The sequence below is a fragment of the Devosia sp. genome, assembly GCF_025809055.1.
Classification (GTDB): Bacteria; Pseudomonadota; Alphaproteobacteria; order Rhizobiales; family Devosiaceae; genus Devosia.
Window position 1 is genome coordinate 1,924,641 of the sequence record NZ_CP075529.1, and the last position, 222,860, is coordinate 2,147,500.

A 222,860-nucleotide genomic window follows, 5' to 3' on the forward strand; every position below is an offset into this window, starting at 1 on the left:
TCGAGGACCGGCTCGGCGTCACCATGACCGAAATCATCAAGCCGCAGTAAGGGACCGAGCCATGCGCCTCCTCATCATCGGAGCCCTCGAAGGTCAGCTCTCAACCGCCACCAAGATGGCCATGGATGGCGGCGCCAAGGTCGCCCACGCGCCCTCCATCGAGATCGCCCTCGCGGCCCTGCGGTCAGGCAAGGGAGCCGACCTGCTGCTGGTCGATGTCATGATGGACATTGCCGGGCTGATCGCCGCTCTCGAAGGCGAGCGCATCGCCATCCCCGTCGTCGCCTGTGGCGTCGAGACCAATGCCGCCGCCGCCGTCAACGCCATCCGCGCCGGCGCCAAGGAATACATCCCCCTGCCCCCCGATGCCGAGCTGATCGCCGCCGTGATCGCCGCCGTGGCGCGGGAAACCTCGGATTTCCTGTATCGCGACCCGGCCATGGAGCGCGTCGTGCGCATGGCCGAGCAGATCGCCGGCTCGGAAGCCTCCATCCTCATCACCGGTGAAAGCGGCACGGGCAAGGAAGTCATTGCCAAATATGTCCATGCCCGGTCCAAGCGCGCCAATCGCCCCTTCATCTCCGTCAATTGCGCGGCCATCCCCGAGGCCCTGCTGGAATCGGAGCTGTTCGGGCACGAAAAGGGCGCCTTTACCGGCGCTGTAGCCCGGCGTATCGGCAAGTTCGAGGAAGCCAGCGGCGGGACGCTCCTGCTCGATGAAATCTCGGAAATGGACGTGCGGCTGCAGGCCAAGCTGCTGCGCGCCATCCAGGAGCGGGTGATCGACCGGGTGGGCGGCACCAAGCCGGTGCCGGTCGATATCCGCATCCTCGCCACCTCCAACCGCAACCTGACCGAGGCGGTGCGCGAAGGCAGTTTTCGCGAAGACCTGCTGTTCCGGCTCAATGTCGTCAATCTCAAGCTGCCGGCCTTGCGCGCCCGCCCGGGCGACATCATTGCTCTCTCCGAGCATTTCGTTGCCAAATACGCCAAGGCCAATGGCCTGCCGCCGCGCGAACTGTCCTCGGCGGCGCGTGAAGCGCTGGTCCAGGCGCCCTGGCCGGGCAATGTCCGCGAACTCGAAAACACCCTGCACCGGGCCGTGCTGCTGTCCTCCGGCGATGTCATCGGCCCCGATGCCATCGTCCTGCCCGACGGCATGGGCCTGACCGAAGCCGCCCAGGCCACCTCCCCGGCCCAGCAGCTGGCCCAGACCGCCGAGACCATGAACCGCGCGCTGGTCGGCCGCACGGTCGCCGATGTCGAGCGCGACCTGATCCTCGATACGCTCGACCATACCCTCGGCAACCGCACCCATGCCGCCAATATCCTGGGCATCTCCATCCGCACGCTGCGCAACAAGCTCAACCAATATGCCGACGAGGGCGAACACGTGCCCGAACCTGGCGAAAAGCGGGGGGCGGCTTAAGCTTTATGCCCCGCAACACCACCGTGTCATTCCGGCGCAGGCCGGAATCCAGATCCGCCACTCTCCGCGCCCACCTGGTGCGCGGTGAAGCCAGCGCATGGATCCCGGCCTTCGCCGGGATGACATTGGTGTTTGGGGAAGCATCGTGACCGACATCCAATCCGGCAACAAATCAAGCTTCCAGTTTCCCTCCATCGCGCAGGTGATGAACACCCTGCGCTCGGGGGATATTGCGCTTGCCACCGGGGTGATGGGGCTGATCGTCATCCTCATCGTGCCCATGCCGGCCATGCTGGTGGACATGCTGCTGGCCATTTCGATCATCTTCTCGGTGATGATCCTGATGACGGCCCTGTTCATTCAGAAGCCGCTGGAATTCTCGTCCTTCCCCACGGTCCTGCTCATCGCAACCATGCTGCGGCTGGGCCTAAACCTGGCCACCACACGCCTGATCCTGGGCGAGGGCCATAACGGCACCGCGGCCGCTGGTCACGTCATCGAAGCCTTCGGCAGCTTCGTCACCCATGGCAATTTCGTCATCGGGCTGGTCGTGTTCATCATCCTCGTGATCGTCAATTTCATCGTCATCACCAAGGGTTCGGGCCGTATCGCCGAAGTCGCGGCGCGCTTCAGCCTCGACGCCATGCCCGGCAAGCAGATGGCCATCGACGCCGATCTGTCGGCCGGCCTCATCGACGAGGACACCGCCAAGAAGCGCCGGGCCGAACTCGAAGGCGAAAGCGCCTTCTTCGGCAACATGGACGGTGCCAGCAAGTTCGTGCGCGGCGACGCTATTGCCGGCCTGATCATCACCTTCATCAACGTCTCCGCCGGTATGCTGGTCGGCATCCTGCAGGAGGGCCTGACGTTCCAGGAAGCGGGCAATGTCTATACTCTGCTCACCATCGGCGATGGCCTGGTCAGCCAGATTCCGGCGCTGATCGTCTCGACCGCCGCTGGTATCCTGGTTTCCAAGTCCGGCGTCACCGGCGCTGCCGACAAGGCGCTGACCGGCCAGTTCACCGGCTATCCGCGCGCCCTGGGCATGTCGTCGGCAGTCATGGCGGCCCTGGCGCTGCTGCCCGGCATGCCGCTCCTGCCCTTCATGGCCCTTTCCGGCGCCGCCGGCTACGCCGCCTGGCGCGCCGGTCGCTCCAAGCAGGCCCGTCAGGTCGAAGAAACGGTCAAGCAGATGGCCGAGGCGGCTCCCGCACCGCAGGCTGCCGAGCCCCCGATCACCGACAGCCTCAAGATCGACGATCTCAAACTCGAGCTGGGCTACGGCCTGCTCAGCCTCGTCAAGGAAGACGAAAGCGGCACCGATCGGCTGACCGAACAGATCAAGGCCCTGCGCCGCCAGCTGGCACTGGAACTGGGCTTCGTCATGCCCCCGGTCCGCATTCTCGACAACATGCAGCTCGAGCCCAACGACTACAAGGTGCGCATCAAGGAAGTCGAAGCCGGCGCCGGGCAGATTTTTGCCAACCAGCTCATGGTCATGGACCCCTATGGCAACCCGATCGATCTGCCGGGCACCCATACCACCGAGCCGACCTTCGGCCTGCCCGCCACCTGGATCGAGCCGGCGCTGCGCGACGAGGCGGAGCTGCGCGGTCTCTCCATCATCGATCCGTCGACGGTGATTTCCACGCACCTGACCGAAATCCTCAAGGCCAATGTTGCGGACCTTTTGAGCTACGCCAATGTGCAGTCCCTGCTCTCCGGCCTGCCCAAGGACCAGCAGAAGCTGGTCGAGGACCTGGTGCCGGGCCAGATTTCGGTATCGGGCCTGCAGCGGGTGCTCCAGGCTCTGCTCACCGAGCGCATCTCCATCCGCGACCTGTCCGGTATCCTCGAAGCCATCGCCGAAATCGCCGGCAATGGCCGCTCCATCCAGACCATTACCGAGCATGTCCGGGCGCGCCTGGCTCGCCAGATCTGCGCCGCCAATATGGGCCCAGACGGCAACCTGCCGCTCTTGACCCTCGGCCCGCAATGGGAGCGCGACTTTGCCGAGGCCATGGTCGGCGATGGCGAATCCCGTCACCTCGCCATGGCTCCAAGCAAGCTGCAGCAGTTCATCGCCGCAGTGCAGAACGCCTTCGAGCGCGCCGCCCAACAGGGTGAGCTACCGGTGCTCATCACCTCGCCAGGGATGCGCCCGCATGTCCGCTCGATCATCGAACGCTTCCGCCCGCAGACTGTGGTGATGAGCCAGAACGAGGTTCACCCCCGCATCCGCCTCAAGACCGTCGGCAGCGTCTGATCAGCCGGATCTAGGGCGGTAACCCTAGCCCATGCCACCTGGAACGATCGGGGGCAGGTCGAGCTTTGCCGCCTCCTCGGAGGTGTCGACTTGCTCTTCCTCGGCCAGTTCCCGCTCGGCCTCGTACCAGAACTCCTGCTCGCGGCCCTCGGGCTGCCCCGCCTCGACCCAAAGCTGGTAGGCGCGGTCGCGGATCTTGCTGTCTTCGATCGGTTGCATCTGCCGTTCTCCTTGCTGCTGCTGGATGAACGCGGGGCCTAGCGGCAGGTTGCGCGGGAACGCCAAAGTGAGCCGCGCATTATCGATGGACCAGAAGGGGCTGGCTGATGAAACTGTTTTCCTGCGACCATTGCGGCAATACCGTCTATTTCGAGAACGCGGTCTGCGAGCGCTGTGGTCATGTCCTGGGCTACGCGCCCGAGCATAATGCGCTGGTCTCGCTCGAGCCCGACAATGGCGCCTGGACCAGTCCGGCCCTTGGGACCAACTATGTGTTTTGCGCCAATCAGGCCCATGGCGCCTGCAACTGGCTGGTGCCCGCGGCGCCCGGCGGCGACGTCTATTGTGCGGCCTGCCGCCACAACGAGACCATTCCTGCCATTGCCGATCCGCTCAATCTGGGCCGCTGGCAGACCATAGAGCGCGCCAAGAAGCGGCTGTTCTACTCGCTGATCCGCCTCGGCCTGCCGCTCCACACCCGCAGCGAAGACCCCGGACACGGCCTGGCCTTCCGGTTTCTCGCTGACGACCAGGCCGCGCCCGAGCGTGTGATGACCGGCCATGACAATGGCATCATCACCATCGCGCTGGCCGAGGCCGACGATGCCGAGCGGGAATATAGGCGCACGCGGATGGGGGAACCCTATCGCACCCTGCTGGGTCACTTCCGCCACGAAATCGGGCACCATTTCTGGGACCTGCTGGTCGCCGGCGGTCCGCATCTCGCGCGCTTTCGAGAGCTGTTCGGAGACGAGCGCGCCGACTACGGCCAGGCCCTCGAGGCCCACTACGCCAATGGCGCCCCGGCCGGCTGGTATCACAGCCATATCAGCGCCTATGCCACGTCCCATCCCTGGGAGGATTTCGCCGAGACATTCGCCCATTACCTGCACATCACCGACACGGTCGAGATGGCGGCCGCCTTTGGCGTACGGGCCCGGCCGCGCACCGAGGACAACAGCCTCGCCATGCCGCCAGTGACCTTTGATCCCTACATGGCGCCGGACATGGAGGCGATCGTTGAAAACTGGATCCCCCTCTCCAGCCTCATTAACAATCTCAACCGCGCCGTTGGCCAGCCCGACGCCTACCCGTTCATCCTGACCCCGCCGGTGGTCGAAAAGCTCGGCTTCGTGAACAATCTGGTGCACCAGGCTCATGCCCTCCAGCACCTGTCCAATCTGGAGCGCAGCGGGGCCTGATTGCCCTCGGCTGGTGCCGGCGCTACAAGGCGGGCATGAGCGATATCGTCATTCTGCCGGTCCCCGTCTTTTCCACCCTGTCCAATGCTGCCTTCGCCTTGCGGCGCGAGGTTTTCGTGTGGGAACAGCAGGTGCCCGAAGACGAAGAGCACGACGCCCACGACATGACGGCGACCCATTTTGTCGCCGTGGCGGAGGGTGAAGTGGTCGGAACCCTGCGTCTGCTCCTGCTGGATGAGCATTGCAAGATCGGCCGGGTCGCCGTGCGCCGCGCGTTCCGGGGACGCGGCATTGCCCGAAAACTCATCGCCCAGGCCATGTCGGCTGCGCGCGACATGGGACAGACCCGTTTCTACCTCACGGCCCAGTCCGACAAGCTCGGTTTTTATGAAAGCCTGGGCTTCGTCGCCTTTGGTCCCGAATTCATGGATGGCGGCATGCCGCATCGCGCCATGCGTGATTATGACAAGGCCAGCGCCGTCCTGGTGGATTAAGCCCCGCTTAACGCATTAACCCGGCAGAACCTGCGCCGCCCCGGATTATCCGCTAAGCTCCTGTCTGTCGGTGGGAGCGCGCCCGGCGGACAGCCAATCGGTCCGCAGCGCCGCACCAACCGGTTCGCAGGGTTCTGCGGACAGGAAAACCGCTCTGGGAGGCGGAGAGGACCGGCGCCGCGCCTCGCGGCAGCCGGTCTTTTCAATCCCGGTTCCAGAAAAATGGAAAAAATTGGTTCGGAACGGTCCGGGCGGACCTGCGTTCACCGATCATAACAATGGGCCGCACGCCGCTCCACCTCGCAAGTTTTGCGGCGCGCGGCCCTGTTCACCGCAACGATGAACCTAAGGAGCCTACAATGATCCGCACGCTTTTGACCACCTCGGCTGTTGCCCTGGTCCTCAGCACCGCCGCCATTGCCCAGACTGCTACGCCGGAGACCCCGGCCCCGGACACTACGACCGAGCAGCCGGCTGATACCGCGACCGATCCGGCCGCTCCTGCAGCCGGTGATACGGCGACCGACCCCGCTGCTCCGGCAGACGACGCGGCAGAGGACCCGATGGCACCGGCTGACGATGCGGCTGCTCCGGCCGATGACGCGGCTGCACCGGCTGATGACGCCGCTGCCCCTGCCGACACCATGGAATCCGATGCCGAAATGGCCGATGAGCCTTGGGACATGTCCGCAGGCTACATGGCCGGCGAAGGTGATGCCCTGGTGTCTCAGGTCCTGGGTGCCCCGATCTTCTCCAGCGGCGCTGAAGACGCCGAGCAGATCGGTACCGTCAATGACCTGGTGATCTCCGCCGATGGCGAAATCCATGCCGTGGTGATCGGTGTTGGTGGCTTCCTCGGCATCGGTGAAAAGAGCGTCGCCGTCGACTTCCAGTCGCTGGAATACACGGTGGCCTTCGACCAGACCGATCGCTGGGTGCTGGGCACCACGGCCGAAGCCCTGACGGCTGCCCCGGACTTCGTCTGGGAAGCTGACGCCGCTGCCGATGCAGCGATGGATCCTGCCATGGCTCCGGCCGATGGCATGGCGCCCGCTGATCCGGCCATGGCTCCGGCCGATCCGGCAGCTGATCCTGCCGCCGCTCCGGCCGAGCCGGCCGCAGAGCCCGTCACCCAGTAATCTCGGTGACCCAATACGAAAGGCCCGCTTCGGCGGGCCTTTTTTCATGCGGTCGTGCTCGAGCGTTTCACCCTCAAACTGAACCATCGCCTTCATCGCCCCCTCTCCCCTCAAGGGAGAGGGATGGGGTGAGGGGTGAAAGTCTCTCGGCAAATATGTGAGTGTGAACCCCTCATCCGGCGCTTCGCGCCACCTTCTCCCCTCAGGGGAGAAGGGAAAGGCTCCGTCTTTTCAGTCCTATCGCGAAGCGGGCTAGACTGCCTACTGGCGCTGAAACCGCAGACGCGCGACTTCGTCATACTCGGCCTGCTCGGCCTTGTTCTGTTCGTCGCGTTCCCGCTGATGCTCGCGCTGGTCGAGCAGTTCGACCTTCTTGAGGTCCTCGAGCGCCTCGGCCAGTGCATCCTGCGCTGCCTCGAGCTTGCCCTTCATGTCATTGGCCGACGCCAGGAGGTTGTCGCGGCGCGTCAGGGCAGCCTTGGCAAAGGTTGAATAGGCGAAATGGGCGACATCGGAAATGCCGGTCTTGGTGTGCTCGACTTCGATCTGCTGGTCGAGTTCGGACGCCATGCGCTCGAAATCGGCGATCATCATTTCGATCTGGGCAACCTGACGGCGCTTCTCGTCCACCTGGAACTTCTTGAGCCGAATGAGGCTCTCGCTGCGCGATTTCAAGACCTGTACTCCTTACACATCAAGTCAGTTCCGGAACCGGGCCAATACAACGACCCGCCTCCATCAGTCCCCCGCGTCCGCCTCGGCCACGATCCCGGCAAGCATGGCATAGCCCTGCCCGATCGTGGTCGTTTCATCCCGCGCCTGCCCAAGAAAGGCCTCGAGGCGCGGATTGATGGCGATCGCGCGGTCCACATTCGGATCTGACCCTTTCCGGTAAGCCCCCAGCCGGATCAGCTCCTCCATGTCCGAATAGATGGACATGAGCTCCCGCGCCCGCGTCAGGGTCGGCCGGACCTCTTCCGGCACGCAGCCTGGCATGGTGCGCGAGATGGACCGGAGCACATTGACGGCCGGGTAACGCCCCCGTTCGGCAATGCCGCGTTCCATCACAATGTGCCCGTCGAGAATGCCGCGTACGGCATCCGCTATGGGTTCATTGTGATCATCACCTTCCACCAAAACGGTAAATAGACCGGTAATGGAGCCCGAATTGGGCTTGCCCGGTCCGGCCCGCTCGAGAAGACGCGGCAATTCGGTGAAGACGGTGGGCGGATAGCCCTTGGCCGTGGGCGGTTCGCCGATCGACAGGCCGATCTCGCGCTGGGCCATGGCAAAGCGGGTGAGGCTGTCCATCATGCACAGCACCCGCTTGCCGGCGTCGCGGAAATATTCGCTGAGCGCCATGGTCACATAGGCCGCCTGCCGCCGCATCAGCGCCGCCTCGTCGGACGTCGCCACCACGACGACGGCGCGTGCCAGGCCCTCCTCACCCAGATATTCCTGGATGAATTCGTGCACCTCCCGGCCGCGCTCGCCGATCAGCCCGATCACCGACACATCGACATCGGTATTGCGCGCCAGCATCGACATCAGCACCGACTTGCCGACACCCGACCCGGCAAAGATGCCCATGCGCTGGCCTTCGCACATTGTGGCAAAGGTATTGAGGCACCGGACCCCCAGTTCCACCGGCTCGCCGACCCGCGCCCGGTCATGGGCAGCAAGGGGAGACTGGCGCAACCCGTAGCTCATGGCGCCGCGTGGCAGCGGGCCCAGCCCGTCGATCGGCTCGCCCATGGCATTGACCACGCGGCCGAGCCAGCCTTCCGAGGGGCTCACGGCGCCATCATGCCGGCGGAACACCGCCTTGCAACCAAGGCGCACCCCGCTCAATTCGCCAAAGGGCAGGCACAGCGCGTGCCCGTCGCGGAAGCCGATGATTTCGGCAGCCAGCTGGCCGCCATCGCTGGCTTCGATCAGCACCCGTCCGCCCACGCGCAGTTCGCGGACCGGCCCGATGATCTCGATCAAAAGGCCCTGAACCGACTTGACCCGCCCGAAGACTTCCACGTCTTCGATGGCGTCGATGGCCGATATCAGTGCTTTCATGGCTCGCCAGCGCGCATCACTATGGTTTCCACCTCGGCTCGAATCGTCGCCGTGTCGCGAATCGGACCGTAACCGATCGTTAACCGAAAAGCTTTATTGGCAATGATGATCGGCGAAATCCGCCCGGCGCCCTCATTGCGCCCAAACCACCCCCAAATGCTACGATTGCTTGAGTCCCGAGAGTCGCTTGTCAGGCTTTCTTAATGTTCTACCTTAAGAAATTTTTGTATCATTTATCTTTGTTTTTCAACGAGTTAAATTAAATTCACCTTACCGCCGTTTGCGTATTGCGGATCAGAATTAAACTTTGTTAACTAGTTGGGCTTAGGCTTCAGTCATATCCAGTAGGGTTGGAGCGGGACGGGCAATTTGGCCTTGCCTCCCGCAGGTTCCAGCAGGAACGAATGACAAGGGGAATATAATGCGGGTACTCCTTATTGAGGACGATAGCGCCACGGCGCAGAGCATCGAACTGATGCTGAAGTCCGAAAGTTTCAACGTCTATACCACCGACCTGGGTGAAGAAGGCGTCGATCTCGGTAAGCTCTACGACTACGACATCATCCTTCTCGATCTGAACCTGCCAGACATGAGCGGCTACGAAGTGCTGCGCACTCTGCGGGTGGCCAAGGTTCAGACCCCGATCCTGATCCTGTCCGGCCTGGCCGGTATCGAGGACAAGGTTCGCGGACTCGGCTTCGGTGCCGACGACTATATGACCAAGCCCTTCCACAAGGACGAACTCGTGGCCCGCATCCACGCCATCGTCCGCCGCTCCAAGGGCCATGCCCAGTCGGTCATCTCGACCGGCGACCTCATGGTCAACCTCGACACCAAGACCGTCGAGGTTCAGAGCCAGCGCGTGCATCTGACCGGCAAGGAATACCAGATGCTGGAGCTGCTCTCGCTGCGCAAGGGCACCACCCTCACCAAGGAAATGTTCCTCAACCACCTCTATGGTGGCATGGACGAGCCGGAACTGAAGATCATCGACGTCTTCATCTGCAAGCTCCGCAAGAAACTTTCCGTCGCCACCGGTGGCAAGAACTACATCGAGACCGTCTGGGGCCGCGGCTATGTGCTGCGCGAGCCGGACGAGAACGAAGTTTACAATGAAAATGTCGCCTGACCCCAAAAGGTCCATGCGATAGGATCAACCCCGCGCCCAGGCGCGGGGTTTTTGTTTGCGGCCGGTCCTCTGTGTCCCGGAACTGCATCTGTTCCCCCGCGTTGCGCCCAGAGCAACAAAAAGGGGGAAATCATGTCGGACATGTCGCAACGCCTTCGCGAACCGCTTGTCATCGCCATTCTGGTCGTGGCCGTAGCCGGCTGGCTGGCCTTTCTCGCCATGTGGATCAACACATCCGGTGAAAGCGACCGGCTGCGAGCCGAAATCAATCAATTGACCGCCGAGCAGACCGAGGCCAATCGGCTTCTCGAGGAGCGCGAGGCGAGCCAGGGCACTCTCGAAGAGTTGACCGCCGCCCGCGACGCCGCGCAGCAGGAGAGCGAAACGGCCACCGCCGCCCTTGCCGATATCAACACCGCGCTCGAAACCCGCCAGCAGGAACTCGACGGTATCAACGAGGCTCTGTCGACGCGCCAGCAGGAGGCGACGGCCCTCACCGCGCAGGTCGACGAGGCCCAGGATCGCACCGAAGAACTGGCCTCGCGCCAGGCCAGCCTGCAATCGGAAATCGATAGCTCCGGCCGGCAATTGCAGGATGTTGGCGGACGCCTCGAAGAAGCCCGCCGCCAGGAGGAGACAGCAACCGCCAATCTGGCGCAACTGATCGAGGAAGCCGCCAACACGACCGCAAGCCTGGCCGAGGCACAGAGCCAGTTGCAGTCCGCACGGGGTGAACTCACCACCGCCCAGCAGCAATTGGCCGATACCACGGCTCAGACCGAGGAAGCCGGTGCGCAGGTCGCGGCCCTTGAGGCCCAGGTCACCGAACTCGAAGACAGGCGCACCACGCTTGAAAGCGATGTCGCCGGCTACGAGCAGCAATTGTCGACGCTGCAGCCGCAGGTGGCCGAACTGACAAGTACCCTGGCGCAGCGCTCAAGCGAACTCGAAGCCGTTGAGGCCGAAATCGGTGCCGGCATGCCGTCCGCACCGGCAGGAACGCAGTTTGCCGTCTCCGCCGAGGGTCAGGCCAATGGCCTCTCCCTGACGCTCAATGACGATGGCAGCTTTGAAATGCGCGACCGTATCAACCGCGCGGTGACCGGTGCCTATGAGCTGTCCGGCGGCAACCTGGTCCTGTCCGACGCCGTTGGCCGCCTCGGCGATGCGACATTCCCCATGACCTGCCCCGTGGACGAAGACGATGGCGGTCTCACCATCGGCGCGGCCGAGGCCTGCCCCCTCTCCGGCCTGCGTTTCGAGCGGGTAGAGGCTGACCCCGCCCAATAGACCCCGGCTTGCTTCACATCGCGGCGCTTCGGCGCCGCGATCTTTTTTTCACCCTGCCCCCGGTGTCGAATTCACCGCGGCCCGCTCGTCACCCTGTCACAGTCGCAATCGCGACAGAACAGGGAGACCAACCATGATCCGCAGCCTCATACTCGCCAGCGCCATCCTGGCAACCACGCTTCCCGCGCTCGGCGAGCCCGTCGGCGACTATGTCGATGTCAACGGCATGCGCATGTATTACGAGAAGTCCGGCAGCGGCGACCCTCTGATTGTCCTGCACGGCGCCTATATGAACATCCCTACCATGGGTACAATCATCGGGCGCCTGGCAGAGACCCACGAGGTTTACGCGCTCGAAACACAGGGTCATGGCCGCACCAATGACCTCGACCGCCCCATCACCTATCCAAACATGGCCGGTGACGTTGCCGCCTTCATGGATGCCGTCGGCATCGAGAAAGCCGATATCGTGGGCTATTCCATGGGCGCCGCGACCGGCCTCAGGCTGGCCATCGACCACCCCGAAAAGGTCGACCAGCTGGTGGCTGTCTCTGTGTCCTACGACATGGAGGGCGCGCAGCCCGAATTTCTGGCCATGATCCCGACCATGGCGCCCGAAATGTTCATCGGCTCGCCCATGGAGGATGCCTGGAAGCAGTTCGCACCCGACCCGGACGGGTTCCGCCCATTCGTCGAACGCATGATCGCCCTTGAGCACGAGCCGCTGGCCTGGGGCGAGGATGTCGGCAAGCTTGACGTGCCGGTGCTGATCATTGCCGGCGATGCCGACATGATGACGCTCGAACATCTGGTCAGCATGTTCAAGCTGCTCGGCGGCGGCATGGCGGGCGACATGGGCAACCCGCTCTCGACCTCACGCCTCGCCATTCTTCCGGCGACCTCGCATACGGCGGTCATCGACCAGACCGATCTCCTGATGGGTTTCATTGACCCCTTCCTCAAGGGCGAGACACCCAAGGGCATGTTCGATCAGTAAAAAATGATGCCGGGGACCATTTTCCCCGGCTTCCCTCTTGACCAGAAGGCGTTCTCGCCCATGCTCTCGCCCGTCATAGACACGGACCGTCATCGGGAGGGTGCAGGCCATGGGCGAGGCAGCAACGCAAAGCCGCCGCGAAACCGATCGCGCCATCAACGCCGTCTGGCGGGTCGAGCAGGCGCGGGTCATTGCCGGGCTGACCCGTATGGTGCGCGATATTTCCCTCGCCGAGGAACTGGCCCAGGATGCCCTGATGGCCGCGCTCCGGGCCTGGCCGGAAAGCGGCGTGCCGCGCAATCCCGGCGCCTGGCTCATGCAGGCCGGCAAGCGCAAGGCCATCGACTACTTCCGTCACCGCAAGATGGCATCCGGCAAGCTCGAGGAAATCGGCCGCACCATGGAGGAGGACGTGGCTGATACCGAGTCCGCTCTCCATGACCACCTGGACGATGATGTCGGCGACGATCTCCTGCGGCTGATCTTCACCTCCTGCCACCCTATCCTGCCCGCCGAGTCGCGCGTGGCGCTGACGCTGCGTCTTTTGGGTGGGCTGACCACCGAAGAGATCGCCCGCGCATTTCTGGCCAATGACACCACCATCGGCCAGCGCATCGTGCGCGCCAAGCGCACCATTGCCGAGGCTGGTGTGCCCTTCGAAGTGCCGCGCGGGCCCGATCGCGACGAGCGCCTGGCCTCGGTGCTCGGGGTTCTCTACCTCATCTTCAATGAAGGCTATTCGGCCACCGCCGGACAGGACTGGATGCGGCCGCAGCTCTGCGAGGAAGCCATGCGCCTGGGCCGCGTGCTGGCCGGGTTGATGGCCGAAGAGCCCGAGGTGCACGGCCTGTTGGCGCTGATGGAATTGCAGCATTCCCGGGTGCGGGCCCGCACCGATGCCAAGGGCAATCCGGTCCTCCTGCCCGACCAGAACCGGGCCCTGTGGGATCAGTTGATGATCCGCCGCGGGCTCGATGGCCTCAACCGCGCGCAACAGCAGGGCGGCGCCATGGGCCCCTATACGCTGCAGGCCGCCATTGCCGCCTGCCATGCCCGTGCCCGCACTGCCGATGACACCAACTGGGCCCAGATCGCCAGCCTCTACACCATCCTCAACCAGATCACACCCTCGCCGATCATCGAGCTCAACCGGGCCGTGGCCGTGTCCATGGCGGATGGGCCTGCGGCGGCCCTGCCGCTGATCGACGCCCTGCGCGAGGCACCGGCCTTGGCGAACTATCACCTGCTCTATGGCGTGCGCGGCGACCTGCTGCACAAACTGGGCCGGCTGGACGAAGCCAGCGCCGAGTTCCGGAAGGCGGCGGACCTCACCCGCAATGAGCGCGAAAAGGCGTTCCTATTGGCCCGCGCGGACAATCGAAACTAGACCGTCTGACCTGTGAGTTGAACCATCGCCTCCATCGCCCCCTCGCCCCTCCGGGGAGAGGGTTGGGGTGAGGGGTCAAAGCCCCGGGCCATCGCCATTCTGAACCCTTCAACCAGCCTGTCGCGCCGCCCAGGATCAAGTCTGGGGCAGGCTCTTCTCCCTGTCGGGAAGGGAGGGGTTCCGTCTTTTCCAACGTGAAGATATCTAGGCGACTGCGGCCTGGGGCACGTCGAACTTGGCTTCGAGCACGGTGCGGTCGAACGGCTTCATCATATAGTCGTCGGCACCGGCCTTGAGGGCCATGGCGACCGCGCCGATGTCGTTCTCCACCGTGCAATAGATGACCCGGGGCTTTTCGCCGCCGACATAGGCGCGCAGGAGTTTCAGAAATTCCAGCCCGCTCATGATCGGCATCTGCCAGTCGAGGAAGATCGCGTCCGGCATCTGCTGCCGGCACTTGTCATAGGCTTCCTGCCCGTCCTCGGCCTCATCGACACTGTAGTCGAGGTCTTCGAGGATACGGCGGGCCACTTTGCGCACTACGCTGGAATCGTCAACGATCAGACAGCTTCGCATGTCGGGCCCCGCCAGAATGTGGTCGGACCCGAATATGCAGGGTAACTGGTTGGCGAATAGTTAGCGTAATCGCCGCTATTCGGCTGCAGCGTCCGAAGATTTCGGCGTGGCGGTGAAGAAGAACATGTCGTTCTCGAGCCCGATATTGAGGTCCATATCGGTCATGCGCGCCAAAAGCCCGGTATAGAAGGGCTGGATACCGCGCGCATCGACGAACCCTTCATCCGGCGTGCCCGACAACAGGCCCGCCGAGCCGGAGGGCACAAGCGTCTTCTGCCGCTTTTCCGGATCGCTCGAAGAGGTGAACTCGAACTTTTCGGTGCCCGCAGGCCCACTGATGACAGCCTTGACCTTGCCGCCGCGCGGCACCGAGCCGGCAGCGATCAGAAGCATGTTCATGAACAGCTTGGCCTTGTGCTTGGGCAGAAGGATGAGGGGAACCTCCCATTCGAGATCGGCCTTTTCGATGTCGAACAGGATGCGGGCCACGCGCTCGCATTCGCGCGTATCGATATCGGTTCCCGACGTCGAGGAAGCCCCATAGGCCAGGCGCGCAAATTCGAGCTTGGCGCGGCTCTGCTTTGCGGCACTGGCGATCAGGTCGCGCGCGCCTTCCGCCATTTCCGTCTGCGCCGGGTCCGAGAGCACTTCCAGCCCGTTGCCGATGGCCCCGATCGGATTGATGAGGTCATGGCATACGCGCGAACACAGCATTGCCGCGAGGTCTGTTGCCTTGAGCTCGATGAGGTCGGCCATGTCTTGTCTCTCCGTGGACGCGCGGGAATCACTTTGCGTGACAATAGAGTGCCCGCGCGGCCAGCACTACCGGGTCGAAAGCGATTTGGACAGCCGCTCCCAATTGGCAATGCCGCGGCTGGCGGCGGCGTCCGGCGCCAGCATGAACGCCTCGCGGTTGGAGGCTGAATAGAAGAAGAAGAGACGCTGCTTGTGCAGCACAAAAATCAGGGGATCGGCATCCGAGACAAAGCCCCGCGACATGCCCATGGCGCCGTGCCCGCCATATTGCGGCGAGTAGATTTCCGGATGCGCCTTGAACACATCCCGGTTGGCTTCGGTGGCAAAGAGCCAGGGTGCCCCCTGCCAGGTCCATTCATATTCGGGCTTGCCCGGCAGCGGCGCCGCTTCGGTAAAATATGAAACCGGGTCCATGCCGCCAATGGCGAGGCCCGTCAGCGGATCGGTCAGGATATAGTCGACGATCGACTGCCCGCGCGCCGGAGTAATAGTGGCCGCTGCAAGGCCAAACAGCGGCAGGATCAGGGCGATCATGGTTAAGATTTGTTTAGAGGTTTGCTTCATTATTGAGCCACTGATCGGCCAGGTGCCGGCCTCACTGTGACCACAAGACCTTAAGGTCTTCATAAGCGGGCGGCGCAAGCCAAGGGAGATGTCCATGTTCAAGGTCCTAGCCAGACTGCTTATTCTTTTGCCGCTGCTCTTGGCCGGCCCGGCCTTTGCCCAGGGCTCGCTCAGCGACACCTATTCGGGCGAGGAACTGGTGGAGAGCGGGCGCGAATTCTTCGGCTCCGCCGCCCAGGGCCTGGCCTCGGTCGTCGAACGCGCCATCAGCCAGTTCGGCCTGCCCAATGGCTATGTGCTGGGCGAGGAAGCCGGCGGCGCCCTGATCGTCGGCGCCAAATATGGCGAGGGCACGCTCTATACCCGCAATGCCGGCCAATATGCCCTTTACTGGCAGGGCCCCAGCATCGGCTTCGACGTCGGCGGCGATGGCTCCAAGGTCATGATGCTGGTCTATAACCTTCAGACCATCCAGGACGTCCTGGGCCGCTATCCGGGTGTCGATGGCTCCGCCTATGTGCTGGGCGGCTTCGGCATGACCGTGACCAAGCGCCGCGATGTGGTGATCATTCCCATCCGCTCCGGCGTCGGCGCGCGGCTGGGCATCAATGTCGGCTACCTCAACTTCACCAATCAGCCCACCTGGAACCCTTTCTGAAGCACCCCTGCTGGTGCAATTGTGATGAAAAGCCGGGGTGCTGAACCCCGGCTTTGTCGTGACGGCGCCACGCAAACCCGTTAGGGTTAACGAATGGCGAAGGTGGTTTCCGCCGGCCTTTGCTGCCAGATAGTGCATGAGGGCCCCGCTTCGGGGTTTGCTGCCTGGCTTCGTCGGAGACTGGCTCGATGCTGATCGAGAACATCATGTATTTCGCGCTGGGCCTGCTGGTCGCAGGATTGGCTGCGCTCGTGATCATGCCGGCTGTCTGGCGCCGCGCCGTGCGCCTGACCAAGCGCCGCATCGAAGCCGCGACCCCCATCACCATGGCCGAATTCCGCGCCGACAAGGATCAGCTGCGCGCCGAATTTGCCCTCTCCACCCGGCGTCTCGAGATGAATGTCGAGGCGCTGCGCAAGCGCCTGGCCCAGCAGGTCGGCGAAGCCAGCCAGAAGCGTGCCGACATGGGCGCCCTGCGGGCCGAGCGCGAAAAGCACAACGCCGTGGTCGCGGAGCTGGAAGCGCGCGAGGCCGAACTGCGCGAACGCCTGCTGCAATTGGAAAAGGACGGCGCCGATCTGTCCCAGCGCCTGCGCATGCGCGACCGCGATGTGGAAACCCGCAATTCCGAAATCGAAACCCTGCGCAATTCGCTGCGCGGCGGCCTGCCCGGCGCGACCGAGGTCGATGGCGCGACCCTCAGCGGCGACTACGAGGACGATGTCGACCGGCTGACGACGGCCCTCGCCATCGAGCGCAAGCGCGCGTCATTCCTCCACGAACAGGCGACAAACCTCATTTCGCGTCTGGAAAATTCCGACCGTCGCAGCAAGGACGCCACTGCCGCCATCGCCCAGATGCGCGATGCCCTGGCCGGCCGCGACGCCCAGCGCGAAGCCGATGCCGAGCAATTGGTGGCGGCCGAGGCCCGCATTGCCAGCGCCGAAAACCGCCTCAACGCCCTCCTGGCCGAAGCCACCCATGCGGTCAATGAAAGCGAAGGCCAGGTCGAGCAGCTCCTGGCCGACAAGCTGAGCATGGAAGAAGAACTCGAAGCCCTGCGTGGCAAGGTCGCCAATGCCGAGGCGGCGATCATGAGCGATTGGGAATCAGAGCGCTTCGAAGATGCGCATCTGCGCGAAAGGCTCAACGACATCGCCGCCAGCGTCAGCCGCTTGGTCTATGCCGTGGACCACGACACCAGCGCCGCCCCCGAGGAAAGCCTGTTCGACCGCATCCAGCGCTTTGCCGATGACGGGGAAACCGTCGACATGCTGCCCACCACCGAGCAGAACCAGCGCGGCACGGTCTCCGAGCGCCTGTCGGCACTGCGCGAAATCCAGGGGCACTGACCCAGGAGCAAGCTGCTATTCGGCCGCGATCCGTACCGTGCGCTGCAATTGCCCGCTGCCGGCGTCGAATACCGACAGCATCACCGCATCTCCGGCCCGATAGGTCACCTGCACCGTTCCATCGCTGGTCAGGGCCGAGATCACCTCGCTTCCGGCGGGGATGCTCACCACTTCGGCAATGGCCGGCGGCGGGCTGTCGCGCATGACGCGATAGACAAGGGCGAAACCGATCGCCATAAAGCCCAGCAACAGGATGCCCATCGAGATCGCGAACGACCGGCGGGCCTTTCCAAGCATGGCCAGAGCCTCGGGCGTCAGCTCGTTGCTGTCGGCCTGGCTTTGGTTTTGATCAGGATTGCTCATGGCAGAAGACACCGATTTTGAGGTCGAGGGCGAGCCCGTCGCGCTTGTGGTTGGCCCGGACATGGCCGGCGGCCGGCTGGACGCGGTTCTGGCGAAGGCGCATGACGCCCTCAGCCGCAGCCGCATCAAGGACCTGATCCTGGTGGGCGCCGTCACCATTGACGGCCGCCCGGTCAGCGAACCCAAATACCGGCTCAAGCCCGGCGAGACAATCGTCCTTGTTGCCCCACCCCCCGAGGATCCCGATCCGCAGCCCGAGGACATCCCCCTCGACATTCTCTTTGAGGACGAGCACCTGATCGTCATCAACAAGCCCGTCGGCATGGTGGTCCACCCCGCCCCCGGCTCGCCCTCCGGCACGCTGGTCAATGCGCTGATCTTCCACTGTGGCGACAGTCTCAAGGGCATTGGCGGCGTCAAGCGCCCGGGTATCGTGCATCGGCTGGACAAGGACACGTCCGGCGTCATGGTCGCCGCCAAGACCGAAAAGGCGCACAAGCACCTGTCCGAGCAATTTGCCGATCATGGCCGCACCGGCCCCCTGCATCGCGCCTATATCGCCTTTGCCTGGGGCGCCACCCAGTCCGGCATGGGCACCATCGACGCCCCTCTGGGCCGCGACCCGGGCAACCGGCTGAAACAGGCGGTGCTGAAATCGGGCCGCGAGGCCATCACCCACTATGCAGTCGAGGCCCGCTACGGGGCACAGGGCTGGGATGTCACCCGCATCCAGTGCCAGCTCGAAACCGGCCGTACCCACCAGATTCGCGTGCACATGGCCCATATCGGCCACCCGCTGGTCTCCGATCTTCTCTATGCGCCCGGCTTTGCCACCAAGGTCAACAAGCTCCCCGAGGCGCTGGCGAGCATGGTCAAAGGCCTCGGCCGCCAGGCCCTGCACGCGGCCGAACTGGGGTTCGAGCATCCCGCCACCGGCGAGGAAATGCTGTTCGAAGCCGATCTGCCGGAGGATCTTCAGGCCCTGCAGGCCGCGCTCGATCCCTATGACCGGGCCATCGCGCCATAGCATGGCAGGTTCTCACCGAGACGTGTTTGAACCTTTCGCCCTTTTATCGTATTGTACCGATGAATGAAGCGACCAATCGCCGGACCCTTTCCGATTTGTAACGTTTTCGCGGGTTCTGCCTCTTAAATTGGTCACAGTGCGACCTATATTACCGATATCTGCCTGTGTGCCTCAGGGACACGGGACAGGCGGTCCGCCCGCGTCATGCGGGGGAGTGTGAAAGGGGGTGCGTCCATGGCCCAGTCAAATCTTCCGGTCCTCTCATCCGAGGGAGGCCTTAGCCGCTATCTTCAGGAAATCCGCAAGTTCCCCATGCTGGAACCGGATGAAGAATACATGCTGGCCAAGCGCTACAAGGAACATGCCGATCCCGGCGCCGCGCAGAAGCTGATCACCAGCCACCTGCGCCTGGTCGCCAAGATCGCCATGGGCTATCGCGGCTATGGCCTGCCCATTTCCGAGGTCATCTCGGAAGGCAATGTCGGCCTCATGCATGCAGTCAAGCGCTTCGAGCCCGAAAAAGGCTTCCGCCTGGCCACCTATGCCATGTGGTGGATCAGGGCCGCCATTCAGGAATATGTCCTGCGCTCCTGGAGCCTGGTCAAGATCGGCACCACCGCCGCCCAGAAGCGTCTGTTCTTCAACCTGCGCAAGGTGAAGGGCCAGATCGCCGCCCTGGACGATGGTTCGCTCCATCCCGACCAGATCAAGCAGATCGCCACCACGCTCAACGTCACCGAAGCTGACGTGGTGCAGATGAATTCGCGCCTTTCGGGCGACGCCTCGCTCAATTCCCCCATGCGGGCCGATGAAGGCTCGTCCGAGTGGCAGGATTGGCTGGTCGACGACACGCCCGATCAGGAAACCACCCTGGGCGAAACCGAAGAGTTCGACGAGCGCATGACCATGCTGAATTCAGCCATGGACGTGCTCAACGAACGCGAACGCGCCATCTTCCAGGCCCGCCGCCTGCAGGACAATCCCGCCACGCTCGAAGAACTGGCCCAGCAATACGAGGTCAGCCGCGAGCGAATCCGCCAGATCGAGGTGCGCGCATTCGAAAAGGTGCAGGACGCCGTGCGCGAGCAGGCCGGCGCCTGAGCAATTCAACCGATGAACAAAAAAACGCCCCGGTGATGAGCCGGGGCGTTTTTTATGGCCGGGATGGGGTGGGTAGGGAAGCGGACTGGCGGCTTCTGGTGACAACCTAACGCTTTTCTTCGCCCGCAAAGCGACTGCTTTCGAGTGCCTCATCATTCTCCTCGATCCACTTTTCCAGCCTGGTCATACGATCCGGCCAGACTTCATTGTACTCGTGATCGAACGTGGTCATGCAAAGGGCTACTCTGTTTAGATGACCGTCGGAGTAGCGTTCCGACCAATTGTTCGAGAAATGTGTCTCGTACTCTCCATGATCAAGCCTGGAATAACCCCTCATAAAGCCCTCGTAGCTCGGATGGGCGCTTTCGGAGAGGTCCGCGTATACGGCCATAAGGCCTGGGTACTCGTTGTCGCACTTCTCTAGCACGGACACGATGTTCATCGATTTTGGAGCATCGGGGTTGTTGCGGGCGCCTAGCAGCAGCACGGAAGTCTTCTCTCCGAAGGCGTTGAAGTCCAGCGTCCCTTCGATCACTCGCAGCATCTGTTTGTTGAGATAGATCAGAGTGGCGAGCGTCTCGAACGCGCTCCGGAGTAATATCCGAGCACCTAGGATGTGCGAACCGTGATAGAGGACCTGGGACTGTTGCAGGAGGTCCACTAAGCGCCAGGCCACCACCTCACGCAGCATCCATACTCGAAAAGTTGATTTCCATTTGTAGACGATAGAATTTCGTGAAATTAATCCACCAACAGGTATGCTCGTCATCAATGTTGCACTCCAAGCTTCGAGTGTCTCATCGACCTGCATGATTTCATCGACTCCCAGTTCTATGCGATTTCACTAGCTGTACCATCTTTGCGCCGAACTACACTTGTCCCAGGAACCCTACGACGGCAGCTTTCGGGTGGCTATCAGCTTATCCCGAATGGCTGAAATGGGGTCGCTTCCAGCCCGTCGGCTTGCTCCCTTCCTCACCACACCCACCGCGCGTCACCCTCGGGCTTGACCCGAGGGCTCTGTACTTCAACATGGCGGGATGGGCGCTTTTGTCTACATTCTTGCCGATATGCGGCGTGGTCGCACCTATATTGGCGTGACCAATGACCTTGTTCGCAGGATTTACGAGCACAGGGAGGGGCTGGTGGCGGGATATACCAAGTCCCGCAACATCAAACGCCTCGTCTACTTCGAGCAGTTCGGCGAGATCACTCTGGCCATTCAGCGCGAGACCTCGCTCAAGAGGTGGTATCGCAGCTGGAAGGAAGCGCTGATCGAGGAGAGCAATCCCGATTGGCGTGATTTATGGGACGACATCACAAAGTGAAGAACCCTCGGGTCAAGCCCGAGGGTGACGGCCGGTGGTGGCCGGGTGGCCGGAGTTCGACTGAGTAAGTGAATCACCACGCCGACCACAACCGCCCACCCACAACCCGCCGTCAAAAAAATCTTATCCCCGCCCCTCAATCCGCCCCCATACTTGCCGCATCACTCCCGCGCGGGCGGACTGCAGCGAACTTTGCGGGAGGAGCCGGTGAGACTGGGTCGCTCCAGGGCTCGCTTGCCTATCGGTCCCTTGCGACGAGCGATCAAAAGGCGCCGCGACAGGCTCGAAAAACCCGGTATTCCGAGGCGGCGACGTCTCCATAGTCATTTTGCTGAGACGCACGCGCCTCGGAATACGTCCATACTCAGATCCGGGGGCGGAAACGCGGTCCGGCGCTAGGCCATGCATTCATCTGGCCGTGAGGACGTATTAACCCGTCGCGACAATATGACTGGACGCAAAGGCCGGAAACACCGAGGTCTTGCCCTTGTAACGCCCCAATGAGGGACTTACATTCGCCCCAATACTGGCGCGCCCCGTGCGCCGGCCTCTCCGGGACAGGATTGATGAACGGAAACTTCCGCAACTTTGCCATCTGGCTGGTCATTCTCTTCATGCTGATGGGCCTGTTCCAGGTCTTCCAGTCGTCGACGCGCTCCATTTCCGTCGCCGAAAAGAGCTACAGCCAGTTCGTCTCCGATATCGATGCGGGCCGCGTGACCAGCGTCGTCATCACCAATAACGTGGTTTCCGGACAGCTCAGCGACGGAACCCGCTTTGAAACCATCGTGCCCGATGGCGCCGATGTGGTGACCAAGCTCGAAGACCGTGATGTCAGCATCACCGCGCGCGAACCCGAATCGAGCCCGTTCTGGTCGATCCTTTTGTCCTCCTGGCTGCCCTTCCTCGTCATCATCGGCGTCTGGTTCTTCTTCATCCGCCAGATGCAGGGCGGTGGCCGTGGCGGCGCCATGGGCTTTGGCAAGTCGCGCGCCAAGCTGTTGACCGAAACCCAGGGCAAGGTGACCTTCGAGGACGTCGCTGGCGTCGACGAGGCCAAGCAGGATCTTGAGGAAATCGTCGAGTTCCTGCGCGATCCGGGCAAGTTCCAGCGCCTGGGCGGTCGTATTCCGCGCGGCGTGCTGCTGGTCGGCCCTCCGGGTACCGGTAAGACCCTGCTGGCCCGCTCGGTCGCCGGCGAGGCCAATGTACCCTTCTTCACCATTTCCGGTTCCGACTTCGTTGAAATGTTCGTCGGCGTGGGTGCTTCGCGCGTCCGCGACATGTTCGAACAGGCCAAGAAGAATGCGCCCTGCATCATCTTCATCGACGAAATCGACGCCGTCGGCCGCCAGCGTGGCGCCGGGCTCGGCGGCGGTAACGACGAACGCGAACAGACCCTCAACCAGCTCCTCGTCGAGATGGACGGCTTTGAAGCCAATGAAGGCATCATCCTGATCGCCGCCACCAACCGTCCCGACGTTCTCGACCCGGCCCTGCTGCGTCCGGGCCGTTTCGACCGCCAGGTCGTTGTGCCCAACCCCGATGTCTCGGGCCGCGAGAAGGTCCTGAAGGTTCATGTCCGCAAGGTGCCGCTGGCGCCCGACGTCGACCTCAAGGTTCTGGCCCGTGGTACGCCCGGTTTCTCCGGCGCGGACCTGATGAACCTCGTCAACGAGGCGGCCCTGATGGCGGCGCGCAAGAACAAGCGCTTCGTCACCCATCAGGAATTCGAAGACGCCAAGGACAAGATCATGATGGGCGCCGAGCGCCGCACCATGGCCATGACCGATGACGAGAAGAAGCTGACCGCCTATCACGAGGCCGGTCACGCCATCATCGCGCTCAAGGTTGCCGGCATCGATCCGATCCACAAGGCCACCATCATTCCGCGCGGCCGCGCCCTGGGCATGGTCATGACCCTGCCCGAGAACGACAGCTATTCGTTCTCCCGCGAAAAGGCGCTGGCCCGTCTCACCATGCTGTTCGGTGGCCGTGAGGCCGAGATCATCAAGTTCGGTCCGGCCAAGGTCACCTCGGGCGCCTCGGGCGATATCCAGATGGCGACGGGCCTCGCCCGCTCCATGGTCATGGAATGGGGCATGAGCGAAAAGCTCGGCCGCGTCCGCTACAAGTCCAATGACCAGGAAGTGTTCCTGGGCCATTCGGTCACGCAGAGCCAGCACATGTCGGACGACACGGCCAAGCTGATCGACCAGGAAGTGCGCAAACTGATCGAGGATGGCGAAGCCTCGGCCCGCGAAATTCTCACCACCTATAACGACCAGTGGGAAGCCATTGCCCAGGCTCTGCTCGAGTTCGAAACCCTTACCGGTGACGAATTGCGCGCCCTCATGGATGGCAAGCAGCCCACCCGTCCCGACGATAGCGGCCCGGCCGCCCCCAAGGCGACGGGCGTGCCCTCGGCCGGCAAGACCAGCAAGAAGCGCCCCGACTCTCCGCCCGAAGGCGGGCTGGAACCGCAGCCGGAAAGCTGACACCGCACTGTTAAGGGTCACCGCAAGGTGGCCCTTTTCCTTTGCGGCCATCTCCGCTATTCCGCCAGAAAGTGGTATTAGCCATCGCTGGACTGACACGGGGTAGAATCATGGCCAGGAAATATTTCGGCACCGACGGCATCCGCGGCCTGGCCAATGGTGACAAGCTCACCCCCGAACTCGCCATGAAGGTCGGCATGGCCGCCGGCACCAAGTTCGTCCGCGGCGATCACCGCAACCGGGTGGTCATCGGCAAGGACACCCGCCGCTCCGGCTACATGCTCGAAAGCGCATTGGGCGCCGGCTTCACCGCCGTGGGCATGGATGTCTATTTCCTCGGCCCCATGCCGACCCCGGCCGTCGCCATGCTGACCCGCTCGCTGCGCGCTGATCTGGGCGTCATGATTTCGGCTTCGCACAATCCCTATGACGACAACGGCATCAAATTCTTCCGCCCCGACGGCTACAAGCTCTCCGATCAACTGGAAGCCGAAATCGAGCGCCTGATCGAGACCGACACCACCAAACTCCTCGCCCATGGCATGAATATCGGCCGCGCCCACCGCGACGAGGAAGCCCGCACCCGCTATATCGAATACGCCAAGCGCACCCTGCCCCGGAATATCGACCTGTCCGGCCTCAGGATCGTGCTCGATTGCGCCAATGGCGCCGCCTACAAGGTTGCCCCCATGGCCCTGTGGGAGCTGGGCGCCGAAGTCATCGCCATCGGTGTCGAGCCCAATGGCTACAATATCAACTACAAGGTCGGCTCCACCGCCCCCGAAGCCGTGGCGGCCAAGGTCAAGGAAGTCCGCGCCGATATCGGGATTGCGCTCGACGGCGATGCCGACCGCGTCATCATCGTCGACGAAAAAGGCAATGTGGTCGACGGCGACCAGTTCATGGCCGTCATCGCCCAGTCCTGGATGGAGCGCGAAATGCTCCAGGGCGGCGGTATCGTCGCCACCATCATGTCCAATCTGGGCCTTGAGCGCTACCTGACCGGCCTCGGCCTGACCCTCGAACGCACCCAGGTCGGCGACCGCTATGTGCTCGAGGCCATGCGCTCCAAGGGCTTCAATGTCGGCGGCGAACAGTCCGGCCACATCATTCTCTCCGACTTCACCACCACGGGCGACGGCCTTGTCGCAGCGCTGCAACTGCTTGCGGTGCTCAAGCAGATGAACCGGCCGATCTCCGACATCTGCGCGCGTTTCGCGCCGGTCCCGCAATTGCTGCGCAATGTCCGCTTCAAATCCGGCCGCCCGCTGGAACAGAAGCAGGTCATCCAGGCCATTGCCGACGGGCAGGCCATGCTGGGCGAAGGCGGGCGCCTCGTCGTGCGCGCCTCCGGCACCGAGCCGGTCATCCGCGTCATGGGTGAAGCCGACGATGCCGGCCTTGTCGCCAAGGTCGTCGGCCAGGTGGAAGCCGCTATCCTCGAAGTCGCCTGAAGCAGTGTTCCGGCTGCATCCCCTGCCCGCCGACAGCGCCGCAAGGCTTCGTTAGGGTTAAATCTTAGGGTTAAGCCGGCTTTAAGACTAAGGCGTCATAGTGCTCGAAACCGACAGATGTCGTGGTCATTCGAGGACGTTCCCATGCGCAAGCTCATCGCTGCGATCCTGACGGCAGCAGCTACCCTGTTTACGGCGCCGGTCATCGCCGCCGATCTTCCCTATTACCCGCCGGTCATCGAAATTCCCGATGTCGATTATGGCGTGTCCGGTGCCTTCTACCTGCGCGGCAGCGCGGCCGGTAACCTGCTCTGGTCCAAGGAAGGCTACGCCCACGAATGTGCCCCCTGCGGCACCGCCGTCACCACGGCCTTCCCCTTCGTGAGCTACGGTTACGGCTACAGCGTTGGCGCCGGCTTCGGATATGAAACCGGCACCGGGCTGCGCGTCGATGCGACCGCGGACTTTCTCTACAATCGCGGCCTGACCATCACCAAGGGCGCTGCCTATGGTCCCCGCGCCGGCGACTACACGGTCACCCTGCGTTCGGGCCTCTTTCTCGCCAACGCCTATTATGATTTCGCCTTTGGCGGCTCCTATGGCTACAGCGCGGCCGGCGGTGCCTTCGGCTATGTCGGCGCCGGCGCCGGTGTCGCCTTCAACAATATCGATGTGTCCGCCCCTGCCGGGGTCACGGTGCAGTCCGGCGGCAATACCAGCGCTGCCGCAGCGGTCATGGCCGGTGTGGGCTACGATTTCGGGTCGGTCGTTGCCGATCTGGGCTATCGCGGCGTTTACATCAATTCGATCAGCAATGGCGCGGCCTATCCCGACACAGTCTGGTCGGACCACAATCTCCTTCACGAAGTGCGCGGCACGCTGCGCTACCGCTTCAACTGATTGCGGCGGACCATCGGGTCCTTTGGTCGGCGCCCCTCGGGGCGCCGATTTCGTTTGTGGACAGGCTGGCGCCTGCATGGTCATCTGGGCATGTGGAGGAGACATGCATATCCTGATCATCGGCGCCGCCGGCATGGTGGGCCGCAAGCTGACCGATGCGCTCATCGCGACCGGCACTCTTGGCGGCGCCAATATCAGCCGGCTGACCCTGGCCGACATCGTGCCCCCACCCCAGCCCGCGACGGCGATCCCCTGCCAGACCCTGGCCATCGACCTGGCCGCGGCCACCACCGCGACAACGCTCATTGCCGGGCGCCCGGACATGATTTTCCACCTTGCCGCGATTGTCTCCGGTGAGGCGGAGGCCGATTTCGACAAGGGCTATGCCATCAATCTCGACGGGACGCGGGCCCTGCTCGAAGCCATTCGGGCAGAGGGCATGCGCCAACCCTATCGGCCACGCCTGGTCTTCACCTCGTCCATTGCCGTCTTTGGCGAACCCCTGCCGCCCGCGATCCCGGACGATCAGGTCCATACCCCGCTCACCAGTTACGGCACGCAGAAAGCCATTTGCGAGCTGCTGTTATCCGATTACTCCCGTCGCGGCTTCCTCGACGGTATCGGCATTCGCCTGCCGACAATCGTGGTGCGTCCCGGCAAGCCCAACAAGGCGGCATCGGGGTTTTTCTCATCGATCATTCGCGAACCCCTTGCCGGGCTCGAGGCCATTCTTCCGGTCAGCGACGACGTGCGGCACTGGTTTGCCAGCCCGCGCGCCGCCGTGCGGTTTCTCCTTCATGCCGCCACCCTGGAGACCTCCGCTCTTGGCCAGCGGCGCAACCTGACCATGCCGGGCCTTTCGGCCACCGTGGCCGAGGAGGTCGCAGCCCTGGGGCGGCTCGCCGGTCCGGCAGCGGTGGCGCGCATTCGTCGGGTACCAGACGAAACCATCATCCGCATCGTCGCCGGCTGGCCGCAGAATTTCGACGCCCGGCGTGCCACCGCCCTAGGCTTTGAGGCCGAGGCCAGTTTCGACGACATCGTCCGCGCCCATATCGAGGACGAGACGGACGGACAGGTCAGCTGACCGGATAGCTCTTTGCGCCCTGCGCGTTTCGCCGCACAATTGGTTGGGGAGACGATCATGACACCGGACGAGTCAACGCTGCTTGCCATTATCGCGCGCCTGATCCCGGCAGACGGCGACCCAGACGGCATAGCCCTTGGTGGCCCGGACTACGTGCGGCGTCACCTTACCAGCTTTCCGGAAGCGTCCGGCCTCATCGCCTCCGGCCTCAGCCACCAGGATTTCGCCGGCTTCAAGACCCTGGATCCGGTGGCCCAGGATGCAGTCCTCTGCCAGCACGAGCATCTGGCCTGGCTGCGCCTGCTCGCCGAGCTTGTCGCCGAGGCTGCCTATGCCGATCCGGGCAATGGCGGCAATCCCGATGCGCGCGCCTGGGCCATGCTCGACTACCGGCATGGGCTACCCGAGGGGCCGTCCGGGCCCGATACGAGAGACGGCCAGCCGCCGAAACTGCATAGCGGCACCCTCGACTATGACGTCATCATCGTTGGCGCCGGGGCCAGCGGCACCATCGCCGCTTGCATTCTCGCCGAAGCGGGTCGGACCGTGCTGCTTCTGGAGCGCGGTGTCGAGCGCAACTATGCCGATAGCGGGCATCGCGATCACCTGCGCAACCATCGCCTGTCGCTCTATGGGCACAATACCGGCCCGGAGCTCGAGGGCAATCCGCGCGTCTTCGTCGATCCCGATGGCACCGAACGGGTCGTGGCGCCGCACCAATCCAACTATCACAACCTCGCTGCCGGCGTGGGCAGCGGCACCCTGCTCTATGGCGCCATGGCCTGGCGGTTTCATCGCGACGACTTCCGCATGGCCAGCCTCTATGGCGTGCCCGAAGGCTCGTCGCTGGTGGATTGGCCCCTGACCTACGATGATCTGGCGCCCTGGTACGAAAAGGTCGAATGGGAACTCGGTGTCTCCGGCGCAGCGGAAAGTCTGTTCCATGAAGGGCCGCGCCAGCACCCCTTTCCCATGCCGCCACTCCCGCAGGCGCCGCAGACCAGCGTCCTGGCGAGCGGCGCGGAGAGCTTGGGTCTGCGCACCATGGTGCCGCCGCTGGCGATCAATTCAGTCCCGCGCGACGGCCGGAAAGCCTGCATGGCCTGTGGTGCCTGTGTGGGCTTCCCCTGCCCCAGCGACGCCAAGAACGGCACGCAGAACACCTTCCTGCCCCGTGCCATGGCCACCGGACGGTGCGAACTGACAACCGGCGTCATGGTCCGCAGCATCGATACCGACGCGGCCGGCAATGTCACCGGCGTAACCTTCACGCAAAGCACCGGCGCGGTGCAAAGCGTGCATGCCAAGACGGTCATTGTCGCGGCCGGGGCCATCGAAACCGCGCGGCTGATGCTCAACTCATCGTCGGCCAGGGAGCCCGCCGGTCTTGGCAACAATCACGACCAGGTCGGACGGCACCTGCAGGGCCATGTCTATCCCCTCGCCTATGGGCTTTTCGAGCGCGTGGTGCACGGGTTGCACGGGCCCGGCGTGACCATCGGCACGACCCAGTTCAACCATGGCAATGCCGGCATCATCGGTGGCGGGCTCCTGGCCGACGATTTCATCATGCCGCCTATCCTGTTCTGGAAGGCCGCCCTGCCGCCTGATCTGCGGCGCTGGGGCCAGGACGCCAAGGATTTCATGCGCGACAACTACCATCGCGTCCTGCGGGTTACCGGGCCGGTGCACGAAATTCCCAATCCGCAATCCCGGGTGACGGTCGCCAATGGGGTGACCGACCGCTTCGGCCTGCCGGTCGCCCGCCTCTCGGGCACCATCCATCCCGAAACCCTGCGCACGGCCCGCTTCATGCAGCAAAGGGCCTTTGAATGGCTGGATGCGTCCGGCGCGACGCGGCACTGGGGTCCGGAGCCCGCCATGGGCCTCTCCGCCGGTCAGCATCAGGCCGGCACCTGCCGCATGGGGACCGAGCCGGAGCATTCGGTGACCGACACCGACGGCCGGGTCTGGGGCCACGACAACCTCTATGTCTGCGACGGCGCCCTGCACCCGACCAATGGTGGCTTCAATCCGTTCCTGACCATCATGGCCATGAGCTACCGCATCGCATCCGGCATTGCCGGTACGCCGGCCGCGTCAGCGCGCTGAACGCTCGGCGATCCGGCGCTCGATGTCCAGGATCGTGCTGCCATCACGGTCGCCGCGCGGCGTATCGATCGCCAGGTCGGCCGCAATTCTGGCCGGCCGGCCGTCGAGCACCACAATGCGGTCGGCGAGAAGCGCCGCATCCTCGATCAGGTGGGTAACAAGGACTGTGGTGACACCGGTTGCGGCAAGGGTCCGGGCCAGCAGCGCCCGCATCTCGATCACAAGGTCCCGGTCGAGCGACACAAAGGGCTCATCGAGCATCAACAGGCCCGACCCGGTCGCCAGAGCCCGAGCGAGGGCCACACGGCGCTGCATGCCGCCGGAAAGCTGGCCCGGCCAGCGATCCTCTTGACCGGCCAGTCCCACGCGCTCAAGCAGGCTGCCGACAGCCGCATCATCGAGTTCCGGACGCACCAGCCGCACATTGTCGCGGACACTGAGCCAGGGCAGGAGGCGGGCATCCTGAAACACGAACCCCGGCGGACCAGCCTCGGCGGCAGAAACACCGCCAACCCGGATCTGGCCCGAAAAACCGCCATCGGCCCCCGCAAGCAGCCGCAGCAGGCTCGACTTGCCAACCCCCGATGGCCCGAGCACCGCCAGCACGGTGCCGGGTTCGATATCGAGCTGCAGGCCGCTGAACAGCGCCGTCTGTTCGCCCGGATACCGCTTCTCGGCAATAGCGATGCTTAGAGCGGGAGCGCGCGCCATCGGGTCAGCCTCCCTTCGAGCGGGCGCAACACGCCATATTCGAACACCAGCACCACGGCAACGAAGCTGACCGTGTAGGCCAGAATGCCCGCCACGTCGAAATACTGAAAGAAGATGGCGATGCGAAATCCGATGCCGCCATCGCTGCCCAGCACTTCAAATACCAGCACGATCTTCCAGATCAATGACAGGCCGGCCCGCGCCGACGCGAGCACGAACGGCACCAGTTGCGGCCAATAGATAAACCTGAGCCGCCGGGTCCAGCTCAGCCGCGAGACAATGGCCAGTTCCTCATAGGGATCAGCAAAGCTGCGCACCCCTTCCCGGATCGTCACCGCCACCATGGGCAGCTTGTTGACCACCACGGCCGCGACCAGCGCCCATTCGGTCAACCCCAGCCAGATGTAGAACAGGATGGCGACGACGATGGCGGGCAGATTGAGCCCGACCACCAGCCAGGCCGAAAACAGCCTGTCGGCCCATCGGGCCCGGCCCAGCGCAATGCCGATACCGGTCCCAAGCACCATGGCCAGAACGAATGCCGCCACCACACGCCCCAGCGTCCGCCCGAGATCGTGGAGGAGCGCGCCCTGGCTGGCCAGCGTTCCCATCTCCGCCGCTACGTCCACAGGCGAGGGCAGCAATGGGTTGGCGACGGCCATGGCCATCACCTGCCACAGCACCAGCAGTAGTGGCAGGGAGAGCATGTCCAACCCCCTGCCGCGCCACCGGCCCCTCCCGTTCCCCTGCATGGTCAGGGTGCGTATCCGGCCCAGAACGTGCCCGGCTCAAGTTCGGACATATCCCCGACCACCTCGAACCCGCCATGCTCGGCCAGCAGCGCAAAAGCCTGCTCGGCAGCCGCCACATCCTCGGGGAAATACCCTGTGACCATGCCGGCACGATAGTCGTCGCGCAGCTGCTCGAAAAGCGCCCGGTCATCCGCCGCACCCATGAGTGTCGCGAGATCTTCCCAGGCCGCATCGTCGGTCACGAGCACCGCCTTGGCCGCAAAGGACGCATCGAGAAACTTCTTTATCGCAACCGGCTTGGCCGCCGCATTGGCCTCGCTAAAGGTCCAGCCCAGCAGCGGCGGCTGATCCTTTAGGCCCAGGCCCCTCAGCATATCGGCCACCGAGATCACCTCGACCATGCCCCTCGACTTGGCGCGGGCGTTCCAGTGCCAGAAGTTGAGCGCTGCATCGACCCGCCCCTGTCCCAGCAATTCATTGACCAGCGGCGGCGCCCCGAACCGTGCCTCGACATCCTCGGCCAATCGCCGTCCGGTGAGGTCGTGGTAATAGGCCTGCAGCACCACCCAGCTTTTGTCCGCCGGTCCGCCGGCCACGGCGATGACGCCATTGCGCAGGTCGGCAAGCCCCAGCACGGGACTGTCCGCCGGCACCATCAGCCCGCCGACCGCCAGTGAATGGGGCACCATGGTGAAGTCGCGGCCCGCATGGCGCTGCGCCGAGACCCAGGTGAAATCGGAGAGGATCACGTCGACCGCCCCGGTTTGCAGCGCGATCTGCCCGGCGCGGCTGTCGGCGAGCGGCCGTACCTCGAGGACCAGGTCATGGGCCACGTCGAGCCCGAGATTGCGGATGGCCGCGATTTCCCACTGCACCGTCCCGCTTTCCTGCAGGCCCAGCACCAGTCGGTCCTCGGCCAGGGCCGGACTGCCTAGCCAGGCCAGGCCAAGGCCAATGACGGCCAGCAGCCGCTTGATTGCGCTCATCTGGTTCTCAGGCGCCCCTGACCCGCCAGATGACATCGCCAACGTCGTCGGCCATCAGCACCGCGCCGTCCGCTGCCAGGGCCACCCCGACCGGCCGGCCATAGGAGTACTTTTCGTCGGGCGAAAGGAAATCGGTGAGGATGTCGCGCGGCGTGCCGACCGGCTTGCCGTTCTCGAAGGCGACGAAGGTCAGCCGGTAGCCCGAAAGCTTGGAGCGGTTCCACGATCCGTGCTGGCCGATGGCCATGCCGGCCGGATAACCCGGCAGCGTGCCTTCGGGCAGCCAGCACAGGCCGAGCGATGCCGTGTGCCCACCCAGCGCGAAGTCGGGCTGCAGCGCCGAGGCCACCTTGGCCGCATCCTGCGGCACGCGGTCATCGACCACCCGGTTCCAGTAGCAATAGGGCCAGCCGTAAAAGCCGCCATCGACCACCGAAGTCAGGTAGTCCGGCGGCGTTTCATCGCCCAGCCCGTCACGCTCGTTGACCACGGTCCACAGCATGTCGGTCTGCGGCTCCCAGGCCATGCCCACCGGATTGCGCAGGCCCCCGGCAAATTCGCGCGACTGGCCGGTTTCGAGGTCGAGTTCAAAAATGCAGGCACGGCCGATCTCGGCCTCCATGCCAGCGTCGCCGATATTGCTCAGCGAACCCACCGCCACATAAAGCTTCTTGCCGTCCTTGCTTGCGATGAGATTGCGCGTCCAGTGCCCGCCCGGCTTCATGGTCATCATCACCTTGCCCGGATCGGTGATCCGGGTGGCGCCCAATTCATAGGGATAGGCCAGGACCTTGTCGCTGGCGCCGACATAGAGCGTATTGCCGATCAGCGCGATGCCGAAAGGCTGGCGGACGTTTTCGATCAGCGCGAACCGCTCTTCGGCCACGCCATCACCGTCGGCGTCGCGCAGCAAAGTCACCCGGTTGGGGCTCTGGCCGGAGGCGCGGGCGCGCTGCATGGTCGCGTGCATGGCATGGTCGAACAGGGAATTTGGCGTACCGCTTTCGCCCATGGATTCGGCCACCAGCACGTCGCCATTGGGCAGGACATGCATGTTGCGCGGGTGCACGAGGCCCTTGGCAAAGGCATTGACGGCGAGGCCCGCCGCCGGTGTCGGGCGGTGATCGCCCTCCCAGCCCTTGGCCGTCGGCATTTTGAGCGTTGGGATCTTGCCCTGCGGCTTGGCCGCGGGAATGGCCGGAGTAGTCCCGAAAGCCTGCGGACGCGGCCCGTCCCCCGAATGACGCACGGCAACGGCGATACCGCCGATCAAGGCAACGAGGCGGGCAAAGAGGGAGGGTTCGGCCATGGGTCGTCTCGACTATCGGGAAAGGACAGGGAAGACGCCGACGCTATTCGGTTTGGGGCGGCCCCGCTAGGGGCCACACCCAAGTTTCTTGTCCTGGATACTTTCACACTTGAGCAGCCCGCCGAGAGCCGCGCTTCCCTTCTCCCCTGAGGGGAGAAGAGCCTGCCCCGGACTCGATCCGGGGTGGCGCGAAGCGCCGGATGAGGGGTTCACCCTCGTGCTTCTGCCAAAAGCCTTCACCTCTCACCCCATCCCTCTCCCTTGTGTGGCGGTAGGGCGTTGGATCACTTCACCGGCAAAGCCATTTAACGCCGGGACAGTTCGACCACCGGAATGACATCCCGGCTGGTCTTGGCCGCATAGTCGGCGAACTGGGGAAACAGTTCCGCCTGGCGCGCATAGGTGGTGCTGCGCTCTTCGCCCTCGAGAACCCGGGCCCGCACGGGCACCCGCTCGATGGTCTTGCCGTCGCCGACGGAAATGTCGAAATCGGGATGGGCCACGACATTATGAAACCAGGCCGGGTCCTTGGGACCACCGCCATAGGATGCAAACACGTACCAGCGATCCTGACCCTCGGGCAGGAACATCAATGGCTGCGTGCGCTCCAGGCCAGTCTTGGCACCCACCGAGTGCAGCAGCAAAACCGGTGCATTCTCGAAATACCCCCCGGGCTTGCCGCCATTGGCGTTGAAGTCGGCAATAACCTGCTTGTTGAAATCGTTCATGTCCGCATTTCCGGATTGGCTTTCACTTCTCCTGATTTAGGGTCCGATTGCGGCAGCCACAAGGGCCACCGACGGCAACTTGTCACCGCCCCCAAATTCGGCAGATTTGTCTATATTGAGACAATGGCGATAACCTGCTGCTAAGCCATGTCCGGCAGACTTACCCTTCGCGAGGGGACGGAACGATGCTCAAGGAACTCTTCGCCAGCTTCGCGGTGGTTGCCCTGTTCGTTGCGATCTGGGCCCTGTGTCAGGAATGGATCCGCAGCTGGCCGCGTCACGTCCGCATGCTCGGGGCCGGCGCCTATATGGGCGCAACGGCCGTTGCGGCGATGGTGATGGGCGTACCCCTCTCCAATGGAGCCATCTTTGACCTTCGGGCCGTGGCCGTCGGTCTGGCCGGTCTGTTTGCCGGCCCACTTGCTGCCCTGGTGGCCGGGCTCATGGCTGCCGCCTATAGACTATGGCTGGGCGGCGCGGGCGCCTATGCCGGCCTGGTATCGATCGCCCTCGGAGCCCTTGCCGGCTGGGGTGCATTCCTGGCGCGCCGTCGCCTGGGGCATTGGCGTCCGGCCCTTATCCTGTTTTGCGGCGCGCTGACCCTGCTGCCGATGATCACCTATCTCCTGCTGCCGGTGCAGGTTCAGATCGAAGCCGGCTGGGCCGTTGTGCCGTTGATGCTACTCAACCTCGCAGCATCGACCCTGTCCGCCATCGGCATCGAGATGAGCCGCAAGCGCGGCTGGTTCACGCACCTGCTCAAGGCTGCCATCCGGCAGGCGCCCGATTTCATCTATGTCAAGGATCGCCAGTCCCGCATTGTCATTGCCAATCTCGGCGTTGCCCACATTTCGGGGTCGCAGCGCGCCGAAGACCTCGTCGGCAAGACCGATTTCGACCTCACCAGCGCCGAGCGGGCGCTGCGCCTCTACGAAGAGGAGCAGACCATTCTGCGCGAGGGCCGGCAGCTGAGCGATGTGGAAGAAACCATTGTGTCGAACGGGGTGACACGGACATTCCTGACCACCAAATCCCCCATCCGCAATCTCGATGGCTCCATTGCCGGTCTTGTGGGCTTCACCAAGGACCTGACCGATCGGGTGCTGCTGGAGCGGCAATTGCGCGAAACCCAGAGCGAGCTGGACACTGTGCTGACCGGCATGTCGGACGGACTGGCCCGGTTTGACCGTGACAACCGGCTGGTCTTTTCCAATGCCAATTATCAGAACCTGTTTCCGCTCACCGGCCATGCGCGGCAGCCGGGTGTGCTGCTCGGGGATATTCTCGACACGGTCATCAGCACCGGCGAGCAGCGGCTGGAGGGCATCGACCCCGAAGTCTGGAAACAGACCGTCCTCGACCGGACGCTCGCGGGTGGCGACGAGCAGGTGCAGATGGCAGATGGCAGACGGCAGGTGGCTGCTGATCCGCTCGCAACCGCTCGATGTCGGCGGCACCGTGGTCATCGTTTCCGACATGACGACCCTCAAACATGCCGAGGAACAGCTCACGCGCGTGGCGGAGCAGTTCAAGACACTGGCCAGCACCGACGCCCTTACCGGCCTGCACAACCGCCGCGACTTCGATGAGGCCTGGACCCGCGAGTTTACCCAGGCCCGGACAGGTGGCCGCGAACTCAGCATCCTTGTCGCCGACATCGATCATTTCAAGAAATACAACGACACCTATGGTCATCCCGCCGGTGACGCCTGCCTGCGCCAGGTCGCCAGCTGCATCCAGCTCAGTTCGCAGCGTGCCGACGACATGGCGGCCCGCTATGGCGGCGAAGAATTTGTCGTCATCCTGCCGCGGACCGATGCCACCGGCGTCGCGGCCATTGCCAGCCGCATCCTGTGGTCGGTCGAGCGCCTGTCCATCCCGCACCGGGAAAGCCCCACCGGTCATGTCAGCGTCAGTATCGGGGTGGCCACGCTTGGGTCGGGTCAATACGAAACAGCCGAAGCCATGCTGGCCGCCGCCGACAGCGCCCTCTACCACGCCAAGCAGCACGGGCGCGGACGCGTCGCCGCTGCTGCTGCCGAATAGCCGGCCGGAACGCCGCGCGGGCCGGCGGGCCGGCCTCCCGCAAAATCCCATTGACGGCCATCGCGCACAGGCGTATCTCCCGCCTCAGGACATCTCGCCCTAACGCGAGACAATAGGCCTGGGAGGGCCGCTTGTAATGGCTGATACGCCCCAAACCGCACCGGCGGTCAAACCGACTAATCCTAATTTCTCGTCGGGTCCCTGCTCCAAGCGTCCGGGTTGGACGATTGATGTGCTTGCCGGCGCGCTGACCGGTCGCTCGCACCGCGCCAAGCCTGCCAAGGCGCGCATCCAGGAAGCCATCGACCTGACCCGCCAGCTCCTTGAAGTTCCGGCCGATTACCGCATCGGCATCGTCCCCGCCTCCGATACCGGCGCCGTCGAAATGTTCCTCTGGAGCGCTCTTGGCGCCCGGGGCGTCGACATGCTGGCCTGGGAGAGTTTTGGTGCCGGCTGGGTCACCGACGTGCAGAAGCAGCTCAAGCTGAGCGATGTCCGGGTGCTTGAAGCGCCCTATGGCGAACTGCCCGATCTCGGCCAGGTCGATTTCAACCGTGATGTCGTCTTTACCTGGAACGGCACCACTTCCGGCGTCCGCGTCCCCAATGCCGACTGGATCCCGGCCGATCGGCAGGGCCTGACCATCTGCGACGCCACCTCGGCCGCTTTCGCCCAGAACCTCGATTTCAAAAAGCTCGATGTCGTGACCTTCTCCTGGCAGAAGGCTCTCGGTGGCGAAGCCGCGCATGGCGTGCTGATCCTGTCGCCGCGCGCTGTCGAACGCCTGGAAACCTATAAGCCCGACCGGCCCCTGCCCAAGATCTTCCGCATGACCAAGGGCGGCAAGCTCATCGAAGGCATCTTCAAGGCCGAGACCATCAACACCGTCTCGATGCTCTGCATCGAGGACGCCGTCGACGCCATGAAATGGGGCGTCGACATCGGTGGGCTCAAGGCCATGCAGGCCCGCGCCGACGCCAACGCCAAGGTTCTGGCCGACTGGGTCGCCCGGACCGGCTGGGTCGATTTCCTGGCCAGGAACGAAGGCGAGCGGTCCAATACCTCGGTGTGCCTCGTCATCGCCGATCCGGACATCAAGGCTCTCGACGCCGACGCCCAGGCCGCTTTCGCCAAGGCCATCGTCTCGCGCCTCGACAAGGAAGCGGTCGCCTATGACATCGGCGGCTACCGCGATGCACCGACGGGTCTGCGTATCTGGACCGGCTCGACGATCGAGGCCGCCGATCTCGAAAAGCTGACCCCGTGGCTGGACTGGGCCTTTGGCCAGGAAAAAGCTGCCCTCAAGTCCGCTGCCTGACGATTTGTGACGCGCCGGGTGACAATTAGCCCACCCGGCGGCGCTTAACGCTAACAGTCTGCTACCCAATTGCCCTTCCGCGTCACAGCATTGACGCCAGAAAAACAGGGATCTCACATGCCCAAAGTTCTCGTTTCCGACAAGCTCAGCCCCACCGCCGTCCAGATCTTCAAGGACAACGGCGTCGACGTCGACTACCTTCCCGATCTGGGCAAGGACAAGGAAAAGCTGCTCGAAGTCATTGGCAAATATGATGGTTTGGCGATCCGCTCGGCCACCAAGGTGACCGAAAAGATCCTCGCTGCCGCCACCAATCTCAAGGTGATCGGCCGTGCCGGCATCGGTGTCGACAATGTCGATATCCCCGCCGCCACAAAGAAGGGTATCATCGTGATGAATACCCCCTTCGGCAACTCGATCACCACCGCCGAACACGCCATTGCCATGATGTTCGCGCTGGCCCGTCAACTGCCGGAGGCGGACGCCTCGACCCGGGCTTCGAAGTGGGAAAAGAACCGCTTCATGGGCGTTGAAGTGACCAACAAGACCCTGGGCCTCATCGGCGCCGGCAATATCGGCTCGATCGTCGCCGACCGCGCCCTGGGGCTCAAGATGAAGGTTGTCGCCTTCGACCCCTTCCTCACGCCCGAACGCGCCCAGACCATGGGCGTTGAAAAGGTCGAACTCGACGACCTCCTGGCCCGGGCCGATTTCATCACCATCCACACCCCGCTGATCGACGCCACCCGCAATATTCTCAATGCCGAAACCCTGGCCAAGACCAAGAAGGGCGTGCGCATCGTCAACTGCGCCCGTGGCGGCCTGATCGACGAGGCGGCGCTTTACGACGCCCTCAAGTCGGGCCAGGTGGCAGGTGCGGCGCTGGACGTGTTCCTGGTCGAGCCGGCCGAAAACAATCCGCTGTTCGACCTGCCCAATGTCATCTGCACGCCCCATCTCGGCGCGTCCACGACCGAGGCGCAGGAGAATGTCGCCCTGCAGGTTGCCGAGCAGATTTCGGCGTACCTCATGACCGGCGAGATCACCAACGCGCTCAATTTCCCCTCGATCTCGGCCGAAGAGGCGCCGATCATCACCCCATGGGTGAAACTGTCGGAAGCGCTCGGCTCCTTTGCCGGGCAATTGACCGAAACCGCCATCATGGGCATCAAGATCGAGTTCGAGGGCACCCCGGCCGGTCTCAACACCCGCCCGATGATCGCAGCGGCCATCAATGGCGTGCTGAAGCCGTCCCTGGGCGACATTAACATGGTCTCGGCACCCCAGATCGCCAAGGATCGCGGCATCACCGTGGAAACCACCACCCGCGACCAGCAGGGCGCCTATGAAGGCTATGTGCGCCTGACCGTGACCACCGAGCGGCAGACCCGCGGCGTGGCGGGGACCCTGTTCGCCAGCGGCAAGTCGCGCATCATCCAGGTCAAGGACATCAACATGGAGGCCGAGCTGACCCCGGCCATGCTCTATGTGACCAACGAGGACAAGCCCGGCCATATCGGCCGTCTCGGCACCATCCTGGGCCAGCTCGGCATCAACATTGCCAACTTCAACCTCGGCCGGGCCGAGGTGGGTGGCGATGCCATTGCTCTGGTGTCCATCGACGGAACCCTGACCGACGAACAACTCGGCCAGATCGCCAAGCTCGACGGCGTCAAGCAGGCCAAGGCCCTCAAGTTCTGATCGAGCCGGCAAGGCATTCTCGAAAGGGCGGCCCATGGCCGCCCTTTTTCTTGGTCACTAAGCCCGGCGGGCTGCCCATTCGGCAAGCACAATGCCCGACACGATGATGCCGGCGGCCAGGAAGTGATAGGGTTGCAGGCTCTCCCCCAGGATGATGACCGATCCCAGCGTTCCAAATACGGGGATCAGGTTGTGGCTCGGCGCAGCCCGGTTCGGCCCGACCAGTTCCACCCCGCGGGCATAGGCCACCTGGCTGAACATGGAGGGGAAGATCGCCACATAGGCGATGACCGCCCACACGGTCGGCGAGGCTGAGGCGAGCGTGGTGACCTGCCCCAGGCCGCCACCGAACAAGGCCAGCATCACGACCCCGGTAATGGCGGCGCCCGCGAAGGACACAGCCATGAAACTCATGATGTGCACCTGGGGCCGGAACCGCAGGGCCAGCGTGTAGCCGGTATAGGCCAGGCATGCCAGGATGACGAAACCGTCGCCAACATTGACATCCATGGTCAGAAGCCGGCCCGGATCGCCATGGGTGGCCGTCAGGATGACGCCGAAAATGGCCAGAATCACCCCGATGATCTGGATGAGTTTGGCGCGAACCCTGAACACGATGAAATTGGCGCCCAAAATGAGCATGGGCAGCGACGCCTGCTCGATCGCCGAGTTGACCGCCGTCGTGGTCTGCAGGCCGACATAGAGGAACACGTTGAACAGAGCGTAGCCGATAGCGCCATAGAGCATGAGCACCGGCCAGGTCTGCCGCACCACGGCCCAGTCCGCGATCAGCCGGTTCCAGGCGAAGGGCAGGATGAAGGCCGTCGCGAGAACGCACCGGCAGGCAAGCAACAGGAAGGGGTCGATTTCCCCTACCACCAGTTTGGCCGCCACCACATTGCCGCCCCAGAACAGCGGAGCCAATATCAGCAGCAGATAGGGCTGATCGAGAATGCGGGCGAAAATGCCGCTATTTTGCTGTTCTTGCGGCTTTGTCATCGTGGCCAGTGTGATGTAAGGACAAGCGGACTTATCAGTTATTCGGCCACAATCAAATCCGACAAAGGTGGCCGGGGGACTTCACGTCCGATCATCATCGGGGTGCCATTGCCAGCGATGGACCCCATTGTCGCGTTCTCTTGGGGAAGACTGGATTATGGCGAATGTGGTTGTCGTCGGCTCGCAATGGGGCGACGAGGGCAAGGGCAAGATTGTGGACTGGCTCTCCGAGCGCGCCGATGTGGTGGTGCGCTTTCATGGCGGTCACAATGCCGGTCACACCCTGGTCATCGACGGGGTCAGCTATAAGCTCGCCCTGCTGCCTTCGGGCCTCGTCCAGGGCAAGCTGTCGGTCATCGGCAATGGCGTGGTCGTTGATCCGCATCACTTCGTCGAAGAGATGGCCAAGCTGCGGGCCCAGGGCGTGACCATCACCCCGGAAATTCTGCGCATCGCCGACAATGCCCCCCTGATCCTGTCGCTGCACCGCGAACTCGACGGCATTCGCGAGGACGCCAATTCCGGCCTCAAGATCGGCACGACCCGCCGCGGTATCGGCCCGGCCTATGAGGACAAGGTCGGCCGCCGTGCCATCCGTCTCATCGACCTCAGCGAACCCGACACGCTGATGCCCAAGATCGAGCGCCTCTTGTCGCACCACAATGCGCTGCGCCGCGGCATTGGCCTTGCTGAAATTGCGGCCGATACCATCCATGCCGAGCTGACCTCCATCGCCGATCAGATCCTGCCCTTCATGGACCAGGTCTGGCGCGTGCTCGATCAGAAACGCCGTGAAGGCGCCCGCATCCTGTTCGAGGGCGCGCAGGGTGCCCTGCTCGACAACGATCACGGCACTTATCCCTTCGTGACCTCGTCCAACACCGTGGCCGGCCAGGCCGCTGCCGGCTCGGGACTCGGCCCCACCGCGATCGACTATGTGCTGGGCATCACCAAGGCCTACACCACTCGCGTCGGCGAGGGTCCCTTCCCATGCGAACTCGATGACGAGACCGGCCGCCACCTGGCCGTTGTCGGGCGCGAAGTCGGCGTCAATACCGGCCGCCCGCGCCGCTGTGGCTGGTTCGACGCCGTGCTGGTGCGCCAGACCGTCAAGACCTCGGGCATTACCGGCATCGCCCTGACCAAGCTCGACGTTCTGGATGGGCTCAAGGAGATCAAGGTCTGCGTCGGCTACGAACTGGATGGATCATGCATCGATTACTTGCCTGCCTCAATGGGGGCACAGGCCCGCGTTAAGCCCATCTACGAGACGCTTGAAGGCTGGTCGGAGACCACGGCGGGCGCGCGCAGCTGGGCTGAACTGCCGGCCCAGGCGGTCAAATATGTGCGCTATATCGAGGAACTGATCGGCGCGCCGGTGGCCTTGCTCTCGACCAGTCCGGAACGCGCCGATACCATCCTGGTTGTTGACCCATTCCAAGACTGAGAAATTTTGATACAAGACTGCGCTGTCAGAGTGAGTACCAAGTAGCCCATGGCGGATTACAAGGAGCTGTTGCGTCGGGCCATCTCGGCGCTTCCGGAGAATAACGGGGCCGCGCGGCGCGCGGTTTATGAAAAGGCGCGTTCGGCCCTTGTGGGTCAGTTGCGGGCCATTCAGCCCCCGCTTCCGGCGCGCGAGATCACCCAGCATCGCCTGCAGCTCGAAGATTGTATCCGCCTGGTCGAACAGGAAGCCAGCGAGGCCATTATCAGCCTTGGACGGGACGCGGGCCTAAGCGCGCGGCCCGCACCCCGGCCGGCCGAAACCAGGCCCGCGCAAGCGGCGCCTGCGCCGGCCGATGTGGCCGTAGCCGAAAAGAGTGTCGAAGCTCCGCAAAAGGCCGAACCAAAGCCCGAGCCCAAATTCGTATCGAAGCCGGAGCCGATGGCTGAGCCGGTTTCGCGACCGGACCCGAAGCCCGCGCCTGCCCTTGCCCCCGCTCCTGCATCGACGGCCTCGATCGAAGACATCATTGCCGAAGCCGCTGCCGCCAGCGGCGCCGACATCGGCCCGGCCGACAAGGACGCGCCAGTTCCTGCGCCGCAGCCGGAAGTGCTGCCGCTACCGGCGCCCCGGCGCGAACCGGCACCGGCGGCCTTTGTTGCAACGCCGCGCCAGGCCGCGCCGGCCGCCCGGGTCGAACCCAGCATCGGTGCGCTCACTGCCGCTGCGGCCCAAACGGGTCCCGCGCCGGTGGTGGAGACTGCTCTTTCCAGCGAGCGCGAAGTCGATGTCGACGAAGGCGCCCGCGAAGCCGAGGGCGTGATCTCCCGCGCCATCGAGACACTCGACCGCGAGGCCCGCGGGGAAACCACGGAAACCCTGCCGGACCGCGACAATGCTGAACCGGCGGCAGCCTCCGAGGCGGTCGATGATGCCGGCTTTGCCATTGCCGGCCAGCAGCAACGCTCCGGCACCGGCCTGACCATTTTCCTTGTCGTCTTTGCCCTGCTGCTGGTGGGTGCGGGCGGTGCTGGCTTCTGGGCCTGGCGCGAGGGTTTCATCAATCTCGACCAGATGTTTGGGCGCGCGCAGACCGAGGTCGCACAGACCCCGACCACCACCGAACAGACGACGGTGCCGACCATGGACGCCACGCCCGATTCGGGCGTCGAGGGCGTCGGCGGACCGGGCAATACCGCGACCACGACGACAACCGAGCCGACCAGTGCCCTTGAAGGCCTTGAGGCCGAGGATCGCCTCGAACCCACCCCGGAAGCGGTGACGCCGAGCGGCAATGAGCCGGTTCTGCCATCGATCGAAAATGGCGAGGTCAAGAGCGAGGAGCGCCTGTCGGGTGCCGATACCACGATTGCCGCGACGGACGACCCGGCGGCCAGCGTCGATCCGTCGGTGCTAGCCGGCAATCAGTCGCTGCTGCTCGAAGCCTCTTCGGACGGCCGCTCCGGCGCCGTGCCGTTCTCGGGCACGGTCGAGTGGACTCAGGGCACCGACGAGATCGGCATGCCGACGCTGATTGCCGAAGCCAGCATTCCGGCGCGCAATCTGGGCGTCTCGGTCACCATCCGCAAGAATTCCGATCCGAGCCTGCCGGCCAGCCATCTGATGGAAGTCAGCTTCGACGTGCCCGATACCTTCATCGGTGGCTCGATTGCCTCGCTCGCCGGCGTGTTGCTTAAGAATGAAGAGCTGGTGCCCGGCACCGCGCTGGCCGGAGCATCGGCCCGCGTCGTCGGCAATTCCTTCCTCTTTGCGCTGAGCGCCACGCCTGCCGATGCAACGGCCAATGCCGATTTGCTGACCGGGCGGCGCTGGATGGACCTGGCCATTGTCTATGGCACGGGCCGCAACGCCATCCTGACGCTGGAAAAGGATGAAGACGCCCAGGGCCTGTTCGATCAGGTCTTTGCGGAGTGGGCGAACTAACCCGAACGCAAGGCGCTAGGCGGGCAGCAGCTTGCCCTGCTCGATGCGGTAGTGGCGGCCCGCGAGGGCGGCGATATCGTCGAGGTGATGGCTGACCAGAAGCGTGTGCCAGCCATGTCGCTGGGTCAATTCGCCCACGGTCTGCCTCATCGCAATCCGCGTTTCGTCATCAAGCGCCGAGAACGGCTCATCGAGCAGGAGCACCGGGCGCGCCCGCAACAGCGTCCGCGCCAGCGCCACGCGCTGCTTCTGCCCGCCCGACAGTGTGCGTGCCAGTTGCTTTTCGACCCTGCCCAGCCCCACTTCGGTCAGCGCATTGCTGATCAGTTGCCCGGCCCCCTGCCCGGCATTGCGCGGCAGACCCAGCCGGACATTGTCGTCTGCCGAGAGGTGATCGAAGAGATTGTCGGCCTGAAGCAGCAGCGACACCGGGCGACCCTCGGGCGGCAGCGGCAAAAGGTCGACCCCGTCGAGCACCAGAGACCCCGACATGGGCTTGAGAAAGCCGGCCACCAGGTCAAGCAGCGTCGACTTGCCCGAACCGCTGGCACCTGAAATCGCCGTGACCACACCCGGCTCGGCTGCGAAGCTGAATTCATAGCCCTCGCTCTGCCCCTCATGCACGAAGCGCATTCTATCGGCCGTGAGCATCGGCGATCCTTTCCATGAGACGCGGAAGGCCGACAAAGGCGGCCACCGTGCCCACCAGCATCAGGGCGGCAATGGCACCGGCATCATTGTTCCGATAGGCCCCCAGGGCTCGATACATCATCAGCGGCAGGGTCTGGAAGTCCTGGGTGCCGAACAGGGCAATGACCCCGAGATCGCCGAGCGAAAAGCAGAAGGCCAAAGCCAGCAGCAGCCCGATATCGCGCCCCAGAAGCGGGTATTCGATGGCCGTGAACTGCATCAGGCCGCCCAGGCCGAGCGAGCGGATGAGCTTGCCGCGCGTCTGCGCCACCGCGTCGAGGGCCGGGCCGAGCGTGGCCATGGCAAAGGGCAGCGCCAGCAGCGCATTGGCGATGACGACGACGATGGGCGCGGCGGTGCGCGCAGACATGCCGGCGTCGCGCACCAGAAGGAAGAAACCGAGCGACAGCACCACTGCCGGAACGGCCAGATAGGCATAGGCCGGTGCGCCGAGCACCGTGCGCAGAACGGGATGGCCGGTGGAGGCGCGTCCGAGGGCGAGAACCAATGCGAGCACCAGGGTCAGCGCCGCGGAGGCCGCGCCGATGATGAGACTGGTGAGGCTGGCGCGCCAGAAGGCCGGTTGGGCCAGTACCGCTCCCATGCCCGAAAGCCCTTCGCCCAGCACCGAAAGCAGTGGCAGGGCAAACCCGGCAATGGCGAGGATCAGGACCAGAGCCTGGATGGCGCGCACCATCCGCCCGTCCTGCCAGGCCGGTTGCGCCGATTTCCCGAGCACGCTGGGCACCGGGCTGAACGCCGAGGCGGCAATGATCACGAGGGCACAGACACCGATCTGGGTCATGGCCAGCAGCACAGCGCCCACCAGGTCGAAGTCGAGCCGCACGGCGCCATAGATGGCCACCTCCAGCGTCTGGTTGGCTGGGCCACCGCCCAGCATCAGAACGATAGGAAAGCTGGTAAAGGCCAGAAGAAAGATGATCGCGGCAAGGCCCGGCAGACTGCCCCGCAAGGCGGGCCAGTCGATGATGGCAAACCGCTGCCAGGCATTGAGCCCCAGAGATTGGCCGACCTTGAGCCGGCTCACGGCAATCGCATCGAGCCGCGCCAGAAGGATACGGGCGGCAAAGGCGCCATCGAGGATCACATGGGCAATGAGTATGCCCGATAGTCCATAGGCCGGACTCTCGATCCGCAGCCCGAACAGCGCCTCACTGGTCTGGTTGATCCAGCCATTGCGTCCCCAGATCGACAGCAGCCCGAAAGCCACCACCATGCCGGGCGTCACGATGGCCGCCGAGAACAGGCCCACCACCACGGAACGGCCGGCAAAGCGCAGCCGGTTCAGCGCCCAGGCGACGGCGGTGCCGGCCATGAGCGACAGCACGGTCGTGAGCCCGGCCTGCAGGGCCGTCATCCGCACGAGATGGGCGATATCGACGCCCGGCCCGCCGGCGCTGCCGGTTGCCGCCCGGAGGATGGCTAACAGGATGGCTGCAATCAGCCCGGCTATGGCCAAGGCCAGAAGCCCGGCCGCCAGACGGCGCAGGGGGCGCGGCGGCAGATGCGATGCCGCCCTCACCATGGTCCCCACGCAGTCTGGACGGCCTTGCGCATGTTACTGCACGGCTGCCAGCATTTCGGCAATCCAGGCCTGGGCATTGGCCTCGATGTCCGCATCAGGGAGGGTCAGGGTCTTTTCCGGCTGCGGCAAGGCTGCAAAAGCCGGATCAAGTCCTTCGCCCAGGTCCACAACCGGGAACATCCAGTTGGTGGTCGGGATGATCCCCTGACCTTCCGGCGAGACCAGGTAGGCCAGGAATTGCTGGGCCAGCTCCTGCTGGTCGGAGGACTTGAGCACTCCGGCAACCTCGATCTGCGGGAAATGGCCCTCGCTGAACAGCGCCGCCTTGATGGTGTCGTCGCCCTCGGCGACGATGTGATAGGCGGGGGACGTCGTGTAGGACAGAACCATATCCGCCTCGCCATCGAGGAACAGCGAATAGGCTTCGCTCCAGTCCTTGGTGATGGTCAGAAGGTGCGGCTTGAGGCCAGCCCAGATTTCCGGGGCGCGATCGCCATAGGCCGCCTTGACCCAGAGCACGAGACCCAGCCCCGGCGTCGAGGACCGCGGATCCTGGATGACCACCTTGACGCTGTCCGGAAGCGCGATCAGCTCCTCGAACGAGGTGGGCGGCACCTCGGTGGTGTCGGTGTCGTACATGAAGGCGAAGTGCGAATAGTCGATCGGCACGAAGCTGGCATCCGCCCAGCTTTCAGGCAGCACCAGGCCATCCAGGGTCAGTCCATGTTCTGCAAAGAGCCCCGTGGAAGCCGCCTCGCCCATGATGGCGGTGTCGAGCCCGACAATAAGGTCGGCTTCGGTGGCCTCGCCCTCGAGCTGCACCCGCCGCAGCGTGCCGATGGAACTGTCGGCCACGACCCAGTTGAGTTCGCAGCCGCACTGCGTCTCAAAACCCGCTTTGAGCAGCGGGCCGGGGCCCCACTCGGCGGCGAAGCTGTCATAGGTATAGGCGGTCAGGACAGGCTTGTCCTGGGCTGCAGCGGTGTGGGTTGCCAGTCCGGCAACGACGACCGCAAGCGCCATGGAGGAAAACTTGATCATCAAGATCATCCCTTCAAAGGTATGCGGCCATGGGTGAAGGGGGTCAAATGGAGGGCGAGATGCCCTTGCCATCTCGATCTTCCTCCGCCAGCATGACCTGGTTCAGGTTCAATGGGTAACTCTCAGCTCCGGCAGGACCGGAACACCCCAGCGAGACGGTGCGGACCATATTGAGAGAACCTCGCTAGTGCAATCCCCTCCAAAAGGCCCAGACGGCCCCCTGCCACTTCAGTACGAGCAACCCATCGCCATTGTCGGCGGGGGCAGTGTCGACCAGCAACTCTTGGCAGACCTGGCGCGTCGCGGCATCCCACTGATCGGGGCCGATGGCGGTGGCGATACCATCGGCGCAGCGGGCCTTGTGCCCGAGGCCATTATCGGCGACCTCGATTCGCTGTCCGACCGCGCCGCTTGGGAAAGCCGCACGCGGGTGGTCCACATTGCCGAGCAGCTCACCACCGATTTCCAGAAGTGCCTTTATTCCACAAGCGCGCCGGTGACGCTGGCTGTCGGCATGACCGGCAAGCGGCTCGACCACACACTCGCTGCCCTCAATGCCGTGCTGCAGGTGGCGGCGGACCGGCATCTGCTGGTCATCGATGAAACCGATATCGCCCTGGCCGTGGTCGGCCCGATCGGTTTTGCCGCACGGCCGGACGAACGCGTCTCGGTCCATCCGCTGCTGCCCATCCGGTTTCACCGGTCCACCGGGCTGCTCTATCCGCTCGATGGCCTTACCCTCGAGCCGGGCGGGCTGGGCGGCACCTCAAACGCGGCAACTGCCGGGCGTGTGGAGATCATTCCGGCCAATCCTACGCCCTGGTTGCTGATCCTCGGACGCGAGCGGCTCTGGGATATGGTTGAAACCTGCCTTGAAGCCCTGCCGCGCTACTAAGGCCCTTCGGCGGCTCGGAAGAAGCTCTAAGCAGCGCCTTCCAGCCGGAACTGCAGCTTGGCCAGGTCGGCATAGCGGCCACCCTTGGCCACCAGGTCCTCATGGTTGCCCCGGTCTATAATGGCGCCGCCATCCATGACCAGGATGGTATCCGCGTCCCGGATCGTGGCGAGGCGATGGGCGATGACCAGCGTCGTGCGCCCTTCCATCAGGTGTTCGAGCGCCACCTGCACCAGCCGCTCGCTCTGCGCATCGAGGGCACTGGTCGCCTCGTCGAGCAGGAGGATCGGGGCGTTCTTGAGAATGGCGCGGGCAATGGCAAGCCGCTGCTTCTGCCCGCCCGACAGCATGACCCCGCGCTCGCCGACCATGGTATCGTAACCAGCCGGCATCTCGATCACGAAGTCATGGACCAGCGCCGCCCGTGCCGCAGCTTCCACCTCTTCGTCACCGGCCTCGGGCTTGCCGAAACGGATATTGTCGGCAATCGTGCCGGCAAAGATGGTGGGCTCCTGCTCGACATAGGCAAAGCGCTGGCGCAATTCGGCTAGGTCGAGCTGGCGGATGTCGACGCCGTCGACCCGTATCGTGCCTGCATTGACGTCGTAGAAGCGCTGCAACAGCGACAGGGTCGTCGACTTGCCCGAACCCGATGGCCCCACAAGGGCGACCGTCTCGCCCTTGCCGACCGAAAAACTCACGCCATCGAGCACCGGTCCATTGGTGCTTTCATAGGCAAAGGACACGTCCTCGAACGCCACGGTACCAAGGGGCGGAACCGGCAGCGACAGGGGCTGCGCCGGATTGCGGATATCGGCCTCGGTATCGAGGATTTCGGTCAGCCGCTCGGTGGCTCCGGCCACCTGCTGCAGTGTGCCCAGGACTTCCGAAACATTCATCAGTGCGCCCGAGGCCATAAGGGCATAGACGACGAACTGGGCCAGTTGCCCCACGGTGACGCTGCCGTCGAAGACGGCCCGGGCGCCCCACCAGACCAGGCCCACCAGCGCCGCGGTGCCGAGGAAAATGACCAGCGCCACCAGCACCGATCTTGCCCCCAGCCGGCGCACCTCGGCCTGATAGCTGGCTTCGCTGTGCCGGTCATAGATATGGGCCTGCTCGGTCTCCTGGGTGAACGCCTTGACCGTGCGCGGCGCCCCCAGCATTTCGGTGGCCATGGCCGACAGTTCCGCCAGCGCGTCCTGAGTCTTGCGCGACATGCCGCGCAGGCGGCGCGCATAGGCAATGACGGGGAAAAGAATGGACGGCACCGCGACGACCACGGCCAGGGTCAGCACCGGGCTCGTCAGCACCATCATGATCAGGGCGCCGGCAATGGTCACCAGCGAGCGCAGCGCCAGCGACAGGCTCGAGCCGATCGCGCCGCGGATCACGGCCACGTCGCCATTCAGCCGGCTGGTGAGTTCGCCCACCCGGTGGGTATCGAAATAGCGCGTGTCCAGCCGCAGCAGATGCGCAAAGACCGCCTGGCGCAGATCGGCCAGCACCCGCTCGCCGATCACCGAGATGAAATAGAATCGCGCCCCGCTCGCCAGTCCCATCAGCGCCGCAATGGCCACAATGGCCCAGCCATATCGCCCGACATTGTCGAGGTTCTGTGCGACGAAACCTTCATCGATCACCCCGCCCAGGGCTGCCGGAATGGCCAGCGAAGTCGTGGCGGAAATCAAAAGGAAAATGATGGTCAGCGTCAGCCGCACCGGATAGGCGAGAATGAACGGCACCAGACGCTTCAGCGGCTGCAGCTTGCGCGGCTGCACACCAGCCGTGCCGGCGATCTTCTCGGGATCAGCCCCAAGGGGAGCGGCCTGTTCGGTCATGGCAAACGTCGATGTCCGTTGAGCGGGATGGCCGCTCGCGGCGGCCGCACTCATATAGGCCCTGCCCTTCCGGCCCGCAACCGGCCCGGTCTGGGCAAAAATGCCGCTGCTGCGGTCTTGCGGAACGCCACCCATTGCTGTAGGAAGCCGACCAACAACCAGATTACGCAATCCGGGCGCCGCGGCGCCCGTTTGATTTGAGGCATACCATGAAGGCCGACATTCATCCCGATTACCACGTCATCAACGTGGTCATGACCGACGGCACCAGCTACCAGACCCGTTCGACCTGGGGTAAGGAAGGCGACACGCTGCAGCTCGACATCGACCCCAAGACCCATCCTGCCTGGACGGGCGGCACGGGCCAGCTGATGGACCGCGGTGGCCGCGTTTCGCGCTTCAAGGAGCGCTTCAAGGGCCTCGGTATCTAACGAACCGATCCGAATATCTTTCAAAGCCCGGCCTTCGCGCCGGGCTTTGTCTTGTGCTGGGGGCCACTATGTTCATCCTGTCACTGACCTACCTGGTGCCGCTCGATCAGGTTGACCGCCATGTCGAGCCGCATCTGGCCTGGGTGGCCGAGGGTTACGACCGCGGATATTTCCTCGCCTCGGGCCGCAAGGAACCCCGCACGGGTGGCGTCATTCTGGCGCGCGGCCCCCTGGCGGAGCTGGAAGCGCTGACCGCCCAGGACCCGTTCGTGCTGGCCGGGGTCGCGCGCTACGAGTTCACAAGCATCCTGGTCAGCCGCACCGCGCCGGGCCTTGAAGCGCTCAAGGGCTGAGCCGGTATGGCGCTGACATCGCTGCTGTTTATTGCCGCTGCCGCATTCGAAATCGGCGGCTGTTATCTCATCTGGCTTGCTGTTCGCCACGAGCAGCCATGGCTATGGCTGCCTGCCCTCGCGGCGCTGGGCCTGTTTGGCTATCTCCTGTCGCAGACCGGAACAGACAGCGCCGGACGTGCCTTTGCGATCTATGGCGGCATCTACATTCTCGCTTCGGTGGCGTTCATGGCTGGCATAGAACAGGTGCGGCCCGACCGCTGGGACCTGATCGGCGCAGCTGTGGCCCTGGCCGGCGCGGCCATCATCTATTTCGGGCCGCGCGGCTAATGTCCCTCAGGACGGCGCGAAAGCGGCCTTGAGACGGGCAAGCTGGTCGGCAATGCCATTGGCCAGGCCCTTGTCACGGTCCGGCATCTTGCCGCGCTCGAGAGTGTCCAGCTGCAGCACCCGCTCGAACAGACGGTCGCCCTGATCGATGAACCCGCGCAAGCGGTCAGGCAATTGGTCATAGCCGGGCCCGCCGCGCTCGGAAGGCGTCGCGGAGAACTTCACCTTCTCCTTCTCGGAGCGGGCATTTTCCTTGGTAATCTCGCCCTCATTGACCGCCCGTTGCAGCAAAAGCCAGGAGGCGAGTTGCATGAGGCGCGTCGTCAGGCGCATGGATTCGGTCGCATAGAGGAAGGCCGCCTCGCGCGGCAGCACCCGGCTTTCCAATCGACCTTCACCGTCGAGATAGGCAGCCACTGTCTCTATCAGGCTCATGCCCTCGCGATAGAGCAGGTCAAAGCCACCCGAAGCAACGATGCGCGGGCCAAGGGCGACGGTCTGCGTCTCTTCTCCGGTCTCTGACACGCTTCCTCCTGTGTCGGGCCATGATAGGCGCACGCGTCCGCAAGGTCACGCGGTTCGGGGGACTATTCTAAAAATCTGGTTTAACCGTGGCGCGCACTCCCGGCGCCAGAAAAAGAAAAAGAGCCGCAGGTTACGGCTCTCGAAGTTAACAGGGAGGCGTCAAACAGAGGGAGAAACCACTCTGAAAAATTCAGAACAATCTGAATAATGAGACCCTAACCCGTAAAGATTAATTCGATGTTAACAGGAGTCGAAATCTTAACCCTGCCGTCCGGTTAACGGATTTTGCTTCGGTCCCCGGCCTCCAGCAGCGTCCGTCCGGCCAGGGTGATCAGCGCCATGCCACCTGCGAGCTCGACCCAGCCCTTGGCGACCAGGCCCGCCAGGTCATCGTCGCGGACCCTGTCCCGCCCCAGCGCCAGGCGCTGCAAGCCAGCCAGATCGCCCGGCTTCACCCCTTCCAGAACTGCATCTCGCCTCATCATCGACACATCCTCCTTGCGACGACTGAACTGGCTTGCTGCAGGATCGGTTCCCAGGCTCAGACCTGGCTGCGGCCGACCCTCCAGTCTCCGGCACGCCGATGACGTGCCGACAGAATCTGTCTCATGAACACCTGCACCGGCTCGGCGAGCCAGGCGCGCTCCAGCGCATTGCGCGCCGGCTTGAGAATACGGGCAGTCACCTCTTCCATCGGGGCCCGACGCATCTCGCCTTCCATGAAGTAAAAGCCTGCGAGCGCCAGCAAAACGGCCGCACCAAGAAGATTCCAATCCATATCCGCCACCTTTGATTGGGTATTCCAGATGCTAGCAGGGCGCGCGCCAGCGCAGAACTGTAACTGATCGTTAAGCCTAACGGCGTCGCAATTGAATCAAAACTTGAAAGCCGCCTCGGCGGCCGAGCGCGATGACCCCTTGGCGGCGATAGCTGCCCGTAGCCGCGTGATTTCCGCTTCCAGCAAAACGATGCGTTCCTCGAGCTCTTCCACCGAAAGGGCATCGAGAACCATGCCGACTTCGTGAGCCGGTGGGCGCTTGTGCACGTCCTCGTCCATCCCTGTCCTCCATGCGAAATGACCTTACCCGAGTGTATCCAACCCGGCTTGCCCGGCAAGCCCATCTCGGCCAGCATGGCGCCATGAACACATCGCCCACACCTCCCATCCCGTCCCTGCCTGGCCAGATGCAGGTCATCTCCATCACCGCTCCCGGCGGCCCTGAAGTCCTTGTGGCCGGGCCCCAACCCTTGCCCGATCTGCAACCGGACCAGGTGCTGATCCGCGTGGCCGCAGCTGGCGTCAATGGACCCGATCTGGCGCAGCGGCGCGGCCACTACGATCCGCCACCGGGCGCTTCCCCTCTGCCCGGGCTCGAAGTCGCCGGCGAAATCGTCGCGCTCGGCAGCACCGTGACAAAACTGGCCATCGGCGATCGGGTCATGGCGCTGACCAATGGCGGTGGTTATGCCGAATATGCAGCCGTACCGGCCGGGCAGGTGTTGCCGGCCCCCGCCAACTGGTCCTATGCGGAAGCTGCCGCCCTGCCCGAAACCTGGTTCACCGTCACCCAGACCCTGGTCATGCGCGCTGGCCTTGAGCCGGGCATGTTCGTTTTGATCCATGGCGGGGCCGGCGGCATAGGCAGCGCCGCCATTCAGATCACCCAAATTCTGGGGGCTCGCCCCATCGCCATTGTCTCCAGCGACGATAAGGCCGCCTATTGCCGGCGCCTGGGGGCCGTGGCCACCATCAACCGGACCACCGATGACATTGTGCAGGCCGTATCCACCACAACGGCGGGTCATGGCGTCGATCGGGTAGTCGATCTGATCGGCGGTGACATGGCGGCCGTAAACATTTCCGCCTGTGCGCCCGGCGCGCATATCGTGCAAGTTTCGACGCTCGAAGGCACCAGCGCCAATGTGCCGTTGCGCCAGATGATGGCCAAGGGACTGACCCTGTCGGGGTCGACCCTCAGGCCCCAATCGGCGGCGACCAAGGCCGCCATCGCCAAGCGGATACGCGATGACCTCTTGCCAGCCCTGGCCAAGCCCGGCTGGGTCCGGCCGAGCCTAAGCAACTTTCCCCTGGCCCGGGCAGCAGAAGCGCACCGGCTGATGGAGAGCCGCGCCCATAGCGGCAAGATCGTGCTGCTGACCGATTTCGGCGCCGCACAAGACCCAGTTTAGTCATTGCGGATCGGTGGCATTCTCCTTATATTCAGCGGCAATTCCCCTCAGGATTTGACCAAGAGGCGGAGCGGCCCGGAGCAAGACCGGTCGCGCCACTAGGAGAAATTTTGCTATGTCCCAGACCCTTCTGATGCCCAAGGCGACCGCCGTCTGGCTGGTGGACAACACGGCGTTGTCCTTCGAGCAGATCGCGGCCTTCTGCACCCTGCATCCGCTGGAAGTGCAGGGCATTGCCGATGGCGACGTCGCCGGCGGCATCATGGGCGTCAATCCGATCCAGAACGGGCAGTTGACCCGCGAGGAGATCGAGAAGGCCGAGGCCGATCCCAATTACCGCATGAAGGTGTCCGACCCCAAGGTTCGCGTCGCCGCCGTCAAGCGCAAGGGCCCGCGTTACACCCCCATCTCGCGCCGCAACGAGCGTCCCAATGCCATCAAGTGGCTGGTGCGCAATCACCCCGAGCTCAAGGACGCGCAGATCATGCGCCTCGTGGGCACGACCAAGTCGACCATCGACTCGGTGCGCGAAAACACCCACTGGAACGCGGCCAACCTCACGGCCATGGACCCGGTCACGCTGGGCCTCTGCAGCCAGATCGACCTCGATCTCGAAGTCAAGCGCGCCTCCAAGGATGCCCCGGCCCAGAACGAAATTGCCGAAGGCACGACCCTGCTCACCGCCGAAGAGGCCCTGGCCCGCGCCGGTGGCCGCAGCTCTGCCGATGCCGAAGCCGGCTATGGCGAGGAAGACGGCGGCCGGTCCTCGCACGGCAATGACGACGAGCTGGATGCCGATTCGGTCTTCTCCAAGCTCAAGTCCCTCAAGTCGGACACCGCCGACGAGGATTGATCCCACCACCCCCGCTCCGGCGGGGGTTTTCTTTCGGGCTTACAAATTTATCCCCCACCTGGCCTTCCCCTGCAGGAGGGAGAGGCACCCATCGGGGCAACGACAACAACGCGGTCGTCTCAATCCTTCTCCTCCCCCTTCTTTAGGGGCGGCCGGGTGGAGTGACCTTTCTCAGACGAGCCCACCCATGTTCGATCTCATCTTCGTCGCCGTCGCCGTAACCGCCGTCCTTATCGTCGGCCTGTCCAAGGCGGGGCTTCTGGGTGGCCTGGGCGTGGTCGGCGTGCCCCTGCTCGCTCTCGTCATGGCGCCGCGCGATGCCGCGGGCATGATGCTCCCAGTCCTACTCTGCATGGATGCGGTGGCCATCTGGATGTACCGGCGGGAATGCGACTGGGGCATATTGCGGATCATGCTGCCCGGCGCTGCCATCGGCACCCTGGTTGGCTGGGCGCTTTGGGCCGTGGTCAGCGATGCGGTCGTGCTGCTGATGGTGGGTGTCGTCACCCTGCTCTTCGTGCTCGACGCCATCCTGCCGCTGCGCAAGAAGCTCGAAGGCCTGCCGCCGTCCCGCCCATGGGGCGCCTTCTGGGGCAGCATTGCCGGCTTTACCAGCTTCATCTCCCACACCGGCGGCCCGCCTTTCCAGATCTATGTCCTGCCCCGCAAGCTGCCTCCTGCCGTCTATGCAGGTACCACCGCCTTCTTCTTTGCCATCGTCAATGCCTCAAAACTCGTGCCCTATTACTTTCTGGGCCAGCTCAACGTTCACAACCTGATGCTGTCGGCCGCCCTGGCGCCGGTGGGCATGGCAGGCGTGTTTCTGGGCGTCTATCTCGTGCGCCGCATCGATGCCCGCCTCTTCTACCGCATCGCCTATTGGCTGGTGTTCCTGCTGGCCCTGCAGTTGATCTGGGAAGGCACGAGCCGGCTTTTGGCGGGTTAGCCCTTTTCATATTCCCGCAAGCACGGGGCTGCCCTCGGACCTGATCCGAGGGCCTGTCATTGCCATGCCTGAATATTATTCTCCGCTCAAAATGGCCCTCGGGTCGCGCCCGAGGGCAGCCCAGTGCGAGTTGGGCCACCAACCCACCACCGCGTCACCGGACCGCCTTCACATCGCTGCGCCCGCTGGCTAAGGTCCGGCCCGAAACAGTTTTCGGGAGTCGCGTGCCATGTCCGCAACCGCTCAAAAGGGCCACAACCAGTTCGGTAACCTGCCGGTCTGGGATCTCAACGATCTCTATCCGGGCCAGGACAGCGCCGAATTCAAGGCGGGCCTGGACGAGGCCAAGGCGTTGGCGGCCAAATTCGAGGCTGACTACAAGGGCAAACTGGCGGAGCTGACCGGTTCGGGCAAGCTGATCGAGGCGATCAAGGACAGTGAGAAATTAGATGACTTGACGGGCAAGATTGGATCGTTCTCGTTTCTCCACTACGCGCAGGACACCCAAGACGGTGACCGAGTCAAATTCATGGGCGACACCAACGAGGCGCTCACTAATCTGTCAACCAAGACATTGTTCTTTGGCCTGGAACTGAATCGAATAGACGATGCCGACCTTGAGTCGGCGCTCAATGCCGATCCAGAACTGTCGCGATATCGCACTTGGCTCGCTGAGCTCCGCAAAGCAAAGCCATATCAGCTCGATGACAAGCTAGAAGAACTGTTCCACGACAAGTCTGCAACAGCTTTCTCAGCTTGGAATCGACTTTATGACGAAACTTTATCAAGCCTTGAGTTTGACGTTGAAGGCGAAAAGCTAAACATCTCCCTCACGCTTCACATCTTGAGTGAAGATGAAGATGAGGCCAAACGCGAAGCCGCCTTCAACGCCCTGGCCAAGGTTTTGAAGGCCAATGGGCGCCTTTTCACCCACATCACCAATGTCCTGGCCAAGGACAAGGAAATCTCCGACCGCTGGCGCGGCTATAAGGACATTGCAGATAGCCGCCACATGGCCAATTCGGTCGAGCGCGAAGTTGTGGATGCGCTCCAGTCCGCCGTGCAGGCGGCCTATCCGCGCCTCTCGCACCGCTACTACAAGATGAAAGCCAAATGGTTCGGCAAGGACAAGCTCAATGCCTGGGACCGCAACGCGCCCCTGCCCACCAGCGACGAGCGCATCTGGGATTGGGACACCGCCGTCACCACCGTGATGGACGCCTATGGCCGCTTCTCGCCGGATCTGGCAGAGGTCGCAAAGCCCTTCTTCAATTCCGGCTGGATCGATGCGCCGACCGGCAATGGCAAGCTTTCGGGCGCCTTTGCCCACCCCACCGTGCCCAGCGCCCACCCCTATCTGATGCTGAACTATCTCGGGCGCACCCGCGATATCATGACCCTGGCCCATGAACTGGGCCACGGCGTGCACCAGCGCCTCGCCGCAGCCCAGGGCCCGATCCTCGCCAATACGCCGCTGACCCTGGCCGAGACTGCCTCGGTCTTCGGCGAAATGCTGACTTTCCGGGCCCTGCTCGACAAGACCACGGATCCGAAACAGCGCTTTGCCCTGCTGTCGTCCAAGGTCGAGGACATGCTCAACACCGTGGTGCGCCAGATCGCCTTCTATACCTTCGAGCGCAAGGTCCACACCGCGCGCCGCCAGGGTGAATTGCGCGCCGAAGAAATCAACGCCATGTGGCTCGAGGTGCAGGCGGAGTCACTCGGCGACGCCATCATTGCCAATGAAGGCTACGAGGTCTTCTGGACCTATATTCCGCACTTCATCCACTCGCCCTTCTATGTCTATGCCTATGCCTTCGGCGATTGCCTTGTGAACTCGCTCTATGCGCAGTATGAGAAGGCCAGCGATGGCTTTGCGGAGCGCTATTTCGAGCTTCTGAAGGCCGGGGGGAGCAAGCACCATTCCGAACTGTTGGCGCCGTTCGGGCTCGACGCCAAGGACCCCCAATTCTGGTCGCTCGGCCTTTCCATGATTGAGGGGCTGATCGACGAACTGGAAGCCACCTCTCCCTGAGGGGCAACCGGCTTTTAAACGTAAGACGGATTTACTTTCGAGGACTCAATGGCCAAACACCACGCCGAACCCCACCCAGCACCCGTACTGGAATCCGCCATGGACTATGCCGAACACGAAAAAACCTATGACGGCTTTGTCCTGGGCGTGAAGTGGTCCATTTACGCCCTCGCGGCCCTGATGGTCATTTTGTTCTTCGTGATCAATCCCTGATCAGACCGACCAGCAGGCGATAAACACAGCCTGCCCCCGGGCAGGCGGGCAGGAGAGTTTCCATGAAAATTGCCGTTCTGCGTGAACGGTTCGAGGGTGAAAGCCGCGTCGCGGCAACGCCCGAGACCGTCGGCAAGCTTATCGTCCTGGGCGCCGCCGTGACGGTGGAAAAGGGCGCCGGGCAGGCCTCCCGCCTGTCCGACAATCTGTACCAGGAAGCGGGCGCCACGCTTGCTGCCACCACGGCCGCAACCGTCAAGGACGCCGACATCGTTCTTTGCGTCCGCCGCCCCCGCGCCACCGATATCGCCGGCACTGCCAAGGGTGCGCTGGTGATCGGCGCGCTTGATCCTTATGGCAACGAGGCCGATATCGCCGCCCTGGCCAAGGCCGGCGTCTCGGCGGTGGCCATGGAATTCATGCCGCGCATCACCCGCGCCCAGGTCATGGACATCCTCTCCTCCCAGGCTAATCTGGCCGGCTACCAGGCGGTTGTTGAGGCCGCTGCCGTCTTCGAACGCGCCATGCCGATGATGATGACGGCCGCCGGCACCGTGCGCCCGGCCAAGGCCTTCGTCATGGGCGCCGGCGTGGCGGGCCTTCAGGCCATCGCCACCGCCAAGCGCCTGGGCGCGGTCGTCTCGGCCACCGACGTGCGCGCCGCCGCCGGCGAGCAGGTCGAATCCCTCGGCGCCAAATTCATCATGACCGAGGCCCTCAAGGATGCCTCGGGCACCGGTGGCTATGCGCGCGAATTGACCAAGGACGAACAGGCCGCACAGGCAGAACTGGTCGCCGGGCACATTTCCAAGCAGGACATCGTCATCACCACCGCCCTCATTCCGGGCCGGCCGGCACCCAAGCTGGTGACAAAGGCCATGGTTGAATCGATGGCGCCCGGTTCGGTGATCGTCGACCTCGCCGCCGAACGTGGCGGCAATGTCGAACTGACCCAGCCGGGCAAGGTCATCGACCATAATGGCGTGACCATTATCGGCCATACCAATCTGGCGGGCCGCATTCCCACCACCGCCAGCCAGCTCTACGCACGCAACCTGCTCTCCTTCATCGACACCCTGGTGGACAAGAAGGAGAAAAAGCTCGCGATCAACTGGGATGACGAACTGGTCAAGGCCACTGTGCTGACCCGCGACGGCGCGGTGGTTCACCCCAATTTCGTCGGCGCCGCTGCGGCCGAAGCACCCAAGCCTGTGGCCAAGCCCAAGGCTGCGCCGAAAAAGCCAGCAACAAAGCCTGTGGCCAAGGCCGCCCCGGCCAAGGCCGCCCCGGCCAAGACCGGCGCCACCGGCAAACCGGCCGCTCCCAAGAAGGCAGCACCAAAGGCGCAAGCCGCACCAGTGCCCGAGGCAGTGGTCACGCCCGCCCCCGCTGCGCCTGTCGTCGCCAGGAAAGCCCCCGCTCGCAAGGCAAATGCGCCAAAGGCCGATGCCGCCGCCAAGAAGCCCGCAGCGCAAAAACCGGCCGCCAAGAAGCCAGCCGCTCCCAAGGAAGGAAAGTAAGATGGACGTATCGGCAATCGACCCCTTCACCTTCCGCCTCGCCATCTTCGTCCTGGCCATCTTCGTCGGCTATTTCGTGGTCTGGTCGGTGACCCCGGCCCTGCACACGCCGCTAATGAGCGTCACCAATGCCATTTCTTCGGTGATCGTCGTCGGCGCTCTTCTGGCCGTGGGCGTCAACATGGTTCATGACGCCAGCTGGGTCTCCAAGCTCTTCGGTTTCATCGCCCTGGTCTTCGCTTCGGTGAACATCTTCGGCGGCTTCCTCGTGACCCAGCGCATGCTGGCCATGTACAAGAAGAAGGGCTGAGGCAAATGATCGACGCTAACTTCGCCGCCCTGCTCTATCTGGTCGCCGGCGTTCTCTTCATCCTGGCCCTGCGCGGCCTGTCCAGCCCGGCCAGCGCCCGCCAGGGCAACCTTTTCGGCATGGTGGGCATGGGCATTGCCATCCTCACCACCCTCGCCGTGGCCGCCCCGTCCGACTTTGTCAGCTGGCTGCTGATCATCGGCGGTCTCGGCCTTGGTGGCGGCATCGGCGCCTATATCGCCCGCTCGGTCAAGATGACCGACATGCCGCAACTGGTCGCCGCCTTCCACTCGCTGGTGGGTCTGGCTGCCGTTTTCGTCGCCGCAGCCGCGCTTTACGCGCCAGAGGCCTTCGGCATCGGCGAAACGGGCCATATCCATGCCCAGGCGCTGATCGAAATGTCGATCGGCACCGCCATCGGCGCCTTCACCTTCACCGGCTCGGTCATCGCCTTTGCCAAGCTCAACGGCAATATGAGCGGCCGGCCGATCCTGCTGCCGGCCCGCCACCTCATCCATATCGGCATGGGCGTCGCCATCATTGCGCTGGTCTGGGCCTTCACCGTCACGGGCAATCCCTGGCTGTTCTGGCTGATCACCATTCTGGCGCTGGTGCTGGGCGGGCTGATGATCATCCCCATCGGCGGCGCCGACATGCCCGTCGTGGTTTCGATGCTCAATTCCTATTCGGGCTGGGCTGCGGCCGGCATCGGCTTCACACTGGGCAATACCGCGCTGATCATTACCGGCGCCCTGGTTGGCTCCTCGGGTGCCATCCTGTCCTACATCATGTGCAAGGCGATGAACCGCAGCTTCATCTCCGTCATCCTGGGCGGTTTTGGTGGCGATGCTGCTGCTGCCGCCAGTGGCGAGGAAGACGACCGCCCGGTCAAGCAGGGGGCAGCGGACGATGCGGCCTTCCTCATGAAAAATGCCGGCAAGGTCATCATCGTGCCCGGCTACGGCATGGCCGTGGCCCAGGCCCAGCACGCCCTGCGCGAAATGGCCGACATGCTCAAGGCCGCCGGCGTCGAGGTCAAATATGCCATCCATCCGGTGGCCGGCCGCATGCCCGGGCACATGAACGTACTCCTGGCCGAGGCCAATGTGCCCTATGACGAGGTGTTCGAACTCGAAGACATCAACTCCGAATTCGCTCAGTCGGACGTCGCCTTCGTCATCGGCGCCAATGACGTCACCAATCCTTCGGCCAAGACTGACAAGACCTCGCCCATTTACGGGATGCCGGTTCTCAACGTCGAAGATGCCGGCACGGTGCTGTTCATCAAGCGCGGCATGGCCGCCGGCTATGCCGGTGTCCAGAACGAGCTGTTCTATCGCGACAACACCATGATGCTGTTCGGCGACGCCAAGAAGATGACCGAGGACATCGTCAAGGCGCTTGGCCACTAACCGGCCCAAAGGGCAAAATCTCTCCGGTGGAGAGATTTCAGGCTAGGGCCCACGAGAGCTGCGCTCGAATGGCGGGGCCCTAGTAAAACACACAGAGGCCCGCTTCGGCGGGCCTTTTGCTTGGTGACATCGCCGCTTGCGCGGCAGTGACGCAATAGTCAATCATGACGGCTGCGGGAGGGACATGATGGCCAAGGCAACGCGCAGCACCAAATCCGGGTCAGCGCCACCGATCCGGCGGCAGGCCGTGGTGATCGTGCACGGCCAGGGCGAGCAGCGGCCCATGGGCACCATCCGCGACTTTGTCCACACCCTCTGGCAGGACAATCCGCAACTCGACACCCCGGGTGAAGACCATCCCCGGCCCCGGCCGATCTGGATCGTGCCAGACGACAAGAGCGGCCTCTACGAGTTGCAGCGCATCACGACGCCCGAACACAATGGCCGGCGCACCGACTTTTTTGAACTCTACTACGCGGACCTGCTCAACGCCACGCCGCTGCGCAATCTGTGGCGCTGGCTGCGGCGGCTGTTATGGATCGACCCGGCCTATGTGCCGCAGCACATGCGCTGGCCCTGGGCGGTGTTCTGGGTGCTGACGGTCATCACCATCATCAGCGCCATGGGCGCGCTGCTGTCGCTGCCCAAACTCCTGCAGTTCGACTGGTACGACCAGTTTCTGGCCCCGGAAGCCCGCCGCGGCCACCTGATCAGCCTTACTGGCCTCGCCCTGGTCCTGTTGCCGAAATTCATCCGGCAACTGGCCTTCATCAAGCGCATCCCCACGCAGGCGCTGATCTTTCTCATAGCGGTGGGCGTACTCGACAGCTTTGGCTGGAGCGGCCATGCGGTCAATCTCATGCTCTTGGGCTGGCTCGCCTACCTCGCCGACACCATGCTGCTGCCTTATTTCGGCGATGCCGCCAGTTATCTCTCCGCCCAGACCGAGACCGTGCAGAGCCGCCAGGGGGTGCGCAATCGCGGCCTGGCGCTGCTCAAGGCACTGCATCAGGATCCTGAATATGACCGGGTGATCGTCATCGCCCATTCGCTGGGTTCGGTGCTGGCCTATGACCTGCTGCATATCCTGTGGCGCGAGGTCGGCCCAACCAAGGACAATCCGCCCACCCACCAGGCCGCCGAGGCGTTCAAGGCCATTGACGCCTTTGTCGCCCAGGCGCCAACGGACCAATGGAGCGAGGCGGATATCGCCCGCTTCCAGGCGCTGCAGTGGCAGGCTTTCGAAGCCATGCGCCAGCAAAAGGCAACCGACGACACCAAGCCCGCCGGCTGGAAGGTGTCCGATCTCATCACCCTGGGCTCACCCCTCTCCAGCGCCGAATTCCTCATCACCGACGGTGCCGCCGACTTCGCCCGCATGAAAGTCGAGCGCGTCCTGCCGACGGCGCCGGCGCAAAACTATGACGAGACCCAGGGCGCGCTCTATGTCGATGCCAAGATGGGCGCGGTCGCCCACCATGCCGCAGTATTCTCGGCAGTGCGCTGGACCAATCTGTTCGACCGGTTCGACTCGCCCATGTTCTTTCTTGGCGACGCCATTTCGGGTCCTCTCGCTGGGGCCGACCGCTTCGGGCCGGGCATCCGCGACATCGATGTCGAGATCCATTGGGGACGGCTCGAATGGCGCCTGTTCACGCATAATTTCTACTGGACCGATACAGCCCAGCCCGGTTCACCCCCGGCCCCGCACATCACAGTCTTCCGCGACGCGGTCGGGCTGGAGCGGTCATAAAGCGTTTTCAAGAAAAGTGGACACCACTTTTCTGGTTCGAAAACGCGACCAATCAAAAGAGTTCGAGCATTCGTTCTGATTCTATCAGAGCGAATGCTCTAGTCCGGTCCACCCAGGACCTCCGAACCGGTGCCACCGCTGCGGCCATGGCGATCGCCCGGATTGCGCAGCGGACAGGTTTGGGTGGACAGGCACCCGCAGCCAATACAGCTCTCGAGGCCGTCGCGCAGCCGGATCAGCCGGTCGATCCGGGCATCGAGGGCCTGGCGCCAGGCCTGCGACATCCTCTCCCAATCTTCTGCCGTGGGTGCGCTGTCACGCGGCAGGCCCGCCATGGCGAGGCCGATGTCTTCCAGCGACAGGCCGACACTTTGCGCCGCCTGGATGACCGCAACGCGCCGCAGCACGCTGCGCTCGTAGCGCCGCTGATTGCCGCCGGTGCGCAGGGATTGGATAAGCCCCTTGCGCTCGTAGAAATGCAGTGCCGACACTGCCACGCCCGACCTTTGGGCAACCTCTCCGACGCTCAACAGAGACTTCAACATCAGTATTGACCTCAACCATTGTTGAGGTTCTATCAATCGATCATCCACGCAACAAGCCGGCGCCGCCCGGCCGAGGAGTGCCGAAATTGGACGATGTCTTTCGCCTGCTGCTGTTCATCCACATCGGCGCGCTGCTGTTCGCCGCCGCCACCAATATCATCATGCCCGCCCTGGTTCCGCGCATGATGGCCCTGGGTGCCGAAGGGCGTGCGACCCTCGGTCCGCTCACCCGGCAGTTGAGCATCAACGCCCGCCTGAGCCTGGCTGTGCTGGTGACCACGGGCCTGCTGATGGTCGCCATTCGCTATGACGCAGGGCTGTGGTCAAACCCCTGGTTCGCCGCAAAGATGGCGTGCGTTGCAGCCATAATCCTGGCTCTGGTCATTGGCTTCACCCCGTGGGGAAAGTCCATTCCGCCGAAAGTCTTCGGCCTTGTCACGCGCCTGGCGCTGATCGGCACCATCTTCTGCGCGGTCCTGGCCTTCAACTGAGCAGTCCCCTCGGCTCAGTAATGCGGCGGCGGCTTGTCCGTCGCCGGATCGGCAATATAGCTGCCCGAGCGGACCTGCTCTTCGAGGAGCGCGAGTTTTCGGGTCAGGAGATCGACGACTTTCCACTGCTCGGTCAGGGCGGCATTGAGCTCCTCGATCGTCTGGTCCTGATAGGCGATGCGCGTCTCCAGCGCCTCGATCCGCTGTTCCATCTCCATCTCCCAGCTTACCAAATCGACCCCAGTTAGCCGCCTTTTGCGGCTCCCTCAAGCCGCTCCGCTTGCGGCGGAGAGATGACGCAAACGGAACTTATCCACAACAATGGCCGTTTCTAGGTGGCAATATGCAATGGGGAGCCGCGAAAATGGCCACCGCAGCAACGTTTACCACCACTGCCTCGACCCAGTCCGTCGTCAGCGCCAATCTGCGTCCGGTTCTGACCATGATCGTCTGCGCCGGTCTGCCCATGGGCATTTTCGGCCTCGTCAACCTGGTCTTCGAGAGCCTGGGCGTGCTGCCCCTGTTCTTCGCCCCGTTCGGCCTGCCAGGCTGGGCTGGCGGCGCCATTCACCTGTTCCAGCTCGCCCTTCTGGGCGGCGCCTTCTGGGCCCTTCTCGACGCCCGCGCCGACCGGGCTACGCGCCTCTGGCTGGCCGCGTTCACGTCTGCATACATTCTCCTGCCCTTCATCACCCCGCCGCTGGATTCGCTGCAGCTTGGCATCCTGTGCTCGAGCCTGTTCCTTCTGGCGCTGGCAGCCCTGCGCCGCGCCGGTGCGGCCTCCCCGCTGGCCGGCTGGCTGATGGCCCCAGTGCTGTCGGTTCTGGGCCTCAGCGCCGCAATGGGCCTGGTGATCACCGCTGCCTATACGCCGCCCTTTGCCCTCATCCAGGGCCAGAACCCGGTCCCGCCCGCCGCCTGATTGGCCGGTTACCCGCAAGTGCCCTCTTGTCACCTCCCGCCCGGACAGCCATCTGGGCGGGAGGATTTCGTTTGAAGGGTTCGCCATGACCAAACTGCTCAAGATCGATGTGTTCACCGACGTTGTCTGCCCCTGGTGCCTCGTCGGCTCTGCCCGTCTCGATCAGGCGCTGGCGTCCCTGCCCGAGGATGTGGAAGTCGAAATCGAGAACCATCCCTTCTATCTCGACCCAAGCGTTCCCCCCGAAGGCGTGGACGTGGGCGAAATGCTCAAAGCCAAGTATGGCCGCGACCCCCAGGAGATGTGGGCCCGGGTGGAAGGCGAGGCGAAAAAGGCCGGCATCGATCTCGATCTCAGCCAGCAGCCGCGCATGTTCAACACTGCCAAGGCCCATACCATCACCCGTTTGTCCCGCGGCAACGGCAACCAGCACGAATTGGCCAATGCCATTGCCGAGGCCTATTTCCTCGGCCATCGCCAGATCAACGACGACAATGTCCTGGTCGATATTGCCGTCGAGCATGGCTGGGACCGGGGCGACGCGCTGGATGCCATTACCGACGAGCATGAATTGTCCATCACCGCCCAACTGGCCCAGAGCGCGGCCGAACAGGGTATTCGTGGTGTGCCCTTCTTCGTCTTCGGCGGCAAATATGCCCTCTCCGGCGCTCAGCCAGATGAGGTCTTCCATCAGGCGCTGGAAAAGATTACCTCCGAGTTGTGACAGCGCCCGCGCTTCTTTAGGCCGGCGCGGAAGAGAGGTATCGTGAAACTGCTGCGCCGGATCGTCGTCATCGCCGCCATTGTCCTCGTGGCTCTCTACGCCGCCATTGTCGGCTACATGTTCTTCAATCAGCGCGCCCTTCAATACGACGCCGAAGGTCCCATCACCCCACTTGCCGAGACCGCGCTTACCCAGGCCCGCGCCATCGCCCTGCCCTCGGGAGACGGGACGATCAACGGCTGGTATCAGCCGCCCCGGCCGGGCATGCCGATCATCGTCTATTACAAGGGCAATTCCGGCAGCTTCAGCCGCGAGCATGAGCGCTACGCCCGGTTCGTGGCCGATGGCTACGGCTTCATCGCCTTCGACTATCGTGGCTTTCCTGCCTCGCCCGGCGCGATCTCGGAGGACAATATCCTCACCGATGCGCTGACCGCCTTCGACTGGGCCGCCGAACAGGGCGCGCCCCTGCTCATCTGGGGTCGATCGCTCGGCTCGGGTCCGGCGACCTATGTGGCCAGCCAGCGCGATGCGGCTGCCCTGCTGCTCGAAACGCCGTTCCTGTCGGCCGTGACCGTAGCGGGCGAACGCTATCCGGTTCTGCCGGTATCGCTGGTGATGCAGGATCAGTTCCGCAATGATCAGTGGATCGCCGAGGTCAGCGAACCGGTGCTGGTGGCTCATGGCACTGCGGACACCACCATCGGCGTCTCCAATGGCGAGCGTCTCTACGCCCTGGCACCCAATCCGGTCGACCTCTGGATCGTCCCCGGCGCCGGCCATTCCGATCTCTGGGACGCCGGCATCTGGGCAGAAGCCAGGCCGTTCTTCGAGCAGGCGATGACCCCGTGACCTCCCCCGCCCCGGCGGGCATGTCAGCGCGCCGCACCGCCATCATTGGCGGTCTCATGGTGGCGACCGGACCGCTGAGCCTCACGCTCTATACCCCGGCCCTGCCCACCATCGTGGCCGATTTCGGCAGCAGCGACGCAGCCGGCAAATTGACCCTGACCGTCTATTTCGCAGCCTTTGCCCTGGCGCAATTGATCTGCGGTCCGCTCTCGGATCGCTATGGCAGACGCCGCGTCGGCATGGCCTTCTTCGCCGTCTATGTGCTGGGCAGCCTGATCTGTGCGCTCGCACCCTCGCTCGAGGTGCTGTTCATCGGCCGCTTCGTACAGGGTTTCGGCGTTTCCGCCGGGGTAGCGCTCTCCCGCGCCATGGTGCGCGATCAGTTCGCCGGCAGCGAAGCCATTCGCATCCTCACCCTCATCAACCTCATTCTGACGGTGACGCCGGCCGTGGCGCCGACCCTGGGCAGCGTCATCCTGCTGCTCGGCACCTGGCACATCATGTTCGTGGTCATGGCCGGATTCGGCCTCGCCATCCTGGCGCTCCTGGCCACCAATGCCCGTGAGACCCTGCCGGAAAGCGCCCGCATTCCGTTCCGGCCCGGCGTCATCTTCGGCAATTACCGCAAGCTCCTGGCAGCGCCGGATTTCCTCGTCCCCACACTGCTGTTGTGTCTTGCCTTCTGGGGCTTTCACGGCTTTACCGCCCTGCTCCCCTTCATCTTCATCGATGGCATGGGTCTCACGCCCTTCCAGTTCGCCATGGCCATGCTGGTGCAGACTGCATCCTTCATCACCGGCAATCTGATCGTCAGCGGCCTCGCCATGCGGATATCGGGCCCAAGACTGATGTCCACTTCCCTGATTCTCTTCGGTATCAGCGGCCTCGGCTTTGCGGTGCTGCCGCCTCTGTTTCCCGCTTCGGTCATCGCGGTCATGGCGCCGGTGGGGGTATGGATGCTCGGCATCGCCTTCCTCAGCCCCAGCGCCACCGCAGCCGCCATGTCGGGGTTCGGATCCATGGCCGGTGCCGCCGGCGCCATGACCGGCTTTTTCCAGGTGGGCGGCGGATTTGCCGGCTCGCTGGCGGCAGGCCTGCTGTTTCCAGACGCCTGGACGGCGCTGGTCGTCATGCTGCCGCTCGTGGCGGCAACCACCATTGCCCTGGCGGTCTTTGATCGCTGGCGCCGCGCTCGCCAGCCGCACTAGCCTATTGCCGGACAAACGAAAACGCCGCCCCGGAAGGGACGGCGTTTCAAATCAGAACGGTCAGGGCCGACTAGCTGCGGCCGGGAGCCGCGATCAGGCCTTCGCGCTGGGCGCGCTTGCGGGCCAGCTTGCGCGCGCGGCGCACAGCTTCTGCCTTCTGGCGGGCCTTCTTTTCGGAGGGCTTTTCATAATAATTGCGAAGCTTCATCTCGCGGAAGACACCTTCGCGCTGCAGCTTCTTCTTGAGCGCGCGCAGCGCCTGGTCAACATTGTTATCGCGAACGACTACTTGCAAAGGTCAACTGCCCTTTCAAAGCCTGGCAATTTGGTTGGATTGAAGCGCCGCGGCCAAAACAGCCACGTCGCCGACCAGCGGAAGCCGGTCACCGTGGCGGGGTCTATAACGCAAGATTCCCGACCTGTCCACACATGGGGACCGGAAAATTGCAGACATATTGCCCGCTTCGACCCATCGCGCTAACGCTGGGCGGAGCCAATGGAGAGCCATCCCATGCATCAGCCCGTCGTCTTTCTACCCGGACTCATCTGCGACGCCCGCCTCTGGCGCGATGTGATCGACGGCCTGGCCGACCGCGTGGCCCCCATGGTGGCCGATCTGCGCCTTGATGACACCATCGCCGCCATGGCCAGCCGCACGCTGGCGGCAGCGCCCCAGCGCTTCGCCCTGGCGGGGCTGTCCATGGGCGGCTATGTGGCGCTCGAAATCATGCGCCAGGCGCCCGACCGGGTCACGCACCTGGCCCTGTTCGACACCTCGGCCCGCGCCGACACCGAAGAGCGCCGCGAAACCCGGCGCAAGGGCATCGAGATGATCGGCCAGGGCAAGTTCATCGGCGTGTCCCGGGGGTTGCTGGGCCAGCTCGTCGCGCCGCACCATCTGGGCACGCCGCTGGCCGAGGAGGTGCAGGCCATGTCCGAGCGCGTGGGCGAGCAGGCCTATATCCGTCAACAAAAGGCGATTCTCGGCCGGATCGATTCCGTCCCCCATCTCGCCGACATCGCCGTACCGACCCTGGTCGGCGTGGGCATGCTCGACAAGATGACACCGCCCGAACTGGCCGAGGAAATGGCGCAGCACATCCCCGGGGCGGACCTCGTCCGCTTTCCGGAGGCCGCGCACCTGCCGACCATGGAAAATCCGGCCTCGGTCATCGCCGCCATGCGAAACTGGCTCGCCCGATAGCCTGAGTGGAGCCGCGGAACCGTCTCAGCCCCTTACGATGGTGTTCACATGACCCATCTTGCGGCCGGGCCGGGCTTCTGCCTTGCCGTAAAGATGCGGCTGGCTGTCCCCATCGAGCTCCATCGGCACGCGATCGACCTCGTCGCCGATCAGGTTCTGCATCACCACATCGGCCATGCGCCGCGGATCGCCCAGCGGCCAGCCGGCAATGGCACGGATATGCTGCTCGAACTGGTCGGTGAGACAGACCGCCTCGGTCCAGTGCCCCGAATTGTGGACGCGCGGCGCGATTTCATTGACCACCAGGCTCGGCCGCTCCCCGGCCACCACGAAAAACTCGACCCCGAGCACCCCGACATAGTCGAGCGCCACGACGATGACCTTGGCCAGCATCTGCGCGTGCTTATCGACGCCCGGCGGAATGTCGGCCGGAACCGTTGAGGTGTGAAGGATGTGATTGCGGTGGACGTTCTCGGCCGCATCGAAGGTGCGCACCGCGCCATCGAGCCCGCGCGCCACCACGACCGAGATCTCTTTTTCGAACGGCACGAAGCCTTCGAGCACCAGCGGATGCGGCTTTAGTTCGCCAAAAGCCGCATCGGCATCGTCAGGTTCGCGCAGCACACGCTGGCCCTTGCCGTCATAGCCCAGCCGCGTCGTCTTGAGCACCGCCGGCAGGCCGATCTCGGCCACGGCGGCGTGGAGGTCTTCAAGGCTGTGAACCGCCCTATAGGGCGCCACGGGGATGTTCTTGGAGGCGAGAAAAGCCTTTTCGGCCAGCCGGTCCTGCGAAATGGCCAGGGCATTGGCACCCGGCCGCAGCGGCTTCAGACCGGCAAGCACCTCCGCCGTCGCGGCCGGCACATTCTCAAACTCATAGGTGACCACATCGACGGCCGCCGCAAACGCCGTCAGCGCTGCAACATCGTCATAGGCCGCGACGGTCTTGTGCTGGGTCACCTCGAAGGCCGGACTGTCCGGGTCAGGACAATAGATATGGCACTTCAGCCCCAGCCGCGCCGCCGCCAGGGCCAGCATCCGGCCCAGTTGGCCGCCTCCCAGGATGCCGATGGTGGAACCGGGGGCGAGGGCAGCGGGAGACTGGGTCAAGGGTCTACTCGAGGTCGGACGGGAAATGAGGAACGGCCTGCGCCTGGCGCGCCCGGTGCGCCTCGAGCCGGTCGGCGAGGTCTTCATCGGAAAGCGCCAGCACCGATGCGGCCAGCAGCGCGGCATTGATGGCGCCGGGTTCGCCTATGGCCAGGGTGCCCACCGGAATACCGCCCGGCATCTGCACGATGGAATAAAGGCTGTCGAGGCCGTTGAGCGCCTTGGAGCGCACCGGCACACCAAAGACCGGCAAGGTGGTCATGGATGCAATCATGCCGGGCAGATGCGCAGCGCCGCCTGCCCCCGCAATGATGACCTTGATCCCCTCGACCTTGGCATTGGTGGCAAAATCCACCATGCGCTCGGGCGTACGATGCGCCGAGACGATGCGCGCCTCATATTCGATTTCAAGGGTTTCGAGGGTTTCGGCGGCCAGCCGCATTGTGGGCCAGTCCGACTGGCTGCCCATGACGATGGCGACCATTGGCTTGAGCATGGCGATTCCCCCGTACACGCTCCGCAAAGCGCGCAACTAGCCCACATTTGGCCACAAAACAAGGCGGCTCACGCCTCAGGCGATGATGTCGGGCAACAAAATGTTCTCGAGCTGAACAATCCGGTCCTTGAGCATCAGCTTGCGCTTCTTGAGCCGCTGCACCAGCATCCGGTCGCCCACATGCGACTGCGTCAGGGTATGGATCGCCGCATCGAGATCGGCGTGTTCCTGGCGTTTGGTGGCCAGTTCCAGACCCAGTTGGGCTTCCTGTTCCTTGGTCAGAGACAGCATGGGGAACCACTATTGTCGGGCACCGAATATAGTCTTGGTTAACCGATCACGGATCGTTTTGCATCAGATTTCGGACCGCGCTCCGATCGGCGTCGACAAAGCATGAAATATTTGTGACGATGGCTTTGTCCAAAACGCTGAAAGGAGTTTTCTATGACGACTGAAGGCCACATCGCAGCGCTCGAGCGGCGCCATCAGGAACTGGATCGTCAGATAGAGTCCCAAATCCAATCCCGGACCGCTGACGACATGATGGTCAACGCACTCAAGCGCAAGAAACTCGAAGTGAAGGACGAACTCTTCAAGCTCCAGAACAGCCGGCAATAGCGGAATTGCCGACCCTTTAGGGGCCGGTTCTGGAGGGTCACGGCGCAAGCCGCGGCCCTTTTTTCATGGCCACTTCCCGCCCGGTCGCCTCCCCGCGCTACGGCCGATTGTTCAAGATTAACACCCTCTTAAGGCCCGTTCGGCATCGTCTTCCCAAAACGGCACACCTCGATTCGTGCCGGGGTGAATTGAATTGGGACCTGTATGACGCGCGTTCTGGTTGTCGACGATGATCCGGTACAATTGCGCCTGACGGCGGAGGTCGCCAATAAGGCCGGCTTCAAGCCCTTGATGGCAACAGGGGGCGAACAGGCCCTCACCATCCTGCGCGGCGACCGCCAGATCGGCGCCATGATCCTTGATCTCGTCATGCCTGATCTCGATGGCATGGGCGTCATGGACGTGATGCGCCGCGAGGGCCTGACCACTCCGGTCATCATCCAGACGGCCAATGCCTCGCTCGAAACCGTGGTCTCGGCCATGCGCCAGGGAGCGGCCGACTATTTCGTCAAGCCCGTGGCGCCCGAGCGCCTCGTCATCTCCCTGCGCAACGCCATGAAGCTCGATGCTCTCGAGGCCTCGATCCGCGCCGAGCAGGGGCGCCGCACCGGTACCTTCACCCAGGCCGACATGATTGCCAGCGCCCCCGCCATGGCCCGGGTACTGACCCTGTGCGCCAAGGCGGCCAAGACGCAGATTCCCGTCCTCATCGAGGGCGAAACCGGCACCGGCAAGGAGCTGGTGGCCCGGATCATTCAGGGCAGCGGCGAACGTGCCGGAAAACCCTTCGTCACCGTCAACTGCGGCGCCATCCCGCCCAATCTGGTTGAATCGGTGCTGTTCGGGCACAAGAAGGGTGCCTTTACCGGCGCCCATGCCGACCAGGCCGGCAAGTTTGCCGAGGCTCATAACGGCACGCTGTTTCTCGACGAAGTCGGGGAATTGCCGGCCGAGGTGCAGGTCAAGCTGCTGCGGGCGCTGCAGGAAGGCGAGATCGAACCGGTTGGCGCCAGCCGCCCCGAAAAGGTCAATGTACGGCTGATTTCGGCCACCAATCGGCGGCTGCTCAATCTGGCCAAGTCCGGCGAGTTCCGCGAAGACCTGTTCTACCGGCTCAATGTCTTCCCCGTCTATGTGCCGCCCCTGCGCGACCGCAAGGAAGACCTGGCCGCGCTGGTGAACCACTTTGTCGCCCGCTTCGCCGCCGAGGCCGGCAAGCGCATCCTGGGCATCACGCCCGCAGCGCTCGATCTGCTCAACCGCTATGACTGGCCCGGCAATGTGCGCCAGCTTGAAAACGCCGTCTATCGCGCCATCGTGTTGACCGACGGCGCCTTTCTCGAAACCCAGGATTTTCCGCAGATCGTGGCCCAGACCGAGGGGCGCGAGCAGGCCCTGCGCACGGTCGAACTCACGCCCACCCCGGCAGCGCCCATGCATATCGACACCGCCCCGGCCCGCACGCGCGTTGAAGAGCCCGTCGTCATCGCCCAGGACCGGTTTCTCGATGAAACCGGCCAGTTGCAGGCATTGTCGTCCATTGAACGTGCGGCCATCGAATTCGCAATCGCCCATCACGGCGGGCGCATGTCGCGCGTTGCCCGTGCCCTGGGTATCGGCCGGTCGACCCTATATCGCAAGCTGCACGAATATGGCCTGGCCGAGGGCCTGATCAACGACGCAGCCTGAGCCCGCCCGGCGTTTGGCCGGGCAGCGCAACCATCAGAACTTGTAGTTCACACCGGCGCGGATGACGCTGAACTTGTGACCGATATCGCGATTGCCGACTGGCAGGCCGTTATAGGGCTGGCTGCCGAGGTCGACATAAAGATATTCGGCCTTGATCGACAGGTTCGTGGTCGCCTGGGCTTCAAGACCCAGCCCGGCCGTCCAGCCCAGATGCGTTGCACTGGTCGTCGTGGTTACCCCGTCGACCACCGAGGCCGATCCGCGCCCGACAGCAACGCCACCGGTGGCATAGGGCATGACCTGGCCCACGGGCACACCGACGCGCAGGCGCGCGGTGCCGAACATGTCCATCTTGGCCTCGAAATTGCCGGTTGGCGCCAAAGCCTCGGCATAGCCGAAATTGGTCACCTGCCCGTCGATTTCCGTGCCCAGGACGAAACCGCCGAGATCGAGGTTATAGCCGGCCTGCAGACCACCCAGCCAGCCGCTGGCGGCATTGTCGACGACCCCGCCCGGCAGGGCCGGATTGTTGGAGGTGGTGCCCCAGCTATAGCCGCCATTGACGCCGAGATAGAACCCTGTCCAGCCCGATGCGGGCATGCCTGACATGATGGGCGAGGAATCGGTCCACAGGTCGGCCGCCGAAGCGGTGCTGCAAAGGGATGCACAGGCAAGAATGGAAACAACCAGACGCTTCATGGACGGTCTCCGGGCAAACGTTGATATCGCGCCTCAAATGCCGCCCAATCCATTAACGCTTGAGTAAGAGACACGGTTAACGGCAGCAAATTTCATGGTGCCCGCGCCGCTGTGGAAATTTTCCGCGCCGCGCCCGTTGCAGCCCGGCCACACTGCGCTTTCACAACACCGCGAGTGATTGCTCCCGTTAAACTTTGTCCGGTATTGGAGATGGATGCGGGGGCTTTTGTGCCCCGGATTCGGTGCGGCCATCGAGGAGTGAATATGAACAGGTTTCGGGTCAGTCTGGCCACCGCTCTGGCGGTTTGCGCCCTGTCGGGACCGGTTGTCGGCCAGCCGGTCGCCAGCCTCGAATCGAGTCGCATCGTCATCGCGCCGCCGCAAACGGACATCGCGCGCATCATCAAGACCGGCCTGTCCGACACCTATTATGGGGCCCGCAAGGACAGCCAGGCGCATACCGATGCGCAGCGGCTGTACTTTCTCTATGGCGAACGCCACTTCGAACCGATCTGGCTGAACCAGAACAGCGCCGGCCAGGTCGCCTTCTCGCCGGCGGCGGAAAAGATCATTGCCTTGTTCCGCAATGCCGCGGCAGAAGGTCTGCGGCCGCAGGATTATCTGACGGCGGACATCGATCTGTCGCGGGCCTCGGCGCAGGATGGGGCGGCATTGGCCGCGCTGGAAACAGCGTTCTCGCAGGCCACCCTGCGCTATGCCAACCACATCCACAATGGCCGCATCAATCCGGCCTCGGTCAGCCCCCTGCTCGATATCACGCCCAAGCCCATCGACGAGGCCGCGCTGCTCGAGCAGCTGGCGCGCAGCGACGATCCGGCGGCCATTCTCAACTCGCTCGAGCCCAGCCATCCCGAATTCCTGGCGCTGAAAGCGGCGCTGGCCAATTTCGAAGCCACCGCGGCCGACCGGCCGGCCCCGATAGCCGAGGGCGCGGTGCTGCGTCCCGGCGGCACCGACATGCGCGTTCCGGCCATTCGCGCGCGGCTCGAACTGCCTGCCTCGGCCTCGACCACCTATGACGAGGCCACCGAGGTCGCCGTCCGCACCTTCCAGGAAAATCAGGGCCTCGAGGTCGACGGCATCATCGGCCCGGCCACGGTCGCCGCACTCAATGGCGGTCTCGCCACGCGGCGCGAGGACATTATCGCCAACATGGAACGCTGGCGCTGGATGCCCTCCGATCTCGGCGACTTCCGCGTCTTCGTCAATATTCCCGAATTCCGCCTGTGGGTGGAACGCAATGGCACGCCCGAATACACGACCCGCGTCGTCGTCGGCACCACCAAGAACCAGACCCCGGTCTTCTCGGACAATATCCGCCATCTTGTGGTGAATCCGTACTGGAACGTGCCCTCATCCATCATCAAGGGCGAGATCGCGCCGGCGGTGCTGCGCAATCCGGGCTATATCGACAACCAGAACATGGACCTGCTCTATAACGGCGCCCCGGTCAGCCCCTGGCAGGTCAACTGGAGCATGGTGTCGACCACCAATTTCCCCTTCCGCGTGCGCCAGCGCCCCGGACCGGGCAATGCCCTGGGTCAGATCAAGTTCCTCTTCCCCAACAAGCATGACGTCTATCTGCACGATACCCCGTCCAAGTCGCTGTTCTCGCGCTCCTACCGCGCCTTCAGCCATGGCTGTGTCCGCGTGCAGGACCCGATGGCCTTTGCCGACGCGCTGATGGCCAATGAGCCGACCATTTCCCGCACCTCGCTCGAAGCCATGTTCGGGTCCAGCGAGAAATGGGTGAACCCGCAGACGCGCATTCCCGTGCACTTGGCCTATTTCACCCTGCGCGTTGATGCCGATGGCACCATCCGCTCCTATGGCGACGTCTATGGTCATAATGAAAAGCTGATTGCCGCCATGGGGCTCAACCCCGTCTCCGAGCCGGCCATTGTTGCCGAGGTGGAAACCGCACCTGAAGAACTCTCGCCCTGATGAGTGGGAGACAGATTCGCCGGAGACAAGAGCGGGCCGTTAAGGCCCGCTTTACATTTTCGCCATTGTTGTGCCAGCTTTTGCCCGTAATAACGGTGGCGTGATGGGGCAGTCTGCCGGTTCACATCTGGTTAGCGTTAATCAAATCGATCGATTTGGACGCTAACATTCCACCAGATCGAGACTTTGTACCGGATAGAGTTCAGCGTGGCGGGAACGGGCATTTTCAACTGGCAACGGATGGGCAAGGCACTTTTGGCCGGGCTCATGACCCTTTCTGCGGTCCTGGTGCCGGCACCGGCGCAGGCCGCAACCGAGCGTGCCCTCTATCTCTATTATACCCATACCAAGGAAACCGCGCGCATCGTCTTCAAGCGCAACGGCCAATATGTGCAGTCCGGGCTCAATGAGCTCAATCAGTTCCTGCGCGACTGGCGCCGCAATGAGCCGACCCGCATGGACCCGCGTCTGTTCGACCTGGTCTGGGAAGTCTATCAGGATGTCGGCGCCACCCAGCCGATCAACATTGTTTCCGCCTATCGCTCGCCTGCCACCAATGCCATGCTCGCCTCGAAGTCTTCGGGCGTTGCCGACAATTCCCAGCATATGCGCGGCACGGCCATGGACTTCTTCATTCCCGGCATTGCGCTCAACAAGCTGCGCGCCGCAGCCATGCGCAAGCAGGTGGGCGGCGTCGGCTACTATCCGACCTCCGGCAGCCCCTTTGTGCATCTGGACACCGGTTCGGTGCGTGCCTGGCCGCGCATGACCCGCGCCCAGCTCAAGGACCTGTTCCCCGACGGGCGGACCATGCACGTGCCGACCGATGGCAAGCCACTGTCTCAGGAAGGCTATCAGGTCGCCCTCGCCGAATGGAAGAAATGCCATTCCTATCCCTGCGGTGGCTCGTCCAGCGGCACCCAGGTCGCCTCCAGTGGCGGCAGCGGCCGCTCGCTGATGGACGTCCTGTTCGGCGGCAATGACAGCGGTGGCGCTTCGGCTGCCGTGGCCGCCCAGGCGCCGGTGCAGACCGCCGCCCTCGCCCAGCCGCGCCGTGTCGATCCGGTCATGCCCGATCTGCGTCCCGCCGCATTCGGTGCGCCCGCTACGGCCGAGACCTTGCAGGTCGCTGCAATCGATCCGGATCCGGCCCTGCCCTTCTCGACCACCGGCAGCGCACCGCTGACCGATGAAGAACTGCGCGGCCCCCTGAACGTGGCTGTGACACTGCCGGTGGCCAAGCCGGAAGCGCTGCGCGTCGCCACCGCCTCGGCCCTGCCCTCAGGTGATGCCGTCACGGCGCTGGCCGCCCTGACCGGACCGAGCATGCCCCGGCCCCGCGTCATCATGACCGATCCGCCCAGCGAGACGCTCTCGGCCTATCTGCCGACAAGCGCGCCCGATCCGGAAGCGCAACGCGCCCTCGAAATGATCATCAGCGGCTCGGCAGGCACCAGCGTAGCCGCGGCCTTGCCCACCAACCGCCTGCCATCCCTGCCGGGCGAAGCACCCGTGGCAGACCGCACCATTCAGACGGCGGCTCTCGGCACCCCGCCCGCCGCTGCCTATGGCAATCTCTTCGACCAGACATTTGGCAATGCCGGCTCGGCAACCGCCAGCCCCCTGGCTGCCGCCCTCAGCGACCACGTTGCCAATAGCCAGTCCACCATGCGCCGTCCTGATCTGATCGCCCCCGATCTTGATCACGTCGCCGAGGTCTTCATGGCCCCTGCCACCCTCAGCTCGGACCATTTCGCGGTCATTTTCGATCACGACGAGGCCGATTTCGACCCCACGCCGGAAATGGGTGACTATCGCATCATCAAGGGCATCGGCGGCGATGCCCCGATCATGGCCCACACCCGCTTCGTTCCCACCCTCTGATCCCGATTCCGGCCGCGGCCGCGCCCCGAGGTCGCATGGCTGCGCCATTGCAAAGGGCTATTGCGACGCCTAAACAGAAGGCAGCGCAGCCAAAGCGGGGACTATTTTGCCCGAAACGTCCAAGACACCCTTGCTCGACACCATAAGCAGCCCCGCCGATCTGCGGGCGCTACCGCGCGAGCAATTGCGGCAAGTGGCGGACGAGTTGCGCACCGAAACCATCGATGCGGTTTCAGTGACCGGCGGGCATCTGGGCGCTGGTCTCGGCGTAGTCGAACTGACCGTGGCGCTTCACGCCATCTTCGATACGCCCCACGATCGCATCATCTGGGATGTCGGGCACCAGGCCTATCCCCACAAGATCCTCACCGGCCGCCGCGATCGCATCCGCACCCTGCGGCAGAAGGACGGGCTTTCCGGCTTCACCCGCCGCGCCGAAAGTGAATACGACCCGTTTGGCGCCGGTCATTCCTCGACCTCGATCTCGGCCGGGCTGGGCATGGCCGTTGCCAGCCAGCAGATGGATATCAAGCGCAATGTCATCGCCGTGATCGGCGACGGCGCCATGTCGGCAGGCATGGCCTATGAAGCCATGAACAATGCCGGCGCCATGGACGCGCGGCTCATCGTCATTCTCAACGACAATGATATGTCCATTGCCCCGCCCACCGGGGCACTGCGCGCTTATCTGGCGCGCCTTGTCTCTGGCCCGGTCTATCGCGGCACGCGCGAAGCGGCCAAGGCCATGGTCTCCAAGCTCCCGCCCTTCCTGCATGAGCCGGCGCGCAAGACCGAGGAATTTGCCCGCTCCTTCTTCACCGGCGGCACCCTGTTCGAAGAGCTCGGCTTTTACTATGTCGGCCCCATCGACGGTCACAATCTCGACCACCTGCTGCCCATTCTCGAAAATGTCCGCGATGCCGGCGCCGGTCCCATCCTGGTCCATGCCGTCACCCGCAAGGGCAAGGGCTATGGCCCGGCAGAAAGTTCCGCCGACAAGTATCATGGCGTTTCCAAGTTCAACGTCATCACCGGCGCCCAGGCCAAGGCGCCCTCCAATGCGCCGTCCTATACCTCGGTCTTTGCCTCATCCCTGATCCAGGAAGCCGAGACCGATCCGCGCGTCGTCGCCGTGACGGCCGCCATGCCCTCCGGCACCGGCCTCGACAAGTTCGCCGAACTCTTCCCCACCCGCATCTTCGATGTCGGCATTGCCGAGCAGCACGCCGTGACCTTCGCCGCCGGCATGGCCAGCGAAGGCATGAAGCCGTTCTGCGCCATCTATTCCACCTTCCTGCAGCGCGCCTATGACCAGGTGATCCACGACGTCGCCATCCAGGGCCTGCCGGTGCGCTTCGCCATCGACCGCGCCGGCTATGTCGGCGCCGACGGCCCCACCCATGCGGGCAATTACGATAATGCCTATCTCGGTGCCATTCCCGGCATGGTGCAGATGGCCGCAGCCGATGAAGCCGAGCTGCGCCACATGGTGGCAACAGCGGCGGCTTACGAGCAGGGCCCGATCGCCTTCCGTTATCCGCGCGGCGACGGCATGGGCGTCGACCTGCCCGAACGCGGCCAGGTTCTGCCCATCGGCAAGGGCCGGATCCTGCGCCAAGGGGGCACCATCGCACTGCTCTCCTACGGCACGCGGCTGGGCGAAGTGCTGGCCGCCGCCGACAAACTCGCGGCCCTGGGGTTCAACCCCACCATCGCCGATGCCCGGTTCATGAAGCCGCTCGACGAAGAGCTCATCGCCGACCTGGCCGGCCGGCACGACGTGCTCATCACCACCGAAGAAGGTGGGCTGGGCGGCTTCGGCAGTCACGTCGCCACCTTCCTCGCCAGCAATGGCTTGCTCGACGGCAAATTGCGCCTGCGCCCGCTGACCATCCCCGACCGCTTTGTCGAACATTCCAGCCAGACGGACATGTATGCCGATGCCGGTCTCGACCGCGCCGGCATCGTGCGAACGGCCCTCTCAGCCCTCGGCTACGACCAGGCCGCCATGACGGCGGCGCTGGCGAAAGTTTAGGCAACAGCCACCTGTGTCCCACCGAACGCGGTGTCCCCCTCTCCCCTTGAGGGAGAGGGTGGATCGGCCGCAGGCCGAGACGGGTGAGGGGTCCCGACGCCACAGAGGCTCACTGCAGCCGGGAACCCCCTCATCCGCCCTTCGGGCACCTTCTCCCTCAAGGGGAGAAGGGTAGGTGCTCACGCATAGTTCGTCGGCACGCCGCGCGCCTGCTTGACCGTCTCCATCGAGATATAGGCCGACATGTCGAACAGCTCGATGCGGCTGACCAGCTGCTTATAAACCACGTCATAGTGCTCGACATTGGGCAGCACGATCTTGAGGATATAGTCGAAATTGCCGGTCAGGCGATGCACTTCGACGATCTCGGGAATGGCCCCGACCGCCGCGTGAAACTGCTCCAGCCAGCCGCTGGCATGGCTGCCGGTGCGCACGATGACGAAAACAGTTGTCGGCAATCCCATCAACCGGCGATCGAGTTCTGCGGTGATACGGGCGATATGCCCCTCCTCGCGCAGCCGCGCCACGCGCCGCGAGCAGGCCGAGGGAGATAGCGCCACCGCCTCGGCCAGCACATTGATCGGAATATCGGCATCTGACTGCAGGAGGCCCAGTATCTTCCGGTCACGCTCATCAAGCATCGATTCTTTCCCCGTCTCCGCACGACATCCGCGCGATTTCCCCTAAACATGCATTCTTCGCGCGCCAACATCCAGCCTGCCGACCAAATCAGCGCACCAATTGCACGGGTTTGCCCGCACACTGGCGGCAATGGAGGACATGCATGAAAACCATTGGCCTGATCGGCGGCATGAGCTGGGAATCCACCGCCACCTATTATCGTCTCATCAATGAACAGGTCCGGGACCGGCGCGGCGGCCTGCACTCGGCCGAGATCGCCCTGCGCTCGCTGGATTTCACCCGGGTCGTCGACCTTCAGAAAGCCGGGCGCTGGGACGAAGCCGGAGCCCTTTTGGGAGAGGCCGGCGCAGGACTTGCCCGTGCCGGCGCCGCCTGCATCCTCATCTGCACCAACACCATGCATCTGGTGGCTGCGCCCGTTGCAGCCATGGTGGGCGTACCGCTGATCGATATCATCGATGAAACCGCCCGCAGCCTGAAGCTGGACGGCAGGCGCCGGCCGCTGCTGCTCGCCACCCGCTACACCATGGAGCATGGGTTTTACACCAGCCGCATGGCAGCCCTCGACATCGAGGTCATGGTGCCTGAGGCCGAAGATCGCCAGCGGGTGCACAATGTGATTTTCGACGAGCTCTGCCAGGGCCGGATTTGCGAGGAGGCCCGTGCCGACTATGGCGCCATCATCGCCCGGGCCCGCCGCGCCGGGGCCGATTCCGTTATCCTGGGCTGTACCGAGATTGGCCTATTGCTCGACGCCGGTGATCTGGCGCTGCCGGGCTATGACTCGACCACCATCCATGCCAGCGCGGCCGTGCGCTTTGCGCTCGACGAGCTCGAAAGTGCTGCCGCCTGAGCGGTACCGTCCCCGTTCGGCAGCATTTGCATCGCTTTTGCTGCGGGGGGCGTAACCAATGCTTCATGGTTTTGCCGCCCTGCTGATGCTTTCTGCTTTAGCAAGGCCAGTGACGTGACAATCTCGGCAATTTCCATAGGCGCGACCGGCATGCAGCGCGCCAGCCAGCAGTTGGAACAGACGGCGGCGCGCGTCGCGCGAAGCGGTGTCGAAGGTGTTGAGGTCGATCTCTCGAGCGAGATGATCAACGCCCTTCAGGCCAAGAACGACTTCAAGGCCTCGGCCAAGGTGGTCGAGGTGTCGCGCGACATGTCCAAGGCTCTGCTCGACATCCTGGTCTAGTTAGAGCGCTTTCAGGAAAAGTGGACACCACTTTTCTCCTCGGGCATCGACCCGGGGATCGAAAACGCGGCCAGTCAAAGACTTCGAACCCCGCGGCGGCAGCGTGCCGCCCGCTAGCGCCTCAGCGCTCCGGCGGCGCTTCCACCATGCCCAGTGCAGACATGTAGAGCTCGAGCAGGGCTTCCTGCTCCATGCGCTCATTGGCATCCTGCTTGCGGATGGTCACGATCTTGCGCAGGATCTTGGTGTCGAAGCCATTGCCCTTGGCCTCGGCATAGATTTCCTTGATGTCGGCGGCGATGGCGGCCTTTTCTTCTTCCATCCGCTCGATGCGCTCGATAAAGGCGCGGAGCTGATCCTGTGCGACGCTGTCTTCTACCGCCATACTCACCTCGTTCCGGTTGTCCGCAGCGCTCGGGGAGCGAGGATGCGGCCAGCCTTGCATGCAATTTCGATGCGCCCATCAACCTCAAGCCGCTGCCCGGTTCAACCCCTTTGTGGGTCAATCCACATCTGCCCGCCCTTCACGACAAATTGGCTGGCCCCGCCGCCAAACCGGCCGCGCATACCCGCATTTCCGACAAATGCGGGCTTTAGCCATTGACCAATCAGCCCGCTTCCGCTCAAACAGGATCACTTTTCCGCCCATGTTTTCCGGCCCTTCCGTGCACAGCATCCGACTGACATCGACATTGCTGCTTGCGAGCATCGCCGCCCCGCTGGCCTTCGCCACCCCCGCTCAGGCCGATCTGCGCATCTGCAACGAGGGTGCCAACCTGATTTCGGTGGCTTTGGGCTACCGCGCCGAGCGCGGCTGGATGAGCGAAGGCTGGTGGCAGACCCCGCCGGGCGAGTGCCGCGTGCTCTACCAGGGCGATCTGCAGCGCCGCTTCTATTACCTGTTCGCGGTCGACGATATCGGCGGCGGCGCCTGGGATGGCGATGTGTTCATGTGCAGCCGCGACGAGACCTTCACCATATTCGGGGTTGAGGATTGTCTGGCACGCGGATATGAGCGAACCGGTTTCTTCGAGGTCGATACGCAGAACCGCACGGACTGGACAGTCCAGCTCTCCGAGGATGCCGGTGCCCCCAGCATCGTCGGCCCGGATGCCGGCGACGACCTGGAAGACCCTGCCTTTCTGGTGGACCCCGAAACCGGGGCCATCGACGATGTTCCTGTGACGCCAGACAATACGGATACCCAATGAGACGGATCAGACGCGCGAAGATCCTAGCCACCCTCGGGCCAGCGAGCCATGAGGAGACCATGATCGAGGAGCTGGCCAAGGCCGGCGCCGATGTCTTCCGCATCAATATGAGTCATGCGAGCCACGAGGTACTGCACCAGACCGTCAAGCGCATCCGCAATGTCGAGGCGCGCCTCAAGCATCCGATCGGCATCCTGGCCGACCTGCAGGGCCCGAAGCTGCGTGTCTGGAAGTTCGCCGGTGGCGCGGTCAATCTGGTGGCCGGCCAGAAATTCGTGCTCGACAGCGACAACAACGACCAGGGCACGGCCGAACGGGTTTACCTGCCGCATCCCGAAATCATCGAAAATGTCTCGGTCGGCGATCGGCTGTTGCTCGATGATGGCAAGCTGCAGCTCAAGGCCACCAAGGTCGGCGGCGGCGTCATCGAGACCGAAGTGGTCTATGGCGGCAAGCTCTCCGACAAGAAGGGCGTTTCCCTGCCCGATACGCTTCTGCCCACCGGCGCCCTGACCGAAAAGGACCACGCCGACCTGCTCGAAGCCCTCAAGGCCGAGGTCGACTGGGTCGCCCTCAGCTTTGTACAGCGCCCCGAGGATATCATCGATGTCCGCAAGATCGTCCAGGGCCGCGCCGGCGTCATGGCCAAGATCGAAAAGCCGCAGGCCATCGAGCGGCTGGAAGAGATCGTCAAACTCTCCGACGCCATCATGGTGGCCCGTGGCGACCTGGGCGTTGAACTGCCGCTCGAGACGGTTCCGGGCCTGCAGAAACGCATGATCCGCATGTGCCGCCGCTACGGCAAGCCGGTGGTGGTTGCCACCCAGATGCTGGAATCGATGATCACCGCGCCGGTTCCCACCCGCGCCGAGGTCTCGGACGTGTCCATCGCCGTGTTCGAGGGCGCCGACGCGGTCATGCTCTCGGCCGAGAGCGCCTCGGGCCAGTATCCGGTCGAAGCGGTCACGACCATGGCCAAGGTCGCCAGTGCCGTGGAGGGCGATTCCAACTATCGCAACATCATCCGCGCCGCCCAGACCGAGCCCGAGGCCACCGCCGCCGATGCCATCTCGGCGGCGACGCGCCAGGTTGCCGAAACCCTCGATCTGGCGGCCATCGTCACCTATACCGCCTCCGGCTCGACCGGCATCCGCGCCGCTCGCGAGCGGCCGAGCAAGCCCATCATCGCGCTCTCGCCCAATCTGCGGACCATCCGCCGCCTGTCGGTGGTCTGGGGCATTCACTGCGTGCAGACCGAGGATGCGGTGAGCCTGGAAGACATGGTCGACCGCGCCTGTGTCATCGCCTACCAGGAGGGCATTGCCCGCCCCGGCGACCGCATCGCCATCACCGCCGGCGTCCCCCTCGGAACCCCAGGCGCTACAAACATGCTGCGCATCGCCTTTGTCCGCCAGGACGGCGCCGGCTCGAACTGAGCCGGCCAGCTGAAGCGTTTTCAAAAGAGACGTGGATTTCCCAAATAGGGGTGAAGCAGCGAAACCCCTTCCCTTCTCCCCTCAGGGGAGAAGGTGGCGCGCAGCGCCGGATGAGGGGTTCACAACGGCGGTAGCCGCGGTGAACCGATCCACCCGCTCCAGCCCCCTTACCTCCCCCTCGAAAGGGGGAGGTAGCGACGCTCGGCCCGCAGGGCCGTAGCAGAGCTAGGTGGGGGTGCTTCCGGCCCCGGTTCGGCACAAAGCCTGCCCGCTCATGTTCCGCTCCGACCGCAGGATCGCCCGGCACAACCTCAGTTCTACCGCAATAGGTTTTAGGCCCGGCGGCTCCGGGCCTCCAGCAGGGTCTTGAGCGTCAACAGGTCGATGGTGATCCACTCGATCGTCGAGCGAAAACTCTCCTCGCTCATGCCCGGACGCTGAGTGAAGGTGAACCGCAACTCCGTCCCTTCACCCTTGGCCAGCGACCGCATCGGCATCCACAACGGCTCTTCGCCCGGCGCGAACACGGCATGGTCGTGCATGCCGGCCTCCGGCGCCTCCTTGAGAAACCGGATATGCCGCAACCCGCCGAACCGCACCTGCGCCGACCAGTCGCCGTCCGGCAGCTGGCGGTAGCTGTCGGGGTCAACGGCAGCCCATTTGGCATAATTGCGCGGCTCATCGAGGAAACGCCGCACCTCGGTCAGGTCGGCGTCAATCTGCATGACGATGGTTTCGCTCAGCGGCATGGTTTCCCCAGCTCCGAAAAAGACAGGGCCCGTATTGAATACGGGCCCTGTCGAAACGGAACAAGTGGTGGCGTCAAGATCAGCCCTGGCGGGCCTTGAAGCGCTTGTCCACCTTGTTGATGATGTACACACGCCCGCGACGACGGACGAGCTTGTTCGCGCGGTGGCGAGTCATCAACGCCTTCAGCGAGTTGCGGATCTTCATCTTTCCAAATCCTTAGTCAAACAAAAGGGGCGCCAAGGCGCCCGAAAACTGGGTTCGTCATAGGGGAAATGGCACAGCCTGTCAACGCGCCCGAGCATCAGTTTTCCCCACTTCGGCATTAACCTGAGGGTGACACGCCAGGACTATCCTGATGCCAGGAGAACCCAGGACAGGCTCGCCATGACCAATTCGCCATTGCCCATATCACAAGCCATCGTCATCGCCCCGCAGGCCAATATGGCGGCGCTGGTGGTCAGTATGCTGCGCGTTCTGGGCTGCCAGAAGGTCAAGTCCGTCGACAGCGTCTCCCAGGCCCAGATTCTGCTGGACCGCACGGCATTCGACCTCATCGTGCTCGACGATGGCTATGCGCGGCCCGATGCGCTCGACGTCGTGCGCCATGTCCGCGCGCAGCAGGAAGGTCTCAACCGCCAGGTGCCGATCATCATGATGGCCGGGGCTCCCGACGCCGCCAGGATTACCGCTGCGCGCGACGCAGGCGTCACCGAATTCCTGCGCAAGCCTTTTGCCGCCAACCACCTCAAGGCCCGGATCGACAGCATCACCACCAGCCCGCGCGGCTTTGTCGAAGGGAAGGCTTATTCCGGTCCCGACCGGCGCCGGCGGAACCTGGCGGTGGGGAACGCCGAGCGGCGTTCCTCCTGAGCGGTCAGGCCGCCGCAGCAGCCTCCTTGCGCAGCCGGCGGCGTTGTTCCCGCCGCTTCATTTCTTCCTTCGGGTCCGGCACCGGCACCGAGGCGATGAGCTTCTTGGTGTAGTCGTGATGGGGATCCATCACCACCTGCTCGGATTGCCCGATCTCCACCACTTCCCCGAAATAGAGCACCATGATGCGCTGGGCGATATGGCGCACCACTGCAATGTCATGGGCAATGAACAGCAGCGAGACACCGAATTCCTTCTGCAGGTCCATGAGCAGGTTGATGACCTGCGCCTGCACCGACACGTCCAGCGCCGACACCGCCTCGTCGCAGACGATGAGCTTGGGGCGGGTGATCAGCGCCCGGGCAATGCCGATACGCTGGCACTGGCCGCCGGAAAATTCATGCGGATAGCGGTTGATCATGGTCGGCGACAGGCCGACCTTTTCGAGCATTTCCGCCACCCGTGCGTTGCGCTCGGCCTTGGTGACTTCCGGATAGTGGATGGTCAGCGGCTCGGCGATGATGGCGCCAGCCGTCATGCGCGGATTGAGCGAAGCCAGCGGGTCCTGGAAGACCATCTGGATATCCTTGCGCAGGCCGATCAACTCCTTGGGGCTCATCTTGAGGATGTCCTTGCCCATCCAGAACGATTCCCCGGACGTAGCTTCGATCAGCCGGATCACGGCACGGGACAGGGTCGACTTGCCGCATCCGCTCTCGCCCACAATGCCCAGGGTTTCCCCGGCATGGAGATCGAAGGACACGTCCTTGACAGCCCTCAGCACCTTGTGCCCGCCGAACAGTCCGCCGGCGGGAATCTGGAAGTTCACCGAGAGGTTGCGGACCTTGAGAATGGCTTCCTTCTCGCTCATGCCTCGCCCCTTTCCTTCATGAAGTCATAGGACACGGTCGACAGGCGCTCGACCTTGCGGTCGAGCCGCGGCACCGCGGCGAGCAGGCCCTTGGTATAGGGGTGCTCGGGATTGGCGAAGAGTTCTTCGGTATTGCGATATTCCATCACCCGCCCGTCATACATGACCAGCGTGTCCTCGCAGGTTCCGGCGACGATCCCCAGGTCATGGGTGATCAGGATGATCGAGGTGCCGAAATCTTCCTGCAGGTCCACCAACAGGTCGATGATCTCGGCCTGCACGGTCACGTCGAGCGCGGTGGTCGGCTCGTCGGCGATCAACAGTTCCGGCCCGCACAACAGCGCCATGGCGATCATCACGCGCTGACGCATGCCGCCGGAGAATTCGTGCGGATACATGTGCACGCGGTTCCGGGCATCGGGAATGCGCACCGCGTCGAGGAAGCGCACGCTTTCCGCCACCGCCGCACTGTGGCTCATGCCCTTGTGCAACTCGAGCACCTCGCTCATCTGCCGCGAAATGCGCAGATAGGGGTTAAGCGAGGTCATCGGGTCCTGGAAGATGATGCCGATGCGCTTGGCGCGATACTGGTTGATCTGTCGCAGCGGCAGGTTGAGGATTTCCTTGCCGTCGAACACGACCGAACCCGACGCCTTGCCGTTGCGCGGCAACAGGCCCAGCAGCGCGAAAGCGCCCTGGGTCTTGCCCGAACCGCTTTCGCCCACAATGGCCAGGGTCCGGCCCTTTTCGAGCGTATAGGACAGATCCTTGACCGCGTTGACCACGCCGTCATTGGTCTGGAAATCGACCTTGAGGTTTTTGACTTCTAGCAATGCCATGTTTGGTTCCTAGCGGTCCTTGGGGTCGAGGGCGTCGCGCAGCCCGTCACCGAGATAGGTGAAGGCGAGCAGCATGGCGACCAGCACCACGGCAGGGCCGAGCAGCATCCAGGGCAGTGCCACGGCCACGCCCGAGCCCTGCGAGATCAGGGTGCCGAGCGAAGTCTGCGGCTCCTGCACGCCAAGACCGAGATAGCTGAGGAAGCTTTCGGTGATGATGATTTCGGGAATGGTCAGCGTCGCATAGATCACCACCGGACCGGTCAGGTTCGGCACGATATGCTTGAAGATGATGCTCCACGAACTGGCGCCGCTGGCGCGGGCCGCTTCGACGAATTCGCGTTCCTTGAGGCTGAGTGTCTGCCCGCGCACGATGCGGGCCATGGTCAGCCATTCCAGGCACCCGATACCCACGAAGAGCAGGATCGGATTGCGGCCGAAGATCACCACCAGGATGATCACGAACAGGATGTAGGGCAGCGCGTACATGATGTCGACGAAGCGCATCATCACCGCATCCACCCGGCCACCGAAATAGCCGGCAATGGCGCCATAGCTCACCCCGATGATCACCGAGACGAGCGTTGCCACGCCCGCCACGATCAGGCTCATCTGCGTGCCCTGCAGGGTGCGGGCCAGCATGTCGCGCCCGTTCTGGTCGGTGCCCATATAGTGCCCGGCATCGAAATCGGGCGGCTTGCGGATATTGGCCCAGTCCACCTGGCTATAGCCCCAGGGCAGAAAATAAGGGCCCAGGAACGCGATGAGGAAGACCGCGATCAACAGGAAGATGGAGAACACCGCCGCCTTGTTGGCGAACAGGCGCCGGCCGGCATCCTGGGTGAGCGAACGGCCCTTGGGCGCGTTGGCCAGTTTCTGGTTGTATTCGATGAGAATTGCATCTCGCGAGGTCAGGCCAGCCATCAGCGGTACCTCACCTTGGGATCGAGATAGGCGTAAAGAATGTCCACGATCAGGTTAAGCAGCAGGATCACTCCCATGTAGAGCACAGTCGTGCCCAGCACGATGCCGTAGTCGCGGGCCAGGGCCGCGCTGATGAAATATTTGCCGATGCCGGGCAGGGCAAAAACCTGCTCGACGACCAGCGAACCGGTGAGCAGGGCCGACAGCGCCGGACCGAGATAACTCACCACCGGCAGCAGCGCCGGCTTGATGGCGTGCCGCGCCAGCACCAGCCGGGCGCCAAGCCCCTTGGCCCGCGCCGTGCGCACGTAATTGGTGCCCAGCACTTCGATCATCGAGCCGCGCATGAGGCGCGCCACGCGGGCGGCCTGAGGCAGGCTCAGGATGATGATGGGCAGGATGAGATGGGGGATCGATCCGGGCACGAATCCGCGCACCGGCAGCCAGCCCCAATAGACGCCCAGCAGCAGTTGCAGCAGGTTGGCCATGAGGAAGTTCGGCACGATGAGGCCGATCATGACCACGAAGATGACCGAAAAATCGGGCCACTTGTTCTGGTTCACCGCCGAGATCATGCCCGCCAGGATGCCGATCGAGGTGGCGACGATAAAGGCCATCAGACCCAGCATCAGCGAGAATGGCAGGCCAATGGCCAGAAGCTCGCTGACAGTAAAGTCCTGATAGCTCATGGACGGACCGAAATCGCCCTGCAGCACGCCTCCAACATAGATGAAGTACTGCTCGAACAGGGACTTATCGAGATTGTAGTGGGCCCGAAGGTTGGCCAGGATCTGCGGCGGCAGCGCGCGTTCACCGTCGAAGGGACCGCCTGGCGCTGCGCGCAGAATGAAGAAACACACGGTGATCGCGATCAGGGCGATCGGAATGGCGCTCAGCACGCGCCGCAAGGCATAGGACAGCATTTGTGCCCATTCCCCTTTCTTTAAGGAACCGGCCGGCCCCGCAGCACGGGACCGGCCGGTTGAGGAACTCCGGCGCGGGTCAGGACCCGCGCCGGCCGGACACTATTCAGACTTGGTGAGCCAACGGGTACGGTGAATGTCGGACGGATTGTCGACAAACCCTTCGATCGACGGCGATACGATGTTCTTGGACACGTACCAGTAGATCGGGATGGCAGCGAAGTCGTCCATGGCCATGGCTTCGGCTTCGTGCAGGATGGCTGCGCGTGCGCCCAGGTCGAGTTCGGCGGCAGCTTCGGCCAGAAGGGCATCGAACTCGGGGTTCGAATAGCGGCCGTAGTTGTTGCCCCAGTTGATGGTGTCGCCCTGGGTGGTGCCGGACTTGAGCAGGTCAAGCGTATTGGCAGCATCAGAGTAGTCGAGCAGCCAGCCGGCACGGCCGATCTGGAAGTCGCCGGCCTGGAGCGCGTCATAGTGGACGGCCACTTCGGCATTGAACAGCTCGATCTTGACACCCAGCGGCTCCCACATGGCCGACAGGGCCACGGCGATGCGCTGGTGCGCTTCGTTGGTGTTGTAGCGCAGCTGCAGGTTCAGCGGGTTTTCGGCGCTGTAACCAGCTTCGGCCATCAGGGCGATCGCGCGTTCGACGCGGGCGCCGTACTCTTCCGAGGCCCAATCCGGCGTATAGGCGTCGCCATCGTAATTGGCGGTGCCCGGCGGGACCCAGCCATAGGCGGCGATTTCGCCGGTGGTCAGGATATCGGGACCGATGACTTCGCGGTTGACCGAGATCGAGAGGGCTTCACGCACGCGCACGTCGGCGAGCGGGCTGCCTTCGGACTGGTTCATCACGTAGTAGTAGATGCCCAGGAACGGCTCCACATGGGCTTCGCCCGGACGGTTGTCCTGCAGCCACTGATACTGATCGGGCGGGAACGCCGTCAGGATGTCGAGCTCGCCCGCGATATAGGCGTTGAAGGCAGCGGTCGTGTCTTCGGTGTTGTCGTAATAGACTTCATCGATGGCGACATTGGCCGCATCATAATAGTCCGGGTTCTTCTCGGACCGCAGATACGAGCCGGGCACCCATTCCTTGAGCATGTAGGGGCCATTGCCCACAACGTTCTCGATCTTGGTCCAGTTCTCGCCCAGCTCTTCCACCTTGTGCTTGGGCACGGGGAAGGCGGTGTAGTGGGTCAGCGCCTGGATGAAATAGGGAGTCGGGTTCTCGAGGGTGATCTCGACGGTCTTTTCGTCCGGAGCCTTGACGCCGAGTTCGGCGAAGTCGGTGATCTCGCCCGAAGCGATGGCTTCAGCATTCTTGATCGGATACTGCAGATAGGCATAGGACGAGGCCGTTGCCGGATCGAACAGGCGCTGGAAGGCGAACACGAAGTCGGCCGAGGTCACCGGGGTGCCGTCGGACCACTGGATGCCATCACGCAGGGTGAAGGTATAGACCAGGCCATCATCGGAAACGGTGTAGCTCTCGGCCTGGCCCGGAATGGCTTCGGCATTGGCATCTTCGGTCATCAGACCTTCGATATAGTCGCCGATGATGCGGTTTTCCCAGTCGCCCTCGGCATGGTGCGGGTCGATAGAGCCAGGCTCACCACCATTGCCCAGCCGCAGCGTCACGGCCTGTGCGGCCGAGACGGCCAGCATAGACACGGAACCGGCAAGCAGCACGGCTCCCAGGGTTTGCATGAGTTTCATTCCGTCCCATCTCCTTGTGGAATTCTTCGTTTCTGACTTCTGCCCATGACGTCCGGACAGCTGTTATGGCCTCGCCGCGGTTTTTACCCGCTGGTCAAGATTGCTGGACGGTATTACGCATTTCCGTCTACTGACAAGCGAAAGATTGACCTAAACGTCACCTGACCACCGATTGTGAACATGCTCCGCCCTACCCGGTTTGAGGCAAGCGATTGCCCGATTTGGATCGGTTCAGGATTCATGTTCCAAGAGTCGGGGCGGCTAAACCGGTCCGCGCAAGGCCATCCTAAGAAGCTGACGGACGCGCTCAGCCGAAGAGGCCACTTCGCTGTGCAAAAAAGATCACCAGGGCCACCCCGACAAGCACCGCAAAGGGCAGCCAGCCGGGCAGCGGCGCCCGAGGCTTGGGGGCCTCGGGATCCGGTTTTTTCTCGGGCCTGCGGAACTTTACGACATTGTCGCTCATGCAGCGCTTTCCACGATGGCGGCCACGCCCATGCCGCCGGCGGTGCACACCGAGATCAGGGCCCGCTTGCCCGGATCGCTCGCCAGCATCTTGGCCGTAAGGCCCAGAATACGCGCGCCGGTGGCGGCAAAGGGATGGCCATAGGCCAGGCTCGATCCCTTGACGTTGATCGCCGCCGGATCGATTTCGCCCAGCACCGTGTCACGGCCGAGCACGTCGCGGCAATAGTCCGGATCGGTCCAGGCCTTGAGCGTGCACAGAACCTGGGCGGCAAAGGCCTCGTGCAGTTCGAAATAGTCGATATCCTCGAATCCCAGCCCCGCCCGGGCCAGCATGTCGGAAACGGCAATGGTCGGGGCCATCAACAGGCCATCGCCATGGGCGAAGTCATTGCCGGCCACCCGCCCCGTGGTGAGATAGGCCTGGATGGGCAGGCCGCGCGCCTTAGCCCATTCCTCGCTGGCCAGCAGCACCCCGGCCGCGCCATCGGTGAGCGGCGTCGAATTGCCGGCCGTCAGCGTGCCCTGCCCGCTCGACTTGTCAAAGGCGGGCTTGAGCGTCGCCATCTTCTCGACATTGGCGTCGGCCCGCACATTGTTGTCCTTGACCAGGCCCGCGCAGGGCACCAGCAGGTCGTCGTGGAAGCCATCTTCATAGGCCTGGGTGGCATTGCGATGGCTGGCCACCGCCAGATGATCCTGCGCCTCCCGTGAAATCTTCCACTCGCGCGCCATCAGTTCGCAATGCTGGCCCATGGAGAGGCCCGTGCGCGGCTCGTTGACCGACGGCGCCACCGGCGTCAGTTCGCCAAAGGAAAAACCCTTGAAGGCGCCCAGCTTCTGCCCCGTGGTCTTGGCGGCATTGGCATTGAGCAGGCGGTGCTGGAACTTGGGCCCGAAAACGATTGGGCTGTCCGACACCGTGTCCGAACCGGCCGCAATGCCGCTGTCGATCTGCCCCGAGGCAATCTTGCCCGCCAGCATCAGCGCCGCCTGCAGGCTGGTGCCGCAGGCGATCTGCATGGTCGTGCCGGGGGTGCGCGGATCGAGCCCGGCATCCAGCAGCGCCTCGCGGGCAATGTTGAAATCGCGGGAATGGTTGATCACGGCCCCGGCGACAACTTCATCGACCTTCTGGCCCTTGAGGCCATATTTGTCGGCCACCCCGCCCAGCACGGTGGCAAGCATGGACAGGTTGGTTTCATCCGCATAGGCCGTGCCGCCGCGGGCAAAGGGAATACGGGCCGAGCCGACAATGGCAACGCGCTTGAGTTCAGTCATCAATTGATCTCCGATTGGGCACCTATGCACCTCTCCCCTGAGGGGAGAGGTCGGCGCGCAGCGACGGGTGAGGGGTTCAGGATATCGGCTCGGGCCGAGAGGCCTTCACCCCTTACCCCGGCCCTCTCCCCTGAGGAGAGAGGGGGCCGATCTGCGCTTGAACAGATATCAATCCGCATCACGCCCGCCCATCCGCGCGCGCCTTCATCGGTCCACCCAGGAACGGCGCGAAGCCGGTCCCCATGATGACCCCGACATCGGCGAGGTCCGGCGAGGCGACCACGCCCTCGGCCACCACCACCTCGGTCATGTCGACCAGCGGCTTTACCAGCTCGCGGCCAAGGCCTGCCAGGTCGCGGTGCTCGGGCACTTCGCCTTTCACCGCCTTGCCCTTCTCCCACTTGTAGAAACCCTCATCGGTCTTGCGTCCCAACTTGCCCGCCGCGATCAGCCGCGCAAACTTGGAATTTTCCGGCACCGCATGGCCCAGTTCGGTCGCCACCGACCGGCCGACGTCAAGGCCCACCGTATCCATGAGTTCGATCGGCCCCATCGGCATGCCGAAAGCCACCGCCGCCGCGTCGAGCAATTCCTTGCTCTCGCCGCGTTCCACCCGCTCCACCGCGCCCAGCATGTAGGGCATGAGCACGCGATTGACGAGGAAACCCGGCGCGGATTTCACCACCACCGGCGACTTGCCGATGGCCAGGGCAAAGCTTGCGCCCTTGCCGATGGCCTCGTCGGAATTGAAGGTCGAGCGGATGACTTCCACCAGCGGCAATTGCGCCACCGGATTGAAGAAGTGCAGCCCGATCAGCCGGCCCGGGTCGGCCAGTGCCTCGGCAATGCGTTCCAGCTCGATCGAGGAGGTATTGGTCGCCAGGATCGCGCCCGGCTTCAGCCGGCCCTCGACGCCCTTGAAAATGGTCTGCTTGACCTCGAGCTTTTCCACCACCGCCTCGATGATCACATCGGCGCGGGAAACCCCTGTGCCCTGCGGGTCGGGCACCAGGCGCAACATGGCCGCGTCGACCTCGCGCTTTTTCTTGTAGCGTTTCTGGAACAGCTTCTTGGCCCGGTCCAGCGCCGGCTGGATGCGGGCCATGTCGAGATCCTGCAGGGTTACGCTCATGCCGCGATAGGCGCACCAGGCGGCAATATCGCCCCCCATCACGCCCGCGCCGATCACATGCACCCGCGCAAACTTGGCGCCCTTGATGCCCTGTTTCTTGAGCCCTTCGGAAAGGAAGAATACCCGGCGCAGATTGGTCGCGGTCGGCGAGGCCATCAGCGGCACGAAGGCAGCGATCTCGCCCTTGACCATGGCCTGCCAGTCATTGCCGTGCTCTTCGAACAGGTCGATCAGCGCATAGGGGGCGGGATAGTGTTCCTTGCGTGCCTTCTTGCCGGCCTGTTCGCGCATCTGCTTGGCGACGACCCCGCGCAGCGGACCCATGGCCATGGCGCGCTTGTTGAACCCGGCCGGCGTCGATTTGCGCTTCTGCAGCACCGCCTTGCGGCCTTCCCAGCGCAGCATGTCGCGATGGCGCACCAGCTTGTCGACGAGGTTGAGGCCCCGCGCCGCGCCGGCCCGCAGCATCTTGCCGGTCAACATGATGCTCATGGCATCGACCGGACCGGCCTGGCGGATGGAGCGGCCCGTGCCGCCAAAGCCGGGAAAGATGCCCAGGTTGACTTCGGGGAAGCCAATGCGGGTCTTGTCGTCATTGACGGCGATCCGGTAGTGGCAGGCGAGCGCCAGTTCGAGCCCGCCGCCCAGGCAGAAGCCGTGGATACCGGCCACCACCGGCACCTTGAGGTTCTCGATCCGCCAGAACAGGGCATGGGTGCGCTTGAGCGCCTCGGTCAGGATAGACGGTTCGCTGATGCTGTCGAATTCGCTGACATCGGCCCCGGCGATGAAGCCGCTGTCCTTGCCCGAAAGCAGCGCCACGCCGACCAGCTCGTCGCGCTTGGCCAGGTCCTCGATCCGCGCCACCAGCGTTTCGAGCTCCATGATGGCCTCGCGGCTCAGCGTATTCACCGAACCCTCCGGCGAATGGATGGTCAGCCAGCCGATTTTTTCGAAATCGGTGTGGAAGCTCCAGTGTTTCGTATCGGTTGCCTGTGGGGCGATCATGGTCACTCCTCGCGTTCGGCTCATTGTCCGTGATGGAGTTTCCTCCACCGGGTCATTCCCGCGAAAGCGGGAACCCCTGTTTACCCTTCAACGGAGGTTCCCGCTTTCGCGGGAATGACTCCGCATTTCTCCCTACTCCGCGGCCTGCTGCGTCGTGGGTTTCAGCACATCCATCTGGAAGTCATCGACATGCACGGCGCGGTTGGTCGCTTCATCGGCCGCGCGCATGACGCCGGCCTCGTTGTCGTTGAGCACCCCGGCCGCCACGGCATCGTCGATGGCATCGCGGTCGAGCCGCCGCTCGAACACGCCCTTGCGCGCCGCCTTGACGAACTTGGCCTCGATGTCCTCGGCTTCCGTCACCTTGATAAAGGCATCTTCGAGCACGCCTGTGACGTCATTGGGGTCCATGGACACATAGACGCCGGTGGTCAGCCGGTCGCGGAAGCCGCCGGGCCGCAGCACCGCACGCACGAACCGGTAATTCACCCGGTCGCTGGCGCGCTTGGCGTGCCGCCCCAGCGGGAAGCACAGAAAGCGCATGGCATTGGCAAAGAACGGATTGGGGAAGTTGGCAAAGACCTCGGCGAAGATGCGCTCCATATTGGCCACGCGATCCGCCATGATCGCGTCGATCAGTTCGCGATCTTCTTCGATCCGCCCTTCCTCGTCGAAGCGCTTGAGTGTCGCCGACATCAGGTAGAGTTCACCCAACAGATCCGCCATGCGGCCGGACAGCTTCTGCTTGCGCTTGAGTGCCCCGCCCAGAACCACCGTGGTCCAGTCGGCAACCAGGGCAAAATCCTGCGCATAGCGGTGCAACCGGCGATACCAGCGCGTCATCGGGCCCTGATTGGGCGAGGAGGCGAAGGCGCCGTTGGTCAGGCCATGGAGGAAACTGGCCACGATATTGCGCAGCATGAAGGCCGTGTGCCCGCCAAAGGCGCCGTCGAACGCATCGAGCCCCGCCTTGCGATCCTTGTCCTGCACGGCCTGGATTTCGCGCAGCAGGTAGGGATGGGCGCGCAGCACGCCCTGGGCAAAGGTCATCAGCGTGCGGGTGAGGATATTGGCACCCTCCACCGTGATCGCCACCGGCATGGATTGATAGGCACCGAACAGATAATTGCCCGGACCGTCCTGGATGGCGCGACCGCCCTGGATATCGAAGGCATCGTCCATGCTGTCGCGCATGGCTTCGGTCGTGGTGTATTTCAACAGACCCGCGATCACCGCCGGGCGCTGGCCCTCGTCGACCATGGACGCGGTCAGCCTGCGGGTGGCCTCATACATATAGGCGCGCTTGATCATCTCGCCGAGCGGTTCGGCGACGCCTTCCATGATGCCGACGGGGATGCCAAACTGGCGGCGCACCCGCGCATAGGCGGAGGTGGCGCGCAGCGTCGCCTTGATCGAGGTGGTGCCGATGGCCGGCAGCGAAATGGCGCGGCCCGTCGACAGGCATTCCATCAGCATGCGCCAGCCCTGGCCGGCATAGTCCGTGCCGCCAATGAGGAAATCCATGGGGATGAACATGTCGGTGCCGCGCACCGGGCCGTTCATGAAGGCCTGCCGCGCCGGATAGTGCCGGCGCCCGATATCGAGCCCGGGATGATCGTGCGGGATCAGCGCCAGGGTGATGCCGATATTGTCGCCGCGGCCGAGCAGGTTGTCAGGGTCTTTGAGGATAAAGGCCAGGCCCACCAGCGTCGCGATCGGCGCCAGGGTAATGTAGCGCTTGTCGAAGCTGAGGCGGACGCCCAGCACCTCCTGCCCGTTATAGGTGCCCTTGGTGACCACGCCGATATCGCGCATGCCGCCAGCATCGGAGCCCGAATGCACCCCAGTGAGGGCAAAGCACGGCACTTCCTGGCCATTGGCCAACCGGTGCAGATATTTGTCCTTCTGCGCCTTGGTGCCGTATTTTTCGAGCAGTTCGCCCGGCCCGAGCGAATTGGGCACCATCACCGTGATCCCGGCCGCCACAGAGCGGCTGGCGATCTTGGAAACGATCATCGACTGCGCCTGCGCCGAAAAGCCGAGCCCTCCATGCTCCTTGCCGATCAGCATGCCCAAGAAGCCCTTGGACTTGAGGAAGTCCCACAGTTCCGGGCTGAGATCGGCACGATTGTGGCGGATATCCCAGTCGTCGATCATCTTGCAGGCGGTTTCGGTCTCGTTGTCGAGGAAGGCCTGTTCATCGGCAGTCAGCGTCAGCGGCCTGATGCCGGTGAGCTTGTCCCAGTCCGGGCGGCCCGAAAACAGTTCCGCGTCCCAGCCCACGGTCCCGGCATCCAGCGCTTCCTGCTCGGTGCGGCTCACCTTGGGCAGGATGGATTTGACCGCGCCATAGACCGGGGTGGTGAGCACCGCCATGCGGATCGGCTTGATGGCCAGGACCAGCAGCAGGGCGCCGAACACGATCAGCACCCAGCTGAACCAGCCCAGCCCGTAAGTCGCGCCGCTCTCGAGGAAATCCAGCCCGCTGGCCAGCCCGATGGCGACCAGACCAGCGCCCCATTGCCAGAGCGGGCTTTCCCGCATCGCCAGCACGGCAAATACGACGATACTGATCGCGATCAGCAAAAGGGCCATTCCCAGTCCTCCTCGGACGGGCCTGCCAGCAACCGGGGCAGCGCACCGCCATTTTCAAAATGCCGGGCTGGTGCCGCCTTGGAATCGGCCCAGCCTTACCCTTGCTTGCGCGCACCTTAGCGCGGTCCGGGGGCTTCACATAGGGTCAGTTTACTCAAGTTTACGTATACGTCAACTGATGGCCGCATAGGTAGCACGTATGGTCGCTGCGAGCGCTCACCACATTGTGGCCTTGCCGCTCCGGCAACGAATTGACGCTAACGTAAACCCATGGAATAGTTTACCGGCGCAGAACCGGAACACCGGTCGGAGCAGCATCTGGAGCAAGCCCGGCCCGGAAGGCGGGGAGCCCTGAGGAGGAGACGCCATGGACACGACCGATACCGGCCACGATGCCGTTCGCCCCTGGACTGCCAGCTATCCCGAGGGGATCGTCTGGGATGACGCCATCGACGAAACGCCCGTCCATGAGCAGGTTCTGGCGGCCTGCGCCAAGAACCCGGGCGCCACTGCTCTCGATTTCCTGGGCGGCACCACCAGCTTCGGCGAGCTCAGCGAACAGATCATCGCCTTTGCCGGCGCCTTGCAGAGCCAGTTTGGCGTCACCAAGGGCAGCCGCGTGGCGCTGATGCTGCCCAATACCCCCTTCTACCCCATCGCCTATTACGGCGTGCTGCGGGCCGGCGGCACCGTGGTCAATTGCAATCCGCTCTATACCGTGCCCGAGCTCAGCCACATCACCGCCAATGCCGGCGCCGATATCCTGGTGACGCTCGACCTCCAGCAGATTTACGAAAAGGGCGAAGCCCTGCTCAAGGCCGGCCACGTTGGCAAGCTGGTGGTCGCCCACTTCCCCAATGCCCTGCCGCTGGTCAAGAAAATCCTCTTCTCGATCGCCAAGCGCAAGGATCTGGCGCATCCCGAATATGGCGCCTCGATTGTCTCCTTCGAAAAGCTGATCGCCCGCAATGACAAGCCGGGCGCCGTGGCCATTGACCCGCGCAACGACATTGCCGTCCAGCAATATACCGGCGGCACCACCGGTGTGCCCAAGGGCGCCCTGCTGACCCACGCCAATATCGCGGCCAATATGAGCCAGATCGACAAATGGGGCTGCGGTCTGTTCTACCCGCCCTCCAAGGTCGTGGCGGTACTGCCCTTTTTCCACATCTTCGCCATGACCGTGTGCATGAACGTGCCGCTGTGCAACGGCACCCAGGTGGTCATGCTGCCACGCTTCGAGCTCAAGGCACTTTTGGGGCTTCTGACGCGCACCCGTGCCAATGTGTTGCCGGCCGTGCCGACCCTGCTCAATGCCGTCGCCCGCGCCGACAGTGCCACGGCTGAACAGCTGGCGAGCCTGGAAGTGGCCATCTCCGGCGGCGCTGCTCTGCCCGATGAAGTGCGCCACGCCTTTTCCAAGAAATCCAAGGCCATTCTGGCCGAAGGCTATGGTCTCACCGAAGCCTCGCCTGTGGTCTGTTGCGCAGCCCTGCGCGTGCCCTCCAAACCCATGTCCATCGGCCTGCCCCTGCCCGGCACCGATATCCGCTTCGTCGATGTCGACAGCGGCACGGTCGTCGGTGTCGGCGAGAATGGCGAATTGCAGGTCAAGGGTCCGCAGGTCATGGCCGGCTATTACGAAAATCCCGAGGCCAGCCAGGAGGCCTTCATGGATGGCTGGCTGCGCACCGGCGACGTCGGCCACATGGATGAGGACGGCTATGTCTTCCTCGTCGATCGCATCAAGGATCTCATCATCTGTTCGGGCTTCAACGTCTATCCGCGCACCATCGAGGAAGCGGCCATGACCCACGAGGCTGTCGAGGAGGTCAACGTCATCGGCGTACCCGACGAGTATCGCGGCGAAGCCCCGGTTGCCTTCGTCAAGCTCAAGGCCGGCAAGTCCGTCACCGAGGCCGATCTCAAGAGCTATCTGGCCGGTCGCCTCAACAAGATCGAAATGCCCAAGCAGGTCATCTTCAAGGATGCCTTGCCCAAGACGCTGATCGGCAAATTGTCCAAGAAGGAACTGCGTGAGGAATACGCGCAGATGCAGGCCAAGAAGTGACCGAGACCGACGCCGATAGCCGGGACCTCTACGCGATTGCCGATCTCGCCCGCGAGTTCGGCATCTCCACCCGTGCCATTCGCTTCTATGAGTCCAAGGGCCTGCTCTCGCCCGAACGCGTCGGCGCCACCCGTATCTTCCGGCGCCGAGACCGCGCCCGCCTGATTCTCATCCTGCGCGGCAAGCGGCTGGGTTTCTCGCTGCGCGACATTTCCGACTATCTCAGCCTCTACGACGCCGACCGCGCCCAGCAGGTCAACCTGCTCGCCGGAAAGGTCGACGAACGCATCGCCCTGCTCGAACGCCAGCGCGACGACCTCGACATCACCATTGCCGAACTGCGCGAAATCAAGAAACTCGCCGAGGAACGCCTGCTGCGGAAGGCGGGTTGAGTTATTGTACGTAATTTCGTACAATAACTGCAAGGAGACCCTGCATGCGTGCGAAATCCATTTCCGACTTCCGCAAGAATATCGCGGCCGACATTGACGCGGCCGTCGAGGACCATGTCCCATTGATCATCACCCGCCCCGGCGGGAAGGATGCTGCCGTTGTCATGTCGCTCGAGGACTTTAATTCTTGGCAGGAAACCGCCTACCTGTTGAGCAGCCCGGCAAACGCCGAGAGACTTCGCCGGTCCATCGCGGACCTGGATGCCGGCAAGGGCGTTGAGAGAAAGCTCCTTGAGTAGGCGCGTCATATTCTCGGATGATGCGTGGCAGGATTATCTGTACTGGCAGGAAAACGACCGAAAAATCCTGCGCAAAATAAACGCCTTGATCAAGGAATGTCAGCGAACGCCCGAAGCCGGTTCCGGTCGGCCGGAACTGCTGCGATACGAATATGCTGGATGGTGGTCGAGGCGCATCGATGAAGAGCACCGCCTGGTGTACCGCGCCGACGAGCTTTCCGTTGAAATAGCGCAGTGCCGGTACCACTACCGGAAAAGCTAGCGCGGTCCCCGCCCTTTCACGGTCTTCGTCATCAAATCCGGCTTCTTCGGTTTCACCCAGCCCTTTGGCGGCTGGCGCAGGGGCGCATTCGAGCCCAGTCCGATCTGGCCCGGCGGTGCCTGCCCCACCTGCACATCGATCGCATTGCCCTCGTCATCGACGATGGCCATCGCCGCCTGGTCCTCGCCCCGCAGCCGGGCAATCTCGTCCCGCAATCGCGCCGCCGTCTCGAAATCGAAATCAGCCGCCGCCGCTTCCATCTGCCTCTCCAGCGTCACCAGCCGCTGATGATTGGTTCGTGATGACATCGATTTCTCCCGGTTCACCAGCTTCACCCTCCCCCATGTGGGGAGGGAAGCGAGATAGGACTTAGCCCTTGCTAAGTCCGTCCAATCGAGCAGGGTGGGGGTATCCTCGCGCCTGCCCCAGCACACCCACCTACCCCACAAACGCCTCCACCTCATCGAGCCGCGCCGCCTCACCCGCCGGCTTGTCCCAGCGGATGCGGCTGATGCGCGGAAAGCGCAGCGCCACGCCGGATTTGTGCCGCCCGCTTTTCTGCGCAGAGTCAAACGCCACCTCGAACACCAGTTCTTTTTTCACCTCGCGCACCGGCCCGAAACTGCCGATCGTATTGGCGCGGATCCAGCGGTCGAGCTGCTTCAACTCCTCGTCGGTAAAGCCGAAATAGGCCTTGCCGATGGGCACGATCTCATTGCCCTTCCACACCCCGAATGTGTAGTCCGAATAGAACGAGCTGCGCTTGCCATGCCCGCGCTGGGCATACATCAGCACCGCATCGACCACATTGGGGTCGCGTTTCCACTTGAACCAGAACCCCTTTGGCCGCCCCGGCACATAGGGCGAGTTCCTGAGCTTGATCATCACCCCTTCATGGCCATGATCATCGGCGCCCTGCTGCCGCAACCGGCCCAGCGCATCCCAGTCGCCGAAGGACAATACCGGCGAGAGATCCAGCCGCGTCTGCGGATTTTTCGCAAACCAGGCTTCGAGCCGTTTCCGCCGCTCCTGCCATTCCAACACCCTGATGTCCTCGTCGCCATCGAACAGAATGTCATAGACCCGCACGAAACCCGGCAGCGCCGCCATCTGCTTGGCCTGCGCCACCTTGCGATTGAGCCGCTGCTGCAGGTCGTTGAACGAGCCAGCCTCGAAATCTGCCCCCACCAGCAATTCCCCGTCCAGCACCGCCCGGCCCATGGCCGCGTCGACCACATCGGGAAAACTGGGCGCGATATCGTCGCCGGTCCGCGAAAACAGCGACACGCCGTCCTTGCCCAGCACCAGTTGCACCCTGATGCCGTCCCATTTCCATTCGGCGGCAAAGTCGGCCGGGTCGAGCTTGTCAAAATCCTCCGGCTCGATCGGCGTCGACAGCATCAGCGGATGAAACCGCGCCGCATGGTCGATTTCCGGACGCCCGGCCCGCCCCTCCAGCCAGGCAAACAGGTCTGCATAGGGTGGTTTGAGGCCATGCCAGACCTCTTCGATGGCCTGCAACTCCACCCCACTCATCTGTGCCAGCGCCGTCTTGGCCAGCCGCGCCGAAACCCCGATGCGCAAGGCCCCGGTCGCCAGCTTGATCAGCGCCCAGCGCTCGTGGATCGCCGCCTTGGTCAGCAGGTCACCGATCAGCCGCGGCAGTTCGGCCTTGCTGGTCTGGTTGAGCAAGCCCACCAGCTCGCTCAGCCGCGGCAACTCGCCCGCGCCGTGATGCGGCCAGATCAGCGCAATGGTTTCACCCAGATCGCCGACATAGTCATAGCTGAGCGCAAACAGGGTCTCGTCGACCTCGGCCAGGACGGTCTGCTTGAGCAGGGCCGGCTTCACATTGGCAATGTCGAGCTCCCCGGTCAGTACCGCCAGCGCCAGGCCCCGGTCGGGGTCCGGCACCTCGGCAAAATACTGCGCCAGGGCGGCAATCTTGCGCGTGCGCGATGGCGTCAGCGCCAGAAGTTCGAGCAGGTCGGCAAACCGCTTCATTCCCCGCCCTCCCCACCATCGTCATCGAGCCCCGGCAGCGCCAGCGGTTCGGCCTCTAGCCCCTGCTTGCGGCACCAATAGACCAGCCCGTCCTCGCGGCCATGGGTCACCCAGATGGTCGAGGCGCCGCTTTCGAGAATGGAGCTATTGAGCTCGCCCCAGTCGCAGTGATCGGAAATCACCAGCGGCAGTTCGACCAGCGCCTGGCGCGCCCGCTGCTTGATGCTCATCCAGCCCGAGGCCTGGCACACCACCGGGTCTGGAAAGCGCCGGCTCCAGCGATCCCGGATCGCCGACGGCGGTGCGATGACGATTTCGCCCGCCATTGCCGCCTTGGCCATGCCCGTTGCCGGCAGCAATTCCCCCAGCGTCACCCCCAGCGACTTATAGAGTTCGCACAGCCGGATCATCGCGCCGTGAAGATAAATGGGCCGGTCCCAACCTGCATCGCGCAACAGGCCAATGACCCGCTGCGCCTTGCCCAGCGCATAGCACCCGACCAGGTGACAGCGCTCCGGCTGATCGGCCACAGATTTCAGCAACCGCGCAATCTCGTCTCGCGGGTCCGGATGCTGAAACACCGGCAGGCCGAACGTCGCCTCGGTGACCATCAGGTCGCAATCCACCGGCTCGTAGCGCTCCGAAGTGCGGTCCGGCAGGCGCTTGTAGTCGCCGGTCACCAGCGCCCGCTGACCCTCGGCTTCGACCAGCACCTGCGCCGATCCAAGGATATGCCCGGCCGGGTAGAGGCTTACCACCGCCTCATTGATCCGCAGCGTTTCGCCAAATCGCAGCGCCTCGAACGAGCCGGCGCAATCCTCGCCATAGCGCACCTTCATGATGGCAATGGTTTCCGGCGTCGCCAGCACCGCCCCATGTCCGCTGCGCGCATGGTCGGCATGGCCATGGGTGATGATGGCGCGCGGCTTGGGCACATCCGGATCGATCCAGGCATCCAGCGCCGGCACATAGAGATCGCGATCAAGAATGGGCTTTGCCATGACACCCACAACGCTGGCCGGTGAATTCCGGTTCACCACCCTATGCCGCCATGCTGACACGTGCTGTCACCAGACCCCATTGGCCGAGTTTGGCGCTCCGCAGGTGCCCCATTCACGGTGTCATCCCGGCGCAGGCCGGGATCCATCTCCGGACCTTTGGACGCGCACGCCTTTGGGTGATTCAGCTTGCGAGTGAAATGGGCTAGAACTGGCCAACCAAGGAGCCCGACATGCGCAAGACCACCCACCCTGCCGGCACCATTCACCGCCTCACCGTCGAGAGCGCGGCGCTCGCCGGCAACCGCCTGGGTGACCCCACCACCCGCATTGTCGATGTCTACATTCCCCATGGCCATGATGGAAAAGACCTGCCCCTCTTGGTCGATCTTGTCGGCTATACCTCCGGCGGCCCGGCCCATACGGCCTGGAAGAGCTTTACCGAAAATGTCCCGGAACGGCTCGACCGGCTGATCGGCGATGGCAAGCTGGCGCCCGTCGCCGTTGCCTTCCCCGATTGCTATTCGCGGCTGGGCGGCAACCAATATGTGAACTCGCCCATTCTCGGGAACTACGAGGACTTCCTCGTGGCCGAAATGCTGCCGGCCGTGGAATCCCGCTTCGGCTGCGGCGGCACCGGCCGGCGCGGGGTCTTCGGCAAGTCATCGGGCGGGTTCGGCGCCCTCGTCCACGCCATGCGCTATCCCGAAGTCTGGTCCGCCGCCGCCAGCCATTCCGGCGATGCGGGGTTTGAAAACCTCTACCTCGGCGAATTTCCCGCGACCCTGCGCGCCCTCGCCAAGTACGACAATTCCATCGAAAAATGGCTCACCGCCTTCGAAGCCAAGCCCAAGCTCGACGGCAAGGACACACTCGTACTGATGATGCTGGGCCAGGCCGCCAGTTTCGATCCCGATCCGGACCCGTCCAGCTTCCTCGGCCTGCGCCTGCCGGTCACCCTCGACACCTGCGAGATCATCGCCGAGCGCTGGGCCAACTGGCTCAAATGGGACCCCGCCCGCATGGTCCAAACCCATGCAGGAGCGATAGGCAAGCTCAAGAGCTTCTATCTCGAATGCGGCACCGAGGATCAGTACAATATCCTCTACGGCACCCGCCGCATCCACCGCACCCTCGATGAAGCACGCATCGCCCATCACTACGAGGAATTTCCCGACAACCACTCGGGCGTCGACTACCGCATGGATATATCCCTGCCCTACCTAGCCGAGGCCTTGTCCCGGTAAGGTCCACTTCTAGGGCGTTTTGCCTATGAACTGAGCCCTCGCCTCCATCGTCCCCTCGCCCCTAAGGGGAGAGGGATGGGGCACCACCGGGTCATTCCCGCGAAAGCGGGAACCTCCGTTTTCCGTCACAGATGCCTACCAGCGAGGACCCGAGCCAGCGCCACCCCGGGGTCACACCGCCTTGCTGACCTCCAGCAGGCCCGGCCGCTTGTCATTGGCTGCGGTGATCGCCGCCTCCCCACCAAGCACCACGACATGCCCCTTGGCCGCCACGGCATCGACAGCCTCGGCCAGGGCCAGGAAATCGGCACGGCTGGTGTTGAGGATTTCGTCGCGCCGCCGCTGCCGCAATTCATCACTCGTGCCGTTGAGAATGCGCCACATGGCCGAATAGCCCTTGGCGTCGACAAATTCGGGCCGGTCGAGATCGCCGACCACCCCGATCACCGAGCGCACCAGGTCCGTTTCCCCGATTTCCGCCCGCAGCGCCTTGGCCGCCCCGTCATAGGCGTCGAGCGTCTTGAGCAGGTTCGGGTCGCGATAGCTGAGAAAGGCGAAATTGCCTGAGCTGAGGTCAAAGCGGCTCGATCCGCCATAGGCCCCGCCCTGCACCCGCACCTTGTCCCAGAGATAGGTGGTGTTGAGCAGCCGCAGCGCCACCGCCGAAGCCGCGCTCAGGTTAAAACCCAGTGCCTTGAGATTGGCGCCCTTGCCCACATAGTTGACCTGCGCCGGGATCACCAGGCCCTCGTTTTTCGGAGCAAAGGCGTGGCTCCAGTCGGCATCCGCATGGGTGCCATCCGGAATGGCTCCGGCAAACGCCGCCAGCTCGGTCCTGGCCTGGTTCCACAGCGCGCCGTCCGCCGTCAGGTTCATCACCATGCGGCCGCGGTTGAACAGCGTGTCGCGAATGGTCCTGAGCACCGCCTCCACGCCCGCCCAGTCGCTGTCGATGCGCTTGACCAGGTCCTTGAGGAACTGCCCATAGGACACACCGCTCATCTGCTCGGCAATCCAGCCGGCCTCGGTCAGGCCGGCCTTGATGCGCGTATCGGCGATCCCGTTGCCGCCCGGCACGAGCCGGGCCTCGAACCCGGCCTTTTCTTCCAGTGCCATCTGCTTGAACCGCTCGCGATTGTCGAGCCGTGCGTCGAGCAGCACATCGCCAAAGATGGCCAGCATCTCGGCGAACCGGTCCGGCACCGCCTTGCCCGAGAGGAAGAACCAGGCCGCCGTTCCCGCCCCGTCCTGCCGGCTCGCCAGCCCCCGGTGCTGGGAAATCCCGCCCGTGGTGCGGCCGATCCGCTGGGTCAGGGAGACAAAGTCTTCCTTGCCGGTCCCGGTCTGCAGCAGCGCCCGGCCGAACAGGGGCAGATAGGGCAGATGCGCCTTGTCCAGCACATGCAGGTCAAAGCCGATATCGAGATACAATATGCCCAGCGTCGGCAGGTCGTGATAAAGCGTGCGCACCCCGCCCACCGCGACCTCCTCGGTCGGCACGGTGCGGATATCGCGGTCGAGATCGGCCAGTGTCAGCGTCGGGATTTTGGCCAAGTCATCGGGGCTGTCGACGCTTTCCTGCAACGCCTTGAGCCGTTCCGTCCGCTCCAGAACCGCCTGCAGTTCATCTCCATCGAGGCCAGCCCGTACCGCGGCCAGCTTGTCCTCTTCGGCCTTGGCCTCGCGCGCGCCCTGCTCAGGATCGGCCTCGAGCCGCGCCGACAACCGGTGCGGATTGTCGAGGAACAACCGCCTGATCTCATCCTGGAAATGCCTGCCGCCGGCCTTGGCCTTGAGCGCCTCCATCGCTGCCTCGAACTGCAGCGGCGCCATCGGGTCGCCGCCATGCAGCCAGGTGCCCAGCGCGTTGAACATATAGGTCATGCCGCGCGGATAGGAGCCGGTATTCTGCTCGCGCAGGTTGAATTCAAACGTGTTGACCGCCGCCTCGATCTGCTCGGCCGAAAAACCGGTTTCGGCGATTTCGGCCAGCCCGTCCAGCACCAGCTTCTCCACCTTGTCGGCATCGGCCGGGTCCACGCCCTTGAGCCCGAAACCACCCATGGGCTGGCGCAGATAGGAGGAAATCCCGCCCCCGATCATGCCCTCGCCCAGCCCGCTTTCATTGAGCTTCTTGCGCAGCGGCGCCGCCGAATTGCCGGCAAGCAGATAGCTGAGCATGCCATGGCTCAACACCTCTTCGCGGTTCTCCGCCGGCTCGATCATCCAGTTGACCGAAACCATGCCGTCGCGCCGCTTCTCCGGGTCCACGGTCCCCGCATAGGTGCCGGCAATCTGGCGGGGCGCATTCCAGCGCGGCTGCAGCTTCACCTCGGCATCGACATCGATTCTGTCGAAGCGGCTGAAATAGCTGTCCAGAATCTCGAGCCGCTTATCCGCCGGATCGTCGCCGGCAAACACCACCCGCGCATTGGACGGGTGATAATAGGTCTGGTGGAAGCGCTTGAACTGCTCATAGGTCAGCTCGGGAATGGCCTTGGGATCGCCCCCCGAGGACTTGCCATAGGTCGTATCGGGATAAAGCGCGTTCTGCGTCATCGTATGCATCACCGAGTCCGGTGAGGAATAGACGCCCTTCATCTCGTTGAAGACCACGCCCTTATAGACCAGCGGCGCGTCCAGGCTCTCAAGCTCGTAGTGCCAGCCTTCCTGCTCGAACGTGTCCTCCGAAATCAGCGGAAACAGCACGGCGTCCAGATACACGTCCACAAGGTTGTAAAAATCCTTGAGGTTCTGGCTGGCCACCGGATAGGCGGTCTTGTCCGGAAAGGTCATGGCATTGAGGAAGGTGTGCATCGACCCCTTGAGCAATTCCACGAAGGGCTTCTTCACCGGATATTTCTGGCTGCCGCACAGCACCGAATGTTCGAGGATATGCGCAATGCCGGTCGAATCCTCCGGCGGCGTCTTGAAGGTGATGCCGAACACTTTGTTCTCGTCGTCATTGACGAGGCTGAGCACCTCGGCCCCGGTTTTCTTGTGCCGATAGAGCCGCGCCTCTGAATTGATTTCGGCGATGGTCTCGTCACGAACGAGTTCAAAGGCGGGGTGGGACATATCCGGATACTCTTCTTGGTCTTGGTCGACCTAACCTAGGTGCTGAATCGCGGCGTCGCTAGGGCTTCTACGTCAGATTGACCTGTGTATGCGCCTGGCCTGCGGGGCCCGCCTTCTATCCGGCACCCGCGCAAACCTGAACCCTGTCACCGGCAAACCGCCCCCTCGGCTCCAGCGCCCCCTCGCCCCACCGGGGAGAGGGCCGGGGTGAGGGGGGGGCAAACCTCTCGGCTGCTACGAAAGCCAGGCCCGATGTCAGTTCAACGGCAAAACCACCTACACCTCGCCCCTGATCTCGGGCTTCACTTCGTCCTCATACCATTCGCCCAACTGCTTCTTGAGCGCGGGAAACAGGCTGCGCTGATCGCTGGCGGCGACATTGTCGGCGAGCTGATCGGGTTTCGACACCCCGGCAATCACCGTCGACACCTGCGGATGGTCGAGAATCCAGCGCAGGGCGAACTGGCTCATGCTCATGCCCGATGGCGCCAGGCCCTTGAGCTGCTGCACAAGTTCCACGCCGCGCGCAAAGGGAATGCCGGCAAAGGTCTCGCCCACCGAAAAGGCCGCCCCGTCCTGGTTGTAGTTGCGGTGGTCGCTGGGGTCGAACCGGGTGTTGAGGTCGAACTTGCCGGACAAGAGCCCGCTGGCCAGCGGCAGCCGCACGATGATCCCGACATTGTTCTCGGCCGCCTTGGGCAGCAGCACTTCGGCTGCATCCTGGCGGAACAGGTTGAAGATGATCTGCAAAGTGGCGCAACCCGGCTGTTCGAGACAGAGCAGGCCCTCCTCGATGGTCTCGACGCTGGCGCCCCAGTGGCGCACCAGACCCTCGGCCTGCAACTCGTCCATCCAGCCAAAAATGGCGCCGTCGTTCAGCACTTCGGGCGGAACGCAGTGCAGTTGCGCAAGGTCGAGGATTTCCACGCCAAGGCGCTGGAGCGAACCGGCGAGGCTCTGCTTCAGGCCGTCCTTGGTATAGGCATTGGGATAAAGCGTGCCGGCACGGCCCAGCTTGGTTGCCACCACTACGCCCCGAGGCCTGGCATGGGCACCGATGCGGCTCTCGCTCATCCCCCCGCCATAGACATCGGCCGTGTCCCAGAAGGTGACCCCGGCGGTAGCTGCTGCGTCCAGGATAGCCTGGGCGGTCTCGTCGCCCACCGGACCGAAATCGCCCCCCAATTGCCAGCAGCCCAGCCCGATCTCGCTGACCGTATAGCCGGTTTTGCCCAATTGCCGCGTCTTCATGCCCGTTCCTCCAATTCTTGATCGTCGCCGCTTCCTTTGAGGATCACGACCTGATCCTCCGCCGCGATGACACCGCGCCGATGTGTGATGGCGATCACGGTGACCTCACCGGCAATGCGGCGCAGTTCGGCCATGATCTGGCCTTCGGTGGTTTCGTCAAGGGCCGAGCTGGCTTCATCGAGGAACAACACCTTGGGGTCGGCATAGAGTGCCCGGGCGATCGAAATGCGCTGCCGCTCGCCACCCGAGAGCTTCAACCCCCTTTCCCCCACAGTGGTTTCAAACCCATCCGGCAGGCCATCGACAAAGGCGAGGATCGATGCCCGCTCGGCCGCCCGCCGCATCCGCTCGGCGTCATAGGGGCGGCCCAGGACGATGTTGGTGGCGAGGCTATCGTTGAGCAGCATCACGTCCTGCGGCACCACGCCCACCGCATCATACCAGCCGCTGCGCTTGAGATCGCGCAGGTCCATGTCGTTGATGAGAATGCGGCCCGAACTCGGCTCCAGCGATTTGAGCGCCAGCTTGAACAGCGTCGTCTTGCCCGATCCGGTCGGACCGACGAGGAAGGTCAGACGCCCCGGCTCGGCCACGAAACTCACGTCGCGCACGGTTTCGCGGTCGCCATAGCGGAAACCGACATTTTCAAAGGCGATCCGCGCCCGCTCGATCCGCACCGGCCGGTCACCATGCTGCCCACGGTCTTCCGGCGCCTGCCAGATGCGGGCAAAGGGCATCAGCCGCGCCATGGCCCGCATGACCTCGTCGATGGCCATGCCGATCATCTCAAAGGGCTGGTTGAGCTGCACCAGCAAGAGGTTGATGAGCACGATATCGCCCACCGTCACCTCGCCGGCCTCGAAGCGTGGCAGCAGGATCAGAAAGGTCAGCGCCAGTTGCAGGCCCAGTGCCGTGCCGAAAATCGCCGTCAGCAGCAGCCGGCGCCGCGACCAGCCGACCCAGGATTTCCGGGCCAGCCCCGCTTTCTCGGAAAATTTCTCGCTGATCCAGCGGTCGCCGTTGAAATAGCGCAACGTCTCCATGGCATTGACGGCATTGCCGACGAACCGCGCATTGTCCTGATAGGCTTCGATGGCCCGGTCGAGGAGGGGGCGCGTCCAGCGATTGGCGAGATAGGTCAGGCTGATGAAAAAGCTGCCATAGACCAGAACGATCAGCGCGATCTCGATATTGATCACCGCACCCATCAGCGCCATGGCCAGCCCGATCTGCAATCCACCCGGCAGGAAGGTGTGGATCGCCATCTGCACCAGCCCATAAAGGGCATTTTGACCCTCCTGGCGCGCGGTCTGTATCTGCACAGGATTGTTGTCGATGAAGAACGAGCCCGGCTTGCCCAACAACCGTTCGAAGAAACTGGTGGCGGTGATGAAGTTGAGATTCTCGGCGGCGATGATCGAGAGGTAATTGACCGAGTAGGCTGTCGCCGTCAGCAGGCCCCGCATGACGGCGTAGAAGACGAAGCCCCAGGCGATGGCCGCCGGCAGGTTGGTGCCGACCAGGTCGTCCACCAGCCGCGAGAAGAAATAGGGCGTGATCACCGCCAGCCCCGCCGAGGCCAGCACCACCAGCATCACACCGGCCAGCAGCCAGTATTCCTCGCGCACGAACCGTCCGTATATCGAGACGACCGAAGGCCGCAGCACCGTCCAGTCGGGGCGGTTTTCTGGTTTGCTCATGAGCATTTGGCTCCGCCGCGGGTCGGAGCGGCACCCTGCCCAGCCCCGCCCCGGCGGTCAACCCGTTTCGATCCGGCCTATTCGAAGTAGTCGGGAAAATCCTCGATGGTCTGGGCCAGAAGCACCTCGGCCCGCCCCAGATGTTCGCGCATGGCCTGTTCGGCCGCGGCCGGATCGGCCCGTCCGACGGCCACGGCGATCACATGATGTTCGGCAATGGCCCGCTGCGTCGAGGAAACACCCAGCGTCAGGTAGCGCACCCGGTCGAGCTGGATCTTGTGCTCGTCGATCAGCTGCCAGGCGTATTCCACCCCGGCCAGCCGCGCCAGCGTCCGGTGGAACTGCTCGTCGAGCGTATGGAAGCGGCGCGAGTCCTTGGCGTCGGCCGCTTCCTGCTGCTCGGCGATCAACTGTTCAAGTATGCCTGCCGCCTCGGGTCCCGGCTGGCTCGCCACGCGGCGGATGATTTCCACTTCGATGCTTTCGCGGATGAACCGGCTCTGCCGTACGCCATCGGGGGAGATGCGCTTGACCACCGTGGCCCGCTTCGGCCGGATCAGCAGCAGCCCCAGTTGCGCCAGCCGGATAAAGGCCTCGCGCACCGGTTGCCGCGAGACCCCGTAGCGGGCGGCGATATCGCTCTCGGAAATGACGTCGCCGGGCTTGAGCGCCATGCTGACGATCTCGTCGCGCAGCGATCCCACCACACGCGATGCCATGGTCTGCGGGCTGTTCACGATCTGGTTGTCCGCCATGCTGATTCCCCCTGCCTGACCATGGGACGCCGCGCCCGGCCTGGCTCCCCCGCCCGTGCACCCGTCCACAGCTTTGTGACCGTGGCACCCCGTTTCCGCTTTCCGGACGGCCGAGATGGCCGGGTTGCACGCGCGCCATCGGCACGATTGTAGAAAGAAACTATACCGCTTCGCAATCTTGTATGGTAGATGCAGGGCAATTCGGCCCCATGGGGGTCCGTCCGTGTCAAATTCGCATATCTGGAGGAGTTCGAATGGCCAAGACCTACGCGCTGGTGGGCACCGGGGGTCGCGCCCGCATGTTCTACGAGGCGATCCTTGGTCCGCATCGCGATCAGTCCAGGCTTGTTGCCCTGTGCGACACCAATCAGGTGCGCATGGACTTCACCAATAAGGTCATCGCCGGCGAACTGGGCGGAGAGGCCGTGCCCACCTACAAGGCCGCCGACTTCGGCAGGATGGTCACCGAACAAAAGCCCGACACGGTCATCGTCACCTCGATCGACCGTACCCATCACAACTATATTATCGCGGCGCTCGAAGCTGGTTGCGACGTCATCACCGAAAAGCCGATGACCACGGACCCCGAAAAGTGCCAGGCCATTCTCGACGCTGTCGAGCGCACCGGGAAGCAGGTCCGCGTTACCTTCAACTATCGCTATGCCCCGCACAATTCGGCCCTGCGCGAACTCATCGCCGAGGGCGCCATCGGCAAGGTCACCTCGGTGCATTTCGAATGGCTGCTCGATACCCGCCACGGCGCCGACTATTTCCGCCGCTGGCATCGCGACAAGCGCAATTCCGGGGGCCTGATGGTCCACAAGTCGACCCACCATTTCGATCTGGTCAATTTCTGGCTCGGCTCCCAGCCCGAAACCGTCTTCGGCATGGGTGATCTCAAGTTCTATGGCCGTGCCAATGCCGAGGAGCGCGGCGTCTATACGCCCTATACCCGCACCACCGGCGTCGAGGCGGCCAAGGGCGACAAGTTCGCCATCGATCTGACCGCCAACCCCGTCCAGAAGGGCCTCTACTGGGAGGCCGAGAAGGAAGACGGCTATCAGCGCGACCAGAACGTTTTCGGCGACGGCATCTCCATCGAGGACACGATGAACGTCATCGTGCGCTACCGCAACAAGGCGGTGATGACCTATTCACTCTACGCCTATGCGCCCTGGGAAGGGTTCAACGTTGCCATCAACGGCACCGGCGGCCGCCTTGAGCTGACCGTGCACGAAAACAGCTACATAAATGCCGGTGCCGGTTCGGAAACCGAAGGCGCAGCCAAGGGCGTCAAGCTTTACCACTTCCCACTGCATGGCGAGCCGCGCGTGGTTCCGGTCAAGCATGGCGAAGGCGGCCATGGTGGCGGCGACAAGATCATGCTCGAGGAAATCTTCGGAAACGCCACCCCGCGGCCCGGCTACGGCGCCAATCACCGCGACGGGGCCCTGTCCATCCTCACCGGCATCGCCGCCAACAAGAGCTTTGCGACCGGCCTGCCGGTGGATGTCAAAACGCTGGTGAAGCTCTGAATTTTTCCACCAAGTGGAGGCCACCCTCCCCCTCAGTGGGGAGGGTAGTGCAGCTTGGGCTGAAAGCCCTTAGCGGAACTAGGGAGGGGGTGCCTTTCCCTCGTCAACCGGTCAACACCCCAAGGCCCCTACCGCGCGAACGGCACGCTGGCGGTCAGCACGTCGCCCGAATTGTTGAACTCGACCTCGAAATCCACCGTGATCCTGTCATTGACCAGGACGATCCGCGCCCCGATGCGCACGTCGCCACCGGCGCGGTCCTTCTGCTGCTCGCGCAAATCGAAGCTGATCTGCCCGCCGGTTTCCCGGCCCACCGCCAGCCCGGTATAGCCGGCATTGGAGGTCATGACCGCTTCGTAGCGCGAGCTCGCCTGCACATAGGCGATCGTGCCGCTGATCGAGAGCGTCGCATTCACCAGCGCACAGCGCCCGGTATAGTTGATCTTGCCCTGATTGCCGGTCGAGACGCTGAGCCGGCAGCGGAACGGCTCCGGCTTGTCGCCGCCCACCAGAGCGCTTTCGCCACGCCAGTCACCGACATAGCCGGCCAGAAGCGCCAGTTCCCGGCCCTGGCCCATGGCCGGTCCCATAGCCAGCATTGGAAGCATCAGCAGCGCCATTGCAGAACGCAGCCAGGTTCTCGCCGTCATCATCTACCCCTTACCTCGTGCCCCCGCACGCTAGTCTTGCCAGCAAGCAAGACATCGCACCAGTAGGACTTGCCAGACCTGACAACTTCGTTACGAAAAGATCACACTTTCGCGCGTCAGATGCTTGGTAGAGGCAAATCCCGTCTGCTAAACGAATTTATTCTGCACCCACGGCGGCGGAAACCCCTTTTTCAGGGGCCTCGGATAAAGTGTGGGATATGCGGGGGCTGGACAGGGCGAGCGCTGCTTGGCGCACCCGCTGGTCCAGGGGAGGATTGAGGGCATATGACTGACGCGCCGATCATCGACGCGAGGAATGTTGACTACACGCTGGACGTCGCCGGACGCCCGCTCAATATCCTCAGAAATGTTTCCCTCAGGGTCGCCCCGGCCGAGGTCATCGCCATTGTCGGCCCCTCGGGCAGCGGCAAGACCAGCCTGCTCATGCTGCTGGCCGGCCTCGAAAAAGCCACCGGCGGCCAGGTTCTGGTCAATGGCAGCGACCTTGGCCCCATGAGCGAGGACGACCTGGCCCGGTTCCGCCGGCACACCCTGGGCATTGTCTTCCAGAGCTTTCATCTCATCCCCTCGCTCACCGCCATCGACAATGTCGGCATGGCGCTGGAAATCGCCGAGCCCGGCCTCAGCATGGCCGAGGTGCGCGAGCGCGCCGCAGCCAGCCTCGCCGCCGTGGGCCTCGACAAGCGCCTCGACCATCGCCCCTCGGCCCTCTCTGGCGGCGAACAGCAGCGTGTCGGCCTGGCCCGCGCCACCGTTGCCGACCTGCCCCTGCTGCTCGCCGATGAACCCACCGGCAATCTCGACCAGAAGACCGGCGCCGTGGTGGTCGACATCATGTTCGATCTCGCCCGCCGCAACCGCACCGCCGTGGTGCTCATCACCCACGATCCGGCCCTGGCGGCCCGCGCCGACCGGGTTTACACCATGACCCAGGGCGAACTCACCGAGACCCCGGTGGACCGCTGATGCAATCGCTCCGGCCCGCCATCCGCATTGGCCTGCTCGACATGCGCGGCGACCTGCGCCGCTTCCTGCTCCTGGTCGTGTGCCTCGCCGTCGGCACTGCCCTCATCGCCGGGGTCAATTCGGTCGGCACCAGCATCACCCGGGCCGTCGAGATCGGCGCCGCCGAAATCATGGGCGGCGATATCGAACTGTCGCGCGCCGACCGCCTGGCCAATCCGGACGAACTCTTTTCCATGCAGGAATGGGGCGAGGTCGTTGCGGTTATCGACACCAATCTGCGCGCCGAAACCTTTGACGGCGAGGCCTTTGCCGATGTCAGCGCCGTGGGCCGCGCCTATCCGCTGCTCGGCGCTGTATCAAGCCCGCAGCTGCAACCGGGAGACTCCGTTGCCGATCTCCTGGCCGAGCAGGATGGCGTGCCGGGCGCCCTGGTCGATGCCATCATGCTCGATCAATTGGGCATTGGCGTCGGCGACACGTTCGGGCTGGGCGGCACCGAGTTTTCGGTGCGCGGCACCCTGGGCCATCTGCCGGACGCACCGGTGCGCGGTTTCCGCCTCGGCATGCCGACCCTGATCACCACCAATGGTTTTGCGCTGGTCAGCGACCGCACCTCGCCGCTCCCGGGCCTTGGCACCTGGTATCGCTACAAGATCCACCTGGCCGACCGCAATATCGAGGCGGGCCTCGCTGCCGCCCATGAGCGCTTCGACACGTCGGGCTGGACGGTGCGCTCGGCGCGCGACGGGCTCGGCCAGATGGTGCGCTATTACGATCTGTTCATGCGCTTTCTGATCATTGTCGGGCTCGGCTCGCTGCTGATCGGCGGCGTCAGCGTCTGGACCGGCATGCGGGCCTATATCGCCGAGCGCTCCGGCGTTATCGCCGTCATGCGCAGCATGGGCGCCGGCCGCAGCCGCATCTTTGTGCATTTCTTCTCCCAGGTGGCGGCGCTCGCCGCCGTCGGCGTCGGTATCGGCCTCTTGGCGGGCGCCAGCGTCGCCTTCCTCATTCTCCCCACTATTGGGGCGGCCGTGGGCATCCCCCTGGCGCCGGCCATTCATGTCCAGCCATTGCTGATCGCCGCCGGCACCGGCTTCGTCACCGCCTTTGCCTTTGCCTATCTGCCGTTGCAACAGGCCCAGACCATCCGCCCGGTGCTGCTGTTCCGCGCCAAGGGGCTCGATGCGCCGCCCGTCGACTGGCGCGCCCTCCTGCTCTCCGCCCAGGTTCTGCCGCTGCTCGCCGCCATCCTCGCCTTCTTCCTGTTGGCCTGGCTGATGACCGGCGATGTCCTGCTGGTGCTCGGCTTTGGCCTTGCCAGTGCCCTGGCCGCCATCTTTTTCCAGCTCTTCATCCGCCTTTGCCAGGCCGGGCTCGCCCGCCTGCCCGAACGCGGTCCCCGCATCATTCGCCATGCCCTGCGCAATATTGCCGGGGCCGGTCAGAACGCCGCCGCCATCGCCGTTTCCTCCGGCATGGCGCTGACTATGCTCATCATCGTCCTCGTCATGCAGGCCAATCTGCAACAGGAATTTCTGGGCGCCTCGGCCTTCGACGCCCCGACCCTGGTCGGCTCGGACCTCTTCCCCGACGAAGTCGAACAACTCGAAACCCTCTCCGCCACCGGCGCCGGCATTTCCCGGTTCGTGTCCACGCCCATGCTGCGCGGCAGTCTGGTCGAGATCGGCGGCACCCCCGTTGCCGAGCGGCGCACACGGGGGCCCGAAGCCACCTTCCTCCTCGCCGGCGAAGTGCCCCTCACCTTCCGGTCAGTGCAACCCGCCTCTTCGCGCGTCACCGCCGGAGAATGGTGGCCAACCGACTATGCCGGACCGGGCCTTGTCAGCCTGCACCAGAGCCTGCGCAATGGTCTGGGCGTCGATATCGGCGACCGGCTGACCTTCTCCATTTTTGGCGAACCGGTTGAGGTCACCATTGCCAGCTTCCGCGATTATTCCTGGCAGGGCGGCATCGATTTTCTCGCCACCTTCTCCCCCGGCGTGCTCGACAATTATCCCACGACGCTCTTTGCCGCGGTCACCGCCGCTCAGGGCGCCGAAGAGGATGTCGGCCGGCTCCTGGCCAGCGAATTGCCCGATATCCGTTTCATCGCCGTTGGCGATACCCTCAAGCAGGTCACCGACGCGCTGGGGCAACTCTCCTTCGCCGCCGCCCTGGTCGGCGGGCTGGCGGTCGGCAACGGCCTGCTCGTCCTCATCGGCGCCCTGGCCACCGGCCGCCGCCAGCGCGAGGCCGATACCGTCATCACCAAGGTTCTGGGGGCCACCCGCACCGAGTTGATCGGCACGGCGTTCCTGCAATACTTCCTCCTGGCCCTCCTGGCCGCCATCCCCGCCGTGCTCATCGGCCTCTCCATCGGGCGCTTCGTCTCGACCCTGATGCTCGAAGTCGAGTTCACCTGGCGCCCCGATGTCATCGGCCTCGTCATTGCCGTCGCCATCCTGGTCACCGCGACCCTGGGCGCCATGACCATCCTCCGCGCCGCCTCCGCCCGCCCCGCCCGCCTGTTGCGGGATCTCTGATCACACGGGCGCTTCACCGATAACTGACTCACCAGCTTCATCACCCCCTCGCCCCTCTGGGGAGAGGGATGGGGTGAGGGGTAAGAACCTCTCGGCCAGCGCAGTCCTGCCCCCATCCCGCACGATTAGCCAGTCCGGAAGGCATATCCCCACCCCAGATGTCACCCCGGCGAAGGCCGGGGCCCATCCTGAGATCTATAGATAGTCCCCCTCGTCTCACTCAGGAAAAGCACCATCTTCCTGCCCCTCCCCCTCCTTCAGGGGGAGGCCGGGAGGGGGTACTCACCAAAAAAAGCCCTCACGAAAAGTGCGCCACCAGCAGATCGAAGACCAGCCTGATGCGCCGGCTGGTATGCAGCTCGCGATGGGTAACGATCCATACCGGCACCGGGATCGGCGCGATCTCGGGCACCGCGATAACGACCTCGGGCGTCAGCGCGCCCACCGCCTCGACCATGCCGCCCAGCGCCATGCCCTTCCGCACCCATTCCCAGCCGGTCATGCCGCTTTGCGTCGCAAAAGGAAAATTGGCCTCGCTCAGCGGCACGCCGCGCGCCCGTGCAGCCGCCACAAAGTCGGCATTGCCCTCCATTGCCCCGACGAAATCGCCCCGCGCCAGCGCCTCGCCCGTTCCCGGCTGCCCCATGCGCTCCAGCAGGTCCGGCGTGCCGTAGATATAGGCCTGCGTGTCCTTGCAGCGCCGGGCGATCAACCCGTCCTGCTCGGGACGCACGTGCCGGATTGCAATATCGGCCTCGCGCCGCAGCAGGTCGCTGATCGACCCCGTCGCCAGCACCTGGATGCGAATTGCCGGCGCCGCACGCCGGATCTCTGCGATCAGCGGCGGCAGGACATGGCCTGCATAAATGTCGGCCGTGGTGATGCGCACCACCCCCTCGACTGCCTGCGACTGGCCGGCGGCGGTCATGGCCACCCGTTCGGCCGCTTCCCCCATGTCGCGCAGGTGCCGCACCAATTGCTGCCCGGCTTCGGTCAGCACCAGGCGGCGCCCCACCCGCTCGAATATGGCCACGCCCAGTTCATCCTCGAGCGCCGCCACCTGCCGGCCAAGCGTCGGTTGGGTCAGGTTGAGCGTCTTGGCCGCTGCCGATAGCGAGCCGGTCTCCACCGTCGCCAGCAGCGCCCGCAATTGGTTCCAGTCCGGCAGCATCGCTTCATCTCCTTATGCAAATAAGCATAATGACTCTGCCTTTTTCTTCAATTTCGTTTTGAACTGGTCCGCATTAGTGTGCGCCACGAGTGATCGGGGGGACCTGCCATGGCTGAAATGAGCGCATTCTGGGATCGATTGGCCGACAAATATGCGGCGCGCCCGATTCCCGATGAAGGCGTCTATCAGACCAAGCTCGCCCGCACCCGGGCCTACTTCACCCCGGACATGGACCTGTTCGAGTTTGGCTGCGGAACGGGCGGCACCGCCATCGCCCATGCCCCCCATGTCCGCCATGTCACCGCCATCGATTTTTCCGAGAACATGCTGGCCTTTGCCCGCGACAAGGCCGCAAAAGCCGGCATCGGCAATGTCACCTTCGAGCGCGGCGACATCACCACCATGACAGTAAGGCCCGCCAGTTACGACATGGTCCTCGGCCTCTCCATCCTGCATCTGCTGAAAAACAAGGACGCCGTGATTGCCCGGGTCCACCACATGCTCAGGCCGGGCGGGCTCTTCGTCTCCAGCACCGAGTGCATCGGCGACAATCGCAAATGGCTGCGCTTCATCGCGCCGGTCGGTCATGCCCTGGGTCTGTTGCCCGTGCTCGACATCATGACCCATGCGCAACTGCGCAATGCCATAACCGGGGCCGGTTTCGTCATCGAGCACGACTGGCGTCCGCATCCGGACTCTGCCGCCTTCATCATCGCCCGCAAGCCGGGTTGATCACTTGTGGAACCTTGGCGCCACCACATGCCCGAATCGGGGTTCGAAGTGCTAACAGTCTGCTAACTTTTGCCCTCATGCGTTCTCTCTCCATTGCCCGGATGTGAGCGCATCCGCCCGGAGAGCCAATGCAGGTTGCCATCGACATGGGAGAGAGCCGTCCGGCCGGCCATGCCAGCATGGACCTCGAGGAATTGCTGGCCACCCGCCTGCTGGTGCAGGGCAATTCAGGCTCCGGCAAGTCCCATCTCCTGCGCCGCCTACTCGAGCAATCGGCGCAGTGGGTGCAGCAATGCGTCATTGATCCGGAAGGCGATTTCGTAACGTTGTCAGAGCGTTACGGGCACTTGGTGGTCGACGCGACCCGCACCGAAAGCGAACTCACCCGCATCGCCGCCCGCGTCCGCCAGCATCGCGTCTCGGTCGTCCTCAACCTCGAAGGCCTCGATGTCGAGCAGCAGATGCGCGCCGCCGCCGCCTTTCTCGGCGGCATGTTCGATGCCGATCGCGACTATTGGTATCCAGTCCTGGTCGTGGTCGACGAAGCCCAGCTCTTCGCCCCTGCCGCAGCGGGCGAAGTGTCTGATGAAGCACGCAAATTGTCGCTCGGCGCCATGACCAACCTCATGTGTAGAGGTCGAAAGCGGGGGCTCGCCGGCGTCATCGCCACCCAGCGCCTGGCCAAGCTGGCCAAGAACGTCGCGGCCGAAGCCTCTAACTTCCTGATGGGACGCACTTTTCTCGACATCGACATGGCCCGCGCCGCCGATCTCCTGGGCATGGACCGCCGCCAGGCCGAACAGTTCCGCGATCTCGAACGCGGCCATTTCGTGGCCCTCGGTCCGGCCATTTCCCGCCGTCCGCTGCCCATCACCATCGGCGCCGTGGAAACCTCGGCCCGCTCGACCAGTCCCAAGCTGACGCCCCTGCCCGAAGCGCCCGCCGACGCCGCCGACCTGATTTTTACCCAGGATCCCGAAGAGCTTGCGCGCCCCGTGGTCCGGCGCCCGGCACCGCCGCCGCCACCCTCGACTAACGAGCTTTTGGCCCAGGTGGCAGAAGCCCGCGCGCGGGCCCGCGCGGAATCACCGGACGAGCCCGCCTCGCTCTTCCCCGAGATCGACGAGGCCGAGCGCGACGCCCAGATCAAGGCGGTCATGGCCGAGCTTTTGAGCGATCCGGATGCCGGTTTCCGCACCACCGCCGTGCTTTATCAGGATTTTCTGGTGCGCTGCCGTATTCGTCGGGTACCCGGCGATCCGCCGGCCCTTCCCGCCTTCAAGCGCCTCCTGGCCGTCGCCCGGGTCGCTCCGGACGAAGCCGTCGCCAGCTCCGACGGCTGGCAACAGGCCCTGACGCTTTCGGAAACCCTGACCGATGACGTCCAAGGCGTTTTCCTTGTCATCGCCCAGGCCGCGCTCACCGGCGCCCCCTGCCCGTCCGATGCCACCCTGGCCCGCCTCTACGGCACCCATTCGGCCAGCCGGGCGCGGCGCCTGCTCACCTGGTTCGAGGAACGCGGCCTCATCGTGCTGCGCACCGATTTCCGGGGCGCTCGCATCGCCGCCTTCCCTGACCTTGCCGCCGAAACGGCGCCCGGCGACCCCAACGGCCCGGACGCCCTCATGGACGAACGCGGCGCCGCCGAATAGGCCAAGTGGCCGAGTTTGGCTTACCCTGCCAGCTCCACGCGAAAGGCGTATCGTGCCACGGCACCTGGCCCCAGAACTTCCGCATAGGGTCGCGCGGCCAGATCGTCCGATCCGCCCACTTCCGCGGCCGTTCCGTGCCAGGGTTCAAGGCAGATGAACCCCGCTCCCGGTTTGGTCCAGAGCGCGAAATTGGGCAGGTTCTCCCAGGTAAAATGCACTTTGGGCCCGCTCGCCGGTCCATAGGCCAGCCCGGCCCCGGCGCCTTCCGGAAACAGCATGGCATCGGCCCGGAACTGGTCGGGTTCCAGCACCAACTGCCCCCGGGAGAAGGGGGAAGGCAGATCCTCGGGCTCCACGAGGCCACCCGAAAGCCGCCTCAGGGCCGGCTCGCCGCCATTGTCGAGCGTCACCATATGCGGCCCCTCCGCGCCCGGCAGCGGCCAGGCAAAGGCCGGATGAAAGCCGATCCCGAAGGGCATGGGCCGCGTGTCGCGATTGTGCACTTCGGCCGTGACCACCACGCCGCGCCCCACCAGCCGGTGCTCGACATCAAGCGCGAAGGCGAAGGGATAAAGCGAGCGGCTGGCCTCGGAGTCCTCCAGCCGATAGACGCAGCGATCGCTTTCCTCGACCACGAGCGAAAAGTTGCTGCGCCGCGCAAAGCCGTGCTGGCTCATCTGATAGCGTTCGCCATCGATGCTGATTGTGTCATTGGGTGCCCTGCCCACCATGGGGAAAAGGATCGGTGACCGTCCGGTCCAATAGCTGGCGTCGCCATGCCAGAGCCAGTGCCGTCCATCGCGCGTCTGGATGGCCTGCATCTCGGCCCCCAGTGCGGCGACGTCGACGGTCACCTCGCCATTGCTGATGCGCGTGAGCTGCATGTGTCGCTCCCATCCCATTCTGGCCTGAAGACGGCCCGTCCCGAGCCAGGCGAATCATCCGTTCCGGCCTCAAGCAAACGCCCTAACCTGCATTGATGGTTCCGGCGTGAGGAATTTTCGGCGCCAGGCAGCGCTCAGCTTGCAGCAGGTGCACAGGAAGGCTATCGCCAATTCATGCCTTTGCCACCCCTGCCCATCGATGCCGCGCTACCGGCCCTGTCAGTCGCCCTTTCTGCAGGGGTTTCGGCCGTGCTCGTGGCCCAGCCCGGCGCCGGCAAGACCACGCGAGTGCCACTCGCGCTGCTCGAAGCGCCATGGCGTGGCGATGGACGCATCATCGTGCTCGAACCGAGGCGGCTCGCCGCCCGCGCCGCCGCACGGCAAATGGCCCGATTGCTGGGCGAGGATGTCGGCCAGACCGTTGGCTATCGTGTCCGCATGGAAACCCGGGTTTCCAGCAAGACCCGCATCGAAGTCGTCACCGAGGGGGTTTTCACCCGTCTCATCCTAGACGATCCGGAACTCAAGGGCATTGCCGCTGTCATTTTCGACGAGTTCCACGAGCGCAGTCTCGATGGCGACCTCGGCCTCGCCCTGGCGCTCGATGCAAGGGCCCTGCGCGAGGACCTGCGCATTCTCGTCATGTCCGCAACCATCGACGGCGCCCGCATTGCCGGGCTTCTGGGCGACGCGCCGGTCATCGACAGTCCCGGCCGCACCTTTCCGGTAGAAACGCTCCACGCCGAGCCCGACCCCCTGCAGCGCCTCGAAGATCAGGTCGTTGCGGCCACCCTCACCGCCCTGCGCGAACACGAAGGGTCGGTGCTTGTCTTTCTGCCCGGGCAGGGCGAAATCATCCGCACCGCCGAGCGCCTCGCTGCCCGTCTTCCCGCCTCGGTCGACCTGGCCCCTCTCTATGGCCAGCTCAGCCCGGCCGAGCAGGACCGCGCCATCCAGCCCGCGCCAGAGGGGCGCCGCAAGGTGGTGCTCGCCACCTCCATCGCCGAAACCTCGCTGACCATCGAAGGCATCCGCATCGTCGTCGATTCCGGCTTTCGCCGCGTTCCGGTCTATGAGCCGGCCACCGCCATGACGACGCTTGCCACCACCCGCGTCTCCCGCGCCGGCGCCGACCAACGCCGGGGTCGCGCCGGCCGTACCAGTCCGGGTGTCTGCATACGGCTCTGGAACGCCGGACAGACTTCGGCCCTCGCGCCGTTCGAGACGCCGGAAATCATCTCCGCCGATCTCTCCGGGCTCATGCTCGATCTGGCTGCCTGGGGCGTCGCTGACCCTGGGAACCTCGCCTTTCTCGACCCGCCACCCGCACCCGCCTGGGCCGAGGCCAGGGCCCTGCTCACCCGCCTCGACGCGCTCGATGCGGCAGGCCATCTCACCAACGCCGGCAAGGCCCTCTCGCGCTTGCCGCTCCATCCCCGCCTCGCGCATATGGTCATGGCTGCTGCCGAAGATGGCGATGCCCGCACCGCCGCAGACCTCGCCGCCCTCATCGGCGAACGGGGCCTCGGGGGCGACGATATCGACCTCGGCCGCCGTCTCGATCGCTTCCGCAGTGATCGGTCGCGGCGCGCCGAAGATGCCCGCGCCTTGGCCGGCCGCTGGGCAAGGGCCGCTGGTTCTGCGCCAGGAGAAAGCCTTTCCCCTGGTCATCACCTCGCCCGCGCCTTTCCCGACCGCGTCGCCCAGACGGCCGGACCGCGCGGCCGTTTCCGCCTCGCCAATGGTCGCCAGGCCCAATTGGACGAGACCCATCCGCTATCCGCGGCCCCCTATATCGTCGTGGCCGACCTGACCGGCAGCGCCACCCAGGGCCGCATTCGCTCGGCCGCTGCGCTCGATGTCGTGGATCTTGAGGCGATTTTCGGCCACCGCATCACCTCGGAGACCAAGCTGGCATTCGACGCCGCCACCGGTTCGGTCCGCGCCCGCCGCCAGCGCCGTCTCGATGCCCTGCGTCTTGCCGACGACACCGCACCGGTCACCGATTTCGAGGCCGCCGCGCAGCTTCTTGAGGAGGCGGCCCTCAAACGTCCCGAAATCCTGCCCTGGTCGAAGGATCAGAAGGCTCTGCGGGCCCGGGCCAGTTTTCTGCATCAGACCCTGGGCGCGGATTGGCCCGATCTCTCGGATGCGGCCCTGTCGCAAGACCCGGGCTGGCTGGCGCCCCATATCATCGGAGAAACCCGGCTCGCCGCCATCAGTGCAGATCATCTCGGCATGGCGCTCGACGCTCTGCTGCCCTGGTCCCGGCGGCAGGAAATCGACAAACTCCTGCCCAGCCATTTCCAGGCGCCCTCGGGCAGTCACCTGCCCATTGACTACGCGGCCGAAAACGGCCCGGCGCTCGAAATCCGCGTGCAGGAACTCTTCGGGCTCGATCGGCATCCCGCCATCGCCAATGGCAAGCTGCCCCTCCTGCTGGTCCTTCTGTCCCCGGCGCATCGCCCCATTCAGACCACACGCGACCTGCCCGGTTTCTGGCGCGGCAGCTGGAAAGAGGTCGCCAAGGACCTCAAGGGCCGCTATCCCCGCCATCCCTGGCCCGACGATCCCATCGCCGCCCCCGCAACCAATCGGGCCAAGCCCCGGGGCACGTGAGGCCGCGAGATCGGTTCCTTCCGGACTGAATCGCCGAAGCACTCTGGTGTCACGCGCCCGCGCACCAGAAATTGAAACGGCTTAGAGGCCTCGCATCCATCCCAACCCGGACGAAGTGCCGCCCGCCGGGCGATATTCGGCGCCCACCCAGCCGCCATAGCCGCCCTCGGCGATGGCGGCGAAGACTGCCGCATAATCCACCTGCCCGCTGCCCGGCTCGTGCCGGCCCGGCATGTCGGCGACCTGCACATGCCCGATGCGCGGCAGCAGGCGGCGGAAATTGTCCACCACCGCCTCCCCGGTCATGGCCATGTGATAGACATCGTATTGCAGGCCCAGATTGTCATGCCCGACTGCCGCCAGCACACGTTCCGCCTGCGCCAGGCTTGAGAGGCCATAGCCGGGCATATCGACCGGATTGATCGGCTCGATCAGGGCCTCAACGCCCGCGCTCTCCAACCGCTCCGCCGCCCACCCGAGATTGTCGACGAACTTGGCTTCTGCCGCCTCCGGCGTCACGCCGGCGGGCACCAGCCCGGCCATGATGTGCACGCGGGGGCAATTAAGGGCCCGGGCATGATCGGCCGCGCGCAAAATCCCCTCGCGAAACAGGTCTTGCCGGCCCGGCTGGCAGGCGCAGCCCCGCTCACCCGCCGCCCAGTCGCCGGCGGGCGAATTGAACAGCACGACCTCAACTCCGGCACCCCTGGCCGCGGCCGCCACCTCGTGTGGTGAAAACTCATAGGGCGAAACGAATTCGACGCCGCCAAAGCCATCGGCTGCGGCGGCGTCGAAGCGGTCGAGAAAATCATGCTCGGGATAGAGCATGGAGAGATTGGCCGAAATCCTCACGCTGCAGGCGTGAAATCAAGCGCCACGCCATTGATGCAATAGCGCAATCCCGTCGGCGGCGGCCCGTCCGGAAAGACGTGCCCGAGATGGCTGCCGCAGTTGGCGCAATGCACTTCGGTGCGCACCATGCCATGGCTGCGGTCGGTGGTCGTTTCCACCGATCCGGGCAGCGGATCGTTGAAGCTGGGCCAGCCGGTGCCGCTCTCGAACTTCAGCGTCGACGCAAAGAGCGGCGTGTCGCAACCCGCGCAGGAAAACGTGCCCTGTCGCTTCTCGTGCAGGAGCGCGCACGAGCCCGGCCGCTCGGTGCCGTGCTGGCGCATGATGTAATATTGTTCATCGGTCAGCCGCTCGCGCCATTCCGCGTCGGTGCGGGTGACCGGGAAAGCATGGTTGTCCATTCCATTACTCCTTTGTCGGCCTATCATTCGCACAACATATAGGCGAGGTTACGCCCCAAGCCCACACTCGGTTCCGCCAGTTTGTCCATGAGCGCGCCAATGACCCGGATTACCACCCTTGAACAACTCGATGCGCTCTACCAGCCTGCCCCGGCGCCCGCCTCGATCACCAAGGTCGCCCGCGCCATGACGCCGCAATATCGCAAGTTGATCGAAACGAGCCCCTTCGCGGCCCTGGCCACGGTCGGTCCGGAAGGTGTGGATTGTTCGCCCCGCGGCGACCGGGCGGGCTTTGTGCGCATCCAGGATGATCGGACCCTGCTGATGCCGGACCGGCGCGGCAACAACCGCATCGACAGTCTGCGCAATATCGTGCGCGATCCGCGCTGCGCCTTTCTGTTTCTCATACCCGGTTCGGGCACCACCATGCGCGTCAATGGCCGCGCCCATCTCTCGGTGGACCCGGACCTGCTGACAAGTTTTGCTGTCGAGGACAAGGCGCCGCGCACGGTTATCGTGCTCGAGATCGACGAACTTTATTTCCAGTGCGCACGCGCGATTCTGCGGTCCGAACTGTGGAACCCTGCCCGGCACGTTGATCCGGCCAGCCTGCCGACGCCGGGCGAGATCCTGGCATCCATGACCGACAATCAGGTGGGCGGCGACAGTTACGACAAGGCCTGGCCCGAACGGGCCAAGGCCAGCATGTGGTAGGCGGTCTTCGTTCCCGCTATCGCGTCATCAGGCCGGAAAACGGCGCGGTGGTCATGTTGCGCGGCTTGGGGATGTTCATCTCGCCAGGCCGCAGCTTGGTATAGCATTGCGGCTTGATGCGGATCTCGTAGCGCTCGCAGATCGTGTTCGAATGGTCCTCGTAATTGCCCGAGATCCACTGCACGCAGACCCTCTCGGTGCAACTGGGATTGGCAGTAGCCTCGAAAGCGGCGCTCGTGCCGGCAAGGCACAGCCCGATCGCTACCGCCGATGCAATCCGCATAAACATGTGCGCTCTCCATTCTTGACTGGAGAGCGAGCCTAGACCTGCGCCCATGCGCAGGCATCCTTCAGATGAAGGAGGCCGGGTGGCCGTTCTTGCACGCATCGCTTGATGAAAATGGTGGGTGCGACAGGGATTGAACCTGTGACCCCTGCCGTGTGAAGGCAGTGCTCTCCCGCTGAGCTACGCACCCTCTGCACGAGGCAGGGAAGAGAGATGGTGGGCGTGACAAGGATCGAACTTGTGACCCCTACGATGTCAACGTAGTGCTCTCCCGCTGAGCTACACGCCCATCTCTCCGGGACGGAAGCGCTTGGCGTTTCCGGTGGCGCGGATAGACCACGAAACGCGGTCAGGGGTCAAGTGCTATCCATTCGTTTTGGATCGCAGTTCGCACCATTGTGGATTTCGTCGTGATCAGGCGGCCAACAGGCGCTCGACTTCGCTCACCAGATCCTTGAGATGGAAGGGTTTTGAAAGCACCGAAGCGTCTTTCGGCGCATCGCTGTCCGGATTGAGCGCCACCGCTGCAAAGCCGGTGATGAACATGACCTTGAGGTCGGGATCGAGCTCGGTGGCCCTGCGCGCCAGCTCGATGCCGTCCATTTCGGGCATCACGATATCGCTGAGCAGCAATGAAAACGGCTCCTCGCGCAGCCGCTCATAGGCGGACAGGCCATTGTCGAAGGAAATGACCTCATAGCCGGCATTCTTCAGCGCCCGCGTCAGGAACTGGCGCATGTCGTTGTCGTCTTCGGCAAGCAGGATTCGTTTCATCAATTCTTCCTCGGCCCGTCCGGGCGGGGTGAGTCGCTGGCTTTGGATGTTTATGCGCCTCGCAAACTTTCGCAACCGTTAGCGCGTCACGCTTGGCCTCAATACCCGCTTTCCACGGGACCCGCCCACCGCATCGTCTGGACAATCGCCCCATTGCGGGCGACAATCCTGTCACAATGGTGATTTGCCCGGAAAAAACGGGCGTTTGGTCGGGGGAGGCGGCGTGCGGTCCGATTATTGGGATCAACCGGCATTCGAGACCGTCAGGCCGCGTCGTCTGGTGGCGCCGCTGGTGTTCAACTCGCCCCATTCCGGCAAGGTCTATCCGCCCCGCTTCCTCGCCATGACCCGGCTCGACCATCTCTCGGTCCGCCAGTCCGAGGACGCCTTTGTCGATGAACTGTTTTCCCGCGCCCCGCATATGGGCGCCCCGCTTCTGCGGGCGCACTTCCCGCGCGCCTATCTCGACGTCAATCGCGAGCCCTGGGAGCTCGATCCCAAGATGTTCGCCGAGCCGCTGTCGGACACGTTCAACACCACCTCGCCGCGCGTCGCCGCGGGCCTGGGCACGCTGGCCCGGGTCGTGGCCGAGAACAAGCCGATCTATCGCGAGCGGTTGAGCCTTGATGACGCACGGATGCGCATCGAAGGCATCTACATGCCCTATCACGCGGCCCTGCAGAAACTGCTGACCGAAGCCATTGCCGCATTCGGCATTGCCGTTCTGGTGGATTGCCATTCCATGCCGCGCATCGGCAGGCACGGGGATCGGGCCGCACCCGACATCGTCCTGGGCGACCGCTATGGCACCACCTGCGCACCGGCTCTGATGGATCTGGTCGAGACGGTGTTCAGCGCCGCCGGCCTGCGCGTCGCCCGCAACCGCCCCTATGCCGGCGGCTATTGCACCCGCACCTATGGCCGCCCGCACCATGGCGTGCACGCCATCCAGATCGAGGTCAGCCGCCATCTCTACATGAACGAGGCGACGCTGGAAAAGAATGCCGGATTCGAGCCCTTGAGGGCGCTGGTCGAGGGCCTCGTGGCCACGCTGATCGGCGTCGACCCGGTGAGCCTGGCCAACGGCACCCGCATCGCTGCCGAATAACACCCCAAACAAAAAGGGGCCGCCCCCAAAGACGGCCCCCAGTCAAGGGAGGAACAATGTTCACCGGTTTGCGCGCCAAGCGTCTGCAATCCGGTCACACCATGCACCTTCCGGAATGAACGCATTTGCCCGAGCCGGCAAGCTGTACCGGCACTATCCACCGCACATCGCCCGGCGCTTGTTGCAAAAATGAATCAGCCCGAATGACCGCAATCCGGGCGGTTTTTGCCACCCAGACGCTTCATTTTCTGGCCGCGCCGATATATTTGCGAAACAATTCAAGTCCTTGCCCGAGGAGCACGCGGTGACCGAGCAAAAAAGCCCTTCCCTTGACGGGATCGACTACGCAGAAATCCGGAGCGTGCTGCTCAAGGCCGCCGAGGCGGCCGCCAGCCAGACCCTGCCGCTCTTCCGCACCACGCTCAATGTCGACAACAAGCTCGATGCCGGCTTCGATCCGGTGACCGAGGCCGACAAGGGCGCCGAGACCGCCATCCGTGCCGTCATCGCCGAGACATTTCCGGATCACGCCATTATCGGGGAGGAATGGGGGCGCAGCGGCGAAAGCCGGTACAGCTGGATTATCGACCCGGTCGACGGCACCCGCGCCTTTATCTCGGGCGCGCCCGTCTGGGGCACGCTGATTGGTTTTGCGGTGGACGGCGTTGCCGTGGCCGGGCTTATGAGCCAACCCTTTACCGGCGAAACTTTTCTCGCGACCCCCGGCCGCTCAAGCTATCTGCGAAGCGGCGCAGAAAATGCCAATCGCGTCAGCGGGCTGGAGGAGCTCGCCGCAGCGCGGGTCTTCACCACCACGCCGAACCTGTTCAAGGGGGAGCATTGGAGCAAGTGGCTGGCCATCGAAAGCCGGACCCGCCTGCAACGCTTCGGCATGGATTGCTATGGCTATGCCCTTCTGGCCGCCGGCCATGCGGACCTGGTGATCGAGCCCTATCTCAACACCTATGACATCGCCGCCCTGGTCCCCGTCATTCGCGAGGCGGGTGGCCATATCACCTGCTGGGACGGCGCCGAGCCGACCGGGGGCGGCAATGTCGTCGCCGCCGCCAGCCAGTCTCTGCTCGATCAGGCGCTCGAGGCCATCAACGCAAACTAGCGGCTCTGCTCGGTGACGAAGGCATCGAAGGCGGCGAGCACCTGCCCGCGGATGGTATCGCTTTCCATGAACAGTTCGTGGCGCGCCCCGGCGATCACCATGTGGCGGCCGGTGCGCAGCCTCAATCCGAGTTGCTCGATGGCCGGGGTCGAGACAATCTGGTCGCGGGCCGCCGCCAGCACCAGCAGGGGTATCTGGATTTGTGCCGGAAACCGGTCCTGCCCGGCCTCGACCATGGCGCGCATGGAGGCGGCCAGCCAACGGAAGCTGGGAGAGCCGATATAAAGCCCGTCATCGGCCCTTATGGTCTCCACCATCCGCACATAGCGCAGCATGTCCGAGGTCAGCGGATTGTCGGCAAACATGGATTCGTCCGGCCGCCGATCGCCCTTGCGCGCCAGGGGCAGCGCCCCCAGGCCCACAAAACTGACCGCTTCGGCGAACATGGCCCAGCGCGAGATGGTGCCTTCCATCTTGTAGAGGCTGACCATGGGCGCCGAGAGAAAGACCCGATCGAACATCATGCGGTCGCGCGTTGCCGCCATCAGGCTGGCCAGCCCGCCCATGGAGTGCCCCACCAGGTAATAGGGTGGCGGGCAATCGGGGAGCAGGATATCGGCATGAAAACACTTCAGGTCCGTCCAGTAGTCGTCGAACTTGTCGACATAGCCGACATGGGCATTGCCGATCAGCCGGTCCGAGCCGCCCTGCCCGCGCCAATCAAAGGTCGCCACGGCAAAGCCGCGCCGCCGGAAATCCTCGACCGTCTCGAAGTATTTCTCGATATATTCAGTCCGCCCCTGCACGAGGCACACCGTGCCGCGCTGCGGCCCCTGTGCCTTCGGCCACAGGCAATAGCGCAGCCGCACCTTGTCGGAGGTGGTGAAATAGCCGGGCCGGGCACCCTCGGGTACCGGATTGGATGGCGTCACCGCCAGTTTGGGTCCTTGGGGGTCGACTTGATTGGTCACATTGGCCTCGCTCGATGCGGCGACCATACGCACAGGCGGTAAACAAAGAAAAGCCAGCGACCCGAGGGTCACTGGCTCTTCGTGTCTGGGCGGTCCCATGCGGGGGGCGGGTGATGGAACCGTCAGGGTGCAAACCGGTCCGGACCATTCCGGCCGCGTTCACATGCCCCTTTCTAATGGCGTTCACCTGAACGCGATCGGAGCGCCGCGTTCATTTTCAGTTCATGCGATCGGCCAGAGGGATTCTTCGGTTCTTTTGAGGGTTACTCCCAGGTGCGCACGCACTGCGGCTTCGAATTGCGCCGGCCATGTCCCCCCGATCCGCTCCAGCAGCGCCCGCGCCCGGGGCAGGAAAATCCGGGCAATGGCCAATTGTGCTGCAACCAGGCTTTCAGGCTCGGGCCCCGGATAGGGCAGGCCCAGGAGAATTTTCATGTCCTCTGGCGGCAAGAGGCGGCTGAGATGCAGGATACCGCCGCGATCGGGGATGGGCAGTTCTTCCTGCATCAACTGGCTCAGCATATCGCGCAACAGCCCCGTGCCCATCACCATGGTCACATATTCCTGCCGCCCGAGGCCCACCGGCGTCAGGCCCATGACACGCAGGAATTCGAGCACCATGGATTCGATCTGCTCGCGATCGGGCCGGTGTTCCGGCAGGCTCGGGACCAGGCCCGCATGGATATCCGCCGGGTCATGGAGAGGTTTGACGCCATCCTGCGGCCGGTTGCCCAGTTTCCCATCGCCCGGCAGGTTGAGATCGAGCCGCAGCCAGCCCGCGGTGATGGCATTGATCAGCATGCCGCCGCGATTGAGCACCTTGAAATAGATGAGCGGCTCCTGGCTTTCGATCCAGGCGCGCCACCAGGCGGCAATTGCCGGATGCCGGTCCGGCGGCGCCAGACCCACCAGGTCAACATCGCTCCATTGATCGGCGCTGCCCTTGCCGAACGATCCGGCCAGAAACAGGGCATCGAACAGGCCGCTGTCACCGGCGGCCCCACCAATCGTCTCGATAACCGTCTTTGCGTCCACGCTCAGGTCCTCCCTTTAATGAGACTAGGAATTCCGCGTGCGCCGCGCCACTCCCTCCGCCTCTTGAACCGCTCCAATGGTCACCTACATCATGTCTGTCCGCCGGCCATCCGGGGACACCGGCCCTGCCGGAACGGCGGTCCGCCACTTTTTGGGGACCCTGACGCAGGCACCGGTCGATCAATCCACGTTGCTCAACGGAGAATGTGACATGCAGACCATCGATTTTTCCCCCTTTTATCGCTCCACCGTCGGTTTCGACCGGCTGTTCAACCGCCTCGACAGCCTGGGCGCGCAGGAAACCAAGACCTACCCGCCCTATAATATCGAGCGCACCGGCGAGGATGCCTACCGCATCTCGATCGCCGTAGCCGGGTTCTCCAATGGCGACATCGCCGTCGAGACCAAGGAGAACAGCCTGGTGGTCAAGGGCGCCAAGCCCGCCGAGAGCGGCGACACCAAGCGTGAATTCCTCCATCGCGGCATCGCCGAACGTGCTTTTGAGCTGCGTTTCCAACTGGCCGACTATGTCGAAGTTCACGGCGCCAGCCTCGAAAACGGGCTCCTGCATCTGGAACTGAAGCGCGAACTGCCCGAGAGCAAGAAGCCGCGCACCATCCAGATCAATGGTGGCACCCCCACCATCGAGGACAAGTCCGTCAACTAGCTCCGATCCGTCCCGAAGGGCTGGACGCGCCAGTGGCGCGTCCAGAGGTGAGGAGGCCACGAGAGCTATGCTCGAGTGGCGCTCGACTGCGGGCCTTAATGATCAAAAAGTTTCCGAAGTCCATCGGAAAAACAGAGGGCGTGGTCCGCAAGGGCCGCGCCCTTTCCATGTCCCGGCAGCATCGGGGTCCGACAGCGCCATCGACCGACGCCGCTGCGCTTGACCGCCTCGGGGACGGTGGCCCGTCAAATCCGCACTGAAAATAGGACTTTCCAGCGAAAACTGGGCCGCATACTCGCAAATCGGAGCTGACCCGCGGCAAATCATCCGCAAAGTCCTATAGTTTCCTATAGGCAAACACGGCAAAGTCCTATTTTTTGTGACGACAAAGCGGCAAAAGCTCTTGCCGCTTGTTTTGAATTATGCAAATGTGCCGCTCGTTAGGGCAGTATCTCTGTCCTATCTGATGCGTCGCCCCGCTCTCCGCGGCCAGCGCGCACGCTGGTCCGGCTGGCCCGCTACAGGATAGCGGAAACGGACAGGCGGGGCTAAACTGAAGCCCGAATTTTGAGCGGCCATTTGGATGCAGTGCCGCTCCCCAGAAATGGTCGCATTTGCTCATCCGAGCCGTACTCGTGTAGTACGACCCGCCTGAACACTGCGCTCCAGAGGAACAGGATGCATCCAGCGGGCCGGCCCCACCGGCAACAACAGGATGCGCACGCGACAGCAATAGCCCCAAAAGGGCGCCGAAAAGAACGAGGTTGAGCCATGGCAAACGTACGGACCGGAATTCCCGCCCAGTCGAGCACGGCCAATACCAAAACCTTGATTCTGGACGGCAAGCGCGTCACCGGCCGCCCGCAGGCCCAGGGTCTTTACGATCCGGCTCAGGAACACGATGCCTGCGGCATCGGCATGATCGCCAACATCAAGAACAAGCCCAGCCACGAAGTGGTGCAAAAGGGTCTCGAAATCCTCGAGAACCTCGAACATCGCGGTGCCGTCGGTGCGGACCCGCTGATGGGCGACGGTGCCGGCATTCTGGTGCAGACCCCGCACGCCTTCTTCAAGAAGGTGCTGCCGGTCGATCTGCCCGAAAAGCACCACTACGCCGTGGCCATGATTTTCTATCCGAATATGGATGGCCTGCGCGACCGCTGCGCCGCCCAGGTCCGCAAGTGTCTCGAACAGGAAGGCCTCAGCCTTCTGGGCGAGCGCGTCGTGCCCACCAACAATTCCAAGCTCAGCCGCGGCGTCATCGAGACGCAGCCGGTCATCGAGCAGATGGTCATTGCCCGCCCCGAGGGCCTGAGCCTCGACGAGTTCGAGCGCAGGCTGCTGATCGTGCGCAAGGTGATTTCCAACACCGTCTATCGCGAGATTCCCGAAAGCGACAGCGACAACGGCTTCTATGTCGTGTCCATGTCGGCCCGCACCATTGTCTATAAGGGCATGTTCCTGGCCGACCAGCTGGGCGCCTTCTATATGGACCTGCACGACGAGGCGTTCGAAAGCGCCATTGCCCTGGTGCACCAGCGCTTCTCGACCAACACCTTCCCCTCCTGGAAGCTGGCCCACCCCTATCGCATGACCACCCACAATGGTGAGATCAACACCATTCGCGGCAACGTCAACTGGATGGCCGCGCGCCAGGCCTCCGTGTCCTCGCCCAAGTTCGGCGACGACATCACCAAGATCTGGCCGATCTCCTATGAGGGCCAGTCCGACACCGCCTGCTTCGACAACGCGCTCGAATTCCTCGTGCGGGGCGGCTATTCGCTGCCTCATGCGGCCATGATGCTGATCCCCGAGGCCTGGGCCGGCAACCCGCTCATGGACGAAGAGCGCCGCGCCTTCTACGAATATCATGCCGCCCTCATGGAGCCATGGGACGGCCCGGCCGCCATGTCGCTTTCCGACGGCCGCTATGTCGTGGCGACGCTCGACCGCAATGGCCTGCGCCCCGCGCGCTATCTCGTCACCAAGGAAGGCCACGTCGTGCTGGCCTCCGAATCTGGCGTCCTCGATATTCCGGACGAAGACATCGTCGAGCGCTGGCGCCTGCAGCCGGGCCGCATGCTCCTGATCGACCTCGAAGAAGGCCGCATCATTTCCGACGAGGAAGTCAAGAAGGCGCTTGCCACCAAGAACCCCTATGCCGAATGGCTCGCCCGCAGCCAGATCGTGCTCGAAGACCTGCCCGCCACTGAGCGGCAGGCGCCCAAGAGCTCGGAGAGCCTGCTCGATCGTATGCAGGCCTTTGGCTATACCCAGGAAGACATCAAGCTTCTGATGGCGCCCATGGCCACCACCGGCCAGGAAGCCGTCGGCTCGATGGGCACGGACACGCCGATTTCGGCGCTCTCCAACAAGTCCAAGCTGCTCTACACCTATTTCAAGCAGAACTTCGCGCAGGTGACCAACCCGCCCATCGATCCGATCCGCGAGGAATCGGTCATGAGCCTGGTCAGCTTCATCGGCCCGCGCCCCAACATCTTCGATCTCGAAGGCGTGAGCCGCGAAAAGCGCCTGGAAGTGCGTCAGCCCATTCTCACCAACGAGGATCTCGAAAAGATCCGCGCCATCGGTGACATGCGCGACAACCAGTTCAAGACCAAGACCATCGACATCACCTATATGGCCGACAAGGGCGTTTCCGGCATGGAAGCGGCGCTTGAGGACATCTGCGCCATCGCCGAAGACGCGGTGCGGGGTGAATATAACATCATCATCCTTTCCGACCGGCTGGTCGCGGCCGACCGCATCGCCATTCCGGCGCTGCTGGCCACCGCCGCCGTCCACCACCACCTGATCCGCAAGGGTCTGCGCACCTCTTCGGGCCTGGTGGTGGAGACCGGCGAAGCCCGCGAAATGCACCATTTCGCCATGCTGGCCGGCTATGGCGCCGAAGCCATCAACCCCTATCTCGCCTTCGAGGCCCTGGCCGCCCTTCATGCCGAAGGTGAATATCCGCCGGAGGTTTCCGCCGACGAGGTCGTCTACCGCTTCATCAAGTCGGTGGGTAAGGGCCTGCTCAAGGTCATGTCCAAGATGGGCATTTCGACCTACCAGTCCTATTGCGGCGCCCAGATTTTCGACGCCGTCGGCCTCAACACCGATTTCGTCAAGAAGTACTTCTTCGGCACGGCTACTTCCATCGAGGGCGTGGGCCTGGGCGAAGTGGCCGAGGAAACCGTGCGCCGTCATCACGACGCTTTCGGTGACGACGCCGTATTGCGCAAGACGCTCGATGTCGGCGGCGAATATGCCTACCGCATCCGCGGCGAAAAGCATGCCTGGTCACCCGACCTCGTGGCCGACCTGCAGCATGCCGTACGCACCGCCGAAGAAAGCCCCGAGACCGCGCAGGACCGCTACAACAGCTTTGCCCACCGCGCCAATTCGGGCGAGAACGGCTATATGTCGATCCGCCACCTGTTCGACATCCGGCCCTTCGGCGAAGCCGTAAGCGTCGACGATGTCGAGCCGGCATCGGAGATCGTCAGGCGCTTCGTCACCGGCGCCATGTCCTTCGGCTCGATCAGCCGCGAGGCGCATACGACGCTCGCCATCGCCATGAACCGCATTGGCGGCAAGTCGAACACCGGTGAAGGCGGCGAAGAGCGCGATCGCTACAAGCCCCTGCCCGATGGCTCGCGCAACCCCCTGCGCTCGGCCATCAAGCAGGTCGCGTCCGGCCGCTTCGGCGTCACCACCGAATATCTGGTCAATTCCGATCAGATCCAGATCAAGGTCGCCCAGGGTGCCAAGCCCGGCGAAGGCGGTCAGCTGCCCGGCCACAAGGTCGACTGGATCGTCGCCAAGACCCGTCACTCGACCCCCGGCGTCGGCCTCATCAGCCCGCCGCCGCACCACGACATCTATTCCATCGAAGACCTGGCCCAGCTCATTTACGATCTCAAGAACGTCAACGAGCAGGCCGATATTTCGGTCAAGCTCGTGTCCGAGGTGGGTGTCGGCACGGTCGCGGCCGGCGTCGCCAAGGCGCGCGCCGATCACATCACCATTTCCGGCTATGACGGTGGCACCGGCGCTTCGCCGCTCACCTCGCTCAAGCATGCCGGCGGCCCTTGGGAAATCGGCCTCGCCGAAACCCACCAGACCCTCGTGCTCAACCGCCTGCGCTCGCGCGTGCGGCTGCAGGTCGATGGCGGTCTCAAGACCGGCCGCGACGTGCTGATCGGTGCCCTGCTCGGCGCCGACGAGTTCGGCTTCTCGACCGCGCCGCTGGTCGCGGCCGGCTGCATCATGATGCGCAAGTGCCATCTCAACACCTGCCCGGTTGGCGTCGCCACCCAGGATCCGGTGCTGCGCAAGCGCTTCAAGGGCACGCCCGAGCACGTCATCAACTATTTCTTCTTCATCGCCGAGGAACTGCGCGGCCTGATGGCAAGCCTGGGCGCCCGCACCCTCAACGAGCTGATCGGCCGCTCCGACCTGCTCGATCAGCGCCGGGTCCAGGATCACTGGAAGAGTGAAGGGATTGATCTGTCCAAGGTGTTCTTCAAGCCCGAACCCCTTGGCGGCGACAGCCTCTATCACACCGAAACCCAGGACCATCACCTCGAAGCCGTGCTCGATCGCAAGCTGATCGAACTGGCCAAGCCTGCCCTCGACAATGGCACGCCGGTGCAGATCGAATTGCCGATCCGCAGCCGCGACCGCTCGGCCGGCGCCATGCTGTCGGGCGCCCTGGCCAGGAAGTACGGCCATGAGGGCCTGCCCGAGGACACGGTGTCCATCACCCTGCGCGGCACGGCCGGCCAGGCCTTTGGCGCTTTCCTCGCCAAAGGCGTGTCAATCGACATGGTCGGCGATGCCAATGACTATGTCGGCAAGGGTCTTTCCGGCGGCCGCATCGTGGTGCGCCCGTCCGACAAGATCGGCATCGTGCCCGAACAGTCGATCATCGTCGGCAATACCGTGCTCTACGGCGCCACTGCCGGTGAACTCTATGCCCGCGGCATTGCCGGCGAGCGCTTTGCCGTGCGCAATTCCGGCGCCATCGCCGTCGTCGAAGGCACGGGTGATCACGGTTGCGAATACATGACCGGCGGGCTGGTCGTCGTCATCGGCCCGACCGGCCGCAACTTCGCGGCCGGCATGTCGGGCGGCGTCGCCTATGTGCTCGACGAGGACGAAACCTTCCGTAGCCGCTGCAACCTCGCCATGGTCGATCTCGAACCGGTGCAGGAGGAAGAAGACCTCATGCGCAAGCTCCACCACCATGGTGGCGATCTCGAATGGCATGGCCGTGTCGACATTTCCGGCGACATGACCAAGCATGACGACGAGCGCCTGCATCAGCTCATCTCCAATCACCTGCACTATACCGGCTCCACCCGGGCCAAGCAGATCCTGGAGCACTGGGCCGAGATGCGCGGCAAATTCGTCAAGGTCATGCCGGTCGAATACCGCCGCGCCATCCTCGAGATGGAAAAGAAGCGCGCCTCGGGCGCCTATGCGGCGGCGGAATAGAGCCGATGATGCGCATTTACGGGGACCTTGGGTCGGGCAACTGCCTCAAGGTCAAGTACATCGCCGATGCCCTGGGCATCGCCTATGACTGGACCGATGTGATCAGCGGCACCGGCGCGACCAGGACGCCCCAGTTCCTGGCGCTCAATCCCGCCGGGCAGGTGCCGGTCATCGCGCTTGACGATGGCCGCACACTGGCCCAGTCCAATGCCATCCTGCGCTATCTGGCGCGCAACAGCCGCTTCATCCCCAGCGATGATTTTCTGGCGGCCAAGATGGACGAATGGCTGTTCTGGGAGCAGTACAGCCACGAACCCTGCGTCGCGGTGGCCCGCGCGCATGTCGTTTATCGGGGTGGCACCATCGCCGACCGCGATCCGGCAATCGTGGCCCGCGCCGAAGCGGCGCTCGACCACCTCGACCGGGCGCTGGACGGCCGGTCATTCCTGGTGGGCGACACCATGACCATCGCCGACATCGCCCTGTTGGCCTATACCCGTCTTTCCCCTGAAGGCGGCTTCGATTTGCGCACGCGTCCGCAGCTCTTGCGCTGGATCGCGACATGCGAACATGAACTTGGTCTGCCGGCGTTGGGGAACGCGGCACAGCAGCAGGAACAGGCCCATGGGTAAGGTAACAGGCTTTCTCGAGATCGACCGCGAAGAGCCCCGCTACGAGCCGGCCTCCGACCGCATCCGCCACTGGGGCGAATTCACCATTCCCCTGTCCGAGGGCCGGGTGGTGGATCAGGCCGCCCGCTGCATGGATTGCGGCATCCCGTTCTGCCATGGCGACACCGGCTGCCCGGTCCATAACCAGATCCCCGACTGGAACGATCTGGTCTATTCCGGTGATTGGGAAGAGGCCGCGCGCAACCTGCACTCGACCAACAACTTCCCCGAATTTACCGGCCGCATCTGCCCCGCCCCCTGCGAGGAAGCCTGTACGCTCAACCTTGAAGACGTGCCCGTCGCCATCAAGACCGTCGAACAGGCGATTGCCGACCGCGCTATCCGCAATGGCTGGGTCAAGCCGCAGCTGCCCAAGGCCAAGACCGGCAAGTCGGTGGCCGTGATCGGCTCGGGCCCGGCCGGCATGGCCGCGGCCCAGCAGCTCGCCCGCGCCGGACACGACGTGCATGTCTATGAGCGCGAACCCAAGGCCGGCGGCCTGATGCGCTATGGCATTCCCGACTTCAAGATGGAAAAGGACCATATCGACTTCCGCGTCACCCAGATGGAAGCCGAGGGCGTCACCTTCCACTATGGCGAGAACATCGGCGTCACCCGCCCGCTTTCGGACCTGCAGGCGCGCCATGATGCCGTGCTGCTCGCCGGTGGCGCCGAGCGTCCCCGCCCGGTCGATGTCGATGGCCGCGATTTCAATGGCGTGCATTTCGCCATGCCCTTCCTGGTCCAGCAGAACCGCCGCGTCGGTGGCGAGGACGTTTCGGGCGAGTTCCAGCTGTCCGCGGCCGGCAAGCATGTGGTCGTCGTGGGCGGTGGCGATACCGCCAGCGACTGCGTCGGCACCAGCTTCCGCCAGGGCGCCATTGCCGTGACCCAGCTCGACGTGCGTCCCATGCCCCCGGAACTGGAAAACAAGCTCACCAACTGGCCCAATTGGGCGGTCAAGATGCGCACCTCGTCCAGCCAGGCCGAAGGCGCCATTCGCGAGTTCTCCGCCGGCACGATGAAGATCGTTGGCGATGCCAAGGGCCAGGTGACCGGCGTCGAATGCGCCCGCGTCGACCGCAAGCGCGTGGCCATTCCCGGCAGCGAATTCCTCATCAAGGCCGACCTCGTGCTCCTGGCCATCGGCTTCGCCGGTCCGGTTGCCGAGGGCATGTTGACCGAACTGGGCGCCGATCTCGACAAGCGCGGCAATCTCTTTGCCGACACGCTGAGCTACAAGACGTCCGTTCCCAAGGTCTATGCCGCTGGCGACATGCGCCGCGGCCAGTCCCTCGTCGTCTGGGCCATCCGCGAAGGCCGCCAGGCTGCCCGCTCGATCGATTTCGATCTCATGGGTAAGACCGATCTGCCGCGGTAACGCAAAAGCACCGCGCTGCCCTCGGGCTTGACCCGAGGGCCGCTTTCCGCCAGCACTCCGCTGCGTAGACCTCATGGTGAGCCTGTCGAACCACGAGGTCGGGGACGCATGGACAGCACGACTGCGCCCCACCCGTCGACAGGATCAGGATGAGGTTCGCTGGCCATGCCCCAAGCTCCCTATACCGTCGACCAACTGATTTCCGCCAAGGCCATTGCTGCCCGCGTCGAGGCCCTGGCCGCCGAAATCACCGAGACGTTCAGGGATACCCACAAGCTGGTCGTCGTCGGCCTCCTGCGCGGCTCGTTCATTTTCATTGCTGACCTGGTGCGCGAGATCGATCTGCCGGTGGAGGTCGATTTCCTTGAGGCCTCATCCTATGGCGACGCCATGGAATCGAGCCGGGAAGTGCGCATCCTCAAGGACTTGCGCGGCGAAATCCACGGCCGCGACGTGCTGGTGGTGGAAGACATCATCGACACCGGCCACACGCTCAAGCACGTGCTCGAAATCCTCGAAACCCGCCATCCCCGCCGCATGGAGGTCTGCGCCCTGCTCAACAAGCCCAGCCGCCGCGAAACCGAAGTCCCCGCGCGCTGGATCGGCTTCGACATTCCCGACGAATTCGTCGTCGGCTACGGCATCGACTACGCCCAGCGCAACCGCAACCTGCCCCATATCGGCAAGGTAAGGTTTACCGGGGGGTAGAGCGAGCCTCGGGACTTCGACACCCACGGGCCGTCACCCTCGGGCTTGACCCGAGGGCTCTGCACTTGTCGATCTTCGCGTGAAGTAGAGTCCCCTCGGGTCAAGCCCGAGGGTGACGCCCGGTGTTTGGGAACGGACGCCCCTACATCACCGCGCCGACTTGCCAGGGCACGAATTCATTGTCCCCATAGCCGAGCGCTTCTGACTTGGTCTTTTCGCCCGATGCTACCTTGAGCATCAGCTCGAAAATCTCCTGGCCCTTGGCCTCGATGCTGACGCCCTCGACGATATCGCCGCAATTTACGTCCATGTCCTCGGTCATGCGGCCATAGAGTTCCGAATTGGTCGCCAGCTTGATCGAGGGCACCGGCTTGCAGCCATAGGCCGAGCCGCGCCCGGTGGTGAAGGCCAGCACATTGGCGCCCCCGGCCACCTGGCCGGTCGCCGAGACCGGATCGAAGCCGGGCGTGTCCATGAACACGAACCCCTTCTCGGTGACCTTTTCGGCATATTCATAGACCGCCGCCAGCGGCGTCGAGCCGCCCTTGGCGGTGGCGCCGAGCGACTTTTCGAGAATGGTGGTGAGCCCGCCCAGCTTGTTGCCCGGGGAGGGATTGTTGTTCATCTCGCCGCCATTGCGGCTGGTATAGCTTTCCCACCACTTGATGCGCTCGATCAGCTTTTCGCCCACCGCGCGCGACACGGCACGCCGCGTCAGCATATGTTCGGCGCCATAAACCTCCGGCGTTTCCGACAGGATCGCCGTGCCGCCATGGCGCACCAGCGTATCCACCGCCACGCCCAGTGCCGGATTGGCGGTAATCCCCGAATAGCCGTCCGAGCCGCCGCATTGCAGCGCCAGCGTCAGGTGGCTGGCATCCACGGTTTCGCGCCGCGCCTTGGCCGCCACCGGCAGCATGTCCTTGATGCGCTCGACACCCCAGTCGATCATCTTCCGCGTGCCGCCGATCTCCTGGATCGTCATGGTCTGGAAGGTGTCGGTTTCCTTGAGGTTGTAGGCCTCCTTCATCCGGTCGATCTGGAAGGCCTCGCAGCCAAGACCCACCAGCAGGGCTGCGCCAAGATTGGGATTGGACGTATAGCCCCACTGCGTGCGGCGCAGAATCTGGTAGCCCTCTCCATGGGTGTCCATCGCGCAGCCGGTGCCATGCACGAAGGGGATAACGCCGTCGATCTCGGGATAATCGTCGAGAATGCCCGAGCGGTTGATGGCGTCGGCCATGAACTTGGCCACCGTGGCCGAGCAGTTCACCGAGGTGAGGATGCCGATATAATTGCGTGTGCCCACATCGCCATTGGCTCGCCGGAAACCTTCAAAGGTCGCCCGCTGCGCCTGGGGCACCATGTCCACCGGCGCGGCGCCCTCGGCAAAGGCATAGTCGTGCTCCAGCGAACCGTCCGGGCCACCCATGCCGCAATTGTGCTCATGCACCCAGTCGCCCGGCGCGATGGCCTCCTTGGCAAATCCGATGATCTGCCCGAATTTCATCACCGCCTCGCCGGCGCCAATGGCCCGCGTGGCAAACTTGTGCCCGCGCGGCACCCGGCGGATGATGGCGACGCCCTGCGCCGTTTCCGTGCCGATGTCGAGATTGGCCAGCGCCACCGCAATATTGTCTGCGGCATGGAGCACGAGCGTCTTGCCTTGCGGGCGCGTCATGGTGTCTGTCATCTGCGGGGCCTTTGCAGTCGTGGGGGCGTGTTGTCCGGAGCCAGGCGCCCGGTCATTGCATTCGAGCGGGGGAACCGGCATTGTCATTCAACACCGCACTAACTAACATGTTAGCATGAAAACGGAAGCCGGTCCCTACGATTTTCTCCCCGCGGCGGGCACATTCTCGCGCGGCAGCGTCACGCTCGACGTCACCAATACCCTGCGCCACGCCATCGTCACCCTGGCCCTGCCGCCCGGCGCCACGCTCGACAAGTCGGCCCTGTGCCAGCAATTGGGCGTCTCGCGCTTTCCGGTCAGCGAAGCGCTGGCGCGCCTGGCCGAGGAGGGCCTGGTCGATATCGCGCCCCAGCGCGGCTCGACCGTCTCGCTGGTCAAGATTGCCGACGTGCGGGAATATATGCTGATCCGCAAAGGCCTTGAGGGCGAGGCGCTGCGCGTCCTCATCGGCAAGCACGATGCCGAAGTCATCGCGGCCCTGCATGCCAATATGGCAGCCCAGCGCGAGGCCGCATCCCGCGACGATGCCGAGACCTTTCACCAGATCGACGTCGATTTCCACGACGTGCTGTTCCGCGCCATGCGCCTGACCAAGGTCAAGGCCATCATCGACAAGGCGCGCGCCAATCTCGATAGGGCCCGGCGCCTCATCATCACGCCGCGCCGTCTCAACCACACCATTGCCGAGCATCAGGCGATCTTCGACGGCATCCTGGCGGCCGATGCGCCACAGGCCATCACCGCCATGCGGGCTCATATCGATGCGGTCATGGTCGAGCTTTTCGCCTTCGCCCAGGATCACCCCTCGCTGTTCGCCGACGGCGACGCCTTTACCGCCGAGGACAATGATTTTCCCTTCGGCTGATGCGCCAGGCATCCGCCATCCCACGTCAGGTTACCCAACATGCTCAAGAACATCCCGCCCCTGCTCGGTCCCGATCTCCTGGCCACCCTGCGCGCCATGGGCCATGGCGATGAGATCGCCATCGTCGATGCCAATTTTCCGGCCGAATACCTCGGCCCCGATGTCATCCGTGCCGATGGCATCCCGGCCACAGACATGCTCGATGCCGTGCTGACACTGCTGCCGCTCGACGATTTCGTCGAGGAAGCGGCCATCGGCATGGCCGTCGTTGGCGACGCCGGCGCCCGCCCGCCGATCTTTGACCTGTTCGAGACCATCGTCCGGCGCCACGAACCGGCCAAGTCCTTCACCACCATCGAACGCTTTGCCTTTTACGACCGCGCCCGCACCGCATCCGCAGTGATCCAGACCGGCGAGGCGCGTCTCTATGGCAATATCATCCTCAAGAAAGGCGTCATCCGTTCCGCGGATTGACGCTTTGCCGCAAACCAGCCTCGACAGGCTAACATGTTAGCACTATGACGAGGCAGAAATCCAAAGCCCCTGCCACCTCCCCCTTGATGGGGGAGGTAGCGCAGCTAGGCCGATCGGCCGTAGCGAAGCTAGGTGGGGGTGACGACGGGCACCATGCTCGCGTTCATCCCAATCCGAGGAGACCCCGCAATGAAACTGCTCCGTGTCGGCGCCAAGGGCGCTGAAAAACCCGCCATTCTGGCCGCCGATGGCTCGATCCGCGACCTGTCCGGCATCGTCGCCGATATCGGTGGCAGCACGCTCGAACCGGCGGGGCTCGCCAGGATCGCCGGCACCGATATCGACATGCTGCCAAAGCTCGACGCCTCCGAGCGCATCGGCCCCTGCGTCGCCAATGTCGGCAAGTTCATCTGCATCGGCCTCAACTATGCCGACCACGCCGCCGAAACCGGCGCCAAGATCCCCGAAGAGCCCATCATCTTCATGAAGGCCACCAGCGCCATCATCGGCCCCAATGACGATGTCATCATTCCCAAGAATGCCATCAAGCCCGACTGGGAGGTCGAACTGGCCGTCGTGATCGGCAAGGAAGCCCGCTATGTCGAGGAAGCCGATGCCATGGATCATGTGGCCGGCTATTGCGTCTGCAATGACGTGTCGGAACGCCATTTCCAGACCGAGCGTGGCGGCACCTGGGACAAGGGCAAGGGCGCCGACACCTTCGGCCCGATCGGCCCCTGGCTCGTGACCAGGGACGAAGTCGCCGATCCCCAGAACCTTTCCATGTGGCTCGAAGTCGACGGCAAGCGCTACCAGAACGGCTCCACCAGGACCATGATCTTCGGCGTTGCCAAGGTCGTGTCCTATGTCAGCCAGTTCATGAGCCTGCAGCCGGGCGACATCATCACCACCGGCACCCCGCCGGGCGTCGGCATGGGCATCAAGCCCGAGCCGGTCTGGCTCAAGCCCGGCAATGTCATGCATTTGGGCATCGAGGGGCTCGGCGAGCAGACCCAGAACGTCAAGGCCTATTCGGCCTGACACCCTCTCCCTTTGGGGAGAGGCCGGCGCGTAGCGGCGGATGAGGGAGCCTTCCTTCCGCCTTCAGGGCCTTCTCCCCTTGTGGGAGAAGGTGGCTCGCGCACGGCGCGAGACGGATGAAGGGCCCCACTACCTCAACGAAAACCCCTTCGAGCTCACCGAAAAATACCGGCCGATGAGGCCGGCAAGCGGCGGCCAGTTCATCACATTGACGGTGAGGTCGCGCATCCACACATGCGCGCGGCTTTTTGGCACGAACCAGTCCGCCATGCGTCGGCCGGCGCGTTGCTTGTCGAGTACCAGCGGCCGCAATTGTGCTTCATAGCGCGCCAGTGCGCCTTCGATGTCCCCGGTGCCATCAAGGGCCTGGCCCAGCGCCCGCCCACCGGCAATGGCCAGAGACGCCCCCTGCCCCGCCACGAGCGACACGGCGTGGGCCGCATCCCCGATCAGGACGACCCGTTTGTCGTGCCAGCGCGGCATGACGATCTGCGCCACCACGTCATAGTAGATTTCGTCCGGGCCCGGCATGGCGGCCAGCGCCGCCGGCACCACCCAGCCCAGATCGCCAAACGCCCGGGACAACACCGGCCGTGGGTCACGCGGCCGCTCCACCCCTTCTGCCCGTAGCACAAAGAACACCATGATCTGGTTCGGCTCGACTTCATAAAGTCCCACCAGCCGTTCCTTGATCGCCACCATCTTGAAATCACCGGCCAGTTCCGCCGCGACCTGGGCGCTCCCGAAGAAATAGGCGGATGTGTGAAAGCCGAGCGGCCGGATGAACGCGTGTTCGTCGCCAAAGACCTTCTGCCGCGTCGAAGAATGAATGCCCTCCGCACCCACCAGCAGGTCGGCATCGAGAACCGCCCCATCACGCAGGGTCAGCCGCACACCGTCGGCGCGGTTTTCCAGCCCCGTAATCGTGGTGACGTACCGCAGCGACACCTGATCCGGCAGGGCGGCGTGCAGCGTGCGCTCGATATCCCCGCGCAGGATCGGAAACAGTTTGTCGCCGGTCGCCCGCCGAATCTGCTGATAGTCCATGGACGATCCGGGGCGGCCATCGCCGTCCACGAAGTCCAGCCGCCCCACCGGACGTGCCGCTGCCCTCAGCCCCTCCAGCACGCCGAGATCCTGCGCGGCCTCATAGCCGGGTCCGTAGAAATCGAGCATATAGCCGCCATCACGCAGTCCCGGTGCCTTTTCCAATAAAATGACCTGCCAACCGGCACGCGACAGCGCCAGAGCCGCGCTGAGCCCGGCAATGCCGGCACCCGACACCACGGCCTTCATGGTGCGTCATCCGGGCAGATCATGTCCACCAACCGCCCCCAGGCACTGGTCTGGTCGTCCGCCTGCTCGGCAAACAACTGCCGGTGCAGGGCCAGTCCGTCACCGGTTATCAGGATCAGTTCCGCCATGGCCCGGCGTTCGGCCGGCGGGAAGCGATCTGGCGCGAGTTCGGCAAGCACGGCTTCGAAATGCGCGCGCGCCGCCGCAATGATCTCTGCCAGCCGGTTGCGCAGCCGCGCGTCGGTCCGGGCGCGGGCGACAAAACCGAAATAGGCGCCGGCCAGGGCCGGGTCGGCCTCCACCGTGCCCGTCGTGTCGGCCCCCAGAGCCAGCAGCCAGTCGCGCAGCGCCATGCCGGGCGCCGGCCACATGCTGGGCATGCCCATAATGAACGCCTCGAAGGCCTCGAGCACGATGTCCTCAAGCCTGGGGAAATGGTGAAACACATTGGCCTTGCTCACCCCGGCCCGCCCGGCCAGTGCCGAGGCGGTAAGGGCCTCGCTGCCGCCTTCGGCCAATAGCGCAACCGCCGCTGCCACGATGTCCCCTCGCTTGCTCGATTTGACCATCCCAGTCTCCTGTTCTGCACTTTATATACTGACCGATCGATCGGTCTGCAAGTGTGACTCGAAGTTTTTCGCCTTCGGGCACGCTCAGTCGTCCTGCGGCCTTGTTCTCACCGGCATGGGCGGCTATGGCGGTTCCGGGATTGGGAGGACGCTCTGTGACCACCTTTGACAACACCCTCAACGCCGACGGCGCCCTGATTGTCGGCGCCGGCCTTGCCGGCCTCTTCACCGCGCTCAAGCTCGCGCCGCGTCCGGTCACCGTGCTCTCGCCCAAGCCGCTGGGCACCGGCGCCTCATCGGCCTGGGCCCAGGGCGGTGTGGCCGCGGCCATGGGCGAGGATGATTCCTCGCACGCCCATGCCCTCGACACCGAAATGGCCGGGGCCGGCATTGTCGATCACGGCATTGCCGAAAGCGTCACCGCCGAGGCCGTCGCCCGCATCGAAGATCTGGCCCGCTGGGGCACGCCCTTTGATCGCGACGATTTCGGCAATTTCGAGCTGGGCCGCGAAGCCGCCCATTCCGCCAATCGCATCGTCAAGGTCGAGGGCGACAGGGCCGGCTGGGCCATCATGCAGGCCATTATCGCCCAGGTCCGCAAGACCCCCTCGATCCGCGTTGTCGAAGGCATTACCGCCTTGAGCCTGGCCCGAGACAATGGCCGCATTGTCGGTGTCTATTGCCGCAAGCTCGGCGACCGCTATTCCGAACCCGTTTTCATCCGCGCCCGCGCCACCATCCTGGCCGCCGGGGGGCTGGGCGGTCTCTACGCCGTCACCACCAATCCGCCCGGCGTGCGAGGCCATGCCCTGGGCATGGCCGCCCGGGCCGGCGCCCTTATCGCCGATCCCGAATTCGTCCAGTTTCATCCCACCGCCATTGCCACCAATGCCGATCCGGCGCCGCTCGCCACCGAGGCCTTGCGCGGGGAAGGCGCCATTCTCGTCAACGATATGGGCGAGCGCTTCATGCCCGCCATCCACCCCGATGCCGAACTGGCGCCGCGCGACGTGGTCGCCCGCGCCAATTTCCGCCAGATCCAGTCGGGGCGCCGCGTCTTCCTCGACACCAGGGCTGCCCTGGGCGCCGACATCCTGACGCGCTTCCCCACGGTCTCGAAATACTGCGCCGATGCCGGCATCGATCCGGTCAATGGCACAATCCCAGTCACCCCCGCCGCGCATTTCCACATGGGCGGGGTCAAGGTCGACGAACGCGGCCGCTCCTCGCTGCCCGGCCTCTGGGTCTGTGGCGAAGCCTCCTGCACGGGCCTGCATGGCGCCAATCGCCTGGCCTCCAATTCCCTGCTCGAGGCGGTCGTCTATGGCGCCCGAATCGCCGAGGATATCGGCGGCCTGGAGCCGGCACGCGAGCTCAGTCCCTTCCGCGGCATCGAATGGGACGAGCAGGAAGGCAATCGCGCCGAGGAAGCCCTGCGCAATACGGCGGCCGTGCAGGACCTGCGCCGGGTGATGACCGATCTGGTCGGCGTCGAGCGCGATGCCGAGGGGCTGAAGCAGGCTCTGCGCGATATTGCCCGGCTCGAAGCCAATGCCGAGCGCGTCACCAGCGCCTATCTCAACATGACCACTTCGGCGACGCTGGTGGCGGCAGCCGCGCTCAGGCGCACCGAAAGCCGCGGCGGCCATTTCCGCACCGATTTCCCCGACACCAGCGAAACCTGGGAGCACCATACCGAAATGACGCTGGACGAGGCCCTGTCCATCAGGGCCGGCGCCTGACTATTCCGTCAGCAGGTAAGTCGCGAGCGCGGTGAGATCGTCGTCGGTCCAGTGCGAGGTGGAATCACTGATCACCTCGCCCATGGAACCGCCCAGCACATCAAAACCCGGCGTAAAGCCGTCCTTGAGCGTCTGCACCAGCGTTGCGACGTCATAGCCCTCGGCAACCAGGGCTTCGGCCGTCAGGGCGGGTGCGCGGCCCCCGGTACCGCCCGGCGAGCCCGTAAGCGCCTGGTCCCATTCCAGCGCCCCGACCGCATTGCGCGGCGTGTGGCAGGCCACGCAATGGGCCGGACCATAGGCCAGGTACTTGCCGCGATTGTAGAGGTCGGACTGGTCCGGATCCGGCTCGAACCGCGCCGGCCGGAAGAACAGGTTCTGCCAGCCGGCCATGGCCAGCCTGATATTGAACGGGAACGGAATATCGCTGTCCGCCGCCGGTGTCGCCACCGGCTCGGTCGCCATCAGGGCGGCAAAAAGATCGACGATCTCCTGGTCGCTCATCAGCGTGTAATTCTCATAGGGAAAGGCCGGATAGAGGTGCCCTTGCGGCCCCATGCCATTGCTCATGGCATCGGAAAACTGCTGCACGGTCCAGCTGCCGATGCCCGCCTGGGCATCGGAGGTGATATTGGGCGGCACAAAGGTGCCGAATGGCGTTTCCAGTCCGGCACCACCCGCAAGATACGCGCCGCCATTGGCCGCGTCGGTATGGCAGGCGACACAGCCGCCAAGCCGGATGAGATAGTCACCGCGCGCGGCATCGCCAACCAGTGTCAGGTCACGCGCCGGACCGCTCACCGGCTTGAGGAGATAGGCGGCGGCCCCGAGGCCTACCACCGCCAAGACACCCAATACCAACCAGGTCTTTTTCATGCCCTGCCCTCATCGCACCCTGTGCGCAGTTTGAGCAGAACATGCCGTCCCGCGCAATCGGGGGCGCGGTCAGCGGGCACCCAGATCGAGCAGGGCCGCAATTTCGGCCTTGCGCGTTTCCGCCACCAGGCGCCCCAGTTCGCTCGTGCCACGCATCAGCACCAGTGTCGAGCGCCGGGGAATGGCCAGGTTACGCGCCAGCTCTGAATTGCCATAGGTGTCCCAGTCGACCCGCAATATTGTGATGCCGGCATAGGCCGCGCTTTCCGCCTGCAGGGCATCAAGAACCCGCTGCTGCGCCGCGCATGTCGGGCACCAGCTGGCGTGAAAATTGATGACATAGGGCGCGCCGCTGGCCTCCAGGCCCGCCAGCTCGCTGCCGGTAAAATCGATGAAATCCAGCGCGGAAACCGGCACGGACAAAAGTCCGGCTCCAGCCAGCCCGCTCAGGGCGCCCAGGAAGTGACGACGTGTAAGCATGGTTTTCTCCTCAGATGCTGACGGACAGATCGACCAGCCAGACCGGCAGCACGCCCAGTGCCCAGGCTTCGATCAGCCGGTCGATGCGAAAGATGATGGCGAGCCCGACAACCACCAGGCCAAGGCCCAGCGCGGTCTTGGCGTGCGGCGCCAGCTGCATGAGCGCGGCGCGGCGGCCAGCAAGGGCGGCGCGCGTGCCATAGGCGAGCGCCAGCACGATGCTGGCAGCGCCAAGCGCGAAAGATCCCATGATCAGCCCGGCATGGATGAGGTTCTCCCCCTGTGCCGCAAGCCCGATGGCGCCGCCCAGCGTCGGCCCGATACAGGGCGACCAGGCCAGGCCCAGCAAGGCGCCCGCCGCTGCCTCGCCCCAGAGCCCACGCCCCTCCACCTGCCCAAGAAGCCGCGTGCTGCCGCTGGCCGTGGCGCCGGCAAGCCGGGAAAACTGCGCCTGTAGCGGCGGGGTCAGCATGATGAGACCGAAGCCGAGCATGATCCAGCCTGCGGCAAGGGCGATGACGTCCTGGGGCAGGCCGAATGCCCGCGTCACCGCAAAGGCGCCAAGGCCGGCGAGGGTGAAGCTCAACGCCATGCCCCCGGCCATGGCCAGGGGCGCCAGCCGATGCCGCGCCAGGGCGCTTGCCCCGATCAGCGGCAACAGAGGCAGCACGCAGGGATTGATCAGCGTCAGCAGACCTGCAGCATAGGCCAGAATATAATCGATCAAGGACGTCCCCCCGAAGCGGCTTCATCAGCCATTCGGGCATCGGGGGTAAAAGGTTACAGCCTTGTCCCCTCAGGCGGCCAGAACCGCATCGACCTCGGCCCGGTTGGGTGGCTGGCACCCCTTGCGGCCGCAATTGATGCCGGCCACCACCGCCCCGAAGCCGAGCATGGCGTCGAGTTCGGTATTGGTGAGGCCCGCCATCGGCTCTTGGCCGAGCCGGTCATTGTCCTTGAGCCAGGTCAGGATGCCTGCCATCAGGCTGTCGCCCGCCCCCACCGTGTCACCGAAGACCGGCGGGGCATGGATCGGCGCCGAGCCATGCGCGGCGCGCGAAAAGGCGCGGCTGCCATGTTCGCCCAGCGTCACCACGACAAGCGCGCAATTGGGCCGCTCCAGAAGCTCGGTCGCATGGGTTTCGATACTCTTGCCCGGCTCGAGCCATTCATGGTCTTCCTCGGACAGCTTCACCAGATGCGCCCGATCGAGAAACTGGGAGAGCCGCGCCCGGTACCCGGCCTCGTCATCGACCAGCTTGTCGCGCACATTGATGTCGAACGACACCGTGGCACCACGCGCAATGGCCTGGTCGACCACGTCGCGCCAGACCGCCGCATCCGCCTCGAGAATGGGGCAGAACCCCCCGATCTGATAGAGCGTCACCGCCTCCGGCAGCGCCGCCAGCAGCCCCTCGCGGGTAAAAGCCCGATCGGCGCCGCGCTCGAACACGTAGCTGGCCTGCATCTTGTCATTGAAGGTGACGATGGCCTTGGTGGTGGGGGCCGCAACCCGGTCCTTGAGCAGCACCGCGACGCCATTTTCCGCCAGTGGCGTCAGCAGCAGATCACCATATTCGTCCTGGCTGATGGGGCAGAGAAAACCCGTGTCGTTGCCGAGCCGGCTCAGCGCAATGGCACAGTTGAAAGGCGAACCGCCTGCCAGCGCCACGCGCTCGGCATCGGCACCCGCGCCGGTCGGCACCAGATCGATCAGGCTCTCACCACCCACGACAAACATTACGCATCTCCCTCGGTCGTGGTGCCAATACCATTTTCATCGCGCTTGTCACCAGATGCTTGCCCGCCTGCCCGGGCACGAGGCACAAAAAAGCCCGGGACACGTCCCGGGCTTCTCGGTCAAGTTTCCGCCAGAGCTTAGCTCAGGGTGAAGTACTTCTGGCGAGCCGCCAGGAACAGCGAGTCGGTGCCGTCGGTCTTCTGGCGGACCACGTTGAGCGCGGAGATGAAGCTCTCGGCGGTCTTCTTGGTCAGCGCATCGCCGCTTTCGCGGATTTCCGTCAGCAGTTCGGTAGCGGCCTTGGCGCCGGCTTCCAGGATTTCGTCCGGGAACTGCTTGATCTGCACACCGTGCTCGCTGACCAGCGACTGCAGGGCACGCGGGTCATTGGCGGCGAAGTCGGCAGCCACGTTGTCGTACTCGGCCTGGCAGCAATCCTTGACGATGGCCTGCAGGTCCCCCGGCAGAGCCTGGAACTTGGCCTTGTCGACCACCAGTTCGGTGGCCAGGCCCGGCTCGATGAAGCTGGGGAAGTAGTAGTTCTTGGCGATCTGGTAGAAGCCGAGCGCCAGGTCGTTATAGGGACCGACGAATTCGGCGGCATCCAGCGTACCCGACTGCAGCGCGGCAAAAATTTCGCCGGCGGCGAGGTTGGTCACCGAGGCGCCAAGCTTGGCCCAGACCTGGCCACCCAGACCCGGGGTACGGAAGCGCAGGCCCTGCACGTCGGCAACGCCGGTCAATTCGTTCTTGAACCAGCCACCAGCCTGGGTGCCGGTATCGCCGGAGAGGAAGCCCTGGACGCCGAACTGGTCGTAGATTTCGTCCCAGATTTCCTGACCGCCCATGTGGCGGACCCAGCCGGTCAGCTCGCGGCTGGTCATGCCGAACGGCACGCCGGTGAAGAAGGAAAGGCCCTGGCTCTTGTTCTGCCAGTAATAGGCGGCGCCGTGGCTCATTTCGGCCGAGCCGTCGATCACCGCGTCGAGGGCCTGCAGGCCCGGAACCATTTCGCCGGCGGCAAAGACCTGCACGGTCAGCCGGCCGCCCGAAGCGGCGGTGATGCGATCGGCAAGGCGCTGTGCGCCCACGCCCAGGCCGGGGAAGTTCTTCGGCCAGGTGGTAACCATGCGCCAGTTGATATTGCCCTGGGCAATGGCCGGTGTTGCAAGGCCGGCAGTCGCCACGGCCGCACCCACCGCAGACACACCTGCGGTCTTGAAGAATTCGCGTCTTTTCATACTGTCCTCCCAGACAGGTTGCGGGATGGTTCCTCCATCCCTGAACTTTGTTGCGGCCCATCCCGAAGACCGCTCGGCGCACGCGCGCGAAGTCATAGTCAACCCACAGTGCGCTCTTCTGTCCAGTGGTCCTTTGGCAAAGACGGCAAATCTGGGGCAATCCTACCCAATACTACGCAGAGCCAGCCGCGGTTCTATGCTAGTATCGGGCGTTCCGAGGGGATCGCTGACACAAGATGAACCTGAGACAGAAAATCCTGGCGCTGGCGATCATTCCGCTCTTGCTGGCCATTCTGGCCATCACCGCGCTCGTGACCTCCCAATCCACGCAATTGGCCCGGGCCAGCATTGCCACCTTCGAGCGCAGTCTGCTCAAGGCCAAGGAAACCGAGCTCCTCAATCTCACCAATATGGCCGTTTCCGCCTTTGCCGACATCTACGAGGCTGCCGGCCCGGACGACGAGGAAGCCAAGGCGCAGGTGCGGGCCATTCTTTCCGATCTCGACTACGGCCCCGATGGCTATTTCTTTGCCTACGACTATGACGGGGTCAACATCGTCCATCCCCGCCAGGCCTATCGGCATGGTCAGAACTGGCTGGACCTGACCGATCCGGACGGCAATCGCGTCATCTACAATCTGGTCGAGCGCGCCAAGGAAGGCGGCGGCCTGCACCAATACAAGTGGGAAAAACCCTCCGCCGGCATCATTGCCGACAAGCTCTCCTTCGCCGTGGGCCTCGACAAATGGCGCTGGATGCTGGGCACCGGCGTCTATCTCGACGACGTCTTCGCCCAGACGGCCGCCGCCGAGGCCGATCTGCGCAGCCATATCGACACCACCTTCATCATCGTCGCGGCCATCACCGTGCCCATCGTCATCGTCGTTTTCCTCGTGAGCTTCCTCGTTACCATGCGCGAGCGGCGCCTGGCTGATACGCGCCTCAAGGACCTCACCCAGCGGGTCATCGACACGCAGGAAGAAGAGCGCGCCCGCATAGCCCGTGAACTGCATGACGGCATTTCCCAGACCATGGTGGCCGCCCGCTACATGCTTGATCTTGCCGCCTCAAAGGTGCGCAACGGCGCTGCGGACGCCGCCGATGTCATCGATCGCGGCGCCCTCGGCCTCAACAATGCCATCAAGGAAGTCCGGCGCATTTCGCACAATCTGCGGCCGGGCATGCTCGACGACCTCGGCCTCTCTGCAGCCCTTGATGAATTGACCGGCAATTTCTCCGAGCGCACCGGCATTGCGGTCGAACTCAAGGCGGTGGCCTTCAAGAATGTGGTGCTGCCCGAAGCCAGGACGGCGCTCTACCGCGTCGCGCAGGAGGCCCTGACCAATATCGAACGCCATGCCAATGCCAGCCTCGTCAGGATCACTATCACCAGCGCCAATGGTGTGCACCTGGTGATCGAGGATGACGGGGTCGGCTTTGCCGATGCCCCCCCGCGGAAGCGCCAGTCGGGGCTTGGCCTGCGCAACATGCAGGAGCGCATGGAGCATTTCGGCGGCCGGCTCGAAGTGCGCACCTCCAGCGAGGGTACCGTGCTCCGGGCCTGGCTGCCCAAGTCGGTTTATCTCATCGAGCGCAAAGACCCCGTACCGGCATGAGCACCTCCCCGATCCGCGTCATCCTCTGTGACGACCACCCCCTGGTGCTCGAAGGCATCCGCTCGGTCATCGAGACCTATGACCACATCCGCGTCGTCGCCGACGTCGGCTCGGCCCGCGCCGCCCTGGCCCTGGCCGAGCAGCAGAAGCCGGACGTGGTGATGATGGACATCAACATGCCCGAACTCAGCGGCCTCGATGCCATCGAACTGTTCCGCGAGCGCGTGCCGCAAACCCGGCTGCTCATGCTCTCCATGCACGACAGCCGCGAATATATCTCGACCGCCGTCATGTATGGGGCGTCCGGCTATATCCTCAAGGATGTCTCGACCACTGAAATCGTCGCCGCCATCGAGGCCGTCGCCGCCGGCAGGACCTATTTCTCCTCCGGCGTCTCCGAGGCCATCCTGACCAAGACCAACCGCGCCAGCGCCGTTATTCCCCTGACCACGCGCGAACAGTCGGTACTGCTGCTGGTGGCCAGGGGCAGCGCCAGCAAGGCCATTGCCGACGAGCTCGACATCTCAGTGCGCACGGTTGAGACCCATCGCAAGAACATCAAGAAAAAGCTGGGCATCGCCACCACCGCCGGCCTCACCCGCTATGCCATCGACAACGGCCTGGTCGGCCCTGCCGGCGACTGACCGTCGCCCATCGGCACCCCACCGCGTCATTCCACCCCCACCAGGTCATTCCCGCGAAAGCGGGAACCTCTGGTGTCCCGCACCCCCCCAAAAAAACAAAGGCCCGGGATCACGCCCGGGCCTTTGTCATTCACGTCCCTCACCGGCCTCAGTAGAGCACCGAAGGCAGCCAGGTGATCAGCTGCGGGAAGGCAAACAAAGTGATGATTGCCACGATCTGCAGGATCACGAAGGGCACGGCCCCGCGATAGATCATGCCGGTCGACACCTTCGCCGGGGCCACGCCACGCAGGTAGAACAGCGAGAAGCCGAAGGGCGGGGTCAGGAAGCTGGTCTGCAGGTTCACACCGACCATCACGCCCAGCCAGATCGGGTTGATATCGAGGGCCAGCAGCACAGGCGCGGTGATCGGGATCACGATAAAGATGATCTCGAACGTGTCGAGGATGAAGCCGAGCAGGAACATGATCAGCATGACGATGATCATGGCGCCGATGGCTCCACCCGGCATGCTCGAGAGGAACTCATGCACCAGGTTGTCGCCGCCCATCATGCGGAAGACGATGGAAAACACCGCCGCACCGAACAGGATGATGAACACCATCGAGGTGATGGTGGCGGTCGAGATCACCGCCTGGCGCAGGATGTCGAAGCTGACCTTGCGCCGCAGCAGAGCCAGGATGATGGCGCCCACTGAGCCGACCGAAGCCGCTTCCGTCGGTGTGGCAATGCCGCCCAGGATCGAGCCGAGCACGGCCACGATGAGCAGCAGCGGCGGCAGCAGGGCCACGACCACATCGCGGGCCAGGGTGGCCTTTTCGGCTTCGGGCACCGGCGTTGCCGGGCAGCTCTCGGGATCGGTGATCGCCTTGAAGATCATGTAGGCCGCATAGAGCCCGACCAGCAGCAGGCCTGGGATGATCGCCCCGGCGAACAGCGCGCCCACCGAAACCGGCTCCGGCGCGAAATTGCCCTTGGACATCTGCACCTGGGCATTGATGCCCGAAAGCATGTCGCCCATGAAGATCAGCACGGTCGAAGGCGGGATGATCTGCCCCAGCGTTCCCGATGCACAGATCACGCCCGAGGCGAGTTTGGGATCATAGCCCGCCCGCATCATCGCCGGCAGCGAGATCAGCCCCATGGTGACCACGGTGGCGCCGACCACGCCGGTCGACGCGGCGAGCAGTGCGCCCACCACGATCACCGAAAGCCCGAGGCCCCCCCGAAGGTTGCCGAACAGCTTGCCCATGGTGAGCAGCAATTGCTCGGCAATGCCCGAGCGCTCCAGCATCACGCCCATGAAGATGAAGAGCGGCACCGCCACCAGCACTTCATTGGTCATCAGGCCAATATAGCGCCCGGCGAGCGAACCGTAATTGGACGGGTCATAGACACCCAGCCACCAGCCGACGAGACCGAAGATCAGCGCCGTACCGGCCAGCGAGAACGCCACCGGAAAGCCCAGCATGAGGACGCCGATGACGCCCAGGAACATCAGGCCGGAGAGGATTTCTCCAAGCAATACCGGATCCATTTATGCAGTCTCCCCGGACGGGTGTTCGGCGCTGTCGTCCCGGTAGCGCAGGTCGGGCGGCAACAGGTCTTCCTTGCCGCTGAGTACGAGAATGGCGCGGGCCGCCATGGCCAGACCCTGCAGGCCCACCAGCACGGCAAACACCAGGATGAAGCTCTTGAGGATGAACAGGCCCGGCATGCCGCCGATATTCGCCGACCCCTCGTAATAGCCCCATGAGCGGGCGACCGCGGGGTAACCATAGGTCCAGACCACATAGACAAAGGGCAACAGGAACAGCACCACCCCGATCAGGTCGGCCCTGGCCTTCCAGCGCACATCGGCCGGGCGGTAAAAGATATCCACGCGCACATGGTCATTGCGCATCAGCGCAAAGCCGGCGACGCCGGTAAACATCGCCCCGGCCAGCCATACATAGAGATCCTGCACCCACAGGACCGACATGCTGAAGAAGTAGCGCTGCACGACAACCGTGAAGCAGACCAGCACTGTCGCCAGGGCCAGCCATGACAACACCTGGCCGACAATCCAGTTCAGACCGCTGATCACGCGGACGAACCCTGCCAAGATTTGCATCAGAAATCCTCCCGCCCGCCTGTTCTTGTCAAAATTGCGGACAAATGGACGGATAGGACAAAATAGGTTCGGCGCACAACAGCGCGGCCCCCAAACCCCGGGGTCAATCGGGCAAAAACCCGTAAAAATGGGTATGCGAGGGTCTGACGCGACAAATTTTTCTGACTAGGGGGATTAAACCGGCGTCTGGGGTGTTGGTGTCGGCAGGGGCGTCAGAGGGCGTCCCGCACAACCGGAGGATGTCCCCGTGAAACTCGCAACCGCTCTGGGCGCTGTCGCCGCCCTTGCCCTGTTCGCCGCTCCCGCCTTTGCCGCCGATTATCTGGGCGGGGTGGTCAAGTCGACCGATATCGGCGGCAAGATGGTGCTGACAGATGCCAATGGCATGACGCTTTACACCTTCGACAAGGACGCGGTCGGCGTGTCCAACTGCTACGACACTTGCGCGGAAAAATGGCCGCCCCTGTTTGCCGAGGCCTCTGATACGGCCGAGGGCGATTTCACCATTGTCGAGCGCACCGATGGCACCATGATCTGGGCCTATAAGGGCTGGCCGCTCTACTACTGGGTCGAGGACATGGCTCCCGGCGACATCAAGGGTGACGGTGTCGGCGGCGTCTGGCATCTTGCCATCGAGTGATCCCGTCCTGACTGACCAGGATATATGAGGCGATCGGCGTGGCCGACTTTGTCGATGAGATCCAAGCCTGCGTGCCGGCCCTGCGCCGCTACGCGCGTGCGCTCACCCGCAATCTCGACCGCGCCGACGATCTGGTGCAGGACTGCCTCGAACGCGCCATTGCGCGCCGGGGCCTGTTCCAGCCGCGCGGCCCGCTGCGCCCCTGGCTTTTCACCATCCTGGTCAATCTGCACCGCAACAGCATCCGGGCCGAGCGCCGCCACGGCACGCCGGTCGACCTCGACACAGCGCCCGAACTGGCGGTACCGGCGCCCCAGCCCGGTCATATCGCGCTTGCCGAACTGGCCCGCGCCATCGAAACCCTGCCCCTCGACCAGAAGGAGGCCCTGCTGCTGGTCACTATCGAAGGCCTGGCCTATGCCGAGGCAGCCCGCATCCTGGGCATTCCCACTGGCACGCTGATGAGCCGGCTGGGCCGTGCCCGCGCCGCCTTGCGCGCGCTCACCGGCGCACCGGCCGAGCCGCATCTGAGGACCGTCAAATGAGCGAGATCACCCGCGATCAGCTGATGGCCTATGCCGACGGGCAGCTCGAACCGGCCCAGCGCAGCGCCGTCGAGGCTCATTGCGCGAGCAATGCCGAGGCCGCCGCCGAACTGGCCGCGCTGATGCGCCAGTCCGATGCCATCCGCACCCTGTTCGCCCCGGCCGCCGCCGAGCAGGTGCCGGTGCGGCTCGATCCGCATCGTCTGGCCAGCGCCGCCCGCCGCCGCCAGGGACAATTCTGGGCCCGCGCGGCCATGATCCTCATCGTGCTCGGTATGGGCGTGGCCATGGGCTGGCTGCTGCGTCCCGGTCCCGCCGGTCCGGCGCTGCACGAAAGGCTGATCGCCAATGCCGTCAGCGCCCACACCGTCTATGTCGCGGAAAATCGCCATGCCGTGGAAGTGGCGAGCACGGACAGCGACCATCTCTCGAGCTGGCTGTCCAACCGCCTCGACACCGGCCTCGCCATGCCCGATCTGTCCGCAGAGGGCCTCACCTTCCTCGGCGGACGCCTCCTGCCGGCCCCCGACGTCCCGGGCGGCCGCGCCGCCCAACTCATGTACGAAAACCCGTCAGGAGAGCGCCTGACGCTCTACATCACGCCGGCCACCGGCATTGACGGTCCGGACTACGAAACCGTCCCCTTCGGCGCCGACAACGCGCTCTATTGGGCCAGCGACGTCATCACATGCACCATTGTCGGCCCGCAGCCGCCGGAGGCGCTGGCGGGCATCGCCAATGCCGTCTTCAGCCAGCTGACGCCCAGCCAGTCCGATCAGCCGGCATATAGAGGATAGTCCCCCGGTGCCCGCCCTCGTGGTTCGACAGGCTCACCATGAGGTCTCAAGAGTACCCGCAAACCTCATCCTGAGCCCCAGTAGACCTCATCCTGAGCCCCAGTAGACCTCATCCTGAGCTCGTCGAAGGTCGAGGTCATGGCACCGCTGAAACGCAGGTAGACCTCATCCTGAGCCCGTCGAAGGACGAGGCTGTGGCACCGCTCAAACCGTCTTCGGCGCGTTGCGCGGCGGAATGTCGTTCGAATAGATATTGTGCAGTCCGACATTGAGAATATCCCGCTCCCCGCATAGGGCCATGGTGGTGTCGATCTCCTTGCGGATGATCTCCAGCACCCGCGTCACGCCCGCTTCTCCGCCGGCGCCCAGGCCATAGAGCATGGGCCGGCCGATAAAGGTCGATTTCGCCCCATAGGCCAGCGCCTTGACCACGTCCTGCCCCATGCGCACGCCGCTATCGAGATAGACCTCGGTCCTGCTGCCGACGCGATCGACGATTTCAGGCAGGACGCGAATGGTTGAGGGCGCGCCATCGAGCTGCCGCCCGCCATGGTTGGAGACGACGATCGCATCCGCCCCGTTGTCCACCGCCGCCTGCGCATCATCGGCATCGAGCACGCCCTTGACGATCACCGGCCCGCCGAAGCGCTCCTTGATCCATTTGACGTCGCCCCAGTTGAGCGTCGGATCGAACTGGCTGGCCGTCCAGGCCGAGAGCGAGGCCAGGTCGTGATCGCCCCCCACATGGCCCACGATATTGCGGAACGTGTGCCGCTTGGTGCCGAGCATGCGCAGGCACCACAAGGGGTGCTGCATCATCTGCCAGACCGAATAGGGCGTGAACTTGGGTGGGGTCGACAGCCCGTTCTTGATGTCCTTGTGGCGCTGCCCCAGGATCTGCAGGTCCATGGTCAGCACCAGCGCCGAGCACCTCGCCGCCTTCGCCCGGTCGATCAGCCGGTTGATGAAGTCACGGTCGCGCATCACATAGAGCTGGAACCAGAACGGGGCCGTAGTGTTCTCGGCAATATCCTCGATCGAACACACGCTCATGGTCGAGAGCGAAAATGGAATGCCGAACTTTTCCGCCGCCCGCGCTGCCTTGATCTCGCCGTCGGCCGTCTGCATACCGCCGGTCGCCGCCGGCGCGATGGCGACCGGCATGGCGATTTCCTGGCCCAGCATTTTCACCTTGAGATTGCGTCCCTCAAGGTTCACCGCAACCTTCTGGTTGAGCTTGATCTTGGCGAAATCGCTCTCGTTCTCCCGATAGGTGCCCTCGGTATATGAGCCGCTATCGGCATAGTCGAAGAACATCTTGGGCACCCGGCGATGCGCCAGCCGCTTCATTTCCTCAACGGTCAGAACCTTGTCGATGGCGGTCATGTGCAGGCGCTCCGGTCTCAGACCCGGCCTGCCTAGCAACTAACATGTTAGTCGTCAATGCACCCTTCGGCAGCAGTCACGCCGCGTCCCGCACGGATACTACCAGTTGCTTGCCGAGTACGCGCAACCCGGCCTCGAGACTATGCAGTTTCGTATTGTGATAGGGGTCCAGCATGCGCCGTACCTCCCCTTCCTGCTTGCCCAAGCGCCTGGCAACCTCCACGCGTGTCAGGCCGCCGGAGCGAAAGGCCTGGACAAAGGCAATCTTGACGGCCACCGTTGCAGAGACTGACACGGCTTCACCGGACTGCGCCGCAGCCACCGGCAGGGGCTGATGGTCCTGGACATAGGTGAGCAAGGCGACCTCAAGGGCATCGGCGGCGTTGACCAGGGCCTCGCTCTTCGTCGGCCCTCCGGTTATGGCTTCGGGCACATCCGGAAAGGTGACCAACCAACCATCACCATCACGCTGAAATCGGGCAAAGTAGCTATTCATACGCGTCTCCAGCCAGTCCAGACCCAGTTGCTTGCGGATGACCTCTCCATGGTCGGCGTGATTTCCCCGGATTTGACGACCGAGAACTTTCCATTGCAGCGGACAACACAATGTCCACCTTTGCCGCGGGCCATATCGATCGCGATCGTCAATCCACGTGACTTGGCATCCTTGCTCAGCAGCCTCAGCAATTGCTCGCGCTTCATCGTCTCGCCCCCAAGACACACGCACAATCGCACAAAAATGTACGACCATCAAGGCCTGTCGGCGCCCCGCCCCACGACCAGTGTCGCAAAGATCACCATGAACCCGAACACCACCATGCCGCCGGCCAGCACATGCGCATGCTCCCATTGCAGCCGTTCGACAAAGTCATAGATGGCAATCGAGAGCACCTTGGTCTGTCCCGGAATATTGCCGCCAATCATCAGCACCACGCCAAACTCGCCCATCGTATGGGCAAAGGCCATGATGGCGCCCACGAGATAGCCCGGTCGCGCCAGCGGCACGGCAATGCGCCAGAAGCGCTGCAGCCGCGAAGCGCCCAGTGTGTCGGACACTTCCAGCACCTCTGTCTCGATGGCAGCAAAGGCGTTGCGCAGCGGCTGCACCATGAAGGGCAGCGAGGCCACGACCCCGCCGATCACCAGGCCCGCAAAGGAAAAGGCCAGCGTCCGGGCGCCCCAGAACCCCGCGAGCCAGCCGCCCGGCCCGTTCGGGCCCAGGGCCAGCAGCAGGTAAAATCCGAGCACGGTCGGCGGCAGTACCAGCGGCAGGGTCACCACCGCCCCCACAATATCCCGGCCGGCCGACTTCCCCTGCGCCAGCCACCAGGCCAGGGGCGTCGCCAGGCCGATCAGCATCACCGTGACGCAGAGCGCCAGTGCCAGCGTGAGGCCAATGGGAGAAATGAGCGCGCTAAAATCCATGAAGTCGTTCTACCACCGGGTCATCACCCGCCCCACTGGGATGTGCTTGTCTCGGACGCTCGATGTCGCCACCTGCCGCAGATGGACGGTCTGCCGCCTCCCTCCCCTTGATGGGGAGGGATTGAGGGTGGGGTGACGGGAGCCACGGCACTTCCAAATTTAACACGGTCCCACGTGGATGAGCCAAGCCTTACGGCACCGAATAGCCCGCCGCCTCGATCACCGCCACGGCCGCTGCGCTGCGCAGAAAATCGAGAAAGGCGATGGCCGCCGCATTGGTCTCACCCGCCTTGAGCAACACCGCGCCCTGGGAAATCGGCGTATGCAACTCGGCCGGAACCAGCCACTGGTCGGCCTCGCCCAACACCTGGCTGGCCGCCACGAAGCCGAGTTCGGCATTGCCGCTTTCGACAAATTGCAAGGTCTGGGAAATGTTCTCGCCCTGAACCAGTTTGGGCGCCAGTTGATCGTACAGGCCCAGCGCCGTCAGGGTCTCCACCGCCGCCTTGCCATAAGGCGCGGCCTGGGGGTCGGCGATGGCCAGTTTGGCATAGTCGGCGGTGAGGGCGGCCTCACCGTCGCCGAGGTCGCGCCCCGGCCCGAACAGCGCCAGCCGGCCCTCGGCATAAACGAAGAAACTGCCCTCGACGGCAAGACCTTCGGCGATCGCCTTTTCGGGGCGCTCGGTGTCGGCCGCCAGGAACACCGCAAAGGGAGCCGCCTGGCTGATCTGGGTATAGAGCTGCCCGGTGGCCCCGAAACTGAGTTCGAGCTGATGCGCGCCGTCTGCCTCGAACAGGGCCTCGAGCTCTTCCGCTACAGCCGTAAAATTGGCCGCCACCGCGACATGGGCCGTCTCGGCAAAGGCGGGGATGGCAGTTCCGGCCATCAGAACGAAGGCAAGGGCAAGGCGGGTCACATTGGGCTCCGATATGGTCGTGCGACCATATCGATGACCGAAACGCCACGCAGAGGCAAGCGTTATGTTTTCTTGGACATATCGTCGATGAGAACCCGCAGGGTGGCCACGTCCTCTGCGAGTGCGGCCTGGGTGTTGGCCTGCATCATCCGATAGCGCGTCAGCACCGCCTGCCCCAAAGGCGTAAGGCTTGCGCCGCCCTGCGCCGCCCCGCCCCGGCTCGACAGCACCAGCGGCGCTCCAAAACCGCTATTGAGCGCCTGCACCAGGCCCCAGGCACGCTTGTAGCTCATGCCCATGGCTTTGCCGGCAGCGGCGATCGACCCGGTCTCGGCAATCCCCTCAAGCAGATCCGCCCGCCCCGGCCCGATATAGGCGGTATCGCTGAGAACCACGCGCAGATGACCGAGGCCGGACGCGGGAACAGGTTTTGTCATCGTCCGACCACCTTCCAGATCACAGCGCCGCCCTCGGGCCTGACCCGAGTGCCACTGCCCACGCGCCCCTGACTATCAGCCAATGCCCAGGGTCGTTCCCGCGAAAGCGGGAACCTCTGTTTGTGCTGAGTTAAATTTGTAGCGCAGATTCCCGCTTTCGCGGGAATGACTCCGTGGTGGCGGAGAGCCAATCCCTACCCCCGCAGCGCACTCGCTTCCCTGGCCAGCGCCTCGATCCGGGCGAAGTCGCCGCTCGCCAGCGCATCCGCCGGCATGATCCAGCTGCCGCCCACGCAGATCACATTGGGCAGGCCGAGATAGGTCTTTGCCTTGGCCGGGTCGATGCCGCCCGTCGGGCAGAAGGTGATGTCGGGCAAGGGCGAGGCAAAGGCCTTGAGCACCGGTGCGCCACCCAGCGCTTCGGCCGGAAAGAATTTTAGGAACGAATAGCCCCGTTCGGCGGCGGCCATGGCTTCGGTCGGGGTGCCGATCCCCGGTAGCAGCGGGATGGCAACATCCTCGGCCGCATCCAGGAGGCGGGGCGAGGCGCCGGGCGACACCATGAACCGGCATCCGGCATCCACCGAACTCTTCATATGCGCGCCATTGCGGACCGTCCCCGAGCCGACAATCGCGCCGGTGACCTTGGCCATTTCTTCCATCACCTTGAGCGCGTTGGGGGTGCGCAGCGTCACCTCCAGCACCGGCAACCCGCCGGCGACCAGAGCCTCGGCCAGTGGCCGGGCCTGTGCCACATCGTCGAGGATGATCACCGGAACGACCGGGGCAAGCGAGAGGATGGATCGGATGGCGTTGGCGTCCTGCGGCATGACAAGTCCTCGTCGTGAGAAGTTGGTTGCAGGGTTAGGCGGATGACGAATTTCCTGCAAGGCCATTCATTGAAATGAAACTCAAAAATACCTAGGTTCCCGGCAAAGAGGCGGGGAGGCCCCCATGGTTCAGACGATCAACGCGGTAACCCCGCTGGCCGAGGCAAGGGCCATCCTGGCCGACAGTTTCGACCTCAATTATTCCAAGGCCGTGGAGCGGGCGACCGACAAGGTCTTCGACCGCGTCAAGGACAAGATCCCCGAAATCGAATGGCCCTTCTATGCGCCGCTGATCTTTCAGATCAATCGGCTCAAGAAGGAGAAGGACGCGGTCATCCTCGCCCATAACTACCAGACGCCGCAGATCTATCACGGCGTTGCCGATGTGGTGGGCGACAGCCTGCAACTGGCCATCGAGGCCACCAAGGTGCGCCAGTCGGTGATCGTGCAGTGCGGCGTGCACTTCATGGCCGAGACGTCAAAACTGCTCAATCCCGACAAGACGGTGCTGATCCCGGATAGCCGCGCCGGCTGCTCGCTGTCCGAAAGCATCACCGCCGAAGACGTTCTGGCCATGCGCGCCCAGTATCCCGGCGCGCCCGTCGTCACCTATGTCAACACCTCGGCAGCCGTGAAGGCCGTTACCGATGTGTGCTGCACGTCGTCCAACGCCCTGGACATCGTCAATCGGGTCGAAGGTGACACGGTGATCATGATCCCCGATCAATACCTGGCCGCCAATACCGCCAAGAAGACCAAGAAGAAGATCATCACCTGGGCAGGCGCCTGCGAGGTCCACGAAACCTTTACCGCCGAGGATATTTCCGAGCTGCGCCACGCCTATCCCACGGCCAAGATCATCGCCCACCCCGAATGTCCACCCGAGGTCATCGACGCCGTCGACTTCGCCGGCTCGACCGCAGCGATGATCGATTGGGTCAAGACCACCAAGCCACCGCGCGTCGTCATGGTCACCGAATGCTCCATGTCCGACAATGTGGCCAGCGAGACCACTGGGGTGGATTTCCTGCGCGGCTGCAACATCTGCCCGCACATGAAGCGCATCAATCTCGAAAATGTGCTGTGGTCGCTCCACACCATGAGCGAAGAGGTCACCATCCCCACCGACATCATCGCCCCCGCCCGCCGCGCCGTCGAACGCATGATCGAGCTGAGCCGCAAGGGCGACTGAGCCGCCGTGCACGCGATCCCCACCTCCCCCTCGAGGGGGGAGGCAAGCAAAGCTTGGCGACGCTCGGAGGGGCTGCCGCCAACCACGCTCGCGTGTGATCAGTCCAAACGAACCTATCCCGGCCGCCGCACCACAAGGTCAATCTCCACCAGCGCCCCCACGGCCAGCGCCGTCACGCCCACAGTCGTCCGGGCCGGCAGCTTTCCCGCCTCGAAATAGCCCGGCCAGATGGCATTGAACGCGGCATAATCGCGCTCGAACTGGGTGAGATAGATGCGGGCCATGACGATATGCTCGAGCCGCAACCCAATACCGCCCAGCACGATCTTGAGATTGTCCATCACCCGCCTGGTCTGGGCCTCGATGCCCTCGGGCAGAGGCGCATCGGGCGCATCGGGATCGGTGGGCATCTGCCCGGTGACGAACACCAGGCCATTGGTCTCGACGGCGTGGCTGAATGGGGCGACCGGGCGGGGGCCGGTGGTGATCATGTGGTGCAGAATGTCGGACATTGACCGGTCCTGTTCCTTTTTGCTGTGACGCTGCGCGAAACGATAACAGTCCGCTAACCGAATGCCCATGCTTGCGCAGGCGCCGGCGAAGGCGCACACTCCCTGCGTGATGCGCACGGTTTTCCCCCTGGTGATCGCTGTCCTGTTGTCGGCCCTTGGGCCTGCGCCCCTGGTCTTTGCCCAGTCCGGCGGCTTCAGCGTCACCCAGTCGAGCCAGATGGATGCCCTGTTTGCAAGGCTTTCCGCCGCCACCGATGAAGCGGAGGCCCGTGCTATCGCCGACGAGATCTGGCAGATCTGGACCCACCCGGACGACACGGCTATCGCCGCCCGCATGCAGGACATCATTGCCCAGAGCGGCTTTGCCGGCCCGGCCAGCCAGATGCCGCTCATTGATGCGCTTGTTGCCGATTATCCAGATTATTCAGAGGGTTGGAACCTGCGCGCCACCGCCCATTTCCTCAATGGCGCCTATGAAAAGTCGCTCCTCGACATCGAAGAAACCCTCAAGCGCGAACCCCGCCATTTCGGCGCCATGGCCGGCCGCGCGCTGATCTATCACACCCAGGGCAAGAGCGAAGAGGCCATGAAGGCCATTCAGGAAGCTCTTGAGATCCACCCCTTCCTGCCCGAGCGCGGCCTCTTCCCCGACCTCGGCCCGCCCCCGATACGCAGTTGAAATCAATAGGAAATCCCAACTCATGAGCGAAGGCGACTACACCGTAAAGCGCGAGGAGGGCCCCACGCGCGGCCGCTATGTCATCGCCCTGGCCCCCGGCGCCGAAGCGGAAATGACCTACAAGAAATCCGAGGACGGTATGATCATCATCGATCACACGGGCGTCCCGCCCGAATTCGAAGGCCGCGGCATTGCCCTGCAACTGGTCAAGGCCGCCATCGCCGACGCCCGCGCCCAGAACTTCAAGATCAAGCCCGTCTGTCCCTATGTCGTGGTGCAATTCCGCCGTCATCCGGACTGGTCGGACCTTCTCGCCTGAACCTCAATAGCCGTAGCGCACCCCGTCGGCCCCGTCGGCCGTCAGTTCCGCCAGATCGTCCCAGGCAATGCGGGCGGTGGGCGAGCCATAGGCATAGGCGGCCACTTCATAAGGGCCGAAAGTCACCACCAGGTCATAGGGGTCGGACAGGTCCCAGCGTTCGGGGTTGATGACCACCTCGGCAATATCCTGCGGATCGTCCAGCATCAGGAATGAACCATGCTGCGCCCGCAGGGCCGCAGTGACCTTCTTGAGCAGCGCGCCTTCCCAGCCGGGCTTGTCGAATATGTCGGTCGCCACCACTTCCCGCTCTTCGTCGCTCAACCAGTGGAGGAAAAAGGTCATGCCATTGCCATGGGCAGCGCCATGGCCATACCAGTAGGTGGTGACATCCAGCGTAATGCGCCGGCCGGTCGAAGTGTCGGAAACGCCCATCGACACATAGGTGTCGCTGGTTTCGTCAACCGCCCCCGGATCGCCAGAATCGGCCGGAATATCGGACAGCGCATAGGACTTTTCGGCAACGAAATCGTTGAACGCCGCGTGGAACGGAACGGTGCCATCCAGTTGCGGGTAACTCACCTCGTGGCGTGCCACCGGCCAATAGGATTCGGGATTTGCCGCCTCATAGGGGTCAGGCAAGGCCGCGTAACGGCTGGTTGGATAATAGCGGTACCCGTCGATGATCCGGCTGGTCTCGAGCACCCGCGAGCGGTCCGAGAACACATCGATCAGACAGGAAAGACCGGCCTCGGAATAGGCACCCGAGCTCAGGGGGCGTGCGCCGGGGCTGCAGGCCTGCTGGGCAAAGGCCAGCCAGCGCCGCTGGTCGCCCCGCATCTGCTCCCGCGCCGGTTCGGACAGCCCGCCCAGCGCCGTCTCATAGGTCAGGGCCAGCCGGTCGTCGGCCGCCGAAAGATCGGCATTGTCGCAAATGGCGCGCTCGAATGGGGTCGTGGCGCGCGTGCAATCGAAACTGGCCGCAAGCGCGATGGAAGCGGGCATGAACAATTGTCCGATGAAAAGCAGCCCGGCCGCGATGGCAATACGCATGTCCATGATCTCCCCGCAGTGAACCTGCGCCGAGATAAGCAGGCCAAACCCGCCGCTTCAACCCTGCCGGTTGCGTGAACTCTTGTGGAAGTCGCCCATTTCCCGATCGAAAACCACCACGCGATTGCGCCCCTGTTCCTTTGCGGCATAGAGCGCGGCATCGGCCATGTCGGTCGCGATCTCAAGACCGTCCCCGGCTTCGGCCATGCAGGCGCCGATGCTGGCCGACATGGCAATCTCGCTTCCGTCGGCCATGAGCAGCGGGCCATCGTTGATCGCCGCCAGCACCGCATAGGCCATGGCCCTCAGCACATTGGACGAACTCTCGGGCAACAGCACGATGAACTCGTCCCCGCCCCAGCGGGCGCAGGGATTGGCCGGACCGACGACCTGAGCGATACGCATGGTCATATCATTGATCACCGCATCTCCGGCGGCATGGCCGAAATTGTCGTTGATGCCCTTGAAACGGTCGATATCGACAAGCAGCAGCCCATAGGCGCCTTCGGGGGCGGCTGCGGCATGGGCGGCAGAGAATCCGCGGCGATTGAGCAGGCCGGTCTGGCCATCCATATTGGCCAGCCGCTCGAGGTCCGCGGTGCGCTCGCGCACGCGCGCTTCGAGTTCACTGGTCTGCACATCGACCGCCCCTGCCATGTCGGAAAAGGCCGTCGACAGCCGGTCGATCTCGTCCCCGCCCGTGCCGCCCAGGGCCCGCGCTGCCGGATAATCGCCGGACCGGGCCCGGCGAACCGCGGTTTCGAGCACGAAGACCCGGTCCAGGACGGATCGCTTGAAGACCAGCATCAGCACAAAGGCCGTTATGCCCATCACCGCGATCAGCAGCGCCCCGATGGGCAGGAACAGGCGCTTGTCGATGATGGCATCCACATCCATCAATGTGACATTGAACCAGCCGAGCCGGTCGAGATAGCCGGCGCCCACAAGCACCTGCTTGCCCTCGATGGTCACGAAGTCGGAAATGACCTGCACCTCGGAACTTGCCACCCGGTCGAGCAGGCGCTCCAAGACCTGCCGGTCCGCCTCGCTATCCACCAGCGAGAACACGGTACGCTTGTCGCTGAGGCTTTCCGAAAGGCTGGCCAGGTTGACTAGGTCTTCGTCACGATGGGCCTGAATAAAGCCCTGGCGATCGACAAACATCGACGTCACCCCGGTCTGGGGGACGTTGACCACTTCCTGGATGAAGGCCGTCAGGTCAATGCCGGTGCCGAGGACGCCCAGCACATTGCGCCCCTCACGGATGACGCAGTTCATCCAGACCTTTGTGACCCGCAAATTGGCGTCATTGTCGACATTGAGATAGCACCCCTCCCCCAGCGCCTTGGCGGAAAAATACCAGGCATCGCGGGGGTTGTCGGCGCTCACGGCATAACGACGCTGGTTGCCGGCATAGGCATTGGCCGCATCGTTGAAATAGTAATTGCCCGAGCCATCGATGACGAAAAAGTAGGACCGGTCGGCAAAGCTCTGGCGAAAATGCTCGAGTTCGGCGATGCCGCGCCGCATCAGTGCCGGGTCATCCTCATTGCGGGCCCAGTCGCGAATGGCCTGGCTGCCGGCCAGCGTCTCGGCCAGCGAGACCTCGCGCACCAAGGCGCCCAGCCCACGATAGCGATCGTAGAGCACCTGCTTTTCGGCGAACAGCGTGCCCAGTTGGATGACCGTGCTATTGGCGATCCAGTTGAACGCCAGATAGGCCGGCGCGGCGACCACCGCAAATCCGGCCAGGACGAACAGCAATACCTTCAGCGACAAGGTATCGCCGATATGGCGCAACAGGGACGAAATCGGGCGACGCATGGGCGGTTGGATCAGTGAACAGGGGCCGATCCTCGGCCAGAACGCCTCAAGACTTTATTAAGATTGATGGCTTTTTGGACCCGGCTTGGACAGGAACGCAGCGATCGCGCTGATTTCCTCCTGACGGATTTCATGGCCGCCTTCATGCCAGGCCCGATCGACATCGGCGCCATTGGTCTCGAAGTAAGCGGCGAGGGTGCTGGTTTCCGGAGCCGGGGCGATCGGGTCCCGACGGCCTGCGGTGATCAGCACCTGCCGGCCGGAATAGTCGGCCGGTGCCGGTGAAAACGGGATCAGCGGATGCATGAGCACAACGGCATCGAAAAGCTGCGGCGCGGCGAACTGCACGGAGGCCAGGATATTGGCGCCGTTTGAATAGCCGAGCCCGATGACCTTGCCTTTGTGATCTGGCCCGATCTGGGCGCTGACGAATGCGCGCATGGCCTCGGTCCTCGTGGCCAGGTCGGCCATGTCATAGACACCCTCGCCAGTCCGGCGGAAATAGCGCAGGGCGCCCTGCTCGCTGACATCGCCGCGGGGCGCAATACGCCGGGCGCCCGGCAGCACCTGTGCGGCAAAATCAAAGAACTGGTTCTCGTCCCCGCCGGTGCCATGGAAGAGGAAGATCGTGGGAGACGCCTCGTGCTCTCCGTCAGCCTGCCTGAAATGATACGCGGACATCAAATTCTCCTGTACTGCCGGGAATATGGACAGCCGGAGGCATAGGGGCAATTGCGCTGTGCCGACACGGACCGTTGCCGATCCGGCAACAATGGCTCAGGGACGATAGCCCGCCAGAATGGCGAGACGCAGCGACTCGGCCACCGCCCGCGCGGCCGTCTCTTCGGCACCGATCTCCGATTCCTGGTCGGTCAGGCTCAACGTCGCATCCTGATAGGCCGTTTCTGCGCTGCGCGTGGCCTCGAGCAGAATCTCATCGCCCTGGCGGATCGTAACCGTTGCCTGCACGGCCTCGGCCTTGGGGTCGCGGATGCGGAACGGATCGGACTTGGGCGTATAGGCGCTGGCGCTGGACGCCCGCACCGTCAGCACGGGATCGGCTGCCCCGGCCGCGCCCGGAAAGGCCACGCGCAACCGGTTGAGAACGAGTTGTTCCATGCGGTTGGAGGGCGAAGCAAAATTGAAACGGATGGCTTCCGCGCCGGAGCGATCGCCATAGACCGGCGCCAGGCTCGTGCAGCCCGAAAGCGCCAGCGAGACCAGGCCGGCACCGAGAACCACGAGAAATCTTGAGCGTTTCATGGCGTCCCCTATAGGCCCGGCAGGCCGCCGGAATAGCCCAGATTGAGCCCCGAAGGTGCCTTGATGCGGAACGTTGCCGTGATCCGCGTGTCATTGGGTGAAGTATGGGTCGGCCCCGTCCGCGTCACCGCCCCGGCAATGTTGAGATAGCCATCGTCATAGGCAAGACCGCCGCCGACCTGCAGGAACTTGTTTGCCGCCAGGTCCCAATAGACATTGCTCGATACCGACCAATAATCGGCAAAGGGCATGGTCGCCTCAACCCCAACCTCATGCAGGTCTCGCACATTGCCCAGACCCGTCTCGGCCTTGGCATAGCGATAGTTGAAGGCGCCGGCCCAGCCGTCCTGGCTGTATTTGATGCCCGCACCGGCCCGCGCCAGCGCGAATGTCGTGGTGTCGACCTGCAGCTTGCCGCCAAGGCTGACGCTGTCCATCACCCTTCCATAGGCGCCCAGGACTGCGTAGGAGGCGGCGGAATCCAGGCCGGAATCGACGCCGGCATTGGTCAGGTCCGGCGTGGCAAAGACATTGGTCCCGGCCAGCTGGAACGATTGGCCGGCCACCAGCTCAAGATAATTGCCATCGTCCATGCTGGCGAGATACCGCCCGCCGACATTGAGGCGCAGGCCGGTTTCCTGCCGGTCGATGCCGGTGAAACGGTTGTAGCTGAACAGATTGGTGTCGTCGAAGACCACGCTCTGGGAGTCTTCATTGGTGATACCGGGGGCAATGCTGGAGGCATTGCGATAGACGATCTGCGCGATCGGCTCGACCAGATGCGTCATGCCGGGCGAGCCAGCAATGAGCGGATAGCGCACATCGAGCGCGGCGATGGGGGTCACGCCCCAGAGATCGCCCGCAGGCGGTGCGCTGGCCAGCGTGCTGTTGCCGTCATAGACCGCACCATCCAGCCGCGCGCCGAGGAACGGCGTGACCACCGCGCCACCGGCAATGAACTGGTTCTGCCAGCTGGCCTGGGCCATGCCGTGCATGCGGCTGCCGGCATAGCCGTGAACATAGGGCACGCCGCCCACGGTGCTGGCACTGTCGCGCACCCGCTGCACACCGAGAAGGCGGGCTTCGATATCCACCTGCCCGGCGCCCTCGGGCAGGGTGAAGGTCTTTTCGACCCGGACATTGGGAAGCGCCAGCCCTTGCCTTTCGACTTGTGCCTGGCTGGTATTGCCCAGGGCATTGAACTGCTGCACCCGGGCATCGAGATAGGTGTCGTCATTGAGATGGGTGACATAGACCTGGTTGATCGCAGCCTTCTGCTTGTCGAGGTCATAGTCATCGAAATAGGCGCGGTCGGTATAGACCGCGTAAGACGCGCCCACTTCCCAATCCTTGACCGGCACGAAATGGCCCGAGGCCTGGATAGCACCGCGCCAGTCGCGCACTGCCGGTCCGTAGGAGCTGAAGGCGTTCTTGTTGAACTGGTAGAGGCCGGAGGCCTTGATCCGGAACTGGCCGCCGCTGAACCGCTGGATCCATTCGGCCCCCAGCAGCCCGCCCTGCCCGGTCAGCAGCGTCGGGCTCAGGATCACGTCGGTAAACCGGCTCGAATAGACCGTGACCGGCACGGAAACCTTGAGCCCGTATTTGTCGTCGTAATCGAGTTCCGGGCGCGGCATGTCGTCGAGCGCTTCGCCACTCAGGTCCGGTAGCCACAGATAGGGCAGCCAGAGGACAGGCACACCCAGGAGCGCCAGGCTCGGTTGCTCCAGCGTTACCGAGCGGTCTTCGCGGTTATAGGTGACCTTGGCGGCGCTCATCGACCAGCCGATACGCCGGCCCTTGTCGTCAATACAGTCGCCGCACGGGGCGTAGTAGGCATTGACGAGGACCGATTGCAGTTCCCGATCATAGTCGAGGCTATCCGCCGTCACCAGCGAGCCATCGGTGCCCGTCAGGGCCAGCGACTGGAGGAAGACCTGGCGCATGCCGCCGGTCACCACCAGGCTGGGAGATTGCGAAATATTGCCGGCCGGGTCGCGCACCGTCACGCCGCCGGACATTTCGAGTTCCCCGACATTGCGGCGGAACACCAGGCTTTGTCCCTTGAGGACCCAGCCATCAGCCTTGAGCACGACATCGCCATAGGCGGTGATGGTATTATTGTTGGCGTCGAAGATCAGTTCATCCGCCTCGACGCCGGTCGGGCTGGACGGATCGATGGCCTGATTGAAGTAATTGGCCGGCACCAATCCCTGGGCGGAAACGGCAGTGATGCCCGCCGGGCCGAGCCCGGCAAGCATGGCAAGTGCCAAAGCTCCCCCGATCAGGTGGCGGTCAACTGGCCTCAAGACTTCTCCGCCTTTCTCTCGCGACGCCCTTGCGGGGCGAGGAAAAGGCGCCAATCGGCGCCGCCACTCGCACACAAAGATGCTCTGCCATTCCGGCAGTCCCATCAGATAATTAAAGTACCGACCATTCTGGTGACGGGCAATGAACAATCTGCAAACCGGGCCCGGCCCGCTGCCGGTTATGGCTGACAAGATGTTAATGGGCCACAATGAAAAAACCCGGATGGCCAGGCCATCCGGGTTCAATGGTTGCGGGAGCGCGCAATTGTCGCGCCCCTACATTCACGCTGGCGGCCTAGTAGATTTTTCTCGCCTGTCGGCTAATCAGACCGTTTTAGCTGCGGTGAGCACCCGAAACAACTGCGCCTTCGCTTGAACAAAAATCAGGTCATTCTCATCATTTACTAGAACCTTCGCACAAAGCTTTATGCCTGCGTGTAGGGGGTGCGCTCCGCCTTCATTGTCCGTTGAGCAATCGTCAACTACTGAAAAAACTCTGCCCACATCCGGAAGTTGGATATCCCGCACCTCGCGGGCAGTTGGAGCATAGACTTTCGCAAGAGCTTGGGGAGAGCCCTGCTGCGGCTCCAACTCCGACTTGATCGCAGCGAGTGCTGGCTCGTCTCCGTCTGCCAGACGCCACACTGACAAAGACCCTCCTGGCAGCAGATCAGCCTTCCTGATTAACGAACCCTTGGGTTTGCCCTTGTTGTAGTGCATTGGCTCGTAACCGGCTCGACAGATTCTTTCTTCGTCCCCGACTGGACCAGGGGACGCAGGATGCTGCGAAATGAGCTCCCGAGAGCAGAGAGCGGCGCACGTCATGCCAAATAGAACAACCGCTCTGCCACGCCAGCATCAACAACAAACCGGTGCACGGCAGTGTCGTCGATCACCGGAATGATCTTGGCCACGCATCTGGAAGGATTATCGTGCACAAATGAGCAGATAACCTCGCCGCGTCCAGAAAACTCTAGAGAAAATAGACTTTCGCGATCCAGAAGCCAACGCAAGGCAACGCGCCCATCTTCGTCAACCTCTACCTCCGGCAAGTGATCTTGGTGCAAAGCGAATGCAGACAGCACACGAGCGACGTCGGCCTGAATGGCGGCGGAGGGAGCAATAGCGCCCTCGATCCAACCATCCTGAAGACGGCCAAGCTCAGTGACGACATGGTCAGCGATATCGCTGCTGGGCGCCAGAATTGCTTCAGACTGTTGCGCTTCTCTCTTCCCGGAGCCTACGAACATATGAACCCGTGGCTGTGGGTTGCTCAACATTGAGCCGGTGGCACCGGACGTGCTACCGCCACCAAGCAAAACGGCTAAGCCTCCAGCTGCAATGTAACCTGCAAAGCGACCGAAGCTGGAGGATCGGATGGCGTGCGACGCCGTCGCAGTTGTATCCTGAAAGGTCATGTTAACCCTATGCCCGAAGCGATCGCTGGAGTGAGAAGCTTCTTAAGGAGCGACTTGTTCCGGATATGCATATTCTCCATACCGGAAACAAGCGCTTCGTTGTAATTTGCCCCAAGCCAACTGATTTGCCTAGGCGTCCGATACCGCATGTTCTGGAAGTTGGTTATCGCCACTTGGGCAGCGGCGCCGCGCTGAGCTGTCTCAGGGGTCGCGGTAAGGCCATCCACATTCAAGTGCACCAAAGTGGAAACAGGCGCCTGCCGGTCTTCGAACCAAGCCACATGGCTATGCCAAACCGGACCTGACTGGAATGCAAAATCAGCCAAGATGTCGCTTGGTTGGAGAAGTGCCCGCAAATCATACATCTGCTCATCGGCGTGCCAAAAGAAGTCATCACGAACCAGCAACACGAGCCCCGATACCTGCAGGTCTCCAAATCCGGCACCAACCAGTAGGCTGCAAAGGCGCGCCAAAAGCATATAGGCCTGGCCCGAGACCGCCACCCATCGCGTGTAGCGCCTGCAATCTACTGCGATTTCGCTCCCAGACACACGGAGCGACCATGCGGGTGTGCCATCTGGCCTCAAGAACGAGAACTCCACACCGGGAAGGTGATGGATGACCGGCCCTTGTGGCGTGACCTCGACGCTCATGGTTTGACCGCCATTCAGGGCCGGCAGTTCGGACTTGAAGTTTCTGTGGTTGTTTTGAACGAGATTGACCACATCCGGCGGGAGAGGCGCCGAAAAGACCACCTGGAACGTCACTCCGCTGACAGCATGTTCAGAATTTGCAGATTTGAACATCGCGTCCCCTGACTATGAGCCGCCCGCATCCCGGCAATCGGCTGCCTACCCGGCTTGCGACCGTCTGGCAAGATGATTCATGGATGATGAAGAAACGGTTCCTGCGGCACGGGAGCGCGCAATGATCGCAGTCCGAAAATCGTGCTGGCCGCCTGGAACGCCTTGTGGTTGTCTGACCGCATGACCCGCGTTCCCATTTTTGATCCGGCCAAAAATCCGGAAATCGCTCGCCTCCGCCGCGTCCTCGCACAGCTTGAGGCCACGCCTCTGGGCGCGCGCGAGCGCGAATGTGCTGATGTGCGGGAGCGGGACATTCGGATGCGGATAGAAGAATTGGAGAAGCGCTGATGTGCAACCTCTATAGCCACACGTCGAACATCGAGTCGATCCGCCGGATGGTGGGAGACTTCAAGCGCATTCACGACAATGTCGGCAACCTGGAGCCGCAGCCTGGCATTTTCCCCGACTATCCCGCGCCCATTGTCAGGAATACGCCGGAAGGCCGTGAACTGGCCAAAGTCCGTTGGGGCCTGCCATCGAGCCAGAAGGCGCTCTATGACGCGGCCAGCCGCCGCGCGGACAAGCTGCGCGAGAAGGGCAAGCCGGTCGACTTTGACAAGCTGCTGAAAATGGAGCCCGACAGCGGCACCACCAATGTACGGAACATCAAAACGGCCGCCGGCCGATGGAACCAGCATTGGAACCGGTGGATGGGCGTCGAAAACCGTTGCGTCGTGCCCTTCACCAGTTTTTCCGAATTCGACAACACAGTCGAAAACGGCCAGAAAAAGGGCGACACCTGGTTCGCCTTCGATGAGAGCCGTCCACTCGCCTTCTTTGCCGGGATATGGGTCGGCGGTTGGGAAGGCGTGCGAAAGATCAAGCTAGGGCTGGAAAAGGACATGGAGCTGTTCGGCTTCCTCACCTGCGAACCCAATGATGTCGTCGGGTCCATCCACATGAAGGCCATGCCGGTGATCCTGACAGAGCCCGAAGAAATCGAGACCTGGCTTACGGCGCCGAAAGAGGATGCCATTGCCCTGCAACGGCCCCTGCCCGATGGCGTGCTGGAAATCGTGTCGGTGGGGAAGAAGTCGGACCAGGCCTGACGCCTCACCCCCGATAGACGTCCCATTTCCATAACCGCCTGACCCCATTCGGTCGCCTGAGGCGCAAGGCCCCGATATCGAAGCGGGTCGGGATGTGGAAGCGAACGGACATATATCCCGAGCACTTGCAGCGGCCGCATCGGGACGGTGGCTCATAGACCATCATGTCCGGCCCCCAGATATCCACCACGTCCGTCGCCAGGAACGCGGTCTCGTTTCGGCAGGCGCGGCAGGTGTAGATGATCACCCTGCCCTCTTCGGCAGCGTGTTTCAGGCGATAGGCTTCAATCCGCCGGCGGCTCGGCGTCATGCTCATGGGTGACCTCGCGGTGTGCAAGGTCACGACTCATACTATGAGAACAAACGCGGAACAAGTGGAGCGACCCCGAGGGTTTACACCTCGCTGCCGGGCGGGGAGCCCGGTTGTCTCTCTAGACGGGTCGCATGATCGGGCTTGGGGAACGGCTGCTCCCGCAAGGTGCAGCGCCTGGCGAACCGAGGCTGCATGAACCGCAAATAGCGAAACTGACGCAGCACCAGTTGCTTAGCCCGGTGCCGATTGTCAATGAGGTGCCGCGCTTTGACCGATTGCCGCCGGCTGGTGTCGGTCATGATGATGTTGTGGAACACCTCGCCATCCAGTTCCCAAAAGGTTGAAACGTGCTCGCCGTAGAACTTGAAGCCGGCGGCCTGATAAACGGTGCCGAACAGTCCGCACCGCTCATCCGCAAAGGATTGCAGCCATCGCACCCGGGGATAGGCCCGGCGGATGAACTTGACGGCATAGCCAATGGCCCGGCTCTCGCTGTTTCGTGGGGCGCGATCGTCCAGCCACATGCGATTGAGTTCAAGGTAATCGCGATTACCGGTCCCGGGCACGATGGTGGCGCCCGAGGCCGGGTTCATCGCATAGCCAAACTGGAGAACACCCATAAGTTCGCCCTCGATGACCAGCCCGAGATGCACGTAGCTGGTATTGACGATCTTGTGGCTGTAGTGCTCCCGCGTGATGATCTCGTTGGCAAGGTCGCGTTCGATCTCGCGAACATCGAACACATCCGTTCCAAAACCGGTGACACCCGGCGCGCCGATGAGCACCGATTGCCCGGACAGCAAATAGCCCGGCGACTTGGCGCCAGGCGTCGATTCATAAGTCATTGAGAGGTTCACCATACAACCGGCGAGCCCGAAAGGGCGCAGGGCCGGTGTTACGGTGACGTGTATCGGGCCGGGTGAACGTTTGCCGACAGGACCCCGGCGAGGTGACGCGCAAGCGCGCCTCCCCTGCTATCCCCGCTTCAGATCGCGCATCTTGTCGCTCAAGGCGCGCACCTCGCGGCGCAGTTCTTCGATTTCGTCGGTCGTGCCGCGCAGCACGATGTTCAGCCTGTCGCCGATCTTGTTGTGCTCGACCACAGTCTGGTTGAGACCCTCGATGGCCGATGCCACCTGGTGAATGGAGGCCGGATCGATCGTGAGCGCGGCGATTTCCGCCTTGCCGCCCCCGGCCCTGCGATTGTTGACTACGGCCACCCCGACCGCGCTGGCGGCCGTCACCAGCCCGGCCAGAACGCCGATGATCGCCACCTGCGTCGGCGCCTCTAGTGCGAAAAACCAGTCCACGGCCGGCTCCTGATGGCTTGATAGGTATCGGCACCGGCCCGGCCGGCATTGAACACGTCGCCCGCCATCAAGACGAGGGCCAGCAGCATGGCCATGGGCGGGCCGTGCTGGTTGGTCGCCATCGCATATCCAGCTGCGATCGAGGAAAAGAGGCCTACGCCCATGACGGCCACGACACACCGAATCGGGGCCGATATGGCCGGCTGGTGTCCATTGAGCACCAGGGCGCCAATGCGCGCCGCCCCGAGCACAAGGCTGGCCCCAACCCAGACACCCACCGGCGCGATGGCTGAAAACCCGGAAAGCCCAGCCCGTTGAAAGGCGGTCGGCCAGATGACGAGATAGAGCCCGATCAGCACCATGGCGAGGCCTCCCAGCCATTCGGCGATGCGGAGCGGGATTTTCTCGCGAAAGCGCAGGAGGATCATGACGGCCGCCCGCAGCGGTCGAGCGCGTCATAGTGCTGGCTGAGGTCGATGACCCATTCGGCCGTGTCCGGATCGGCCCGCGCCGCATCCTCGAGCGCGTCGAGCGCCTGCCCGGTTGGTGCCGGCAGGTCAGGACAGACGCCGGTCAGTTTTACGGGTGCCTGCACGGTCGCGCAGCCGGCCAAGAGCAGTGTCGAGATCGCGGCCGTCAGAAGTGATTTGATCATAGTCATCGCGCGCCGCTTCGGCGGCCTCCCTTGCTTCGGTGCGGATGTCCTCGCGGCCCAGTTCGCGCTGGCGGCCGGTCCACCAGTCGATGAGCGCGGCAATCAACCGCGCCCACCAGGGCTCCCGGGCGCTCATGCGGCGCCGGGCTTGAGGATGGCATTGCGGGCCAGCGGATCGGTCAGGTCCTGGGCCGTGATGCGCCAGGGCAACCGCGCCTCGATCTTCTCGATGATCCCAGCCTCGCCGCCCATCCAGGCGATGAGCTTTGCCGGGCCGTGTTCGACGGCATAGCGCAGGGCATCGGCAAGGATCTGGTGCCGCAGGTCAAAGGTCAGTTCCTTGCCCTCAAGCGCCCCGGCCGCGACATTCACGCCGTGGCCGATGGCCCGGGCGAGCAACTGCTCGACCTGCTTGATCATCTGGTCGGTGATATAGGCCCGCAGCGTGGCCGGCACGAAGGACAGGGCCCAGGTCAGCAGCGCCCCGATGGCCGTGGCCAGAACGGTGCCGAGCAGCGTCAGGATGTCCCCAAGCCAGTCGCCCCAGGGCAGAGAAACCGTGGTGCCGTCCTGGGCAAAGGCCGAAACTGGCGCCAGGGCCACGATCAGGCTGGGCAGGCCGAGAAAAAGGGCGGCAAAGATCGCCGCCTGCTTGAGCAGTCGCATGGGTAGTCTCCTGTGATGTTGAGGGGTGGGTAGGCTTAGGCGGCGAGACGGCTGAGCGGATCGGTCGTCACGGTGAAGCAGGGGCAGGCCTTGGCGGCATATTCATTATGGCCGCTGATCTTGCGGATGCCCTTGTGCAGGCCGGTCAGGCGATTGCGCAGGTAAAGCAGCGAGGCCACCTGTTGCGGGGTGCGCGTATCCTTGGCGGTCTTGCCGTCCGCCGAGAGCCCGCCGACATAGCAGATGCCGATCGTGCCGGTATTGTGCCCGGCACAATGCGCCCCCACCTGCCCGACCGGGCGGCCGGACATGATGCGGCCGTCGCGATAGACGACATAGTGATAGCCGATATCCGACCAGCCGCGCTGCTTGTGCCAGGCACGGATATCGGCAACGGTAAAATCCTTGCCCTCCGGCGTTGCCGCGCAATGGACGATGATTTCCGAAATCGGCCGGGCCGTCGTCAGTAGCTGCAGGCTGTCGTCATTCGGCGGCAGATAGGCTGATCCGTCCGGTGGCGGGCTGCCAGTGATAACCGGCCCCGCCATGGCCGACTTGTCCGGCTCGGCCCGGCCGGGCTTGATCGGCGCCGCCTCCGCCTTGAGGGCGGTTATGGTCTGCCGGCCGGCAATACCGTCCATGACCAGTCCAAGCCGCTGCTGGGCGGCCAGAACTGCCTTTTCGGTGGCCGGGCCAAAGTCACCGTCGACCTTTAGAGCCAGTCCGTCGACAGCCCGGTTGATGAGAATTTGCAGGTCCCGCACGGCAGCACCGCGCGATCCCCGCTTGAGCAGCGTGGTCATTGGGATTTCTCCTGATGTTGGACAAAGAAAAACCCCGCCGAAGCGGGGTGGATTGACTCATCGCGTTTCAATCACGCCAATAGTGCGGGGAGATTGAGAATGAAATTTACCGCGTGCACTCTATTTGCGGCTTTAGGACTGACTTTCCCTGCAGTCGCAAGCGACTGGGACACATGGTCTGTCGGCATCGTCGGTGGGTATGTTCTACAGCAACAACGCGACATTCTTGGCAATGGGGTCGACCTTGACGGCGCGTACGTTGGCGTCCGCGTTGGCAAGTGGTTCGTCCAAGATGGGTTCGTTCGGGGAGCGGATGCCATCGCTGCTATTGGCGGCGCATACCGGCAATATACTGACGGCTCGTTGAGCGGAGTTAGAAAAGATCTGGCTTCGCTTGCGGTACGGGGAAAGATCGGCACGCTGATGGGTAACGGATTGGCATACGCCGCTATCGGACCAAAAGTGGTCGCGTCTCATAGCAAGTTTACTTGGGATAGTCCGCCGTACTTTGTTTCAAGCGATCGAGTTCTTGGGGCAACCTGGGCCACGGCTGCCGTAGGCATTGAATACAAGGTCTCTCCAAACTTCGGACTGGTGGGCGAAATCGAGATTTCCACCCGACTTTTTACCCCGGCGGATGTCTCCCTTACAAGTTATGCCGCAACAGCCGGCCTGAACTGGTACCTCGACTAGTCAACCGCCACGCCCTCCCAAAGTTCATCCACCGCCACATCCGCCGGCAGCGGGTCCATGGCCTCGATCGCGTTCGACTTGGCCCGCAGCCGCTCGATCTCTGCCCAGGCCACCAGGGCCGCGCTTTGGCGTGCCTGGAGCGCTTCGGGCCAGCCGGCTGGGTCGGCGCCGTATTGCATTGTCGCTGCCTGGCCTGCCGCCAGGGTGTTGCGCTGTTGATCCTCTGACATGACGAGGAGGATGCGCCGGCGGCACTCTGCCTTGATGCCGGCGATCTGTTGAGGCCGCTCGATGGCCGCAATGGCGGCGTCTAGGTCCAGGCTGGCAACGGCGACGATTGACCCGTCAGGCAGTTCAACCTGGTCGTCACCAATGAGCGTGGCGCCCGGTCCACAGACCGCAAAAACGGCGCGCGACAGGCAGGCGATATTGGTCATGGCGTAATCTCCGTTAAGACCCACGAGCAGCCTTTGAGGCCGAACGTCGCATCGAAGCCGCTCGTGGCGTCGTCGCTGGGATCGAGCCATGGGCGAATGACCCAATTGCCGGAGGCGTTCTTCTGGCTGGCCGACAGCTCCCCAATGATCGGGAGCTGGCCGATCAACACCTCGCCTGATTGAATTCCGTTGGTCGAACCCAGATTGGAACCCGTCACGCCATCGAAGACGACATAGGTGCCGGCGCTATTCTGGTAGCTGAAAGTCAGGACACCGCTGGCGTCATTGTCGGTCCCGTTCTGTGTGACCTCATATCGGGCATAGGCCGAAATCAGCAGGATCGAATTCGGAACGGTCGGCGTCACCGTAATGGTTGGGCCTATGGCGGCCCCTGGCGCGGAACCGGGGGTCCATGACCGCGTGTAGGTCGTGTTGTTTTCGCCCCTGACGATCTTGTGGGTGAAGCCTGGTCGGGTGCTGATCTGGACTTCTGCCCACGCCGTAAACGCGCCCCCACCACCGGAAGAGTCGTCGACGCGAACCATCAACGGAATGCTGTTGGACAGCGAGACATATTGGGTTCGCTGTCCGTTTGAAGTGAGCTGCAGGCCCACGGCATCGTATGACGGCGTGCCTGGGATTACCGGCGCCCCTATTGCCGAGTCGGAGAACGCAAAGAACTGCGTCCCTTGAAGGGTGTCGAGGTCCGCCGCCGTTGGGCCATGGCCACCCAGCCCAAAGGCGCCGACAATTAGGCCTCGGCCTGAAGTGGTGTCGAGCTCATTGGCCTGCTTCTGCGCGACATCGAGCGTTGTGCGCATGGCCGCGAAATTGGCGTCGTCGAGCAGCGCAAGCACATTCGCCGAAAAGCCTGTCGCAAGGGCCGAACGGGCCGAGGCCGGAAAGTCGGTCAATGCCAGGGTGCCGGCGCCATTGCCATAGGGCAGCTTGTTTGCCGCTAGGCTCAGCCCGGTCAGCGCCAGGACATTGCCATTGCCCAACTGGTTGAGCAGCTGCACCAGCTTGTCCGAAAACACCCCTTCCTCGTTGCGCGCCAGGTAGTTGAAGGCCTTGTTGGACGCGGTTGCGCCCTGCCAGGCCGAAACACCCACGGCGGCGGTGTCGCTGGTCGGGTCCGATGCCAGTTGCATCTGGCCGACGCCTGGAATGGAGATGACCGAACCGGCCTTGTAGCCCTTGAACAGCGTGCCGGTGCCGGTGATGGCGGCCGAGCCGTTGGTGAAGGTCACGGTGCCGGCATTGTTGGCGGCAAAGATGCTCATGCATGTCTCCCGAAGCGGCCGACGACTTCGACGGCATAGGTGGCTGAATAGTCGGTGGGGTCGCTGTAAGTGGGCGGGTCGGTGCCGTCCCACTTGTGGCGCTGGTATTGCGGCGCGCCCGGACCAACCAGAATTCCGGTTGTTCCGCTGCTGACCTTCCGCCCCGGTGAAGACGTCGGAAACCACACCGGTTGCGCTGTCGACCCCGACCCGCCATAGCGGTTCTGCCCGCCTTTGCTGTCGGCAAGCGACTGAGGGTTGCTGTCGCCCCAGCTTCTGAACCCGCCGCATTGCCCGGACACCGACTGATCCAGCCGCGCAACCAGATTGCCGCCGGTGATGTAAATCGACAGGCCCCGAGAAAAGCCGGTGGCCGCCTCGAGCTCCATCGAACCGCCGGCCGGCACCCAGAGATTGGCGAAAGGCGCGGCCGACAGGGTCTGGCCCAGCCAGGAATGCGATGGCCCGCTGCTGCGGTTGACCCGCACCCGGCCGAAGAACAGGTTGGCGCCACTTGGTGCGGCAGTCAGGGTGATCGTATCGACCCACTCCTGCGGCCGCGCGCCTACAGCTGCAATGCCGGTCGTGCCCCACAAGTACCGCTGATCCTCGGGGGCGAGGGAATTGAAGTCGCACTCCCAATCCCACAAATCGATCCGGCCCTTCGGAACATCGGGAAACGCCGCGTTGAAACTGTAGCTTTCCTCGCTGGGCAGGAAGCCTAGCATCGCGCCGGCGCTTATCATCGCATTGCGGCCGTCATCCCAAACCCGCATCTCGCCGCCGCCGATTTGGTAGCCCTTGCTCATGGCACTTTCACCAGAACCGAGGACGAGCCGGCAAACGACCCGGCATAGGCCATGGAGGGGCCATAGGGCGCATCATTGGGCTCGCTGGACATGCGCACCTTCATGGCAAAACTGGCCGGCACGATCTCGAAAACGGACCCGTCAGGATCGACATAGCGGATAGTGCCATTGTCCCAGTCGATGGTCCGGCCCTTGGCAAAGCCAAAGGGGGTGCCGCCAGGTACGACCTGCAGGTAACGCCTGTCTGATCGAAACCTGCCGCGCGCGAGGGTCAAAATCCCAGTCACCGGGTCCCAGTGCCGGAGCACAATGCCGGACGGCGCACGCGGCTCGCGGAACACGATCACGGTATAGGTTCTGCTCGCTGCAGCCATGCTGTTGGAAGTGCGGACCGCCCATTCGCGCAGGCGGATCACGCTGCTGGTGGCGTTGGCCGCGACCTTGCGGGTGCGGCCGTCCGACAGCACCTGGACAGGTCGGCCGGGATAAATGACGTCGCCGTCATAGATCACCATGAAGTCCGGAACGTAACCCAGCCCATGGGTGAGCAGGTCGTGGTTGGTGACGGTGGCGGGGAACTGGAGCACGCCATTGAGCCCGACTTCGCCACCCGGTCCGGATCCGGCCGCGACCGAGGCATGGCTGATCGTGACATTGGTCGGGCCGTGACTGACCTCCATGTAGTCGAGGTCGGAGTGATACTTGATCTTGTCGAGATGCGCCGCCGGGTTGATGAACGGGGCATTGCGCGATGCATAGGGGTCGTCGGCCGCGCCACCTGTTCCATTTTCATAGAACAGGGCGGCTTTCTGCAGTACGGGATGCTCCCACCAAACCAGACCCATCAGCTGATCTCGCTTCTGAATTCGCCGGTGTTCAAGTCCCAGTAAGAGAGGCCGTTCACCGATCTGATGCGGCCGGTGAACACTGTATTTTCAGCGTCGATCACGACGCGGGTTTCGCCTGTGCTCTTGGCGTCGATATAGATTCCGGCGGACACAAACCCATTGCCTGTCGAAGCCCGTGCCTGCAGCGCGACGCGGGCGCTCCATCCGCTGGGGGCCGAAACGGCCGTGATTTTGAACAGGCCACCGGCGAACCGGCCATCAAAGTCCGTCTCGACGGCAATGATGGCCGTCGCAAGGGCCACAACCTCATCCGCAAGGGTGGAGACGTCACCAGTAAGCTCATCGATCTCTCCACCCTGCGTCGTTACGATCGAGGTCACCGAAAGCAGGCCGGATGCTGTTGCCGTCAGGCCGGTGACCGGATCGTTGATCGTCGCCTCGGCCGTGTCCATCCGGCTCGACAGGCTGCCGATCCCGCTCGAAACCGTGGTGATCTGGCTCTGAAAACTCGCCGAGGTCTGCGCAAACGTTGTGCTGAGTGCTTGGGTAAACTCCGACAACGCGCCCAGGTCGCCGGCCACCACATTGATCTGCTGCTCGAACTTCGCCTCGGTGGTCCCGAACCGGGCCGTCACTTCAGTTCGGATCGTCTGCTGGTCCATGACCCTGTCCAGCAGCCCGTTGGCCAGCAACGCGATGGCCCGCGACCGATCCGCCTGCATCTGCTCGATCGTGCGGCTGTTTTCCTGCCGCAGCCGGTTGAGCTCGTCGGTCAGGTCATCGGGGCCAATCTGGACGTCCGCGATCGTGACGGGCATCCACGCGGAGGCGACAACTGGCCTGCCGGACGGCGTCACATACTCAAGCTGCACCTCAATCGTCTCGCCGCGCAGCGAGAACGGCACGCCAATTCGAGCAGACCCGGTTAGGAGGCCAGGTTTCGGCACCAACGTGGTATAGTCTGGATCACCCGACGCGCCCAGCATCCGGTGTGAAACCCGAACAAAGCTAACGTCGACCTGGACCGAAGCCGAGGACCAAAAGGCATCATAGGCCAGTTCACCTGGAACCGGAGCGACGGACGGCCCCGACACTTCCTGCGGATCCGGTCGATTGGGGCGAATGGGCGTGAAAGTCAGAGGCTTCTGATCTGTGTCCGGGTCCCAGTCATGGTCAGAAGGGTCAATTTCATGAAGGCCCAGCACCACATTGCCGAAGGGTTCAACCGTGCGGGCCGTGATCAGAAAGAACTTGGCCGAGTAGCCGAACCGCTCGGAACTCCAGGCCAGCACCTGCAGAGGGCGGAACTGCGCGAACTCAGGCGGCAATGCGACGACATGGCGGCGAAACCGCCGACCTTCCTCAACCACAGCCTTTAGAATGCGCTGAGCCTGGGTGCCGGAAAATGTCGTATCGAGGCTGAGACCTTCGATGTTCTCCCGGCCGTCATCCTCGGTGACAAGATCGCTGCGAATATAGGGCGCGGTCTCTTTGTCTTCCCAGGACTGCTCCGGCTCACGATACGTGGCAGTCGCGCCGTTGATTACCTCATCGAGGTTTGGGAATGGGATCGTCCCAAGCGAATTGGTTGCCAGGACATCAGCGTCAGAAAAGGCACCATCAGCAGTGTTCGGCACACCGACTAACGGAAAAACCGTTCCATCTGCCAGGTGGGCAATTCGCCCGTTACAGCCGACCAGAAATTCGCGGATGACATCGGCCGGACGCTCATTGAGGGCTATCAACCGCCCTGCGCGAAACTGCTTCTCGGTCCCGCCGTCCTTGAGGTTGATGGCAAGATCGCAGGCGTCCATTGCTGCGGCCCAGGCATCATAGGGCAGTTCGGACGCGCTTTTCTTGCCACCCCACACATGAGCGCCATTGTAATAGATGCCGCGCTCGATGTTGTAGATCATGACCATGTTGTTGTCGGAGAAGGCCCATGTGGCCTGCTCTTCTGGCGTCGGGATGGCGCCGGCCCAACGCTGCGGACCAGACCCGCCCTTGGTGCTGTCCTTCCGAGGGTCATAGAGCTTGATGCCCTGGAACTCTCCGACCACCTCCGGGAAGCCGGTCCAGACAGTGTCGCTCCAGAGAGCCGTGGTGATCAGGTAGGGAACGCCGACACCGATCATGTCGGACGCCCATTCCCGATCTTCGTCGCCGCCGAATTTGTCAATCAGGTAGGTGTCGGCATCGGTTTGGGTGCCCTCGAAGAACTTTTCCCAGAAGTGCGGAACACCTTCGTCACCATCGATCTCGATCGGGAAACCCTGGGCAACTGCGCCAGCACTAGGGTTGTCCCTGCGAACGCCGTTCACAAAGCGGCCGATCATTCCAGTGATGGGCAGATCACCGAATGACCGCACGTCGGTGACATAGGCGTTGGGAACGCCGTCGACGTCGCCCCAGCTATTCCGGTATTCGAGCTTGCCGGCCTCGGCCACAGTGCCAATCAGGAAGTATTGCGGCACCTTGCCGCCGATCATCACCGAGCCGCGCGTGCCGCCGGTCTTGTCCTGTGGTTTGGCAAATGCTTGCTGCAACAGCGAAGACGCCAGCGACAAGACGACGCCGACGATGATCTGAATGATGAAGTTCAACGTCAGTGCCCCCCGGATCGAGTTCCGGTCTTGGTCGTGGCCTTTTCAGCTTCGGCTTCCTTGTGCTGACCCCACCAAGTCTGAATTTGACCTGCGGTGTCGCCGTATCGCCGGAACCGGTCGCCATCGCGCCGCTTCTGCTGTTCGTCGGATTCCATCGCGGGATTGGTTTTGGTCAGGTCGATGGCGCTGCTGATGCAGTCGAGGGACAGAGCACCCTCGCCGCCTGCTGCGGCGTCATCGATCGATGCGCCATCCACCCGGCCGGCGAACATCAGAGTCGGCGTCGACACCAGGTTCCACGTCGCGGGGTCTAAGAACGCGCGGTGCATCTCGACGCGGGCCACGCGGACGTTATTGCCAAACACCATGTCCAGCGGGCCACCTGCGGCTTCGCTGATATGGTCGAGGCCGATCGTGATGGACCGCGCCTCGACCCCGATTGCATCCACGATGGGCGGAATGTCGAGCAGTGTACCGCCGCCGACCGCGTTACGGCTGACAGGTGTGGTCTCGCCGGCCGGCACCAGATTAACGGCGATATTGTCCTCGCCCGTCCAATAGACCCACTCATCCGCCGCACCGCCAAGGGTCCGCCCCTTCACGGTTAGGATCTCGCGCATGACGAGTGACCCGCTCCCTAAAGCGGTGACCGTAGCAACATCGTAGGACATGGTTTACCTGGAGTAGGTTTGCTCGGCCGAGAACTGGATGGCGCTAAAGTTCAAATCAGCGGCGAGTGGCATCGCGCTGTTCGGGACGATGCGGAATTTGCCAGGCGGCTTGGCTACGGTAATTGAGGTTCCACTCGTAATCGATGACGGCAGGGGTGGTGTCAGTTCAACCGATACGACCGCACCCGCCGGGCCGGCGATGCGATGTTCTGCAAACTGCCCAAGATAATATCGGCTGCTATCGAACACACAGCTGAACCAGGTTCCGACGGGGATCACATAGCCAGGCGGAAATCCTGAGAACGATGCGTGCAGTCGATCCGATATCACATTGATGCTCGGCAATGTCGCGCCAATAATTTCGCCACGCGGATCGCTAGCAGGGAAAGGTAGGCGAGTTGGGTACAGCAGAATAGTTTTTAGCCCACCGCCCCGGCTATTGATCAAGGCCATAACGCCTTCGGCCTCGGCATGACGCAGTGGAACGATGCTGACTTCGGCCCGCCAAAGGCTTGGGGCACGGTCTGCATACAACCGATCGGCCCCACCACTAATCGAACTCTGTTGATGCCAGACCGAGGTGAGCTGAACGTCCTTGACGCGCAATTGGTCGGCAAATTCTGCGCCAGACAATGGGTTTTCGAGTGGCATTACGAAGCCCTGCGAAGGGTGTTGCGCTGGTAGCGCTCGATCGCGTCCGGCAGTTGGCGCCGCAGTTCCTGTGTGATCTCACGAGCAATAGCCGGAGCAGCGTCAGCCTTAGCTCCCGCCTGCACGTTGATCTGGTTCGTGATGTAGATGTCGCCGACCCCGGGTTGAGGTGCCGCCATCGCCAGCGACGGCCTATTGGGAATGACCTCGGCACCCTGCGGCAGGCGCAACAGTTCCGGCCCATCCTCGCCGACCCAGGATAGGCCCGCCCGCGCCACGGTACCACCATCGGCCATCCCAGGAATGCCGAAAATGCCAGGGCGCCCGAACCCGCCGGGAACGCCCCAACCGCCTCCGAGGCCGCCACCCAAAGCACCGAAGATCATGTCGAAAATGCCATCCATGGCCATGCTGAGGGCCCGGTCGGCTATCTTGTCCAGGGCCCTGGTGCCGGCCTCGCCAAACGCCGTCCAGAAATCCTTGCCCTCGCGCAGGGCCCCGCTCAACGACAACACGAAGTCGCTGACCGTCGCCTTGTAGAACTTCATCTGCTCTTCGAGCTGTTTCTGGGCTTCCTGCTGCTCATTGATCGCGGTGACCAGGGCGATGATCCGTGCGCGCTCTTCGTCCGTCGCCGCCGCACCGGCCTGCCGCAGGGCGTTCGAAACCGCCTTCTGTTCATTGGTCACGCCGAGCAGGGACTGTTCGTGCTCGAGCTGGGCAATCAGCGCCGCTACGGCATCGCGTTCCTTGAGAATATCGTCGGCGGCTTTGCCACCTGCCCGCTCGCCTGCCCGAATGTCGGCGAGTTCCTTTTCACGGGCCACTCTCTGCTCGGCGAGTGAAAGAACCTGACTTTCTGTCAGCACCACATCGGACGATTTGGCCTCGGCACGGACCCGCTCGATTTCGCGCTCCATTGTCAATTGCTCGGAGGTCAGGGATAGCAGTCGCTCCTGCTCCGCCAAAAAGCCCTGCTGGTCATAATAGACCTTTGGATCAGGGCCCTGCATCAGCAGCGCATCGCGCTCGGATCGAAGCGTCGAGGCCTCCGCTGAGGCTGCTGCAAGAATAGGTATTAGCGCCTCGAGAATGCCTTTAAAGTCGCGAAGGCTCGGAACGGTTTCCGAGCCGGTCGTGCCCGCCAGGAGCGTCATGACTGCGTCCAGTTCGCCTGTTGTCGCAGTTCCGTCAGCAGCGACCGCCTCCAACGCAACAAAAGCCGCCTGCAAGGCGTCAATTTCCCCCGCAGTTCCCCCAAACGCCTGGATATCGATGCGAGCAGCAGCCAGTTCGACACGCATATCGGCAACGCGTCGACGAACCTCTTCAAACGCCTTGTCCACCATGGTGTCGGTGGCTTGATTGAGGTCGGAAACCGCCGCCGCCCTATCCAATTCGTCAACGTAGGCCTTGAGGCTCGGAACCGCGTCGCCCCAATTCTCCGCGACGCGGCGGATCATGTCATTCTGCTCTTTGATCACCTCGGTTGACTGAGTGCCGTCTGTCAGCAGCGTCTGCACATATTGAAACAGCGCCGCACCGGCCGCGATCGTGCCGATAGTGACCAGCGACAACGGGTTGATCAGGCTGAGAAACGCCGTCCTGAGCGCGCCCAGGGCCTGCCCGCCCGACATGCCGGCGAAGATCTGGTTGATCTGCGTACCCTGCTGGATGGCCAGCAGCAGCGGCGATTGCCCGGATGCCAGCATGACGCCGATATCGTTGAGCTGTGCCGCCAAGTTCCCGGTGGCATAGCCGGCCGACGACATGGCGTTTGCCGCCCGGTTGCCGACGACGGTCATGGATGAGCTGACCCGCCCGGCATCGGTGACGACCTGGTCGAACACAGGCTTGGTCAGGTTCTTGGCCGTGACGGCCACGGCAAGGTTGGGCGCAACCATTCTCAATGCACCTTATCGGACTTCATTTGCAGGAAGGCGGTGAAGTGGTCGTAATCGGCGAGGGTGAAGCCCTCGCGGATTTCCTTGGGGGTCTTGTGCAGCCGATCCGCCAGCCAATAGATGTCGGCGAGCTGGGGATCGGCCTCTAGTTTCCCCTTGCTTCCTCGATGCTGACGCGGCCCATCATCTGGATGGCAATGGATTGCAGCACATCCGGCGCCGCGTTCTCGCGCAGCCAGGGAACGTCGGCCGTGCGGAACAGCCGTTTGCCGTCCGCGTCCGTCGCCTTGAGCGCCACCAGATAGGGCGCGATATTGTTCAGTGCGCCCGATTTCGCCATGTCATTGACGGTCGACATATCGTCGAGGGTGACCATTCTGTAGTGGATGACCAGCGGCGTCTTGCCCTCATCCATCGACCATTCCGGAACCTCAAGCCGGCGCTGCAAGTCCGGCTGGGCATGATCGCGAATTTTGTCCAGCAACGTGCTCATGCCGAATGCGTCCCGCGCGTCAGGCCGCCCGTGCCCTGGAAGTTGGCCTCGAACGTGACGATCGAGCCGTTATCGCTGGTGATCGTCACGCCGGAAACGATGATGTCGCCGGTCAGTTTCGCCAGGCCGTTCGCGGTGCCAATCGGGCTGCCCTCGAAGGCGAGCGCTGCGCCTTCAACCACCGCTGCCTGGCCATTGGTATCGCTGGGATCGTACCAGCCCCGCATCGAGCCGGAAAAGTCCGGCAGTTCGTCGCTCTTGTGCGTCCGGGCAGCATCGCCCTGGGCCGTGTCGTCCAGCATCCCGATCGTCGTCTGGATGGTGAAGCCGGTCAATTCGGCAACCGCATAGGTCGCCACTTTGAGCACCCCGGCATTGCCACGATAGGTGGTCATGGTTTCTTCCTTTCAGGTCAAAGAAAAACCCGCCGGAGCGGGTCATTGGGCTAGACGATGGCGGTAGGGTCGCCCTGCCGCGTCCGGTATTGCACCGGAAAGAGAATGCGGATGATGCCGATCCGGCGATCGGCGCCTTGCGACGTATCCGCAATTTCCATTTGCGTGCGCGGCGTCCCGATATTGCAGAGCAACCTATCGAGCGCCGGCGTTTCGGCATAGATCGCCGTTTCGACCTCGGCGGCGATGCCATCGAGCACGTCGAACAGGGTATCTCCGGCAAATGCCCGGCCCTCGATCACCAGGTCCCCGGTTCGCAGGATCGTACCCGCCGCATCCCAATCGGAATTCTCATCGAGCAGAAAGACATTGAGGCAGGGAAGGCGATGCTCATCGATCGGCTTAACCCGCGCATTGAACACATTGGCGCCCGTCGTCACGAGACCAGTAAGATCGGACACCGCCGCCTGGCGCACCTGTTTTCTGGCATGGTCAGGCATCGGACAACTCCAGCCGCACAAGCACCAGGCCGGTCCCGTCGGGCTCGATGGACCGGACCAGATAAGCGACACCGTTGAGCGTCACAGCATCGTCCTGGTCGGCACCGCCAGGCAGGTCCGCCTCGCGAAGGATGAGCGTCGCCTCGCGCATCTGTGTGTCCGGACCATCCAGCGAGCCGACCAGCAGCGTGCCCGATTGCGACAGCACCGCAAGGGGCGCCGGGGCACCCTGCCACGACACCACGGCCCCGAACTCGTCCGGGTTCAGAAACACCGCACGGTCAGCCTCACTCTCCACCGGCATCATCGCCCCGCACAGCCTTCCCGGCACCCTTGGCCGGTTCCGCCCAGCCCTGCCGTTCCCAGGCATCGGCCTGCGACGGACCGACTTCCGGCGGCCGCGCCTTCGGGTCCGGCCCGTCGACCACCTTGAAACCGGTTCCTTTGGGGAACCGGTTTTCATGCGCGAGAACATCGGTCAGAGCAACGATCCTGCGCATGGCCCTAAGCCTTCAGTTCGGGCAAGGCATCAACTTTTGCCTGTGCGCTGTCCACGGCCCTTTGCGCGGCCGCGCGGGCGTCCTCATCGGCATCGGATGTTAGGGCCTCCTGCGCCACCTGTGCGGTTTCCAGCGCGTCGAAAAGGCCGTTCCTGCGCTCGACTTCCGCCAGCATTTCCGCGCGCCCGGCCTGCTTGGCCTCTGCCAGCTTCTTGTCGAGACCGACTTCGGCGGCGCCTGCCGCCTTGCCATCGTTGAAGGCCTTTTCGAGTTCGGCCTTGCTTGCATTGCCCTCCTGGGTCGACGGGGTGGGCTTGGTTTCGGCGCCCTCGCCCGCAAGGCCGAACATGATTTCGAGGCCCCGGTCCAGGCTGCCGTCAACCCCGAGCTCTTCACCAGTCTTGAAATAGGTGGGGCTAACAGTGGTGAAGGCATGTCGGCCATCACCCTTCCAGTGCCAGGGGTCGCTGTCCTTGCTGTCGCTCGTCAGCAAGTGCCGGCGGGCCCCGGCCTGCGCAGCCGTGAGCAGCAATACGTGGCCAGCCGGGATCGCACCGCCGACCGCTACGGTCAGAACCGTGTCTTTCTTCTTGGGCATTTTCAGAACTCCGGAGGTTTCAGGTTATGGAAACAACCAAGCCCGCGCACATGGCGCGGGCTTTCTTCTTTCCATCGGACGTGCAGGCCTAGGCCTGGGTGAAGGTCACCAGCACCGCACCGCGCCAGTCGCCATAGCCGACATTGCCACCCCAATCGACGCCGTACATGCATTCGCCGGTCTTGGTGCAATGCTCGCTGTCCGGGCCAAGGGCCCAAGGCTCGGCATCGTATTCCTGCTGCAGCACGAACGGCTTCACCTGGCCATCGGTGCGGAACACCGCGAACTTGGTCGACCAGCTGGAAAGGCGCGGGTTGACCTGGACGGTAATGTCCAGCTTGCCTTTGAGGGCTGGCAGCAGGTTGGTGCCGCCGCCCGAGGCCAGCAGGGCGGTCACGGCCTCGAGAGCCGCACGCATCATCGTGACCGGCACCATAACCAGGAACTGCATGGCCGACTGATTGGTCGGCTCGCCCTGGTCGTCGGTAAAGCCATACATGGCCTGGATGGCTGCCATGATACCGTCAGTCATGTCGGCCGCGTTTGGCGTGGCCGGCGCGGCGATAGCCTTGCTGATGTCATTGCTCTGCGCCGCCTCGTCACGGTCCTTGTGGTCCGTATCGAAGAAATACTGGCCGTCATAGCAGATCTGGCTCTCGCCATTGAGGATCAGCGTCGAAAGCAGCTTCGCCGGGTGGCCGAGAACGCGCTCGCCAAACTGGGCGACCCGCCGCTCGATCATACCCATCTTGTCGCGCCGCATATCCTTGCGCTGAACGCGAATGCTGCTTTCGAAGTCCTTGTTGTCGATCTTGAAGGAATATTCCTTCAATTCTTCCACGCGGCGGCCGCCGATGAACTCGTGCAGGCCAGGCACATTGCCGAGCCAGCCATAGTCCTCACTGCCATCGTCGGAATCGACGCGCATGGCCAGCTGGTCAACCCAGCCGGTTCCGCCGACGTCGATTGCCGTGAGCATCATGGCGATCACCGAAGCGTCGGTAATGTAGTCAAACTGCGAGGGGCGCATTGAAATGGTTCCTTTCTTTCAGGTTCGCGCCTTACGCGGCCGCGGCGGCAAGCGCATCGGTGTGCGCTTTCGCCAGGGCCGCATCGAATTCGACAATGCAGTCAGTCGAAGCGATCCAGCGGGAGACAAAGCCGATCAGCGAGTTGCTGGTGGCGGTGAGGGTGAAGGTGTCATCGTCACTGGCATAGACGGGGACACGGTCATTGGCAGCCACGGTCGTGGCACCGGCGACGGTGAGCCGGATACGTCCACGGGTGCGCACCTGGACACCGATGGCGCCAGCGGCGCCAGCGGCATTGTCGGCCTTGGCGACCGCGAAGCCCAGAAAGGCATCGCCGGCCGCGAGCGGGCGGGCATAACCGGCGCCGTTTTCACCGACGGCGGCACCCTGGAAAATGATGTCGGCAGCGATGACCGGATATTCCTCCTTGTCATCGATCTGAAATTGCCGCTGCTTGTTGGTTGCGAGCGTGGTCATGATCAGGCTCCTTTCTTGCCCGGCTTGCGGGCCTCATGCTTCTTGAGGTTCACGTAGTGCTCGACCTTCGGGAAGTCGGCCTGCAGCGTCTCGCTGGCCTCCCATTCGGCTTTCCAGCCCTCGGGGGTCTGGGCGACAGGCTTGCCCTCGCCTTCCCCGGCCGGCGCGGCCGCCGATGCATCGGCATCATCGCCTTCCAGGGCACCAAGCACGGATGCCTTGGCGAATACTCCCGCGTTGACGAGCGCCAGAGCGGTGTCCGCCGGAGAACTGCCATCAGCCTTGGCATCGGCGATGATCTTGAGACCATCGGCATTGCCCTTCACATGCGGCACGAGGCCATCGAGCCCGACGACCCGCTCGCGTTCCGACCTCATGGAAGCCTGATGCTTGGTATCGACATCGGCGAGGGCTTTGGCCACGGCCGCGTCGAGATCGGCCTGGGTCAGTCCCGCATTGGTTTCGGCCGCGGGTGCGCCGTTGGTCTCGCTCATGGTTCGTCCTTTCTGCGAGGGAGAGCGCCCGGGGGCGCGGGTCAGGTCCGAAAGGACCGATTCAAAGGTACCGACGCGGTCGGCCAGGCCGATATCGACCGCCTGTTGTCCAGTGTAGATTCGGGCTTCAGTTGCGCGCGCTGCATCCGCCGACATGCGCTTCCCGCGTCCTGCCGCCACGGCGTTCACGAAGTCGGCATAAAGTCCGTCAATCCGCGCCTGCCAATCGGCACGCACGCTGTCCGGCAATGGCCCGAACGGATGGCCGTCTGCTTTGTGGGCGCCGGCAATGATCAGCGTCGGCTTGAGACCGTCCTGTTCCAGCTTGCCCGAGGCATCCACATGCAGGCTGACGACACCGATCGACCCCGACACGCCAGACGATGTCGTGACGATTTCCGTGGCACCGCTGGCGATGAGATACCCAGCCGAGGCCGCCACGCCGTTCACCACGGCAACAACCGGCTTTCGGGTCGCGATGTCTCGCACCATGGCGGCCGTCTCGAATGCGCCCACGGCCTCACCACCTGGCGTATGCATGTCCAGGACAAGGGCCCGCACATCGTTGGCCTTGTCGGCCTGCTTGAGCTGGAACTGGATGCCCTCATAGGAAGTCAGACCAGACGATGCCCCAATCCATGCACCACGGTTCACGAGCGACCCCGTGATCGTGATGATCCCGATCCCATTCGACACATTGAATGGCCGCGCCCGGCGCGAGCCATCCGGCTCGATCAATACGGGCGACCCTTCAAAACGGCTGAGATCGGGGCCGTCGATGCCAATCCGACCGGCCAGCACTCCTGCGACAACCTCGGCCTTTTCAGGGGTCAGCAGGAGTGGCTGGTTCAGCACCAGGTCAGCGATGCGAGCAAGTGCGGTCATGGCTGGCTCCGATCCGTGCCATCGTTGTTGGTTTCGTCATTGCGCGCGGGCGCGGGGCCGGACGGTTCCCTGCCCAGTGTTTTGCGTTCGTGAAGGATCTGCGCGCTCTTGGTGTCGAAATCGCCGCCCGTGCGCTCGGTCATCACCTGTTCGCGGGTCTTCACGCCCATTTCGATGTCGGTCTTGTCCGAGTTAGATTCGACCTGCGGGTTTATCTGGATGCGGGTCGGACCGACCCAGACACGACCGAGCCAGGCATTGCGCTTGATCGGATCATCGAAAAATCCCGGCGCATCGAAGCGGCCGAGGGCAACCATTTCCGTGAACTGCCAGAGCCTGATCTGGTCGATCGCGCTGCGGATCAGCCATGCCTGGTCGACCTGGTCGGCCTTGTAGGCAACCTCGAGGGCACCACGCGATGCGGAGAAACTCGAATTGAAGTGCATCAGCAGCACCTCGTAGGGCAGGCTCAGCGCCACGCCGATATATTCGCAGAACGACCGCACGAAATCGCCGAATGCGGCGTTCGGACGCTCGGGCTTCTTGACTTCGATGTCACTGCCATAGGGCAGTGTGGTTATTGTCAGGTCCTCTAGCGTAAGTTCGCCGGTCTCATCCTGCTGACCCTGCGGATTGGTCAGCAATGGCTCCCCGTCGTCGCCAAGGCCGGTCTTTTCGAATGCAAACAGATAGGCGTCGTTGACAGCCGCCTTGATTTCGGCATCGGTGTAGTCGCTCAACTGCTTGAGCTGCTCGATGATCGGCGCGAACAGCGGCACTCCGCGCACCTGCCCCGGGCGCGAAAACTGGCGCGGCAGTAGAAACTGAACCATGCCGGATTGCGCACCGCGACGGGCGATATACGACCACTGCATCGCAGTTGCGGTGAGATCGCCGGGATGCCGATCGGCAATCCAGTAACCAAGTTCTTCGCCGTCGCGCGTGCGCTGCACACCGCCCTGGAGCACTTGGGTGTCCGGCTGCCGGTTAGGATTGCCGATGCGGTCAGCCTCAATCAGCACCACGCGGGTGCCGTAGGTTTCGCCGCGCCGCTTCCGGAAACGCCGCCCGATGCCGATATCGCCGGACACGCGAGCGGATCGGTACATCAGCCGCTGCATGTCCTGAAAATGCTGCTGACCGGTCCAGTCACACTCGGCCTCGAAAATCTCCCACTCGCGCTCGATCTGATACTGAAGCGCCGCCCGTTCAGCCGGGTCCGTGATCCCCAGCACATCGCCGTCGATCACGCTGCGCAGCACAAGGCCGGTACCGACAACGCCATTGGTCTTGGTTGCCATGGCGCCGGCCACCAGCGGGTGGTTGCGCTCAAGATCACGGGAACGCCCGCGCAATGTGCCCAGGTCCGGCAGGATGTCTGTCGCGGGACTGCCCTCGCCGGCCTTCCAGTTGCGGGTGCGGCGGCTATTGCGGTTACCCGCCTGATATCCGCCGCGTCCGGGTGATAGTCCGGCCACCGACATTGCCGCACCGGTAAATCCGCGATTGATGGACGTGCCGAGGCCCGCGAGGGCCAAGGCGGCGCGCCCGCGCAGTGAGTTCCGCTTTGCAACGGCCATCTAGTTCACCAAATACCTTGTGCGGGAGCGTCCTGCCGTTGCGGCGGTCAGCGATTGCACTTTGCCATTCCAATAGTCGATGCGCTTGCTCACCTCGGCCAGGTCCGACCGCTTGAGCATTCGCCGCGAGCCATCGACATCGATGGCGTACTCCTGGCTGGTTGCGAGAGCTTCCTCGGCCGCAAGCCACAAGGCCAACTTGGCCTCCGCCTGCGCCAGCGTAATTCCAGCCATCAATTTATCCTCAATTTCCGGACACGCGACCGCGCGGACTGTGCCGACGGCGCCAGGGCCGGTTGCGGCGTCGGCGCTTGCGCCAGCAAATCTTCAAGGTCGCCCTGCACCGGAGCGGGAACACTGTCCCGCTCCCGCTCATACCGCTCCCAGACGCTATCCATCAGTGCGCGGGTCGGGCCCGCGATGCGGATAAAGGCCGCCTCGGCCTGCAAATGCGTATCCAGGCCTTCATTGGCCTGGTTAGGGTCCTTGACCCAGACATAGTGCTCAAAGCCCTGCCGTGTCGTGACACGCTTCCGGCTCTCCGCCGTCACCTGTCGATAGAACTCGTCGTCGAAGCCGCTGGGCAGATCGACATATCCGCGTTCCGACTGGTCATCTTTGGCCAGGTTGCGGTACAGCGCCATTTTCAACACCGACGTCGCGAAGTTGAAGAACCGCTTGCTATAGGGCAGTCGCTTGCCCTGCCGGTTCACTTCCTTTTTCACGCCGATCAGCAGCGGCGCGGCTTCGGAGCCTACGCCTCGGACCATAATCACCCGGCTAGCCGGATGTCTCTTGGCCCAGCCCCAGACATCGTCGGTCCAGGCATTGCCGTCGATCGCCAGCACGTCGATTTCGAGGCGGCGGCCATAAGCATTGGCAAACCCCTGCTTCAGCAGACCGTCGAGGAACGCCCGGGCCTGGTCGGACGATATGTGTCCGGGAAAGACGCCATGATCGACAATCGCCCGCCTATGTTCTCGCCCCCATGCTACGACCTGCCACTCGACCCGATCTTTCTGGCAGTCGACCCCGCAGGTGACAATGACGTGGCCGACTGGAATACGGCCCCGCTCGCGCTCTGATTTTGCCCCACGGTCCCGCAGCAGTTCCCAGGATGGCGCGTCACCAAGGGTGCGATAGGCGCGGCCGACAACATCGTTGAAGAAAGTCTGCTCCGAGGCCGGATTTCCGCGACCCGTCAACCAGGCGCGAGCAATGCGCTCGAAACTCTGCAGCAGCGAGTATGCCGACCATAGGTGAAAGGAGCGATGGACCCGCTTGGCGCCAGGATTTGATGCGCGCCAGGCCGCTTCCGGCTTCTGGGGATCACTCTCTTTCGCCTTCGCCGCGGCAAACATTTGCGGGCGGTGCCAGTCTTCGATGACGCCGCCGCAATTCGGCTCGACACAAAGGAAGTGCGAGCGCTCGGGATGCTCCTCATCGAGATTGGCGAGAAAATTCTCCCACTCAAGCGTTTGGGAATGACCGCAGTGCGGGCACGGCAGATAGAGTTTTTCCTGACTGCCCTGCTCGAATGCCTTGCTGATCCGGCATCCAGGTTCGACAAGCGGCGTCGATATCTTGAATATCTTGGCGAACTCATGCGCCTGGCTGCGGCTGTCGGCCTGCGTCTCAGGATCACCGGCGGCGTTCATTTCCCACTTGGCCAGGTCATCTTGTACCTGGCGCTTCATGGTCACCTGGGACAGCGATGCCGGCGAGTTTGCTCCGGAAATCTGGATGGCGCCCTTGCCGTCCAGCCGCTCCTTGTAGAGCACGCTATCAAGCCCATCGCGCGCCTTGCTGGGGAACACCTTGGACAGTGCCGTGGTGCCCTTGAGCATGGGCGAGAGCTTCATCTTGCTCCAGCGCTGTGCATTGTTCTCGGTCGGATGGACATACAGGAAATCCCCCGGGTCCATGTCCATCGACCCACCACAAAAAATGTTCGCAAGCACTGTCCCGCCGAGCTGCGCAGACTTCGCCATCGTCACGACGCGACAGGGGTCATCCGGCGACAGGGCCCGCAGGATTTCGTCGAAGTAGAAGAACAGGTCGCGGTTGTAAGGGCCCGGCATCGGGCTCTCGCGCTGCGAAAAGACGATGTTGCTCTCCGCCCATCCGAGGTAGTCGACGGGTGGCGGCGGCGTCATCACGTCCGCAAAGACTTCTGTCGCGAGGCGCTCGGCATTGGCGACATTGACGATCATCTGCATCACGCGTCCGCCCCCTCGCCAACGACCATTTCCACCGTTTCCGTCATCGACTGCGCACGGCCGCGTGCGCGCTCGGCCTCGGAGGCCTTCTTTTCCGTTCGGACCCGGCGCAGCTCGTGCAACACGTCGCGCTGCGGTATTTCGAACCGCGCGGCTATGGCCGCTGCGAAGTCCGCCAGCATGGCGCCATTGGCCTCATCGACCTGCTGCGCCAGGCGCGTCATCTGCGCCCGTACCTCGCCTGCCGGCACCAGCGTGCCGAGGCGCTCCTGCTCGTCGATGGTCTCGCGTCGATTCCTGCGCTTCTCCTGCTCAAGACGCTCGAGCTGGATCTGATGCGCCACGTCATCGCGCTTCTGCACCCGTTGCGGTCCATCGGAAGGGTCCTGCTCGACCGGACCGACATCGAGCCGCGTGCCCAGCCCGTTGCCCATGGCTTGTCCAGGATCACGCCTGAGGGCGATTTGCGCCTTAGCCCGATCGACGATGATGCGCGCATTCCGCCCCTCGCCGTCGAGGCAATCCAGCCCGATCACACCCTCGCTGAGCCATTGGCTGACCCGGCCGGGCGTGACATTGCACTCCCGGGCAAAGTCGCCCTTGGACATCGTCTGCATTTTAGCTCTTTAGGCTCCTGTTTAGAGCGCTCTTTAGGCTCTAAAAAACCAGTCAGACTGGCCAAAGCCCGGGGCCCGAATTACCCGCGGGGCGCGAGGGTCTGAAAGGACCCAAAGGCCGTGGAACATTGTTTCACGAGACCAGTCGCGCCTGATGCTTGCGCAGTTCGGCGTAGAAGTGCCGCTCCCAGTAGGACCAGAACACGCGGCTGACCTTGGCCGAGGCGGCCTGGCCAAAGTCGTACCGCTTTCGATAGGTCGGCTGCCGGACGAACATGAACACCGCACGGATCGCATTACCGCGCCGCTCATAAATGCCCCGTGGCAGCCTGCCGATTGCCTTCTCCGATCGCACTCCGGACGGCACGAAGTAGCGCGCCTTGCCGCTCCGGCGATTACGCGCCGCCGATGGGGCCGTCTCGTTCATCATGTAGCCGACATCCCGATGCGCCTTGAGCTGCGACAGGATGGCGACGATGGTCGAGCCGGGGACATTGCCATAGGCATCCCGCTTGTACCCGATGGCCGGGATGGCGAACTCATGGGCGTCCATCACGCCAATGGCCCGCAGGGCTGTTTCGAACCGCTTGGCGCCGCGCTTGCCACCCAGGACCTGCGGCATCAGATACTTGGCCGGTGCCGTCCCGCCGCTGGCTTCGTCCCGGATATAGACCCAGGCCGTCAGCGTCTCATTGGTGGCCTTGCGGTAGAGCGGCGCCTTTTCCGTCAAGGGCCGGGGCCGATCGAACACGCCCCTGATCTTGTCCTGCTCGGCCCAGCGCGCATCTTCGATTGCATCATTGAGCGCATTGCGGGTGATCGAATTGATCCGCCGTCCCGCCCATTCCGGCAATTCGCTGCGCAGGCTGTCGATATCGGCCTGGAAGGACAGCGACATCAGCGCATTGCCCTGCCGGGCGACGACCGGCACTGCCATCGACACACCCCGGACACGCAAAAGGCGCCCCGGTTTCCCGATGCGCCTGTCTCAAGACCTGATTTGTTGTGGTGAAGCTATGTCAATTTTTCCGTAGTCGTCAATAGGCCATCTGCATCTTCCCAAGGCATGGCGGAGGCCACGGGCCCCGTGGCCTCATGCGAGACCATTTCCGCATTGAGCAGGACGACCATGTCGGCGAGCGCGCAATGCCACACCCTGTAGGCCTGTCGCGCCTCGTCAACCACTCTGGGATCGTTGCCTTCCAACAATGGCCGCGCATAGCCGATGAAGCCCTTGCGGTTGGTCGGGTCGATATACTGCTTTTTCTGGTTTCCCTTGGCGTCCAATTGCTCGACCCACCGGCCCGGTCCATCCTCGTACCAGTCCGGCCGCGTGGCATTCCGACCATGACGGATCACCAACTCCCACGCCTCTGCCGGCAGCGCCATGACCGCATCGTAGATCACCGCCGCGTCCTCGTGGCATTGCACCGCCATATGCATGGCACCGGCCGAGGACGTATCGACCCGACAGCCCAGGGCGAGAATTTGCGCCAGATTGCTCTCCGGCGACGGCTGTCGCCCGATCGGACCCGCCAGCCGTGCCGCCACCGCCTCGATCTTCTGGTCTCGAAAGGCCCAGATCACCAGGTCTTCGACATCCATTGCCTTTGGCATCGGCGTCCTCTTTCTCTCTTCTTTTCCTCTTGCGAGGGTTAGCGAGGGTTTGGTGATAACCATCGCTATGAAAAAGGCCCGGAAAACGGGGCGCAGCGAGGGTTGCGAGAGTAGCGAGGGTTGCCCTTACACACATGAAACCAACAACACCCCGCACCCCTTGCACTAGACTATACGCGAGCAAAACCCTCGCAACCCTCGCAGAATGCGCTTAAATAGCTGATTTATATATTGTTTTCAGCGCGAGAGTTTCTCATTTCACCCCTCGCGAACTCTCGCAATCCCTCGCTGTCGCCGCGCCTCAGGCGCGGTGCGAGGGTTGCGACTTCTGCTTGCTCTCCACCAAAGGGGTGCGGGGTGCGTGCCAGTGCGCTAGAGGCGCTCCGGCGTCCAGCCGGGGTCGCCATGCGGTCGAGGGGGTACGGGGTCGCGGGGGTCGGCGATATCGGGAATGTCGCCCAGTTTCACATCGAGATAGTGATAGACGCGGCCTTTTTCCTTGCGAATGCCCAGGGCGTTGAGCCGGAGGCCGAAGGCGGTCTGCTGATAGGGTTTGAGGCCATTGGCCTTGCACCATTTCTCATAAGCGCCATAGACATCGCTGGCCTGCACCTTGTTGCCCGGCACTTTGTGCAGGCAGCTTTCGACGAACACGCCCACCTGGTCGCGTTCCTCGCGATAATCCTCGGTGAAGCTGCGGACCTCGGCGGGCAGATAAGGTGTCAGGCCATTGGCCAGCCAAAGCATGAGCCCTTCGATCAACCAGTTGAGAATGCCCGACCGCTCGGCATCGAACCGGCGCAGCATTTCCCCGAAGGGCACGCGCTCGCCTTCCGGAATCGTCACCTTCCAGGGCACGATCTTGAGCCGGCGCCAGATGCCGTAATCGGTGCCCGAGACCTGCGGCATATCGTTGCCGCTCATGACCGTGGTGAAGCGCGGGTCGAATTCGAAGAATTCCTTTTGCAGGAACCGGGCTACCAGTTTCGTGCCGCCCGAGGCGGCCTTGATCATGTTTTCCTTGAGCCCAATGCCGCGCGGCAGCTCTTCAACGGTCACCAGATTGGTATTGTGCAGGCGGGCAATGTCGGGGCTTGCCTGCTGGCCCTGCTTCTGCTGGTCGCCGGTAAAGGTTTCAGGCGATACGACGGCGCGATAGATGCCGGCCAGGCGGCCGATCGTTTCGATAAACACCGATTTTCCGTTGGCGCCCTGCCCATAGTGAAACAGCACGATCTGCTCGTCATTGCCGCTGATCAGCAGGGCATAGGCATGTGCGACCTGCAGAAACGTTCGGATGGTCGGATCGGGCTGAACCTTTTCGAGAAAGTCCAAAAAATCCGGACAAGTCGCGTCCGGGTCGTAGTCGACATCGGCGACTTTGGTGATCATGTCGTCGCGGTCGGCCATGCCAGAAAACGCAATTGAACCGGCCTTGCGATCGCTGCCCTCGGGCCGCTCCGGGTCGAGCTCCCGGCCGAATGTGATCGTACCATTGCGGCAGTTGAATTTCATTGGGTTTGCGTCAAGCCGCGCGGGATCGATTGCCCGCATACTTTCGGCCTGCGCCAGCATGGCGATAGTCCGCCCCCGATTGCCCGAGGTTATGGCAAAGGCCCGGCGCTTCGATTTGCGTTCGCCAAGGATCTTCTGCGCGCTCTCGGCCGAGCGGATCAACTTGCGGTCGGCCGCCGATCGCTCATCTTCCGGTTTTTTCTCGGCCTTGGTCGCCGCCTCGAGCAGGCGCACGACGCCTGGCGAATGTTCCAGAACGGCCGCCTCGAGCTTGAGCTTGTCCACGACATTCTGGGCAAAGCGCGCCACCTGCAATTCGCCCTCGTCGCGCAGCCAATGCGTGCCGGTGAAGGTCAGCCAGCCCATGCCGGGGATATAGGCCAGATTGAGGCCGAACCAGTAGATTAGCCGCCGGGCATTATCGCGGTCATTCTGGTCCCATCCGGCGCAATGCCGCGCCCCGTCCAGGTCATCGGAATCGACCGGTGGGCCGTCGACAATGTCATCGAGACCCGGCCCCGGATCATCGCTGTCGGCCGGTGGCGGTGCATCCTGGTTCTTTCGCGCACGCGGCGGCCGCGACGGCTTTTGCTCCGCTTCGGCGCCTTTGCCGCCCTCGATGACGCCGAGCTTGACGGTGCGCTTGCGCGCCGCAGCTTTCTTGACGGCTTCGGACAGATCGTTTTCCGTATCGTCAGACATGGGGGGCTCTATGAAATTCGAGATCAAACAATGGCTGCCACTGCTCGCAGTGGTCCCAATAATCTGGCTTGGCCTTTACCTCTGGGCGTGGATGGGCCGGGTAGGCTGCGGCGAGGTGGCCCTCGGTGAATGTTGGGTAACGGCACTTGGGAACTGGGGTGCCGATGTTGTGATGCTCCGATGGGTCGACACCACGCTCGGGGCAGGAATTCTGGCTGTTGTGGCGGCCAGTGCAATCTTCCTCAACAGCGCAATTGACCGGAAGGTAAAACGCCTGGAAGCCGAGCAGCTTCGACAACACATGATTGACGAAAATGTTGCCACTTTGCTCGCACGGTTTAGGCAAACTTCCCTTTACGTGCTCGCGGCGGATAATCCCGAAGCAACAATAGATAAACTTCAAGATATAATGGCGGAGAACATGAAATTTTGGTCTCTTCGACCAAATATAGCTAGCACTCTTGACCATATGGTTGGTCTGGCTGTGCTTCACGCCAGACATTGGAAAGCAGAAACGGATAGCTCTACCCGAAAATTGTCTATGAAAACCACTTGCTCTGCAATTTGTGAAATTGCATTCACCAGACTCTGTGACCCTGAGAAGGTTAAAATTGATGACATCGACTACAAGTTGAATGCAGACACCGAACTTCTTAATCGGATTGGGTGGGAAGACCTGGCAAAAAGGCAAAAGGAATTCTTGCTCAAATACTTGGATCGAGTGGAATTGTGACGCTGACCTCACAGCATCACCCGCACGAGATCATTGAGGTCTTTCCCCTCGCCCACCGGCTCGACAAAGGCGCAGTCCAGCACCGGCAGTGACGGATTTTCGGCGAGCCGACGCTCGCGCCACGCCTGGGCACGCATCAGGCCGCGCGTCACCTTCTCGATCGGGTGTTTTTCCGGTTCGTCGCCATCGGTGAGATAAAGCAGTTCCGCACACCAGTCGGGCGGCAGGAAACAATCCCAGTCATCGAGATCGGGCAGGCCGTGCATCAAGCGCCCGGCCTGGTCGCGCATGGCCTTGCCGGCCATATTGCCCAGGTCCACCCCGGCCCAATAGGCCGTGTCCGGCTCGAAATTATGGGCCAGGGCGGTTAGCGTCGTCTCGATGCCCTCCCCCATGACAATCCGGGATGGATGTGCCGGAGTGTAGAGCCGGATGACGCCGCCCTGTTTTGTGCCACGCACCTTCTTGGATGGTATCGGCTTGTTCTTCTCCGGATGCAGGCCAAGATCGGCCTTACCCTTGGGCTGGTCGAGATCGAGCCATGTGGCATGGGAGGCACCAAACTTGCCATCCGGCTGTTGCACGGCCGCGACCATGGCCGGGCCGGTATGGACCGTCACCCACTGCCCGCCGATATGTTCGACCAGGGGCAGGTGTGGATGCTCCCAGAGCTTGATGGCATCGGGCGGAACATGGCGGCCGATCAGGCCGAAGCCGACGCCGCGCAGGCTGAGATAGCGCGAGAGATTGTCCCGGCCGGCATTGGCGCGAGCCTCCGAAAAGATTCGCCAGCCATCGCGCCGCGCCTGTTCGCGATAGCGCGCCGCCTCTTCGGCCCGTCGCTGGTCGGCGGCGACATTTTCTTCCGCGATGCGACGGGCGCGCACCGGATCGAGCGGTTCGGAGGCCTTTCGGTCGGTCACGATCTCGCAGGCCTCGACGAACGGCACGTTTTGCGTGGCCATGACCAGATCGATGACCCCGGCGCCGCTCATGCCGCAGCCGCGGCAATTGAAAGTGTTCTTCTTGGTGTGGATGGCAAACCGGTCGGTGCCGCCACAGACCGGGCAAGGCCCCGCGCGGTCGATACCCGGCGCGAGTTTCCAGCGCGCGCGCATCGCCCAGCTTTCGCAACTGGTCTGCATGGCCTCATCGCGCAGGGCGGCAAACTCCGGAGAAAGCGTCATTGCGCACCCCAACTTTTCGCACATTTTTGTGCGAATATTCTTGTGCATCGAACATTTTTGTGCGACAACAGGAGCAACGAAAGGGCCCGGAAATGAAACGCGACCAACTCCTCCGCCAGCTGAACAAGGATGCCAAGGCGGCAGGTCTTGAACTGGTCGTGGACATGGCGCGCGGCAAGGGCGGCCACTGTGTCGTTCGGTTCAACGGCCGTTTCTCGGTCATCAAATCGGGAGAGATCACCCCGACGATGGAAAAAGTGATCCGCAAACAGCTGGGGCTTTAAGCCCCGGCAAAAGCGCCACGGATGGCAGGAGGTTCGATTATGAAGCCCTATATGGCGAAGCTGGAGGCCGATGGCGCCGCCCTGCTCGTCACGTTTCCCGATGTTCCCGAGGCCATCACCGGGGGTGATACCCGCGCCGAGGCCCTCGCCAATGCGCAGGACGCGCTTGAGATTGCGGTCTTGACCTATGTGCAGGACGGCATGGATTTGCCTGTTGCCCAGGCAACTGATGGCGTGCCCGTCAGCTTGTCGGCCGAGGTCATGATCAAGATCGCCTTCATCGAGGCCTTCCGGAAGTCCGGCCTGACCCGCGTGGCGCTCGCTGCCCGCCTGGGCAAGCAGGAAACCGAAATCCGCCGTATGCTTGATCCCTATCACGCCACCAAGCTGGCCAGCATGGAGGCCGGGCTCGCCGCCCTGGGCAAGCAGATCGTGGTTCACGTTGAGGATGCAGCCTGACAAGCTCACAGCACCGCCCTCACCTTGGGTTTGGGGCTCCGCTTGTCCAGCATCCGTTGCAGGGTGCGGCGGTGAATGCCCAGGCGCCGCGCCGTCGCGGATATGCAGCCATCCTCTTCATCGAGTACGGCCCGCACATAGTGGAACTGCAACTCGCTCGGCGACAGGTCCAGCGTGACCATGGCGCGGCGCAGCGCCGCGTGGTGAGCGGTGAAGGCGATGTCGCTCATTGGCCCGCCTCGTCGATCAGGTCATGCCAACGATTGAAGCCGGCATATTTGTCGGGATGCTTACCCGTTGCGAGAACGCGCACATCGGCCATGAATTCGCGGCGCACGCCCAGCGGCGCAACGATCAGCGCCATGCCGCCGAATTTTGCCTGCACGATGCGCAGGATCTCGATCTGCATGAAGCTCTTGCCCAGTCCGAAGGCCGCGAACAGCGCCCGGCGGCCGCCCAGGCACGCCCAGCGCACCATGTCCTTCTGGTGCGGCTTGAGCAGCGGATTGATGTCGTCATCGGTGACGACGAAGCCGGACACCGGCGCCATCGCCACCTTGGCGGCAAGAAAGTCCTCATAGCGGAGAGGGAGGTTCATGCTGGCGCCCCCATCAACCGAGCAAGCTCAACTGCGCCGGCATGGCCGGTGCTGGCGAGGCGAGTGACGAGAGTGCGGAACGCATACGCGCCTTCCAGGCTGACAACGCCGTTGCCGAGCAGGCGGAGCCGGTCGACGCGGGCGGCGTGAGGCCCACTAAGGTCCAGCCGGGCGGCCAGCCCATCAGCCATTCGACGAACAGAGGGTTCAAGGTCCGGCGAATGTGCGAGGACCCGTCGCCATCCGTCGAGATCGGACGGTCCGGGAGGATAGAGGCCAGGCGCAAGGTCTCGTTCATCGACTTGCTGTTGCCCGGCTGATGGCTCTCGCCGTAGCTCAACGAGGTCGGTGTGGGCCAATGCAGGTTCGCCTCGTTCCGGAGCGAACTCTTGCGCCCTGGGCCGCCTGACGAGCCTTTGCTGTCTGCTGTCGTCGGGGTCGGCCACGAAGAGGATGAAGAGCCGCGGGCGGAGGTGGCTTGAGCCCGTTTCAGCCGCCGTGAACAATCCGCATTCAACCGCGTAACCAAGTCTGCGTAAGTCTCGGAGAACCCGTGCGGCGCCAGCGACTTCGTCAGCCCCCGCCGAGAGCATCCCCCGGACATTTTCGATGAGGCCGAACCAAGGCCGCGCCTGGACGACGATCCGCCGCGTCGGGCTCCAGAGGTCGCGCTCGTCGAGGCTTCCGCGCTTTTTTCCGGCAAGGCTGTGCGGCTGGCACGGGATGCCGCCAATGAGGAAATCCACGACGCCGCGCCATGGGCGGCCGTCGAAGGTTCGCACATCCGACCAGATAGCCGCTGGAGCCAGGAAACCCTGTTCGATCGCTGCAACCAGGTGCGCGACGGCGAAGGCTTCCCTCTCCACCATAACGATGCTGCGAGCCGCTGGCAGTGCAAGCTCAAGTCCAAGGTCGAGCCCGCCGCCGCCGGTGCAGAGGCTGATGCCGTGGAGGGGCCGGGGGTTGTTGGGGACGGGATGTAAAGCCACATTCACCGACGAACCTCCAGCGGAACCGCTTTGCGATAGTAGAAATCCGGGCCGCCATCCTTGCTGATGGCCTCGGTTTCAAAGGCCGTGATGGCTATCTTGAGCTGTTCGACCTGGGCCAGCGTGAAGCGCATACCGACGACGCCGGACGGCACCGCCACTTCCAGCAGATGCGCGCCGGACGGGTCGAAAATGCCCCGGGCGACGATATCTCTGACCTCGATGCGGGGTGCGGGGCGGCTCATTCGTCACCCCCAAACCGCTTCTGGGTCGCGTGCATCCGGCCGGGATTGGTCAGGCCGAGCCGGTTGGCCCAGGTGGCGATCGTGCCATGCGGGTGACCGAGATCCTCGACCATCAGCACAAGCGGCACCTCCGCAGCATAGCCGGCCCGCATGGCGGCCTCGGCCTGCTTCATGGTCAGCTTGCCCTTGTGCGGCGCCAGCAGGGCGACTTCGCCCTCATAAGCTTCGCGCAGCTCGATCTTGGCGAGTTGGGGATGAGGGGCGGACTGTGTCCCGTGTTTCAGGCCTCCAATGTCGCCTTGCGATTGGCCTGGGCCAGAGCCTGAACCGGATTGCTCGGCGAGAGGTTGACCGCCGGAGGCCTCGCGAGCCGTGCCGGACCCCTCCTGGGTATTCTGTTCGCCATCCAGCGCCTTGAGCGCGGCCGTGGCCAGACTGCCCATGGCCTCGATGGCCTCGGGCGTGAAATCGACGGCATCGCCATCGCGCTCAAGCACGCCGGTGAATTCAGCCAGCTTGAGAATGGCCGCGCTGCCGACCCGGTCGCTTCTCATGCACAGCGCCAGAACCGAAAAGGTGAATTGATGCCACTTGCGCGGCTCCAGCGCCTTCACGGGTTCCGGTTTCGGCGCCTTCACCGGTTTCGGCCTGGGCGCCCGGACGACAGGCGCGTCGGCCGCTTCGATCTTCCCGCGCGTCTCGGTGACGGCGCTTTCAAATGTCTCTTCGTCCAGCTCCGCCGCCTTTTGCGCACGGCTGGACAGCTTCTTGTCGACACCGATCTCGGCGAGGGTGAATGGCGTATTGTCGAAAACCGGTTCCGTATCGGCACCGGTTTCAGGCTCGCTGACGTTGCTGTTGGACGGCCGACCGCCCTTGCTCAGCAGGCCACCATCCTTGGCCTGGCGCAGCATGATCCCGAGCTTGCGCTCTGCCCGTGCCACGATTTCGGCAGCGTCAGCCTGCAGTTTCCGGTCCTTGGCGATCCTTGCGTAGGCCTCGGCCTTCTCGGCCGCACTATGGATTTGTGTCACTTCGTCGAAGCGGACAGCAGCGGCCAGAGCCTCGCGGGCATGTTCATAGACGGCGAGTTGCTGGGTCATGGCTTGATCACCCGCCGGATGTGCTCAGCATAAGCGCCTACTGCCTTCCAATAGGCCGCCATCGGTCCTTTATTCTTGAGCCACGATTTTTGTGCCTTATCACGAGCGTCGTCGCGGATATCAGCGAACAGGTCCGCGATAGCTTGGCGAACTTCTGGCGGAAGCGTCTGCAAACGCTTGACGCCTTGCAGAGCCAAAACCGGGTTGCGAACCTCGCGCAGGTTGGATCGCTGGGTCATGCTCGTTCACCCGCCCGCTCAAGATGGTGGACGAACAGGGCGACATCGTCAGATTGATCGACGACCGGCTTGAAATTCTCGATGTGAAAGCAAGCTTCGCCGTACTCTGCAAACCCAAGATACAAGCCACGCGCGCGGCTCAAAACCTCAACAATGACCAAGATGTCACCATTGGCAGGGAAGTCGGGGGCAGCGTCGGCATCGTGGCCAACGGGCGCCCAGTGACCCCAGCTACTCAACACGCACACGCATTTCGCGCCCGGCTTCGCCCAGGTGTTCATTCCCCGCCCTCCACTTCCGCCCGCACCTGAAAGCGCAGGGCCAGGAGCTTGATGATGGCTTCCTCGACTTCCGCCTCGATCCGCGCCGCATCGGCCGCGCAGAGCCGCCCGTCGCCCAGCCCTTCGGCCAGCGCCACGAATACATCCGAGGTTTCCTTGAGCGCCTTGGCCGTGATCGAACCCAGCGCCGTGCCGGATTTGACCACGTCGGGTTCGGGCACCAACAGGTGACCGCCCAGCTTGGCCAGGGCCCGGGTGAGCACCGGCTGGCCGCATTCGCTTTCGAGATCGGCGATGACATCGGCCGGCATGAAGCGTTCGCCGTCATCGGGCTGGGCCGAGCCATAGCGGCCGATATTCTGGTGTCCGCCCCGCGTCACCGCTGCCGCCGCCACCGGCCCACCGGCATGGCTGATCAGCTTGCGGGTCGCCGCCTTGATCGCGGCATAGTCGTTTGCGGGCAATTGCCGTCCGGTCATGGCGCAGCCCCCCGGCCGTTTGCGCCGTGACAGCCCTCATGCGCTCTGCGCATGATCCCGCCATGAGCAAGAGATTTCCCCACTACCAGCCCAGCACCGCCCTGCGGCAGGCCATCGAAGCCCTCAACCGGGCGCGGCAAGCGATTGGACCGGATGAGAGCGCGGCGGAAACAACCCCGAAAGAAGGCCGGAACGGCGCCGCCTCGGGCGAAGCGGACAACCATTCCGGCCAGTCGATGGGAGAAACATCCCCCGGCGCGTCTCTCCCCACGCCGGGGCGAGAAGGCGCCAGCGCCGGGATCGCGGGAGGGCTCCGCGACACCGATGACCCAGGGACAGGGTCCGGCACAGGCGCCCTCGCGTCCGGGCGCAAAGACAGTGTTGAAGACGATGAATGAAGCGGCCGCCATCATGCCGGCCCCCGCAGCGTTGCGGCAGAGGGCTTGGCCATCCGCCCCATCCTTCCGATCCGGCGCGGGCCGACGACATGCCCGGCCAGGGACAGGCTGCGCACCTTCATCCCGTCGCGGATCATGTCGGTCAGCGCATCCGCCATGGCGGCGCGCTCCGCTCGCGTCATCGGGCGGGTGCGGGTCATGGCGTGGCCTCGGCGGGCTGCTCGAAGAAATAGCGATCATCCCAACCAATACTTCTGCTTGTCGCGGCTTCGCGAATTGCTGCCATGTCCTCATTGGTGAAAGGACCGCCGCTTTCCCAGCGCGACACGCTCGCCTGAGTTCGCCCAATCAAAGTGGCAAAGTCGCTCTGCGAAAGGTGGAACAATCTGGTTCGAATGAAGCGGATCGGGGTCATAAGCCGGATATTATGCGCAAACGGATTACATGCAAGCAAAAAATATCCGCGCTCGGATTTTTCTATCCACTCACGGATTGCTAGTCGTTTGGCATGAAACCGACAGACATGATCAGGGCGATATTAAAAGAACCCGGCTGGACGCAGCAAAGGGTCGGAGCGACGCTTGGCGTGAGCCAATCGACAGTGAACCGATGGCTCAAAGGCACCGAGCCCGAAGGGGACAACCGGGACGCGATATTCCGGCTCTATCAGGATGTCTTTGACGACGACGCGACACCCAAAGTCGCCCTGGTGGGCAGGGTTGGAGCAGGTCAGGCCGTCTATTCACTTCAAAACGACGATATTGAACTTGTCGATGCCCCGCCCAACCCATCGTCATCAACGGTGGCCGTCGAAGTCAGCGGAGCAAGCATGCTCCCTGTGTTTTTTGATGGATGGCTCCTCTACTATTCGAAGCAGCTTCCACCTCATGAAATGGTCAACAAGATCGGCGTCGCGCAGCTCGCCGATGGCCGTTTGCTGGTAAAAACAATCCGACCAGGGCTTTCACCCGGCTTCTGGACACTCTTGAGTGCGAATGCAGACCCCATAGAGGACGTCGCTCTGGAATGGGTAGCGCCCATTGACTGGATAAAACCGAGATGAGGGCACTGATTGCACTGGCATGCATCTCGATTATCGCGGTCACTGCATACTACTTTTGGGGCGAGTATCAGCGCGCGCAACAGCGCCAGCTGCAAGCGGAATTTCAAGCATACCGTCGGGAGTGCCTTGGGCTCCTGAATAGCCGCCGCACTTGGTCCGACGAAGAAACAACTAGGGTATCTTGGTGCCTTATGAGAGGCGCAATCACGGAAGCTGACAAAGAGCGCGCGCTAGACGCACTTCGCTAATATCCGTTTGCGCATATTCTCTATTGCACATCTATCCGTTTGCGCATAATCATACCCTCCAGTTTCACCACTGGAGGGCGTCATGTCCCATTCCCATCCTTTGCTCAAAGCATCCCATCGGTGGCGACAGGCGGGTCTCCCTTTTGCCGCTGGCATGGCTGTGTCTGCTCTGCCTGCTGCCGTCGGACCGGAGGCATGGTTCGTCCCGGCCGGAACCGTGGCAGTTATCTGCGGGATTGCGGCTCTCACCTGCGTTCTGATTTCAGAAAAGCGCTATGCGGACTATGCCAACGCCGCCCATCAGCACGCCGATAATGTCGAGCGCGATGCCAAACGGATTGGGCCTGCGAACATAGCCGGTGACCATCTGGCGCACCTGCCCCCAGCCATCGACATGGGTCGGCACGCTGATTCTGGGCGTGTTCACGAACTCCCCGACGCCGACCAGGACAAACCCGACGCCCAGGCACAAAGCCCCGCCGTGACCGGCGGCCAGGGCGGCACCGGCAAGGGCAACGCCCGCCGCAATCGCGGCGATGTACCACCGTTCGCTGACCAAGCTGAGCGGATTGTCGGCCACCACAACACCCCCGAATCCCACTGAACCCGATGTCGAGGCTAGCACAAGCCTCGCGCCGATCCGTCTTGTTTTCACCAATGGAGGGCGCCATGCACGCCGCACGTTCAAACCCTGCTCCGGCCACCGCACCGATCGATGACCGGCCGCTGACCGACGATGAGCGCCTGTCGCGTTTCGTCGAGGATATCATCACCCTCAATGCCGAGGGCGCGGCCACCAAGGGCCGGCTCTATGAGCTGGGCTACACTCAAGGCTTCATCGACGCCAATTTCGACAAGGCCCGGCAACTGGCCAACAGGCGCTTCGTCCGCGATATCGATGACACGCCCATCAAATCCCTCGACGCGGTCGAGCGCGACATCGCCGATATCATCGGCAGCCAGTTGCCGGATGTGCGCCGCCTGATCGCCGAATGCCAGGCGCGCGGCATTTCCAAGGGACACCTCGATCTCCTGTTCCACAAGGCCCGCGCCCGCGCCGCCCTGGCCTTCTGCCACCTGCCGACCGGTGGGGCACACTGATGGACGCGCCAGAAACCAAGCGGATGGCCTCAAGCCGTACCAAAAAGCGCAGCCGTTCCGGTGCGCACACAGCCTGCCCGCACTGCGGCAAGCAATTGCGCGGCGAAAAGGGCCTCAAGGCGCATCTCGCAGAAGTGCATGGGGAGGCAAGACCATGAGCGACCCGTTCTGGACCGGCTTTGCCACCGGCGCCGGCAGCGCCGCCTTTCTCGTCTTCATCGCGGTCATCGTCCTCATCGTCGCAGCCGATAAGGCCATGGCGGATGACGACGCCGATGCCGACCGTGTCGAGGCGGAAAGGACTGACGAAGAAAGCGAGGGTTGGGAAAACCCATGATCGAGCGCGCCGCCAATTTCTGTAATTCCGATTTCGGCCAGGCCCTGGCCGGGATCGTCTGCATTCTCCTGTTGATCGGAGGCGTTGGCCCGTGACCGCCCTTTCCCCGTTCTGGAAGGCCATGCCCTCGGGCCGCGCCTTCGACTTCGCCAATCCGCGCCCCGACATGGTGTGCCTGGATGACATTGTGCATGTGCTCGCCCGGGTGAACCGTTGGGGCGGCAATATCGAACCGGTGACCTTTTCGGTCGCCCAGCATTCCCTGCTTGTCGCCTCGGCCTGCAAACTGCCGCAGTCGCGGCCCTATGCGCTTTTGCACGATGCCGCCGAAACCTATACCGGCGACATGGTGTCCCCGTTCAAGGCCTGGCTCGAGCACCAGGGCGCCGGCGTCGTGGCGCTCGAAATGCGCATCCTGTTCACCGCCGTCTTTCCGGCCTTGGGCATCGCCCTACCGACGCCCGTTATCACCCGCGACGTGCACCAGGCCGACCAGGTCGCCATGGCGACGGAATACCGCGATATCGCCAAGGGCCGTCACCCCGATTTCGTGCCCAAGGCACCGCCCTTGCGCACGCGGATCAAGTTCATGCCCGTCCCCCGGGTTGAAGAAGAATTCCGCAAGGCCCTCGAAGGCGCCCTGCGCCAGGCCAGGGACGACGCCTGATGGACCCGGTCTTTTTCCTTGGCCTCGGCCTCGTACTAGCCGGCATCGGCCTCTATGCGGCCGGATGGCGGTGAGCTATGGCCAGGCCCGCAACCAACAGCGACCCCCGATTGACAGCCAGGCCGGCCGCGCCGCAGCATGATGCCGCGCGATCGGCGCTGTATGAATTCGTGCGGGCCCTGGCGCGGGCGCAGGCCATCGAGGATCACCTGGCAGAAACGGGACAGGAAGAGCTTTATGACCCGCGCCGCGATCTACGCCCGGTTTAGTTCCGACCTCCAGAATGAACGCTCCTGCGCCGACCAGATCGCCTATTGCGAGACCTGGGCCGAGCGGCAGGGCCTGTTCGTCGTTGCCGCCTTTGCCGATGAGGGCATTTCCGGCGCCAGCACCGTCAATCGCACCCGCCTCAATGGCATGCTGCGCATGGCCCGCGAAAAGCGCTTCGATGTCCTCGTCTGCGAGGATCTGGATCGGCTGGCGCGCAAGCAGGCGGACCTGCACCGCATTCGCGATGAACTGACCTTCCTTGGCGTCCGGATCATGACCGTCAGCGACGGCGCGGTCACCGCCATGCATGCCGGCCTCAAGGGCCTGATGAGCGAAATGTTCCTGACCGAGTTGGGGAACAAGACGCGGCGCGGCCTGTCCGCGCGCGTTGCCGCCGGCGCGTCCGGTGGCGGCCTCTCATTCGGCTATCGTCCCATTCCCGGCCAGCCCGGTGCGCTCGAAATCAATGAGCGCGAAGCAACTGTCGTGCGCCGCATCTTTGCCGACTATGTCGGCGGCCGCACCCCGCGCGAGATCGCCGTGGCCCTCAATGCCGAAAGAGTGCCGGGCCCGCGCGGCGGCAAGTGGAATGCCTCGACCCTGAACGGCAGCCGGTCGCGTGCCAATGGCGTCCTGCAGAATCGCCTCTATATCGGTGAGCTGGTGTGGAACCGGCAGCATTTCGTCAAAGACCCTGCCACCGGCAAGCGCGTCTCCCGTCTCAATCCGGAAAGCGAATGGCAGCGCAGCGACGTGCCGCACCTCGCCATTGTCGACCGGACCATTTTCGGCCTCGCATCTGCCCGCAAGGCCGACCGGTCGCAATCGTCCGGCCCTGTTGCCGCCCGGCCAAAGCACTTCCTGTCCGGTCTGACGAAATGCGGCTGCTGCGGCGCCAGCTATACCGTCATGGGCAATGACCGCATCGGCTGCGCCGGTTTTCGCGAGCGCGGCGATTGCGACAACAATCGCACCATTGCCCGCTCCCATGTCGAGCAGCGCGTGCTTGAGGCCCTCGACCACTACCTGGCCGATCCCGAGGCCATCGCCGAATATGTCGCCGAATATCACCGGGTGCGCCGCGAACTGGCCGAAACCAAGTCCAGCCAGCGCGACAGCCTAACAAACCGCCTTGCCGACCTCGACCGACAGATCGAATCTCTTGTCGACCTTGTGGTCGCCGGAAGGGTCACCGATGCCCTGCTGGACCGTTTGCGCGGCCTCGAGACAGAGCGCGAGGCATTGCGGGCCCAGGCCCTCAATCTGGCCATAGACGACGAACCGGTCGTCCTGCACCCCTCGGCCGCGCAGCGCTACCGACAGATCATCGCCGAGTTGCGTACCCACCTCGACGGCATCCGCGAGGGCCAGCCGCGCGACATCATCTTCGAAAGCCTGCGGTCGATGATCGAAAAGGTCGTCATCACCCCAACAGGTGCGCGCCAGCCCGTGGACATCCAAGTCCATGGCCTGCTTGCAGAATTGCTGATCCAGAAAAAGGAAGCCCCCCAATTAAGGGGGGCGTTGGTTGCGGGAGCAGGATTTGAACCTGCGACCTTCAGGTTATGAGCCTGACGAGCTACCGGGCTGCTCCATCCCGCGTCAAACACGGCGCCTCGGCGCGGTGTGAGGGCTATATAGGGGGAGAGCGACCAGACCTCAACCCCTCAAACCCGATCCTTGACGGTTTTTTGAACGGCAGGGCAATCGGTGTCGCTGCCTGTGGAAAAGCCCATTCATCGGCAACCGCCGCTGGAGCACTTCCATACCAGACAGCACTGGTCTAGGGTCCGCCGCGATCCTATCCCGTCACGCCCTCCACGGACGATTTCTTATGCACTTCAAGACGCTTGGCCGAACCGACCTCAAGGTCACCGATATTTGCCTCGGCACCATGACCTGGGGCAGCCAGAACACCGAGGCCGAGGGCCATGCCCAGATCGCCATGGCGCGCGACCATGGCATCACCTTCATGGACACAGCCGAAGTCTATGCCGTTCCGGGCAGCCCCGAGACCAGCGGCCGTACTGAGGAAATCATCGGCAACTGGTTTGCTGCCCAGGGCGACCGTGAAAAGTGGGTGCTGGCCACAAAAATCGTCGGTGGCGGCAATAAGCATATCCGCGAGGCGCGCCGCCCCGATGCCGCCTCGGTGCGCGAGGCCCTTGAGGGCAGCCTGCGCCGGCTGCGCACCGACTATATCGACCTTTATCAGGTCCATTGGGCCAGCCGCGGCCATTACAATTTCGAGAATTACTGGTCCTATGCGCCGCACAAGCAGGACACCGCGGACGCCCTGGCCAATATCGCCGAGGTGCTGGAAACCCTGGGCGCCCTCGTCGCCGAAGGCAAGATCCGCCAGATCGGCCTCTCCAACGAAACCACCTGGGGCATTGCCCAGTGGTTGCGCATCGCCGAGCAGCAAAACCTGCCGCGCGTCGCCACGGTGCAGAACGAATACAGCCTGCTGCGTCGCATTTTCGATCACGACCTGGCAGAACTCGCCCACCACGAGGATATCGGTCTTCTGGCCTATTCGCCGCTGGCGGGCGGTCTGCTGACCGGCAAGTATTTTGATGGCGCCACCCCAAAAGGCAGCCGCAAGGACTACCAGAAGGGGTTTTGGCGGTTGAACGAATATTCCGATGCGGCCACGCGCGAATATCATGCCGTTGCCGCCCGGCATGGCCTCGACCCGGTGCAGATGGCCATCGCCTTCTGCCGCACCCGCCCCTTCATGGCGTCGACGATCATCGGCGCCACCAGTACCGCTCAGTTGCAGCAGGTGCTGGGCGCACTCGATGTAACCCTGTCGGCCGATGTCCTGGCCGATATCGACGCGGTGCACCGGCGGATGCCGCGCCCGCTCTGATGGGCGATCCTGGCGCGGGCCGGACGGATTGGTCTGGCCCGGGCGCCCCGCTATAGTGGCGCGAACTGCTTCGGCCCGGGGGCTGCCGTGACGACCTTTCTCACCTCGATTTTCCCGCTACTGGCATACCTTGCCTACAACATCATCGTGCCGCAGATCGAAAAGGTCCGGCCCTCGCTCTCGGTCATCATGAACATGCAGCGGCGGCGCTGGGTGGCCAATGCCACACGGCGGGAAAGCCCGTTCGACGCCATCCTGTCGGGCAATATCATGGGTTCGGTGAGCTTTCTGGCCTCCACCTCGGTCCTCCTCGTGCTGGCCGTCTTCGCGGTGTTCGGGCAATTGCCGGCGCTGATGGAGGCGCTCGATTCCCTGTCGCTTGAGCGCACCTATTCGGTGCTCGACGTGCAGATCCACCTCGGCGTCATGCTCACCATGTTCGTGCTGGCCTTTTTCGCCTTCACCCTGTCACTGCGCCAGTTCAACCATTTTTGCATCATGCTGGGTGCGCTCGACCACGATCGGGTCACCACCGAGGACGAGGTCGAGGCCATTGCCCAAATGAACGGATTGGGGGCCCGCAACTTCAATTCGGGCATCCGGGCCTATTATTTTTCGGTCGCGACCGTGGCCTGGTTCGTGTCGGAATGGCTGGGGGTCGTGGCCTGCCTCCTCACCGTCCTCATCCTGGCGCATCGGGAGTTTTTCTCCTCCGCCCATCGCACGGCCGCTTCCGCCGCTGTGCTCGCGGCGCGTCACCGCAAGGATGCGGCCTGAATTTCGGCGGGCTTCCTGAACACGCGGTCAAGAAACTCGGCCATCTCCCGCAAGACCGGCGCGCGCCAGCGCAGGGGCCATGCCAGGCTCAGCAAGGTGCCGGCATGACCGAGCGCTTCATAGCGGGCGCAGGTTGCAATGCTGCCAGCGGCGATGGCCTCCGCCGCCAGCCGTTCGCTATTGCGCGGCAGGACCAGTTCATCCCGGCCGCCGGTGGCGACCCACAAGTTGGGAACCGGTCGACTGACATGGTTTATGGGTTGCGTCAGCTTCGGCTGCTTCACACCACCGAAAACCCGCATTGAAATGGGCCCGTCAAAAGGGAAAAAATCATAGGGACCCGATAGGCCCGCGAAGCCGACAATGGCTTCGGCCACGCTTTCGTCTTTGATAAGCGAGCGGTTGAGCGCCAGCATGGCCGCGTTATAGGCACCCGCCGAGTGCCCGGCGAGCACGATCCGATCGGGATCGCCGCCAAAGCGCCGTGCATTGCGGCCGATCCAGCTGACGGCCCGGCCACAATCCTCCAGGAATTGCGGATATTCGACCTGGGGAACCACACGATAGTCCGGCACCGCGACGAGATAACCTAGGGCCGCCAGCGCGCGCCCGACAAACGCGTAGGCCTGCCGATTGCCCGTTACCCAGCTGCCGCCATAGAAGAACACGACGACCGGCAACGGCCCTGCGCCGTGTTGACGCGGCGCATATAAATCCAGTTTCTGGCGCCCCTCATCCCCATAGGCCAGATCGCGCGCCACACAATGGGATGAAAAATCCTTGGGCAGGACGAAATTGATGACATCGATGGCGCTGATCGGCATGGGCTTCCTCGGACGCTCCAGCTACGGCAAACCGCGCCTGCCGGTTTCACTGCGGCGATAGGTCTACCGCCGGGGCCTTCAAATCCCTATTTATGACGTTGACATTCAGGAATGCGCGGCGTTTATTCCGCCCCGTTGAGAACCCCACGGCCCTGCCATGCTTGTCTGCCAGTGTAACATGATCACCTCCCGGGAGATCGAGGACATCGTGCTCGATCTGCTCAAGGCCGATCCGTGGCAGCTGGTCGTCCCCGCCAAGGTCTATGCAGAGCTCAACCGGCGCGCAAAATGTTCCGGATGCGTGCCGAATGTGGTGGACATTATCGTTCGCGTCACCGAAAACTACCACGCACAGCAAGCCCATGAGCCCGCTGAGCTGGTAACGCTCCAGTCCGGGCTTGAAAAGCTCAAGAAACAACGAATTGGAGAACGTCGTGAAAGGCGAAGCACAGGTCATCGAGCGGCTTAACGAGGCCCTTTTTCTCGAGCTCGGCGCCGTCAACCAGTATTGGGTTCACTTCCGTCTGCTGGACGATTGGGGCTACAAGCGCCTGGCCAGCAAGGAACGCGCTGAATCCATCGAGGAAATGCACCACGCCGACAAGCTGATCGAGCGCATCATCTTCCTCGAAGGGCACCCGAATCTGCAGCGCGTTGCGCCCCTGCGCATCGGTCAGACCATCAAGGAAGTGCTCGAGGCAGATCTGGCCGGCGAGTACGACGCCCGCAAGGCCTACAAGGCCAGCCGTGAACTCTGCGAAGAGCTGGGCGACTACGTGTCCAAGAACCTCTTCGAGGAATTGCTGGCGGACGAGGAAGGCCATATCGACTTCCTCGAAACCCAGCTCGAACTGCTCGAAAAAATCGGGCCCGAAAAGTACGGTCAGCTCAACTCGGCACCCGCCGACGAAGCCGAGTAAGGCGAGACGATCCCCGTTTGCGCAGCGCCCGGAACCTGGTTCCGGGCGTTTGTATTTGGGGCTAGAAAGGACCAGCGCGCATGAAGTTTCACACCGGCCGCCTGATCGACCACGTGCATCTGCGGGCGCGCAGTTTTGCCAATACGCGCTACTTCTATGAGTCGGTCCTGGCCGTTCTGGGCATACCGGTCACGGCGCAGGGCGAGGGCTGGATGCAGATCGACGAACTGTTCATCGATGCCGCCGACGCCCGCACCACGCCCAGTCATATTCATCTTGCCTTCCAGGCGCGCGACCAGCAGGCAGTGGACGATTTTTACAGGACTGCTTTGGCGTCCGGTGGCAAAGGCAATGGCGCTCCGGGCGAGCGCGACTATCATCCCGGCTACTATGCCTGCTTCGTGCTTGACCCAGACGGCAACAATATCGAGGCAGTCTTTCATGGCCCCTCGCGCCGGTCCGCCGACTCGGTGCTGATTACCCCGACGCCCTGAGCCCTGGCCAGGGGACGACGGTCAGTTCCGGCCACATCATCTTGGCCCTCTCAGCCTTGGCGGTGTGGGTTTTTTCATTGGCCAGGACGGGATTGGGCACAAGGCGGAACGAAAACATGTCATTCAGGCCAAACGGCGCCACGATCTCGATGTTGTCCCCATCACCGAGGCGCGCCGCCACGGCGTGGGTACGCGTTGCAAAGTTGCGCAGCGCGTCGGCGCTTTGCTGCAGTTGCGGATAGGCGATGCCGAACTTGCGAGGGGCCCACAGGTGCACGCGCGCCTGGTTGCGGACTTCGACCCGGATCGGGCAATGCCGAAACACCGCGTCCGCCTGCCGGATGATTGCATCTTCGGCCTCGTAACTGAGGTCCGACCCGTCGAAATAGACCACGTCGGCATCCTTGATACCCGCCAGCGGCGGACGAGCGGTCAACCAGTTCCATACCGAATTGTATATGGCGCCCGAGGTGAGCAGCCCGTCCGGCAGACCGAGCTCGCGCATACCGACGAGGATCGCCATCAGGTGCGGCTGCGTTTCAATGAAGCCCGTCAGCACCTCCACCTGCCGGTCTTCCGGCAGGCCCGCATATCGCAGATGGTCTGCACTGCCGCTCATCGAAGGGCGGGAACAGGATGATTTTGGTCGTCCGTCATTTTTCGATTTTCTGGAACATGGAGTCGATCTGACTGATGATCTGATCCATGGGCGCGACAGAATCTGGCAGCATTTCGGGCGCGTCCGGCGCAGTGGCGACATAGGGAACGCCACTCGGGAAAGCGCCGAACCGGCCGAAGAACGCCACCATGTCGTCCAGCACCGGCATGCGCCAGCGCCACATGGCGCCCATGGCGATCACCGGCTCCATATGGCCGAACCCATCGTAATATTGCGTCGTCACCCATACGCCTTGCGCGCGCAGCCGCTCGGCAAAACGCTCGGTGTTCTGGACGCGCACGATCGGATCGGTCGTGCCGCTGGCCAGGTACATGGGCGGTGCATCGGCGGTGATCAGATTGATCGGCTGCGTGCCTTCGGGGCTCACCGCATTGCCGAACGCATTGCGCACCTCGTCATACTCGAAAGGATAGAAGTCATAGGGGCCCGACAACGCGCCGACGGCAAGGATAGGCATGGTGACCCCATATTCCTGGCGGAAGGACGGGTCTAGCGCCAGCATGACGGCATTATAGGCCCCGGCCGAATGGCCCGACAGGAACAGCCGGTTGGGGTCGCCACCATAGGCGGCGATATTGTCCTGAACCCAGCGCATGGCATTGGCGCAATCCTCGAGAAACTCGGGATAATGGACTTCCGGCACCAGCCGGTAATCGGCAATCACGGCAATAAATCCCCGCGAGGCAAAGGCCCGCCCGACAAACTGGTAGTCGGCGCGCTCGCCCCGGTTCCAGCCCCCGCCATAGATGAAGAACACCACCGGCGCCGCCGCGCCGCGCTGCTCGGGGGCGTAGATATCCAGCTTGTGCCTCTGGCCATCGGCATAGGCGATGCCATCGCCGACCTTGGCGGTGCCGGCATCCATGGCTGCGGGGAGATTGAAGGGGTCCATGAGGGTGACGGCATGGGCCGGGGCCGGCAAGCCTATCCCCACGCCGAGTGCCGTCATGGACACCAGGAAGTCGCGTCTGTTCATGTTCGATTCGCTGTTTCGGAGGTCGCCAGGCTAGGGCAAAAACCGGGAGGGAATGTGGCCGGAAACCATGCGCCGGAATGGGCGAGGGCAGGCGCGCCGGTTCCGGTCGCTGGCCTGCCCTCTACTTAAGCGCGATGACTTTGAGCCGACTTCGTTAACACATGGTTAACGTTTCGCTAGCGGCGCAAAGTGTCGAGCAGGAGGCCCGAAACATGGCCATCGGCAGGTAGTCCGGACCGCTGCTGAAAGGCAAGAACCGCCGCCCGGGTCTTGGGTCCGACAACGCCATCGGGCGTTCCGGTATCGAAGCCAGCCCGGTTCAAAAGCGATTGCAATTCAGTGCGTTGCGCCTTGCTGAGCGCATAGTCGCCAGCCGGCCAGGGCGTCGCAAAACCGCCCCCGCCAAGGATCCGGTCGGCCAGGTGACCGACGGCCAGGGCATAGGAGTCGGAATTGTTGTAGCGCTTGATCACATCAAAGTTAGGCAGGAGCAGGAAGGCGGGGCCCCGGGCGCCAGCCGGCATATAGAGGCGGGCAACGTCGCCGGGACGCGGGAAGGGCCGGCCGGAAACACGGGTAATGCCCATCTGCTGCCATTGGCCGAGACTGGCCTTGCCCATGTCCCGCGCCGCGGCAAAATTGAAGCCGCTGGGCAGCTTGATTTCGTAGCCCCAGGTCTCGCCCGGCCGCCAACCGAAGCTGTTGAGGTAATTGGCGGTCGAACCCAGCGCGTCAGGCACCGAATTCCAGATATCCTTGCGCCCATCGCCATTGAAATCGACCGCATAGCGCATGAAGCTCGATGGCATGAACTGGGTATGTCCCATGGCACCGGCCCAGGACCCGACCATGGACCCGGCATTGATATGCCCGTCGGACACGATGCGGAGCGCGGTGACCAGTTCCTTGCGGAAGAAGTCGGCCCGGTAATTGTTCTGGGTCAGGGTCGCCAGGGCATGGATGGTGTTATTGCCCCCCATGAAGCCGCCGAAATTGGTCTCCATGCCCCAGATCGCCAGGACCACTTCGGACTGGACCCCATAGCGCTGCTGCGTTGCTGCCAGGGTCTGCGCCCACTCGCCACGCATGGACTGGCCCTTGCTGGCCTGGGCCGCGGTGACGCGCTTTTCGACATATTGCTGCACGGTCTGGGTAAATTCGGGCTGCTTGCGCGTCAATTCCATCACCTGGGGGATGGGATTGTAGCCGGCGAAGGCAGCTTCGAAGGCCTGGCGGCTGACGCCGGCCTGCTGCGCTTCCGGCCACAGGCCGCGCACGAAGTCGCTGGTACTGGCCTGGGCCGCACCAAGGGTGAGGGTTGATAGGAACAGGGCAAGCCCGAGGCGGGTGAGCAGGGGCTTGGCGCGATGTGAAATCTTCATCTCGGCCTCGTGATACGCAGACAAAAGCTCAAGGCCATGCCGGTCCGCATACCGCATGGCCCACGCCGCCCCCCAGCGCGTATCACTATTTTAACCGCTCAGATTAAGATCACTTTAAGGCTGAACACTTCCGCGCTCACGAAAGCGTCATGGCTTGCCCTCGTCATCGCCCTTGTTGCGCGCCTCGCTTTCTATGATCGGCGGCTTGGGCGTCTTGCCCCCGCCTCCGCCGCCGCTCGGCACATAGGTGACGTGCGGATAGGGGATTTCGATATTGCGTTCGGAGAACACCTGCTTGACCAGCTCGTTATAGCGCCGACCGACACCCCACTGCATGCCCGGCAGGGTCTTGATGCGGGCCCGGACTGTAATGGCGGAATCGCCAAAGGCTGTCACGCCCTGCATATCGAGAACGTCGAGGATCTGCTCGCCCAGTTCGGTTTCCATCAGCAGGTCGAAGGCATCGAACATGGCCTGCTTCACCTCGGCGATATCGCTGTCATAGGCAACACCGATCTCGGCCACATGGAAGGAGAAGCCCCGCATCATGTTACTGACGAGATCCACCGACGAAAACGGGATCAGG

Annotated in this window: 233 protein-coding genes, 3 tRNA genes, 2 pseudogenes and 1 riboswitch (2 of these 239 cut by a window edge); of the genes and pseudogenes, 103 read left to right on the plus strand and 135 right to left on the minus strand. The window is 63.6% G+C overall.

Annotated features, from left to right (window positions below; all coding sequences use genetic code 11):
- The 3 genes from fliN to flhA all read left to right on the plus strand — a co-directional run.
- Positions 1–50 carry the final stretch of a flagellar motor switch protein FliN gene (gene fliN / locus KIT02_RS09355; RefSeq protein ID WP_297585204.1) on the plus strand. Its footprint begins 241 nt before the window's first position, so only the last 50 of its 291 coding nucleotides appear in the window; the start codon falls outside the window, past its left edge; it ends in the stop codon at positions 48–50.
- Between the two features lie 11 nt (positions 51–61).
- On the plus strand, positions 62–1,429 hold the full coding sequence (locus KIT02_RS09360; protein WP_297577186.1) for a sigma-54 dependent transcriptional regulator: 1,368 nt from the start codon (positions 62–64) through the stop codon (positions 1,427–1,429).
- A gap of 205 nt (positions 1,430–1,634) precedes the next feature.
- Positions 1,635–3,695 (plus strand): flagellar biosynthesis protein FlhA, encoded by a 2,061-nt coding sequence (gene flhA, locus KIT02_RS09365; protein WP_297585207.1) that lies wholly within the window; start codon positions 1,635–1,637, stop codon positions 3,693–3,695.
- 24 nt (positions 3,696–3,719) lie between these two features.
- Here flhA and KIT02_RS09370 read toward each other — a convergent pair whose 3' ends face one another.
- A complete protein-coding gene (locus tag KIT02_RS09370; RefSeq protein WP_297577189.1) occupies positions 3,720–3,914 on the minus strand; it encodes a DUF2934 domain-containing protein in 195 nt (64 codons plus the stop codon).
- A gap of 107 nt (positions 3,915–4,021) precedes the next feature.
- Here KIT02_RS09370 and KIT02_RS09375 point away from each other — a divergent pair, with 107 nt between their 5' ends.
- From KIT02_RS09375 to KIT02_RS09385, 3 genes are all read left to right on the plus strand, one after another.
- The gene (locus tag KIT02_RS09375; RefSeq protein WP_297577191.1) at positions 4,022–5,116 is read left to right on the plus strand and encodes a putative zinc-binding peptidase; all 1,095 of its coding nucleotides are present in this window, start codon (positions 4,022–4,024) and stop codon (positions 5,114–5,116) included.
- Positions 5,117–5,151: 35 nt separating this feature from the next.
- Positions 5,152–5,610, plus strand: coding sequence for a GNAT family N-acetyltransferase (locus tag KIT02_RS09380; protein ID WP_297577193.1), 459 nt, complete (start codon positions 5,152–5,154; stop codon positions 5,608–5,610).
- Positions 5,611–5,969: 359 nt separating this feature from the next.
- Positions 5,970–6,749 carry a PRC-barrel domain-containing protein gene (locus KIT02_RS09385; protein ID WP_297577195.1) on the plus strand — a complete coding sequence of 260 codons (780 nt, stop codon included), beginning with the start codon at positions 5,970–5,972 and terminating at the stop codon, positions 6,747–6,749.
- A 261-nt stretch (positions 6,750–7,010) separates the two neighbouring features.
- On the opposite strand, the gene fliJ is transcribed toward KIT02_RS09385, so the two are convergent.
- Positions 7,011–7,424 carry a flagellar export protein FliJ gene (gene fliJ / locus KIT02_RS09390; protein ID WP_297577198.1) on the minus strand — a complete coding sequence of 138 codons (414 nt, stop codon included), beginning with the start codon at positions 7,422–7,424 and terminating at the stop codon, positions 7,011–7,013.
- Between the two features lie 63 nt (positions 7,425–7,487).
- Positions 7,488–8,816, minus strand: a complete 1,329-nt coding sequence (gene fliI / locus KIT02_RS09395; protein ID WP_297577199.1) for a flagellar protein export ATPase FliI — start codon at positions 8,814–8,816, stop codon at positions 7,488–7,490.
- A gap of 421 nt (positions 8,817–9,237) precedes the next feature.
- Between fliI and ctrA the strand changes: the two genes are divergently transcribed.
- The 4 genes from ctrA to KIT02_RS09415 all read left to right on the plus strand — a co-directional run bounded on the left by ctrA (position 9,238) and on the right by KIT02_RS09415 (position 13,619).
- The gene (ctrA, locus tag KIT02_RS09400) at positions 9,238–9,945 is read left to right on the plus strand and encodes a response regulator transcription factor CtrA (RefSeq protein ID WP_297577201.1); all 708 of its coding nucleotides are present in this window, start codon (positions 9,238–9,240) and stop codon (positions 9,943–9,945) included.
- Between the two features lie 132 nt (positions 9,946–10,077).
- Complete coding sequence (locus KIT02_RS09405; RefSeq protein WP_297577203.1) at positions 10,078–11,235, plus strand: hypothetical protein; 1,158 nt, start codon at positions 10,078–10,080, stop codon at positions 11,233–11,235.
- A 133-nt stretch (positions 11,236–11,368) separates the two neighbouring features.
- Entirely contained in the window at positions 11,369–12,232 is an 864-nt protein-coding gene (locus tag KIT02_RS09410; protein ID WP_297577205.1) for an alpha/beta hydrolase, read from the plus strand.
- A 109-nt stretch (positions 12,233–12,341) separates the two neighbouring features.
- Positions 12,342–13,619: an RNA polymerase sigma factor gene (locus tag KIT02_RS09415; protein ID WP_297577207.1), complete on the plus strand. Its 1,278-nt coding sequence runs from the start codon at positions 12,342–12,344 to the stop codon at positions 13,617–13,619.
- A 204-nt stretch (positions 13,620–13,823) separates the two neighbouring features.
- Here the strand turns inward: KIT02_RS09415 and KIT02_RS09420 are convergent, their stop codons facing one another.
- The 3 genes from KIT02_RS09420 to KIT02_RS09430 form a co-directional block, all read right to left on the minus strand.
- The gene (locus KIT02_RS09420) at positions 13,824–14,195 is read right to left on the minus strand and encodes a response regulator (protein WP_297577209.1); all 372 of its coding nucleotides are present in this window, start codon (positions 14,193–14,195) and stop codon (positions 13,824–13,826) included.
- Positions 14,196–14,270: 75 nt separating this feature from the next.
- Entirely contained in the window at positions 14,271–14,951 is a 681-nt protein-coding gene (gene chpT, locus KIT02_RS09425; protein WP_297577211.1) for a histidine phosphotransferase ChpT, read from the minus strand.
- Positions 14,952–15,017: 66 nt separating this feature from the next.
- The gene (locus KIT02_RS09430) at positions 15,018–15,485 is read right to left on the minus strand and encodes a YHS domain-containing (seleno)protein (protein ID WP_297577213.1); all 468 of its coding nucleotides are present in this window, start codon (positions 15,483–15,485) and stop codon (positions 15,018–15,020) included.
- Between the two features lie 118 nt (positions 15,486–15,603).
- On the opposite strand from KIT02_RS09430, the gene KIT02_RS09435 reads away from it, so the two are divergent.
- Entirely contained in the window at positions 15,604–16,173 is a 570-nt protein-coding gene (locus KIT02_RS09435) for a DUF1134 domain-containing protein (protein ID WP_297577215.1), read from the plus strand.
- Positions 16,174–16,361: 188 nt separating this feature from the next.
- Entirely contained in the window at positions 16,362–17,525 is a 1,164-nt protein-coding gene (locus KIT02_RS09440; protein ID WP_297577217.1) for a hypothetical protein, read from the plus strand.
- Between the two features lie 15 nt (positions 17,526–17,540).
- Here the strand turns inward: KIT02_RS09440 and KIT02_RS09445 are convergent, their stop codons facing one another.
- Positions 17,541–17,888 carry a DUF6476 family protein gene (locus tag KIT02_RS09445; protein WP_297577220.1) on the minus strand — a complete coding sequence of 116 codons (348 nt, stop codon included), beginning with the start codon at positions 17,886–17,888 and terminating at the stop codon, positions 17,541–17,543.
- Between KIT02_RS09445 and KIT02_RS09450 the strand changes: the two genes are divergently transcribed.
- Positions 17,887–18,915 (plus strand): RluA family pseudouridine synthase, encoded by a 1,029-nt coding sequence (locus KIT02_RS09450; RefSeq protein WP_297577222.1) that lies wholly within the window; start codon positions 17,887–17,889, stop codon positions 18,913–18,915. The two genes, KIT02_RS09445 and KIT02_RS09450, sit on opposite strands and share 2 nt — an antisense overlap.
- A 234-nt stretch (positions 18,916–19,149) precedes the next feature.
- Positions 19,150–20,016 carry an RNA polymerase sigma factor RpoH gene (gene rpoH / locus KIT02_RS09455; RefSeq protein WP_297577224.1) on the plus strand — a complete coding sequence of 289 codons (867 nt, stop codon included), beginning with the start codon at positions 19,150–19,152 and terminating at the stop codon, positions 20,014–20,016.
- A gap of 106 nt (positions 20,017–20,122) precedes the next feature.
- On the opposite strand, the gene KIT02_RS09460 is transcribed toward rpoH, so the two are convergent.
- Positions 20,123–20,827, minus strand: a complete 705-nt coding sequence (locus KIT02_RS09460; protein WP_297577226.1) for a hypothetical protein — start codon at positions 20,825–20,827, stop codon at positions 20,123–20,125.
- Positions 20,828–21,056: 229 nt separating this feature from the next.
- On the opposite strand from KIT02_RS09460, the gene KIT02_RS09465 reads away from it, so the two are divergent.
- The 6 genes from KIT02_RS09465 to KIT02_RS09490 all read left to right on the plus strand — a co-directional run bounded on the left by KIT02_RS09465 (position 21,057) and on the right by KIT02_RS09490 (position 29,395).
- Positions 21,057–21,344 (plus strand): GIY-YIG nuclease family protein, encoded by a 288-nt coding sequence (locus tag KIT02_RS09465; protein WP_297577228.1) that lies wholly within the window; start codon positions 21,057–21,059, stop codon positions 21,342–21,344.
- Positions 21,345–21,910: 566 nt separating this feature from the next.
- Positions 21,911–23,842, plus strand: coding sequence for an ATP-dependent zinc metalloprotease FtsH (ftsH, locus tag KIT02_RS09470; protein ID WP_297577230.1), 1,932 nt, complete (start codon positions 21,911–21,913; stop codon positions 23,840–23,842).
- A 110-nt stretch (positions 23,843–23,952) separates the two neighbouring features.
- Positions 23,953–25,296 (plus strand): phosphoglucosamine mutase, encoded by a 1,344-nt coding sequence (gene glmM / locus KIT02_RS09475; protein ID WP_297577232.1) that lies wholly within the window; start codon positions 23,953–23,955, stop codon positions 25,294–25,296.
- A gap of 144 nt (positions 25,297–25,440) precedes the next feature.
- Positions 25,441–26,196, plus strand: a complete 756-nt coding sequence (locus KIT02_RS09480) for a hypothetical protein (RefSeq protein WP_297577234.1) — start codon at positions 25,441–25,443, stop codon at positions 26,194–26,196.
- A 103-nt stretch (positions 26,197–26,299) separates the two neighbouring features.
- The gene (gene denD, locus KIT02_RS09485; RefSeq protein ID WP_297577236.1) at positions 26,300–27,283 is read left to right on the plus strand and encodes a D-erythronate dehydrogenase; all 984 of its coding nucleotides are present in this window, start codon (positions 26,300–26,302) and stop codon (positions 27,281–27,283) included.
- A gap of 57 nt (positions 27,284–27,340) precedes the next feature.
- On the plus strand, positions 27,341–29,395 hold the full coding sequence (locus tag KIT02_RS09490; RefSeq protein ID WP_297577238.1) for a GMC oxidoreductase: 2,055 nt from the start codon (positions 27,341–27,343) through the stop codon (positions 29,393–29,395).
- Here the strand turns inward: KIT02_RS09490 and KIT02_RS09495 are convergent.
- The 5 genes from KIT02_RS09495 to KIT02_RS09515 all read right to left on the minus strand — a co-directional run bounded on the left by KIT02_RS09495 (position 29,384) and on the right by KIT02_RS09515 (position 33,881).
- On the minus strand, positions 29,384–30,106 hold the full coding sequence (locus KIT02_RS09495) for an ABC transporter ATP-binding protein (protein ID WP_297577240.1): 723 nt from the start codon (positions 30,104–30,106) through the stop codon (positions 29,384–29,386). The genes KIT02_RS09490 and KIT02_RS09495 overlap by 12 nt on opposite strands.
- Positions 30,085–30,813 carry an ABC transporter permease subunit gene (locus KIT02_RS09500; RefSeq protein WP_297577242.1) on the minus strand — a complete coding sequence of 243 codons (729 nt, stop codon included), beginning with the start codon at positions 30,811–30,813 and terminating at the stop codon, positions 30,085–30,087. The genes KIT02_RS09495 and KIT02_RS09500 overlap by 22 nt, the downstream gene beginning before the upstream one ends.
- A gap of 47 nt (positions 30,814–30,860) precedes the next feature.
- On the minus strand, positions 30,861–31,844 hold the full coding sequence (locus KIT02_RS09505) for an ABC transporter substrate-binding protein (protein ID WP_297577244.1): 984 nt from the start codon (positions 31,842–31,844) through the stop codon (positions 30,861–30,863).
- Positions 31,845–31,851: 7 nt separating this feature from the next.
- The gene (locus KIT02_RS09510; RefSeq protein WP_297577247.1) at positions 31,852–33,153 is read right to left on the minus strand and encodes a sorbosone dehydrogenase family protein; all 1,302 of its coding nucleotides are present in this window, start codon (positions 33,151–33,153) and stop codon (positions 31,852–31,854) included.
- Between the two features lie 305 nt (positions 33,154–33,458).
- On the minus strand, positions 33,459–33,881 hold the full coding sequence (locus KIT02_RS09515; protein WP_297577249.1) for a nitroreductase/quinone reductase family protein: 423 nt from the start codon (positions 33,879–33,881) through the stop codon (positions 33,459–33,461).
- A 185-nt stretch (positions 33,882–34,066) separates the two neighbouring features.
- Here KIT02_RS09515 and KIT02_RS09520 point away from each other — a divergent pair, with 185 nt between their 5' ends.
- The 4 genes from KIT02_RS09520 (at position 34,067) to serA (ending at position 38,946) form a co-directional block, all read left to right on the plus strand.
- Positions 34,067–35,470 carry a LytS/YhcK type 5TM receptor domain-containing protein gene (locus KIT02_RS09520; RefSeq protein WP_297577251.1) on the plus strand — a complete coding sequence of 468 codons (1,404 nt, stop codon included), beginning with the start codon at positions 34,067–34,069 and terminating at the stop codon, positions 35,468–35,470.
- Positions 35,358–35,927: a GGDEF domain-containing protein gene (locus KIT02_RS09525; protein WP_297577253.1), complete on the plus strand. Its 570-nt coding sequence runs from the start codon at positions 35,358–35,360 to the stop codon at positions 35,925–35,927. Before KIT02_RS09520 ends, KIT02_RS09525 begins: the two co-directional genes overlap by 113 nt.
- A 136-nt stretch (positions 35,928–36,063) precedes the next feature.
- On the plus strand, positions 36,064–37,245 hold the full coding sequence (locus KIT02_RS09530; RefSeq protein ID WP_297577255.1) for a phosphoserine transaminase: 1,182 nt from the start codon (positions 36,064–36,066) through the stop codon (positions 37,243–37,245).
- Between the two features lie 117 nt (positions 37,246–37,362).
- Positions 37,363–38,946 carry a phosphoglycerate dehydrogenase gene (gene serA, locus KIT02_RS09535; RefSeq protein ID WP_297577257.1) on the plus strand — a complete coding sequence of 528 codons (1,584 nt, stop codon included), beginning with the start codon at positions 37,363–37,365 and terminating at the stop codon, positions 38,944–38,946.
- A gap of 57 nt (positions 38,947–39,003) precedes the next feature.
- Here the strand turns inward: serA and KIT02_RS09540 are convergent, their stop codons facing one another.
- Positions 39,004–39,945: a DMT family transporter gene (locus tag KIT02_RS09540; protein ID WP_297577259.1), complete on the minus strand. Its 942-nt coding sequence runs from the start codon at positions 39,943–39,945 to the stop codon at positions 39,004–39,006.
- Positions 39,946–40,102: 157 nt separating this feature from the next.
- On the opposite strand from KIT02_RS09540, the gene KIT02_RS09545 reads away from it, so the two are divergent.
- Both KIT02_RS09545 and KIT02_RS09550 read left to right on the plus strand, forming a co-directional pair.
- Positions 40,103–41,392 (plus strand): adenylosuccinate synthase, encoded by a 1,290-nt coding sequence (locus KIT02_RS09545; protein WP_297577260.1) that lies wholly within the window; start codon positions 40,103–40,105, stop codon positions 41,390–41,392.
- A 48-nt stretch (positions 41,393–41,440) separates the two neighbouring features.
- On the plus strand, positions 41,441–43,336 hold the full coding sequence (locus KIT02_RS09550) for a hypothetical protein (protein WP_297577263.1): 1,896 nt from the start codon (positions 41,441–41,443) through the stop codon (positions 43,334–43,336).
- Between the two features lie 15 nt (positions 43,337–43,351).
- Here KIT02_RS09550 and KIT02_RS09555 read toward each other — a convergent pair whose 3' ends face one another.
- Genes KIT02_RS09555 through thiB form a run of 3 tightly spaced genes read right to left on the minus strand, consistent with a single transcriptional unit; the run spans position 43,352 to position 46,613 of the window.
- Complete coding sequence (locus KIT02_RS09555) at positions 43,352–43,987, minus strand: ATP-binding cassette domain-containing protein (RefSeq protein WP_297577265.1); 636 nt, start codon at positions 43,985–43,987, stop codon at positions 43,352–43,354.
- The gene (locus KIT02_RS09560; RefSeq protein WP_297577267.1) at positions 43,971–45,569 is read right to left on the minus strand and encodes a thiamine/thiamine pyrophosphate ABC transporter permease ThiP; all 1,599 of its coding nucleotides are present in this window, start codon (positions 45,567–45,569) and stop codon (positions 43,971–43,973) included. Before KIT02_RS09560 ends, KIT02_RS09555 begins: the two co-directional genes overlap by 17 nt.
- Before the next feature lie 36 nt (positions 45,570–45,605).
- Positions 45,606–46,613: a thiamine ABC transporter substrate binding subunit gene (gene thiB, locus KIT02_RS09565; protein WP_297577269.1), complete on the minus strand. Its 1,008-nt coding sequence runs from the start codon at positions 46,611–46,613 to the stop codon at positions 45,606–45,608.
- A 60-nt stretch (positions 46,614–46,673) separates the two neighbouring features.
- Positions 46,674–46,773, minus strand: a riboswitch (TPP riboswitch).
- Positions 46,774–46,800: 27 nt separating this feature from the next.
- On the opposite strand from thiB, the gene KIT02_RS09570 reads away from it, so the two are divergent.
- Positions 46,801–47,508: a thiamine diphosphokinase gene (locus KIT02_RS09570; RefSeq protein WP_297577271.1), complete on the plus strand. Its 708-nt coding sequence runs from the start codon at positions 46,801–46,803 to the stop codon at positions 47,506–47,508.
- Between the two features lie 26 nt (positions 47,509–47,534).
- On the opposite strand, the gene KIT02_RS09575 is transcribed toward KIT02_RS09570, so the two are convergent.
- Positions 47,535–49,349: an ABC transporter transmembrane domain-containing protein gene (locus KIT02_RS09575; RefSeq protein ID WP_297577273.1), complete on the minus strand. Its 1,815-nt coding sequence runs from the start codon at positions 49,347–49,349 to the stop codon at positions 47,535–47,537.
- Positions 49,350–49,558: 209 nt separating this feature from the next.
- On the opposite strand from KIT02_RS09575, the gene rpmE reads away from it, so the two are divergent.
- The 3 genes from rpmE (at position 49,559) to KIT02_RS09590 (ending at position 50,463) form a co-directional block, all read left to right on the plus strand.
- A complete protein-coding gene (rpmE, locus tag KIT02_RS09580) occupies positions 49,559–49,780 on the plus strand; it encodes a 50S ribosomal protein L31 (RefSeq protein WP_297577275.1) in 222 nt (73 codons plus the stop codon).
- A 68-nt stretch (positions 49,781–49,848) separates the two neighbouring features.
- Entirely contained in the window at positions 49,849–50,133 is a 285-nt protein-coding gene (locus tag KIT02_RS09585; RefSeq protein WP_297577277.1) for a YciI family protein, read from the plus strand.
- Between the two features lie 6 nt (positions 50,134–50,139).
- Positions 50,140–50,463, plus strand: coding sequence for a hypothetical protein (locus KIT02_RS09590; RefSeq protein ID WP_366520538.1), 324 nt, complete (start codon positions 50,140–50,142; stop codon positions 50,461–50,463).
- A 6-nt stretch (positions 50,464–50,469) separates the two neighbouring features.
- Here the strand turns inward: KIT02_RS09590 and KIT02_RS09595 are convergent, their stop codons facing one another.
- From KIT02_RS09595 to KIT02_RS09610, 4 genes are all read right to left on the minus strand, one after another.
- Positions 50,470–50,988, minus strand: a complete 519-nt coding sequence (locus KIT02_RS09595; protein WP_297577279.1) for a DUF1465 family protein — start codon at positions 50,986–50,988, stop codon at positions 50,470–50,472.
- 275 nt (positions 50,989–51,263) lie between these two features.
- Positions 51,264–51,473 (minus strand): hypothetical protein, encoded by a 210-nt coding sequence (locus KIT02_RS09600; protein ID WP_297577281.1) that lies wholly within the window; start codon positions 51,471–51,473, stop codon positions 51,264–51,266.
- Between the two features lie 56 nt (positions 51,474–51,529).
- Positions 51,530–51,766, minus strand: coding sequence for a hypothetical protein (locus KIT02_RS09605; protein ID WP_297577283.1), 237 nt, complete (start codon positions 51,764–51,766; stop codon positions 51,530–51,532).
- A 96-nt stretch (positions 51,767–51,862) separates the two neighbouring features.
- Positions 51,863–52,045 carry a DUF1192 domain-containing protein gene (locus tag KIT02_RS09610; RefSeq protein ID WP_297577285.1) on the minus strand — a complete coding sequence of 61 codons (183 nt, stop codon included), beginning with the start codon at positions 52,043–52,045 and terminating at the stop codon, positions 51,863–51,865.
- A gap of 83 nt (positions 52,046–52,128) precedes the next feature.
- On the opposite strand from KIT02_RS09610, the gene KIT02_RS09615 reads away from it, so the two are divergent.
- The 9 genes from KIT02_RS09615 (at position 52,129) to KIT02_RS09655 (ending at position 62,220) form a co-directional block, all read left to right on the plus strand.
- Positions 52,129–53,178, plus strand: a complete 1,050-nt coding sequence (locus tag KIT02_RS09615) for an NAD(P)H-quinone oxidoreductase (protein WP_297577287.1) — start codon at positions 52,129–52,131, stop codon at positions 53,176–53,178.
- A 115-nt stretch (positions 53,179–53,293) separates the two neighbouring features.
- The gene (locus tag KIT02_RS09620) at positions 53,294–54,031 is read left to right on the plus strand and encodes a cell cycle transcriptional regulator TrcR (RefSeq protein WP_297577289.1); all 738 of its coding nucleotides are present in this window, start codon (positions 53,294–53,296) and stop codon (positions 54,029–54,031) included.
- Between the two features lie 187 nt (positions 54,032–54,218).
- Positions 54,219–54,977, plus strand: coding sequence for a sulfite exporter TauE/SafE family protein (locus KIT02_RS09625; protein WP_297577291.1), 759 nt, complete (start codon positions 54,219–54,221; stop codon positions 54,975–54,977).
- Between the two features lie 229 nt (positions 54,978–55,206).
- Positions 55,207–57,012 carry a M3 family oligoendopeptidase gene (locus KIT02_RS09630; RefSeq protein WP_297577293.1) on the plus strand — a complete coding sequence of 602 codons (1,806 nt, stop codon included), beginning with the start codon at positions 55,207–55,209 and terminating at the stop codon, positions 57,010–57,012.
- A gap of 48 nt (positions 57,013–57,060) precedes the next feature.
- Positions 57,061–57,225: an aa3-type cytochrome c oxidase subunit IV gene (locus KIT02_RS09635; protein ID WP_297577296.1), complete on the plus strand. Its 165-nt coding sequence runs from the start codon at positions 57,061–57,063 to the stop codon at positions 57,223–57,225.
- 62 nt (positions 57,226–57,287) lie between these two features.
- Positions 57,288–58,745: a Re/Si-specific NAD(P)(+) transhydrogenase subunit alpha gene (locus tag KIT02_RS09640; RefSeq protein ID WP_297577298.1), complete on the plus strand. Its 1,458-nt coding sequence runs from the start codon at positions 57,288–57,290 to the stop codon at positions 58,743–58,745.
- Position 58,746: 1 nt separating this feature from the next.
- Complete coding sequence (locus KIT02_RS09645) at positions 58,747–59,055, plus strand: proton-translocating transhydrogenase family protein (protein WP_297577300.1); 309 nt, start codon at positions 58,747–58,749, stop codon at positions 59,053–59,055.
- Positions 59,056–59,063: 8 nt separating this feature from the next.
- Complete coding sequence (locus tag KIT02_RS09650) at positions 59,064–60,467, plus strand: NAD(P)(+) transhydrogenase (Re/Si-specific) subunit beta (protein ID WP_297585213.1); 1,404 nt, start codon at positions 59,064–59,066, stop codon at positions 60,465–60,467.
- 187 nt (positions 60,468–60,654) lie between these two features.
- Positions 60,655–62,220: a hypothetical protein gene (locus tag KIT02_RS09655; protein WP_297577304.1), complete on the plus strand. Its 1,566-nt coding sequence runs from the start codon at positions 60,655–60,657 to the stop codon at positions 62,218–62,220.
- Between the two features lie 98 nt (positions 62,221–62,318).
- On the opposite strand, the gene soxR is transcribed toward KIT02_RS09655, so the two are convergent.
- Positions 62,319–62,768 (minus strand): redox-sensitive transcriptional activator SoxR, encoded by a 450-nt coding sequence (soxR, locus tag KIT02_RS09660; RefSeq protein WP_297585217.1) that lies wholly within the window; start codon positions 62,766–62,768, stop codon positions 62,319–62,321.
- 83 nt (positions 62,769–62,851) lie between these two features.
- On the opposite strand from soxR, the gene KIT02_RS09665 reads away from it, so the two are divergent.
- Positions 62,852–63,256, plus strand: coding sequence for a hypothetical protein (locus KIT02_RS09665; RefSeq protein ID WP_297577306.1), 405 nt, complete (start codon positions 62,852–62,854; stop codon positions 63,254–63,256).
- A 14-nt stretch (positions 63,257–63,270) separates the two neighbouring features.
- Here KIT02_RS09665 and KIT02_RS09670 read toward each other — a convergent pair whose 3' ends face one another.
- Complete coding sequence (locus KIT02_RS09670) at positions 63,271–63,474, minus strand: SlyX family protein (protein ID WP_297577308.1); 204 nt, start codon at positions 63,472–63,474, stop codon at positions 63,271–63,273.
- A gap of 146 nt (positions 63,475–63,620) precedes the next feature.
- On the opposite strand from KIT02_RS09670, the gene KIT02_RS09675 reads away from it, so the two are divergent.
- From KIT02_RS09675 to KIT02_RS09690, 4 genes are all read left to right on the plus strand, one after another.
- Entirely contained in the window at positions 63,621–64,178 is a 558-nt protein-coding gene (locus KIT02_RS09675) for a hypothetical protein (protein WP_297577310.1), read from the plus strand.
- Positions 64,179–64,263: 85 nt separating this feature from the next.
- Entirely contained in the window at positions 64,264–64,902 is a 639-nt protein-coding gene (locus tag KIT02_RS09680) for a DsbA family oxidoreductase (RefSeq protein WP_297577318.1), read from the plus strand.
- Between the two features lie 42 nt (positions 64,903–64,944).
- Complete coding sequence (locus KIT02_RS09685; protein WP_297577320.1) at positions 64,945–65,754, plus strand: alpha/beta hydrolase; 810 nt, start codon at positions 64,945–64,947, stop codon at positions 65,752–65,754.
- Positions 65,751–66,962, plus strand: coding sequence for a multidrug effflux MFS transporter (locus KIT02_RS09690; RefSeq protein ID WP_297577322.1), 1,212 nt, complete (start codon positions 65,751–65,753; stop codon positions 66,960–66,962). The genes KIT02_RS09685 and KIT02_RS09690 overlap by 4 nt, the downstream gene beginning before the upstream one ends.
- 70 nt (positions 66,963–67,032) lie before the next feature.
- Here KIT02_RS09690 and rpsU read toward each other — a convergent pair whose 3' ends face one another.
- A complete protein-coding gene (gene rpsU, locus KIT02_RS09695; protein WP_297577325.1) occupies positions 67,033–67,257 on the minus strand; it encodes a 30S ribosomal protein S21 in 225 nt (74 codons plus the stop codon).
- 216 nt (positions 67,258–67,473) lie between these two features.
- Here rpsU and KIT02_RS09700 point away from each other — a divergent pair, with 216 nt between their 5' ends.
- Positions 67,474–68,166, plus strand: a complete 693-nt coding sequence (locus KIT02_RS09700) for an alpha/beta fold hydrolase (protein ID WP_297577327.1) — start codon at positions 67,474–67,476, stop codon at positions 68,164–68,166.
- A 24-nt stretch (positions 68,167–68,190) separates the two neighbouring features.
- On the opposite strand, the gene KIT02_RS09705 is transcribed toward KIT02_RS09700, so the two are convergent.
- The 3 genes from KIT02_RS09705 to KIT02_RS09715 form a co-directional block, all read right to left on the minus strand.
- Positions 68,191–69,276, minus strand: a complete 1,086-nt coding sequence (locus tag KIT02_RS09705; RefSeq protein ID WP_297577329.1) for a 5-(carboxyamino)imidazole ribonucleotide synthase — start codon at positions 69,274–69,276, stop codon at positions 68,191–68,193.
- A gap of 4 nt (positions 69,277–69,280) precedes the next feature.
- Positions 69,281–69,772 (minus strand): 5-(carboxyamino)imidazole ribonucleotide mutase, encoded by a 492-nt coding sequence (gene purE / locus KIT02_RS09710; RefSeq protein ID WP_297577331.1) that lies wholly within the window; start codon positions 69,770–69,772, stop codon positions 69,281–69,283.
- Between the two features lie 75 nt (positions 69,773–69,847).
- Complete coding sequence (locus KIT02_RS09715; RefSeq protein ID WP_297577333.1) at positions 69,848–70,063, minus strand: DUF465 domain-containing protein; 216 nt, start codon at positions 70,061–70,063, stop codon at positions 69,848–69,850.
- Positions 70,064–70,216: 153 nt separating this feature from the next.
- On the opposite strand from KIT02_RS09715, the gene KIT02_RS09720 reads away from it, so the two are divergent.
- Positions 70,217–70,390 carry a DUF465 domain-containing protein gene (locus KIT02_RS09720; RefSeq protein ID WP_297577335.1) on the plus strand — a complete coding sequence of 58 codons (174 nt, stop codon included), beginning with the start codon at positions 70,217–70,219 and terminating at the stop codon, positions 70,388–70,390.
- Between the two features lie 204 nt (positions 70,391–70,594).
- Positions 70,595–72,079 (plus strand): sigma-54 dependent transcriptional regulator, encoded by a 1,485-nt coding sequence (locus KIT02_RS09725; RefSeq protein WP_297577337.1) that lies wholly within the window; start codon positions 70,595–70,597, stop codon positions 72,077–72,079.
- A gap of 33 nt (positions 72,080–72,112) precedes the next feature.
- On the opposite strand, the gene KIT02_RS09730 is transcribed toward KIT02_RS09725, so the two are convergent.
- Positions 72,113–72,778: an outer membrane protein gene (locus KIT02_RS09730; protein WP_297577339.1), complete on the minus strand. Its 666-nt coding sequence runs from the start codon at positions 72,776–72,778 to the stop codon at positions 72,113–72,115.
- A gap of 264 nt (positions 72,779–73,042) precedes the next feature.
- On the opposite strand from KIT02_RS09730, the gene KIT02_RS09735 reads away from it, so the two are divergent.
- From KIT02_RS09735 to dxs, 3 genes are all read left to right on the plus strand, one after another.
- On the plus strand, positions 73,043–74,743 hold the full coding sequence (locus tag KIT02_RS09735) for a L,D-transpeptidase family protein (RefSeq protein WP_297577341.1): 1,701 nt from the start codon (positions 73,043–73,045) through the stop codon (positions 74,741–74,743).
- A 267-nt stretch (positions 74,744–75,010) separates the two neighbouring features.
- Positions 75,011–76,627 carry a DUF882 domain-containing protein gene (locus KIT02_RS09740; RefSeq protein ID WP_297577349.1) on the plus strand — a complete coding sequence of 539 codons (1,617 nt, stop codon included), beginning with the start codon at positions 75,011–75,013 and terminating at the stop codon, positions 76,625–76,627.
- A 106-nt stretch (positions 76,628–76,733) separates the two neighbouring features.
- Entirely contained in the window at positions 76,734–78,662 is a 1,929-nt protein-coding gene (gene dxs / locus KIT02_RS09745) for a 1-deoxy-D-xylulose-5-phosphate synthase (protein ID WP_297577351.1), read from the plus strand.
- A 179-nt stretch (positions 78,663–78,841) separates the two neighbouring features.
- Here the strand turns inward: dxs and KIT02_RS09750 are convergent, their stop codons facing one another.
- A complete protein-coding gene (locus tag KIT02_RS09750; protein ID WP_297577353.1) occupies positions 78,842–79,303 on the minus strand; it encodes an Lrp/AsnC family transcriptional regulator in 462 nt (153 codons plus the stop codon).
- Between the two features lie 143 nt (positions 79,304–79,446).
- Here KIT02_RS09750 and KIT02_RS09755 point away from each other — a divergent pair, with 143 nt between their 5' ends.
- Entirely contained in the window at positions 79,447–80,157 is a 711-nt protein-coding gene (locus tag KIT02_RS09755; protein ID WP_297577355.1) for an aspartate/glutamate racemase family protein, read from the plus strand.
- A gap of 114 nt (positions 80,158–80,271) precedes the next feature.
- A complete protein-coding gene (locus KIT02_RS09760) occupies positions 80,272–80,499 on the plus strand; it encodes a flagellar basal body rod C-terminal domain-containing protein (protein ID WP_297577357.1) in 228 nt (75 codons plus the stop codon).
- A gap of 121 nt (positions 80,500–80,620) precedes the next feature.
- Here KIT02_RS09760 and KIT02_RS09765 read toward each other — a convergent pair whose 3' ends face one another.
- Positions 80,621–80,884, minus strand: coding sequence for a DUF2312 domain-containing protein (locus KIT02_RS09765; RefSeq protein WP_061907597.1), 264 nt, complete (start codon positions 80,882–80,884; stop codon positions 80,621–80,623).
- 307 nt (positions 80,885–81,191) lie between these two features.
- On the opposite strand from KIT02_RS09765, the gene KIT02_RS09770 reads away from it, so the two are divergent.
- Positions 81,192–81,710 carry a DUF1036 domain-containing protein gene (locus KIT02_RS09770; protein ID WP_297577360.1) on the plus strand — a complete coding sequence of 173 codons (519 nt, stop codon included), beginning with the start codon at positions 81,192–81,194 and terminating at the stop codon, positions 81,708–81,710.
- The gene (gene pyk, locus KIT02_RS09775; protein ID WP_297577362.1) at positions 81,707–83,146 is read left to right on the plus strand and encodes a pyruvate kinase; all 1,440 of its coding nucleotides are present in this window, start codon (positions 81,707–81,709) and stop codon (positions 83,144–83,146) included. The genes KIT02_RS09770 and pyk overlap by 4 nt, the downstream gene beginning before the upstream one ends.
- A 332-nt stretch (positions 83,147–83,478) precedes the next feature.
- On the opposite strand, the gene KIT02_RS09780 is transcribed toward pyk, so the two are convergent.
- On the minus strand, positions 83,479–83,895 hold the full coding sequence (locus KIT02_RS09780) for a hypothetical protein (protein WP_297577364.1): 417 nt from the start codon (positions 83,893–83,895) through the stop codon (positions 83,479–83,481).
- A gap of 79 nt (positions 83,896–83,974) precedes the next feature.
- Entirely contained in the window at positions 83,975–84,100 is a 126-nt protein-coding gene (ykgO, locus tag KIT02_RS09785; RefSeq protein WP_046105532.1) for a type B 50S ribosomal protein L36, read from the minus strand.
- Positions 84,101–84,280: 180 nt separating this feature from the next.
- Here ykgO and KIT02_RS09790 point away from each other — a divergent pair, with 180 nt between their 5' ends.
- Positions 84,281–84,766 (plus strand): response regulator, encoded by a 486-nt coding sequence (locus tag KIT02_RS09790; protein WP_297577368.1) that lies wholly within the window; start codon positions 84,281–84,283, stop codon positions 84,764–84,766.
- Between the two features lie 4 nt (positions 84,767–84,770).
- Here the strand turns inward: KIT02_RS09790 and KIT02_RS09795 are convergent, their stop codons facing one another.
- The 9 genes from KIT02_RS09795 to KIT02_RS09835 form a co-directional block, all read right to left on the minus strand.
- Positions 84,771–85,637, minus strand: a complete 867-nt coding sequence (locus KIT02_RS09795) for an ATP-binding cassette domain-containing protein (protein ID WP_297577370.1) — start codon at positions 85,635–85,637, stop codon at positions 84,771–84,773.
- On the minus strand, positions 85,634–86,476 hold the full coding sequence (locus KIT02_RS09800) for an ATP-binding cassette domain-containing protein (protein ID WP_297577373.1): 843 nt from the start codon (positions 86,474–86,476) through the stop codon (positions 85,634–85,636). The genes KIT02_RS09795 and KIT02_RS09800 overlap by 4 nt, the downstream gene beginning before the upstream one ends.
- 9 nt (positions 86,477–86,485) lie before the next feature.
- Positions 86,486–87,400, minus strand: coding sequence for an ABC transporter permease subunit (locus KIT02_RS09805; RefSeq protein ID WP_366520542.1), 915 nt, complete (start codon positions 87,398–87,400; stop codon positions 86,486–86,488).
- Entirely contained in the window at positions 87,400–88,323 is a 924-nt protein-coding gene (locus KIT02_RS09810; protein WP_297577375.1) for an ABC transporter permease subunit, read from the minus strand. The genes KIT02_RS09805 and KIT02_RS09810 overlap by 1 nt, the downstream gene beginning before the upstream one ends.
- 102 nt (positions 88,324–88,425) lie before the next feature.
- Entirely contained in the window at positions 88,426–90,033 is a 1,608-nt protein-coding gene (locus KIT02_RS09815) for a peptide ABC transporter substrate-binding protein (protein WP_297585219.1), read from the minus strand.
- Between the two features lie 316 nt (positions 90,034–90,349).
- Entirely contained in the window at positions 90,350–90,508 is a 159-nt protein-coding gene (locus KIT02_RS09820; protein WP_297577377.1) for a hypothetical protein, read from the minus strand.
- Positions 90,505–91,791, minus strand: a complete 1,287-nt coding sequence (locus tag KIT02_RS09825) for an acetyl-CoA C-acetyltransferase (protein ID WP_297577381.1) — start codon at positions 91,789–91,791, stop codon at positions 90,505–90,507. Before KIT02_RS09825 ends, KIT02_RS09820 begins: the two co-directional genes overlap by 4 nt.
- Before the next feature lie 175 nt (positions 91,792–91,966).
- Positions 91,967–93,928, minus strand: a complete 1,962-nt coding sequence (locus KIT02_RS09830) for a 3-hydroxyacyl-CoA dehydrogenase NAD-binding domain-containing protein (protein ID WP_297577383.1) — start codon at positions 93,926–93,928, stop codon at positions 91,967–91,969.
- 132 nt (positions 93,929–94,060) lie between these two features.
- Entirely contained in the window at positions 94,061–96,523 is a 2,463-nt protein-coding gene (locus tag KIT02_RS09835) for an acyl-CoA dehydrogenase (RefSeq protein WP_297577385.1), read from the minus strand.
- 367 nt (positions 96,524–96,890) lie between these two features.
- Between KIT02_RS09835 and KIT02_RS09840 the strand changes: the two genes are divergently transcribed.
- The 4 genes from KIT02_RS09840 to KIT02_RS09855 are packed head-to-tail and all read left to right on the plus strand — an operon-like array spanning position 96,891 to position 99,547.
- A complete protein-coding gene (locus tag KIT02_RS09840) occupies positions 96,891–98,594 on the plus strand; it encodes a long-chain fatty acid--CoA ligase (protein WP_297577387.1) in 1,704 nt (567 codons plus the stop codon).
- The gene (locus KIT02_RS09845; protein ID WP_297577389.1) at positions 98,591–98,986 is read left to right on the plus strand and encodes a MerR family transcriptional regulator; all 396 of its coding nucleotides are present in this window, start codon (positions 98,591–98,593) and stop codon (positions 98,984–98,986) included. The genes KIT02_RS09840 and KIT02_RS09845 overlap by 4 nt, the downstream gene beginning before the upstream one ends.
- A gap of 44 nt (positions 98,987–99,030) precedes the next feature.
- Positions 99,031–99,285: a type II toxin-antitoxin system prevent-host-death family antitoxin gene (locus KIT02_RS09850; RefSeq protein WP_297577393.1), complete on the plus strand. Its 255-nt coding sequence runs from the start codon at positions 99,031–99,033 to the stop codon at positions 99,283–99,285.
- Positions 99,278–99,547: a Txe/YoeB family addiction module toxin gene (locus KIT02_RS09855; RefSeq protein ID WP_297577396.1), complete on the plus strand. Its 270-nt coding sequence runs from the start codon at positions 99,278–99,280 to the stop codon at positions 99,545–99,547. Before KIT02_RS09850 ends, KIT02_RS09855 begins: the two co-directional genes overlap by 8 nt.
- On the opposite strand, the gene KIT02_RS09860 is transcribed toward KIT02_RS09855, so the two are convergent.
- The 3 genes from KIT02_RS09860 to KIT02_RS09870 all read right to left on the minus strand — a co-directional run bounded on the left by KIT02_RS09860 (position 99,544) and on the right by KIT02_RS09870 (position 102,552).
- Positions 99,544–99,882 (minus strand): UvrB/UvrC motif-containing protein, encoded by a 339-nt coding sequence (locus tag KIT02_RS09860; RefSeq protein WP_297577398.1) that lies wholly within the window; start codon positions 99,880–99,882, stop codon positions 99,544–99,546. The genes KIT02_RS09855 and KIT02_RS09860 overlap by 4 nt on opposite strands.
- 103 nt (positions 99,883–99,985) lie before the next feature.
- Positions 99,986–101,551, minus strand: coding sequence for a cisplatin damage response ATP-dependent DNA ligase (locus KIT02_RS09865; RefSeq protein WP_297577400.1), 1,566 nt, complete (start codon positions 101,549–101,551; stop codon positions 99,986–99,988).
- Entirely contained in the window at positions 101,548–102,552 is a 1,005-nt protein-coding gene (locus KIT02_RS09870) for a ligase-associated DNA damage response exonuclease (RefSeq protein WP_297577402.1), read from the minus strand. Before KIT02_RS09870 ends, KIT02_RS09865 begins: the two co-directional genes overlap by 4 nt.
- Positions 102,553–102,782: 230 nt before the next feature.
- Between KIT02_RS09870 and KIT02_RS09875 the strand changes: the two genes are divergently transcribed.
- Positions 102,783–103,796, plus strand: a complete 1,014-nt coding sequence (locus KIT02_RS09875; RefSeq protein ID WP_297577405.1) for an alpha/beta hydrolase-fold protein — start codon at positions 102,783–102,785, stop codon at positions 103,794–103,796.
- Between the two features lie 171 nt (positions 103,797–103,967).
- Here the strand turns inward: KIT02_RS09875 and KIT02_RS09880 are convergent, their stop codons facing one another.
- The 4 genes from KIT02_RS09880 to KIT02_RS09895 form a co-directional block, all read right to left on the minus strand.
- Positions 103,968–106,874, minus strand: coding sequence for an insulinase family protein (locus KIT02_RS09880; RefSeq protein WP_297577407.1), 2,907 nt, complete (start codon positions 106,872–106,874; stop codon positions 103,968–103,970).
- A 276-nt stretch (positions 106,875–107,150) separates the two neighbouring features.
- Entirely contained in the window at positions 107,151–108,125 is a 975-nt protein-coding gene (locus KIT02_RS09885) for an aldo/keto reductase (protein ID WP_297577409.1), read from the minus strand.
- Entirely contained in the window at positions 108,122–109,825 is a 1,704-nt protein-coding gene (locus KIT02_RS09890; protein WP_297577412.1) for an ABC transporter ATP-binding protein, read from the minus strand. The genes KIT02_RS09885 and KIT02_RS09890 overlap by 4 nt, the downstream gene beginning before the upstream one ends.
- A gap of 77 nt (positions 109,826–109,902) precedes the next feature.
- A complete protein-coding gene (locus tag KIT02_RS09895; protein ID WP_297577414.1) occupies positions 109,903–110,580 on the minus strand; it encodes a GntR family transcriptional regulator in 678 nt (225 codons plus the stop codon).
- A gap of 254 nt (positions 110,581–110,834) precedes the next feature.
- On the opposite strand from KIT02_RS09895, the gene KIT02_RS09900 reads away from it, so the two are divergent.
- Positions 110,835–112,115, plus strand: a complete 1,281-nt coding sequence (locus KIT02_RS09900; RefSeq protein ID WP_297577416.1) for a Gfo/Idh/MocA family oxidoreductase — start codon at positions 110,835–110,837, stop codon at positions 112,113–112,115.
- 128 nt (positions 112,116–112,243) lie between these two features.
- Here the strand turns inward: KIT02_RS09900 and KIT02_RS09905 are convergent, their stop codons facing one another.
- Positions 112,244–112,765, minus strand: a complete 522-nt coding sequence (locus KIT02_RS09905) for a heme-binding beta-barrel domain-containing protein (protein WP_297577418.1) — start codon at positions 112,763–112,765, stop codon at positions 112,244–112,246.
- A 285-nt stretch (positions 112,766–113,050) separates the two neighbouring features.
- On the opposite strand from KIT02_RS09905, the gene KIT02_RS09910 reads away from it, so the two are divergent.
- Both KIT02_RS09910 and KIT02_RS09915 read left to right on the plus strand, forming a co-directional pair.
- Positions 113,051–113,752, plus strand: a complete 702-nt coding sequence (locus KIT02_RS09910) for an ABC transporter ATP-binding protein (RefSeq protein WP_297577419.1) — start codon at positions 113,051–113,053, stop codon at positions 113,750–113,752.
- Positions 113,752–116,298, plus strand: a complete 2,547-nt coding sequence (locus KIT02_RS09915) for an FtsX-like permease family protein (protein ID WP_297577421.1) — start codon at positions 113,752–113,754, stop codon at positions 116,296–116,298. Before KIT02_RS09910 ends, KIT02_RS09915 begins: the two co-directional genes overlap by 1 nt.
- 298 nt (positions 116,299–116,596) lie before the next feature.
- Here KIT02_RS09915 and KIT02_RS09920 read toward each other — a convergent pair whose 3' ends face one another.
- Entirely contained in the window at positions 116,597–117,469 is an 873-nt protein-coding gene (locus KIT02_RS09920) for a LysR family transcriptional regulator (RefSeq protein WP_297577422.1), read from the minus strand.
- A 108-nt stretch (positions 117,470–117,577) separates the two neighbouring features.
- Here KIT02_RS09920 and KIT02_RS09925 point away from each other — a divergent pair, with 108 nt between their 5' ends.
- Positions 117,578–118,201, plus strand: a complete 624-nt coding sequence (locus tag KIT02_RS09925; protein ID WP_297577424.1) for a class I SAM-dependent methyltransferase — start codon at positions 117,578–117,580, stop codon at positions 118,199–118,201.
- A gap of 128 nt (positions 118,202–118,329) precedes the next feature.
- Positions 118,330–119,853: an ATP-binding protein gene (locus tag KIT02_RS09930; RefSeq protein ID WP_297577427.1), complete on the plus strand. Its 1,524-nt coding sequence runs from the start codon at positions 118,330–118,332 to the stop codon at positions 119,851–119,853.
- A gap of 20 nt (positions 119,854–119,873) precedes the next feature.
- Here the strand turns inward: KIT02_RS09930 and KIT02_RS09935 are convergent, their stop codons facing one another.
- The gene (locus tag KIT02_RS09935; RefSeq protein ID WP_297577430.1) at positions 119,874–120,737 is read right to left on the minus strand and encodes an aldose 1-epimerase family protein; all 864 of its coding nucleotides are present in this window, start codon (positions 120,735–120,737) and stop codon (positions 119,874–119,876) included.
- Between the two features lie 174 nt (positions 120,738–120,911).
- Between KIT02_RS09935 and hrpB the strand changes: the two genes are divergently transcribed.
- The gene (gene hrpB / locus KIT02_RS09940) at positions 120,912–123,356 is read left to right on the plus strand and encodes an ATP-dependent helicase HrpB (RefSeq protein ID WP_297577433.1); all 2,445 of its coding nucleotides are present in this window, start codon (positions 120,912–120,914) and stop codon (positions 123,354–123,356) included.
- A gap of 81 nt (positions 123,357–123,437) precedes the next feature.
- Here hrpB and KIT02_RS09945 read toward each other — a convergent pair whose 3' ends face one another.
- Both KIT02_RS09945 and msrB read right to left on the minus strand, forming a co-directional pair.
- The gene (locus KIT02_RS09945) at positions 123,438–124,184 is read right to left on the minus strand and encodes a TIM barrel protein (RefSeq protein WP_297585222.1); all 747 of its coding nucleotides are present in this window, start codon (positions 124,182–124,184) and stop codon (positions 123,438–123,440) included.
- Positions 124,185–124,204: 20 nt separating this feature from the next.
- The gene (gene msrB / locus KIT02_RS09950) at positions 124,205–124,609 is read right to left on the minus strand and encodes a peptide-methionine (R)-S-oxide reductase MsrB (protein WP_297577441.1); all 405 of its coding nucleotides are present in this window, start codon (positions 124,607–124,609) and stop codon (positions 124,205–124,207) included.
- Positions 124,610–124,708: 99 nt separating this feature from the next.
- Here msrB and KIT02_RS09955 point away from each other — a divergent pair, with 99 nt between their 5' ends.
- Positions 124,709–125,323: a pyridoxamine 5'-phosphate oxidase family protein gene (locus KIT02_RS09955; protein WP_297577446.1), complete on the plus strand. Its 615-nt coding sequence runs from the start codon at positions 124,709–124,711 to the stop codon at positions 125,321–125,323.
- Between the two features lie 16 nt (positions 125,324–125,339).
- Here KIT02_RS09955 and KIT02_RS09960 read toward each other — a convergent pair whose 3' ends face one another.
- The 4 genes from KIT02_RS09960 to cpdR form a co-directional block, all read right to left on the minus strand.
- Complete coding sequence (locus KIT02_RS09960; RefSeq protein WP_297577449.1) at positions 125,340–125,612, minus strand: hypothetical protein; 273 nt, start codon at positions 125,610–125,612, stop codon at positions 125,340–125,342.
- A gap of 112 nt (positions 125,613–125,724) precedes the next feature.
- Positions 125,725–125,799 (minus strand) — tRNA-Val (locus KIT02_RS09965).
- A 24-nt stretch (positions 125,800–125,823) separates the two neighbouring features.
- A tRNA-Val gene (locus KIT02_RS09970) sits at positions 125,824–125,898 on the minus strand.
- A gap of 125 nt (positions 125,899–126,023) precedes the next feature.
- The gene (cpdR, locus tag KIT02_RS09975) at positions 126,024–126,383 is read right to left on the minus strand and encodes a cell cycle two-component system response regulator CpdR (RefSeq protein ID WP_297577452.1); all 360 of its coding nucleotides are present in this window, start codon (positions 126,381–126,383) and stop codon (positions 126,024–126,026) included.
- Between the two features lie 223 nt (positions 126,384–126,606).
- Here cpdR and KIT02_RS09980 point away from each other — a divergent pair, with 223 nt between their 5' ends.
- Both KIT02_RS09980 and hisN read left to right on the plus strand, forming a co-directional pair.
- Positions 126,607–127,491: an N-formylglutamate amidohydrolase gene (locus KIT02_RS09980; RefSeq protein ID WP_297577456.1), complete on the plus strand. Its 885-nt coding sequence runs from the start codon at positions 126,607–126,609 to the stop codon at positions 127,489–127,491.
- Positions 127,492–127,843: 352 nt separating this feature from the next.
- A complete protein-coding gene (hisN, locus tag KIT02_RS09985) occupies positions 127,844–128,608 on the plus strand; it encodes a histidinol-phosphatase (RefSeq protein WP_297585224.1) in 765 nt (254 codons plus the stop codon).
- On the opposite strand, the gene KIT02_RS09990 is transcribed toward hisN, so the two are convergent.
- Both KIT02_RS09990 and KIT02_RS09995 read right to left on the minus strand, forming a co-directional pair.
- Positions 128,605–129,579: an alpha/beta hydrolase gene (locus KIT02_RS09990; protein ID WP_297577459.1), complete on the minus strand. Its 975-nt coding sequence runs from the start codon at positions 129,577–129,579 to the stop codon at positions 128,605–128,607. The genes hisN and KIT02_RS09990 overlap by 4 nt on opposite strands.
- A 222-nt stretch (positions 129,580–129,801) precedes the next feature.
- Entirely contained in the window at positions 129,802–130,614 is an 813-nt protein-coding gene (locus KIT02_RS09995; RefSeq protein ID WP_297577462.1) for a hypothetical protein, read from the minus strand.
- Between the two features lie 211 nt (positions 130,615–130,825).
- Here KIT02_RS09995 and KIT02_RS10000 point away from each other — a divergent pair, with 211 nt between their 5' ends.
- From KIT02_RS10000 to hpt, 5 genes are all read left to right on the plus strand, one after another.
- Positions 130,826–131,281 carry an Hsp20 family protein gene (locus tag KIT02_RS10000; RefSeq protein WP_297577465.1) on the plus strand — a complete coding sequence of 152 codons (456 nt, stop codon included), beginning with the start codon at positions 130,826–130,828 and terminating at the stop codon, positions 131,279–131,281.
- 771 nt (positions 131,282–132,052) lie between these two features.
- On the plus strand, positions 132,053–136,783 hold the full coding sequence (gene gltB, locus KIT02_RS10005) for a glutamate synthase large subunit (protein WP_297577468.1): 4,731 nt from the start codon (positions 132,053–132,055) through the stop codon (positions 136,781–136,783).
- 8 nt (positions 136,784–136,791) lie between these two features.
- Positions 136,792–137,415 carry a glutathione S-transferase family protein gene (locus tag KIT02_RS10010; RefSeq protein ID WP_297585235.1) on the plus strand — a complete coding sequence of 208 codons (624 nt, stop codon included), beginning with the start codon at positions 136,792–136,794 and terminating at the stop codon, positions 137,413–137,415.
- Complete coding sequence (locus KIT02_RS10015) at positions 137,408–138,835, plus strand: glutamate synthase subunit beta (protein ID WP_297577470.1); 1,428 nt, start codon at positions 137,408–137,410, stop codon at positions 138,833–138,835. The genes KIT02_RS10010 and KIT02_RS10015 overlap by 8 nt, the downstream gene beginning before the upstream one ends.
- Before the next feature lie 165 nt (positions 138,836–139,000).
- On the plus strand, positions 139,001–139,543 hold the full coding sequence (gene hpt / locus KIT02_RS10020) for a hypoxanthine phosphoribosyltransferase (RefSeq protein ID WP_297577472.1): 543 nt from the start codon (positions 139,001–139,003) through the stop codon (positions 139,541–139,543).
- Between the two features lie 142 nt (positions 139,544–139,685).
- Here the strand turns inward: hpt and KIT02_RS10025 are convergent, their stop codons facing one another.
- Positions 139,686–141,224: an altronate dehydratase family protein gene (locus KIT02_RS10025; protein ID WP_297577475.1), complete on the minus strand. Its 1,539-nt coding sequence runs from the start codon at positions 141,222–141,224 to the stop codon at positions 139,686–139,688.
- A gap of 127 nt (positions 141,225–141,351) precedes the next feature.
- On the opposite strand from KIT02_RS10025, the gene KIT02_RS10030 reads away from it, so the two are divergent.
- The 3 genes from KIT02_RS10030 to KIT02_RS10040 all read left to right on the plus strand — a co-directional run bounded on the left by KIT02_RS10030 (position 141,352) and on the right by KIT02_RS10040 (position 143,616).
- Complete coding sequence (locus KIT02_RS10030) at positions 141,352–142,101, plus strand: GntR family transcriptional regulator (RefSeq protein ID WP_297577478.1); 750 nt, start codon at positions 141,352–141,354, stop codon at positions 142,099–142,101.
- 39 nt (positions 142,102–142,140) lie between these two features.
- Complete coding sequence (locus KIT02_RS10035) at positions 142,141–142,575, plus strand: RbsD/FucU domain-containing protein (protein ID WP_297577481.1); 435 nt, start codon at positions 142,141–142,143, stop codon at positions 142,573–142,575.
- Between the two features lie 189 nt (positions 142,576–142,764).
- Entirely contained in the window at positions 142,765–143,616 is an 852-nt protein-coding gene (locus KIT02_RS10040) for a fumarylacetoacetate hydrolase family protein (RefSeq protein ID WP_297577484.1), read from the plus strand.
- Between the two features lie 129 nt (positions 143,617–143,745).
- On the opposite strand, the gene KIT02_RS10045 is transcribed toward KIT02_RS10040, so the two are convergent.
- Entirely contained in the window at positions 143,746–144,912 is a 1,167-nt protein-coding gene (locus KIT02_RS10045) for an FAD-dependent oxidoreductase (protein WP_297577487.1), read from the minus strand.
- A complete protein-coding gene (locus tag KIT02_RS10050; protein WP_297577490.1) occupies positions 144,909–145,481 on the minus strand; it encodes a TetR/AcrR family transcriptional regulator in 573 nt (190 codons plus the stop codon). Before KIT02_RS10050 ends, KIT02_RS10045 begins: the two co-directional genes overlap by 4 nt.
- A gap of 155 nt (positions 145,482–145,636) precedes the next feature.
- Here KIT02_RS10050 and KIT02_RS10055 point away from each other — a divergent pair, with 155 nt between their 5' ends.
- A complete protein-coding gene (locus KIT02_RS10055; RefSeq protein ID WP_297577493.1) occupies positions 145,637–147,223 on the plus strand; it encodes an L-aspartate oxidase in 1,587 nt (528 codons plus the stop codon).
- On the opposite strand, the gene KIT02_RS10060 is transcribed toward KIT02_RS10055, so the two are convergent.
- The 5 genes from KIT02_RS10060 to KIT02_RS10080 form a co-directional block, all read right to left on the minus strand.
- A complete protein-coding gene (locus tag KIT02_RS10060) occupies positions 147,224–148,099 on the minus strand; it encodes a cytochrome c (protein WP_297577496.1) in 876 nt (291 codons plus the stop codon).
- A gap of 69 nt (positions 148,100–148,168) precedes the next feature.
- Positions 148,169–148,579: a thioredoxin family protein gene (locus KIT02_RS10065; protein ID WP_297577498.1), complete on the minus strand. Its 411-nt coding sequence runs from the start codon at positions 148,577–148,579 to the stop codon at positions 148,169–148,171.
- Positions 148,580–148,589: 10 nt separating this feature from the next.
- Positions 148,590–149,306 (minus strand): cytochrome c biogenesis protein CcdA, encoded by a 717-nt coding sequence (locus KIT02_RS10070; RefSeq protein ID WP_297577501.1) that lies wholly within the window; start codon positions 149,304–149,306, stop codon positions 148,590–148,592.
- Positions 149,307–149,375: 69 nt separating this feature from the next.
- Positions 149,376–150,320 (minus strand): carbohydrate kinase, encoded by a 945-nt coding sequence (locus KIT02_RS10075; protein WP_297577504.1) that lies wholly within the window; start codon positions 150,318–150,320, stop codon positions 149,376–149,378.
- 137 nt (positions 150,321–150,457) lie between these two features.
- Positions 150,458–151,561 carry a TRAP transporter substrate-binding protein gene (locus KIT02_RS10080; RefSeq protein WP_297577507.1) on the minus strand — a complete coding sequence of 368 codons (1,104 nt, stop codon included), beginning with the start codon at positions 151,559–151,561 and terminating at the stop codon, positions 150,458–150,460.
- Positions 151,562–151,797: 236 nt separating this feature from the next.
- On the opposite strand from KIT02_RS10080, the gene KIT02_RS10085 reads away from it, so the two are divergent.
- Both KIT02_RS10085 and KIT02_RS10090 read left to right on the plus strand, forming a co-directional pair.
- Positions 151,798–153,177: a cache domain-containing protein gene (locus KIT02_RS10085; RefSeq protein ID WP_297577510.1), complete on the plus strand. Its 1,380-nt coding sequence runs from the start codon at positions 151,798–151,800 to the stop codon at positions 153,175–153,177.
- Positions 153,174–153,821, plus strand: a complete 648-nt coding sequence (locus KIT02_RS10090) for a response regulator transcription factor (RefSeq protein WP_297577516.1) — start codon at positions 153,174–153,176, stop codon at positions 153,819–153,821. The genes KIT02_RS10085 and KIT02_RS10090 overlap by 4 nt, the downstream gene beginning before the upstream one ends.
- Positions 153,822–153,969: 148 nt before the next feature.
- On the opposite strand, the gene KIT02_RS10095 is transcribed toward KIT02_RS10090, so the two are convergent.
- Both KIT02_RS10095 and KIT02_RS10100 read right to left on the minus strand, forming a co-directional pair.
- Positions 153,970–155,358, minus strand: coding sequence for a TRAP transporter large permease subunit (locus tag KIT02_RS10095; RefSeq protein WP_297577518.1), 1,389 nt, complete (start codon positions 155,356–155,358; stop codon positions 153,970–153,972).
- A complete protein-coding gene (locus KIT02_RS10100; RefSeq protein WP_297577521.1) occupies positions 155,359–155,934 on the minus strand; it encodes a TRAP transporter small permease subunit in 576 nt (191 codons plus the stop codon).
- A gap of 247 nt (positions 155,935–156,181) precedes the next feature.
- Here KIT02_RS10100 and KIT02_RS10105 point away from each other — a divergent pair, with 247 nt between their 5' ends.
- Genes KIT02_RS10105 through KIT02_RS10115 form a run of 3 tightly spaced genes read left to right on the plus strand, consistent with a single transcriptional unit; the run spans position 156,182 to position 157,916 of the window.
- Positions 156,182–156,574 (plus strand): hypothetical protein, encoded by a 393-nt coding sequence (locus KIT02_RS10105; RefSeq protein ID WP_297577523.1) that lies wholly within the window; start codon positions 156,182–156,184, stop codon positions 156,572–156,574.
- Between the two features lie 38 nt (positions 156,575–156,612).
- Positions 156,613–157,119, plus strand: a complete 507-nt coding sequence (locus KIT02_RS10110) for a sigma-70 family RNA polymerase sigma factor (protein ID WP_297577525.1) — start codon at positions 156,613–156,615, stop codon at positions 157,117–157,119.
- Positions 157,116–157,916 (plus strand): anti-sigma factor, encoded by an 801-nt coding sequence (locus KIT02_RS10115; RefSeq protein WP_297577529.1) that lies wholly within the window; start codon positions 157,116–157,118, stop codon positions 157,914–157,916. Before KIT02_RS10110 ends, KIT02_RS10115 begins: the two co-directional genes overlap by 4 nt.
- Before the next feature lie 204 nt (positions 157,917–158,120).
- Here the strand turns inward: KIT02_RS10115 and KIT02_RS10120 are convergent, their stop codons facing one another.
- The 6 genes from KIT02_RS10120 to eda form a co-directional block, all read right to left on the minus strand.
- On the minus strand, positions 158,121–159,293 hold the full coding sequence (locus KIT02_RS10120; protein WP_297585244.1) for an alpha-hydroxy acid oxidase: 1,173 nt from the start codon (positions 159,291–159,293) through the stop codon (positions 158,121–158,123).
- 85 nt (positions 159,294–159,378) lie between these two features.
- Complete coding sequence (locus tag KIT02_RS10125) at positions 159,379–159,798, minus strand: type II toxin-antitoxin system HicB family antitoxin (protein WP_297577532.1); 420 nt, start codon at positions 159,796–159,798, stop codon at positions 159,379–159,381.
- 254 nt (positions 159,799–160,052) lie between these two features.
- Positions 160,053–160,727: a molybdate ABC transporter permease subunit gene (gene modB, locus KIT02_RS10130; protein ID WP_297577535.1), complete on the minus strand. Its 675-nt coding sequence runs from the start codon at positions 160,725–160,727 to the stop codon at positions 160,053–160,055.
- A gap of 190 nt (positions 160,728–160,917) precedes the next feature.
- Positions 160,918–161,646 (minus strand): molybdate ABC transporter substrate-binding protein, encoded by a 729-nt coding sequence (modA, locus tag KIT02_RS10135; protein WP_297577538.1) that lies wholly within the window; start codon positions 161,644–161,646, stop codon positions 160,918–160,920.
- 62 nt (positions 161,647–161,708) lie between these two features.
- Entirely contained in the window at positions 161,709–162,083 is a 375-nt protein-coding gene (locus KIT02_RS10140) for a LysR family transcriptional regulator (RefSeq protein WP_297577542.1), read from the minus strand.
- Positions 162,084–162,277: 194 nt separating this feature from the next.
- Positions 162,278–162,913 (minus strand): bifunctional 4-hydroxy-2-oxoglutarate aldolase/2-dehydro-3-deoxy-phosphogluconate aldolase, encoded by a 636-nt coding sequence (gene eda, locus KIT02_RS10145; protein WP_297577547.1) that lies wholly within the window; start codon positions 162,911–162,913, stop codon positions 162,278–162,280.
- A gap of 124 nt (positions 162,914–163,037) precedes the next feature.
- Between eda and nadA the strand changes: the two genes are divergently transcribed.
- On the plus strand, positions 163,038–164,105 hold the full coding sequence (gene nadA, locus KIT02_RS10150; protein WP_297577550.1) for a quinolinate synthase NadA: 1,068 nt from the start codon (positions 163,038–163,040) through the stop codon (positions 164,103–164,105).
- Positions 164,106–164,218: 113 nt separating this feature from the next.
- Here the strand turns inward: nadA and KIT02_RS10155 are convergent, their stop codons facing one another.
- Positions 164,219–164,617 (minus strand): RidA family protein, encoded by a 399-nt coding sequence (locus KIT02_RS10155; RefSeq protein WP_297577551.1) that lies wholly within the window; start codon positions 164,615–164,617, stop codon positions 164,219–164,221.
- A gap of 109 nt (positions 164,618–164,726) precedes the next feature.
- On the opposite strand from KIT02_RS10155, the gene KIT02_RS10160 reads away from it, so the two are divergent.
- Positions 164,727–165,296 (plus strand): tetratricopeptide repeat protein, encoded by a 570-nt coding sequence (locus tag KIT02_RS10160; RefSeq protein ID WP_297585246.1) that lies wholly within the window; start codon positions 164,727–164,729, stop codon positions 165,294–165,296.
- Between the two features lie 22 nt (positions 165,297–165,318).
- Entirely contained in the window at positions 165,319–165,615 is a 297-nt protein-coding gene (locus tag KIT02_RS10165) for a GNAT family N-acetyltransferase (protein ID WP_297577553.1), read from the plus strand.
- A 3-nt stretch (positions 165,616–165,618) separates the two neighbouring features.
- Here KIT02_RS10165 and KIT02_RS10170 read toward each other — a convergent pair whose 3' ends face one another.
- From KIT02_RS10170 to KIT02_RS10205, 8 genes are all read right to left on the minus strand, one after another.
- Positions 165,619–166,668, minus strand: coding sequence for a DUF3298 domain-containing protein (locus KIT02_RS10170; protein ID WP_297577555.1), 1,050 nt, complete (start codon positions 166,666–166,668; stop codon positions 165,619–165,621).
- A gap of 57 nt (positions 166,669–166,725) precedes the next feature.
- Positions 166,726–168,492, minus strand: a complete 1,767-nt coding sequence (locus tag KIT02_RS10175; protein WP_297577557.1) for a diguanylate cyclase — start codon at positions 168,490–168,492, stop codon at positions 166,726–166,728.
- A 57-nt stretch (positions 168,493–168,549) separates the two neighbouring features.
- Complete coding sequence (locus KIT02_RS10180) at positions 168,550–169,173, minus strand: alpha/beta hydrolase (RefSeq protein WP_297577559.1); 624 nt, start codon at positions 169,171–169,173, stop codon at positions 168,550–168,552.
- 96 nt (positions 169,174–169,269) lie between these two features.
- A complete protein-coding gene (locus KIT02_RS10185; protein WP_297577561.1) occupies positions 169,270–169,755 on the minus strand; it encodes a hypothetical protein in 486 nt (161 codons plus the stop codon).
- Positions 169,756–169,763: 8 nt separating this feature from the next.
- Positions 169,764–172,064 (minus strand): LPS assembly protein LptD, encoded by a 2,301-nt coding sequence (lptD, locus tag KIT02_RS10190; RefSeq protein WP_297577563.1) that lies wholly within the window; start codon positions 172,062–172,064, stop codon positions 169,764–169,766.
- Between the two features lie 324 nt (positions 172,065–172,388).
- Positions 172,389–172,784, minus strand: coding sequence for a hypothetical protein (locus KIT02_RS10195; RefSeq protein WP_297577565.1), 396 nt, complete (start codon positions 172,782–172,784; stop codon positions 172,389–172,391).
- Positions 172,785–172,885: 101 nt separating this feature from the next.
- On the minus strand, positions 172,886–173,482 hold the full coding sequence (locus tag KIT02_RS10200; RefSeq protein ID WP_297577566.1) for a hypothetical protein: 597 nt from the start codon (positions 173,480–173,482) through the stop codon (positions 172,886–172,888).
- Positions 173,479–174,288 carry a TIGR04255 family protein gene (locus KIT02_RS10205; RefSeq protein ID WP_297577567.1) on the minus strand — a complete coding sequence of 270 codons (810 nt, stop codon included), beginning with the start codon at positions 174,286–174,288 and terminating at the stop codon, positions 173,479–173,481. The genes KIT02_RS10200 and KIT02_RS10205 overlap by 4 nt, the downstream gene beginning before the upstream one ends.
- Positions 174,289–174,429: 141 nt before the next feature.
- Here KIT02_RS10205 and KIT02_RS10210 point away from each other — a divergent pair, with 141 nt between their 5' ends.
- Positions 174,430–174,636, plus strand: coding sequence for a hypothetical protein (locus tag KIT02_RS10210; RefSeq protein ID WP_297577568.1), 207 nt, complete (start codon positions 174,430–174,432; stop codon positions 174,634–174,636).
- Complete coding sequence (locus KIT02_RS10215) at positions 174,636–175,397, plus strand: SOS response-associated peptidase family protein (RefSeq protein ID WP_297577569.1); 762 nt, start codon at positions 174,636–174,638, stop codon at positions 175,395–175,397. The genes KIT02_RS10210 and KIT02_RS10215 overlap by 1 nt, the downstream gene beginning before the upstream one ends.
- A 4-nt stretch (positions 175,398–175,401) precedes the next feature.
- On the opposite strand, the gene KIT02_RS10220 is transcribed toward KIT02_RS10215, so the two are convergent.
- From KIT02_RS10220 to KIT02_RS10250, 7 genes are all read right to left on the minus strand, one after another.
- Positions 175,402–175,713: a hypothetical protein gene (locus KIT02_RS10220; protein ID WP_297577570.1), complete on the minus strand. Its 312-nt coding sequence runs from the start codon at positions 175,711–175,713 to the stop codon at positions 175,402–175,404.
- A gap of 77 nt (positions 175,714–175,790) precedes the next feature.
- The gene (locus KIT02_RS10225) at positions 175,791–176,555 is read right to left on the minus strand and encodes a hypothetical protein (RefSeq protein WP_297577571.1); all 765 of its coding nucleotides are present in this window, start codon (positions 176,553–176,555) and stop codon (positions 175,791–175,793) included.
- 129 nt (positions 176,556–176,684) lie between these two features.
- Complete coding sequence (locus KIT02_RS10230) at positions 176,685–177,020, minus strand: hypothetical protein (RefSeq protein ID WP_297577572.1); 336 nt, start codon at positions 177,018–177,020, stop codon at positions 176,685–176,687.
- Positions 176,999–177,448 (minus strand): hypothetical protein, encoded by a 450-nt coding sequence (locus KIT02_RS10235; RefSeq protein WP_297577573.1) that lies wholly within the window; start codon positions 177,446–177,448, stop codon positions 176,999–177,001. Before KIT02_RS10235 ends, KIT02_RS10230 begins: the two co-directional genes overlap by 22 nt.
- On the minus strand, positions 177,445–177,675 hold the full coding sequence (locus tag KIT02_RS10240; protein ID WP_297577574.1) for a hypothetical protein: 231 nt from the start codon (positions 177,673–177,675) through the stop codon (positions 177,445–177,447). The genes KIT02_RS10235 and KIT02_RS10240 overlap by 4 nt, the downstream gene beginning before the upstream one ends.
- 132 nt (positions 177,676–177,807) lie before the next feature.
- Positions 177,808–178,341, minus strand: coding sequence for a hypothetical protein (locus KIT02_RS10245; protein WP_297577575.1), 534 nt, complete (start codon positions 178,339–178,341; stop codon positions 177,808–177,810).
- 35 nt (positions 178,342–178,376) lie between these two features.
- A complete protein-coding gene (locus tag KIT02_RS10250) occupies positions 178,377–179,144 on the minus strand; it encodes an N-acetylmuramoyl-L-alanine amidase (protein WP_297577576.1) in 768 nt (255 codons plus the stop codon).
- A 99-nt stretch (positions 179,145–179,243) separates the two neighbouring features.
- Between KIT02_RS10250 and KIT02_RS10255 the strand changes: the two genes are divergently transcribed.
- Positions 179,244–179,837 carry a hypothetical protein gene (locus tag KIT02_RS10255; RefSeq protein ID WP_297577577.1) on the plus strand — a complete coding sequence of 198 codons (594 nt, stop codon included), beginning with the start codon at positions 179,244–179,246 and terminating at the stop codon, positions 179,835–179,837.
- On the opposite strand, the gene KIT02_RS10260 is transcribed toward KIT02_RS10255, so the two are convergent.
- The 24 genes from KIT02_RS10260 to KIT02_RS10375 all read right to left on the minus strand — a co-directional run bounded on the left by KIT02_RS10260 (position 179,834) and on the right by KIT02_RS10375 (position 202,669).
- The gene (locus tag KIT02_RS10260) at positions 179,834–180,274 is read right to left on the minus strand and encodes a hypothetical protein (protein WP_297577578.1); all 441 of its coding nucleotides are present in this window, start codon (positions 180,272–180,274) and stop codon (positions 179,834–179,836) included. The two genes, KIT02_RS10255 and KIT02_RS10260, sit on opposite strands and share 4 nt — an antisense overlap.
- Positions 180,271–181,557 (minus strand): hypothetical protein, encoded by a 1,287-nt coding sequence (locus KIT02_RS10265; RefSeq protein WP_297577579.1) that lies wholly within the window; start codon positions 181,555–181,557, stop codon positions 180,271–180,273. Before KIT02_RS10265 ends, KIT02_RS10260 begins: the two co-directional genes overlap by 4 nt.
- Positions 181,554–182,366, minus strand: coding sequence for a hypothetical protein (locus KIT02_RS10270; RefSeq protein WP_297577580.1), 813 nt, complete (start codon positions 182,364–182,366; stop codon positions 181,554–181,556). Before KIT02_RS10270 ends, KIT02_RS10265 begins: the two co-directional genes overlap by 4 nt.
- A complete protein-coding gene (locus tag KIT02_RS10275) occupies positions 182,363–183,211 on the minus strand; it encodes a hypothetical protein (RefSeq protein WP_297577581.1) in 849 nt (282 codons plus the stop codon). Before KIT02_RS10275 ends, KIT02_RS10270 begins: the two co-directional genes overlap by 4 nt.
- Positions 183,211–185,817: a hypothetical protein gene (locus KIT02_RS10280; RefSeq protein ID WP_297577582.1), complete on the minus strand. Its 2,607-nt coding sequence runs from the start codon at positions 185,815–185,817 to the stop codon at positions 183,211–183,213. Before KIT02_RS10280 ends, KIT02_RS10275 begins: the two co-directional genes overlap by 1 nt.
- A gap of 2 nt (positions 185,818–185,819) precedes the next feature.
- Positions 185,820–186,440 (minus strand): hypothetical protein, encoded by a 621-nt coding sequence (locus KIT02_RS10285; protein WP_297577583.1) that lies wholly within the window; start codon positions 186,438–186,440, stop codon positions 185,820–185,822.
- Positions 186,441–186,494: 54 nt separating this feature from the next.
- Positions 186,495–187,142: a hypothetical protein gene (locus KIT02_RS10290; RefSeq protein ID WP_297577584.1), complete on the minus strand. Its 648-nt coding sequence runs from the start codon at positions 187,140–187,142 to the stop codon at positions 186,495–186,497.
- Positions 187,142–189,046, minus strand: coding sequence for a phage tail length tape measure family protein (locus KIT02_RS10295; protein WP_297577585.1), 1,905 nt, complete (start codon positions 189,044–189,046; stop codon positions 187,142–187,144). The genes KIT02_RS10290 and KIT02_RS10295 overlap by 1 nt, the downstream gene beginning before the upstream one ends.
- 145 nt (positions 189,047–189,191) lie before the next feature.
- Positions 189,192–189,539, minus strand: coding sequence for a hypothetical protein (locus tag KIT02_RS10300; protein ID WP_297577586.1), 348 nt, complete (start codon positions 189,537–189,539; stop codon positions 189,192–189,194).
- The gene (locus KIT02_RS10305; protein WP_297577587.1) at positions 189,536–189,934 is read right to left on the minus strand and encodes a hypothetical protein; all 399 of its coding nucleotides are present in this window, start codon (positions 189,932–189,934) and stop codon (positions 189,536–189,538) included. Before KIT02_RS10305 ends, KIT02_RS10300 begins: the two co-directional genes overlap by 4 nt.
- Before the next feature lie 50 nt (positions 189,935–189,984).
- Entirely contained in the window at positions 189,985–190,434 is a 450-nt protein-coding gene (locus KIT02_RS10310; RefSeq protein WP_297577588.1) for a hypothetical protein, read from the minus strand.
- Positions 190,427–190,738 (minus strand): hypothetical protein, encoded by a 312-nt coding sequence (locus tag KIT02_RS10315; RefSeq protein ID WP_297577589.1) that lies wholly within the window; start codon positions 190,736–190,738, stop codon positions 190,427–190,429. Before KIT02_RS10315 ends, KIT02_RS10310 begins: the two co-directional genes overlap by 8 nt.
- On the minus strand, positions 190,722–190,934 hold the full coding sequence (locus tag KIT02_RS10320) for a hypothetical protein (RefSeq protein WP_297577590.1): 213 nt from the start codon (positions 190,932–190,934) through the stop codon (positions 190,722–190,724). Before KIT02_RS10320 ends, KIT02_RS10315 begins: the two co-directional genes overlap by 17 nt.
- Positions 190,935–190,938: 4 nt before the next feature.
- Positions 190,939–191,532, minus strand: coding sequence for a hypothetical protein (locus KIT02_RS10325; protein WP_297577591.1), 594 nt, complete (start codon positions 191,530–191,532; stop codon positions 190,939–190,941).
- Positions 191,533–191,620: 88 nt separating this feature from the next.
- Entirely contained in the window at positions 191,621–192,562 is a 942-nt protein-coding gene (locus KIT02_RS10330) for a Mu-like prophage major head subunit gpT family protein (RefSeq protein WP_297577592.1), read from the minus strand.
- Between the two features lie 31 nt (positions 192,563–192,593).
- Positions 192,594–193,040, minus strand: coding sequence for a hypothetical protein (locus KIT02_RS10335; protein ID WP_297577593.1), 447 nt, complete (start codon positions 193,038–193,040; stop codon positions 192,594–192,596).
- Positions 193,041–193,042: 2 nt separating this feature from the next.
- Positions 193,043–194,419, minus strand: a complete 1,377-nt coding sequence (locus tag KIT02_RS10340; protein WP_297577594.1) for a S49 family peptidase — start codon at positions 194,417–194,419, stop codon at positions 193,043–193,045.
- Complete coding sequence (locus KIT02_RS10345) at positions 194,416–195,999, minus strand: phage portal protein (protein ID WP_297577595.1); 1,584 nt, start codon at positions 195,997–195,999, stop codon at positions 194,416–194,418. Before KIT02_RS10345 ends, KIT02_RS10340 begins: the two co-directional genes overlap by 4 nt.
- Positions 196,000–196,233, minus strand: a complete 234-nt coding sequence (locus tag KIT02_RS10350; RefSeq protein ID WP_297577596.1) for a DUF6148 family protein — start codon at positions 196,231–196,233, stop codon at positions 196,000–196,002.
- A complete protein-coding gene (locus tag KIT02_RS10355) occupies positions 196,233–198,218 on the minus strand; it encodes a terminase gpA endonuclease subunit (RefSeq protein WP_297577597.1) in 1,986 nt (661 codons plus the stop codon). The genes KIT02_RS10350 and KIT02_RS10355 overlap by 1 nt, the downstream gene beginning before the upstream one ends.
- Entirely contained in the window at positions 198,218–198,835 is a 618-nt protein-coding gene (locus KIT02_RS10360) for a hypothetical protein (protein ID WP_297577598.1), read from the minus strand. The genes KIT02_RS10355 and KIT02_RS10360 overlap by 1 nt, the downstream gene beginning before the upstream one ends.
- 133 nt (positions 198,836–198,968) lie before the next feature.
- Positions 198,969–199,772, minus strand: a complete 804-nt coding sequence (locus KIT02_RS10365) for a hypothetical protein (protein ID WP_297577599.1) — start codon at positions 199,770–199,772, stop codon at positions 198,969–198,971.
- A gap of 77 nt (positions 199,773–199,849) precedes the next feature.
- The gene (locus KIT02_RS10370) at positions 199,850–200,452 is read right to left on the minus strand and encodes a hypothetical protein (protein WP_297577600.1); all 603 of its coding nucleotides are present in this window, start codon (positions 200,450–200,452) and stop codon (positions 199,850–199,852) included.
- A 372-nt stretch (positions 200,453–200,824) separates the two neighbouring features.
- Positions 200,825–202,669 carry a phage/plasmid primase, P4 family gene (locus tag KIT02_RS10375; protein WP_297577601.1) on the minus strand — a complete coding sequence of 615 codons (1,845 nt, stop codon included), beginning with the start codon at positions 202,667–202,669 and terminating at the stop codon, positions 200,825–200,827.
- Between the two features lie 10 nt (positions 202,670–202,679).
- Between KIT02_RS10375 and KIT02_RS10380 the strand changes: the two genes are divergently transcribed.
- Positions 202,680–203,402 carry a hypothetical protein gene (locus KIT02_RS10380; protein ID WP_297577602.1) on the plus strand — a complete coding sequence of 241 codons (723 nt, stop codon included), beginning with the start codon at positions 202,680–202,682 and terminating at the stop codon, positions 203,400–203,402.
- A gap of 8 nt (positions 203,403–203,410) precedes the next feature.
- On the opposite strand, the gene KIT02_RS10385 is transcribed toward KIT02_RS10380, so the two are convergent.
- Complete coding sequence (locus tag KIT02_RS10385; protein ID WP_297577603.1) at positions 203,411–204,589, minus strand: CHC2 zinc finger domain-containing protein; 1,179 nt, start codon at positions 204,587–204,589, stop codon at positions 203,411–203,413.
- Positions 204,590–204,681: 92 nt separating this feature from the next.
- Between KIT02_RS10385 and KIT02_RS10390 the strand changes: the two genes are divergently transcribed.
- Positions 204,682–204,873, plus strand: a complete 192-nt coding sequence (locus tag KIT02_RS10390; protein WP_297577604.1) for a hypothetical protein — start codon at positions 204,682–204,684, stop codon at positions 204,871–204,873.
- Positions 204,874–204,912: 39 nt separating this feature from the next.
- Complete coding sequence (locus tag KIT02_RS10395) at positions 204,913–205,332, plus strand: type II toxin-antitoxin system HicB family antitoxin (protein WP_297577605.1); 420 nt, start codon at positions 204,913–204,915, stop codon at positions 205,330–205,332.
- 5 nt (positions 205,333–205,337) lie between these two features.
- On the opposite strand, the pseudogene KIT02_RS10400 reads toward KIT02_RS10395, so the two are convergent.
- From KIT02_RS10400 to KIT02_RS10445, 10 genes and pseudogenes are all read right to left on the minus strand, one after another.
- Positions 205,338–205,484 (minus strand): annotated as a pseudogene (locus tag KIT02_RS10400) (helix-turn-helix domain-containing protein); the annotation flags it as partial.
- Between the two features lie 74 nt (positions 205,485–205,558).
- A complete protein-coding gene (locus KIT02_RS10405) occupies positions 205,559–205,930 on the minus strand; it encodes a hypothetical protein (protein ID WP_297577607.1) in 372 nt (123 codons plus the stop codon).
- Positions 205,927–206,925, minus strand: coding sequence for a DNA cytosine methyltransferase (locus tag KIT02_RS10410; RefSeq protein WP_297577608.1), 999 nt, complete (start codon positions 206,923–206,925; stop codon positions 205,927–205,929). Before KIT02_RS10410 ends, KIT02_RS10405 begins: the two co-directional genes overlap by 4 nt.
- Positions 206,922–207,164 (minus strand): hypothetical protein, encoded by a 243-nt coding sequence (locus tag KIT02_RS10415; protein ID WP_297577609.1) that lies wholly within the window; start codon positions 207,162–207,164, stop codon positions 206,922–206,924. Before KIT02_RS10415 ends, KIT02_RS10410 begins: the two co-directional genes overlap by 4 nt.
- Complete coding sequence (locus tag KIT02_RS10420; protein WP_297577610.1) at positions 207,161–208,267, minus strand: hypothetical protein; 1,107 nt, start codon at positions 208,265–208,267, stop codon at positions 207,161–207,163. Before KIT02_RS10420 ends, KIT02_RS10415 begins: the two co-directional genes overlap by 4 nt.
- Positions 208,264–208,506 carry a hypothetical protein gene (locus KIT02_RS10425; protein WP_297577611.1) on the minus strand — a complete coding sequence of 81 codons (243 nt, stop codon included), beginning with the start codon at positions 208,504–208,506 and terminating at the stop codon, positions 208,264–208,266. Before KIT02_RS10425 ends, KIT02_RS10420 begins: the two co-directional genes overlap by 4 nt.
- Positions 208,503–208,787: a hypothetical protein gene (locus KIT02_RS10430; protein WP_297577612.1), complete on the minus strand. Its 285-nt coding sequence runs from the start codon at positions 208,785–208,787 to the stop codon at positions 208,503–208,505. Before KIT02_RS10430 ends, KIT02_RS10425 begins: the two co-directional genes overlap by 4 nt.
- Positions 208,784–209,266: a phage regulatory CII family protein gene (locus KIT02_RS10435; protein ID WP_297577613.1), complete on the minus strand. Its 483-nt coding sequence runs from the start codon at positions 209,264–209,266 to the stop codon at positions 208,784–208,786. Before KIT02_RS10435 ends, KIT02_RS10430 begins: the two co-directional genes overlap by 4 nt.
- 409 nt (positions 209,267–209,675) lie before the next feature.
- Positions 209,676–209,864, minus strand: a complete 189-nt coding sequence (locus KIT02_RS10440; RefSeq protein WP_297577614.1) for a hypothetical protein — start codon at positions 209,862–209,864, stop codon at positions 209,676–209,678.
- Entirely contained in the window at positions 209,861–210,079 is a 219-nt protein-coding gene (locus tag KIT02_RS10445) for a helix-turn-helix domain-containing protein (protein ID WP_297577615.1), read from the minus strand. The genes KIT02_RS10440 and KIT02_RS10445 overlap by 4 nt, the downstream gene beginning before the upstream one ends.
- Before the next feature lie 93 nt (positions 210,080–210,172).
- Here KIT02_RS10445 and KIT02_RS10450 point away from each other — a divergent pair, with 93 nt between their 5' ends.
- Positions 210,173–210,727: a LexA family transcriptional regulator gene (locus KIT02_RS10450; RefSeq protein ID WP_297577616.1), complete on the plus strand. Its 555-nt coding sequence runs from the start codon at positions 210,173–210,175 to the stop codon at positions 210,725–210,727.
- 510 nt (positions 210,728–211,237) lie between these two features.
- Here KIT02_RS10450 and KIT02_RS10455 read toward each other — a convergent pair.
- A complete protein-coding gene (locus KIT02_RS10455) occupies positions 211,238–211,555 on the minus strand; it encodes a hypothetical protein (protein WP_297577617.1) in 318 nt (105 codons plus the stop codon).
- An 89-nt stretch (positions 211,556–211,644) separates the two neighbouring features.
- Between KIT02_RS10455 and KIT02_RS10460 the strand changes: the two genes are divergently transcribed.
- The 5 genes and pseudogenes from KIT02_RS10460 to KIT02_RS17590 form a co-directional block, all read left to right on the plus strand.
- Positions 211,645–212,076 (plus strand): hypothetical protein, encoded by a 432-nt coding sequence (locus KIT02_RS10460; protein WP_297577618.1) that lies wholly within the window; start codon positions 211,645–211,647, stop codon positions 212,074–212,076.
- Positions 212,077–212,230: 154 nt separating this feature from the next.
- A complete protein-coding gene (locus KIT02_RS10465; RefSeq protein WP_297577619.1) occupies positions 212,231–212,413 on the plus strand; it encodes a hypothetical protein in 183 nt (60 codons plus the stop codon).
- Between the two features lie 91 nt (positions 212,414–212,504).
- The gene (locus KIT02_RS10470; RefSeq protein WP_297577620.1) at positions 212,505–213,080 is read left to right on the plus strand and encodes a hypothetical protein; all 576 of its coding nucleotides are present in this window, start codon (positions 212,505–212,507) and stop codon (positions 213,078–213,080) included.
- A 110-nt stretch (positions 213,081–213,190) separates the two neighbouring features.
- Entirely contained in the window at positions 213,191–213,349 is a 159-nt protein-coding gene (locus KIT02_RS10475) for a hypothetical protein (protein ID WP_297577621.1), read from the plus strand.
- A pseudogene (locus KIT02_RS17590) lies at positions 213,318–214,307 on the plus strand (recombinase family protein); the annotation flags it as partial. The gene KIT02_RS10475 and the pseudogene KIT02_RS17590, both read left to right, overlap by 32 nt.
- Positions 214,308–214,469: 162 nt before the next feature.
- Here the strand turns inward: KIT02_RS17590 and KIT02_RS10485 are convergent.
- Positions 214,470–214,817: a hypothetical protein gene (locus KIT02_RS10485; RefSeq protein ID WP_297577623.1), complete on the minus strand. Its 348-nt coding sequence runs from the start codon at positions 214,815–214,817 to the stop codon at positions 214,470–214,472.
- Between the two features lie 58 nt (positions 214,818–214,875).
- Positions 214,876–214,952 (minus strand) — tRNA-Met (locus KIT02_RS10490).
- 232 nt (positions 214,953–215,184) lie between these two features.
- Here KIT02_RS10490 and KIT02_RS10495 point away from each other — a divergent pair.
- Both KIT02_RS10495 and KIT02_RS10500 read left to right on the plus strand, forming a co-directional pair.
- On the plus strand, positions 215,185–216,222 hold the full coding sequence (locus KIT02_RS10495; protein ID WP_297577624.1) for an aldo/keto reductase: 1,038 nt from the start codon (positions 215,185–215,187) through the stop codon (positions 216,220–216,222).
- Positions 216,223–216,309: 87 nt separating this feature from the next.
- Positions 216,310–216,999: a DUF599 domain-containing protein gene (locus KIT02_RS10500; RefSeq protein WP_297577625.1), complete on the plus strand. Its 690-nt coding sequence runs from the start codon at positions 216,310–216,312 to the stop codon at positions 216,997–216,999.
- Here KIT02_RS10500 and KIT02_RS10505 read toward each other — a convergent pair.
- Positions 216,978–217,823, minus strand: coding sequence for an alpha/beta hydrolase (locus KIT02_RS10505; RefSeq protein WP_297577626.1), 846 nt, complete (start codon positions 217,821–217,823; stop codon positions 216,978–216,980). The two genes, KIT02_RS10500 and KIT02_RS10505, sit on opposite strands and share 22 nt — an antisense overlap.
- 157 nt (positions 217,824–217,980) lie before the next feature.
- Between KIT02_RS10505 and KIT02_RS10510 the strand changes: the two genes are divergently transcribed.
- From KIT02_RS10510 to KIT02_RS10520, 3 genes are all read left to right on the plus strand, one after another.
- Positions 217,981–218,292 (plus strand): (2Fe-2S)-binding protein, encoded by a 312-nt coding sequence (locus tag KIT02_RS10510; protein ID WP_297577627.1) that lies wholly within the window; start codon positions 217,981–217,983, stop codon positions 218,290–218,292.
- Positions 218,258–218,743, plus strand: a complete 486-nt coding sequence (bfr, locus tag KIT02_RS10515; RefSeq protein ID WP_297577628.1) for a bacterioferritin — start codon at positions 218,258–218,260, stop codon at positions 218,741–218,743. Before KIT02_RS10510 ends, bfr begins: the two co-directional genes overlap by 35 nt.
- An 80-nt stretch (positions 218,744–218,823) precedes the next feature.
- Positions 218,824–219,237, plus strand: coding sequence for a VOC family protein (locus KIT02_RS10520; RefSeq protein ID WP_297577629.1), 414 nt, complete (start codon positions 218,824–218,826; stop codon positions 219,235–219,237).
- Here KIT02_RS10520 and KIT02_RS10525 read toward each other — a convergent pair.
- The 4 genes from KIT02_RS10525 to KIT02_RS10540 form a co-directional block, all read right to left on the minus strand.
- Positions 219,221–219,856 (minus strand): nucleotidyltransferase family protein, encoded by a 636-nt coding sequence (locus KIT02_RS10525; RefSeq protein WP_297577630.1) that lies wholly within the window; start codon positions 219,854–219,856, stop codon positions 219,221–219,223. The genes KIT02_RS10520 and KIT02_RS10525 overlap by 17 nt on opposite strands.
- Positions 219,857–219,890: 34 nt before the next feature.
- The gene (locus KIT02_RS10530) at positions 219,891–220,892 is read right to left on the minus strand and encodes an alpha/beta hydrolase (RefSeq protein WP_297577631.1); all 1,002 of its coding nucleotides are present in this window, start codon (positions 220,890–220,892) and stop codon (positions 219,891–219,893) included.
- 176 nt (positions 220,893–221,068) lie between these two features.
- Positions 221,069–222,274, minus strand: a complete 1,206-nt coding sequence (locus KIT02_RS10535) for a lytic murein transglycosylase (protein WP_297577632.1) — start codon at positions 222,272–222,274, stop codon at positions 221,069–221,071.
- Between the two features lie 147 nt (positions 222,275–222,421).
- Positions 222,422–222,860, minus strand: partial view of a mechanosensitive ion channel domain-containing protein gene (locus KIT02_RS10540; protein WP_297577633.1) — the 3' portion only. Its footprint extends 1,802 nt past the window's final position; only the last 439 of its 2,241 coding nucleotides appear in the window; its start codon lies off the right edge, out of view; its stop codon occupies positions 222,422–222,424.

What these genes read in the sequence shown, in the direction of transcription:
- KIT02_RS09360 (WP_297577186.1), top strand. Translation starts at nt 62, where the DNA reads ATGCGCCTCCTCATCATCGGAGCCCTCGAAGGTCAGCTCTCAACCGCC.
- flhA (WP_297585207.1), top strand. Translation starts at nt 1,635, where the DNA reads ATGAACACCCTGCGCTCGGGGGATATTGCGCTTGCCACCGGGGTGATG.
- KIT02_RS09370 (WP_297577189.1), bottom strand. Translation starts at nt 3,914, where the DNA reads ATGCAACCGATCGAAGACAGCAAGATCCGCGACCGCGCCTACCAGCTT.
- KIT02_RS09375 (WP_297577191.1), top strand. Translation starts at nt 4,022, where the DNA reads ATGAAACTGTTTTCCTGCGACCATTGCGGCAATACCGTCTATTTCGAG.
- KIT02_RS09380 (WP_297577193.1), top strand. Translation starts at nt 5,152, where the DNA reads ATGAGCGATATCGTCATTCTGCCGGTCCCCGTCTTTTCCACCCTGTCC.
- KIT02_RS09385 (WP_297577195.1), top strand. Translation starts at nt 5,970, where the DNA reads ATGATCCGCACGCTTTTGACCACCTCGGCTGTTGCCCTGGTCCTCAGC.
- fliI (WP_297577199.1), bottom strand. Translation starts at nt 8,816, where the DNA reads ATGAAAGCACTGATATCGGCCATCGACGCCATCGAAGACGTGGAAGTC.
- ctrA (WP_297577201.1), top strand. Translation starts at nt 9,238, where the DNA reads ATGCGGGTACTCCTTATTGAGGACGATAGCGCCACGGCGCAGAGCATC.
- KIT02_RS09405 (WP_297577203.1), top strand. Translation starts at nt 10,078, where the DNA reads ATGTCGGACATGTCGCAACGCCTTCGCGAACCGCTTGTCATCGCCATT.
- KIT02_RS09410 (WP_297577205.1), top strand. Translation starts at nt 11,369, where the DNA reads ATGATCCGCAGCCTCATACTCGCCAGCGCCATCCTGGCAACCACGCTT.
- KIT02_RS09415 (WP_297577207.1), top strand. Translation starts at nt 12,342, where the DNA reads ATGGGCGAGGCAGCAACGCAAAGCCGCCGCGAAACCGATCGCGCCATC.
- KIT02_RS09420 (WP_297577209.1), bottom strand. Translation starts at nt 14,195, where the DNA reads ATGCGAAGCTGTCTGATCGTTGACGATTCCAGCGTAGTGCGCAAAGTG.
- chpT (WP_297577211.1), bottom strand. Translation starts at nt 14,951, where the DNA reads ATGGCCGACCTCATCGAGCTCAAGGCAACAGACCTCGCGGCAATGCTG.
- KIT02_RS09430 (WP_297577213.1), bottom strand. Translation starts at nt 15,485, where the DNA reads ATGATCGCCCTGATCCTGCCGCTGTTTGGCCTTGCAGCGGCCACTATT.
- KIT02_RS09435 (WP_297577215.1), top strand. Translation starts at nt 15,604, where the DNA reads ATGTCCATGTTCAAGGTCCTAGCCAGACTGCTTATTCTTTTGCCGCTG.
- KIT02_RS09440 (WP_297577217.1), top strand. Translation starts at nt 16,362, where the DNA reads ATGCTGATCGAGAACATCATGTATTTCGCGCTGGGCCTGCTGGTCGCA.
- KIT02_RS09450 (WP_297577222.1), top strand. Translation starts at nt 17,887, where the DNA reads ATGGCAGAAGACACCGATTTTGAGGTCGAGGGCGAGCCCGTCGCGCTT.
- KIT02_RS09445 (WP_297577220.1), bottom strand. Translation starts at nt 17,888, where the DNA reads ATGAGCAATCCTGATCAAAACCAAAGCCAGGCCGACAGCAACGAGCTG.
- rpoH (WP_297577224.1), top strand. Translation starts at nt 19,150, where the DNA reads ATGGCCCAGTCAAATCTTCCGGTCCTCTCATCCGAGGGAGGCCTTAGC.
- KIT02_RS09460 (WP_297577226.1), bottom strand. Translation starts at nt 20,827, where the DNA reads ATGCAGGTCGATGAGACACTCGAAGCTTGGAGTGCAACATTGATGACG.
- KIT02_RS09465 (WP_297577228.1), top strand. Translation starts at nt 21,057, where the DNA reads ATGGGCGCTTTTGTCTACATTCTTGCCGATATGCGGCGTGGTCGCACC.
- ftsH (WP_297577230.1), top strand. Translation starts at nt 21,911, where the DNA reads ATGAACGGAAACTTCCGCAACTTTGCCATCTGGCTGGTCATTCTCTTC.
- glmM (WP_297577232.1), top strand. Translation starts at nt 23,953, where the DNA reads ATGGCCAGGAAATATTTCGGCACCGACGGCATCCGCGGCCTGGCCAAT.
- KIT02_RS09480 (WP_297577234.1), top strand. Translation starts at nt 25,441, where the DNA reads ATGCGCAAGCTCATCGCTGCGATCCTGACGGCAGCAGCTACCCTGTTT.
- denD (WP_297577236.1), top strand. Translation starts at nt 26,300, where the DNA reads ATGCATATCCTGATCATCGGCGCCGCCGGCATGGTGGGCCGCAAGCTG.
- KIT02_RS09490 (WP_297577238.1), top strand. Translation starts at nt 27,341, where the DNA reads ATGACACCGGACGAGTCAACGCTGCTTGCCATTATCGCGCGCCTGATC.
- KIT02_RS09495 (WP_297577240.1), bottom strand. Translation starts at nt 30,106, where the DNA reads ATGGCGCGCGCTCCCGCTCTAAGCATCGCTATTGCCGAGAAGCGGTAT.
- KIT02_RS09500 (WP_297577242.1), bottom strand. Translation starts at nt 30,813, where the DNA reads ATGCTCTCCCTGCCACTACTGCTGGTGCTGTGGCAGGTGATGGCCATG.
- KIT02_RS09505 (WP_297577244.1), bottom strand. Translation starts at nt 31,844, where the DNA reads ATGAGCGCAATCAAGCGGCTGCTGGCCGTCATTGGCCTTGGCCTGGCC.
- KIT02_RS09510 (WP_297577247.1), bottom strand. Translation starts at nt 33,153, where the DNA reads ATGGCCGAACCCTCCCTCTTTGCCCGCCTCGTTGCCTTGATCGGCGGT.
- KIT02_RS09515 (WP_297577249.1), bottom strand. Translation starts at nt 33,881, where the DNA reads ATGAACGATTTCAACAAGCAGGTTATTGCCGACTTCAACGCCAATGGC.
- KIT02_RS09520 (WP_297577251.1), top strand. Translation starts at nt 34,067, where the DNA reads ATGCTCAAGGAACTCTTCGCCAGCTTCGCGGTGGTTGCCCTGTTCGTT.
- KIT02_RS09525 (WP_297577253.1), top strand. Translation starts at nt 35,358, where the DNA reads ATGACGACCCTCAAACATGCCGAGGAACAGCTCACGCGCGTGGCGGAG.
- KIT02_RS09530 (WP_297577255.1), top strand. Translation starts at nt 36,064, where the DNA reads ATGGCTGATACGCCCCAAACCGCACCGGCGGTCAAACCGACTAATCCT.
- serA (WP_297577257.1), top strand. Translation starts at nt 37,363, where the DNA reads ATGCCCAAAGTTCTCGTTTCCGACAAGCTCAGCCCCACCGCCGTCCAG.
- KIT02_RS09540 (WP_297577259.1), bottom strand. Translation starts at nt 39,945, where the DNA reads ATGACAAAGCCGCAAGAACAGCAAAATAGCGGCATTTTCGCCCGCATT.
- KIT02_RS09545 (WP_297577260.1), top strand. Translation starts at nt 40,103, where the DNA reads ATGGCGAATGTGGTTGTCGTCGGCTCGCAATGGGGCGACGAGGGCAAG.
- KIT02_RS09550 (WP_297577263.1), top strand. Translation starts at nt 41,441, where the DNA reads ATGGCGGATTACAAGGAGCTGTTGCGTCGGGCCATCTCGGCGCTTCCG.
- KIT02_RS09555 (WP_297577265.1), bottom strand. Translation starts at nt 43,987, where the DNA reads ATGCTCACGGCCGATAGAATGCGCTTCGTGCATGAGGGGCAGAGCGAG.
- thiB (WP_297577269.1), bottom strand. Translation starts at nt 46,613, where the DNA reads ATGATCAAGTTTTCCTCCATGGCGCTTGCGGTCGTCGTTGCCGGACTG.
- KIT02_RS09575 (WP_297577273.1), bottom strand. Translation starts at nt 49,349, where the DNA reads ATGACCGAACAGGCCGCTCCCCTTGGGGCTGATCCCGAGAAGATCGCC.
- rpmE (WP_297577275.1), top strand. Translation starts at nt 49,559, where the DNA reads ATGAAGGCCGACATTCATCCCGATTACCACGTCATCAACGTGGTCATG.
- KIT02_RS09585 (WP_297577277.1), top strand. Translation starts at nt 49,849, where the DNA reads ATGTTCATCCTGTCACTGACCTACCTGGTGCCGCTCGATCAGGTTGAC.
- KIT02_RS09590 (WP_366520538.1), top strand. Translation starts at nt 50,140, where the DNA reads ATGGCGCTGACATCGCTGCTGTTTATTGCCGCTGCCGCATTCGAAATC.
- KIT02_RS09600 (WP_297577281.1), bottom strand. Translation starts at nt 51,473, where the DNA reads ATGATGAGGCGAGATGCAGTTCTGGAAGGGGTGAAGCCGGGCGATCTG.
- KIT02_RS09605 (WP_297577283.1), bottom strand. Translation starts at nt 51,766, where the DNA reads ATGGATTGGAATCTTCTTGGTGCGGCCGTTTTGCTGGCGCTCGCAGGC.
- KIT02_RS09610 (WP_297577285.1), bottom strand. Translation starts at nt 52,045, where the DNA reads ATGGACGAGGACGTGCACAAGCGCCCACCGGCTCACGAAGTCGGCATG.
- KIT02_RS09615 (WP_297577287.1), top strand. Translation starts at nt 52,129, where the DNA reads ATGAACACATCGCCCACACCTCCCATCCCGTCCCTGCCTGGCCAGATG.
- KIT02_RS09620 (WP_297577289.1), top strand. Translation starts at nt 53,294, where the DNA reads ATGTCCCAGACCCTTCTGATGCCCAAGGCGACCGCCGTCTGGCTGGTG.
- KIT02_RS09625 (WP_297577291.1), top strand. Translation starts at nt 54,219, where the DNA reads ATGTTCGATCTCATCTTCGTCGCCGTCGCCGTAACCGCCGTCCTTATC.
- KIT02_RS09630 (WP_297577293.1), top strand. Translation starts at nt 55,207, where the DNA reads ATGTCCGCAACCGCTCAAAAGGGCCACAACCAGTTCGGTAACCTGCCG.
- KIT02_RS09635 (WP_297577296.1), top strand. Translation starts at nt 57,061, where the DNA reads ATGGCCAAACACCACGCCGAACCCCACCCAGCACCCGTACTGGAATCC.
- KIT02_RS09640 (WP_297577298.1), top strand. Translation starts at nt 57,288, where the DNA reads ATGAAAATTGCCGTTCTGCGTGAACGGTTCGAGGGTGAAAGCCGCGTC.
- KIT02_RS09645 (WP_297577300.1), top strand. Translation starts at nt 58,747, where the DNA reads ATGGACGTATCGGCAATCGACCCCTTCACCTTCCGCCTCGCCATCTTC.
- KIT02_RS09655 (WP_297577304.1), top strand. Translation starts at nt 60,655, where the DNA reads ATGGCCAAGGCAACGCGCAGCACCAAATCCGGGTCAGCGCCACCGATC.
- KIT02_RS09670 (WP_297577308.1), bottom strand. Translation starts at nt 63,474, where the DNA reads ATGGAGATGGAACAGCGGATCGAGGCGCTGGAGACGCGCATCGCCTAT.
- KIT02_RS09675 (WP_297577310.1), top strand. Translation starts at nt 63,621, where the DNA reads ATGGCCACCGCAGCAACGTTTACCACCACTGCCTCGACCCAGTCCGTC.
- KIT02_RS09680 (WP_297577318.1), top strand. Translation starts at nt 64,264, where the DNA reads ATGACCAAACTGCTCAAGATCGATGTGTTCACCGACGTTGTCTGCCCC.
- KIT02_RS09700 (WP_297577327.1), top strand. Translation starts at nt 67,474, where the DNA reads ATGCATCAGCCCGTCGTCTTTCTACCCGGACTCATCTGCGACGCCCGC.
- purE (WP_297577331.1), bottom strand. Translation starts at nt 69,772, where the DNA reads ATGCTCAAGCCAATGGTCGCCATCGTCATGGGCAGCCAGTCGGACTGG.
- KIT02_RS09715 (WP_297577333.1), bottom strand. Translation starts at nt 70,063, where the DNA reads ATGCTGTCTCTGACCAAGGAACAGGAAGCCCAACTGGGTCTGGAACTG.
- KIT02_RS09720 (WP_297577335.1), top strand. Translation starts at nt 70,217, where the DNA reads ATGACGACTGAAGGCCACATCGCAGCGCTCGAGCGGCGCCATCAGGAA.
- KIT02_RS09725 (WP_297577337.1), top strand. Translation starts at nt 70,595, where the DNA reads ATGACGCGCGTTCTGGTTGTCGACGATGATCCGGTACAATTGCGCCTG.
- KIT02_RS09730 (WP_297577339.1), bottom strand. Translation starts at nt 72,778, where the DNA reads ATGAAGCGTCTGGTTGTTTCCATTCTTGCCTGTGCATCCCTTTGCAGC.
- KIT02_RS09735 (WP_297577341.1), top strand. Translation starts at nt 73,043, where the DNA reads ATGAACAGGTTTCGGGTCAGTCTGGCCACCGCTCTGGCGGTTTGCGCC.
- KIT02_RS09740 (WP_297577349.1), top strand. Translation starts at nt 75,011, where the DNA reads ATGACCCTTTCTGCGGTCCTGGTGCCGGCACCGGCGCAGGCCGCAACC.
- KIT02_RS09750 (WP_297577353.1), bottom strand. Translation starts at nt 79,303, where the DNA reads ATGCTTGATGAGCGTGACCGGAAGATACTGGGCCTCCTGCAGTCAGAT.
- KIT02_RS09755 (WP_297577355.1), top strand. Translation starts at nt 79,447, where the DNA reads ATGAAAACCATTGGCCTGATCGGCGGCATGAGCTGGGAATCCACCGCC.
- KIT02_RS09765 (WP_061907597.1), bottom strand. Translation starts at nt 80,884, where the DNA reads ATGGCGGTAGAAGACAGCGTCGCACAGGATCAGCTCCGCGCCTTTATC.
- pyk (WP_297577362.1), top strand. Translation starts at nt 81,707, where the DNA reads ATGAGACGGATCAGACGCGCGAAGATCCTAGCCACCCTCGGGCCAGCG.
- KIT02_RS09780 (WP_297577364.1), bottom strand. Translation starts at nt 83,895, where the DNA reads ATGCCGCTGAGCGAAACCATCGTCATGCAGATTGACGCCGACCTGACC.
- ykgO (WP_046105532.1), bottom strand. Translation starts at nt 84,100, where the DNA reads ATGAAGATCCGCAACTCGCTGAAGGCGTTGATGACTCGCCACCGCGCG.
- KIT02_RS09790 (WP_297577368.1), top strand. Translation starts at nt 84,281, where the DNA reads ATGACCAATTCGCCATTGCCCATATCACAAGCCATCGTCATCGCCCCG.
- KIT02_RS09795 (WP_297577370.1), bottom strand. Translation starts at nt 85,637, where the DNA reads ATGAGCGAGAAGGAAGCCATTCTCAAGGTCCGCAACCTCTCGGTGAAC.
- KIT02_RS09800 (WP_297577373.1), bottom strand. Translation starts at nt 86,476, where the DNA reads ATGGCATTGCTAGAAGTCAAAAACCTCAAGGTCGATTTCCAGACCAAT.
- KIT02_RS09805 (WP_366520542.1), bottom strand. Translation starts at nt 87,400, where the DNA reads ATGGCTGGCCTGACCTCGCGAGATGCAATTCTCATCGAATACAACCAG.
- KIT02_RS09810 (WP_297577375.1), bottom strand. Translation starts at nt 88,323, where the DNA reads ATGCTGTCCTATGCCTTGCGGCGCGTGCTGAGCGCCATTCCGATCGCC.
- KIT02_RS09815 (WP_297585219.1), bottom strand. Translation starts at nt 90,033, where the DNA reads ATGCAAACCCTGGGAGCCGTGCTGCTTGCCGGTTCCGTGTCTATGCTG.
- KIT02_RS09820 (WP_297577377.1), bottom strand. Translation starts at nt 90,508, where the DNA reads ATGAGCGACAATGTCGTAAAGTTCCGCAGGCCCGAGAAAAAACCGGAT.
- KIT02_RS09830 (WP_297577383.1), bottom strand. Translation starts at nt 93,928, where the DNA reads ATGATCGCCCCACAGGCAACCGATACGAAACACTGGAGCTTCCACACC.
- KIT02_RS09835 (WP_297577385.1), bottom strand. Translation starts at nt 96,523, where the DNA reads ATGGCCCTTTTGCTGATCGCGATCAGTATCGTCGTATTTGCCGTGCTG.
- KIT02_RS09840 (WP_297577387.1), top strand. Translation starts at nt 96,891, where the DNA reads ATGGACACGACCGATACCGGCCACGATGCCGTTCGCCCCTGGACTGCC.
- KIT02_RS09850 (WP_297577393.1), top strand. Translation starts at nt 99,031, where the DNA reads ATGCGTGCGAAATCCATTTCCGACTTCCGCAAGAATATCGCGGCCGAC.
- KIT02_RS09865 (WP_297577400.1), bottom strand. Translation starts at nt 101,551, where the DNA reads ATGAAGCGGTTTGCCGACCTGCTCGAACTTCTGGCGCTGACGCCATCG.
- KIT02_RS09870 (WP_297577402.1), bottom strand. Translation starts at nt 102,552, where the DNA reads ATGGCAAAGCCCATTCTTGATCGCGATCTCTATGTGCCGGCGCTGGAT.
- KIT02_RS09875 (WP_297577405.1), top strand. Translation starts at nt 102,783, where the DNA reads ATGCGCAAGACCACCCACCCTGCCGGCACCATTCACCGCCTCACCGTC.
- KIT02_RS09880 (WP_297577407.1), bottom strand. Translation starts at nt 106,874, where the DNA reads ATGTCCCACCCCGCCTTTGAACTCGTTCGTGACGAGACCATCGCCGAA.
- KIT02_RS09885 (WP_297577409.1), bottom strand. Translation starts at nt 108,125, where the DNA reads ATGAAGACGCGGCAATTGGGCAAAACCGGCTATACGGTCAGCGAGATC.
- KIT02_RS09890 (WP_297577412.1), bottom strand. Translation starts at nt 109,825, where the DNA reads ATGAGCAAACCAGAAAACCGCCCCGACTGGACGGTGCTGCGGCCTTCG.
- KIT02_RS09895 (WP_297577414.1), bottom strand. Translation starts at nt 110,580, where the DNA reads ATGGCGGACAACCAGATCGTGAACAGCCCGCAGACCATGGCATCGCGT.
- KIT02_RS09900 (WP_297577416.1), top strand. Translation starts at nt 110,835, where the DNA reads ATGGCCAAGACCTACGCGCTGGTGGGCACCGGGGGTCGCGCCCGCATG.
- KIT02_RS09905 (WP_297577418.1), bottom strand. Translation starts at nt 112,765, where the DNA reads ATGACGGCGAGAACCTGGCTGCGTTCTGCAATGGCGCTGCTGATGCTT.
- KIT02_RS09910 (WP_297577419.1), top strand. Translation starts at nt 113,051, where the DNA reads ATGACTGACGCGCCGATCATCGACGCGAGGAATGTTGACTACACGCTG.
- KIT02_RS09915 (WP_297577421.1), top strand. Translation starts at nt 113,752, where the DNA reads ATGCAATCGCTCCGGCCCGCCATCCGCATTGGCCTGCTCGACATGCGC.
- KIT02_RS09920 (WP_297577422.1), bottom strand. Translation starts at nt 117,469, where the DNA reads ATGCTGCCGGACTGGAACCAATTGCGGGCGCTGCTGGCGACGGTGGAG.
- KIT02_RS09925 (WP_297577424.1), top strand. Translation starts at nt 117,578, where the DNA reads ATGGCTGAAATGAGCGCATTCTGGGATCGATTGGCCGACAAATATGCG.
- KIT02_RS09930 (WP_297577427.1), top strand. Translation starts at nt 118,330, where the DNA reads ATGCAGGTTGCCATCGACATGGGAGAGAGCCGTCCGGCCGGCCATGCC.
- KIT02_RS09935 (WP_297577430.1), bottom strand. Translation starts at nt 120,737, where the DNA reads ATGCAGCTCACGCGCATCAGCAATGGCGAGGTGACCGTCGACGTCGCC.
- hrpB (WP_297577433.1), top strand. Translation starts at nt 120,912, where the DNA reads ATGCCTTTGCCACCCCTGCCCATCGATGCCGCGCTACCGGCCCTGTCA.
- KIT02_RS09945 (WP_297585222.1), bottom strand. Translation starts at nt 124,184, where the DNA reads ATGCTCTATCCCGAGCATGATTTTCTCGACCGCTTCGACGCCGCCGCA.
- msrB (WP_297577441.1), bottom strand. Translation starts at nt 124,609, where the DNA reads ATGGACAACCATGCTTTCCCGGTCACCCGCACCGACGCGGAATGGCGC.
- KIT02_RS09955 (WP_297577446.1), top strand. Translation starts at nt 124,709, where the DNA reads ATGACCCGGATTACCACCCTTGAACAACTCGATGCGCTCTACCAGCCT.
- KIT02_RS09960 (WP_297577449.1), bottom strand. Translation starts at nt 125,612, where the DNA reads ATGTTTATGCGGATTGCATCGGCGGTAGCGATCGGGCTGTGCCTTGCC.
- cpdR (WP_297577452.1), bottom strand. Translation starts at nt 126,383, where the DNA reads ATGAAACGAATCCTGCTTGCCGAAGACGACAACGACATGCGCCAGTTC.
- KIT02_RS10000 (WP_297577465.1), top strand. Translation starts at nt 130,826, where the DNA reads ATGCAGACCATCGATTTTTCCCCCTTTTATCGCTCCACCGTCGGTTTC.
- gltB (WP_297577468.1), top strand. Translation starts at nt 132,053, where the DNA reads ATGGCAAACGTACGGACCGGAATTCCCGCCCAGTCGAGCACGGCCAAT.
- KIT02_RS10010 (WP_297585235.1), top strand. Translation starts at nt 136,792, where the DNA reads ATGCGCATTTACGGGGACCTTGGGTCGGGCAACTGCCTCAAGGTCAAG.
- KIT02_RS10015 (WP_297577470.1), top strand. Translation starts at nt 137,408, where the DNA reads ATGGGTAAGGTAACAGGCTTTCTCGAGATCGACCGCGAAGAGCCCCGC.
- hpt (WP_297577472.1), top strand. Translation starts at nt 139,001, where the DNA reads ATGCCCCAAGCTCCCTATACCGTCGACCAACTGATTTCCGCCAAGGCC.
- KIT02_RS10025 (WP_297577475.1), bottom strand. Translation starts at nt 141,224, where the DNA reads ATGACGCGCCCGCAAGGCAAGACGCTCGTGCTCCATGCCGCAGACAAT.
- KIT02_RS10030 (WP_297577478.1), top strand. Translation starts at nt 141,352, where the DNA reads ATGAAAACGGAAGCCGGTCCCTACGATTTTCTCCCCGCGGCGGGCACA.
- KIT02_RS10035 (WP_297577481.1), top strand. Translation starts at nt 142,141, where the DNA reads ATGCTCAAGAACATCCCGCCCCTGCTCGGTCCCGATCTCCTGGCCACC.
- KIT02_RS10040 (WP_297577484.1), top strand. Translation starts at nt 142,765, where the DNA reads ATGAAACTGCTCCGTGTCGGCGCCAAGGGCGCTGAAAAACCCGCCATT.
- KIT02_RS10045 (WP_297577487.1), bottom strand. Translation starts at nt 144,912, where the DNA reads ATGAAGGCCGTGGTGTCGGGTGCCGGCATTGCCGGGCTCAGCGCGGCT.
- KIT02_RS10050 (WP_297577490.1), bottom strand. Translation starts at nt 145,481, where the DNA reads ATGGTCAAATCGAGCAAGCGAGGGGACATCGTGGCAGCGGCGGTTGCG.
- KIT02_RS10060 (WP_297577496.1), bottom strand. Translation starts at nt 148,099, where the DNA reads ATGAAAAAGACCTGGTTGGTATTGGGTGTCTTGGCGGTGGTAGGCCTC.
- KIT02_RS10065 (WP_297577498.1), bottom strand. Translation starts at nt 148,579, where the DNA reads ATGCTTACACGTCGTCACTTCCTGGGCGCCCTGAGCGGGCTGGCTGGA.
- KIT02_RS10075 (WP_297577504.1), bottom strand. Translation starts at nt 150,320, where the DNA reads ATGTTTGTCGTGGGTGGTGAGAGCCTGATCGATCTGGTGCCGACCGGC.
- KIT02_RS10080 (WP_297577507.1), bottom strand. Translation starts at nt 151,561, where the DNA reads ATGAAAAGACGCGAATTCTTCAAGACCGCAGGTGTGTCTGCGGTGGGT.
- KIT02_RS10085 (WP_297577510.1), top strand. Translation starts at nt 151,798, where the DNA reads ATGAACCTGAGACAGAAAATCCTGGCGCTGGCGATCATTCCGCTCTTG.
- KIT02_RS10090 (WP_297577516.1), top strand. Translation starts at nt 153,174, where the DNA reads ATGAGCACCTCCCCGATCCGCGTCATCCTCTGTGACGACCACCCCCTG.
- KIT02_RS10095 (WP_297577518.1), bottom strand. Translation starts at nt 155,358, where the DNA reads ATGGATCCGGTATTGCTTGGAGAAATCCTCTCCGGCCTGATGTTCCTG.
- KIT02_RS10100 (WP_297577521.1), bottom strand. Translation starts at nt 155,934, where the DNA reads ATGCAAATCTTGGCAGGGTTCGTCCGCGTGATCAGCGGTCTGAACTGG.
- KIT02_RS10115 (WP_297577529.1), top strand. Translation starts at nt 157,116, where the DNA reads ATGAGCGAGATCACCCGCGATCAGCTGATGGCCTATGCCGACGGGCAG.
- KIT02_RS10125 (WP_297577532.1), bottom strand. Translation starts at nt 159,798, where the DNA reads ATGAATAGCTACTTTGCCCGATTTCAGCGTGATGGTGATGGTTGGTTG.
- modB (WP_297577535.1), bottom strand. Translation starts at nt 160,727, where the DNA reads ATGGATTTTAGCGCGCTCATTTCTCCCATTGGCCTCACGCTGGCACTG.
- KIT02_RS10140 (WP_297577542.1), bottom strand. Translation starts at nt 162,083, where the DNA reads ATGACAAAACCTGTTCCCGCGTCCGGCCTCGGTCATCTGCGCGTGGTT.
- eda (WP_297577547.1), bottom strand. Translation starts at nt 162,913, where the DNA reads ATGCCGCAGGACGCCAACGCCATCCGATCCATCCTCTCGCTTGCCCCG.
- nadA (WP_297577550.1), top strand. Translation starts at nt 163,038, where the DNA reads ATGGTTCAGACGATCAACGCGGTAACCCCGCTGGCCGAGGCAAGGGCC.
- KIT02_RS10155 (WP_297577551.1), bottom strand. Translation starts at nt 164,617, where the DNA reads ATGTCCGACATTCTGCACCACATGATCACCACCGGCCCCCGCCCGGTC.
- KIT02_RS10160 (WP_297585246.1), top strand. Translation starts at nt 164,727, where the DNA reads ATGCGCACGGTTTTCCCCCTGGTGATCGCTGTCCTGTTGTCGGCCCTT.
- KIT02_RS10165 (WP_297577553.1), top strand. Translation starts at nt 165,319, where the DNA reads ATGAGCGAAGGCGACTACACCGTAAAGCGCGAGGAGGGCCCCACGCGC.
- KIT02_RS10170 (WP_297577555.1), bottom strand. Translation starts at nt 166,668, where the DNA reads ATGCGTATTGCCATCGCGGCCGGGCTGCTTTTCATCGGACAATTGTTC.
- KIT02_RS10175 (WP_297577557.1), bottom strand. Translation starts at nt 168,492, where the DNA reads ATGCGTCGCCCGATTTCGTCCCTGTTGCGCCATATCGGCGATACCTTG.
- KIT02_RS10180 (WP_297577559.1), bottom strand. Translation starts at nt 169,173, where the DNA reads ATGTCCGCGTATCATTTCAGGCAGGCTGACGGAGAGCACGAGGCGTCT.
- KIT02_RS10185 (WP_297577561.1), bottom strand. Translation starts at nt 169,755, where the DNA reads ATGAAACGCTCAAGATTTCTCGTGGTTCTCGGTGCCGGCCTGGTCTCG.
- KIT02_RS10195 (WP_297577565.1), bottom strand. Translation starts at nt 172,784, where the DNA reads ATGCACTACAACAAGGGCAAACCCAAGGGTTCGTTAATCAGGAAGGCT.
- KIT02_RS10200 (WP_297577566.1), bottom strand. Translation starts at nt 173,482, where the DNA reads ATGACCTTTCAGGATACAACTGCGACGGCGTCGCACGCCATCCGATCC.
- KIT02_RS10205 (WP_297577567.1), bottom strand. Translation starts at nt 174,288, where the DNA reads ATGTTCAAATCTGCAAATTCTGAACATGCTGTCAGCGGAGTGACGTTC.
- KIT02_RS10215 (WP_297577569.1), top strand. Translation starts at nt 174,636, where the DNA reads ATGTGCAACCTCTATAGCCACACGTCGAACATCGAGTCGATCCGCCGG.
- KIT02_RS10220 (WP_297577570.1), bottom strand. Translation starts at nt 175,713, where the DNA reads ATGAGCATGACGCCGAGCCGCCGGCGGATTGAAGCCTATCGCCTGAAA.
- KIT02_RS10225 (WP_297577571.1), bottom strand. Translation starts at nt 176,555, where the DNA reads ATGACTTATGAATCGACGCCTGGCGCCAAGTCGCCGGGCTATTTGCTG.
- KIT02_RS10235 (WP_297577573.1), bottom strand. Translation starts at nt 177,448, where the DNA reads ATGATCCTCCTGCGCTTTCGCGAGAAAATCCCGCTCCGCATCGCCGAA.
- KIT02_RS10240 (WP_297577574.1), bottom strand. Translation starts at nt 177,675, where the DNA reads ATGATCAAATCACTTCTGACGGCCGCGATCTCGACACTGCTCTTGGCC.
- KIT02_RS10245 (WP_297577575.1), bottom strand. Translation starts at nt 178,341, where the DNA reads ATGCGACTGCTCAAGCAGGCGGCGATCTTTGCCGCCCTTTTTCTCGGC.
- KIT02_RS10250 (WP_297577576.1), bottom strand. Translation starts at nt 179,144, where the DNA reads ATGACCACGCTGCTCAAGCGGGGATCGCGCGGTGCTGCCGTGCGGGAC.
- KIT02_RS10255 (WP_297577577.1), top strand. Translation starts at nt 179,244, where the DNA reads ATGAAATTTACCGCGTGCACTCTATTTGCGGCTTTAGGACTGACTTTC.
- KIT02_RS10260 (WP_297577578.1), bottom strand. Translation starts at nt 180,274, where the DNA reads ATGACCAATATCGCCTGCCTGTCGCGCGCCGTTTTTGCGGTCTGTGGA.
- KIT02_RS10265 (WP_297577579.1), bottom strand. Translation starts at nt 181,557, where the DNA reads ATGAGCATCTTTGCCGCCAACAATGCCGGCACCGTGACCTTCACCAAC.
- KIT02_RS10270 (WP_297577580.1), bottom strand. Translation starts at nt 182,366, where the DNA reads ATGAGCAAGGGCTACCAAATCGGCGGCGGCGAGATGCGGGTTTGGGAT.
- KIT02_RS10275 (WP_297577581.1), bottom strand. Translation starts at nt 183,211, where the DNA reads ATGGGTCTGGTTTGGTGGGAGCATCCCGTACTGCAGAAAGCCGCCCTG.
- KIT02_RS10285 (WP_297577583.1), bottom strand. Translation starts at nt 186,440, where the DNA reads ATGCGCGAGATCCTAACCGTGAAGGGGCGGACCCTTGGCGGTGCGGCG.
- KIT02_RS10290 (WP_297577584.1), bottom strand. Translation starts at nt 187,142, where the DNA reads ATGCCACTCGAAAACCCATTGTCTGGCGCAGAATTTGCCGACCAATTG.
- KIT02_RS10295 (WP_297577585.1), bottom strand. Translation starts at nt 189,046, where the DNA reads ATGGTTGCGCCCAACCTTGCCGTGGCCGTCACGGCCAAGAACCTGACC.
- KIT02_RS10300 (WP_297577586.1), bottom strand. Translation starts at nt 189,539, where the DNA reads ATGAGCACGTTGCTGGACAAAATTCGCGATCATGCCCAGCCGGACTTG.
- KIT02_RS10305 (WP_297577587.1), bottom strand. Translation starts at nt 189,934, where the DNA reads ATGACCACCTATCGTGGCAATGCCGGGGTGCTCAAAGTGGCGACCTAT.
- KIT02_RS10310 (WP_297577588.1), bottom strand. Translation starts at nt 190,434, where the DNA reads ATGCCTGACCATGCCAGAAAACAGGTGCGCCAGGCGGCGGTGTCCGAT.
- KIT02_RS10315 (WP_297577589.1), bottom strand. Translation starts at nt 190,738, where the DNA reads ATGCCGGTGGAGAGTGAGGCTGACCGTGCGGTGTTTCTGAACCCGGAC.
- KIT02_RS10320 (WP_297577590.1), bottom strand. Translation starts at nt 190,934, where the DNA reads ATGCGCAGGATCGTTGCTCTGACCGATGTTCTCGCGCATGAAAACCGG.
- KIT02_RS10325 (WP_297577591.1), bottom strand. Translation starts at nt 191,532, where the DNA reads ATGCCCAAGAAGAAAGACACGGTTCTGACCGTAGCGGTCGGCGGTGCG.
- KIT02_RS10330 (WP_297577592.1), bottom strand. Translation starts at nt 192,562, where the DNA reads ATGCGCCCCTCGCAGTTTGACTACATTACCGACGCTTCGGTGATCGCC.
- KIT02_RS10335 (WP_297577593.1), bottom strand. Translation starts at nt 193,040, where the DNA reads ATGACCACGCTCGCAACCAACAAGCAGCGGCAATTTCAGATCGATGAC.
- KIT02_RS10340 (WP_297577594.1), bottom strand. Translation starts at nt 194,419, where the DNA reads ATGACCGCACTTGCTCGCATCGCTGACCTGGTGCTGAACCAGCCACTC.
- KIT02_RS10345 (WP_297577595.1), bottom strand. Translation starts at nt 195,999, where the DNA reads ATGGCCGTTGCAAAGCGGAACTCACTGCGCGGGCGCGCCGCCTTGGCC.
- KIT02_RS10350 (WP_297577596.1), bottom strand. Translation starts at nt 196,233, where the DNA reads ATGGCTGGAATTACGCTGGCGCAGGCGGAGGCCAAGTTGGCCTTGTGG.
- KIT02_RS10355 (WP_297577597.1), bottom strand. Translation starts at nt 198,218, where the DNA reads ATGCAGATGATCGTCAATGTCGCCAATGCCGAGCGCCTCGCGACAGAA.
- KIT02_RS10360 (WP_297577598.1), bottom strand. Translation starts at nt 198,835, where the DNA reads ATGCAGACGATGTCCAAGGGCGACTTTGCCCGGGAGTGCAATGTCACG.
- KIT02_RS10365 (WP_297577599.1), bottom strand. Translation starts at nt 199,772, where the DNA reads ATGGCAGTGCCGGTCGTCGCCCGGCAGGGCAATGCGCTGATGTCGCTG.
- KIT02_RS10370 (WP_297577600.1), bottom strand. Translation starts at nt 200,452, where the DNA reads ATGCCAAAGGCAATGGATGTCGAAGACCTGGTGATCTGGGCCTTTCGA.
- KIT02_RS10375 (WP_297577601.1), bottom strand. Translation starts at nt 202,669, where the DNA reads ATGTCTGACGATACGGAAAACGATCTGTCCGAAGCCGTCAAGAAAGCT.
- KIT02_RS10380 (WP_297577602.1), top strand. Translation starts at nt 202,680, where the DNA reads ATGAAATTCGAGATCAAACAATGGCTGCCACTGCTCGCAGTGGTCCCA.
- KIT02_RS10385 (WP_297577603.1), bottom strand. Translation starts at nt 204,589, where the DNA reads ATGACGCTTTCTCCGGAGTTTGCCGCCCTGCGCGATGAGGCCATGCAG.
- KIT02_RS10390 (WP_297577604.1), top strand. Translation starts at nt 204,682, where the DNA reads ATGAAACGCGACCAACTCCTCCGCCAGCTGAACAAGGATGCCAAGGCG.
- KIT02_RS10395 (WP_297577605.1), top strand. Translation starts at nt 204,913, where the DNA reads ATGAAGCCCTATATGGCGAAGCTGGAGGCCGATGGCGCCGCCCTGCTC.
- KIT02_RS10405 (WP_297577607.1), bottom strand. Translation starts at nt 205,930, where the DNA reads ATGAACCTCCCTCTCCGCTATGAGGACTTTCTTGCCGCCAAGGTGGCG.
- KIT02_RS10415 (WP_297577609.1), bottom strand. Translation starts at nt 207,164, where the DNA reads ATGAGCCGCCCCGCACCCCGCATCGAGGTCAGAGATATCGTCGCCCGG.
- KIT02_RS10420 (WP_297577610.1), bottom strand. Translation starts at nt 208,267, where the DNA reads ATGACCCAGCAACTCGCCGTCTATGAACATGCCCGCGAGGCTCTGGCC.
- KIT02_RS10425 (WP_297577611.1), bottom strand. Translation starts at nt 208,506, where the DNA reads ATGACCCAGCGATCCAACCTGCGCGAGGTTCGCAACCCGGTTTTGGCT.
- KIT02_RS10430 (WP_297577612.1), bottom strand. Translation starts at nt 208,787, where the DNA reads ATGAACACCTGGGCGAAGCCGGGCGCGAAATGCGTGTGCGTGTTGAGT.
- KIT02_RS10435 (WP_297577613.1), bottom strand. Translation starts at nt 209,266, where the DNA reads ATGACCGGACGGCAATTGCCCGCAAACGACTATGCCGCGATCAAGGCG.
- KIT02_RS10440 (WP_297577614.1), bottom strand. Translation starts at nt 209,864, where the DNA reads ATGACCCGCACCCGCCCGATGACGCGAGCGGAGCGCGCCGCCATGGCG.
- KIT02_RS10445 (WP_297577615.1), bottom strand. Translation starts at nt 210,079, where the DNA reads ATGACCCCGATCCGCTTCATTCGAACCAGATTGTTCCACCTTTCGCAG.
- KIT02_RS10450 (WP_297577616.1), top strand. Translation starts at nt 210,173, where the DNA reads ATGAAACCGACAGACATGATCAGGGCGATATTAAAAGAACCCGGCTGG.
- KIT02_RS10460 (WP_297577618.1), top strand. Translation starts at nt 211,645, where the DNA reads ATGCACGCCGCACGTTCAAACCCTGCTCCGGCCACCGCACCGATCGAT.
- KIT02_RS10465 (WP_297577619.1), top strand. Translation starts at nt 212,231, where the DNA reads ATGAGCGACCCGTTCTGGACCGGCTTTGCCACCGGCGCCGGCAGCGCC.
- KIT02_RS10485 (WP_297577623.1), bottom strand. Translation starts at nt 214,817, where the DNA reads ATGGACTTGGATGTCCACGGGCTGGCGCGCACCTGTTGGGGTGATGAC.
- KIT02_RS10495 (WP_297577624.1), top strand. Translation starts at nt 215,185, where the DNA reads ATGCACTTCAAGACGCTTGGCCGAACCGACCTCAAGGTCACCGATATT.
- KIT02_RS10505 (WP_297577626.1), bottom strand. Translation starts at nt 217,823, where the DNA reads ATGCCGATCAGCGCCATCGATGTCATCAATTTCGTCCTGCCCAAGGAT.
- KIT02_RS10510 (WP_297577627.1), top strand. Translation starts at nt 217,981, where the DNA reads ATGCTTGTCTGCCAGTGTAACATGATCACCTCCCGGGAGATCGAGGAC.
- KIT02_RS10520 (WP_297577629.1), top strand. Translation starts at nt 218,824, where the DNA reads ATGAAGTTTCACACCGGCCGCCTGATCGACCACGTGCATCTGCGGGCG.
- KIT02_RS10525 (WP_297577630.1), bottom strand. Translation starts at nt 219,856, where the DNA reads ATGAGCGGCAGTGCAGACCATCTGCGATATGCGGGCCTGCCGGAAGAC.
- KIT02_RS10530 (WP_297577631.1), bottom strand. Translation starts at nt 220,892, where the DNA reads ATGAACAGACGCGACTTCCTGGTGTCCATGACGGCACTCGGCGTGGGG.
- KIT02_RS10535 (WP_297577632.1), bottom strand. Translation starts at nt 222,274, where the DNA reads ATGAAGATTTCACATCGCGCCAAGCCCCTGCTCACCCGCCTCGGGCTT.